The organism is Dietzia sp. IBK-p2-16D, assembly GCF_057773085.1.
In genome coordinates, this window is the sequence record NZ_JBYMTL010000002.1 from 283,548 (window position 1) to 504,447 (window position 220,900).

Genomic DNA, 220,900 nt, shown 5'->3' on the forward strand with positions numbered 1-220,900 from the left:
GGAGCCGATCTCGCGGAGGACCTGCGACGGCTCCTCGACGACCCGTCCCCCACACGGCGCGAGGCGGCACCGTCGGGGACGGCCGAGCTCGGGCGGGCGTACCGCCGGGCGTGGGAGGGGTGGCTCGCGTGACGGACACCGCGATGAGTGTGGACGTGGTGATCCCGTACTACCGGGACCAGGCGATGCTCGACCGGATTCTCGCGGCGCTGCGCCACCAGACCGGCCTCGACGGGCGGGCGTCCGGCGGCGCGGCGCACACCGCGCCGGGTGCTGCATGCGCCGTGAGGGTCATCGTCGCCGACGACGGCTCACCCACCCCGCCGGTGGTCCCGCCCGAGGTCACGGTGGTGACCCAGGACGACCGCGGGTTCCGCGCCTCGGCCGCACGCCACCTCGGTGCCTGTGCCGGCGACGGCGACCTCCTGCTCTTCCTCGACGGCGACACCGTCCCCGGGCCCGGCTACGTGGCCGCGATCTGCGCGGCGCTCGAGGGCGACCCGGACCTGCTGGTGGTGGGGCGCCGGCGGTACGGCCGATTCGCGCCCACCACGCCCGGGGCCGAGCCCGGGATCGAACCGGTCGAGATCCTCCCCGACCCCGCCTGGCCTGCGAGCTTCTACGACGAGACGGCGGATCTCACCCGCGGTGACGATCTGTGGCGGGGGGTCCTGTCGGCGGCGTGCGGTCTGCACCGCCGCCTGTACGAGCTGGCCGGCGGGTTCGACCCGGACATCGTCGGCTACGGCGGCGAGGACTGGGACCTGGCCTGGCGCTGCGAGCAGGCCGGCGGCCGACTGCGGCACCTGCCCGACGCCGTGGCCTGGCACGACGGTCCCGACTGGGCCGGACGCGCCGACGCCCGGCAGCTCGCGCAGAAGAACGCCGAGTCCGCCCTCCTGGCAGGGCTCATCGCCTCCCCGCTCACCCGGCCGGCCGGCGGGATCTTCGGGCTGCCGTCGATCGCGGTCCACATCCATGCCGGTAGCCCCGAATTCGCCGGGACCGGCTCCGCGGCCGCGACCTGCATCTCCCTGCTGTCCTGGGCGGACGTGGCGGTGACCGTCGACCCCGCCACATCCGACGCCGCGGTGATCGCCGAGCTCTTCGCCGCCGACCCCCGGGTGACCCTCGGGCCGCGTGGCCCGTGGTGGCGGCCCGGGACATCGGGGCAGGGCCCTCGTCGTCGTCCGCCCGTCCTCGTCGACATCCTCCGTCCCTGCGCGCTCGGGGAGCTCGACGCGCGGCGCCTGCGCGCGTTGTGCCCACCCATGGGGAGCGTGGGTCTGGACGACGACGAGGGTTACCGTCTGGCAGAAATTCGCAGTTCGCGGGCGTTGGCACGCGAGCAGGAGTGGGGAGACCACCCGCCGGAGACGACCGCGATCGCGGCGTCGCACGGCGGGGTCCGGGTCGTGGACGAGGACGGCACGGGGGTGCGGCTCGAGCGGGTACTCGGCGGCTGGTGAGGCCCGGGGGTGGCCAGCGGTGGCGGAGGGCCCCCCGGGGGGCCACTATCTACAGGTTCCGACATCACCAGCACCCGCCCCGGGGCGACGACACGAGAGGGGGCCCGTGGACGCCCGTAACGAGGAGCGACTCGACATCGCAGTGATCGGCCCGTCGCGGTTCCCCATCCGTGAGCCGTACGCCGGGGGTCTCGAGGTGGTGGTCGCCAAGGAGGTGCGTGAGCTGCGCGCGCGGGGTCACCGCGTCACGCTCTACGCCGCCGCCGGGAGCGAGGGTCACGACCGTCGCCTCGAGTTCACCACCCTGGCCGCCGCCACCGGACGGGGCGACAGCTACTACCCGCCCGGCGGGTACGAGGCCGACGCCGCGGAGTTCGACCGGGTCATGGACCACGTGGCGGTGTCCGGGTTCGACGTGGTGCTCAACCACAGCCTGTCGCACGTCCCGCTCGTCCGCGCGGCCGAGATGGGCACGCCCCTGATCACCACCCTGCACTGCCCGCAGCTGGCGCCGATGCAGGAGGCGTTCGACCGGTACGGTTCGGCGACCGGCAGGGTGCTCGCGGTGAGCAACTCCGTGCTCGGTTCCTGGCGGGTGCCGCACGGCGCCGAGGTCCTGCCCAACGGTGTGGACCTGGGGGTCTGGGGGCCCCGTGGCCGGTCCGCCGCCCGGACCACCACCGGTCGCCACGCTGCCGGTACCCCCGTCGCCGGTCCTCACACTGCCGGTCCTCACACTGCCGGCCGTCCCGCGGCCCGGCCCCGCGCCGTCTGGACCGGTCGGATCGTGCCCGAGAAGGGCCCGCACCTGGCGGTCGAGGCGGCCCGCCGCGCCGGCCTCACGCTCGACCTGGCCGGCCGGGTCGGAGACGACCGGTACATGGAGCGGGTCCTCGCGCCCCGACTGCGCGACGCCGGGGACGGCGTCCGCTACCACGGCCCGCTCGGCCGCGACGCGCTCGTCCCGCTGGTCGCCTCGGCCGCGGTGGCGCTGGTGACGCCGTGCTGGGAGGAGCCGTTCGGGCTGACCGCCGTCGAGGCGCTGGCCTGCGGCACCCCGGTGGTGGCCCTGGCCCGCGGGGGGATCCGGGAGATCCTCGACGGGCAACCGGGCGTGGTGCTGGTCGAGCCGGGACGCGACCCGGCGTCCGCCCTCGCGGCGGGCATCCCCGCCGCGCTGACCTTCGACCGCGTGACGATCGCCCGGGCGGCCGCCGCGGCGTTCTCCCACGACGCCCGCATCGATTCCCTCGAGACGCTGCTGCGCGGCCTGCTGGTGGGCGCCGCGTCGTGATCGGGGTGTACGCCCACCACCAGGGCAGTGGCCATGTGCAGCGCGCGCTCTCGGTCGCCGCCGCCCTCGACGACGAGGTCACCGTCCTCACCTCCGCGCGCATCCACGCCGACGCCAATCCCGACCCCGGGCGGATCCGGATCCTCCCGCTGCCACTGGACTACGACGAGGCGGGCACCGACGCGGCCACCGGCACCGACGAGGCCACCGGTCCCGGTCCCGTCGCGGGCGACGGTCCCGCGGATCCGGACCCGACCGCCGGAGGTCGGCTGCACTGGGTGCCGTTGCGGCAGGCCGGGCTGCGTCAACGCATGACGATGCTCGCCGAGTGGATCGGTCGCGACGCCCCGGAGGTGTTCTGGAGCGACATCTCCGTCGAGGTGACCCTCGCGGCGCGGTTGACCGGGACGCCGGTGGTCACCACGGTCCTGCCGGGCCGGCGCGACGATGCCCCGCACCTTCTCGCCCACGGGGTGAGCTCGGCATTGGTGGCCGGGTGGCCGCGCGCCGCTGGCGCACCCGTCCCCGCCGGGGCGAGCCGCCCGCTGGTACCCGTTGGCGGGGTCTCGCGGTTCGCCGGTCGCGACCCCGAGCCGGGCGCCCGGGGGCACGGCCGACCGCGGGTCCTGCACCTGCGGGGCTCCGGCGGTGGTGGCCACGACGTCCGCTGGGACGCCGTCCGCGACCAGCTCGACGACGTCGAGTGGATCTCGCTCGGCGGGCCCGGCGGACGCTGGGTGGCCGACCCGTGGGACGAGATCGCCCGCGCCGACGTGGTCGTCAGCGCCGCGGGACAGAGTTCGATCGCCGATCTCGCCGCCGCCGACGCCCACCTCGTGGTGGTCCCCGAGGAGAGGCCCTTCGACGAGCAGGACGCCACCGCCCTCACCCTCGCGAACCTGGGACTGGCCGAGGTGGTGGGCCGCGAGGACCCCGTCGCCCATCTGGTCCACGCCGTCCGTCGCACTCTCGAACGCGCCCGTTCCAGCCCGGGAGCGGGCTCGGGCCTGCGGCGTGCCTGGGAGGTCGACGGCGCCGCCGGGCGACTGGCCCGGACCCTCGAGTGCGTGGCTGCGGGGCGCGAACCGGGAGCCGAGATGCTCGGCGCCGCCGCGGAGTCGGCGACAGGAGGCCCGCGGTGAGCTCGGCCGCGTCGATCGCTGTCGTGACCGTCTGCACGCCCGGTCGCGCCGAACACCTCCGATCCCAGCGCCGCGCCATGGCCGAGCACCTGCCCGGCGCGAAGCACGTGGTGGTCCTCCCCGAGCAGCCCGGCAGCGCCGAGCTGGCCGCTGAGCTCGCCGCCGACGGCGCGGACATCGTCGAGCTGCAGGCCGGCCCCGACCTGCCCGTCGCCCGGAGCCGCAATCTCGGCGGCGACAGGGCGGCCGAACTGGGGGCGAAGCTCATCGTCTTCCTCGACGTCGACTGCATGCCCGGTCCCGACCTGGGGTGGTACTACAACGAACTGCCCGAGGGCGTCGTCGGTCTGGGGCCGGTCACCTACCTGCCCGAGTCCGCCGGAGCCCCCGACCCGGCCGACCTGTCGGCCTACACCGACCCGCACCCGGCACGGCCGTTCCCCGCGGTCGGCACCCGCGAGTTGGAGCCGGGCGAGTTCGGGATGTTCTGGTCACTGTCGTTCGCCCTGCGTCCGGCGCTGTGGACGCGCCTGCGCACGGACTTCGGCGGGTTCGACGAGGCGTTCACCGGCTACGGCGCCGAGGACACCGACTTCGGTCGCAGGCTGCTGTACCGCCGTGTGCCGGTGGTGCTGGTGGCCGGCGCGCACGCGTACCACCGGTGGCACCCGGTCTCCGATCCGCCGGTCGACCACCTCGCGGACCTGCTCCGCAACGGGGCCCACTACGCCGAGCGGTGGGGTGACTGGCCGGCCCCGGGGTGGTTCGAGAAGTTCGAGCAGATGGGGCTCGTGCGCCGCAGCGGCGCCGGCTGGGAGGCCGCTACGCCCGTCGACCGCTGAGTCGCACCCCTACCCGCATCGAAAAGACAGTTCCGCACACCCGCCTCTCGGGCGACGTGTGCGGAACTGTCTTTTCGTCGATGGTCGGGGCCCGGCGGGTCAGCCCAGGAAAGCCTGGTCCGAGAGGGTCGCGCCCTTGATCTTGGTGAACTCGCGAAGCAGGTCCTGCACGGTGAGCTTGGACTTGGTCGCGGCGTCGGCCTCGTAGACGATCTGTCCCTCGTGCATCATGATGAGCCGGTTGCCCAGGCGGATGGCCTGCTCCATGTTGTGCGTGACCATGAGGGTGGTCAGACCGCCCTCGCGGACGATGCGCTCGGTGATCGTGGTGACCAGCTCCGCGCGCTGGGGATCGAGAGCCGCGGTGTGCTCGTCGAGGAGCATGATGCGCGGCTGGGTGAACCCGGCCATGAGCAGCGACAGCGCCTGCCGCTGGCCGCCCGAGAGCAGGCCGACCTTGGCGGTGAGCCGGTCCTCGAGGCCGAGCTCCAACATGGCGAGCTGCTCCGAGAACTGGCCGCGACGCTTCTTGCTCAGGCCCGGGCCGAGGCCCCGCCGGCGGCCGCGCAGCAACGCGAGCGACAGGTTCTCCTCGATGGTGAGGTTGGGGGCGGTCCCGGCGAGCGGGTCCTGGAAGACCCGGCCGACGTACTTGGCGCGCCTGTGCTGGGGCAGTCGGTTGACGGTGGTGCCGTCGATCTCGATGTTCCCGCTGTCGGCGAGCAGCCGCCCGGAGACCGCGTTGAGCAAGGTCGACTTGCCGGCGCCGTTGGAACCGATCACCGTGACGAAGTCGCCCTCGGCCAGGGTGAGACTGAGGTCGTTCAGCGCCCGGCGCTCGTTGACGGTCCCGGGGAAGAAGGTCTTGGACACTCCGGTGACGGTCAGCATCGTCATGCCTCCTTGGTGCCGGTCGCGGCGGAATCGGGGCCCGCGTCGACGGCGGTCCCGGCACCCGCCGCCGCACGTTCGTTGGCGGCGACCGGGGTGGTGGGTGTGCGTCCGAAGCGTCCGCTCGCACCCTTCCACCGGGGCAACAGCAGCGCGACCACGACGAGGATCGCCGTGACGGCCTTCATGTCGTTGGGATCCAGGCCGACGCGGAGGGCGGCGAAGATGATGAGCTGGTAGAGCAGGGCGCCCAGGATCACGGCGAGCACCGCGAGCAGCAGCTTGCGCTGGCCGAGGATGGCCTGCCCGATGATCACCGACGCCAGGCCGACCAGGATGAGGCCGATGCCCATCGAGATGTCGGCGAAACCGCGGTACTGGGCGATGAGCGCGCCGCACATGCCCACGAACCCGTTCGACAGGGCCAGCGTGAGGGTCTTGGTGAAGTCGGTGGAGACGCCGAACGAGGAGATCATGGGGCCGTTGTCGCCCGTGGCGCGGATGGACAGGCCGAGGTCGGTGGTGAGGAACCACAGGACGACCAGCCCGAGCAGCAGGACCGCCACCGCGAGGATGCCGACCCCGGGCCACTCGCCCAGCAGGTCGGCGTCCTCCAGGGGCGTGAACACGGTGTCGCTGCGCAGCAGCGGGATGTTCGCGCCGTCCATGATCCGGAGGTTGACGGACCACAGCGCGATCATGGTGAGGATACCGGCGAGGAGGCCGTCGATCTTGCCCTTGGTGTGCAGCAATCCCGTGACCGTGCCGGCGAGGAACCCGGTGCCGAAACCCGCGAGGGTCGCGAGCAGCGGGTTCCAGCCGGCGAGGATGCCCATGGCCGCCGTTGCGGCGCCCGTGGTGAAACTGCCGTCGACGGTGAGGTCGGGGAAGTTGAGCACGCGGAAGGTCAGGTAGACCCCCAGCGCCATGACCCCGTAGATGAGGCCTACCTCGACGGTCCCGATCACTTCTTCTCAGCCTCGGCGAGGATGTCCTCGGGGATCGTGACGCCCTGACGCTCGGCGGCGTCCTCGTTGACCACGTAGGTGAACTCGGTCGCGGTCTCGACGGGCATGGTGGCCGGGTCCTCGCCGTCGCGCAGGATCCGCAGTGCCATCTCGCCGGTCTGGCGGCCCAGTTCGGTGTAGTCGATCCCGAGAGTGGCGACGGCGCCGCCCTCGACGGTTCCCGACTCCGCGGCGATCACCGGGATCTGCTTGCTCTCGGCGACCTGCACCAGCGAGGCGATGCCCGAGACGACCATGTTGTCCGTGGGAACGTAGATGGCGTCGACATCTCCGAGCGCCTCGACGGCCTGCTGGATCTCGTTGACGGTGGTGACGGTCTGGGTCTCGATCTCCAGGCCGAGCGGGCCCGCGGCCTCCTCGGCCTGGTCGACCTGCACCTGCGAGTTGACCTCACCGGAGGCGTAGACGATGCCGATGCGCTCGGCGTCCGGGACGATCTCCTTGAGCAGTTCGAGCTGCTTCTCGATGGGGGCCGCGTCGGAGGTGCCGGTGACGTTGGCGCCCGGCTCCTCCATCGAGTCCACCAGCTCCGCCGAGACCGGGTCGGTCACCGCGGTGAACAGCAGCGGCACGTCGGAGATGTTCCGCGCCATCGCCTGCGCGGCCGGGGTGGCCACGGCCAGGGCGAGGTCCAGATCGTCAGCCGCGAACTGCTGGGCGATGGTCAGTGCGGTGCCCTGCTCGCCGTTGGCGTTCTGCTCGTCGAACTCGACCTCGACGCCGGCCTCTGCGAAGGCCTCCTTGAAGCCGGCCGTGGCGGAATCGAGGGCCGGGTGCTGGACGAGCTGGTTGATGCCGATGCGGTAGGACTCGCCGCCACCACCGGCGGCATCGTCCTCACCGCCGCTCGAGCAACCTGCGAGGACGAGTGCCGAGGTGGCGACCAGTCCGGTGATGAGCTTCGCGCGTGAGAATGCCATATGCCATGCCCTTGTCTGTGCCGTCTGAGCCTCGCGGACGGATACGCGAGGGGCCGGGTGCGAACGGTGCTGGCACATGAGGTTACCGGGTCGGCCGGGGATGGTGAGCCCGGACTCACCTCACGGGTTGCGGCGACGCTACTCCGACTGCGCCAGCTCGCGCTTCCAGGTGCGGAAGCCCTCCTCCGAGCGCCCACGTCGCCAGTAGCCCGAGATCGACGCCCGCGCGGCGGGAACGCCCCGCTCGGAGCGCAGATACGGGCGCAGGTGCTTCATCACCGTCTCGGCCTCACCGTGGACGAAGACCTGCACGTCACCGCTCGGCCACGGCATGTCCCGAACCGCGTCGACCAGCGGGGCGTCGCCGTCGATCACTCCCGGGCCGGCGTCCCCCGAGGAGGTTCCGCGGTGTACCCAGACGATCTCGACCCCCGCCGGCGCGGTGATCGGAATCTCGTCGTCGTCGCCCCCGACCTCGAGGAACACCGCACCCACGGCGTCCTGGGGCAGCGACTCCAGGGCCGCCGCGACCGCCGGCACCGCGGTCTCGTCGCCGGCCAGCAGGTGGAAGTCCGCCGACGGGTCCGGCCGGTACCCGCCGCCCGGGCCGCGCACCGCGACCTCGGTTCCGGGCGCCACCGAACGGGCCCACGGACCGGCGACGCCCTCGTCACCGTGGACGACGAAGTCGATCCAGATCTCGCGCGCGTCCGCATCGACCCGACGGACGGTGTAGGTGCGCACGACCGACTCCCCGGCGTGGGGGAGTTCGAGCTTGACGTAGCTGTCGGTCTCCGCGCGGGCGGCGAACGTGTCGAACCCGTCCCCGCCCAGGACGACCCGCACGAGGTGCGCGGCCACCGGCTCCCTGCGCAGCACCGTGAGGGTGACCGGGGGGCGGGACTGGGGGCGAGTCACAGTGTTCTCCTTCAACTGAAGATAGTTAGGTGACCCTATCCTCGCATTTTTCCTGGTCCCCGGCGTCGGGGCTGACGGGCAGTTGCCGTGCATGTAAGATATATGTGATCGGTGGAGCAGGGGGTGCACGATGACCGCAGGCGCGCGGACCGATATCGCCAGCGACGGGGGCCGGCGGATCCGGCACCTGCCCGACATCTCGACCCACCTGGCCTTCTGGCTCCCGGTCGCCAATGTGGTCATGCAGTTGGCCAACCCGGCCGTGGGCCACGGGGTCGTCGAGAGTCGGGTGGAGCGCGGCCGCGGGGACCTGCGTCCGATCAAGCGGGCCCGGACCACGGCCCAGTACCTCGCCGTGGCCACCCTCGGCAGCGACTCCGACCGCAGGTTCTTCCACGAGGCCGTCCACCGGATCCACGCGCAGGTGACCTCGACCGAGGCCAGTCCTGTGCGCTACAGCGCAAACCACGCCGGGTACCAACTGTGGGTGGCCCTGTGTCTGGTGCGCTACTACACCGATCAATGGCAGATGATGCACGGGCCGCTCACCGAGTCCGAGCTGGACCGCATCATCGAGATGGCGCGGCCGCTGGGGACCACGCTCAACGTGCCCGAGGCGCGCTGGCCGACCACCTGGGCCGAGTACGAACAGCGCTTCGCCGAGGGGCTCGAGGCGGTGGAGATCGACGACACCGTCCGCGACTACCTGCAGTCACTCGCGGACTTCCGCGTGCTCGAGATCAGGATGAAGCAGCTCGGCACCCTGGCCCACAGGACGATCGGGCCGTGGAGCCTGTCCATGACCAAGTTCGGGGTACCCGGGCGCATCCGCGACGAGATGCGCTGGGAGATCACCCCTGTCGACCTCCGCCGCCGCCGGGTGGTGCTGGCGCTCACCTCGGTGCTGGAGAGGGTCTTCCCGCGGCCACTGCGGGCGTACTACACCCTCAACATCGCCGACCTGCGGGTGCGCCGGAGCCTGGGGATCAGCGTCTTCTAGGCGCCGGGGCCCACGGGAGCACCGGGATCATTCCTCACCGGGTCATCTTCCGCCGTGCGGTGAGTGCACCGTGAGGTCGGTGCCCGATTCCCGTTCGCGTATGCGTCTCGATCACCTCGAACCCGGCTGCGGCCAACTCCTGGCCAAGGGCGGTCACCGGCCACCGATAAGCCGTGGTCACCGCATGGTCGAACATCCCGACGGTTGGCCCTTCGAAGAAGCCCACCAGCAACCCTCCACCTGGTCGGATCACGCGTGCGAACTCGGCCAGAGGAACCGAGATCTGCTGCGGACCGTGGTGAATGAGCGAGTACCACGACAGCACACCCCCCAGTGACCCTGTCGCGGCGGCCAACCTCTCGAAGCCGCCGACGTCGAACCTGAGGTCTGAATACCGGGCGCGAGCTCGTTCGACGAACTCCGGGACCAGATCGATCCCGCTCACGGTGCACCCACACTCGGCCAGGAAGTTCGACCACTGGCCCGGACCGCACCCGGCGTCGAGCACCTGACCCGACACCGTGGCAGCCCAGCTCCTCACCAGCGCCCGATCTGATGGGTGTGTCGAGGCCATGCAGCCGAAGTGATCCGTGTACTCCTGAGCTCTGGCCGAGTAGGACTCTCGAACCGAGTCGCGTCGCGTGCTCGTGTTCTCCACATCGTCGATCATCTCCGATGACACCGGCCGACGGCTGATCCGGGCCGGTAGAGCGTCCCCGGAACCCGACGGGTTGCCGGTCGTGTGTCTACAGGCCCAGCTGCTGCATCCGGGCGGAGATCCTGGGGTCGGTGCTCACCACCGGCGCCTCCTCGTCCACCCACGGGTCCCCGTCGAAATACGTCTGGAAGATCTTCTCCGCGGTGCGGGTCGCGAGGGCCTGGGTCGTCAGCGTGGGGTTGGGTCCGCCGAGCGAGTTGGCCAGCGCCGAGTTGTCGGCGATGAACAGCCGCTTGACCCACCGGGCCTCCGCGTTGGAGTCGAGCACCGAGTTCTGGTCGGACTCACCCATCCGCATCGACGAGTGCACGTGCAGCAGCAGGGGCGCCCAGTCCATCCGGTAGACCTTCTTCGCCCCGGCCGCGCGCATGATCTCGGCAGCGCGTCGGACCATGAATTCCCGGTTCTCGAGGGTCCGTGGCGTGCGTCGGCGCAGCGAGACGTCGATCTTGGCGGGCGCGCCGTTCTCGTCGGCGGGGAACAGGGACGGGGTGACGCGGTTGCCCGCCTCGACGTGGTCGTCGGTGATCACGAGGAAGTTGAGCAGGTTGTCGATCCCGCCCATCATCAGGTCCTTGAGCTCGTTGCCCACCAGGCGACCCGCCGGTCCGTCCCAGGGGCCGGTGAACCCGCGGCCGTTGTCGTAGTACCCGCGGGCGCCCGAATCGGACAGCGAGAGGGAGAAGGCCTGGATCGCCGGACCCAGTCCGACGTTCTCGATCCCGCCGCGTCCGGGGAAGTCCATCCGCGCCGAGGAGTTGGCGCCCTTGGAGTTCCCCGTGTACTCGTCGAAGCTGCCCACCACCCAGTCGAAGAAGTGGTCGGTGTGCCCCCGTCCCACCCAGTCGTTGGGATTGGGGAGTCCGCTGTTGAACCACAGTCGGGGACTCTCGGTGGCGCCACCGGCGAGCACCACCACGCGGGCGTCCTCGGTGAAGATCTCCCCGGTGGCGTTGTTCCGCCAGGTGACACCCCGGGCCACGGTGTGCGGGCCCTCCTGCTCGTGACGGATCGACTGCACGAAACTGTCCGCGAGCAGCTCGAAGGCGCGGCCACCGGGGCGGACGGCATCAGCGGACAGTCCGAGCGGGACGTAGCTGTTGTCGGTCGAGCGTTTGGCGAACTGGTTCCGCGGGGCCTGCCGGGGCATGTAGCACCCCTGGAAGCAGTGGCCGCAGAAGGTGCAGCCGGTCGCCTGCGGGAAGGTGAGCAGGGTGGAGTCGTCCGTCCGGCCGGCATTGCCCCCGGGCTGGAGGATCGCGTTCTGCTGCGGGCGGAAGGCGTTGCGGGTGATGTTCCTGGAGGTCTGGAGGGGGAGGCCGTAGTTCTCGCAGCCCCGGAAGGTCAGCGCCTCCTTGGTCCCCATCGCGGCGGTCTCGATGGGCAGGGTGGCCTCGACCCATTCGAGGTACGGGACGAGTTCGTCGTAGGTGAACGGGAAGAGGTGACCGGTGTCGTACTCCGCGGCGTCCGCGCCCGTGTAGCCGCGGAAGACGCCGGGCATGGGGCGCGGGCTGTTGCCATAGTAGTGCTGGGTGGTCCCGCCGACCCCGGACAGCTGCCAGACGAACATGTTGGTGGTCCACTCCCGGAACCACGCGGGCTTGGACCGGTCCTCCGGGCCGAAGCGGAGGAACCCGTTGTTCGGGTTGTTGGCGTCGTTCTCCGCGTGCGACCACTCGGTGGACGGGTCCGCCTGTCGTGGGCCGCCCTCCAGGACGAGCACGTCCAGGCCGCGCCCCGCCAGCTCCGCGGCGACCACCGGGCCGCCTCCTCCCGCGCCGATGACGATGACATCACGCATCCGCCGGCACCTCCGTCCGATTCTGGTAGTAACCGAGCAGTTCGGGGTGGCCGTCCACGAGGCCGTCCGGCCGATATCCGGTGAGGTCCCACGGGACCGGCCGCGGTTCGACGGTCCTGGTGACGGGGTTGTAGTTGTGCTGTTCGGAGTACACGCCGAATGCGGTCCCCTCGAGGAGGATGCCGCCGGCGAACCTGAGGAAGCCGGACGCGGTGCCCCGCAGCGGGACCGGGAGCGCGCCGTCGATGATCGAGACCAGTTGTGGAACGGGCCCCTCGATCCCCTCCAGGACCCGGAGCTTGTCGACCATCGACAGGCGCGAGAACGGCGACCCCAGCGGACCGGCGATCGCCGGCGGGGCGGCGAGCAGCGCGCCCGTGTTGAGCAGGAGCGCAACGGGGAGGGACAGGGGGAGAACCCTGTCGCTGTAGACGTAACCGAGTACCTGGTCGATGCGCCGCCCGTCGGGCTCGCTCAACCCGAGGAAGGGGCCGGTCTGGATGCCGAGGTCCGCCAGTGCCTGGGCGATCCCGAGAGCCAGGGGCCGGGCGAGTTGGTCGCCCATGCCGAGATAGTTGTCGAACAGGTCCTTCATGAACTCGCCGCCACCGACCTCGATCGGGCCGGGATCCGTTCGCGGGGTGCCCTGCTGCCGGGACCACTCATCGGGACCGGGCATGACCATCACGCACAGTCCGCGCATGGTGTCGAGGGAGAACGCCTCGACCGCGTCGAGGACGGCGCTCCCGGTGCCCTGCGCGTTCGCCCGGCCCACCAGGCCGGGCGACGGCGGCAGGGCTCCGGGAAACGCGATCCCGGCACTGACGAACGCCCCGAACATCGATGCCCTCGTGAGAAACGCCCGCCGGTTGAAGTGCTCCATGACCCCGCCTCCCGCTGACAGTGTGGAGCTACGGTAACTATGTGACCCAGGTCACGCCACCGCTAAAGGAAGGTCCGTTCATCCCCGTTGCCGCGGAGGTGGGTGGCGTCAGGCCATCCGGGCGGCGGCCGGCGGTGCGGACCGCAGGGGGCAGTGGTCCCTGAAGCCGAACCAGCAGGTCGCCGCCGCCACGGCCGCCAGGGCGACCACGCCGAGGATGGCCGGCGCGGCCGGGAAGGGCAGCTCCTGCGACAGGACGAAGGCGCCCATGAGCAGGACGAAGAAGCCGAAGCCCTTCCGGAGCGCCTTCTCCGGAACCACAGAGGTGAGCCGGACCCCGACGAACGAGCCGGCGATCGCGGCGGCGGTGACCGCGGCGACGAGCGGCCAGTCCAGCGACACCGAGGTGAGGTAGCCGCCGAATCCGGCGAAGGACTTCATGGCGATGACCAGCAGGGAGGTGCCCACCGCGGCGGTCATCGGCAGGCCTGCCAGGAGCACGAGGGCCGGGACGACGAGGAAGCCGCCGCCTGCGCCGACCAGTCCGGTCGCGGCGCCCACGACGAGGCCGTCGAGCAGGATCCGCCACAGCGGGTGGTGATGGGTGTTGCTCTCGCCGTCGCGGTCCTTGCGACCCCGGATCATCGCGCCGGCGGTGGCGATCATCATCACCGCGAAGGCGACCATGAGGATGGTGCCGGGGATGTAACCGCCGGCCAGACCGCCGAGGAACGCGCCCACCATGCCCGCGGCGCCGAAGATCAGGCCCGTCCGCCACTGGACGTTGCCCTTCCGGGCGTGCCCGAGGAGGCTGACCAGCGACGTCGCACCGACGACGAACAGCGAGGTGGCGATGGCCTCCTTGGGGTCGAGACCGCCGATGTAGGTGAGAAGTGGGACGACGAGGATGGAACCGCCCCCGCCGAGCAGGCCCAGTGACAGTCCGACCAGGACTGCCAGGGCCACGACGATGATCGTGGTGATCTCCATGTCAGGTGCCTTTCTCCGGCGGGGGCGCCGGGGTGGGATCGGTCAGGAGCGGGCGGGCAGCGAGTCCAGGACGGCGCCGAGGCCCGGCTCGTCGGCGGAGCGGTTCCACGGCATCTTCGACAGGCCCGCGGCCATGGCACAGGAGTTGCTCGCCGCGGAGTAGGTCAGCCCGGCCCCGAGGGCGCCGGCGAGGTAGGCGAACTTGGGCGAGACGACCTTGGACGCGGTGACGCCGGCCAGGACGAGCGACCCGGCGACCATGCGGACCTGCCGGTCCATCGCCCAGGTGCCCTTGCCGCGGATGACCTCGCCGCCGGCGGCCTCGTAGCCGGCGATGCCGCCGTCGAGCACGGTCACCGAGTCGGGGTTCACGCCCACGGACTCGAGCCGCTCGTTCGCCTGGCGGGCCCGGTTGCCGGTCTGGCAGATGAGGACGACCTGGCCGGGCAGACGGGAGGCGAACTCCTCACCGTGCTCGGCGAGCAGGGGTAGCGGCACGTTGTAGGAGCCGCGGATGTGCACGGAGGAGAACTCGGCGCCGGACCGCACGTCGATGACGGTGGGCGGGGTGTCCGAGTCCATCGCCTCTCGCAGATCGGCGGGAGCGATGGTCGGGGCGTGCGTGAGCGTGGAAAGCATGGGTGAAGTGGTGTCCTTTGGCTAGGGGTGAGGTCAGACGGTGGCGAGGTTGCGCTCGGACCAGGCGGCGTAGCTGCCCTCGAGCTCGACCACGCGGTAGCCGGCGCGACGCAGGGCGCTGGCCGCGACCGAGTTGCGGACGCCGCTCTGGCAGTAGGTCACGATCGGTCCGTTGGTCGGGAGCCGGTCGAGGTTCCACAGCGCCCGGCCGCCGCTGAGCTGCTCGGAGCCCGGGATGTGGCCGCCTGCGTGCTCGGTCTTGTTGCGCACGTCCAGCACCATCGCGGAGTCGAACGAAGCTAGCTCGTCCGGCCCGATCATCTCGGGGGTCGTCATCGGCAGACCCTCGAAGCTGGTCGTGTAGCCGGTGACCGTGTCGATTCCGACGCGCAGCAGGTGATCGCGCAGCGCCTCGGCCATCTCGACGTCCTCGGCCAGGACCACCAGGGGCGTGTCCTCGGACTCGGGGTCGTAGACCCAGGCGCCGAAGGACGCCGCCTTGTCGACGCCGGGGATGTTGAGCGCCCCGGGGACGGTGCCGGCGTGGACCTCGTCCTGGCCACGGGTGTCGACGACGACGACCTCGTTCGCCTCGAGGGAGTCGGCCAGTTCGGTGGTGCCGAACTCGCGGAGCGGGGCCAGTGCACCCAGCACCGCCGGGCCCTCCTTGTTCTGTCGCTTCATGCGGCCGAAGTAGGCGTGCGCGTCCGGCTGCCCGTCGAGCATCTCGTCGATGAAGCCCTGCTCGTCGTCGTCGTTCACGTACCCCGCCCACCACGCGTAGCGACGCTCGTAGCCGACGCTGGTCGACGGCAGTGCGCCGAGGGCCTTGCCGCAGGCGCTGCCCGAACCGTGGCCGGGGAAGACCTGGACGTGGTCCGGCAGGGTGACGAAGGAGTCCTTCAGGCTGCGGAAGATCTGCTTGGCGCCCTCGAAGCGGGTGTCGACCCCGCCCGCGGCCTCGTCGAGCAGGTCCGGTCGGCCGAGGTCTCCGGAGAAGACGAAGTCGCCGGTCAGCATGTATCCGGGGCTGTCCGCGAAGGCGCCGTCGGTGATGAGGAACGACAGGTGTTCCGGGGTGTGGCCCGGGGTGTGCACGGCCTCGACGGTGATGTTGCCCAACTTCAGCTGGTCACCGTGGTGGAGGCGCTCGGCGGAGAACCCGTACTGCCAGTCGTCGCCGCCCTCGCCGGAGACGTACACCGTGGCGCCCGTGGCCTCCGCGAGTTCGCGGGTGCCGGACAGGTAGTCGGCATGGATATGGGTCTCGGTGACGGTGGTGATCGTCATGCCGTGCCGGGCGGCCAGGTCCAGGTACTCGCGGATGTCGCGGCGGGCGTCCACCACCATCGCCTCGTTCTTGGCCTGACAGCCGATGAAGTAACCGGCCTGGGCGAGGTCCTCGTCGTAGATGCGCTCGAGAAGCATGCTGCTCTCCTTGTCGATCGGGTTCCCGGTGTCGGGGTGTGCCACGACGATACATACCCCCTGGGGTATGCGCAAGACACCCCGGGGGGTATGCGGACTCCTCAGGCCGAGGTGTCGTCCGTCACTTCACGTTGCACCAGCTGTGCAATCGTGCAGTGGCCGTGCAAAACTGCCAGGGTTCGCGAGTCGCACCTACGCCCGAGGAGCCAGCGCATGGCGTCATTTCTCTACCGGATCGGCCGGTCGGCCTACCTGCACAAATGGAGGTTCATCGCCGCCTGGCTGTTGATCATCGTGGGCATGGGCACGGCCGCTGCGGCGCTGTCCACGCAGACCACCTCCAGCTTCTCGATCCCGGGCCTCGAGTCCATCGAGACCCAGGAGAAGATCCAGGAGCGGTTCCCCGGCTCGCCCAGCCAGCTCGACGCCCCGACCGGGACCGTGGTCATCCAGGCCCCCGAGGGCAGCACCCTCACCGATCCGGCTGTGACAGAGGATGTCGACGCGTTCCTGGCCGACGTCCGCGGACTCGACTTCCTCACCGGCACCGAGGAGATCGTCAGCCCGGTTCTCGCCGCCGAGGCCATGGCGCAGCAGCTGACCGAGGCCAAGGCCGCCCAGGGCGCGCCGCAGGAGCAGATCGACGCCGACATCGCCGCGCTGAGCCCGCTGAGCGAGGACGAGACGACCGGCACCCTGCAGCTGCAGTTCGCGGCCGAGACCACGATGAACGTGGAGACGGCAGACCGTGAGGCCTTCGCCGACCTCGTCGCCGAGCACGAGGACGGGCTCACCATCGCCTACTCGGGCAACGCCTTCCAGGCCTCCGAGATCAGCGCGACCGGCGAGATCATCGGCATCGCCGTGGCCGCCGTCATCCTCACCATCACGTTCGGTTCGCTCATCGCCGCCGGTCTGCCGCTGCTGGTCGGCGTCGTCGGGGTCGGCATCGGCATCGCCGGCATCTTCGCCGCCACCTCGTTCACCGACACCATCAGCAACTTCACCCCGACGCTGGCCTCCATGATCGGTCTGGCCGTCGGTATCGACTACGCGCTGTTCATCGTCTCCCGCTTCCGCACCGAGCTGGTCAAGCACATCGGTGGCAACGACCTCGAGCCACGCGAGCTCGCCCAGCAGCTCAAGACGATCCCGGTGCGGGATCGTGCACACCTCGCCGGGCTCGCCGTGGGCAAGGCCGGCTCCGCCGTGGTGTTCGCGGGCCTCACCGTGCTCATCGCGCTCGCCGCCCTGTCGATCATCAACATCCCGTTCCTCACCGCCATGGCGCTGTCCGCCGCCGCGACGGTGGCCGTGGCCGTGTTCGTGGCCATCACGCTGCTGCCCGCCGTGCTCGGCGCCGTCGGCACCAAGGTGTTCGGCGCCCGCATCCCCGTGGTCAAGGCTCCGGACCCCGAGGACGAGAAGCCGACGATGGGCCTGTCCTGGGTCCGCCGCGTGCGCAAGCGTCCCGTCCTGCACGCCGTCACCTGCGTCGTGCTACTCGGCGTGCTCGCGATCCCCGCGGCCCAGCTGCGGCTGGCGATGCCGTCCGACGGCACGATGGCCCCGGGTACCCCCAACCGCATCGCCTACGACATCACCTCGGACGCGTTCGGCCCCGGCCGCAACGCCCCGATGGTCGCCCTGGTCGACACGATGGACGTCGCCGAGGAGGAGCGTCCCGCCGCCTGGGCCACCGCCGTCACCGACATCCAGGCAGTGGACGGGGTCCGGAACGCGCAGATCATCGAGACCAACGAGTCCGGCGACGCGGCCCAGGTGCTCATCACCCCGGAGTTCGGCGCGACCGACGAGCGCGCCGCCACCGTGCTCGAGGACATCCGGGCGGGCGCCGGTCAGTTCGAGCAGGAGACCGGCGGCACCTACTCGGTCACCGGCGTCACCCCGATCTACGAAGACATCTCGGAGCGACTGTCCGAGGTGCTGCTGCCCTACATCGGGATCGTCCTGGTGCTGGCCTTCCTCCTGCTGATGCTGGTGTTCCGGTCGATCTGGGTGCCGCTCATCGCGGCGCTGGGCTTCGGACTGTCGGTCGCGGCCACGTTCGGTCTGACCGTCGCGCTGTGGCAGGAGGGCTGGGGCGGCATCATCTCCGACCCGCAGCCGATCATCAGCTTCCTGCCGATCATCCTCATCGGAATCGTGTTCGGCCTCGCCATGGACTACCAGGTCTTCCTCGTCACCCGCATGCGCGAGGGCTGGGTCCACGGCAAGACCGCGCAGAACGCCGTGGCCAACGGGTTCAAGCACGGCGCCCGCGTCGTCACCGCCGCCGCGCTCATCATGACCAGCGTCTTTGCCGCCTTCATGACGATCGACGAGCAGTTCATCAAGGTGATGGGCTTCGCTCTGGCCGTGGCGGTGCTGTTCGACGCGTTCATCGTCCGCATGACGATCATCCCCGCGGTGATGTTCCTGCTCGGTGAGCGCGCCTGGAGGATCCCGGGCTGGCTGGACCGCATCCTGCCGTCCGTGGACGTGGAGGGCTCGGCCCTCGAGTCGATGGGCTCCACGGCCGACGGTTCCGCGCACTCGGGGTCCGACCCCGCCGAGGAGGACGCCGAGCCCGCCGGGACCCGCGCCAATGCCTAACCTCCGCGAGCGGAAGAAGGCCGACACCCGCACCCGCCTCGCGGTGGCCGCAGTCGAACTGCTGGTCGCCGAGGGGGCGGAGCGGGCGACGGTCTCGGCGATCGCGGGCCGCGCCGGGGTCTCCACCCGCACGTTCCACAACTACTTCGCCCACCGCGAGGACGCGTTCGTGCACTTCCTGCGCGAACAGGTCGCCGAATGGGTGCGGCAGGTGGAGCAGGCGCCGGCGGACCTGTCGCCACTGGACATCCTGCGCTCAGCGTTCCGTGAGCTCTACGGGCGCTCGGAGGACGACATCGACGCCGCGCAGAACCTGCTGGTGGCGGGCGAGCAGATCGGGCTGCTCCTGAGCGCCGAGGCGAGGGCCTGCGTCGCCGAGCAGATCCTGGAACCGCTGTACGAGGCCGTCGGCGGCCGGGCACCGCAGCTGAGCCCGTTCCGGGTGCGGGTGATGGTGGACCTGAGCCTGGCCGCCGGGGCATCGGTGCTCAGGCATCGATCGGGCGGGACCGGGTCCGGTACCTCCGGCACCGCGCTGGAGGCCGACGGGCACGATCCGGCGGACGCTCCGGGGTCCTATCTGGACGTCGCCTTCGACCTTCTCCGGGACGGCGCCGGGCGGCTCCTCTAGCGGGAGGTGGTCCCGCGGCCGCAGCGGACGACCTCGCCGTCGACGCCCGCCCGCGCGCCGTGCTCCCGTAGCCGCCCGGCCAGGAGGTCGGGCGGCGGGTTGTGGTGGCCCAGGTGGACGGCCACCACGTCGGTCCGCTCATCGACCGCCCCGACCTCGCGGAACCGCCGGAGCATCGCGGCGAACCGGGCCAGGCCCAGGTGGGCGGGGGAGATCTCCTCGCGGTCACCCAGCGTCTCCTCGAGGAAGACCGCGTCGAAGCGGGCCCCGCGCACCGCGGCGAACCACTCCTCGTCCCACGGCCCCGTGTCGCTCGCCCACAGCAGGCGGGTGCCGTCGGGCCCGGTCACGTCGTAGAGGACCGCGTCCCCGTCGCGGAAGACGCGGTGCCGGGCGGGGAGCACGCGCACCTCGTACGCGCCCACCGAGAGCCGGTCCCCGGCGGCGACCGGGACGAAGCGCACCGGGTCGTCCGGGCCCACCCAGGGACGGCACACGTCCAGCGCGTCGGCGGGACCGATCACCTCGAGCTCACCCGCCTCGGGGATCCACGAGCGGAACAGCAGGACCTGCGGTCCGAGATGGTCGGCGTGGGCGTGGGTGATGAGCAGATGTCTGACCGCCGCCAGAGACCGTCCGAGCCGCACGGCCGAGCCGGGGGCCTCCGGTCCGCAGTCGATGAGCACCTCGTCGTCGACCAGCGCGGAGGTCTGGCCGCGCAGCACGCCGAGCCGGCGTGCCCCGTCGCACGAGGAACACAGGCAGAACGGGTTGGGCCATCCGTCGGCGGCGCCGGTCCCCAGCAGGACGACCTCCATCAGGCGCCCGCCTCCGGCGCCGCGCCGGGGGCCGCGCCGGGGGCTGGGTTCGGCCCGGCTTCGCGCAGCGGCAGCACCGCGCGGCCGTCGCGGCGGTCGAGGACCTCCACGCGCGCGTCATAGACCTGCGCCACCCGCTCGGCGGTGAGGACCTCCTCGGGCGGACCGTCGGCCACCACACGGCCCCCGTCGAGCAGCACCAACCGCTGCCCGTAGTGAGCGGCCGAGGTGAGGTCGTGCATCGCCGCCACCACGGTCAGCCCGGTCTCGCGGCGCATGGAGTCCACCAGGTCGAGGACCTGCTGCTGGTGGCCGATGTCCAGCGCGCTCGTCGGCTCGTCGAGCAGCAGCACCCGCGGTTCCTGCGCGAGCGAGCGGCCCAGCACCACCCGCTGCAGTTCGCCCCCGGACAGGGTCGTGGCGATGCGCGAGGCCAGGGCGTGCAGCCCCAGGCGGTCGATGACCTGCTCGACCACCTCGCGGTCGTGGGCGGACTCGGTGCCGAAGCGCGCGATGTGGGGGGTGCGACCGAGTCCGATGAGTTCGCGCGCCGTGACCCCCTCGGGGACGACCGGGCGCTGCGGCATCATCGCGACCGTCCGCGCCACCCGGCGGCGTCCGGCCCGGCGCGGGGTCAGCCCGTCGACCTCGATGCGACCGGTGGCCGGGATGAGACCGGCGAGAGCGAACAGCAGGGTCGTCTTGCCGGACCCGTTGGGGCCCACGAGGGACACCCAGGAGCCGGCGGGCACGGTGAGGTCGATGCCGTGGAGGATGGCGGTGCGGTCGCGGGTGACCCGCAGATCACGGCAGGTCAGGGCGGCGGGCGCGGACCCTGCGGACCCTGCGGACCCAGCGGACGGTGTGGCGCTCATATGTGCCCCCGGCTGCGACGCAGGACCAGGAGGAAGAACGGGGCGCCGATCGCCGCCGTCACCACGCCGATGGGCAGCTCGGCCGGGCTCATCGCGGTCCGGGCGACGACGTCGGCGAGGATGAGGAACGTGGCCCCGACCAGCAACGATACCGGCAGGAGTAGCCGGTGACCCGGCCCGATGAGCATGCGCACCGCGTGGGGGATGACGATGCCCACGAACCCGATCAGACCGGACACCGACACCACCGCCGCGGTGCCGAGCGTGGCCACGCTGATGAGGACCAACCGCACGCGCGCCGGGGCGATCCCCAGCGTCGCGGCCTCGGTGTCGCCGACCGCCATGACGTCGAGGGTGCGCCGGAACAGGGCGATCACCGCCACCGAGACGATCACGTACGGCAGCACCGTCTGCACGTCGGACCAACCGCTGGTCGTGAGGCGGCCGAGCATCCACGAGTACACCTGGCGGAGGGTCTCGTCGTGGCGCTGCATGAAGAACGTCTGGACGGCGCTGGCGAACGCGGCCACCGCGACGCCGGCGAGGATGATGACGACCTCGCTGCGTCCGCCGCCGACGCTGCGGCCCAGCGTGTAGGTGGCCAGTACGGCGATCATGCCGCCGGCGAACGCGGCGGGCGGCACCATCGCCGATCCCATCGCACCGCCCACGACGATCGCCAGGGTCGCGCCCAGGCCCGCCCCGCTGGACACACCCAGCAGGTACGGGTCGGCGAGCGGGTTGCGGAAGACGCCCTGGTAGGTGGCCCCGGCGATCGCCAGCATCGCGCCGACGACCGCCCCCAGCACCACCCGCGGGATACGGATCTCCCACAGGATGACCTGCTGCCGCTCGGTGAACCCGGAGTCGACCTCGACCAGCGGCAATCGGCCGACGAGCTCGAGCACCACGCCGCCCGGGGTGAGCCCCGCCGGGCCGATGAGGGTGCCCAGCAGGACCGCGGCCCCCAGCAGCAGCGTCGCCCCGCCGAGCACCAGGGCGTGGCGAGGCGACGGGCGGGTCATGAGGTGGGCTGGCTCTCGGCCGCCCCCGCGGTGTCCGGCGTGGCCGGTGCGGCGTCGGGCACCGCCGAGACGATCGCCGCGACCTCGCGCATGAAGTCCACGATGCGCGGGCCCCACCGGCTGGACAGGTCCTCGTCGACCACGTGGACGCGTCCCTCGCGTACGGCCGTCAACCCGTCCCACCCCGGCCGCTCGGCGACGACCTCCGGGGTGATGCCGCAGCACTGGCCGTCGGCGAGGAACACCAGGTCGGGGTCGGCCTCGAGGATGAGCTCCTCCGACAGCTGGGGGTACGGGTCGTCACCGGTGGCGACCGAGGTCAGGCCCAGCAGGGAGTACACCTCGCCGACGTAGGTGGCGTCGGTGACCGTGTAGTAGGTGTCGTCGAGCTCGTGGAAGTACGTCAGCGGGGTCTCGCGCTCCGGCACGGAGGCGACGATCTCGTCGATCTCGACCTGCATCCGTGACACCAGCTCCGCGGCCTCGCCGATGTGCCCGGTGGCGGCGCCGACCTGTTCGAGCTGCGCGTAGGTGTCGTCGAGGGTCTGCGCGGCCGGCAGCTGGAGCACCTCGACGCCGGAGCGTTCCAGCCCGGCCACGATGTCGCCGTTGTCGTCGGTGAGCACCACCAGGTCCGGTGCGTACCCCAGGATCGCCTCGAGGTTGGGCGTGTAACCGGACAGGTCGGTGACCGGGGCGCCGGCGGGGAAATCGGAGCGCTCGTCGACCGCCACGACCCGGTCCCCGGCGCCGACGGCGTAGAGCATCTCGGTGGTGACCGGGGCCAGCGACACGATCGCCTGCGGATCGTCGGCCGCGGCGGTGGTCTGATCGGCCGACGCCGGCTCGTCGCCGCCGGTCCCGCTGCACGCCGAGACGAGCAGGGTGACGGCGGCCAGGGGGGCCGCGAGCAGGAGTGAGCGGGGTCGGCGGGGCCGCCGGTATGGGTGGTGCATGACATCCTCCGGGAGACGGAGGACGAAAGCAGCTCGGCTGCGACGAGGACGTCGCGGCACGCAACCGTCCTTCGTCCGAGGTCAGTTCGTACGGCGCCGCGGTATCGGCCGACCTGGCTTGCCCGTCCGAGGGGACGGGATCACAGTTGCGGGACAGCGTCGGATTCACACCGACTTCCGCCGTGTACCACGGTGTCCGGTGCAGGACCGGACCTGTCGAGGGTAGCTCACCCGCCCAGCACGACCCCCTCGCGCCGCGGGTCGGCGCCGCCGACGAGGGTGCCGTCGGACTGCCGCAGGATCGCGGAGAGCCCGGACGATTGGTCGTCCGTGGAGACCTCGTGGCCGAGCTCGGTGAGCCGCCCGGTCACCGCCGCCGGGTCGCGTGCCACCGCCGGGTGCTCCCCGCCCACCGCCGTCTCGGGGGAGTTGCTCGCCCCGAACGACGGGGCGCCCACCGCCTGTTGTGGGTCCAGGCCCCAGTCGAGCATCCCGACGAGCGTCTTGACCACGAACTGGATGATCCGCGATCCGCCGGGCGAGCCCACCACCGCGCGCAGGTCGCCGCGGGCGAGAGGAGATCCGTCGAAGACCATCGTGGGAGCCATGGACGAGCGGGGCCGCTTGCCCGGCTGCACACGGTTGGCCTGCAGCTCCCCGGCCTCGTCGCGGGGCTCGGCCGCGAAGTCGGTGAGCTGGTTGTTGAGCAGGAATCCCTCCACCATCTGGAAGGAACCGAACGCCGACTCCACGGTGGTGGTCAGCGCGGCCGCGTTGCCCTCGGCGTCGATGATGCTGATGTGGCTGGTGCCGTGCTCGGGTCCGGTGAACACGCCGCGGGCGTCGAAGGCGAACTCGCCGGGCTCGGCCTCGCCCATGGAGCGGTCGGGGTCGATGAGCTCGGCCCGCCCGGCCAGGTACCCGGGACGCAGCAGGGTCAGCGGCGAGCCGAGGGGCGGCGGGACGAAGCGTGGGTCGGCGATGTAGACGTCGCGGTCGGCGTAGGCGAGCCTTTCCGCCTCGGTCACCAGGTGCACCGCCTCCGGCGAGGGCAGGCCTCCGTCGTCGTCGACTCCGGTCGGTGGGTACGCGGCGAGGTTCTTGTCCGCCAGCATCGTCATGGTCGCTGCGACCGCGGTGCCGCCGGAGGACGGCGGCCCCATGCCGCACACGGCGTGGTCCCGGTAGGGGCTGCACACGGGGTCGCGGGTGGTCGCCTGGTAGCCGGCGAGGTCGTCGAGCGTCATCGCGCCCGGCGTGATGCCCTCGCGTTGCGTGGTGACCTGCTCGATGATCGCCTCGGCGATCGCGCCCGTGTAGAACGCGTCGGCGCCCTCGCTGGCCACTGCTGCGAGGGTTTTGGCGTAGGCCGGGTTCGTCAGGCGAGTCCCGGCGGGTTTCCCGGTGCCGCCCTCGAGGAAGTAGGCGGCGGCGTCGGGGTCGCGGGCCAGGTCCTCGGCGGCGTCGGCGATGGACGCGGCCAGACGCGGGCTGATGTCGAACCCGTCGTCGGCCAGCACCACGGCCGGGTCGAACAACTCCCGCCACTCGCGGGTGCCGTGGTCGTCGTGCGCGGACTCGAGCAGCCGCAGGATGCCGGGTACGCCGATCGACCGTCCGCTGCGGCGGGCGTCGGGTTGCGGCTCGCCTGTGTCCTCGGGGGAGATGTGGCGCAGGTAGTCGACGGTGGCGGCCGCGGGCGCCGTCTCGCGGCCGTCGTAGGTCTCGAGCTGCCGGGTGCCCTGGTCGTAGTAGAGCAGGAACCCGCCGCCGCCGAGGCCGGAGGACTGCGGTTCGACCAGCCCCAGCACGGCCTGGGCGGTGACGAGCGCGTCCGCGGCCGTGCCCCCGTCGGCGAGTACCTCGCACGCGGCCAGGGTGGACAGGGGGTGCGCGGTGGACACCGAGTACGACGCGGTGGCCACGGGGGTCATCCCGGTGCGGTACCCGGTCGCGATCTCGGGGTTGTCCGCGATGGGACCGGCGGGACCGGCGTCCTCGCCGGGGCGTGCCACCGGCGTACCGCCGCCGGTCTGGGCGCACGGCGCGGCGTCCTGGACGGGCAGCGGGGGACCGCCGAGGGAGCCGGGTCGTGCGGCGGGATCCGGGGACGCGGGGTCGGGCGCGGGGGCCGACGACGACGAGGTGGGCGCCGCGTCCTGATCCGCGCCTCCCGAGTCGGTCGAGCAGGCCGTGGCCACCAGGACGGGCGCGAGCCCCAGGGCGAGGACCGCACGCGCGATCCGACCGGACTTCCGTGAGCTCATGAGCGGGCCGCCTTCCCGATCCGGATACGTCCCCACAGACTGCTCCGGCGGCGTGGTTCGTGGGCCGCTTCCGGCCCGGCCGAGTCCTAGTCGTGACCCGCGGGGAAGATGGGCGGAGACCGACCGACCGACGCAGTGGAGGGACCCGAGAGATGACGACGACGACGAGCGGTTCAGGCGAGGGGCCTTCGGCCGGGGATCTGCGCGAGCAGGGTTTCGCGACCAGGCGTGAGGTGATGAGCGACGCCTTCGTGGACCGGGCCATGGACCGGGCCGCCGGGACGGCGTCGGAGGCGATCCAGCACGTCGTCACCGAGAACGTCTGGGGCAACATCTGGAATCGGCCCGGGCTCGGCCGCCGGGACCGCAGCCTGCTGAACATCGGGATGCTCGTGGCGCTGCGCGCCGATGCCGAGCTGGCCGGACACGTGCGCGGCGGGCTGACCAACGGGCTGACCCGCGAGGAGATCACCGAGGCGGTCATCCACGCGTCGGGGTACTGCGGTGCGCCGGCGGCGCTGGCGGCGATGAGGACCGTTCAGGCGGTGTTCGACGACCTCGACGGGTAGACACCCACAAGCGGCGGGAACGCCCACGGCGGCGGGTAGTCTCGACCCCAGAGTGACAGGCGACACCCCTCGACCAAGGAGCCCCTCATGCGCAGCACGATGATGCCGGAGCAGCTGAACATCAGCACGATCCTGCAGTTCGGTGCGACCGTCCACAAGGACGCCGTCGTGACCACCTGGACCGATCAGGGACCGCGCAAGATCTCCTTCGGGGATCTGGGTGGACGCGCCGCGCAGCTGGCCCACGCGCTGCGCTCCCTGGGGATCGACGCCGACCAGCGCGTCGCCACGTTCCAGTGGAACAACTCCGAGCACATGGAGGCGTACCTGGCGATCCCGTCGATGGGCGCCGTGCTGCATCCGCTCAACATCCGGCTGTTCCCGGACCAGCTCGAGTTCGTGGCCAACCACGCCGAGGACAAGGTCGTGATCGTCGACCCGAGCCTGATCCCGCTGCTCCAGCCGCTCCTGCCGCGGTTCTCGACGGTCGAGCACGTGATCGTCACCGGCGGCGGCGCCGCGGGCCTCGAGGCCCCCGAGGGTATCCAGGTGCACGACTACGAGGCGCTGCTCGCCGCGCAGCCCACGGAGTTCGAGTGGCCCGAGGTGGACGAGAACGACGGCGCCGCCATGTGCTACACCTCGGGCACCACCGGCGACCCGAAGGGCGTCGTCTACTCGCACCGCTCGATCTACCTGCACTCGATGCAGGTGTGCATGTCCGACGGCATGAACATCTCGCTCGACGACAACGTGCTGGCGATCGTGCCCATGTTCCACGCGATGTCGTGGGGGCTCCCGTACGCCGCGTTCATGGTGGGTGCCTCGCTGCTCATGCCGGAGCGGTTCCTGCAGCCCGAGCCGCTGGCCGCGATGATCGCCAGCGAGAAGCCGACCCTCGCCGCCGCCGTGCCGACCATCTGGCAGGCCGTCGACGCCTACTCGGTCGACCATCCCATCGACATGTCGAGCTTCCGCTCCGTCGTGGTGGGCGGCAGCTCCTGCCCGCCCGAGCTCATCCGCAAGTTCCGTGACAAGTACGGGATCAACATCACCCACGCGTGGGGCATGACCGAGACCTCGCCCATCGGGACGCTGTCCCGGCCGAAGGCGTCCCTGCCCGAGGACCAGCAGTTCGATCTGCGGAAGACCCAGGGGCGGCTCCTCGCCGGTGTCAAGGCGCGGATCGTCGACGACTCCGGCACCGCCCTGCCCTGGGACGGCGAATCGGTGGGCGAGCTCCAGGTGCGCGGCCCGTGGATCACCGGCAGCTACCACAAGGTCGAGAACTCGGATCAGTTCGACGACGGTTGGCTGCGCACCGGTGACGTCGGCTACATCACGCCCGAGGCGTTCCTGCAGCTCACCGACCGCGCCAAGGACATCATCAAGTCCGGCGGCGAGTGGATCTCGTCGGTCGAGGTGGAGAACTACCTCCTCGAGCACCCGGCCGTCGCCGAGGCCGCGGTGATCGGCATCCCCGATCCCAAGTGGGACGAGCGGCCGCTGGCCACGGTCGTCATCAAGGACGGCATCCCCGACCCGGACGTCGAAGAGCTGCGGGCCCACCTGGCCGAGCGGATGGCCAAGTGGCAGGTGCCGGAGAAGTTCGCGTTCGTCGACGAGATCCCCAAGACCTCGGTCGGCAAGCTCGACAAGAAGCGCATCCGCGTCTCGCATTCCGAGGGCGACCTGACCGTGGTCAACGCCCTGGAGGGCTGACCCGCCCCGACCCGCCCGACCCGCCCGACCCCGACCCCGACGAGAAGACAGTTCCGCACACATCCCCCGAGAGGCGGGTGTGCGGAACTGTCTTGTCGATGGATCGTGCGCGGCGGGGTCAGCCCGCGGCGACGCGGGCGAGCGGCCGCAGCGACACGGGCAGTCCGTCCGCCGGGTAGGGCAGGGAATCGTTCTTCATGGGCGGCACGTAGTCCAGCGGGACCGACCACTCGAAGTGGCGTAGCAGTGCGCTGAGCACCAGCTTCGATTCGAGGTTGGCGAAGATCATGCCGAGGCACTTGTGCACCCCGCCGCCGAACGGCTCCCAGGCGAAGCGGTGCGACTTGTCCTCCCGCCGTTCCTCGGAGAACCGCTCGGGATCGAAGATCTCCGGGTCCGTCCAGTACTCGGGCATGTGGTGCGAGTACAGCGGCATGATCGAGGTGAGTCGGCCGGCCGGGATCTCCACGCCCAGGATCTCGGTGTCCTTGACCGTCTTGCGCGCCATCACCGGCACCGGCGGGTGCAGGCGCAGCGACTCCTTCATCACCAGTGCCAGATCGGGCAGCTCCTCCAGCTCGGCCAGGGTGGGGTTCGGACCCAGATCCTGGCACTGGCGGCGGAGCCGCTCCTGCCACTGGACGTCGCGGCCGAGCTCGTAGACCATCGAGGTGACCGTGCTGGTGGTGGTGTCGTGCGCGGCCATGAGCAGGAAGATCATCTGGTTGATTATGTCGTCGTCGTCGATCCCGCCGGAGGCGTCGGCCACCTGGCACAGGGCGGAGAACAGGTCCTCGCCGGGGTTCGCGCGTCGGGCCGGCAGGTGGCGGCGCAGGAACTCCTCGAGCAGCCGGCGCCCCCGGGCCGCACGGCCCCACTTGGTGAACGGCACGGCAGTGGAACGGAAATAACCGTTCGCGGCCTGGACGCAGTCGACGAACGCCTTGTTGACCTGCTCCAACTCGCCGGGCGCGGCGTATTCGGCGCCACCCATGAACACCTCGGTCGCCAGGTCGAGGGTGTGCGTCTTGAGCGCGGGGTAGATCTGGAACGCCCGGTCCGGTGGCCAGGCGGCGATGCCCTCGTCGACCAGTGGGGCGAGCCTGCGGGTGTAGCCCTCGAGCCGGGGACGGGTGAACGCCTCCTGCATGATGTGGCGGTAGTGGTGATGCTCCTCGAAGTCGAGGAGCATCAGCCCGCGGTTGAAGAACGGCCCCACCAGGTATCCCCAGCCGGGGCCGCTGGCGAACGCCTTGTCCGCGTTCTGCAACGCGGCCTGGCAGGCGTCGGGGCCGATCAGAGCGGTCCACGTGGCCCCGAGGAAGCTCAGGTCGGAGACGGGGCCGTGATCGCGATAGCGGCGGGCCATGGTTGCCAGGGGACTGTGGACGTACTCGAGCGTGCCGCCGAGGACCGGCAGCTTGGAGCGCAGTGGGGCCGGGCCGGGTCGGTAGACCCTCTCCCGCGGATCACCAGGGATGGACATCAGGCACCTCGTTGTCGGGTGACCCCAGTGTGTGACAGCCGTCACTAGTTGTCACGCGATTACCGAAACCGGCGGTGTCGTTTCCCTCATCGGCCCGCCGCTCCGCCCGCCACCCCGCCCGTCACTTGCGCGCGACTCCCGGGCCTCAGGCCCGTGCGACCAGCGTGTCGACGTCCACGCCGTCGGGCAGGGCGCCGTACTCGGCCGAGCGGTCGTCGCCGAGCCGGGCCAGGCAGAACGCCTCCGCGACCGCCGCCGGCGCGTGGGCGAGCAGCACCGCGCCCTGCTGGGCCAGCGCCATCGCCTCGACCAGTCGACGGGCGATCGCCGGCGCCGCGCCCGGGTCGGCGGCGGCGCGGCCGATGAGCGCGCGCACCCGCTCGACGTGCCGGTCGTACAGCTCGTGGCCGCCCAGCTGCGCGGCCAGTTCGGCGTCGAACGCGGCCACGGACTCCGGCTCGCGGGCCATCGCGCGCAGTACGTCCAGCGCGATGACGTTGCCCGAGCCCTCCCACACGGCCAGGACCGGCTGCTCCCGGTAGCGGCGCGCGAGCGGGAACGACTCGGTGTACCCGTTGCCGCCGAGACACTCCAGCGATTCGTAGGCGTGGTTCGGCCCGCGCTTACAGATCCAGTACTTGGCGACCGCGGTGGCGAGCCGGCGGTAGGGGGCGAACTCGTCGTCGTCGTACGCCGAGGCCAGACGCAGCGCGGTCCACGTCGCGGCCTCCGCCTCGAGCTGCAGGTCCGCCAGGACCGCGGCCATCGCGGGCTGGTCGATCAGCGTCGCTCCGAACGCGGCCCGGTGCCTGGCGTGCCACGCCGCCTCGGCCACGCCCTGGCGCATCCCCGCCGCCGCGCCGAGCACGCAGTCCAGGCGGGTCCGGCCGACCATCTCGATGATCGTGCGCACACCGCGGCCGGGTTCGCCGACCATCCAGCCGAGCGTGCCGTCGAACTCCACCTCCGACGACGCGTTGGACTTGTTCCCCAGCTTGTCCTTGAGGCGCTGTACGAGGAACGGGTTGCGCTCGCCGCCGGGCAGGACGCGCGGGACGAGGAAGCAGCTCAGACCGGCCGGTGCCTGCGCCAGCACGAGGAACGCGTCCGACTGTGGCGCCGAGCAGAACCACTTGTGTCCACGCAGGACGTAGCAGTCACCGTCACCGTCACCGACAGGCTCGGCGGTGGTGGTGTTGGCGCGGACGTCCGAGCCGCCCTGCTTCTCTGTCATGGCCATCCCGAACAGCACTCCCGACTTGGTGGCGGGGTCGCGCAGTTCGGGGTCGTACACCGTCGACAGCAGCGCCGGCTCCCACTCGGCGGCCAGGTCAGGGCTCAGCCGCAGCGACGGGACCACCGCGTGCGTCATGGACAGCGGGCAGCCGTGACCGGCCTCCACCTGCGAGACCAGCATGAACCCCACCGCCCGCTCGACGTTCGCCCCCGGCCCCGGGTCGGCCCACGCCGAGGTGTGCAGACCGCGGGACACCGAGTACTCCATGATCCGGTGGTAGGCGGGGTGGAACTCGATCTCGTCGACCCGGTTGCCCCACCGGTCGTGGGCGCGGTGGACCGGCGGGTAGGTGTTGGCGAGCTCGGCGTCGTGCTGGTACTGCTCGGTGCCCACGTGCCGACCGATCTCATGGAACGCCTCGACCCGCGCGTGCGGCGAGAAGACCGCCACGGCCTCCTGCAGCGCCGGATTGAGGGCGTACTCGTCCACGTCCACCCGGGGTGGCGCCTGGTTGAGGACCTCGTGCGTGGTGTGGTTGCGGGTCGCCGACATGGGCCCTCCTAGCTCTTGAAATACCTCAGCCCTTGAAATACATAAGCTGCGTTCCGGTGGCCAGCAGCCTGCCGTCGCGGCTCCACAAGCGCGCTGCCTCGTCGTGGTAGTTGCCGTGGAACCGGTGCGAGTGCACGCTGCCGAGCAGGAAGTCCGTGCCCTGCGCGGTGATCTCGTCGGCGGTGGCCAGGAAGTGGATCGTCAGCGTCACGGTGCCTGCCGGGACCGGCCGACCGAGCCGGAGGAAGGCGCGGGGGAAGAACGAATCACACATCGACGTCAGCGCGACATGGTCGAGATCGCGGGTCGGCACGTCGCGGATCCACATCGTCGTCGTCGACTCCGGGTTCTCCTCGCCCGAGGCCACGTCGTCCCACCCACCGGTGACGAACCGCATGTCGTAGTTGTCCACCCACCGCACGCCGCGATCGGCGCCCGTGGGGCTGAGGTCCTCGGGCGCGGGGACGACGGGCGGTGCGGCCTCGGTCTCCGACCACGTCTCGCGCCGTAGTCCGGTGAGGGCGGTGGCGGTGGTGACCACCTCGTCGCCCTGGCGCATCTCGATCCACCAGTGCTGGTTGGAGCGGTTGGTGCGGGCGGGGCGGGCCTCGATGACGAACTCGCCCTCGGCGACCGGCCCGGCGTAGTTGAGGGTCAGCGCGAGCGGGTCACCGTGGCGGTCTGGGTGCTGCAGGACGGCGTTGAGCATGGTGGCCGCCGTGGTGCCGCCGAACGGACCGATCATGTTGGCATACGCCTCGTGCGTGCGGCCGCGGAAGAGGTTCTCGCCGATCGGCTCCAGCGTGACCGCCTCGTCGAGAACGTGGGTGGCGATGTCCTGGCTGGTCACGAGACCTCCTGTCGGGCGGGGAGGGCGTCGCCACCGGGGTCGGCGCGCGCCGTGGGCTCACCGTACCGAGCCGGACGGCGACGACGACGAGGAACGCCCGTCCCCGCCCATGTGGGCGCCGGGCACAGTGTGCGGAACCTGCCGATGAGCGGTGTATGAAACGCGAGCCTTTCTCTTCTGCGGCAGTCGTGGCGGCCGGATTGCTCAGCGGTTGGGTGGCTGCGGGGGAGACCGGAAAGACCGTTGACCCGGTTGCTGACCCCTTCTAGCATGTGATCGACGTCACCTTTCCTTGGCGTCAGCGCGGTAGGAGGCTCCCATGACCGGATTCACGAGAACTGTCGCCGCGGCCGTGGCCGCCGCTGGCGTCGCCGTCGCCGCAGCGCCCACAGCGGCGGCGGTCAATACCGATTCACTCATGCCGCCTCCGGCGAACTGCTCGGTCGACGTCCAACGGATCGCGTCCGAGACGCCGGGTCCGTTCCCAGGCGTCGGCTGGATCGTCGGCGCGCACGCCAACCTGTGCGGCGAGCTCGGTTTTCTCTTCCTCGAGACGGCTGGGGGGACCGTGTCCTCGCCTACCAGAGTCGTGCTGTTCCATCGCGGTGAGCGCGTCGCCACCCAGCCGGGTGAGACTCCGCGAGTCCTCCTGGGCCAGCACAGCAACTTCCACGTCGAGCTTCGCATTCAGCAGGAGCCGGCGCCCGGGCAGCCGAATGCGGCCGCCACCTACAACTCGACTGTCTACGTGTGGAATCCACTCGCCGGGGCCGGCGATGCGACCCCGGTCCCGCTGCCACCGGGCTTCCGCCTCTGATAACTCCGATGGCAGGCGGCATGGGTGGGAGCTCGCGTCGGCCCGCTCCCGCCGCCCTCCGCCAGCCTCATTCCCTACTCGGTGATCGCGTGGCTGAGACATGCTGCCCGCCCACTACCCGGGTGCGGCCGGCAGGGGATCTGGAGAGTTCGTCATGGGCGGGTCAGGGTCGTTGACCCTCATGGCGACCCTGAATATAGTAAGGGGGACCTCACAATCGGTGTGGCCTCCGAGCGGGCGGGAGACGCGCGATGACCGGACTGCCCCAGCCCGTCACCTCGAGAACACTGGTTGTGGTTCTCGCCGCCCTCGTCACGGTGCTCGTGGTGGCGGTCGGTGTGACGGCGCTCGTCAGGCCCGGCGGCAAGGGCCCGGACCGGGTGGCCGGTGACGCGACGACGTCCGCTCCCGTGACCTCACCCTCGTCGCCCCGGATATCGCGACTCGTCCCGCCGGCCTCCGCCCCGGAGGTCACCGGAGTGCTCGAGGTGTCGGGGCCGGAGTGCGACGCCGGGGTGATCAACTCCGACCTGCTCTACCCGAACAGCGGCGCGCAGATCATCGACTGCGGCTCCGGGTGGGCGATCATGGCCAGCGCGGTGTCGGGCGACCCCTACTGGGTGGCGTACTCGGGGGGCAGGTGGCGCAGGGTCGGCGACGTGTCGATCTACCTGGGGACCTGTCCGGCCGACGCGATCGCCCGGGGGGCCCCGGCGTGGATGGCGCAGAAGCACCTGGGTGATTGCGGGTCGCGCGACCGGCGGGGCGCCCCGCCGTCGACGCCCTCCGGCTCGTCGACCGTGACGACCTCGCCCTCGCCCCCGGTCGCGACCTCACCGAACCGGACGAGTTCGCGGACCGCGACCCAGGACGAGGACTCGACGACCCCGGCGACGAGCACCCCGAACACCACGCGCTCCAGCGTCACGACGCCGAGCTCGACGACGGCCACCGAGGTGCCCACGTTCACCACCGCTGAGGCCGACGCCGCCGGAGAGTGACCCGCCCGCGTAGGTCGACAGTGGTCCGGCTGCGGCTGTGGACGAAAGGGATCCGGCGACGGCGGCCGGCGGGGGAGAATCGGACCCATGCAGCCAGTCGTGACCCCGACGTTCACCGAACTCACCGAAGGCCGGATCGCCCCGCCCATGGCCGCCCGCCCGGGCCCGGACCTCGCGGAAGCGGGGTACACGGAGTCGGAGTGGGCCGCGTCCGGCGAGGCGGCGTCCTACGCGGTCGGCGAAGTGCCCACCGACGGGCGAATCCAGCTGGCTCAGGCCGACTCGGCGCCGTTCGCCACCCGCGTGCTCGTCCGCCGGCCCGATGCCGAGCGGTTCAGCGGGGTGGTGCTGGTGGAGTGGCTCAACGTCAGCGGCGGCCAGGACGCGGCACCGGAGTACACCTACCTCGCCGACGAGATCATCCGGGCCGGCCACGCGTGGGTCGGGGTGTCGGCGCAGTTCATCGGCGTCGAGGGCGGTGACGCGGCCGTGGGGATGGGCGGGCAGACCACGGGCCTGCGTGCGCAGCGCCGGGAGCGCTACGGCGATCTGCACCACCCGGGCGATGCGTATTCCTACGACATCGTCACGCAGGTGGGCCGGTTCTGCCGCGATGCCCGCGACGACGGCCCCCTGGCAGGGTTGGCGCCGGAGACGGTGATCGCGATCGGGGAGTCGCAGTCGGCGATCGCCCTGACCTCCTACATCGACGGCGTGCACCCGCTGGTCGGCGTGTTCGACGGGTTCCTGCTGCACAGTCGAGGCGGCGGGGCACTGCCGTTCGACGACCGTGGCCGCGCGGCCGGAATCGCCACCGCCGTCCGCTCGTCCACGATGCTCCTGCGCGACGACCTCGACACCCCTGTGTTGGTCGTCCAGGCCGAGGGCGACCTGGGCGGCCTGCTCGACTCGGCGCGCTCGCGCCAGCCGGACTCTGACAACGTGGTGACCTGGGAGATCGCCGGCCAGGCGCACGCGGACGCCTACCAGTTGGGAGAGCTGGCGGGCCTGGTCGACTGCGGTGGTGCCATCAACAGTGGCCAGCAGGTGTTCGTCGTGCGGGCCGCGCTGCGTCACCTGGTGTCGTGGGTGGCCGGTGGGGCCAGGCCGCCTGGCGCGCCGCCGGTCGAACTCGACGACGACGAGGTGATCGCCGGCGATCTGGGCATCGGCCGCGGTGGCGTACGCACTCCAGCTGTAGAGGCCCCTGTCGAGAAGTTGGTCGGGGCCCCGTACCTGCAATCTGCGCCCTTCTGCATGCTCCTCGGACGCACGGAGGAGGTGGCCGAGGAGCAGTTGCGTCAGCGGTGGTCGGGCCGGGACGAGTACCTGCGCGCCTATGAGGAGGCCACCGACCGGCTCATCGCGGAGGGCTTCCTGCTGGCCGACGACCGCGCGGAGATCCTCGCCGACGCCCGGCCCGAGCGCATCACGTGGTGAGGGCGGGCCGGTCGATGGCGCGGTCCAGGGTCATCTCCCTGTGCACCGCTGCGGTGGTCGTGCTCTTCGTTTCCGTCCAGATCGCCCTGCCGACCCTCCTCCTGGCCACGCGGTGGGCCGAGGAGGGAGGACTTCCGACCCGCGAGTACCCGTTCAGCTGGCAGATGTTCTCCGCGGTGGAGCACGGGACGTACACCGGCTCGACCGCGGAGGGCGCCGAGAGGGTGCTGGATGTGGGAGATCTGCCGATGGTCACCCGCGCGATCTCCTACAGCGATGCCGTGCCGGGGATGCTGTGCCAGCGGTACCCCGATCTGGTCTCGGTGGCGCGAACCGGTGTCGAGGACGGTCTGTCGGTCCACGAGAGGGAGTACCGGTGCTGACCGTCTTCCGAACCGTCTTCGGCGCGTTGGTCGCGGTCAAGGTGCTGCAACTGACGGTGGTCGCGTCGATCTCCCACGAGGACGGGATCGGGTTCACCGACCAGGCACCGGTCGCACTGCCTGTGGGGGTGGCAGTCCTATCGGCGGCGTTCCTGCTCGTGCGGGGCTGGTGGCCTCGGCTTGCGGCCGCGGCGGCGCTCGCGGGACTGTCGGTGTTCCTTTTCGGTCTCGGGATGTACAACCACCACACCTATCTGATGATCGTCATCTGCGCGATCCTCGCGATGGGTGTGAGTGAACCCCAGCTATTGAGGATCCAGCTCACGATCGTCTACGCCTTCGCCGCCCTGACCAAGGTCAATGAGACGTATTTGTCGGGTTCCGAGCTCTATGCATCCATGGTCCAGCACGGCTTCTGGCGGACCATCGTCGGTGCCGATCCCCCTCCCCAGTTCCTCGTGGCGGTCTCAGTCGCGTCCATCGCGATCGAGGCGTTCCTGGCAGTTGGGCTCTGGTTCGCGCGGACTCGCTGGGCGGCGTTGGTGGTGGGGATTCTCTTCCACATCGGGCTCATCACCTTCGTCACCGACGGGGTGGGCTTGTTCCTCGATCTGTCGATCTACGGGGCGATGATGCTGTGCCTCTACCTGCCGTTCTTCCGGGATCACATCGCCCCGCCGGTCCGGGACGGTTCGAGGGCGCTACCTGCGGGTCGGCCATGACACTGGATGAGGACAGTCGCCGGATGCAGGCGACATGATCGGCCTTCCCGGCCAATGGGTGAGCGGTACCTGCCAAGGCACGTGGTGAGCACACCATTCGGAGCCATTTAGTGCCGTTCGTATCCGGGTCCTCCCCGTCATCTGACGACTGACGCCACATTCGTCGAATCGACTCGCGACCCGCGAGATAGCTGGCTCGAGCGGATCCCGCTGGATTACACCCGTGCGGGACGGCATGCCGCCAACCGTCGCCGCTGTGTCACAGGGTCTAGTTTGATACTTATGAAACACCTTCCCGTGGGGTTTAGGATCTATTGATACAGATTCCGGGCGGAAGGGTCTCCTCATGGCTGATCGAATCGGGACGTTGCTGAACCGTTCTGGTGATGGTGGCGAGGAGGTGCTCATCGTCAGCCGCGGGAGTGTGCGGACTCGGTTCCGTCGCCGGGACGAGCTGGGCTGGAACTTTCGGGTGGAGTCGACGGACTCGGAGAACATCATCGAAGGGAGACCGGAGTCGAAGCCGAAGCCGGCTCGCCGGGCCTCGCGTCCGCGCGTCGGTCAATGGCCCCGCCGGCGTGATGATCGGTGTACTCATCGGGCGGGGCCCATTCGGGTAAGGAAGCTTGCCAACGCTCCTGTGCTGGGCTGCGACGGGAAGTGCACCGAAGATCGGCTAGGCGTATTGCGCTAGTCCATTTCCGAGTGACCAGTTTTCTTGCGCTACCTCGACCAGGCTCACGAAAACGTCTTCAGGCCGAAGGCCTGGATCCTGACCCGCGAGTTCGGCTATCCGTCCGAAGAGTGCTTTCTTCTGTTCAATCGTCCGCGTGTTGTTCGCAGTAATCTGTATGAAGACCAGGTCGTCCGTCCGTGGGATCCCGAGATAAGATTTCCCGTAGCGAAAATTCGCAGCATCGTGTTCGGTGATAACCGCAAATTGGTCATCCTCCGGAACGTTGAAGGTCTCGCGCAAACTTTGGTAGACGCTGTCGATAATTGCTTGCCGGTACGAGTCGGTCTTGCCGGCAAGCATATTGATGTGAACAAGAGGCATATTCTTACTTTCCTTCTTCGTCGCCCGGCAAGGGGCGTGCTTATCGGCCTTCCGCCTTCTCGCCGCGCAGCGTCATCACGGCGCTGGTCACTGTCGCGACCGGCTTTCCGTCGAGGCGGGTGATCTCACAGAGGTAGTGACTCACCGTTCGTCCGCGGTGGGTTGCGTGTGCTGTCGCGGTGAGCTGTTCACGCCACACCGGTCGCAGGAACGTCGCCTTGAGATCGATGCTCGTGAACGATTCACCCGGACGGATCAGCGTGGACTGTGCGGTGCCGATCGCGGCGTCTGCCAGCTCGACCAGCATCCCGCCGTGCACAGTCCCCTGCTGATTTCCATGAACTGATGCGTCGGCATCCAGTTGCACCACCGCGCGGCCGAGATCGATTTCGGCGATTCGGAAGCCCAGGAATTGGGAAATCGCGGTCGGATACCGCATGTGCGTGCGATCGCCCGGCTCCAACGTGCCGGCGACATGCTTGCGGAGGTAGTCGATTACAGGAAGATTCTGCAGAGCGTCAGGCATGGGGTCCCTCTCGTGATGTGGTTGGCCCAGACGCTAATCCCCCGGGGTTGGTACGATCCACATATTGTCCTAGATACACACGCGGAAAGGAGGGCTGTGCGTCCAGCCGCCTACAAGTCGATCGTCGATCAGATCGCCGCAGGCATCCGCAGCGGTGAAATGCCCGCCGGAACCAAACTTCCTACCCACCGTGCACTGGCCGCCGAGCGCCGGATCGCCTTGGCTACGGCCACGCGCGTGTACTCCGAGCTCTCCGCAATGGGATTGATCGCCGGAGAACCCGGGCGAGGGACCTTCGTCCGCGATCAGCAGGGGCATGACGGACTGGAACCGTCCCGGCGACTCACCGTGCCTCGCATCGCGGACCTGTCGTTCAACCAACCCTTGGCGACTGACCAGGTCACACTGTTACGCCACGCGCTGCGCGAAATGTCGACTTCGGGCAATCTCGATTCACTCCTGTATCAACAACCGCCCGGCGGACGCAGTCACGAGCGGGCCATTGTCGCCACCTACCTCCTCGACCGGAATATCGACGTGCCCCCCGCAAGGGTTCTCTTGACAGGAGGGGCACAACAGGCCCTTGATTGCGTCTTGACCTCCACCGCCAAGGCGGGCGAGGTCATCGTGGGCGATGCACTCACCTATCCCGGCCTGAAAATGGTGTGCACCGCACGTGGACTCGATCTTGTCGCTCTCCCTACGACTCCCGACGGCCCGGACCTGGACGCGCTCGACCGGATATGTGACGTTCGACCCGTCCGCGCGATCTACACCATGCCCACTGTCCACAATCCCCTCGGTTGGACATTGGACGACATCACGCGCGAACGCCTGGCGAGCATCGCCCGCGCCCACGACGTCCTTCTCGTCGAGGACGGAACGTACGCCTTCCTCGACGATCAAGCACCGCCGCCGCTGCAGGACATCGCCCCGGAGCGAACCTTCCACATCGCCAGCCTGTCGAAGAACGTCGCCACCGGCCTGCGCTTTGGATTCGCCGTGGCTCCCGACCAGCACGTCGAGACACTCACACGTAGCCTGCGCGCCACGAGCTGGGGCGCCCCCGGCATCGTCACAGCCTTGGCAACCGGGTGGATCAAGGACGGGACCGTCACCAGGCTGGAGGAGGGGCGACGCGGTGACGCCCGATCCCGTCAGCAGATCGCGCGCCGAGCACTCCGCGGGATGGAGTACACAGCCCACCCCGCGTCGTATTTCGGCTGGCTACGGCTGCCGGCGGACATGCGCGCCGATCAGGCTGCAACCCGGCTGGCCGAAGCCGGGATCTTGGTCTCCACCGCAGAGGCCTTCGCCATCACGCCCCACGCGCCCCACGCGCTCCGTCTCAGCCTCGCCACTCCAGCTCTCGGCGATCTGGAGGGAGCTCTAGAGCTGCTTTGCTCGACCCTTGCAGCCATACCTCGGTGATTGCCGACTGAGTGTGCTCTACCGGAGACACCTCGCCGTGATGACCATTGTCGGCCGCAGTGTCTTCGGAAGCCTGCGCGTAGAGGGAGGGTTCTGGTTCCGCAACCCGGACAGGGGGTCAACCGCCATCTCAGGCGAGGCGGCGCGCCAAGTGGTTGATGTCGGTGACCTCGAGGTCCGGCCTGGTGAAATGCTCTGGGTAGGCGCCGTTGGTGCGATTGATCCAGGCAGTCGCCATGCCGATACGGTGGGCGCCGTCGATGTCCCAGGGATGGACGGCCACGAGCATGGCATCTCCGGGGTCGACAGCGCACTGCTCGAGTGCGAACTCGTAAGCGGGGGCGGCTGGTTTCCACACGCCGGCGGAGTCGACGGACAGCAGCATGTCGAAGTCGCCTCGGACACCGGCGGACGTGAGCAGTTTCTCCGCGACGTGCGTCGAGCCGTTGCTCAGGGTGATCAACCGGATCCCCAGCGTCGTCAACGCCCTGATGCCGTCGACGACATCAGGGTGGGGGTCGAGGCCGCCAAACCCACTCATGATGTGTTCGACCGCCTCGTCGAGAGGTCGATTGAGCTGGACCTGCGACAGCATGACCTTCAGAAGCCCGGTGCCGATGTCGGCGAACGGGCGAGCGGCGCCGGCGGCGGTGAGGGCGAAGCCGTCGCGGAGGAGATCCGCGAACCACAGGGGGAACAGCGAGCCGAGTGCCCCGACGTCGGCGAACCGAGCGGACATCGCCGTGGTGTCGGACAGGGTTTCGTTGACGTCGAACACGATCACCCGTGGGCGGCGGACCCTCGGCCCGTCGCCTCGATTCTGTGCGCGATCGGCTGGTGTGTCGGTCACGTCGAGACCTCCTGGTCGCCGGGATGGCCGCACATACGGACCGTCGGTGTGCTGAGAATAGACGGCGGGCACCGCGGCGACCGCGGCGTCACTGCGGACCGGTATCGGTTCACGACGGGAATCCGCGAGCGCCGGGGACGTCGAGTGCGATGGCTAGGGTGAGCCCATGGACGCCGACATCAACTTCTACTTCGACCCGGTCTGCCCCTTTGCCTGGATGACCAGCAAGTGGGTGCGCCAGGTGCAGGCGCAGCGCGACTACTCCGTCGACTGGCGATTCATCTCGTTGCGCCTGGTCAACGCCCAGGTCGACTACGACGCGCACTTCCCCCCTGAGTACGAGGCCGGCCACACCGCCGGGTTGCGGCTCCTGAGAGTGGCGGCTCGTGCGCGAGCCGAGCACGGCCGGGCGGCGATGGCGCCGCTGTACGCCGCCTTCGGGGCGCGCATCTTCGACACCGCTCCCGACGCCGGCGACGACCGCAGCGAAGGCGAAGAGCGTGAGCGGCGCGGGACGAGCGAGTTCGCCGAGCTGGTCCTCGCCGACGCTGGTCTACCGATCGAGTTGGCGGACGCCGTCGACGACGAGTCGTGGGACGCCGAAATCCGCCGGGAGACCGACGAGGCGCTCGCACTGACGGGCAAGGACGTGGGCACGCCCATCATCCACTTCGAGCCACCGACCGGCGTCGCCTTCTTCGGGCCCGTGATCAGCCGGCTGCCACACGAGGACGCGGCGGCCGAGCTCTGGGACCACGTGGTGGGGCTCGCCCGTTTCCCGGGTTTCGCCGAACTCAAGCGCAGTCTTCGCGAGAAGCCGCAGCTCGCCGCGTTCGGAGTCGACGCGGACACGGTCGGCCAGCAGGAGGACTGGCACGGCGGCAGCCGTCGGCAGAAGAAGTGAGGATGACCGTTCGAGCCCCGGTGGCGAACCAGAGGTTCCTTCCTCGCAGCGGCGTCGCCTGAGGGCTGTTGCGCTCCAGATGCGGGACGCCGGGGCTACCGGTGAGCTCGTCGTCGTCGACCTGTGACGGCATGGAGCACCAACGCGAGCATCACCGTCGCGCAGCAGATCACACCCACGCCGAACGCCATCGTGATGCCCTCGTCGGTCGAGTAGGCGGAATCTGACGGGTGGGCGGCGAGGACCGCGGCCGACAGTGCCGCGCCGACCGCGCCGCCGACTGTGCGCAGCACCTGGTTGAAGCTCACTGCACTCCCGAGCTGGTCGACCGCCACGCTGCGGGCGATGAGCGCGGGCATCGCGGCGTAGCCCGACCCGATCCCGGCGCCGAAGAGGAACATGCCGATGGCCAGCGTCCGGAAGTCGCCGTGACGAAGCCACAACAGCACCGATGCCACCGTCATCACCGCCGCGCCGGCGGGCAGGAACACCGCCATGTCGTAGCGGCGGGACAGCGCGCGGACCACGCGATTGGCCACGAGGCTGCCCACTGACAGCGGCGCCATCATGAAGCCCGCCCACATCAACGGCACCGCCAGGCCGAAGCCGGTGTCGGCAGGTGCCTGGGCCACGAGGCTGGCGATGGACAGGCCGATGTACATGGCGGTGCCCAGGCCGATCGCGGTGGCGTTGGCCAGCAGGACCTCCGGTCGGCGGACCACGCGCAGATTGACCAGGGGATGCAGGGTGCGGATGCTGTGCACAATCCAGAAGAACAACGTGTTCAGCGCGACGACCAGGACGACCAGCGCGGTGGCCGACCCCCAGCCCCAGGTCTGGCCCTCGGATATCCACAGCAGCAGCGCGGCCAGCCCGCCGCCCAACAGCAGGGCACCGCCAACATCGAACGGCGTCCGGGGTGCGAGCGGATCGGGGCCGGCGGGGACGAAGCGCCAGACACCGATGGCCGCCGTGGCGACGAACAGCGCCGCGAAGGCGAACGCGGCCCGCAGGTCGAACGCGGCCGCGAGGATGCCGGTGAGCGGATACCCCAAGCCCATGCCCACCGAGACGGTGACCGACAGGGTCGAGATCGTGGGCTGGGATTCGGTGAAGGTGAGGTGTCGACGTGCCAGTGCGATGGTGATGGGCACCGTGCCGTAGAGGAGCCCCTGCATCGCGCGGCCGATGAGGAAGACCGTGAAGTTGGGCGCGACCGTGGCGACGATCGACCCGAAGAAGATGACGCCCAGACTGGTCATCAGCAGCGCGCGGGTGTGGGGGCCGTCGGCGAGGCGGCCCATGATCGGGGTCGCGACCGCGCCGACGAGCAGGTTGGCCGTGAGCATCCACTGTGCCGTGCTCACCGGGATGCCGAACTCCGTGGCCACCGACGGGACGAGCAGCATGCCCAGTGAGCTGACGATGGAGCTGGTCAGGGCAGCGTAGACGAGCGCCTGGACGAACCAGCGGGGTGCCGGTCGGCGGTGGGGGGTCATCGGGCGTCCTCCGAGTCGAGGCGGTGCAGGAGGGGGATCACCGCGGCGAGTCGGGCGCGCTCGGCGTCGTCGAGCTGACCGGTGAGCGCGTGGGTCAGCCAGTCCTGGCCCGCGCCGCGTTCGGTGCGGAGCTGCTCGCGCCCGTCTGCGGTGATGGTGACGAGGGTGCGGCGGCCGTCGGCCGGATCCTGACTGCGCGACACCAGACCGAGATCCCGGAGTTCCCGGACCGCGTTGGCGACGGCCTGGTGACTGATCCGCTCGAGGCCGGCCAGGTCGGTCGCGGTCAGGGGCCCGCGCTGCTCCAGATGGGACAGGATCCCGACCTTGCCCAGCGACAACGTCCGGTGGGAGTTGAACCGTCGCCACAGGGGGCGCAGTACTTGGCGGAGGTCCTCTGCGAGGTCGGCGATGTCGGGCCGCGGGGCAGCGGTCGGGTCGATGGGCGGGTCGGCGGGTGTCACTCCGGCGAGTCTACAACCTGCTTGCGCAACCTGCTTGCGCAACCGTAGGGGCGGCGGTGGGGGACGTATCGAGAAGACAGTTCCGCACACCTGCCTCTCGGCGAAGGTGTGCGGAACTGTCTTGTCGACGACGGGCCCGGCGTTCCGGAGCCGCTGGCCTCAGTAGGTCCCGCAGTTGCTCGGCGCCGGGACGCCGCCCACGCGGTCGTCCAGGTACCGCAGGGTGCTGTCCAGACCGGTGAGCATGGGCGCGGCGTGGCCGATCACCAGCCCGGGTGCGACGGGAGGCGACGGGTCGATGACCATGTCCACGGTGGCGCCCTGCGCGCACCAGTCGCGACCGAGCTGCTGTGACTGGTGACCGGGGACGACGTCGTCGTTCACCGGCGAGAGGATCCGCACCGGCGTGGTGGGCGCGAGCCGGCCGATCCGCTGACGCTCGAGGAACCCCATGAGCACCGGCTCGGAGCGCACGATGTCACCGGCCGACCGGCCCGAGACCGTGAAGTCGGTGGTGCGCTGTTGGAAGAACTGGACGGCGGTCTCGCCGATGCACTGGTCGGCGGTGGTGGCGAGCATGGCCCGGCCGCGGTCGTTGAAGTACGGGTCGATCAGCGGACCCATCTCCGGGTAGGCGTCCAGCAGGCTGTTGAGCGAGTAGCCGATCACTCCCGCGATCGCGGTGCCGTCCACCTGCTCGAGGGTGGCCAGCAGGTCGGCCGGCGGCGAGCCCGCAGCGGTACCGACCAGATTGACCTCCGGCGCGTACTGCGGGTGCAGTTCGGCGGCCGCGGCCACCGCGCCGCCGCCCTGCGAGTAGCCGGCGAGGACCGTGCGGGCGTCCGGGGCGACATCGGCGCCCGGCACCGACGCCGCGACGCGCGCGAGGTCGAGCACGGCGCGTGCCTGGGACTCGCGGTTGATGTACGAGTGCAGTCCCGGCGTGCCCAGGCCCTCGAAGTCTGTGACCGCGACGGCGTACCCGCGGGCCAGCAGGGCGTAGGCCTGGATGAGTTCGTACCCGAACCCGACGCCGGGCGGGTCCGTGCGGACGGTGGCGAGGTTCTGGAACGTCTTGGACGGCGCGCAGTGGTCGGCCTGGCCCTGGGTCCCCGGCGCGACGACCGCCAACGGGCGTGACCCGGGTCCGGTCCACGGTGCGCGCGGCTGCAGGTAGGTGCCGGTCACGGCGATGGCCTGGCCGCGCGAGCCGACGGAGGTGTACATGATCCGCTGCGCATCCGTGGACAGCGGGCCGGCGCCGTCGGAGATCGGAGCGGCGCCGGGGATCGGCGGGATCGCCCCGGCCAGCGGGAACGGCTCGGTCTTGATGAGCTCACCGGAGGTCGCGGGCAGGGCGGCCGGCGGCTGGTAGAAGGTGGGCGCCGGATCGTTGGACGACCCCTGAGCGCCGGCGGCGGGAGCGGCCAGGGCTCCTCCGGCGACTGCGGTGGCGATGGCGGCGGCGAATGCGGCTGCGCGCATCGCGGTTCGACGAAGTGGCACGGTCCCCCCGGACTGCTGTGGTGCGAGTCACTGACAAACGGAGTGTAATCCGTCCGTGCCCAGCACATGGACACCACCTGGGTAAGTGTTGTGCCAGCCCTTCCGGACTCGAGGCGACGAGGTCTGGTCGAGGAGGACGTGAGTGTGGATCGCTACGGGCTGTGGTCGGCCGGGTCCGTCTCGTCCGAGGCCATCGCCTGCAGTCGCGCCAGGTCCTCCGGATGTAGGCCCGGTTGTTCCGCCACCGCCTCCAGGGTCAACCGCATCTGACGATCGAGAGAGTCGGCGCGGGCGTGACATCCCGCGGCGTCGACGTGGGAGATGAGCATGCGCAGCACCCGGAGCAGTGTCGCCACCACCTCGGGTTGATCGAGGCAACTCTGACGTAGCTGGTCGAAAGCGTGCGCGACGTACTCGTCGGGGTGGAGGTTCCAGGGCTGGACCAGTACGCGTCCCTCGTCGTCGTGTATCGCGAGCGGCGCCGGCGGGCAGGTGAGGACCTTCCGCATCAGGGTGCCCAGGCGCAGGATGATCTCGACTGCAGTGGTGGGATCGTTGACCGCCGGGCTCAGTGCTCGTAGGCCGATGTCGACCAGTTGGCGGATGGCGAAGTCGACGTCCTGGAGCATGGTCCGGGCGGCGGTGACGTCGATTGCCTCGGCGAGCGCGTGCCGCGTGCGCCGCGTCTGGGGCGGGTGCACTGTGAAGAGCGGCTCGCCCTCGTGGATGTAGGCGCCCACCCTCGTCTCCAGTCTCACCGTGGTGCCCGGTGGGACACTGTTCAGCATCTGCTCGGTGTCCACCTGGCTGATCCACCCGCTGCGCCGCGAGCAGACGGCCGTGGCGTCGTCCGGCACGGGGAAGTCTGCGGAATCCGCCCCGTGTAGACCGTCGGGTGTCCGGCTCACCTTGGTGACCACGTCCCGTCCCTCGGCGGAGATGACGCGCGCGAGGTTGCCGACCTGGAGGCCGCGGGCCAGGTGGTCCAGGTGCGCGATGATGCCGACCACGGTGACCAGCGTCAGGACCACCGCCAGCGTCACGGAGATCCGTGGGGCGGGCGCCGTCGCCTCGCCGTTGATGCTGGGGAGGATGAGCACGCAGTAGAAGAACGTGCCGACCAGTAGCCCGATCACGCCCTGGCTGAGGCGGTCGCGGATGAACGAGCGCATCACCCGAGGCGAGAACTGGCTGCTGGCCAGCTGCAAGCTCACGACGGTGAGAGAGAAGACGACGCCGACGGTGGTGATCATGGCGCCGGCGACGGTCGAGACGAGCCACGTCGCGGCGTTGCTGCTCATCGCAAGCGTCAGCGGAACCTCCGCCTCGTCGCCGAGGTCGTTGTCGATGGCGGTGGCGGCAACCGCCAACAGCACGCCACCGAGCATCACCAGGGCGGGCAGGAGGAACAGGCTCTCCCGGAACCGGTACCGGATCCCGGCGACGCGCAGTCTCCACGCCACCCCCTCGCCGCCCATCACCGCGCCACCCACGTGCTCATACCGTCAGAGGGTACGTCGACGACCGGAGAGTGCCGGGCCGGACGGACGGTCCGCGGACCGGTTCGCCTCTCGTCCCGACGGGGTTAGGTGTGCATGCCCACGGCGAACCACCGGGTCGCCTCGTCGACGATGTCGTCGATGCCGGCACCGGTCTCGGACTGGAGCCATGCCGTGACGAGCTCGCCCAGGCCGCCCACCAGCAGCCGCGCGCTGATCTCGTCCCGTGGGGACGGGAGCGCGCGGGGCCCGAACAGGGCCCGGGCCTGGGTCACGACGAGGGCGGCGAAGTCACGGTAGAGCTCGTGTCGCCGGTGCCGGAGGGCCGGGACCGTGGCCGACTCGATGATCGCCACCCGGCCTTTGCGGGGGTCGTCCGTGAGCAGGGCCGTGAAGGCGGCCAGTGCGGCGTGCGCCTTTGCCGCGGCGTCGCCCTCGGTGTCGGAGAGCGCGGCGAGAACGGCGGCCCGGACCTGGTCGGCGATCTCGTCGACCAGTGAGAGAAGCAGCTGGTCGCGGCCGGTGAAGCTCTCGTAGAAGTAGCGCTCGGTCAGTCCTGCCTCGGCACAGATCGCCGTCATGGTGGTCCGCTCGACACCACGGGCCCCCGCGAGCTCCAGGGCGGCGTCGAGGAGCTGGCGGCGCCGGGCGGCACGGCGTTCCTCTGCGCTGGCGCCTCGGTAGCGGCGTGGGGTCTGAGCCATGTTCCGATCTTGACAGGGGGCCCTGTCTGATTCAAACTCGTTCAAACTGACAGGGCCACCTGTCAGACAAGCGGTCGGGTCGGCCGGTGACGGACAGGCCCGCTCGAGGATCGAGGGATGCTCGTGACACGGACATTGGCGAACGCACCGACGGGTAGTGGGCTGACCCCGGTTCCGGGAGACGGCGGTCTGCCGCTCCTGGGTCACGGGCTGGACTACCTCAGGGATCCGATGCGGCTCTGGGAGCAGCGATACCGCCGCTACGGGGCCGTGTCGTGGTTCCGCGCGTTCGGTACGAGGATCGTGGCGCTGCTCGGGCCGGATGCATCGGGAGTGGTGCTCCAGAACCGCGACAAGGCGTTCGCCAACGGTGACGCCTGGCAGTTCCTCATCGGCCCGTTCTTCGACCGTGGCCTGATGCTCCTGGACTTCGACGAGCACATGGCCCACCGCCGGCTGATGCAGGAGGCCTTCACCTCCGACCGCCTCGCCAGGTACGCGGCGGCGATCGACCCGGCGGTCCGCACCGCCGTCGAGGAGTGGCAGCCCGGGGAGCACGTGGAGGTCTATCCCCGGCTCAAGCAGTTGACGTTGAATCTCGCCGTGGAGGTATTCATGGGCGGCGCCCCGGGCGCCAGTCAGGAGCGTCTCGATCAGGTCAATGCCGCCTTCATCGACTGCGTCCAGGCGGCGACCGCGCTGGTGCGGTACCCGATCCCGGGCGGGCGCTGGCACCGCGGCCTGGTGGGTCGCCGCAGGGTGGAGGAGTTCCTCCGCGAGTACCTGCCGGCCAGGCGGGCGGGCGACGGCGACGATCTGTTCTCGGTGCTGTGCCGGGTGGAGGTCGACGGCGAGCGGTTCAGTGACGACGACGTCATCAACCACATGATCTTCCTGCTCATGGCCGCGCACGACACCTCCACCATCACCATCTCGACGATGATGCAGTACCTGGGTCAGCATCCGGAGTGGCAGCAGCGGTGCCGGGAGGAGTCCCTGGCGATCCCGGGCGAGGCGATCAGCTACGAGCAACTCGCGGAGCTGCGGTCGCTCGATCTGGTGATGAAGGAATCGCTGCGCCTGGTGTCCCCGGTACCGACGATCGCGCGCACGGCCGTCAAGGACACCGAGGTGCTGGGGCACTTCATTCCGGCGGGGACCATGGTCGCGATCGCCCCGTACTTCACCCATCACCTCGAGCAGTACTGGCCCGATCCGGAGAGGTTCGATCCGGGCCGGTTCTCCGACGAGCGCCGGGAGGACAAGGTCCACCGGCAGGCGTGGCAGCCGTTCGGTGGCGGGGTGCACAAGTGCATCGGCATGCATTTCGCCGGGGCGGAGGTGTCGCTCGTGTTGCACCACCTGCTGCGCAACTTCGAGTGGCACGTCGACCCGGACTACACGGCGCCGATGGACATGAAGTCGCTGCCCTTCCCGAAGGACGGACAGCCGGTCCGCCTATTGAGGCGGGCGGCGCCCTTGCGGGCGTAGCGGCGCGCCCGGACCGGCTCCCGGAAATTCAGGGAACTCATAGCCCGCCGGGGTAGCGGATGCTGTCGCATCAACATAGTATGTGACGTATCTCACACGGAGTGTGTGGGCTCACGGAAGGCGATCGCCATGACCATCCACGCCACCCCAGGTTCCGGGCACGCGAACGCCGAGCATGACGCGGCGGTCGGCAGGAGGAGGTCCCTGCCGATCGTGCAGAGCAAGATCGGCGCTCCGCTGGCCTTCGTCGGCCTGGCGATCGGCATGCTCAGCCTGTACCTGCCCTGGGTGTCCGGCGGCGGCCGGTCCCTCTCGGGTCTGGAGCTGCCCGAGGTGCTCGGTCTGCGGGAGATCACCCCGGTGAACTTCCTCGGGCTGGTCGGGCTCCTGTTCCTCACCGCGGTCATGCTCGTCGCCAGGCTGGGCATCTTCGCGATCCTCAACGCGGCGACCGCGGTCCTGGTCCTCGTCGCCCACCTCGGGTTCGTCTACGTGCTGTACGGCTCGACCGGGACGTCGGACCCGATCCTGTCGGGGCTGCCCCTCGATGCGGCGGTCACCTACGGCCCGTACGTCGCCGCGGTGGGATTCGTGCTGGTGATCATCGGTTCCGCCATAGCGGCGATGACGTCCGACTACCTGCTGCCGGATCGTGCGGAAGGCCGGCTCCGCGACCAGCTCTGATATCTCCGCTCGCGACCTCCCGGGTCGCGCGAGGGCCGCCAACCGGGTCGACCGGGTGGCGGCCCTCGCTGCATTGAGCCGACTCTTGCCAGAGGTACCCTAGGGGGGTACCGTATGCGGCATGGCTGAGCACGGATACACCCCGCACAAGGAGGACCACCTCAAGCGGCTGCGCCGCATCGAGGGCCAGGCCCGCGGGCTGCAGCGGATGGTCGAAGAGGACAAGTACTGCATCGACATCCTCACGCAAATCTCCGCCATGACCCGCGCCCTGCAGTCCGTCTCCCTGAGCCTGCTCGAGGAGCATCTCGGCCACTGCGTCGCCGGGGCCATCGAGAACGGCAGTCCGGAGGAGGCCGAGGCCAAGCTCGCCGAGGCCAACGCCGCCATCGCCCGCCTGGTCAGGTCCTGACCACCCCGCCGACCGACCGTGCGATCCGACAGTCACCGCACACCCGCCATCCGAACGAGGAGAACGCCATGTCCGCCACCGCAACCTTCACCGTCTCCGGCATGACCTGCGGCCACTGCGTCGCCTCCGTGCAGGAGGAGGTCTCGGAGATCTCGGGAGTCACCGAGGTCGAGGTCGATCTGGAGTCGGGTCGCCTCGTCGTCGTCTCCTCCGATCCGGTCGATCCCGCGGCGGTCCGTGCCGCCGTGGACGAGGCCGGGTACACCGTCACCTCTGAGGGGTGAGGACGCCGTGACCACCAGCGAGTCCGCCGCGCCCACCGCCGGCACCACGTTCGTCGAGCTGCAGATCGAGGGCATGACCTGCGCGTCGTGCGCCAACCGGATCGAGCGCAAGCTCAACAAACTCGACGACGTCACCGCCGAGGTCAACTACGCCACAGAGAAGGCGCGCGTGCGGATCCCCGAGGGACTGCAGCCGCAGCTCCTGCTGGACACCGTCGAGCAGGCCGGGTACCACGCGCGGCTGCCCCGGCCCCGGACGCCGCGGCGCCCCACGTCCGCGGCCACGGAGGCGGCCACCGACGGTTCCGTGACCGACACCGGGCAGGCGACCGGCCACGTCGGCAACGCCACCGGTAACAGCACTGCCGATGACTCCGCCGCGCCCGACCGGGTCGACGAGCTGCGTCAGCGCGTCCTCGTCTCCGCCGTCCTGTCGATCCCGGTCATCGCCATGGCCATGGTCCCGGCGCTGCAGTTCACCAACTGGCAGTGGCTGTCGCTGACGCTGGCCGCCCCGGTCATCGTGTGGGGCGCGTGGCCGTTCCACCGCGCCGCCGCGATCAACCTGCGCCACGGCGCGTTCACCATGGACACGCTCGTCTCGCTCGGTACGTCCGCGGCGTTCCTGTGGTCGCTGTACGCCCTCTTCTTCGGGCACGCGGGCATGCCCGGGATGACGCACGGCTTCGAGTTCAGCCTCTCTCCCAGTGACGGAGCCGGGGACATCTACCTCGAGGCCGCCGCGGGCGTGACCACGTTCATTTTGCTGGGCCGCTACTTCGAGGCCCGGTCCAAGCGCTCCGCCGGTGCCGCGCTGCGGTCGCTCCTCGAGCTCGGAGCGAAGGACGTCTCCGTCCTGCGCGGCGGTGTTGATGGCGAGCGTGTGGAGACCCGCATCCCGGTGGAGGACCTGCAGGTCGGCGACGAGTTCGTCGTCCGCCCCGGCGAGAAGATCGCCACCGATGGCGCGATCGTCGACGGCGCCTCCGCGGTCGACACCTCCATGGTCACCGGCGAATCCGTGCCTGCCGAGGTCGGCCCCGGAGACGTCGTGGTGGGCGGCACCGTCAACGCCAGCGGCCGCCTGGCCGTGCGCGCCACCCGCGTCGGCTCGGACACCCAGCTCGCGCAGATGGCGCAGATGGTCACCGACGCCCAGTCCGGCAAGGCCGCCGCACAGCGCCTGGCCGACCGTATCTCCGGGATCTTCGTGCCCGTCGTGCTGGTGCTGGCCGTGGCGACGTTCGCCTTCTGGATGGTCACCGGCGGTGGCGCGGCCCTCGCGTTCACCGCGGCCGTGGCGGTCCTCATCATCGCCTGCCCGTGCGCGCTGGGTCTGGCCACGCCGATGGCCCTGATGGTCGGCACCGGTCGCGGCGCGCAGCTGGGCATCCTCATCAAGGGCCCCGAGGTTCTGGAGTCCACCCGCAAGGTCGACACGATCGTCCTGGACAAGACCGGCACCGTCACCACCGGTCAGCACGCGCTGGTCACTACGGCTGTCGTGACCGGAGAGGACCGCGCTGAGGTGCTTCGCCGCGCCGGCGCCGTGGAGGACGCCTCCGAGCACCCCATCGCCCGCGCGATCGCCGCCGGTGCGCGCGAGGAGGTCGGCGACCTGCCGGCCGTAGCGGACTTCGCCAACCACGAGGGTCTGGGGGTGTCGGGGCGGATTGGCGACGACGACGAGGTGGTCGTCGTAGGCCGACCCGCCCTACTGGCTGAGCGGAACATGCCGCTGACGCAGGAGCTCGAAGGCGCGATGGCCGAGGCGGCCCGCGCTGGCCGGACCGCTGTAGTGGTGGGCTGGGGCGGGAAGGCCCGCGGGTGCCTCGTGGTGGCCGACCAGATCAAGGACACCTCCGCGGAGGCCATCCGCCGGTTCCACGAGCTGGGTCTCACCCCGATCCTGCTCACCGGTGACAACGCCGCGGTGGCCGCCTCGGTCGCCGCCGAGGTCGGCATCGACCCGGGCCCCCAGACGGTGATCTCCGAAGTCATGCCCGCGGACAAGGTCGACGTGGTCCGTCGGCTGCAGGCCGAGGGGCGCGTGGTGGCGATGGTCGGCGACGGCGTCAACGACGCGGCCGCCCTGGCCACCGCCGACCTGGGCCTGGCGATCGGCACCGGCACCGACGCCGCGATCGAGGCCTCCGATCTCACCCTGGTGCGCGGCGACCTGCGCTCGGCGGCCGACGCGATCCGGCTGTCGCGGAGCACTTTGGGCACCATCCGGGGCAACCTGTTCTGGGCCTTCGCCTACAACGTCGCGGCGCTCCCGCTGGCCGCGGCCGGGTTGCTCAACCCGATGATCGCGGGCGCCGCGATGGCGTTCTCCTCGGTGTTCGTGGTGGCCAACAGCCTGCGGCTGCGGAGGTTCCGCGCCACCGTCTGACCGCCACCCTTCCCAGATCCGCTACTCCGAATCGGCATCGGCTAGTCCAATTAGGATCGCCGATCCCGATTCGGAATAGCGGATTTCGTGGCTTTGGGCGGTCGGGGCAGGCTCTCGACCGGCTGCACCGGCCTGTCTTGCGTGGTTGGGTGGAGTGATGAGCTCTCACATGACCCCCGCGAGCGATAACCACGCGATAGACGCCGGTGCGACAGACGCCCATGCGGCAGGACTGCGGCACGCCGGGCTGCCGGGCGGGCCCGCCGACGCCGCCGGCCCCGGCGACCTGCCCGCCCCGACCGGCTGGGCCCTGCCGGTCATCACCCTGCTGGGCACCGCCGCCGCGATCGTGGTGGCGTTCATCGGCAGCGGAGCGCTGGGCGGGACGCCGATCGCCGAGGCCGCCGGCGGGGTCCTGTCCGCCGACGCGACCCCGGTGGCTCCCGCCGGGTCGGCGTTCAGCATCTGGAGCGTGATCTACCTCGGGCTCGCCGCATACGCGATCTGGCAGCTCACGCCGGTGGCCCGCCGCTCGGTCCGGCAGGCGGCGCTGCGGCCGTGGGCGCTGGCCTCGGTGCTGCTCAACGCCGCGTGGGTCTGGGCGGTGCAGTTGGAGCTGATCCTCGGCTCGGTGATCGTGATCGTGCTGCTGCTGGCGGTGCTGATCCGCATCATGTTCATTCTCGGCGCGCCGCGCATCGGCGGGGTGGTCGAGACCGTGGTCACCGACGGCACGTTCGGCCTGTACCTCGGCTGGGTGTCGGTGGCGTTCTTCGCCAACACGTACGCGTGGCTCGCGAGCGAAGGCATCGAGGTCGTGACCGAGGTGCCGTTCGGGATCGTCGGCATCTTCGTGGCCGCGGCTGTCGGCGTGGCGACCGCGCTCATCAGTGGCGGGCGGATCCCGCCGGCGCTGGCCACCGCGTGGGGCTTGGCGTGGGTTGCGTACGGCCGCACCTCGGGCGAGCACGAATCGGCGGCCCTGGTGTGGACGGCGGCGATCGCGTCGGTCGTGGTGGTCGTCGTTGCCCTCGTCCGGCGACTCACGGTCCGCAAGCGGCAGCCACGTCGTGCTGCCAAGGTCGGGCGCACGGCTTAGCGGGCCGCCAGGTCCAGCGTGGTCCGAGCGACTCAGCCCGCCAACGCCGCGGAGCGCACGGCCCAGTAGGCGGCGCCGACGACCGCGCCGATCACCATGGCCGGGCCGAACGCGATGCCGCTCTTGGCCCCCACCCGACCCGCGGCCAGGAGCACGAGCGCGACCGCGGCGTTGATGACGAACGCGGCCAAGGTCCCCGCGAGCACGGCGGGCCAGCCGAACCACCCGAGGAACGCGCCGAGCACGCCGGAGAGCTTGACGTCCCCCAGACCGAGGCCGGACGGATTGATGAGCGCCAACACGAAGTAGAACGCGAGCAGCGCGGCCGCCGCGGCGGAGGCCCGGCCGAACGAGCCCCATTCGTCGAACATCGCGGCCGTCGCCGCCAGCCCGAGGAACACCACCGGGTACAGGGGCAGGACCAGCGCATCCGGCAGGCGGAACACCGCCAGGTCGATCGGCACCAGCAGCGCGCACGCCACGGCCAGGACGAGGAACGTCACCAGGTCCGCCCAGCCCAGGGCCAGATGCGCGGCACCGAACCCTCCGGCCGCCGCCAACACGACGTGCAGGCCACAGCGCAGCCACCGCGAGTCCGACCCGGCGACCGAGCGCATCCATCGCCCGAGCACCGCCGCGGCCACACCGGCCACGACGGCCGAAGCCACGGCGATCACGAAGAGCATGTCAGGAGAACGCCTCCATCATGTTGATCACCGTCGGGCCGAGCAGCACGATGAACAGTACGGGCAGGATGCACGTCAGGAGCGGGAAGATCACCTTGACCGGCACCTGCTGCGCCTTCTCCTCCGCCCGCTGCCGCCGCTTGAGCCGCATCTCGGACGCCTGCGTGCGCAGCACGTCGGCGACGGAGATGCCGTAGGCGTCGGCCTGGATGATCGCGCGGATGAACCGGCGCAGGTCGGGCACGTCGGTGCGGATGGCCAGCTGCTCGTAGGCGGTCCGGCGGAGCTGGCCCACCTGGATCTCCTGCAGCGTGCGGATGAGCTCCTGCGCGAGCGGGCCGGTGCCGTTGCGCCCGGCGCGGGCCATGGCGGCGTCGAATCCGAGCCCGGCCTCCACCGCGATGGTCATCTGATCGAGGGTGTCGGCCAGCTCGAGCGCGATCTCGTCGTTGCGCTCCTGGCCGCGGCTCTGCAGGAGGAGCTCGGGCAGAAAGTAGCAGACGGCGGCCGTCCCCAGCATGAGCAGGAGGAGCAGCGGCTCCGGATTGGCCCGCAGTAGCGCCAGGCCCAGCAGCACCACGGCCAGAGGCAGGACGATCTTGGCCACGACGAGCCGTTGGATGGACCAGCCGCGGGGCCGGCCGGCGCGGATGGACAGCTTCTCGAGCCTGCGGATGGTGCCGACCGGCGTCAGTCGGCGGGCGACCTCGTACAGGCGGCTGCGGGAGTCGTCGTCGTCGACACCGGTCAGGTCGACGGCGGAGGCGAATCCGTCGTCGGTCCCGCGGCGGAGGTTGGCGACGGTGCGCGCCCGGACGGTGTCCCGGCCGGCGAAGACGGCGAAGGCCAGCAGGAACATGGATGCGGTCAGGACGAACACGGCCAACGCGGCGGTCAGCGGCATCGCGGGGGCCTCCTTTCGCGGAGACGGGCAGAGGGGGAGGGGAGGCCGGGGCCCGGGGTCGGGCGCCGGGTCAGAACTTGATGCGCACGACCTTGCTCAACCAGATCCCGCCGATGATGAGCATCACCACTCCGGCGGCGATCATCCCCCAGCCCAGCGGGCTCTGGGTGAGCACGCCGATGTAGGACGGGTTGGAGATGAACAGGAATCCGCCGATGCCGAACGGCAGTGCCATGAGGACGTAGGCGGACAGCTTGCCCTCGGCGGCGAGCGCCTGAACCTGTCGGCGGATCTGGTTGCGTTCGCGGATGGTGTGGCCGACGCCGTCGAGGACCTCGGCGAGGTTACCGCCGACCTCGCGGTTGATGGCGATCGCCTGGGTGACCCAGACGAAGTCCTGGCTGCCCATCCGGTTCGCGGTCTCCTCCAGCGCCGGGGCGAGCTCGCGACCGACGCGGGTCTCGTTGATGATCCGCGCGAACTCCTCGGAGGTGGGCTGCTCGGCCTCGCGGGCGACGGAGGCCAGCGCCTGGAGGAGGCTGTGTCCGGCGCGCAGGCTGCTGGCCATGAGCTGCAGGGAGTCGTCGAGCTGGTCCGCGAACGCGGCGCGTCGGCGGGCGGCGAGGACCTGGAGCAGGATGTATCCGCCCGCGGGGGCGAGGAGGGCGAGGAACACGCCCATCAGCGGTCCGATGAGGATGAGTCCCAGGGCGAAGGCGACGATCGTGGCGACGACGACGAGGAAGACGTAGTCCTGGAGCCCCATGCGGACGCCGGCGCGTTCGAGCTGGCCGGCTCCGGTGGTCCCGCGGCGGCGCAGGAGCGAGTCGATCGCCTCGGTGAGCGCGGTGGCGGTGCGGTTCAGCAGGCCGGGGCCGGCGGGCTGGTCGGGCCTCCGGCGCTCGCGCGGGATGTGGCCGCGTGCGGGGGCGAGCGCCAGGAAGGTGAGGACGGCGATGGCCAGGGTGACGGCGGCGAGCCCGAAGGCAGCGGGAGAGAACAGCGACGCGGTCATCGGATCGACCCCGCTCCGTCGGTGGTGGCCCCGAACACGCGGGGGGACAGGGTGATGCCGAGTTCGGTGAAGCGGTCGGTGAAGCGGGGGCGCACCCCGGTGGCGACGGGCTTGCCGAGGAATTTGCCGTCGGGGCCGACGCCGGCGGAGTAGTCGAACAGGAACGCGTCCTGCAGGGTGACCGTCTGCCCCTCCATGCCCTGGACCTCGGTGACGGCGGTGATGCGGCGGGTGCCGTCGCGGAGGCGGGTGAGCTGGATGATGACGTCGACGGCGGAAGCGATCTGCTCCCGGATGGCCCGTAGCGGCAGGTCCATGCCCGCCATGAGGACGAGGGTCTCCAGGCGGGCGATGGCGTCACGTGGCGAATTGGAGTGGACGGTGGAGAGTGAGCCGTCGTGGCCGGTGTTCATCGCCTGGAGCATGTCGAGGGTCTCGCCACCGCGGACCTCGCCCACCACGATGCGGTCGGGACGCATACGCAGGGAGTTCCGGACGAGTTCGCGGATGGTGATCTCCCCGCGGCCCTCGATGTTGGCGGGTCGGGACTCGAGCCGGACCACGTGGTCCTGCTGCAGCTGGAGCTCGACGGCGTCCTCGATGGTGACGATCCGCTCGCCCTCGGGGATGAACGAGGACAGGACGTTGAGCAGGGTGGTCTTACCGGATCCGGTACCGCCGGAGACGATGATGTTGAGTCGTGCCTGCACGCAGGCCTGCAGGACCTCGGCCATCTCGGGGGTGATGGTGCCGAAGCGGATGAGGTCATGGACCTGGTACGGATCCTTGGAGAACTTCCGGATGGTCAGCGAGGAGCCGTTGACCGCCAGGGGAGGGATCACCGCGTTGACGCGGGAGCCGTCCGCGAGGCGGGCGTCGACCAGCGGGGACGACTCGTCGACGCGGCGGCCGATGCGGGAGACGATCCGCTCGATCACCTGCCGCAGGTGGTCCTCGGAGGTGAATCGCGAGGGGTGCCGGGTGATCTGACCGGCGCGCTCGACGAAGATCATGTCGGGGCCGTTGACCATGATCTCGGTGATGTCCGGGTCCTCGAGCAGCTTCTCGAGCGGGCCGTGGCCCAGGACGTCGGCCTGGACGTCCGTGATGAGGCGCTGGCGCTGGTCCCCGGTCAGCGGGACGGTCTCGTCCTCGACGACCTTGTTGAGCTCGGCGCGGACCATGGTGTGGAGCTGGTCCTCGGTGAGCGAGGGGTTGTTCAGCCGGGCGCCGATGCGCTCGAACAGCGCGGTGGCCGCGCGTTCCTTGAGGGCGATCAGCGGATCCGCGGTGGGGTCGTCGGTGAGCGCCCCGCCCGCGGGCGCGAGAGATTGCGTGGTGCCCGCAGCGGCAGACCTCGTCGTCGTCGCCGTCGGGGTGGCGGTGGCCACGGACGACGTCGGGTCCGTGGCGGCGGGGACCGGCGCGGCGGCCTCGGTCGGGAGCGCGTCGGTGAGGGTCGTGCCGGTGGCGACGCGCGCGGCGCGGAGGCGATCGGACAGGCTCATGCCTTCACCCGCTTCCTACGGAGTCGGTGCCGGCCTCCCATGGTGAGGGGCACGGCGGTCTGGGTGGGGCGCATCGGCGCCGGGGTGAACTGGTCGACGAGCTTGCGCAGTTGCTTGGTCATCGGGTCGCGGGTGTCGCTCTGCAGGAGGGGTAGGCCCTGGTTGACGGACACCGGGACGGCCTTGCTGCGGGGGAGGACCAGGTCGACTCCGGCGCCGATGGTGGCTTCGGCGTCGGCCTTGGTCAGCCCGCTGCGCGGGTCGGCGAAGTTCACCAGGATGTGTCGTTTGTCGAAGTCCAGGGCCAGGTCGCGCAGGATGGCCATCTCCTTGCGCAGACCCCGGACGCCCGGCACGTCGAGACTGGTGAGGAGGACCAGCTCGTCGGCCTGGTCGATCGCGGCGAGCGCGTGATCGTCCAGCCCCGGGGCGGTGTCCACCACGACGTAGCGGAACTCCGAGGCCAGGGTCTTCAGCAGCTGGGCCACGTCGGCGGAGGTGATGTCGTCGGCGTCGGCGGGGGACGCCGGCGCGCACACGGTGTAGAGGCCGGTCTGGTGCTGGGTGAGGAAGGTCTTGAGGACCATCGAGTCCTTGACGGCCGGGCCGCGGACCACATCGAGAAGGGTGTGCTCGGGGTCGAGGTTGAGTGCGCTGGCCACGTCGCCGAACTGCACGTCCAGGTCCACGAGGACCGTCGAGTTCGGGGCGGAGCGGGCCAGGCCCACCGCCAGGTTGGTGGCGACCGTCGTCTTGCCGACCCCGCCCTTGGGGGAGACCACGCTGATGACGCGGCCGCGCGTGCTGGCGCTGCCGTTCATGGCGGTGTCGCCCGGCCCCTGGGGTGCAGTAGTGGCGGCGACCTGTGCGGCGCGACCGAGCACCGCCGCGAACTCGGCGACATCGGCCTCGGGGTGCACCACGTCGCACGCGCCGGCCCGCAGGGCGGCCAGGGCGAGGGCGTCGGGCTGCTCGCTTACCAGCACCACGGCCATGCCGGGGCAATCGGTCGCGAGACGGGACGAGAGCCCCAGCGCGTCCTCAAGGTTGGCGGCGGTGTCGATCACGACCACCTGCGGGATCGGTGCGCCTGTGCCAAGTCGTTGGAAGAGTTGCGGTGGGCCGGCGGGCAGCGGGGTGCCGGCGATCACCGAGATCGGCGCGCCGGTCGCGGTGGCGACTCGTCCGCGGAGGTCGGCGGAATCGGAGGCGATCAGTATGCGGCTCATCAGGAGAAATTCCTCATATCGACCTTGGGGGTGCCGTCCTGCGGGACGGTCGCGTCCTCGAGCGAGAGCCAGATGTTCGAGAATTTGGCAGCGTGGACGACGGTCAGTGACTGATCGGTGGTGAGCGCCATGGTGATCATCGCGCCGCCGTCGGGCACCGGGGCAGCGTCGGGGTTCTCGACCCCTTCGTTCGGCTGGGTCGCGCCAAGCCCGCCTTGGACGCGGGTCACAAGGATTTTTCGGAGAATGAGGCGAGTCCTCCCGTCGCCGACGGTGATGAATACGCCGACAGTGTCCCCGGGAGTGATGGTGCCGCCGACGATCTGCGGTGCGCCAAGCGAGATGGTCACTGAGTGGTACCCCTCGGGCACGGGGATTCCGCCGAAGCGTTCCAGCGACTGCCTGGTGACAAACCGGGCGCTTAAGAGCTGCTCCCCGGGCTGCAGATCGGTCGCGGCGACTCGGCTGGCCACCTCGGCGAGCGAACGGACCGGGTCGGGCCCGACCGCCGCCCGGGGCAGGCGCTGGGTAGTCACCGAGGCGGCGATCTCCTCCGACGGAGTGCCCTCGGCAATGGGTGCGGACACCACCAGGACCTCGATGGGATCCATGTTCGCCATCGCGCGACTGTCCGCGTTGTTCACGTAACTGACGAGCAGCACTGCGCCGAGGAGCGCGAGCACGCCGGCTGCAATAGCCGAGACGAGACGTCGGTTCATTGGTCTCTCACTAGTCAGGTAGTAGGTAGACGGCGGATGTGCCGAGGTTTGGCGCGTCCGGGCCGTAGGTGAAGTCGGGGTCCGTGTTCACCATCGAAGTGAAGTAGCCGCGGATGCACCGTTGGTTCTTGTCACACGGCGGATTCCAGCTCTGGCCGGAGAAGTAGTACCCGGTGACGTGGAACGCCGCGTAGCCGTAGACCTCGTACCAGGCGCCACGGCCGTTGCCGCCAGAAGTGGTGGAGTCAGCCTCGTCGAAGAGCGGAATGAGGATGGTCTTTCCTCGAATCGTCGAGAGGTCGCATTGGCCCGGGTTGTTGCCGGGCTCGCTGTAGGCCTTCGTGTTGATTCGCGTGGTGGTGTAGCAGCTCTTCTTCTCATCGGTCTCCAGCCACCCGAATCCTCCGGGAAGGAGGGTCGGGGACCCGTTACCCGTACCCGAACAGGTTCCGGCCGGTGTTGTGACGATCGTCTGTTCAACTCCTGACGGAATCCCGCCGAGGGAGAACTTGTTGAAATCGCACAGCGAGATGATGAGCGGGAGCGCCGCCGTGCCGCCGGTTGGGCCGCCCCACCCCGCGCTGGAGGTTGCAAGGAGCGTAGTGCGATCGATTCCGAATATCGGCGCGAACGAGTGCTCGCGAACCGCAGAGTTGTGCACGGTCACCCTGCCCGTGGAGGCGGAGGGAATCGTCGGGACGCTGGCGACAGCGTTGCCGGAGTTGCTGTTCTCGGTCGCGAAGGTTTGGGCAGTTGTGTTCGGAGAACCGCAGGCTTTGCGGGCGCAGTCCTGGGCAATGGCCAGTGCAGCGGCGTCCGCGCCGGTCTGGAGTTGCTGCCGCTCGGCGTGGGCTGCCGCGATGTCGAGGGAGATCGCGGCGAATCCGATGAGCGGAACCATGAGGATGGCGACGAGGACGGCGACCGCTCCGCGATCGTCATTTAGCCGAAGCATCGCATGGTCCCCCTGCCGGTGAGGGTGAAGTCGTCGAGGGGGAGAAAACCAGAGACCAGAGTGAATGGATAACTGATCGTGACGGCGACCTGGCCGGGAGCCGTTGTGTCCGAGGTGCAGCGGGAGGGGGTGACATCGATCATCGAGTCGGTGAGGGAGAGACCGGAGGCGGAGTCTTTGGCGGTCGCACGCGCAGCTGTGGCGTTATCTTGCAGCGCCATCACCCTGACGCCATCGCGAGCTGCGTTGGAGAGGGTGGTCTGAACGTGGTATGCGCGACCGAATTCGATGATGCCGAGGACTAGGAGCAGAAGTATCGGCAGTACGAGCGCGAATTCAACTGCTGCTGCTCCGCGGTCACGTGAGGGCGTGAGCATTGCGGCGCCTGAGGGGGGAAGGGGAGGGGAGGGGAGGGGAGGGGTGATCGCGGGACGAGGGACTTGGTATGCGCAGCGCCCATCGGTGGGCGCTGCGCATACCAAGCGACTACGGTCAGGTCGCCGGGGCGTTCGCCTTGTCGATCTCAGTGTTGACGCCCTCAAACATCTCGTTCAGATTGTCGCCGAGGGCGACTACTGCCACGATGATCACGACGGCGATCAATCCGACCATCAGGCCGTACTCGACGGCGGTGGCGCCGCGGTCCTTGCGGTTCTCGAAGCGGTCGTCGAGGAACGCCTGGAAAGTGACCATGAGGGCATAGACCTGGTTCATGATGAACCCTTTCTTGCGAGGGAATGAGCCTGAGGCTCGAGGGGGAGGGACGCCCCGCGGGGAGCCAGAGGAATCTGTGCGGGGACTGAGAAGAGTATGCATCTCGCTCTCAGGTTTAGCAAGTGTTCAGACAAAATTGCGTAACGAACTTCACAGTCGTCTTCGACCGGCTGCTGCGCGCACAGCGCCGTCCCTGAAACTCGCTCCAGCTCAACCGGTCTCGGGCCGCCCGCGGGAGTGGTCGACGGGGCTGTCAAGTCGGTTGTCCTACTCCGGTGTTGGCTAATCAACAAAACGCCAGCTCGCAATGCCAAGGGGATCCTTACTTTGTGGTACCGCAGACCGCATCGAAGCGCGCCGCGAGAAGTCGTGTGGCTCAAGGCGGTTGCGCCGAGCATGCGCATCGGTACCGTCACCACCACGACGCCGTTCGAGGAGGTTCCGATGACCGCACGCACCGTGTCCGCCGCCCGACTGAGCGGAAGAAAAAGCTCTGCTTTCGCCGCTCTTGGCGCAGCCGCCCTGTTGCTGGCTTCATGCGGAACTGGGGAGGATTCGCCGGCTGCCCAGGGCGATGTCGAATCCCAGACGACTGTCACGACGGCCGAGACGACCAATACCGAGAACGGTGCCGGTGCGAGCGGGGGCGACGTCTTTGCGACCGCCGAACTGGTGAACGCGGGAGGTGAACCCCGCGGCACGGCGGAGTTCGCTGAGACCGACGGCGGCACGCTCGTCACCGTCAACGCCACCGACCTGACACCCGGCTTCCACGGCCTCCACATCCACGGCGCGGGCCTCTGCGAACCCGACAGCGAGAACCCCTCCGAGCCGGGCGAGCGCGGGGCGTTCCTCTCGGCAGGCGGCCACCTGGCCGGGCCGGACGGCGAGGCCGGCCACCCCGAACATGCCGGTGACCTGCCCACTCTCTACGTGACGGAGGACGGTGCCGCCCGGATCGTCACCCTCACCGACCGGCTCGACCGCGGGCTGCTCCTGGACGAGGACGGATCGGCCGTCATGGTCCACGAGAACTCGGACAACCTCGCCAACATCCCGGAGCGCTACGCGCCCGGCGGGCCGGACGAGGGCACCAAGAACGCCGGCGACGGCGGGAGCCGCGCCGCCTGCGGTGTGGTCACCGAGCGGAACTGAGGCAGCCCCCGCGCCGAGGTTGGGGCCGGGCTACTTCTGCCGCGGCACCCGGCCCATGAGGTAGAACTCCGGGTTCGGCCGCATGTCGGTCGCGTTCGCCAGCCGGTTACTCAGCCCGAACAGCCCGGTGATGGCGGCGATGTCCCACGCGTCCTCGTCGTCCAGACCGTGCTCGCGCAGCGCCGCGAAGTCGGCGTCTCCCAGCTCGTCGGAGTGCAGATTGACCTTCGTGGCGAAGTCGCAGATCGCCCGCTCGCGCGGCGTGAGATCGGCCTTGCGGTAGTTCACCGCCAGCTGGTCGGCGATCATCGGGGCCTTCTTGACGATCCGCAGGATTGCCCCGTGCGCCACCACGCAGAACAGGCAGTTGTTCTGCCCGGAGATGGTCACCACGATCATCTCCTTGTCCGCTTTGGACAGGTTCCCCTCGCGATCCATCAGCGCGTCGTGGTACGCGAAGAACGCCCGCGACTCGGCCGGCCGGCGTCCGAACATCAGGAACACCTCGGGCACGAACCCGGCCTTCTCCTGCTCGGCCAGGATGCGTTCACGCAGGTCATCGGGCAGGTCGGCGAGCTCGGCGAGGGGGTAGCGGTCAGACATCCGGTGCCTCCGGGGTCAGGGGGGTGAGGGGAAGTACCTCAGCCTAGAGCCGCTCGGGACCGTTCCGTTCACGATGCGAATTAAGGTTCCCCCGCCCGCTCACCCGTTGGTAGACATCTCTCGTTCACACGACCCAGCCCTACAGGAGTAGTAGAGATGTCACCACGTCCCAGCCCTCGCCCGCGCCGTCGCCTGGCCCTCGTCGCAATGGCGATGGCTGCGGTCACCGCCGTCTCGGCCTGCTCCGGCGACGCCGACGGCATCGCCGCCGACGCGCCGCTGCCCACCGAGATCCCCGAGGGCACCACGCTCGTCGTGGCCGACCAGCAGAACCGGCTCACCGTGGCGCTCGAGGCGTCCGGGGAACTGGACAAACTCCCCTTCGAGGTGGAGTTCGGCGCGTTCCAGGGCGCTCCGTCGGTGCTGGAGGCGTTCCGCGCCGACGCGATCGACATCGGCTACGCCGGCGACATCATGGAGGTCCAGGCCCTCGCCGCGGGCGACGACGTCAAGGTGATCGGCGCCGGAGCCACCGACAACTCCGTGGCGCTCGCGCTGGCCCCCGGCGTCAAGGTCACCGAGCTGTCGCAGCTCAAGGGCAGGAAACTCGGCTACGCCGAGGGCACCACGCAGCAGATCTTCCTGCTCAACCTCCTCGAGGCGGCCGGGCTCGGCACCGAGGACGTCGAGCTGGTCCACATGAGCCTGCCCGACTTCCCCGACGCCCTGCGTTCCGGCGTCATCGACGCCGCTCCCCTGAGCCAGCCGGTCCGCTCCCGCTACCTCAAGACCCCCGGCAGCTCCCAGGTCCCCGAGGAGCTCACCGAGGACTTCGGCTCCGGGCACCTGTACGTGTACTCCAGCGAGACGGCGCTGTCCGACCCCGCCACCGCCGCCGCGGCCGCCGAGTTCGTGGCCGCCGTGGTGCGTAGCTACCAGTGGATCAACGAGAACCCGCAGGAGTGGGTCCGCTCCTACGTCGTGGAGTCCGAGGGGCTGACCGAGGAGGACGGCGACGCGATCCTCGCCTCGCAGGGGGAGTTCACCTTCCCCACCTTCGACGAGGTCGAGCAGGTCATCGCCTCGATCGCCGCCGGGCTCGACTCGGTCGGTGGTCTGCCCCGTCCGGTGGAGGCGTCGGAGGGCGTCGACCGCCGCTTCGACCCCGTCGTCGCGGAGGCCGTGACGTCCGTCGGAGCCTCCCGCACCCGCAGCTGACGCCGCCCACCCCAGGAGAGAACCCCATGTCACAGCCACGCCAGCTCAGCCTCAACGCGTTCATCTACCCCACCGGCCACCACGAGGCGTCGTGGCGCCACCCGGACGCGGTCCCGGAGCGCATCACCGACATCACCTACTTCCAGGAACTCGCCCGCACGGCCGAGGCCGCCAAGCTCGACGCGGTGTTCTTCGCCGACGGCCCGGCCCTGCGCTCGGACGCCCGGTTCAAGCCCGACTACCACCTCGAGCCCATCACCACGCTCACCGCGATGGCCTCCGTCACCAGCCACCTCGGCCTCATCGCCACCGCGTCGACCACCTACTACGAGCCCTACAACCTCGCCCGCCTGTTCTCCTCGCTCGACCACCTCTCCCGGGGCCGGGCCGGATGGAACATCGTGACGACCTCGACCGACGCCGCGGCCGCGAACTTCGGGCTGGACGAGCACCCGCCGGCCGCCGACCGGTACGCGCGGGCCACCGAGTTCGTCGAGGCGGCCATCGGGCTGTGGGACAGCTGGGAGGACGACGCCCTCGTCGTCGACAAGGAGGCCGGAACCTACGCCGACGGCGACCGGATCCACCGCGTCGACGCGCGCGGCGAGCACCTCCGCGTGCGGGGCCCGCTCAACTCGCCCCGGTCCCCCCAGGGCCGCCCGGTGCTGGTCCAGGCCGGCTCGTCCAACGACGGGCGGGAGTTCGCGGGCCGCTACGCCGAGGCCATCTTCACCGCCCACCAACGCATCGGCGACGCGCAGGCCTTCTACGCGGACATCAAGGCCCGCGCCCTCAGGGCCGGCCGCAATCCGGACCACGTCAAGGTCCTGCCCGGGCTCAGCCCGTTCATCGCGGACTCGCCCGCCGAGGCCCGCGACCTGGAGCGCGAGCTCAACGAACTCACCATCCCCGCGTTCGGCCTCGAGCAGGTCCGAAAGCTGACCGGGATCGACCTGTCGGGAGTGGGATACGACGACGAGGTCCCGCAGTCGTGGTTCGAGGGCTTCGGCGACCTGGCCGATACCACCCAGAGCCGCAGGTCCGTGGTGGCGAAGATCGTCCTCCGGGAGAAGCCGACCGTGCGGGAGCTGCTCTACCGGCTGGCCGGTGCACGTGGGCACAACGTCGTCACGGGGACCGCCGAGCAGGTCGTCACCGTGATCGAGACGTGGTTCCGCACCGGCGCCGCGGACGGGTTCAACATCATGCCGCCCGTGTACCCGGTGGGGCTGGAGGCGTTCACCGAGCGGGTCGTCCCGATCCTGCAGGACAAGGGCCTGTTCCGCACCGAGTACTCGGGGACCACCCTGCGCGATCACTACGGCCTGCCGCGGCCCGAGAGCCGCTACGCCGCCGAGCCGCTGGCCGGCTCCACCGCCTCCTAGTGGGAGACAGGCCGGAGGGAGGGAGGTCGGCCGGGCCCCGGCGGCAGCGCCGGGGCCCGGCCCTGCCGCGCGCGCTCGTCCTGCCACTGCTCGTGCCGTCGCTGCTGCACGGGGTGGGGCAGGGTGCGGCCGCGCCGGTCGTGGTGCTGCTCGCGCTCGAGCACGGCGCGTCGGTGGTGCAGGCCGGGCTCGTGGCCGCCATGGCGGGCCTGGGCATGCTGCTGGGCGACGTGCCCTCGGGGTGGATCATCTCCCGGCTGGGGGAGCGCCGGGCCGTCGCCGTCTCGACAGGGGTCGGGGTCGGCGGAGCCGCGCTGAGCGCCCTGGTCGGGGACCCGGTGTGGATCTCGATCGGGGTGGCGCTCGTGGGCGTCGCGGCGGCGGTGTCGATGGTCGCCCGGCAGAACTCCGTGGTCGAGATCGCCGCCGACGCCCACCTCGGCCGTGCGCTGTCCGCGGTCGCGGCGTCGATGCGTGCGGGACTGCTCATCGGCCCGTTCGTCGGCGCCGCCGTGGTCGCCGTGAGCGGCCCGGCCGGCGGGCTGTGGATCCAGGCCGCGGCCATCGCCGTGGCCGGCGTGCTGATGATGATCGTGCCCGACGCCACCGCCCGCGGCGCCGAGACCGGCAGCGGCGTGTGGGCGGTGGCCGTCGACCACGCCGAGCCCCTCACCCGCGTCGGTGCCGGCGCGTTGGTGCTGGGGGTGTGCCGCACCAGCCGCACCACGGTCCTTCCGCTGTGGGCCGCGCACGTGGGCCTGGACGCCGTGGCCACGAGCGTCGTGTTCGGCATCGGCGGCGCCATGGACCTGCTGATCTCGCTGCCCGCGGGACGAGCGCTGGACACCATCGGGCGGGTTCCTGTCGCGGTCGCTTCGACGAGCGTGTTCGCGCTGGGTGCGCTGCTGCTGCCGCTGGCCCACGGGCCGGTCGCGGTGGGGGCGGTGTCCGTGGTGCTGGGCGCGGCCAACGGGCTGAGCAACGGGCTGCTCATGACCCTGGGGGCGGACCTCGCGCCCCCGGGCGACCGCGTGGCCTTCCTCGGGCTGTGGCGGGTCGCCCACGACCTCGGGGTGCTGTCCGGGCCGCTGGTCCTGTCCGGGGTCACCGCGCTCGGCGGGTTGGCCGCGGCGAGCCTGGCCACCGGTGGGGTGGCGGTGGTGGGCGCCGGGGTGTTCGCGTGGGTCGTGCCGCGGTATCTGCCCCGGCGGAAGCCGGCGGACGGGCCGAGTCGGCAGCCGGCGGTCGGGTCGAGCCGGGAGCTGACATCCGATCACCGTGATGCCAACCGTTGCCCCGTTCCGCCGTTGCCGGACACCATCTCCTCCACCACCTGACGAGAGGACGACCCCATGACGCTCACCATGCACCGCCCCGCCACTGCCCGGCCGACCGGGCGGACGCCGGGGGACGAGGCCCCGGCGGCCGGGCGCCTGGCACCGAGGCCCGCCAGGTCGCGGCTCGGGCCGGGCGCGCCGATCCGGTTCGGTCTGGCGATCGGGCCGCTCGTGCTCCTGGCGATCTGGACCGTGGGGTCGGCCACCGGCCTCATCGATCCGCGGACCCTGTCCGCCCCGTGGACGGTCGTCACGACCGCCGGGGAGCTCATCGCCGACGGGCGCCTGCAGAGCAACCTGTGGATCTCCGTCCAGCGGGCGCTGGTCGGCGGCGCGCTCGGCGTCGTGCTCGGGGTGGTGCTCGCGACCCTCGCGGGCCTGACCCGGATCGGCGAGGCCCTCATCGACGGGCCGGTGCAGATCAAGCGGTCCATCCCCACGCTCGCGCTCATCCCGCTGGCGATCGTGTGGTTCGGCATCGGCGAGCAGATGAAGATCCTGCTCATCGCCCTGGCGGTGTTCGTGCCCGTCTACATCAACACCTTCTCCGCCCTGCGCGGCCTGGACGCCCGCCACGTCGAGCTGGCCGAGTCGTTGCGCCTGTCGCGGGTCGGGTTCCTGCGGCACGTGGCCGTCCCCGGCGCGCTGCCCGGTTTCTTCTCGGGACTGCGCCTGGCCGTGACCATCGCCTGGACCTCACTGGTCGTGGTGGAGCAGGTCAACGCCAGCAGCGGGATCGGCTTCCTCATGTACCAGGCCCGCAACTACGGACTGACCGACGTGATCATCGTGGGCCTGGTGGTCTACGCCATCCTCGGAACCACCTCCGACCTGCTGGTCCGGCTCCTCGAGCGAAAGGCACTGTCATGGCGTACGACCATCGCGAGCTGAGCGTCCGCGCCCGCGGACTCACCCGCGGATTCGACGGACGGGTGGTGCTCGACGACATCGATCTGGACATCCGCCGCGGCGAGTTCGTCGCCCTGCTCGGGCGCAGCGGCTCCGGCAAATCGACCCTGCTGAGAGCGATCGCCGGCCTGGACGCGGGCGTCCCCGGTTCCGGGGAGCTGCAGGTGCCCGAGAACCGGTCGGTGGTGTTCCAGGACTCGCGGCTCCTGCCGTGGTCCCGGGTGCTCGACAACGTGGTGCTCGGCCTCGACGGCCCCGACACGCGACGCCGCGGCTCGGAGGCGCTGGCCGAGGTCGGTCTGGCGGGCCGGGAGCGCTCGTGGCCGTCGGAGCTGTCCGGCGGTGAGCAGCAGCGGGTCTCGCTGGCCCGCTCGCTGGTCCGCGGCCCCGAACTCCTGCTGGCCGACGAGCCCTTTGGCGCCCTGGACGCGTTGACCCGTATCCGGATGCACGCGTTGCTGCTCGAGCTGTGCCGGGTGCACCGGCCCGCCGTGCTGCTGGTGACGCACGACGTGGACGAGGCCATCACCCTGGCCGACCGCGTGGTGGTGCTCGACGAGGGCCGGATCGCCCAGGACGTGGACGTGGTCCTGTCCGAGGGGCGCACCGAGCGCGCGACCGAGCACGCCGCCTATCGCGAGGCGCTCCTCGCAGCGCTCGGTGTCGAGGCCGCGCACGCGGTCTGAGCAGCGCCGGCCCGGCCGACCCGGCCGACGCACCCCGAGCCGGCCGGCCCGGGGTGCGTCCGGGTCAGGACTCGCGGAGCTGACCCCACACGTGGACGTGCTCGATCTCCACCCACGCGTCCACGCGGGCGCGATCGCGCACCGGGTACGGCTCGCCGGTGTAGTGCGTGCTCAGGGCGTCGATGCCGGACAGATCCGGGTCATCGGCGATCTCCACGACCCGCCCCTGGATGCTCGCGTGGGTGTACCAGTCCTCGGACGCGATGACGGACAGCGCCACCCGCGGGTCGCGGCGCAGGTGTTGCAGCCGCACCCGGCCGGCGTCGAGGTTGAGGTGGATCCGGTCGCCCTCCACGAGTCGGTACCAGGTCGGCACGGTGACCGGGGAGCCGTCCTTGCGCAGCGTCGCCATGACGGCCGGGTTGGGCGCGAGCAGCAGGGCGCGGGTGTCGTCGTCCATGGGCGAATCGGTCACGGCGGGGGTCCTTCCATCGGCGATACGGTCCGTCCCCAGTGTGCGCCGCCCGGCCGCGAGTGTGCACGAACCGACCGGTGGCCGCATACCGGGGAGGGTTTTACGGTGGCTGTTGTACCTGTTCCCCCAAGGAAAAAGGACGCCGCACCATGCTTTTCGAACGCATCTATGACTACGACCTGGCCCACGCCAGCTACTTCATCGGCTGCCAGAGCAGCAGCGAGGCGATCGTCGTGGACCCCAGTCGCGACCTCCGGCCCTACTTCGAGATGGCCGATCAGCACGGCATGACCATCGTCAAGGTCACCGAGACCCACATCCACGCCGACTACCTGTCCGGCACCCGCGAACTGGCCGCCGCGACCGGCGCCACCGTCTACCTCTCCGACGAGGGCGGCGACGACTGGCGCTACGGCTTCGAGGGTGAGCGGCTCCGCGACGGCGACACCATCGAGCTCGGCAACGTCCAGCTCAAGGCCGTGCACACCCCCGGCCACACGCCCGAGCACCTGATGTTCCTCGTCGCCGACGGTGCGTTCGCCGACGAGCCCGGCTACGCGCTCACCGGCGACTTCGTGTTCTGCGGCGACCTCGGCTGACCGGACCTGCTCGACGAGACCGCCGGCGGCAACGACGACGCCGGGAGCGATTCCGACGGCGAGGACACCCGCGTCGAGAGCGCCAAGCAGCTGTTCGCCAGCCTGCGCGAGCGCTTCCTCACCCTGCCCGACCACGTCCAGGTGTTCCCGGCCCACGGCGCGGGCTCTGCCTGCGGCAAGTCCCTGGGGGCCTTGCCGTCCAGCTCGGTGGGATACGAGCGGAAGTTCGCGTGGTGGCCGACGTACGTGGAGAACGACGACGAGGAGGGCTTCATCTCCGAACTCCTCGACGGCCAGCCGGACGCACCGGCGTACTTCGGGCGGATGAAGCGCGAGAACCGGGACGGCCCCTCCGTGCTCGGCAATCCGTTGCCGGAGCTGCACGAGCTGCCTGCCCAGGAGGTGGCCTCCGGCATCGAGTCCGGTGGCCTCGTCGTCGTCGACCCCCGCCCCGCCGACGACGTCCACGACGGCACCGTCGACCGCGCCATCAACCTCCCCGCCGGCCAGGCGGACACCTACGCCGGCTGGGCGATCGATCCGGACAAGGACACCCGCGGCCTGGTCTTCCTCGCCGAGGACGCCGAGGCGGCCGACGAGCTGCGGCGGCACGTCATCCGCGTGGGCATCGACTCCACACGCGGGTACGTCACCTCCACCGACGGACTGCCCACGTTCCGCCCGGAGACCGTCGCGCCGGAGGACCTGGAGTCCCACGAGCACGCCATGGTGCTCGACGTCCGCGCCACCTCCGAGTACGACGAGGGCCACGTCCCCGACGCCACCCAGCTGCACGGCGGCCAGGTGATGTGGGAACGCGACGAACTGCCCGACTCGGGGAAGATCGTCACCTACTGCCAGTCCGGCACCCGCAGCTCGGTCGTGGCCAGCTCACTGCGCAGCGTCGGCTACGACGTCACCGAGCTCGAGGGCAGCTACTCCGCCTGGGAGGACGCCGGGATGCCCACGGAGTGAGCGGCGGGCCGTGGCGCCTCCACCGGCCGCGGTGCCACGGCCTCGCCCGCGGGCAGGAACCGGCCCGCCGCGAACACCCGGCCGTAGCCGTCGGCGAACTCCCCATCCGACCACACCACGCGGCCGCCGATGATCGTCGCCGCCACGGCCCGGTCGTTGCGGTTGACCATCCGGCGGATCCCGCCGAACTCGTCCATGGCCTCCTCGTGGTACTCGAGGGACTCGCCGTCGAGCCCGGACGGATCGATGACCACCACGTCCGCCCGGCGACCGACCTCCAGTCGCCCGGCGTCGAGGCGGTAGAAATCCGCCAACTCACCGGTGAGCTTGTACACGGCCTCCTCCGTGGTGAGGAACGGCTTGCCGCCCAGCTGTGCCTGGTGGACGCGCTCCAGCAGGCGGATGCCGAAGTTGTAGAAGGCCATGTTGCGCAGGTGCGCACCGGCGTCGGAGAAACCGATCGTCACCCCCGGGGTCCGCGCCAGCCGGTTGGCGACCTTCTCGCGCGCGTTGGCGATGGTGGTGGTCCAGCGGAAGTCGGTGCCGAACTCCACCACCAGGTCGAGGTACGCGTCCGCCGGGTGGAGCTTCCGGGCGCGGGCGACGTCGCCGACGGTCTTGCCGACCAGCGACTCGTCGGGGCACGCCACGATGAGGGCGTCGTCGAAGTCGCGGTGCCACACCCGCGGGCTGAAGCGCTTCTCGAAATCCCGCCGGAACCAGCGGCGGTAGCTCTCCTGTTCCAGCAGATCGGTGCGGGCCATCTCGTCGACGAGGTGCAGGGCCTCACGGCCGGAGCCGAACTCCTCGAACACCACCAGGTCGATCCCGTCCGCCCACACCTTGAACGTGGTGGGCAGGTGCTGCCACACGAACTTGCCCTTACCCACTGTGTTGGCGGCCCAGGCGATGGGCCGGAAGATGCGGTTGACCCACGGCTCGGCCAGCGTGTCGGCGGCTGAGAGCAGCGAGACGCGCAGGGGCTTGCGGAACAGCCCCGTGCTGGTGGCGGCGTAGAAGGCCACGTCGACCTTGGTGTTGAGGTTGGGCACACCCTGCAGGACGCGGTCACGGCGGCGCAGCAGCCGGCTGATCCGCCGGAACTCGCCCCACGAGGCGTGCGTGGAGGGCAGGGTCCGCGAGCGGTAGCGGTCACCGTCCATCTTGTCCCAGGGATTGGTCATGGTGGACACGCCCAGGAAGCCCTCGTCGAGAGCGGCGTTGATGCGGCGGTCGATCGTGCGCAACTCGTCGCGGCTGGGGGACTGCTTGGGGTCGGTCGCCCGGCCCAACCCCATCACCGAGGCGCGGACGTCGGAGTGGCCGAGGAACGACGCGACATTGGGCCCCAGGGGCAGGGCCTCGACCGCGCGCCGCCAGTCCGCCGGGCCCGACCAGGTCTTCTTCTGCTCGAGCGCCGCCAGCACCGAGTCGCGGGGCAGGGCCTCGACGCGGCTGAACAGGTCGGCCACGTCGACGGTGCCCGAGTACACGCCCGAGATGGAGCAGTTGCCCACCAGGACGGTGGTCACCCCGTGCCGCACGGATTCGCCCAGGCCCGGGGAGACGAGCAGCTCGACGTCGTAGTGGGTGTGGGTGTCCACGAACCCGGGCGTCACCCACCTGCCCTCGGCCTCCACGACCTGCGTGTCCGGCGAGACGGGGAGCGGCGTCGGACTGATCGCCGCGACCTCCCCGGCACGGATCCCGACATCTGCGCGGATGCCGGGGGCGCCGGTGCCGTCGAAGACCGTGCCGCCCCGGATGACGACGTCGAAGTCCGTGCCCGTCGCAGCGGGCGAACCGGTGCCGGACGACTCAGTGATGCCCACGAGGAGCTCCTCTTGTTGTGATGTGTGACACAGTGACACCAGGCTACTCGGACATTCGTCCACGTCCAGCCCCGGTTGACCCGCTGATCTGACGGAGGCGCCGAGTAGCGTTGCCGCCATGACGACCCGCACGGAGCGCCTCGACGGCCTGCCGTTCACCCGCAAGCACCGCAAGCTGCTGCTCGGCTCGGGCGTGGGGTGGGCGCTCGACGCCATGGACGTGGGATTGATCTCCTTCGTCATGGCCGCGCTCGCGGTCCACTGGTCGCTCTCGCCCACCGAGCTGTCGTGGATCGGATCCATCGGGTTCGTCGGGATGGCGATCGGTGCCGCGCTCGGCGGGCTGCTCGCCGACAGGATCGGCCGTCGCCAGGTCTTCGCCGCCACCCTCCTGATCTACGGCCTCGCCACCGGCGCCGCGGCGCTGTCGACCGGCATCGCGATGCTCATCGTGCTGCGCTTCATCGTCGGCCTCGGCCTGGGCGCCGAGCTGCCGGTGGCGTCCACGCTGGTCAGCGAGTTCGCGCCCCGCCGGATCCGCGGCAGGGTGGTGGTGATCCTCGAGGGGTTCTGGGCCGTCGGCTGGATCATGGCCGCCCTGATCGGCTACTTCGTGGTGCCGGCGAGCGACGACGGGTGGCGCTGGGCGCTGGCCATCGGGCTCGTCCCCGCCGCGTACGCGCTGGTCGTGCGGTTCGGACTCCCCGAGTCGGTGCGCTACCTCGAATCGAGGGGCCGGGCCGACGAGGCCGAGCGGATCGTCCGCGACTACGAGGCCTCCGCGGGCGTCGAGCCGCCAGACGATGCTGCTGGTCCCGCCACCGCATCGGCACCAGCGGCCGGAGCCGACGCCGCCCCCGCCGTTGCCGCCCCCGCCGAGTCCATCTGGTCCCCGCGCCTGCGCACACGGACCGGCGCGCTGTGGATCGTCTGGTTCGGGATCAACTTCTCCTACTACGGCGCCTTCATCTGGCTGCCGAGTCTGCTCGTCTCGCAGGGCTTCGACCTGGTCAAGTCGTTCGGGTACACGCTCATCATCACCCTCGCCCAGCTGCCGGGGTACGCGGTCGCGGCGTGGCTCATCGAGGTCTGGGGTCGACGGGTCACGCTCGCGGTGTTCCTCACCGGTTCGGCGGTGGCGGCCGGTCTGTTCGGCCTCGCGGACTCCCCGGCCACGATCATCGCCGCCGGCATGGCCCTGTCGTTCTTCAACCTCGGTGCGTGGGGAGCCCTGTACGCGATCGGACCGGAGCTCTACCCCACCGCGACCCGCGGGTCCGGCACCGGCGCCGCCGCGGCGTTCGGACGGATCGCCTCCATCATCGCTCCGCTGCTCGTGCCGCTCCTGCTCGATCTGGGCGACACGGTGCTGGTCTTCGGGGTCTTCGCCGCGGCCTTCGTCGTCGCCGCCCTCGCCGCCTTCACCCTCCCGGAGCGCCAGGGTTACGCGCTGGAGGACACCTGACCGCAGCCACCCGGCCGCAGCCGCTCGGCCCGGATGCGGGGCGGCGAAGGGGATGTGACGATGGCGCGGTGACCACTCGTGTGATCGGTGCGCTCGTCGCCGTCCTCGGCCTGCTCGTGGTGCTCGGCGGGATCCTGCTGGGCAGCATCGGCGTGTCGACGGGCGGCTTCGTACAGCGGGTGGACTGTGGCACCTACTTCAGTCCCGACTACAGCGACGCCCGCGACAAGGACAACGCGCTCACCTCGCTGAGCTGGAAGGACCTCTTGCGCGGAGAGCGTCCGCAGCCGAGCACGGAGGCGCAGGAGGCGTGCGACGCCGAGCTCGCCCAGCGCCGCGTCCCGGTGCTCGCCTCGCTGGGGATCGGGACGACGATCGTCGCCGTCGGGGTGGGGATGGGGTTGCTTCCCGTGGTGGCGACCGCCCTGGCCAGGCGCGGGGAATCGGACGGGTTCCGTTAGCTCAGCTGCGGTTCTCCCGACCGTCACCCAGCTCGCGGATCCGTTCGTTCGCGGCGCGCAGCCGATCCTCGCGGGCCTTCCGGTCGGCCTTCTTGAGCTTCTCGTAGGTCTCTTCCTCGGAATCCGTGTAGCGCAGGATCAGGCGTGGGATCCCCAGCGTGAGCGCGAGCGACGGCCACACGATCCACGCGTACTGCCAGTCCACGATGATCTGCAGCACGAGGAACGTCACGAGCGTGATCCCGAGCACCACGCCGTCCAGCGACTCCACGAGCGACCCGCGCTTGCGCAGTTCCTCCAGGTCGGCGTCGGTGCCGCGGGTGGTGGGGGTCGCCGCGCCGGCGGGGGACCTCGGCGATGATGACGACAACGATGACGACGACGACGACGAGAGCTCCAGCTCGCCGCCGGGGGCCGTCGCCGACTCGACGATCATGCCGTCGACTGAGGTCAGTGGCGTCCCGCCGGGCAGGTCGGTGAAGAAGCCGCGCAGCTGGCCGAGTGTGCGGGCCGTGGCCACCTCGCCGGAGCGGGCGTGGAACTCGGTGTCGTCCAGTCGGCCGGACGCGTAGTGGTCCCCGAGGGCCATGAGGGCGTGCAGCCGCTCGGCGTCGGAGAGCAGGAGGTCGTCCGGGTCGGCCATGGGATCAACGCTAGGACCGCGCGGCCCGCGGCGCCATAGGGGATCGCCCCGATTCGCCGCAGTCCGCCCGCCCGCCGTGTCACATTCCGGTGGACTCGTGCGTCGAAGAGGCATGAGTACATCACCAGGGAAGAACGACCAACGCACACAGATCAGCGCGGGCGCGATGGCGCCGATGTTGGCACTCGAGGCCTACTCGCGGGCGCGGGTCTCCCGGCACGACAGTCACCTCGTCCGGCTCCGCGTCTCCGCGGTGAACGGGTGCCGCTACTGCCTGGCCATGCACCGCCGGGATGCGCGCAGGGACGGCTGGAGCGAGACCCGGATCGCCATCGCCGAGAACTGGCCCGCCCACGCCGAGGAGGTGTCCCCGGCCGAGCGGGCGGTCCTGTCATTCGCGGACGCCGTCACCCACATCGACGGCGAGGAATCCGTCCCCGACGACCTGTGGGACGAGGTGGTCCGCCACCGGGGCGAAAAAGGGGCTGGACAGCTGGTCATGGAGATCGTCACGATCAACGCATGGAACCGGATCGCGATCGCCACCCGCAAGGACCCGGCGACTCTGCGGGGACTCCTCCCGAGCGACCTCGAACCGGTGATCCGGCCCTGACCGCCGGTCCCGCCACGCCTGCCGCGCCCGCCGGTCCCGCTGCGTCTGCCGCGGCCCCGGCGACCGCACCTCGGTCCGGTTCGGCCCTCGGCCCCGAGTTCGACCGCGACGCCCTCGAGCGGGTGCGCGGCAGGCTCTTGGGGGTGGGGTACCGCATCACCGGCACCTGGGCCGACGCCGAGGACGCCGCCGACGAGGCGCTGGCACGGTGGGCGGTGCTCGACCCGGCCGCCGCTCCCCGCAACGCCGAGGCGTGGCTCACCACCGTCGCGACCCGGTTGTGCCTGGACCGGCTTCGGCGGCGCAGGCGGGAGGACTATGTGGGTCAGTGGCTGCCCGAGCCCGTCGACACCGCCCTGCTGCCGGCGGATCGCGCCGAACGCCGCGACGACCTGCGCATCGCCGTGCTGCTGGCCTATGAACAACTGGGCCCGGACGAGCGGGCGGCCTTCGTCCTGCGCGAGGCGTACGACCTGCCCTACGCCGAGATCGCCGACACCCTGGGCGCCGCGGTGGCCACGGTCCGCCAGTGGGTGAGCCGGGCCCGGCACCGACTGCAGACCGACCTGCGTCCGCCCGAGCCCGCCTCGGACGCGGTGATCACGCGCTTGGTGGAGGCCGTGCTGGCCGGAGATCTCCCACAGACGATCGCCGCCCTCACCGCGGATGCCCGGGTGGTCTCCGACGGGGGCGGCAAGGTCAACGCCGCCCGGCGGGACATCGTCGGGGCCCGCAAGTGCGCGTACTTCCTCATCAAGTCCGCGGAGCTCTCGGGCGGGATGATCGCGCCCGTCGAGGTCAACCGCGAGTTCGCGCTGGCCATCCTCGCGCGGGGGGTGCTGCGTGTGGCGCAGGTGGCCGTGGTCGACGGGCGGATCGCGCGCCTCTACTTCCACTGCAACCCGGACAAGCTCACCCGGCTCGCGCTGCCCGAGGGGTTCGCCGCGTCCGCGAGGCACTGACGCAGCGTCAGGGCCCGGACGAGCCGGCGCCGCGCTAGACCGGCGCCGCGCTAGACCGGCGCCGCGCTAGACCGGCGCCGCGCTAGACCGGCGCCGGCACCCACATGGCCATCTCGTTGCCACCGGGTTCGCGGAAGTGGAAGCGGCGGCCGCCGGGGAAGTCGAACGGACCGAAGGTCACCACGCCTCCGGCCGCCTCGACCTGCTCGCGGGCTTCGTCGAGATCGGGCACGCGGATCACCATGAGCGGAGCGGGGGACTGCTCGTCGTCGTCCCCCTGCACTCCCACGTCGATGCCGCCGCGGATGAGATTCGTATAGGACTGCCCGTACACGGTGGGCTCCCAGCCGCAGACCGTCGAGAGGAACTCGGTCGTGGCTGCCATCGAGGTGCTGGGGAACTCGACCAGCGTGATTTCCAGAGGGATCCGGCGCATGCCGCAGACGCTACGGGTGTTGACGGCATCCAGTTCGACTTTTCCTGACCCTCTGTCACCAATTCTTCATCAAGCCTCGCGGCTCGATCCCATCACGTCCGGCGGAAGAGCGATGTCGGCCGTTCGTACGACCGCCCCGGGGTCAGCGGCGGGCGGCGTCCCAGCGCGCGAGCAGGTCCGAGGCCGCGGTCCGCGGGTCCGGGGCGGCCATGATCGAGGAGACCACGCACACCCCGTCCAGCTCGGTGGCGGCCAACCGCGCGACGGTCGCGGGCGTGACCCCGCCGATGCCCACCGCGCGGATGCCCGCGCCGGGGTCGCCGGGGACGCCCCCGGGCCGGCGGTACGAGTGCGCGGCCCGGGCCAACCGGTCCGCACCCTCGGGGCCCAGCGCGGCGGCGGTGTCGGTCTTGGTGGCCGTCGACCACACCGGACTCACCCCGATCACGTCCGGCGCCGGCCCGGGACCCGCGACCGCCGCGGCCAACTGCGAATCCGACTCGATCGACAACCCGAGCATCAACTCATCCGGCAGCGCCGCGCGGGCCCGCGGCAACGGCACGTCCCGCTGGCCGATGTGCAGGTGCAGCCCCAGTTCCCGCGCGACGTCGAGACGATCGTTGACGAACACCGGCACGTCACGGCCCGTCCCGGTGCACGCCCTCGCGACGGACTCGGCGACGGCGGCGGCGTGGGTGGCGAACTCGTCGTCGTCGCACTCCTTGTCCCGCACCTGGACCACACCCACCCCGCCCAGAACCGCCTCGTAGACGATCCCCGGCACCGCGTCGCGCCCGCCGCCCAGGTGGGGGTCGGTGACCAGGTAGAGCCGCCAGTCGACGCCGGCGCCGTGGCCGGACACCGCGCCGCTCACGCCCCCGTCACCGTGACCAGGCCCGCGATCTCCTCTGGGGTCAGCGTGTACAGGGCGTCGAGCCACGCCACGGCGAAGCTGCCCGGCCCGGCGGCGGTGCGCCCGGCGACCGTCCCCGCGGCGCCCGCGTGGGCGTGCGCGGCGACCACCGCGTCGTGGTCCGCTATACCCGCCGATCGCGCCGCCCCGAGGTAGGCCGCGGTGAGCGCGCCGAGGGCGCACCCGGTGCCGATGACCTTCTGCAGCAGCGGGTGGCCCGATTCGATCCACGTCGCGCGGGTGACGGGGGCGGCGTCGGTCGTGCCGGCGTCGGTGGTGTCGGCGTCGGTGGTGGGGTCACCGGGACGCTGTGCGGCGACACACTGTGTGACGACGAGGTCCCGCGGTCCCGTCACGGCGACCACCGCTCCCGATCGGGCCGAGAGGTCCCGGGCCGCGGGCTCGGCGGCGAGGACATCCTCCGTGGAGTCCACGCCCCGGCCGCCCGCCCCGGTGCCGGCGAGCGCGATGGTCTCCGACGCGTTCGCCCGGATCGCGGCGGGCCCGGCCTCCAACCAGTCGGTGGCCAGCCCGGTACGCAGGACCAGTCCGCCGACCGCCACCGGGTCCAGCACCCACGGGGTCCCCGCGGCGCGGGCGGCGGCGATCGCGGCGTGCATGCCCTCGACCTGCTCGGCCGTCGGATTGCCCACGTTGATGAGCACGCCGGAGGCGATGGCGGCGAAGTCCCCGGCCTCCTCCGGGTGGTCGACCATCGCCGGCGCGGCACCGGCGGCGAGCAGGACGTCCGCGGTGATCTGCCGGACCACCGAGTTGGTGAGACAGTGCACGAGCGGGCCGGTCTCGCGCATGACGGTCACCAGGGCGGCGATGTCGACGGGGTGGTCAGCTGCGGGGGACATGCCCCCAGTCTGCCGCCCCCGCCCGGTCGCCGACAGGAATAGCGTGACGGGGACCCGGGTTGCACGGGGCATGACCTCCCCCCAGTCCGGTACCGCCCTGCCCCTGTCCGTCATCGACTTCGCATCCGTCCGCCCCGGCCAGAGCATCGGGGAGGGCCTGCAGGATTCGGTCGCACTGGCGCAGAAGGCGGAGGAACTGGGCTACGAGCGGGTCTGGTACTCCGAGCACCACAACATGCCGTCGATCGCCTCCTCCGCGCCGGCGGTACTCATGGCGCACATCGCCTCGCAGACCGAGCGGATCCGGCTCGGCTCCGGCGGCGTGATGCTGCCCAACCACGCGCCGATCGTGATCGCGGAGCAGTTCGGCACCCTGGCCGAGCTGCACCCCGGACGCATCGACCTCGGGCTGGGCCGCGCGCCCGGCACCGACCCGCAGACCCTCCGCGCGCTGCGCCGCGAGCCGTCGGCGGCCAAGAGCTTCCCCGACGACGTCCGCGAGCTCCAGGCGTTCCTCGGCGACTCGCCCTCCGACTTCGCCCGCACGCGCGGGATCGCCGCCATTCCCGGGCGGGGCACCAAGGTGCCGCTCTACATCCTCGGCTCGTCCCTGTTCGGCGCGCAGCTCGCCGCCGCCTACGGTCTGCCGTACGCGTTCGCCTCGCACTTCGCGCCGGACGCCCTCGAGCAGGCCTCGCAGGTGTACCGCGAGCGGTTCCAGCCCAGCGACCAGCTGTCCGAGCCGTACATGATCGCCGCCGTCAACGTGGTGGCCGACGACGACACCGAGCGGGCCGAGCGGGAACTGCAGTGGTACCGCCGCCAGCGGGTCAAGCTCATGGCCGGCCGCGGACGCGAGTTCTCCGACGAGGAACTCGACATGATCATGGAGTCCGCCGGCGGCCGCCAGATCCTGCACATGATCCACTTCACGGCGGTCGGCGACGGGCCGGCCGTGCGCGACTACCTCACCGACTTCGCGCGCACCGCGGGGGCCGACGAACTCATGATCGCGCCGGTGGGATCGACGGTCGAACGGATCCACGGCTCCCTGGAAGTGTTGCGCCGGGCCTGGAGTGACTGAAGTGGTCGGATCGGGTGCACTTGGTCACGAAAGCAGGGCTGCCGCGATCGCAGCCGTAGCCGTGGGCACCTGAACCGGCCTATTCTGGCTGTATGGCGATCTCCGATGTCGGCGAATACGCCCACCTCAGCTCCGACCAGATAGAGGAGCTCGGGCGGGAGCTCGATGCTATCCGCGCCGAGGTCATCGCCTCCCGCGGAGAACGCGACTACAGCTACATCCACAGCATCATCAAACTCCAGCGCGGCCTGGAGTTCGGTGCCCGCGCGCTGCTGTACTTCGGCGCCCGCAACCGCACCGTGTGGGCCCTCGGGACCGGGACCCTGGCCGTGGCCAAGATCCTCGAGAACATGGAACTCGGCCACAACATCATGCACGGCCAGTGGGACTGGATGAACGATCCGGAGATCCACTCGACCAACTGGGAATGGGACCTCGTCGGCAGCTCCGCCGACTGGAAGCACACCCACAACTACCTGCATCACAAGTACACCAACATCGTCGGCGTCGACGACGACGTCGGGTTCGGCGTCCTGCGCGTGACCCGGGACATCCCGTGGGAACCCCGGTTCGCCGGGAACATCCTCGTCAACACGATCCTGATGCTCGGCTTCGAGTGGGGGATCGGCCTGCAGGCGGTCGACACGTCCGACGCGTTCGACCCGGACGCGTCCCCGGCCGACCGCCGCCGTGCGCGCGCGTTCCTGCGGAAGGCCGGCCAGCAGATCCTCAAGGACTACATCCTCTTCCCGGTGCTCGCCGGACCGAGCGGCCGCCAGGCCCTCACCGCCACGATCACGGCCAACATCATCCGCAACATCTGGACCAACGCCGTGATCTTCTGCGGGCACTTCCCCGACGGCGCCGAGAAGTTCACCCTGTCCGACATCGAGACCGAGACTCAGGCGGAGTGGTACCTGCGGCAGATGCTCGGCAGCGCCAACCTCGACGGCGGTCCGGCGATGAACCTGATGTCCGGCAACCTGTCGTTCCAGATCGAGCACCACATGTTCCCGGACCTGCCGTCCAACCGGTACTCGGAGATCTCCCTCAAGGTCCGCGAGCTCTGCGACCGCTACGACCTGCCGTACGTCAGCGGGCCGCTGTGGAAGCAGTACCTGCAGTCGTGGCGCACCATCGCGCGGCTGTCACTGCCGGACCGCTTCCTGCGCCGCACCGCCGACGATGCCCCCGAGACCCGCAGCGAGAAGATGTTCGCCCTCGGCCCGCGCATGCCCGGCCTGGCCACCGCGCTGGCCGGGGTCAGGAAGGGACGCGCCCACCAGAGCCGCTGAGCCCCGGTGACACAATGACCGCATGTCGCTGACGAGCATGTTGGAGGCCGCTGCGCGCGGCGGGACCGTCGAGGTCGAGCAGGGTTGGACACAGGGTAGGGCGATCTTCGGGGGCCTGACCGGCGCTCTACTGCTCTCCGCCATGAAGGGGTGCCTGCGCAGCCGGGACACCGGCGACGGTTCGGCACCCGTCGTCCACCCGCTGCGCTCGATCACCGTGTCGTTCATCGGCCCCGCGGCCACCGGCCCCGTCGAGATCGATGCCGAGATCCTGCGCGTGGGCTCCAACGTCGTCCAGTGCCAGGCCACCGTGCGGCAGGAGGGCGCGATCGTCGCCACTGCTCTGGCCGCGTTCGGCAAGCATCGCCAGTCGGCGATCTCGGTCCCGCCCGCGCACCCGATGCCGGCGCTGGGGGATCCGACCGCGATCGAGGCGTTCCCCTACGTCGAGAACTTCACGCCGGAGTTCTACCGGTTCGTCGAACTGCGGCAGGTCAGCGGCCAGTTGCCGTTCTCCGGTTCCGAGACGGCGGACCTGTCGGGGTGGGCGTCACTGCGCGAAGCCCCGGACCGGTTCGAGGAGGAGCACCTGGTTGTGCTGGCCGACGCGTGGCCGCCGGCGCCGATCCAGATGCTCGACGGGTTCGCGCCCGGCAGCAGCCTGACGTGGACGCTGGAGCTGATCGCCGAGGTGGGGCCGGAGACGTTCCCGGCCGAGTCGATCCTCGGCTACGCCGCCGCCACCGATGCCGCCCGTGACGGATACGCGCACACCCACGCGATGCTGTGGCGGCCGGACGGCGAGCTGGCGGCGATCAGCCGGCAGACCATCACCGTCTTCGGCTGACCGGCCGCGCCGGCTGGTTAGTCGCGCCGGCCCGACCCCGCCGACCAGGCAACCCTGCCCACCGTCCGGAGAATCCACCTATCGGATTGGGTGAATGGCACCCACTCGGCCCGACCCACAAAACAGACCTGTCGGATTGCGACTGACCTACGGGGTCCCATCGGTCAGTCGCAATCCGACAGGTCAGTTGCGAGCTCAGCTGTTCAGCGGGTCAGCCGGCCAAGCAGTCGGCGGGCCGGACGGCCGCGCGCGTGCCAGCCGGCGGCCAAACGCCCGCGGGTCAGCCGGCGGTGCGGGTGGAGCGGCGACGCTGGTCGCTGCGGGGCCGTCCGGCCGCCTGGCCCACCGACTGGCGGGCGCCGGAGCCCTGGGTCGCGGAACCCTGACCGCCCGAGCGCTGCCCACCCGTGCCGCGGGCGCCGGAGCCCTGACGCGCGGAGCCCTGACGGCCCGCACCGTGGGCGTCGGCGGTCTGGGGGCGACGACGACGAGCGCCGCCGTTGCCGGAACCCTGCTGGTCGCGGCCACCGCGCTCTGCGCCGTCGCGGTCCGAACGGGCCCGGACCTGGCGGTCCTGGTCGGCGCCGTCGCGGCTCTGACCGCCCGAACGACCCTGCCCGCCGTCGCGGCTCTGACCGCCACCGCCACCGCCACCGCCACCGCGGCCCTGACGCTGCTGGTTCTGGCTCTGCCGGCCCTGGCCGCGGCTGCGGCGGGCCTGCCCACGGACGGACTGGCCCTCGGCGCCGTCGTCGGACGGCACGTGGGCGGGCGGCTCGGGGGCGTCGGCCAGTGCCACCGCGGCATCGGCACCGACGGGCAGCTGGATCTCGCCGGCGGTGACTCCGGCCGCGCGCAGCAGCGACCGCACCTCGCGGACCTGGTCGGAGGTGGCGACGGTGACGACGGTGCCGACGGCCCCGGCCCGGGCGGTGCGGCCCGAGCGGTGGACGTAGGCCTTGTGCTCGGCCGGCGGGTCGGCGTGGACGACCAGCCCGACGTCGTCGACATGGATGCCGCGGGCCGCGATGTCGGTGGCCACGAGCACGGTCGCCTCACCGGAGGAGAACGCGTCGAGGTTGCGCACACGGGCGTTCTGCGACAGGTTGCCGTGCAGGTCGACGCTCACCACGCCGCGGCCGGTGAGCTGCTTGGCCAGACGCTTCGCACCGTGCTTGGTGCGGGTGAACATCACGGTCCGCGGATGCGCCACGGCCAGGTCGGCCAGGGCGCGGACGCGGTCGTCGGCATCGACATGCACCACGTGGTGGGCGGTCGGGCCGGAGGTGGCGGTGCCGTCGTCGACCGAGTGGTCCACGGGGTCGGTGAGGAACTTGGTGACCAGCTTCTGGACGCCGGAGTCCAGGGTCGCGGAGAACAGCAGCCGCTGAGCACCGGCCGGGGTGGCAGACAGGATGCGGGTGACACCGGGCAGGAAGCCCAGATCGGCCATGTGGTCGGCCTCGTCCAGGACGCTGACCTCGATCGAGTCCATGCGGCAGTGCTTCTGTCCCATGAGGTCCTCGAGACGGCCCGGGCAGGCCACCACGATGTCGACACCCCGGTTCAGTGCCTCGACCTGACGGCCCTGCGAGACGCCGCCGAAGATGACGGTGGTCTTCAGGCCCATGGAGTTGGCCAGCGGTGCCAGCGTCTCGTCGATCTGCCGGGCGAGCTCACGGGTGGGCGCCAGGATCAGTCCGCGCGGGGAATTGCGGGCGCGGCGGCCGCCGGACGCGGCCAGGCGGGCGACGAGCGGGAGGCAGAACGCGTAGGTCTTGCCCGAGCCGGTCCGGCCGCGGCCCAGCACGTCACGGCCGGACAGGGCGTCCGGGAGCGTGGCGGACTGGATGGGCGTCGGGGTGGTGATGCCCGCGCCGTTCAGGACGTCGAGCAGGGGGGAAGGCACGCCGAGATCGGCGAAAGAACGTGACAAGGGAGATAGCTCCGTACATAGAGGAATGGCGTCTTGCCCGGCGCGCTCTCGGGGAGCCGCATCCACTTCGATGAGCGATGCGCCCGGTGCGCGACCACGGGGAGGTCGACAACCGCACGGCCCGAGGCAAGAGTGGTGCGGGCCGTCCACGGACCACCCTACGCGTAGCGGGCCTCCCACCCCAGCCCCGCGTCCGAGGTGTGACGAGGGCATCACGTTCGTCCACGCGTGATGGCACCATACGAGGCGTGCGAATAGACCTGTCCCTGCTGCGCCGCCCCGAGTTGGGATCGGTGCTGCTCGGACGGGAGGAGGAGTCCGGTCGCCTGCGTGCGATCCGTGTCCGCGTCCTGCTGGTCCTGACGCTTCTCGCCTCCAACCTGGTGGGCGTCGCGGTGGCGGTGGTGCTGGTCTTCTTCGTGTTGCCCGGCCCGGCGGTGCTGTCCCGGGAGTTCCTCGTCCCCTCCGTGATCGTGGTGCCCGTGTATGTGACGCTGGCGATCATCGTGGGCACGGTCTGGGTCACCACCGTCGTCTATCGCCGGGTCCGGTGGTTCCTCGACGGCCGGGACCCCACCGACCGCGAGCGGGTCGCGACGCTGCGTCTGCCCGGCCGGGTCACCGTCATCCAGGCCTTCCTGTGGCTGCTCGGCGCGGCCGTCGTCACCCCCGCGTACGGCCTGGTCGACCCGTCGTCGATCCCGGTCGTGGGGTTCACCATCGTCTTCGCGGGCATGGTCGTGTGCGGCGCCGCGTTCCTGCTGGCCGACTTCGGCCTGCGTCCGGTCGCGGCGGTCGCGCTGTCCACGGGACGTGCGCCGCGGACCCGGTTCCTCGGCGCCATGACGCGGCTCCGGGTGGTGTGGGCCCTGGGCAGCGGCGTGCCCATCACGGGCCTGATCATCGTCGCGATCTACACACTCGCGGGTCGTGCCCTGTCACTGGAACGCCTCGCCGTCGTCGTCATCGTCCTGGGCGTCACGTCCCTCCTGGCCGGGTTCCTGCTCATCTCCCTGGCCACCGGATCGATGCTCGGGCCGCTGCGCAGTGTGCGGTGGGCGATGCAGGACATCAGCGACGGCACCCTGTCGCGACGCGTGGTGGTCTACGACGCCACCGAGCTCGGCGAGCTGCAACGCGGCTTCAACCAGATGGCGGCCGGGCTGCAGGAGCGCGAGCGGCTGCGGGACCTGTTCGGTCGGCACGTCGGTCGCGACGTCGCCGAGGCCGCCGAACTGGACGATCCCGAGCTGGGCGGGCGCGACTCGCGCGTGGGGGTGGTGTTCGTCGACCTCATCGGGTCCACCGAGATGGCCGTGCGGTCCGACGCGTCCGAGGTCGTGGACGTGCTCAACCGGTTCTTCTCGGTGGTCGTGGAGACCGTGGAGGAGTACGACGGCATCGTGGACAGCTTCCTCGGCGACGCCGCGCTCGTGGTGTTCGGCGCGCCCCGGTCGATGGCGGACCCGGCGACCGCGACGCTGGCCTGCGCGCGGGCGCTGGGTGAGCGTCTGCCCTCCCGGGTGCCGGACTGCCGCGCCGGCATCGGGGCGTCCTACGGGGACGTGGTGGCCGGGTACGTCGGCTCGGACGACCGGTTCGAGTACACCGTCATCGGCGACGCGGTGAACGAGGCCTCGCGACTGTGTGAGCTCGCCAAGGAGCAGCCCGGCCTCGTGCTGGCCTCCGGGGTCGCCGCCGACGCCGCCGCGGAGTCCGAGCGGCGGCTCTGGCAGGGGGTGGGGTCCGAGGTCGTGCGTGGGCGGGACCAGCCCACCCGGCTGTGCGCGCCGACGCCCGCCTGACCACTCCTAGCGCAACACCACGTCACGCCCGCCGAGCATCACCTCGAGGCCGTCGTCGACCACCCGCGCGTCCTCGATCACCACGCCCTCGGGCAGTGACGCCATGGTCGAGTCGACGGTTCCGGTGATGCCGGAGAACAGCCCGTCCGGCAGCGGGAACCCCAGCAGCGCGGTCTCCTGCGGGGTGAGCGTGAGCTGCCCGTCGGACACGCCGGGCACCACCCCGATCTCGGCGACGCCGCCGACGTCGGCGCGCAGCAGGCCGGCCGGCGCGTCGGGACGGACCGCGCGCACCTCCGTCAGGCCGACGACCGGCGAGCCCTCCGCCGGGTTGCCCTCCGCGGCGGCCGCCGCGAGCTGCTCCCCGCTGAGGGTGGCGGTGCCGTCGGCGGTCGCGGCACGGATCGCGCCGTCCACCAGGGAGACCGAGTACCCGGTCACGTCGATCCGGGGCACGGTGGCGTCACCGGGGGAGGTGAGGCGGACCGAGTCCACGGCCCGCTCGGTGGCGAGGTCCCACAACACGGGACTGGAACCGAACCCCACCGACACCGGGGCGCCGAGCTTCGCGGACGCCTCGCGCTCGGCCCGGTCCGACAGGTACCAGCGCGCGCCGAACTCCGCCGCGACGACCAGGCCCACCAGCAACAGGAGCAACACGATCAGCGAACACCCGCACCCGCCACAGCCTCTACGCCTGCCGCCGCCACGCCGGTTGCGGTCCATGCGATCTCGTCTGCTCATGGGCTCATCGTGCCGGACGCGCGCCGCCGGGGCCACCGACGTCGGGCCGGCCGTCGCGGGGGGAATCGGACCGGTTGCGGCGGGGCGGGCAGGACCTCACGATCGGGGTCATGACCGAGACACAGGATGTAGGCACCGACCCCCGTACCGTCGCTTTCCTCGTGGCCTCCGAGGGCATCGAGCGCGTCGAGCTCACCGAACCGTGGGACGCCGTCTCCGACGCCGGCCACCGGCCGGTCCTCGTCAGTACGGAGGACGGCGAGGTGGAGCTGGTCGATCATCTCAGCCCCGCCGGCACCCGACCGGTGGACCGCACGAGCGCGGACATCTCCGCCGCCGATGTGGACGTCCTCGTCCTGCCCGGCGGCGTGGCCAACCCGGACGCCCTGCGCCGCGACCAGCACGCCGTGACCCTCGTGCGCGAGATGGTCGAGGCCGGCAAGCCGGTGTTCGCCATCTGCCACGCGCCGTGGGTGCTCATCGAGGCCGACGTGGTCCGCGGACGCAAGGTCACCTCCTACCCGAGCCTGCGGACCGACCTGGTCAACGCCGGCGCGGAGTGGGTCGACTCCGAACTCGTCAGCGACGACGGGATCTTCACCAGTCGCCGACCCGACGACCTGCCGGCCTTCTGCGAGGCGATCCTCGGTGCGGCCCGGGGGTCGGCCTAGAGACGCCTCCGCGATGATCGGCGTGTACGTCCACAACCGTGGGCGCGGGCACCTGCACAGGGTGCTGCCGGTCGTCGCCGCACTCCGCGACCGGGGTGAGGAGGTCACCATGCTGGTGACCGGCCCCCTCGACGACTCCCAGCGGCCCCGCGGCACGCGGGTCGTCCACCTGCCGGTCGAGGACGCGCCGCGGGGTCGGCCCGCGGGGCCCGGGCCGCAGGGGCCGGGGTCGCTGGATGGGCCGGGGCCGGAGGACATCACCCTCGGCGCGCGCCGTGCCGCCGTGGCGTGGATCGACCGCGTGCAGCCGCGCGCGTTCTGGGTCGACTCGTCCCCGGGCATGTCGCTGGCGGCCCGCATGACCGGCACGCCCATGGTGAGCACGCTGCCCCCCGGGGTGCGCGACGACGAACCGCACCTGCTGAGATGCCGGGCGGCCGAGAGGCTGATCGGCGCCTGGCCGCCGGGAGTGCACCGGGAGACGGTGGCGCGGACCGACTCGCGGGTGAGCGAGATCGGCGGCGTCTCCCGGTTCGAGCGGCGTGGTCGCGAACCGCGGGCTCGTCGTCGTCCCCGTGTCGTCCACCTCAACGCCTCCGGCACCGACGGCGACCACCGCTTCTGGCGTGCCGTGCGCACCACCACCGCGGAGCTGGGCGTGGCGGACTGGGTCGAGCTGGGGGGACCCGACGGCGAGTGGCACGAGGACCCCTGGCCCGTGCTGAGCTCGGCCGATGTCGTGGTCACCGGCGCCGGGCAGGCGTCCGTCGCGGATGCCGCCTGCGCCGATGTCCCGTTGGTGGTGGTCCCCGGCAAGCACGCCTACGGCGAGTACGACGCCACGGCGGAGGCTCTGGACTCGATCCCCGGCGCGACCGTCATGCGGTACGGCGACGGCCCGACGGCCGTCGCGCACGCGGTGCGCAAACAGGTGGACCGCTCCCTCGATGGCGAGGCCGCCGGGATCCGGACGTGGTGGGGGGTGGACGGGGCGGCGTCCCGCGCCGCGGAGGTCATCCGGTCAGCGGTGACGACGACGAGGTAGCCCCGTCTCGGGTGCGCACCGTCTCCCGATGGGCGAGTAGGCGTTTTCTCACCCGGATATCAGCAGTGCTGATAACCGCTGCGTACGCGCGGTGACGGTGGGAGAATCACCCTGACGGCCCCGCAGAGTGCGGAACCGCGGACGTCGAACACTGACAGTATTGCGTTGACGACTGCGGACGACGAACTTTCAGGGCTCGAGGCAGGGCACTTCGCGAGGCGCAGGGACGGAGGCTGAATTGCCGAGATACAGGAACCTCGAACCCACCTCGGACTTCTGGTCCTGGCGGGACCATGCCGCGTGCATCGGGCACGAGGACCTCTTCTACAGCCTGGAGGAGGAGTCGAAGGGGGAGCGGCGCAAGAAGGAGGAGCAGGCCAAGTCGGTCTGTGCGACGTGCCCGGTGTTCGATACCTGTCGGCAGTTCGCCCTCAGCGTCGGTGAGCTCTACGGCGTGTGGGGCGGGCTGACCGAGGCCGAGAGGCACAAGATCTCCGGTCGACACCGGACGGGCTGACCGGGGGACGCCGCCGCGACGCGCACCCACCTCCCGGGTGGGCTCACCGGCCCTGGCCCGGGTGGGCTCACCGGCCCTGGTTTCGGTCCTGCGGGGTCGCCTCGTGACCGCGGCGGCCGCCGGTCCGGTTGGCCTCCTTCATCTCGGCCTCGTGGACATGCCGCCGCCCACCGGCGAGCTCGTCGCGCACCGCGCCGTCGAGCGCGCGGGCGGTGCTCCAGAACCCGTCGTCGAACTCCTCCACCATCTGGAAGGTCCAGCGACCGTGGAGGACGTTGATCCCCACCATCTCGCTGCGGATCCGCTCGGCGAGTTCGGTTCGGCCGACCTGCTCCAGTTGGTCGGCGGCGTCCTGGAACAGGATGTCCGCCCGACCGATCAACTGGTGCAGGTCGTACAGGCGACCGCGGGCACGCTCGATGTACTCCATCGCCTCGCCCACGGTGCCGGCGGCCTCGATCTCGGCGTCGGACGCCCCCTCCGGTCGCCGATGCGTCTCGTCGACGCTCGGTGTCCGGTCGCTCGGTGCGCGGCCCGCCACGCTCAGACGGTCCGCGTCAGTCGACGGAGCTGCGTGGGATCGGTCCGGTGCTTGAGGGCGGTGACCAGACCCGAGCGGGGTCCCGTGGCATCCTCGTAGGTCTTGGGCTCGCCCGCGAACATCTTCTCCGAGCGGGTCTCCGGCGCGTCGTCCGGCGTGGCCTTGAGGAAGCGGTTCGGGAGCGAAAGCTTGGCGATGGTGCGCCAGGACTGCCAGTACTGCTTGTACAGCGGCCCGGTGGTGTACGGGAGGTCCCACCGTCGGCAGACGTCCTGGACCTTCTCTGATATCTCGGCGTACCGGTTCGACGGGATGGTCGGGAAGAGGTGGTGCTCGATCTGGAACGACAGGTTGCCGGACATGAAGTGCGTCAGCTTGCTGCCGGTGAAGTTCGCGGAGCCGAGCATCTGACGCAGGTACCACTGCGCCTGCGTCTCGGACTCGAGGTCCTCGAGGGTGAACTTGTCGGCGCCGTCCGGGAAGTGCCCGCAGAAGATCACGGCGTTGGACCAGAGGTTCCGGATCACGTTGGCGGTCATGTTGGCGCTCATGGTGGACTTCCAGTTGGGGCCCGCCAGCAGCGGGAACCACACGTAGTCCTTACCGACCTGGCGTCGGGCCTTGCGCAGGAACTGACCGATCCGCTTCTTGCGCTCGTCCCGCCCGGAGGAGTTGATCGTCGCCGGTGCGATCTCCAGGTGCTGGACCCCCACACCCCACTGGAACGCGAGGGCGAGTATCGTGTTCCACACCAGGTTGAGCGAGTTCGCCGGGTGCCACGGTTGGTCACGCGTCACCCGGACCACGCCGTACCCGACGTCGTCGTCCATGCCGATGATGTTGGTGTACTTGTGGTGGTGGTAGTTGTGGGTCGCCTTCCAGTGCTCGGAGGTGCCGACGATGTCCCACTCCCAGGAGCTGGAGTGGATGACGGGGTCGTTCATCCAGTCCCACTGCCCGTGCATCACGTTGTGCCCGAGCTCCATGTTCTCGATGATCTTGCCGGCGGCCAGCAGTCCGGTGCCCATCAGCCACGCGGGTCGGTACCCGGAGAAGAGGAGGACGACACGACCGCCGGTCACCAGTCCGCGCTGGAGGCGGATGGTGTTCTGGACGTAGCGGCGGTCGTCGTCCCCGAGGGAGTCGACGACCTCCTGGCGGATCGCGTCCAGTTCCTCACCGATGGCATCGACGTCCTCGGCGGAGAGATGGGCGTATTCCCTTACATCAGATATCGCCATGGCATGACGGTACGCAGCGGCGTGGGTCGTGTCGACCGCAAAGTCCTCGCGGCGGTGGACTGGTCCGGCCGAGTTGGGACGCAACCGTTCACCCGACCTTTATGATCCCACTATGGCTCTCGTCGAGATCTCAGGCGTCAATAAGCACTTCGGTGACTTCCACGCGCTCAAGGACATCAACCTGTCCATCGAGCAGGGGGAGGTCGTCGTGGTGATCGGGCCCTCGGGGTCCGGAAAGTCGACGTTGTGCCGCACGATCAACAGGCTGGAGACCTTCGAGTCCGGCTCCATCACCATCGACGGCAACCACCTGCCCGAGGAGGGCAAGGCGCTGGCGAAGCTGCGTGCCGACGTCGGGATGGTGTTCCAGTCGTTCAATCTCTTCGCGCACAAGACGATCCTCGAGAACGTGACGCTCGGGCCCATCAAGGTCCGCAAGCAGTCGAAGGCCGAGGCGGAGAAGCGGGCGATGGAACTGCTGGAACGGGTCGGGGTCCAGCAGCAGGCTGACAAGTACCCAGCCCAGCTGTCCGGAGGGCAGCAGCAGCGTGTGGCGATCGCCCGGTCGCTGGCCATGGATCCCAAGGTGATGCTGTTCGACGAGCCGACGTCGGCCCTGGACCCGGAGATGATCAACGAGGTCCTCGACGTGATGACGGGGCTCGCCAAGACCGGGATGACCATGGTCGTGGTGACCCACGAGATGGGCTTCGCCCGGAAGGCGGCCGACCGTGTGATCTTCATGGCGGACGGGGAGCTGGTCGAACAGGCCACCCCCGAGGAGTTCTTCACCAACCCGCAGAGCTCTCGCGCCAAGGACTTCCTGTCCAAGATCCTCACCAACTGACCCAGGGACCGTCCGCGGACCCGTACGAGACCCATCCACCCATCCCACGAGGAGAACCCATGAACATCCGACGGATCGGAGCCGCCACGGCGGCCGTCGCCCTGGCCCTGGGCCTGGGCGCGTGCAGCAGTGATGACGGCGGCGGGAACGAGCTCAAGGTCGGCATCAAGTTCGACCAGCCGGGTCTCGGTCTGAAGGAGGGCAACGACTACACCGGGTTCGATGTCGACGTGGCGCGCTACGTCGCCGAGAAGCTCGGCACCTCCGCGGACGACATCCAGTGGGTGCAGGCGCCCAGCGCCCAGCGCGAGACGCTGCTGGAGACCGGCCAGGTCGACATGATCGTGGCCACCTACTCCATCACCGACTCCCGCAAGGAGAAGGTCGGCTTCGCCGGGCCGTACTTCATCGCCGGTCAGGACCTGCTGGTCCGCGCCGACGACGACTCCATCACCGGGCCGGACTCCCTCGACGGCAAGCGCCTCTGCTCGGTCACCGGCTCGACCTCGGCCCAGACGGTCAAGGAGCAGGTCCCGGGCGTGAACCTGCAGGAGTTCGGCACGTACTCCGAGTGTGTCTCCGCGCTGGTGTCCAACGCGGTCGACGCCCTGACCACCGATGACACGATCCTGGCCGGCTACGCCTCCCAGGACCAGTACCAGGGCCAGCTCAAGGTGGTCGGCTCGCCGTTCACCGAGGAGCGGTACGGCATCGGCATCGCCAAGGGCGACATGGAGAAGTGCGAGCAGATCAACGAGGCCATCCGCGAGATGGTCTCCGACGGCAGCTGGGACACCGCGGTCGAGGAGAACCTCGGCGCCGCGGGCTTCACCCCGGGCGAGGGCAACCCGCCCGAGCCGGACGCCTGCTCCTGACCTGATCCGACCCGGTCGGCTCAGCACCTGAGCCGACCCACCGCCGCACCCTCCGCGCCCCGACCAGTCGGAGCGCGGAGGGAGGCGGGCACCCCCACACGGAAGGTGGACCATGGGCGACATCTTCGCCGACTACGACGTCCTCGGGGCGGTCTGGGTGACGATCCAGCTCTCGGTCCTCGGCACCATCGGGGCAATGGTCCTGGGGACGATCATCGCCGTCCTCCGCGTATCCCCGGTGGCCGTCCTGCGTCTACTGGGGACCTCCTACGTCAACACGTTCCGGAACATGCCGCTCACCCTGCTGATGGTCTTCTCCATCCTGGGACTGTCCTTCATCCTCCAGCTTTCGGTGTCGGACGACTTCGCCCGCAACGCCTTCTGGTGGGCGGCGATCATGCTGGCGATCTACCACGCGGCCTACATCTGCGAGGCCCTGCGCTCGGGTGTCAACACGGTGCCGGTGGGGCAGGCGGAGGCCGCGCGCTCGATCGGTCTGGGTTTCGGCCAGTCGCTGCGTGAGGTGATCCTCCCCCAGGCGTTCCGCGGCGCCATCGCGCCGCTCGGGTCGGTGATCATCGCGCTGATCAAGAACTCGACGGTGGCCGCGGTCATCGGCGTCGGGGACTCCGCCGGTCTGCTCCAGGTCATCACGGAGAACGAGGGCGCCAGCCTCCCGACGTTCTTCTTCTTCGCCATGGTCTTCGTGGTCCTCACCCTCCCGATCGGGCTGTGGACCACCTCCCTCTCCCGGAAGCTGTCGGTGAAGCGATGAGCACCCAGGCCGTCCTGTTCGATGCACCCGGCCCCAAGGCCCGGCTGCGCCACAAGCTCCTCACGGTGGTCGGCGCGATCCTCGCGATCGGCCTCATCTACTTCATCTACCTGCAGTTCGAGAAGGCCGGGCAGCTCAAGCTGTTCATGTGGGAGCCGTTCGTCACCGACCCCGAGGTGTGGACGTCCTACCTCATACCCGGTCTGCGGGGGACGTTCACCGCGGCGGCGATCTCCATCGTGCTCGCCGTGATCTTCGGTCTGCTCTTCGGCATGGGCCGGCTCTCGCCGTTCGCCCCGTTGCGCTGGTTCTGCAGCGTGATCGTGGAGTTCTTCCGCGCCGTTCCCGTGCTGCTGATGATGGTCTTCGCCTACTTCGGCTACTTCGCCACCTCCAACATCGTGCCCAACCAGCACGCGCCGCTCGCCGCCGTCGTCACCGCGCTGACCCTCTACAACGGCGCGGTCATCGCCGAGCTCGTCCGCTCGGGTGTCCACGGACTGCCCAAGGGGCAGTCCGAGGCGGGACTGGCGGTCGGGCTGACCCCCGGGCAGGTGCTGCGCTCGATCCAGCTCCCCCAGGCGCTCACGGCGATGCTCCCGGCCCTCGTCGGCCAGCTCGTCGTCGTCCTCAAGGACTCCGCGCTCGGCTACGGGATCACCTACCTCGAGCTGCTCAACTGGTCCAAGACCCTGGGGTCGGCGTACGCGAACACCGTTCCCGCGTACATCGTTGCGGGCATCCTGTTCATCATCATCAACTACTCGCTCACCAAGTTCGCCGTCTACCTGGAGGGCCGGATGAAGAAGCGCCGCGCCAAGGCCTGACCGCCCCGCCGCACCACGACGTGAGAAGGGCCCCGCCGGATCGCATCCGGCGGGGCCCTTCTCACGTGTGGGGCGGGATCAGGTCACTTCGGAGGCATCCGGATGCCACCGTCGACGCGGATGGTCTCGGCGTTCATGTACGGGTTGGTGAGCAGCTCCATGACCATGGACGCCAGCTCGTCGCCCGAACCGAGACGCTTCGGGAACAGGACGTTCGAGCCGAGGTTGGCCTTGAACGCCTCGGAGTCCGGGCCCTCGCCGTAGATCGGGGTGTCGATGAGGCCGGGGGCCACCGTGTTGAGGCGGATGCCGGCGGCCGAGAGGTCACGCGCGACGGGCAGGGTGAGGCCCACGATTCCGCCCTTGGACGCGGAGTACGCGGCCTGGCCGATCTGGCCGTCGAACGCGGCGACGGACGCCATGTTGACGATGGCGCCCTTCTGTCCGTCCTCGTCCGCTTCCTGGGTGCTCATCTTGGTGGCGGCGAGCCGCAGCATGTCGAACGAGCCGATCAGGTTGATGTCGATGACCTTGCGGAACGAATCGATGTCGAACGCCGACGAGTACTCGCCGTCGCGACCGATCGTGCGCTGCGCCCAGCCGATGCCGGCCGAGTTCACGAGGTAGCGCAGCGGGCCCAGCTCGAGGGCGGCGGCGACGGCCTTCTCGTTCTGGTCGGTCTTGGTCACGTCGACGGAGACGAACACGCCCCCGACCTCGTTCGCCAGGGCCTCACCCTTCTCGGCGTTGAGGTCGGCGACGACCACCTTGGCGCCCTTGGCGGCGAGCTGACGGACGACGGCGGCGCCGATTCCCGACGCACCGCCCGTGACGATGGCACTTGCTCCAGAACTTTCCATGCCTGAACGTTAACAAGCACGGGCGATGGATATGGGTGGCTTCCGCCAGTCTCGACGCCAAATGGCCCCTGGGCCCCGGTTCCGCCGGGCTGCCGACTACTCGCCGGTCCCCGGGACCACCACGTCCCAGCGGACGCCGAACCGGTCGTGGACCTGGCCGTACCGGTCGCCCCACGGCGCGACCTCGAACGGCATCGCCATCTGGCCCCCGCTGTCGGTGACCTTGGCGAGGAATGCGCGGGCGTCGTCCTCCGCGTCGAATCCGAGGAGGAACGAGTAGACGTCGCTTCTCGTCTCGGGGAGAGACTCTCCCATGGCGTCACCGCCGGTGAGGGTGATTCCCGGCGCTTCGAGGGTCGCGTGCGCGACCGAGCCGTGTGGAGGGTCGAACGGGAAGTCGTCCGTCGACGGGAACTGGTCGTATGTCATCAGGCTGAGTTCCCCGCCGAAGAGCTCGCGGTAGTACGGGAACGCCTCCCCGGCGTTGCCCGGGAAGGAGATGTACGGGCTGCATGTCATGGCCATCTGACGCGGTCTCTCGTCGTGGGCGCCCGCCATCCGGTGCCGCCCGGTACGGGTAACGCTAGTCCCGCAGTGTCGTCCGAGTCACGTTAAATCCGGCGGCCGGACAGTGCGAGGAGCCGGGAGCGGGCATCGGCCCCGATCGGGACCGGTACCGCGTCGGCGAACACGTCGAAGGTCCGCATCAGCTCCACCACGTTCCGCGCGTGCGCGAGGGTCCACTCGGCGAGCTCCTCGGTGTCCTCCGACTCCCACGTCTCCGGTGCGAGATCGTGTGCGTGGACGAGTAGCTCGAAGACCCTCAGGGCGAGGAGATCGCGGACCGGGATCTCCGCCAGGCGGTGCTGCACGAGGGCATCGGCGTCCCGGGCCCGCGCCAGCTCTCTACGCAGGCCGGCGGAGGTGCGGTGCAGGGCGGGGACCGGTTTCTCCCCGGCGTGGTCGGCGGTGCGGGTCCACGCGATCTCCGACTCCGGGAGCCGCGGGAAGTACGCGGCATAGCGCAGCCCGCCGCCGAGGACGTGGTTGGCACAGTCCCGGCGGGTCCAGCCCGGGCAGGCCGCGCAGTCACCGTCGAGCCCACCGGCGAGCGCCCGGCCGAACAAGGTGGTGGCCCGGTCGAGGACCGCGAGGTCCTCCGGGCTGAGCGGGGTAGCGGTCACGGGCACCTCACCTGAAGGAATGTCTGAGCCCCACATTAGGTTGATCGAGACGGCGTGCACAGACCGGTCACGCCTTCCGAGTGTGACGAGAAAGGACCGATACCCGCCATGAGCCCGCAGACCTCCGGTGCAGCCGAGACCCGGGAGTTCCAGGCCGAGACCCGGCAGCTGTTGGATCTGATGATCCACTCGATCTATTCGAATCCGGATACCTTCCTGCGCGAGGTCATCTCCAACTCGTCCGACGCGCTGGACAAGCTCCGGCTGGCCGCGTTGCAGGACTCCTCGCTGGGCGTGGACACCTCGGATCTGCACATCGAGCTGATCCCGGATGCCGCCACCCGGACGCTGACGATCCGCGACAACGGCATCGGCATGTCCCGCGACGAGGTGGTGGACCTCATCGGAACCCTCGCCAGGTCCGGCACCGGACAGATGCGGGAGGCGCTCTCCGCCGCGCGGGCGGCGCAGGAGTCGGGAGAGATCTCCGAGCAGGCGACCGCGGACCTCATCGGCCAGTTCGGCATCGGCTTCTACTCGACGTTCATGGTCGCCGACACGGTCACCCTGGTCACCCGCAAGGCGGGCGAGGACGTAGGGACGCGCTGGACCTCGAGCGGCGAGGACACGTACACGATCGAGGAGGCCCCGGACGCCCCGCAGGGCACCTCGGTGATCCTGCACCTCAAGCCGGCCGGCGGGGATGCGGCGCTCCCCGACTACGCCGAGGAGCACACGCTGCGCCGGGTCGTGCGCACCTACTCGGACTTCATCGCCTGGCCGATCCGTATGGACGTCGAGCGACCGGCGCCGTCGCCCGAGCCGGGTGACGGGGACGCCGACACCACCGGGGACGCCGACCCGTCCGAGGCCGGTGGCACGGTTACCGAGACGGAGACGCTCAACTCCCAGAAGGCGTTGTGGACGCGGCCCCGCTCCGAGGTCACCGACGAGGAGTACGCCGAGTTCTACCGCCACGTCTCGCACGCGTGGGACGAGCCGCTGGAGACCATCACCCTCAAGGCGGAGGGCACGTTCGAGTACCAGGCGCTGCTCTTCCTGCCCACGCAGGTCCCGTTCGACCTGTTCTCCCCGGACACCAAGCGCGGGGTGCAGCTGTACGTGCGGCGGGTGTTCATCATGGACGACTGCGAGGAGCTGGTCCCGCCATTCCTGCGCTTCGTCAAGGGCATCGTCGACGCCCAGGACCTGTCGCTCAACGTCTCCCGCGAGATCCTCCAGCAGGACCGCCAGATCCGGGCGATCCGCAAGCGCCTGGTCAAGCGGGTGCTGCAGACGATCGAGCAGATCAGGACCGACCGCCCGGAGGAGTTCCGCAGCTTCTGGGCCAACTTCGGTGCTGTCCTCAAGGAGGGCCTGATCTCCGACGTCGACTCCCGCGAGCAGCTGCTGGCCGTGAGCACGTTCGCGTCCACCCGGCCCGTGTCGGAGAAGGCCCCGGAGAGCGCGTCGGAGGGCGACGAGACGTCGACCGGGAACGACGACGAGGTGGGCACCACCATCGCCGAGTACATCTCCCGGATGGCCGACGGGCAGGAGGAGATCTACTACCTCACCGGCACCTCCCGCGCGGCGGTGGAGAACTCCCCGCACCTGGAGGCGTTCCGGGCCCGTGGCGTCGAGGTCCTCATCCTCACCGACCCCGTCGACGAGGTGTGGGTGGACGCGGTCGGCGAGGTCGACGGCAAGCGCCTGCGGTCGGTGGCCAAGGGCGACGTGGACCTGTCCGGCATCGGCTCGGAGGGTGAGGAGAAGAAGGACGAGCCCGACGCGGCCGAGTTCGCGGATCTGCTCACCTGGCTGGGCCAGGAGCTGTCGGACGAGGTCAAGCAGGTCCGCCTGTCGCATCGTCTCACCGAGTCGGCGGCCTGCATGGTCGGTGACGAGTTCGACATGACGCCGCAGCTCGAGGCCATGTACCGCGCCTCCGGCATGGAGTTGCCCACGAGCAAGCGGATCCTCGAGCTCAACCCCGGTCACCCGCTCGTGGAGCGTCTGCGCGCCCAGCACGCCGAGGACCCGTCGGCGCCCGGCCTGGGCGACACCGCCCGGCTGCTCTCGGGCGCGGCCGTCCTCGCGGAGGGTGGCACGCTCGCCGATCCGGCCGCGTTCGCCAAGTTGCTGGTCGACCGCATCTGACGCCGGTCCATCGGCCGATCGCGCCGCTGGCCCCGCCGCCCCGCCGGACCCCTCTCAGGGCTCCCGCGGGGCGGCGGGCGTTCTCCGGCCGGCACCGACGCGGCCGGTGCGGCCGGTGCGGCCGGTGCCGAGGGATCCGCAGGCCAGTCCGATCACCGCGCCGAGCGCGGTCTCGGTCGGGGTGTGGTGGCTGATCCGCACGCGCGCCCAGGCCACCGTCGGCACGAGCCCCAGCAGTCGCCAGTAGCGGGGTGAGAGTTCCCGGGCGAGGACCGCCACCACCCCGGAGAGCACGGCGGTGTGGAAAGAGACCTTGACCTTCAGGGTCGCGGTGCCGGCCACGCCCAACGCCACCAGCGCGGCACGGCTCATGCGACGCAACTCATCGGGGGCGCCGCGCGTCTGCTGGGCCGCCAGCAGTGCCGCCACGGACCCGGCGATGCCGGCGATCACCAGGGGGCGGTCCTCCCGCCTGGTGACGTGATGGTCCGACAGTGCCTTCCTGCGGACCCGCCAGGTGATCGCCGCCTGCGGCACCAGGCCCAGGCCCGCGGCGGTCGCGACGCCCCACCCGGTCGACCCCACCGCCCGGCCGAGATGCACCGACCCGACCGTGAGCATCACCCACGGGGCGCAGATCTCCGTCAGTACGGCCGCCGGCACCGCGCCACGCGTCGGCCTATCCGCCGCGACCGCGCCACGCGTTGGTCCACCGCTCTCGACCGTCATGCCCTCCGCCATCCCCCTTCACAGAGATCCGCTATGCCGAATCTGGATCCGCTGGTCGGTTTGGACTAGCAGATCCGGAGGGAGGGTAGCGGATCTGGCGGGATGCGGGCGGGGGCGGAGTGCGGGATGCGGGCGGGGGCGGATCTGGCGCGGGATGTGGGCGGATCTGGCGCGGGATGTGGGCGGGGCGGCGTGGTCAGCGGGGCAGGATCTCGGCGAGGCACTGCTCGGCCAGGCCGAGAGTGTCGGCGTCGAACAGCATGAGCGTCGCGGCCTCCACCTCGGTCTCGGTCTCGACCAGCGTCCGGAGGGCGGTGCGGACCGCGTCCTCGCGCGGCCACCCGTAGGCCCCGGCGGAGATCAACGGGAACGCGACGGAGCAGGCCCCGAGGTCATCGGCCACGGCCAGGGAGTTGCGGTAGCAGTCGACCAGGAGCGAGCGGCCGGCGCCGTCCGCTCCGCCGTCCGCGCCACCGTCCCGCCCGTAGACCGGCCCCACGGTGTGGATGACCCAGCGGGCGGGCAGGTCCCCGGCGCCGGTCGCCACGGCCTGCCCGGTGGGCAGCCCGCCACGCAGACGACCTGCCCTCAGCTCCCGGCATTCGGCCAGGATCGTCGGCCCGCCCGCGCGGTGGATCGCCCCGTCCACGCCGCCGCCCCCGAGCAGCGAACTGTTGGCCGCGTTGACGACCGCGTCCACGGCGATCCGGGTGATGTCGCCATGGCCCAGTTCGATCCGGGCGCGACTCGTCGTCGTCACGCCGAGACCTCGCGGGTGACGGCCTCGCGGGGTGTCCTGCGGCGCGTGATCATCGGGGTGGGGGAGTCGTCGAGGCGGTCCATCAACCACATGATGGTGGCCACCTCACCCACCCACGCCAGGCTCACGCACCAGCCGGCCAGGATGTCGCTGGGGAAGTGCACGCCCAGGTACATGCGGGTGACGCCGATGGCCGGGACGTACGCCGCCGACCCGGCGATCACCGGATACCGCCACGGTGTCGGCCACGCCAGGACGCAGGCACACCCGGCCAACGCCGCGCTCGCCATGGCGTGCCCGCTCGGGAACGAGTAGCTCTTCTCCTCCACGATGTGGGTGAAGAACGTGGGGCGCCCCCGGCGGTACAGGGCCTTGAGGACGGAGTTGATGATCGTCGACCCCACCAGGGACACCGTCAGCAGTGCTGCCGGCCGTCGGCTGCCCCGGACGGAGACCAGGTAGGCGGAGGTGGCGAGCGCGAACAAGGGCACCGCCGTGACACCGCCGAGCTCGGTGACGGCGCGGACGATGCGGGTGTTGCGGGGAGAGTGCCGGCGCTGGAGCCACAACATGACGGGGCGGTCGAAGGGCAGTCCCGCGTCCCCACGGATGCGCTCGGCCAGTTCGACGAACCCGATCACCGGGGTCGCGAACCCGACGAACGCCACCCCGAATATCGGCCACGTCCCCCGCGGCAGCGGCATCTCGCGACGGTCGACGATGCTGCCCAGCACCCCGTCCGACGGGTGCAGCTGCCGCAGGATGTCCCGCGCAGAGTTCAGCACTCGGGTGCGACGGGACAGCGTCGTGCGGGACATGCCCCCCACACTAGGCAGTGCGGTGGCCTTCTCGCCCGCGGATCGCGGCGAGCACTCCGGCCGCCCGGTTAGGGTGGGCCGCAGGCGACCCGAGAGGCGGAGGACGAATGAGTCACACCCGTGTGGAACAAGACCTGCTCGGCACCAAGGAGGTCCCGGCGGAGGCCTATTACGGGATCCACACGGTCCGGGCCGTCGAGAACTTCCCGATCGCCACCTCCACCATCAGCGACATCCCCGACTTCGTGCGCGGAATGGTCATGGTCAAGAAGGCCGCAGCGCTGGCGAATCTCGAGATGGGCGTCCTGGACGAGACGGTGGCGGACGCGATCGTCGGGGCCTGCGACGAGATCCTGGTCGACGGCCGCTGCATGGACCAGTTCCCGTCCTGCCAGTACCAGGGCGGCGCCGGCACCTCGGTGAACATGAACACCAACGAGGTCGTGGCCAACCTCGCCCTCGAACGACTCGGCCACCCCAGGGGCGCCTACGACATCATCAGCCCCAACGACGATGTCAACCGTTCGCAGTCCACGAACGACGCCTATCCGACCGGATTCCGGATCGCACTGTGGCACGCGCTCGAGCGGCTGGAGCCGGCGATCGTCGCGCTGCGGGAGGCCTGCTACGACAAGTCGGAGGAGTTCCGCGAGGTCCTCAAGATGGGCCGTACCCAGCTGCAGGACGCGGTCCCCATGTCGATGGGCCAGGAGTTCGGCGGCTTCGCCGTGACGCTCGACGAGGAACTCCACGTCCTCGGCGCGGCCGCCCGGATGCTCCTCGACGTCAACCTCGGTGCCACCGCGATCGGCACCGGCGTCAACACCCCGCCCGATTACCGCCGTGCCGTGATCAAACATCTGCGGGCCGTCACCGGGTTGCCGGTCACCGGCGCGATGAACCTCATCGAGGCCACCAGCGATACCGGTGACTACGTCAACGTCCACGCCGCCCTCAAGCGGACCGCCGTCAAGGTCTCCAAGATCTGCAACGACCTGCGGTTGCTGTCCTCGGGGCCGCGCGCCGGTCTCAACGAGATCAACCTGCCGGAGTTGCAGGCCGGGTCGTCGATCATGCCGGCCAAGGTCAACCCGGTGATCCCCGAGGTCGTCAACCAGGTGTGCTTCAAGGTGATCGGCAACGACGTCGCGGTGACCATGGCGGCCGAAGCCGGTCAGCTGCAGCTCAACGTCATGGAACCGGTGATCGCCCAGGCGATGTTCGAGTCGATCTCGCTGCTGACCAGGGCCATCGAGACGCTGACCGAGAAGTGCGTCGTGGGGATCACCGCCAACGTCGAGGTGGCGCGCCAGAACGTGATGAACTCGATCGGGATCGTCACCTATCTCAACCCGATCATCGGTCACCACAACGGCGACCAGGTGGGCCGGGAGTGCGCCCGGTCGGGCCGGGGGGTCCGCGAGGTGGTGCTGGAGATGGGCCTGCTGTCGGCGGAGGAACTCGACGACATCCTGTCGCCGTCCAACCTGCTCCGACCCAAGTATAAGGGCCGCTCGACCACGTCCGCCGTGGCCCAGCCCGGGCAGGACGTGACCGGCCCGACGGGCTGAGGCCCTGACGCGACCGAACCCCGGCCATCCCTCGTGGGGGGCCGGGGTTCTGCTGGGCCGGGCGCCTCGGACCCGGGCGGTCCGACGCCGGCGCGGGTGAGGTGTGTCAGGCGGGGGGCTCGCCGACGCGGCCGATGCTGCTCACGGCGAGGTTCCCCAGCGAACTGTCGAAACCGAACTGCTGCTCGATGAATGCGGACGAGCCTGTGATCGCGGCGTTGATGGCAGCGGACGAGCCGACGGTGAAGTCGAACTGGGCGAGGAAGTCGGCGATGGCCTTGAGCATGGGTGCCTCCAGATGAATCGGTGGTCGCGCCGCGAACCGGGCGGCGGGCCGTGGGCTGGCCTACACAGGTGATATCGGACCCGCCGCCCCGATCGTTAGCCGCACAAAGTGATGATTCCGGCCCGCGCGCCCGCTACCGTCTCCCTATGACCTCTCCCACATCCCGTGTCGTCGCAGGGCGCGAGATCACCTTTCCGGTCCCCGTCGTGTCCGCCTCGGTCTCCGGCGCGGCCTTCCTCACCCGGGCGGCAGTCGTCCGCAGGCTCATCGCGGGTGGCCCCCAGTCCGCACTCCTCGACGCCGCGGGGGCCGAGCCGGTCGCTCTTCCCGGTGGCCGGACCCCCGCGATCATGATCCACGTCCGGTACCACGATGTGCCCGGGAACGTGCTGGGCGCGTACCACGAGATGGGACTGGCATTCCAGCTCAAGGTGCCGGGTCACGGGACGCTGGTGCACATCCACGAACTGCCTGTCGACCAGGACTTCACCCTGGCTGCGGGCAACGAGCTGTGGGGCTTTCCCAAGTGGAAGGCCGACATGGTCGGTACGGCCGGCGGGGCCCTCGACGACGCCCGACTCGGGGCGGTCGGCTCGACGGGAACGGGCGGGGTCGACCTCACGCTGGACACGCGGATCGGTGTCCCGGTCCCGGGTAGTCAGTCGCTCGCCATGAACTGCGTGCAGGTCCTCGACGGACAGCCCGTGGTGGTCACGGCCGAGGCCACGGCCAGCGGCGGGCGGATGCGTCCGCTGAGCGGTGCCCGCGTGACGATCGCCCCGGGAGCCGATGAGGGCGACGCCGATGTCGCGCGGTTCGCCGGGGCCGTGCGTGAACTCGGGCTCGACCGCGCCCGTGCACTCGCCACCTTCTCCTACGACAAGTTCGTGGCCGAGTTCTGGGCGCCCGCCCCGATCGGCTGACGACCGATCGGCTGACCGCCCGCCCGCGGACCCCTCACCGTTTCCGGCGATCGACCGCGGCGAGGGCCTCGCGGGCTGCGGGTTCGGCAGCGGCCCGGTCTGCGGGCACGAGGCCGACCCGGCTGCGGCGGTCCAGCACGTCGTCGACGGTGAGTGCCCCCTCGTGGGTGACGGCGTAGGAGAACTCGGCTCGGGTGACGTCGAGGTCCTCGGCCACCGCCTCGAGCGGCCGGTCCAGCAGGCTCGCCGCCCCCACGGCGCCGGCCTCCTGCCCGTACCGGGCGACGAGCGACGCGGGCAGGAATGCGGGGCTCGGCCCGCGGGCGTGTGTGGCGTGCCCCGGCGCGCCGACGAGTGGAAGGTCGGTGGTGCGACACGGCCCGGCGGGGAGCCCGGCGCGCCGCACGACGAGGTCCACAGCCTGCTCTGCCATGAGCCGGTATTCCGTGAGCTTTCCACCGGTGATCGTGACCAGGCCGTTGTCCGAGGTCAGTAATGCATGATCCCGGGAGAGGTCGGCGGTGTCACCGTCGCCGGAGTCCACCAGGGGGCGCAGGCCCGCGAAGGTGCCCAGCACGTCGTCGCGGGTCAGGCGCACCTCGAGTGCCCGGTTGACCACGTCCAGCAGGAAGTCGACCTCCTCCTCGGTCGACTCCGGCACATCCGGCACCGGGCCGGGGGCGTCGACGTCGGTCAACCCCACGTGGAGGCGCCCGAACTCGGCCGGGATGGCAAAGCAGAAACGGTTGGTCTCGCCCGGCACCGGCACGGTGAGGGCGCCGACGGGATGGCCCAACGTGGCCGCGTCGAGGACCAGGTGGGTGCCACGCGAGGGGCGCACGCGCACCCCGGGAGTGGTCTGGCCGGCCCACACTCCGGTCGCAGAGATGACCGCTCGCGCGGAGAGGGTGAACTCGTCGTCGTCGTCGCTCCGCGCCGCGCCGGCCGCCACCGCCCCGCTCGCACCGAGTTCGTCGCGGACGGTGACCTGCGTGCCGCTCGCCTCGATCACCCGCGCGCGCGTGATCACCCGCGCCCCGTGTCCGGCCGCGGTGCGCGCGACGGCGGTGACCAGGCGGGCGTCGTCGACGAGCTGGCAGTCCCAGTTGAGGTGGCCGAACCGCAGGCCGTCGCGGCGCACGCCCGGGACGTACTCGGCGACCCGGCGCGGGCCCAGCACCCGCGCGCCCGGTAGGCGGTCGGCATGGGTTCCGGCCATCCGGGAGAGGACGGTGCCGGCGACGAACCCGAGCCCGGGCAGCACGGTCCCCACCGGCGGGGTGTCGCGGAAGACGGGCACCACCTGCGCGAGCGGTCGCACGAGGTGCGGGGCGGTCCGCTCGAGGAGGATGCCGCGCTCGACCGCCGAGCGGCGAGCGATGCCGACGTTGCCGGTCGCCAGGTACCGAAGTCCGCCGTGGGCGAGCTTGGAGGACCAGCGGCTCGTGCCGAAGGCCAGGTCGTGGGCCTCCAGGAGCACGGTCTCGAGCCCGCGGGAGGCGGCGTCGAGCGCGATCCCCGCGCCGGTGATGCCACCACCGATCACGATGAGGTCCACGGGAGTGGAGCGTTCGCGCAGGTCGGCGAGCTCGCGCGCGCGGCGATCGGCCGACAGGGCGGTGGACGGGGCTGCTGGAGGGGCAGTGCCGGCGGGGCGTCCGGGGTCCGTCTCCGCGTGGCCGGTCACAGGCCCAGATACCCGGTGACGAGCAGGTGCAGCTCGGAGCGCCACGAGTCCGCGTCGAGCGGCGGGTCGGCGAGCGGCGCGGACAGGACGGCGCCCTGGAGTGCGAGGTAGAGCATCGTGGCCATGTGGTCGGGGTCGCGGCCGCCGAGGCGGTCGTCGGCGGCGATGGCACGGGCGAGGAGGCCACGGAGGAACTCGATGAGTCGGCGTTGGGACGTGCCGAGACGGTGGAAGACGTACTCGGCGAGCAGGCCGCTCTCGTGGCGCCGCAGCGCGTCCAGCAGGGGGTCGGTGCGCACCTCGTCGGCCATCGCGCAGAGCAGGCGCGCGAGTTCGGCGGCATCGTGGACCGCGCCGTCGAGGAGATCCGGGCCGACGCGCCCGACCACGGCGGTGAGTTCGCGGGTGAGCAGGTCGGCGAACAGTGCGGTGATGTCCGGCCAGTGCCGGTAGAGGGTCGTGCGGCCGACACCGGAGCGGCGCGAGACCTCGACCATCGTGGTGCGGCCGGGGCCGTTCTCGAGGATCGAGGCGTGGGCGGCGGCGAGCGCGCGGTCCCGGGTGGTGTGGCGTGGCGGGGCGGAGACGGTCACCGGGCCTCCTTCGCAACGGGTCCGCCGGGGTGCGGGCCGGTGCCGGAACGCGCGACCGAAAGCCCTCGAACGGAACAGATTGTGCTCTAGTGTTCCAGTATGAGCGAGATGAACCCCGCTGACAAGCACCGATCGGGTCACCTGCCACTGCCGCCAATGTCCCTGTCCCGCTGGGGAACGGACGCCGAGGCCAGGGACCTGAGCGAGAGCATCCGCACCCTCCTCCGCGACGTGCTCGGCGTGACCGCGGAGACCGGGCGGAGGTTCGATCCGACCGCGGTGACCGCGTCGCCGTCGCGACTGACCGACGACGACCTCGCCGCGCTGGCCGGGATCGTGGGCGCCGGCAACGTCTCCGCCGACGACGCCCAGCGCCTGCCGCGCGCCCGCGGCAAGTCGACGCCCGACCTGCTGGCGTGGCGGACCAGGCCGGTGGTGGACTGCCCTGACGCGGTCGTGGCCCCGGGGGACGACGACGAGGTGGCCGCCCTCCTGAACTGGTGCACCACCGAAAAGGTCGCGGTGGTCCCCTTCGGCGGTGGCACCTCCGTCGTCGGAGGCCTCACCCCGGGCGCCGGGACGAACAGGGCCGTGGTGAGCGTCGACCTGGCGCATTTCAACGGTCTCGAGTCGATCGACCCGGAGTCGGGCGAGGCGGTCCTCGGGGCGGGCGTGACCGGCCCGAGGGCCGAGGAGTTGCTGGCCGCGCACGGGTTCTCGCTCGGCCACTTCCCGCAGTCCTTCCCCTACGCCACGCTGGGCGGCTACGCCATGACGCGGTCCTCGGGACAGAGCTCCGCCGGATACGGGCGCTTCGACGAGATGGTCAGCGGGCTGACGGTGGTCACCCCGGTCGGCGTGATCGAGGCGGGCCGGGCCCCGGCGTCGGCCGCGGGCCCGGACCTGCGGCAGTGGCTCCTGGGGTCGGAGGGTGCGTTCGGGGTGTGCACCCGGGTGCGGGTGCGGATCCATCCGGTGCCGGAGGTCGTACGGCACGAGGCGTTCCGGTTCCCCGACTTCGCCACGGGCGCCGCCGCGTTGCGCGCGGTCGAGCAGCAGGGGACCGGCCCCACGGTCATCCGCCTGTCCGACGAGACCGAGACGATGGTGAACCTCGCCACCGCGACCGACTCGATCGGCGAGACCGGCGCAGGACCCGACTCCGACTCCGGGACGGGTGGGTGCCTGTGCCTCTGCCTGTTCGAGGGCACGGCCGCCCACGCCGAATCACGGCACGCCGAAACACGGGAGGTCCTGCTCGCCCACGGTGGCACCTCGCTGGGCCCGGGCCCCGCGCGGTCGTGGGAGCACGGCCGCTTCGGCGCCCCGGTCCTGCGTGACGCCCTGCTGGACAACGGGGCCCTGGTCGAGACCCTGGAGACCGCCACCGACTGGTCTCGCCTGCCGGGGCTCCGGGCCGCGGTCGCGGAGGCGCTGACCTCCTCGCTCGAGGCCAGCGGCACCCCGGCGTTGGTCATGTGCCACATCAGCCACGTCTACCCCACGGGGGCGTCCCTGTACTTCACCGTCGTGGCCGGCCAACGCGGAGCGGACCCCGTCGCCCAGTGGGCCGAGGCCAAGCGCGCGGCCTCGGAGGCGATCGTCGCCGCCGGTGGCACCATCACCCACCACCACGCCGTGGGCGTGGACCACCGCCCGTACCTGGAGTCGGAGATCGGCGAGGTGGGCGTCCGGATGCTGCGCGCGGTGAAGAGCGCCGTCGACCCCCGGGGCGTGTGCAACCCGGGGACACTCATCCCATGAGCGCGCATCAGTCGGACCGCCGGATCCGGGCGGTCACCCTGCTGGTCAATCCGGCTGCGGGCGGCGGGCGAGGCGAGAAGGTGGCGGACCGGGCCGCCGGCCGGCTGCGCGCCCACGGGCTCGAGGTCACCCGGTTGGCCGGTTCCGGGGCGGGGGAGTCCCTCGCGTTGGCCCGGCAGGCGATCACGGACGGTACCGACGCCCTGGTGGTGTGCGGCGGTGACGGGATGGTCTCGATCGCCGTACAGGCGCAGGTGTCCACCGACGTGCCGGTGGGCATCATCCCGGCGGGCACCGGCAACGACCTGGCCCGCGAGTACGGCGTCCCGGTGGGCGATCCCGAGGCGGCCGCGGACATAGTCGCCGGTGGCCGTGTCGAGTGGGTCGACCTCGGTCTGGCCACCCCGGACGGCGGGGAGCCGCAGGTGTTCGCGTCGGTACTGTGTGCGGGGCTGGACTCCGCGGTCAACAGGCGGGTGAACGAGATGCGGATGCTCCGCGGGCCCCTGCGCTACGTATTCGCCGCGATGATCGAGTTCCCGACCTACCGACCCCGGCGCTTCCGGATGGTCTTCGACGCGGGCCTGCCCACCGAGGACACCGTCGAGACCGAGGTGCTCCTCAGTGCGTTCGCGATCACCCGCAGCTACGGCGGGGACATGAGGATCGCGCCCGACGCGGATCGCGGCGACGGGCTGTTCGACGTCTGCTACGTCGAGAGGATCTCCAAACTTCGCTTCGTGCGCCACTTCCCCAAGATCTACTCCGGGTCCCACGTGGGTCTGCGGGGCGTGACCACCCGGAGGTGTCGGACGGTCCGCCTCGAGGCCTCCGACGTCGAGGCGTTCGCCGACGGGGACGCCGTGGCGCCCCTTCCGGTGACCGTCGAGGTGCTTCCCGGGGCGGGTCGATTCCTGGTCCCCCGCGCGCCCCATTAGTCACACCAGCACCATTGATATTCGCTGGTCACAGCATTGCAACCGAACCGGGGCCGGGCTGTTACCTCATTGGCCAATCGGTTAGCTTCAGGCACGCCGAGACGGCATGATCACCACCATGCGCACCAGGTTTACCGCGTCACTCGCGACGATCGCCGTCACCTCCGCCACCCTCCTGGGTGGCGCCGCGACGGCTTCTGCCCAGACGGCTCCGCCCCGATTGCCGTCCTTCATCCCACAGCACCTGATCCCGGCCCACCTGGTCCCCCAGGTGGACGGTCTCGTTTCCCAGGTGCGAGCCGCACTGCCCCCCGAGGCGTGGGCTGCGGTCGGCTCCAGCGAGATGGCCTACCAGGACATCTCCGCCCTGGCCGTCGGCGGCGGGTTGCGCGAGGGCATCGTCCGCGAGATCGACGCGTACCGCGTGGCGCACAAGCGTGGGGCGTTGGCTCCCAACCCCGACCTCGACCGCGAGGCCCAGGCGTGGGCCGACCGTCTGGCCGCCCGCGATGAGGTGGTCCACAACACCGCGTTGATCGGCCGCGGATACGGGGAGAACATCGTCGCCGCCGGGACCCACTGCGGTGCGGTCTGCCTGGTCGACCTGTGGAAGAACTCGCCGGGCCACAACGAGAATCTCCTCGATCCGGGGTACCGGTCGGCCGGCATGGGGATCGCCCACTCGCGCGGCGGCAAAGTTTTCGTGGTACACAATTTCGCGTACTGACACACCAACTCTGACTGAGCCACACGGTCCGGCAGCGGCGCTCTCGTAGCGCCGAGACGACGGGGGGAACATGTCCGAACGGATTCTGCGAGCGCTGAGGCTCAAGACCGATCCGGGGGTGTTCTTCACGACCGTCGGGGTCATCCTGCTCTTCGTCGTCGTGACGTTCTTCGCCGGCGAGTGGGTGGGCAGCGTCTTCGGTTCCGCCTCCGGGTGGATCATGACCAACCTCGGCTGGTTCTACATCTTCGGTGTCACCGCGTTCCTCGGCTTCCTCATCTGGATCGCCCTGAGCCGATTCGGCCACGTCCGTCTCGGTGGGGACGACGAGCTCCCCGAGCACTCCACGCTGAGCTGGTTCGGGATGCTGTTCGCCGCGGGCATCGGCACGATCCTCATGTTCTGGGGCGTGGCGGAGCCGATCTCGCACTTCGCCACCCCGCCCCGTGGGAGCGTCGAACCGGGCAGCACGGACGCCGCGAGCGAGGCGATGGCGTTCACGCTGTACCACTTCGGCCTGCACACCTGGACGATCTTCGCGTTGCCCGCACTCGCCTTCGCGTACTTCATCTACAAGCGCAAGATGCCGCCGCGGGTGAGCTCGATCTTCGCCCCGCTGCTCGGGGACAAGATCTTCGGCCCGCTCGGCAAGACGATCGACATCGTGGCACTGGTCGGCACCGTGTTCGGCGTGGCGACGTCGGTCGGTCTGGGGACGCTGCAGATCAACGCGGGTCTGAACGAACTGTTCGGGATCGCGATGTCACCGGTCGTGCAGGTGCTCATCATCGCGGTGGTCACCACCGTCGCCTGCATCTCCGTGGCCCTGGGCCTGGAGAAGGGCATCAAGCGCCTGTCCAATCTCAACATCGCGATGGCCGTCGCGCTGCTCATCTTCGTCCTGGTCACCGGCCCCACACTGTTCCTGCTCAAGGGCACGGTCGAGTCGCTGGGCGTCTACCTCTCGACCCTGCCGGAGCTGGCGCTGTGGAACAACGTCTTCCCGGCCTCCGACGACCTGGCGTCGTGGCAGAACACCTGGACCGTCTTCTACTGGGCCTGGACCATCACGTGGTCGCCCTTCGTCGGCATCTTCATCGCCCGGATCAGTCGTGGCCGCACCATTCGTCAGTTCGTCTTCGGCGTACTCGGCCTGCCGGTGGCGTTCTCGGTGCTGTGGTTCGGGATCTTCGGCATGGCCTCGTTCCACATCGAGCTCTTCGGCTCCGGTGGTCTGGTCGAGGCCGTGGTCGACGACGGCGACATCCCGGGTGCGTTGTTCGCGTTCCTGTCGAACTACCCGCTGGCGACCTTCATCTCCGGGCTGGCAGTGGTCCTCGTCGTCATCTTCTTCACCACGTCGGTCGACTCCGCATCGATGGTCGTGGACATGATCGCCTCCGGTAAGGACGACGAGGTCCAGGCCTCGCCGACCCACCAGCGCGTCATCTGGGGTGTGCTCATGGGCGCGGTCGGTGCGACGATCCTCGCCGGTACCGGCGAGGGTGGGCTCACCGCGCTGCAGGAGGTCATCACCGTCATCGGACTGCCGTTCTTCATCATGGGCTTCGTCATGATGTACAGCCTGGTCCGCGGGATCAGCAGCGACATGGGGGAGCGGCCCCCCACGGTCACCCGGCAGTGGCGCCGCGCGTACTCGGCCGAGGAGCTCGAGAAGCACGAGGAGGCGCCCTCACCCGAGCCGGTGCACCCGCTGTACCACATCCCGGACGAGGGCGAGCAGGACGACGGCGCCCCGGTGACGGTCGCCGACGGCGCGGAGGCGACGGCCGAGAAGGACTAGTGCCCGCGCACGTCGAGCATCGTCATGCCCGCGTGCATCTCCCACACGAGGATCTCGGCCCCGTGGTCACCGGCGGTGACGCGCCGCCCGCCCGAGGCGGTCATGCGGGCGGCGTCGCCGTTGTCCAGCACGCCCTCGCCCTCCAGCGCCACCGAGCCCAGCGGCACGTAGAGGTGGAGGTAGGGGGCGTCGGGGAGCTGGACGGACCGGCCGGGGTCCAGTCGCGCCGCGAGGAGCGCGGACGCGCGGTTGCGGATCCGGATGGCGGCGCGGTCCGAGTAGGTGGGTAGCCCTCCGGCGACGACGGCGAGCTGGTTCTCGAGCTCCGGTGATTCGATCTCCAGCTGTTCGTACCCGGGCTCCCCGCCGGCGGTGTCCGGGACGACCCACATCTGGACGAGGTGGACCGGGTCCACGGGGGCATGCTCACTGCGGACCGAGCCGTCGCGCCAGCCATCGTTGCGTTCGGAGTGCAGGATGCCCGAGCCCGCGCTCATCCGCTGTGCGAGTCCGGGGTAGATGACGCCGCTGTGTCCCTCGGAGTCCTGGTGTACGAGCGAGCCGGAGAGGACCCAGGTGACGATCTCCATGTCGCGGTGGCCGTGCGTGTCGAACCCGGAGCCGGCGGCGATGCGGTCGTCGTTGTTCACCAACAGGCGCCCGAAGTGGGTGTTCATCGGGTCCTGGTACCGGCCGAACGAGAACGAGTGCCGGGAGTCCAGCCACCCTCCGGCGTCGTGCGAGCGGGCGCGGGACCGGTGGATTCGGATCTCGGACATGTGCGTCGCTGCCCTTCGTCAGTAGTCGATGATGTATCAACTATACCATCGGGCGGATGGGCGGAGGCCGGGCCGGTGCGAACGGTGGCGGGGTGTGAGGTGGTGCATTAATGTCCGGAACGGCCGCTCGGGCAGGCGTCCAGAACAGCTGTCCAGAAAGTTTGTTTATCTGTCAGCGGCACGCCGCCGACGAGCGTAGAGTGACGGGTGTCACACCGACTAGCAGGAGGTTCCACGATGTTGCAGAACGCGCTGGCCACCACGGTGCGGGTGGGTGTGGCCACGTACAGCGGGGTGGCGCAGATCGTCGTGGACAACACGCTCGGCCGGGTTCTCGATACCAACCCCGACAAAGTCCGCTGAGAACGTCCGCTGAGAACGTCCGCTGACCGGGTCCGCCAGCCCCCGCCGGACGGCGGCCGGAACACATCAGGCCCCGGGCGACGCCTGCTCGGTTCCGGGCGTGGCGTCCCTGACCTCTCCGACGAGCCTGGACAGGACGTCCTCGAGGACCAGTAGCCCCCGCGGGCCGGACGCCCCCGCGTCCCGGTCATCGACGATCGCCAGGTGGGCACGCGCCCGCTGCATCGCCGACAGGACGTCGTCGAGCGGCGTCCCGGACGGCACGACCCCCAGTTCGCGGATCCGCTCGCGGCGCAGCGGTCGGGACGGGTCATCGGCCAGGATGTCCTTGACGTGGACGTAGCCGATGTAGGTGTCGCCGCGCCGCACCGGGAACCTCGAGTGGCCGGTCCGCACGCACAGGTCCTGCACCTCGCCGGTGGTCCGGTCCTCGTCGATCGAGTCCACCTCCTCGATCGGACGGAGCACGTCGGCCGCGCTGATGTGGTCGAACGCCAGCGCCCCTTCGAGTAGCAGCGTCTCGTCCTCGTCGAGGAAGCCCGATTCCCCGGCGGCGGCGACCATCCCGTGCATCTGGTCCACCGTGAAGGTGGTCTCCACCTCGGAGCGTGGTTCCTCCCGCAACACGTACCGCACCACGGCGTCGGCGGACTTGTTCATCAGCCAGATCGCGGGCAGGAACACCAGCACGAAGACCCGCAGCACCGGGCCGAGGAGGAGCGCGGCCGCCGCCGGCCGGGCGATCGCCATGTTCTTGGGCACCATCTCGCCGAGCACCATGTGCAGGAACGTGACGATGAGCAGCGAGATCACCAGCGCGATCGGGTGCGCGAACCCGGTGGACACCCCCAGCCATGCCAGTGGCTGCTCGATGAGGTGGGCGATGGCGGGCTCGCCGACCGCGCCGATGAGCAGTGAGCAGACCGTGATCCCGAGCTGGGTGGCCGCCAGCGAGAGCGATACGTTCTCCACACCTCGCAGTGACCACAGTGCGCGGGTGCTGCCCCCGGCGGCGTGCGGTTCCAGGGTGTCGCGCCGCGCGGAGACCATGGCGAACTCCGCGGCGACGAAGAACCCGTTGCCGAGCAGGAGGGCCACCAGGATCAGAAGTGCGACGCCGTCACTCATCCGGGTCCTCCGCCCCGGAAACGTCCCGCACGACGGTGGCCCGGACACGCCCGGCCCGGTGTCCGCGCAGCGATTCCACCCGCAACCGCACCCGCGCCCGTGTGGGCAGGTCGTCGCGGTCGCGGTTCTCATGGTCGTGCGCGTCCAGTTCGGTCTCGTCGTCGACCTCGGGCAGTCGGTCCACGGCCTCGGACAGCAGTCCGGACAGCGTGGACACGGTCCCCGGCGGCGGGATCTCGAGCCGCAGGACGGTCCCCAGCTCGTCGGGCCGCATCATCCCGTCCACGAGAACCGTGTCGTCGTCGACCCACTCGTGGGTGCGTGACGCCCGGTCCTGCTCGTCGTCGATCTCCCCGACGATCTCCTCCACCAGGTCCTCCAGGGTGACGATCCCCGCGGTCCCGCCGAACTCGTCCACGACCACCGCCATCTGCAGGTCGGTCTGCCGGAGCAGGCGCATGAGCGGGTCGAGGGTCATCACCGCCGACACCACGGTCGGCTCGGTGGCGATCTCCCGCACCGGCGTCCGGGCGCGCTCGTCGACAGGCACGGCCAACGCCTGCCGATAGTGGACGACGCCCACCACCTCGTCGACGGTCGCGCCGAGGACGGGGAACCGCGACCGGCCGGTGGCCGCCACGGTGTCGAGGAGATCCTGCGCCGTGTGGTCCCGCAGGAACGTCACCAGGGGGCGGGGCACCATCGCGTCCGCCGCGCGGTGTTCCCCGAACGAGATCGAGCGGGTCACCAGCTCGGCCGTGTGCGGGTCCATGGCGCCCTCGCGGCCCGACCGCGCCGCGGACGCCCGCAGTTCCTCGGGGGAGTGCGCCCCACCGGGTTCCTCCTGCGGGGTGAACCCGAGCAGCCGCAAGACGACGTTGGCGGTGGAATTCAGACCCGTGACCAGCCAGCCGAACCCCGCCATGAAGATCTTCTGGGGGATCACGACCAGCCGCGCGACCCGCATCGGCGCGGCGATGGCCCAGTTCTTGGGGACGAGTTCGCCGAGGACCATCTGGAGGAACGTGACGACGACGAAGGCCGCGGTCATCGCGATACCGCGGGCCGCCGGCTCGGGCATGCCCGACAGGCCGAGGGCGCCGGTGAGAAGCTCCCCCACGGAGGGGCCGGTGAGGTACCCCGCGACGAGGCTGCTGACCGTGATCCCCAGCTGGGCGCCCGACAGGTTGGTCGACGTCCTGGCGAGCGACCCGTCGAGGGCCCTGGCGATCCGGTCGCCCTCCGATCCGGCCGCGCGCACGTCGTCCCGGTTGACGGTGAGGAACCCGAACTCGACCGCCACGAACAGGGCGTTGGCACCGATGAGCAGGACGAGCGCCAGCGTGAGCGCGAGCGCGAGTGCCACGTCAGGCCCGGTTATTGACCGTCGGCGGTGCCGTCCGAGCCGCCGACGGCGTGATCCGGCTGCTCAGGGGTCTGGTACACCTTCTTCTGCTCGTCGCGCCGGGCGGCGCCGTCCCCGGCCGTCCCGGAGGTCGCGCCGGAGCCCGCCGCCTCGCCGTGGCCACCGGCGCTGCCGGCGTCCCGGCCGGGTCCGGCGGCGGAGTCCGCCTCGTCCGCGCCGCGGGTGGTGCTCCCGTCGCCGGCACCGGACCCGTCGACGGTGTTGCCGAGTTCCTCGGGCGATTCCTCGGGGATGCGTGCGCTGTCCTCGGGTCGGGTCGAGTCGGTCACGGTCGCCTCCGGTGGTCTCGTGGGTCGGCGCCGGTCACCCGTCGCCGAGGTGATGACGACCCTAGTCGCGTGAGCGCGCGCCCGTCGGGATCCTGCGCCCGCGCGGCCAGCGGGCTCTCGCCACGGCATCGTCGTGGCTTAGTGTGGTGCGCATGTCGGACAATCCCTTCGGTCGGGTCATCACCGCGATGGTGACCCCCATGCATGACGACGGCTCGATCGATTTCGACGGCCTGCAGCGGCTCGCGGTCCACCTCGCCGACCACGGTCACGACGGTCTGCTGGTCAACGGCACGACCGGCGAGTCGGCGACGACCACGGATGACGAGGACTACGACAGCGTGGCCGCCGTCGTCGAGGCGGTCGGCGACCGGGTGAAGGTCATGGCGGGGTGCGGTACCAACGACACGGCCCACTCGATCCGCGCGGCCCGCGAGATGGTCGCGCGCGGCGCGGATTCGCTGCTCGTGGTGACCCCGTACTACAACAAGCCCACCCAGCACGGGATCGTCGAGCACTTCCGGATGATCGGCGAGGCCACCGACCGTCCGATCATGGCCTACGACATCCCGGGCCGCACCGGCACGGCCCTGGCCACGGACACGATCCGCCAGCTGGCGCAGATCCCCCAGGTGCGTGCGGTGAAGGACGCCAAGGGCGACCTGTTCGAGGCGAGCCGGCTCATGGCCGAGACGGACCTGCTCTGGTACTCCGGCGACGACGTGCTCAACCTGGCGTTCCTGGCTCTCGGCGCGACCGGCGTCGTCTCCGTGGTGGGCCATGTCGCCGGGGATGACTACCGCGCGATGATCGACGCCGTCGACGCCGGCGACCTGCCCCGGGCCCGCGAGATCCACACCCGCCTCATCCCGGCCGTGGACGCGATCATGCACACCTCGCAGGGCGCCATCCAGGTCAAGGCCGCGCTGAAGACGGCCGGTCTCATCGGCTCGGACCGCCTGCGCATGCCCCTCCTACAGGGCCCGCCCGAGCACCTGACCAGGTTGCGCGACGGCCTGGCGGCGGCCGGGCTCGGCTGACCCATCCCGGCCACCGACCGACCACGGTCCCACCCGGGAGGGGATGACCTCGTCGTCGTCGGGGATCGTCGTCGGGGCTGACGTCGGCGCCGCTACGCCCGCTGGAACGCGGCCATCTCCGTGCACCGTCGCCACAGCGCGGCGGCCGTGGCCCGGTCGTACGAACGGCGACTCGACCTGGTGAGCTTCGGGTGCCCGCGCAGGCCCCCCAGGCGATCGGGACCCACGAACGCGCCGCCCGTGACATCCGGCATCGTCGCGGCGTACAGGACGGACAGCGCGCCCATCTCCGGTGCCAGGCCCGCCCACGTGATGGAGTTGCCGAGCTCGAAGAAGCGGTCCGCCAGCGGGTTGCCGCTCTGGCGGATGAGGTCGGTCGCGGTGTAACCGGGGTGCGCGGCGACGGAGGAGAGCCCACTGCCGGTCCGCTCGAAGTGACGCTGCCACTCGTAGGCCAGCATGATGCAGGCCAGTTTGGAGTTCGCGTACGCCGCCATGGGACGGTATCCGCGCAGGTCCATGCCGAGGTCGTCGGTATCGAGTCGTCCGCGCAGGTGGGCGAGCGAACCCAGCCAGACGACCCGGTCCGTCACCATCGGCTCCAGCCCCCGGGTGAGCGCGTGGTGGGCCAGCACGTTCACGCCGAACTGCATCTCGTGCCCCTGCGCGGTGCGGGCGTGGGGGATGTTCATGAGGCCGGCGTTGTTGATGAGCACGTCGATCGGTGTGCCCGCCTCCGTCGTGGCCGCCACGAACCCGTCGACCGAGTCCAGGTCCGCCATGTCGAGCAGGCGCACCTGCGCGAGCTCCCGCGCTCCGGTGGGGAGCGTCGCGCGCGACTCCTCCGCCTTCTCCTCGTTCCTGCAGGCCATGATGACCCGGCCGCCCCTGGCTGTGAGCGCCGCCGTGGTCGCCAGGCCGATACCACCGTTGGCGCCGGTGACCACGAAGGTCCGGCCCGTCTGGTCGGGGATGTCGGCGGCGGACCATCTGTGCGATCGAGTCATGAACATCAGTGAACCAGCCGCGCCTGCTCTACGGTGGTCCACCCGTGTGGTAACGCCGGGATATCATCCGCGATCTTCTTGTGACACACTCGTCGGGGTGCGCGAGTCCCACGTGTCACACGTGCCCCCGCGTGCCCCTTCCTCGAGACCCCGGAGTAGCTCCATGACGTTCGACCGCCGAACCTTCCTCCGCCGCGCCGGCCTCGGTGCTGCCGGGGCGGGCGCCCTCGCCGCGGGCATCACGCCCTCCGTGGGTGCACAGTCCTCCCTCCCCGCCGAGATCGGTGCACTTCCGGGCGCCGGCGCCGGGGTCCCGATCGGCACCCTGCTCGACTACGCCTCCGGCCCGCCGTCGGCGGCGTCGATCCGCGCGGCCGGCCACATGGGCGCCGTGCGCTACTGCTCCAACCGTCGTCCCGACGCCGGGTGGATGACCGGCAAGCCGCTGCTACGCCGCGAGGTCGACGACTTCCGCGCCCACGGCCTCAACATGGTCTCCTGCTACCAGTTCGGGCGTGCCGAGACCGCCGACTGGAAGGAAGGGGCCGCGGGTGGCGACCGCCACGCCCCGATCGGCATCGGTATCCACCGCTCCGCCGGCGGTCCCTCGGGTGTGCCGATGTACGTGGCGATCGACGACAACCCCACGCGGTGGCAGTTCGACAACCAGATCGCGCCCTACCTCGAGCGCTGGCGCTCCCACCTGCAGCGTGCGGGGATGAAGCTCGGCGTGTACGCCAACGCCCCCACCATCGACTGGTGCCGCCAGCGCGGTCTCGGGCAGTACTTCTGGCAGCACGACTGGGGCTCCGGCGGGCGACTGAACCCGTTCGCCACCATCCACCAGCTGCCGGTCCGCCAGCAGGTGACCGTCGGTGGTGTCGTGTCCGACCTCAACCGCGTCTACGCGCTCGACTACGGCCAGTGGTGGCCGATCGATCCGATCGCCCTCGCGCAGTCGGCGCTCGGCAGCTCCATCTGACCCGACCCACCACAGCCGCGCGCTCCAGAGTCATCAGCATGCGATATATCCCGTGCGGATGACTCTGGAGCGCGCGGCTGCGTGGTGAGGTGGGTCGTGCGGGTCCGGCCCGCGCCTACCCGACCGTGATCTCGCCCATCGTCCCCCACTCCTCGCCGTCGGCGGTGGTGTTGATGATCCGCGGGGTCCGCTCGAGGTACCGGGCGGCCGATCCGGTGAACGCGGCGAAGTGCTCGGAGTTCACGTGCTCGGCGGGGGCGTCGCCCTCCCGGAAGGCCTCGCACAGCAGGAAGGTGTTCGGGGACTCCGGGGACCGGTACCAGTCGAAGAAGAGGTTGCCCTGCTCCGCGCGAGTGGCCTCGGTGAACTCGCGGGTGAACTCGAGCCAGGACTCGGCGAACTCGGGCTTGACGTCGAAACGCACGTTGATGAGGATCATGGCCCCATCCTGCCGCGCCCGGGGCGGGCCGTCGACCCGCCGGGACCGGTGTGACTCGCCCCGATCGACGGGACGGGCCTACGCTGTATCAGGTGACCATCGAGCTGAGCATCGAGAACCCGTGCATCCCGCGGGCGGAGGCCGACTCCTCCGTTCGCGCGGTCTGGGACCGCCTGTCGCAGGACGCGACCTCGAGCAGGAACGAACCGCTGATCGCAGGACTGGTCCTGGACCTCATCGACGGCTGCGACGACCTCGGTGAATCCCTCGCCCGCCTCGCCGCCTCCCGGGTCGCGACCCCCGAGATCGGTCGGCACGTGTTGGAGAAGGAGATCCGGGCGGTGCTCGTCGAGCATCCCCACGTCCTGGAGGCCGTCGCGGCCGACCTGGTGGTGAGCTACGAGCGCAACCCGGCGTACCCCAACTACCTGGTGCCCTACCTCTTCGCCAAGGGCTTCCTCGGTCTGCAGGTGCACCGGGTGGCCCACGAGATGTGGAACTCCGGGCGCGTCATGGCGGCGTCGTTCCTGCAGAGCCGCATCTCGGAGGTGTTCGCCATGGACGTCCACCCGGCCGCCCGGGTCGGTTCGGGCATCCTCGTGGACCACGCCACCGGGATCGTGGTCGGGGAGACGTGCGTGATCGGCGACGGGGTGTCCATCCTGCAGGGCGTCACGCTCGGGGGAACCGGTAACGAGGACGGCGACCGTCACCCCAAGATCGGCTCGGGTGTCCTGCTGTCGGCCGGGTCGATCGTGCTGGGCAACGTCCGCGTGGGCGACTGCTCCAAGGTGGCCGCGGGATCGGTGGTCCTGCACGAGGTCCCGCCCCACACCACCGTGGCCGGGGTCCCCGCGAAGGTGGTCCGCCGTCACGCGGACTCGCTGGTCCCCGCTGAGCGGATGGACCAGGAGATCGACCCCGAGCGGTAGGGCGACACCCCGTGCGGATCCTGGTGGTCGACGACGAGCCGGCGCTGCGGGAGAGCCTGCGCCGGGGGCTCGTCGCGGGAGGGTGGTCCGTGGAGACCGCCGCGGACGGCGAGAAGGGCCTCGAGATGGCCTGCGCCGACGACTTCGACGTGGTCGTGCTGGACATCATGATGCCGCGCCTCAGCGGGTACGAGGTCGTCCGCGAGATGCGTCGCCGTGAGGTCTGGACCCCGGTGCTCATGCTCACCGCCAAGGACGGCGAGTACGACGAGGCCGACGCCTTCGACCTGGGTGCCGACGACTACCTCGTCAAACCGTTCTCGTTCGTCGTCCTCGAGGCACGGCTCCGGGCCCTCGTGCGGCGGGGGGCACCGGAGCGCCCGGCATCGTTCGAGGCCGGGGACCTGGTGGTGGACCCGGCGGCGCGCGAGGTCCGCCGCGGGGACACGCGGATCAGCGTGACCGCCCGCGAGTACTCGGTGCTCGAGTACCTCGTCCGGCACCGCAATCAGGTGGTCTCCAAGGCCCAGATCATGCGCGCAGTGTGGGACGCCGCGTACGACGGGGACGACAACATCGTCGAGGTGTACGTCGGCTACCTGCGGCGCAAGATCGACACCCCGTTCGGGGCCCGCGCCATCGAGACCGTCCGCGGGCAGGGCTACCGGCTGGTGGACAGCGTCGCGGCCCGTCCCTGATCCGGGCGCCACCCCGCCCACGCCTCACCGCGCCCACGCCTCACCCCTCCCCGCCTCACCCCGCCCCGCCGTCGGGGAAGTCGTCTGCGGCGTCGTCCATGATCTCCACCGGCAGCTCCACCACGAACCCGGCGCCGCCGCCGGGTGCATCCTCCACCCGGACCGAGCCGCCGTGGGAGCGGGTGATCTCGGCGACGATCGCCAGACCCAGGCCCGATCCGCCCGTGCCCCGCGCGCGGTCCGCGTCCAGGCGGGCGAAGCGGTCGAACACCGAATCCCGTTGATCAGGGGGAACGCCCTCGCCGTCGTCGTCGACACGGATCACCGCGCGCGGCGCCCCGGGGTCGGTCCGGTCGACGGTGAGTCGCAGCGCGATCCGGTGGCGTGCGTGGCGGCGGGCGTTGTCGACGAGATTGCGCACCACGCGTTGGAGGGCCTCGGGATCGCCGACCACGCGCGCGGGTTCGACGGAGGCCGCGACCTCGAGTCCGCGGGCACCCGCGCCTCCCGCCCCGCCGACCCCGCCCACGAGACCCCGGAGCCGGGCGGCCTCGGAGAGCACGATGTCGTCGAGGTCCACGTCGTCGCGGCGCAGCGGCCGGCCGCGCTCGTCGTTCTTGGCCAGCAGGAGCAGGTCCTCGACCATCGTGCGCATCCGCTGCACCTCGGGCAGGAGCAACTCGTCGACGGTCTCCACGTCCACCGGGGTGCCGGAGGTGGAGGACAGCTCGAGCATCGTCGACAGCGTGGACAGCGGGCTGCGCAGCTCGTGTGAGGCGTCGCCGACGAAGGCGACCTGCGCGGTGCGGGCGGCGTCCAGGCGGGCCAACATGGCGTTCATGGTGCGGGCCAGCCGGGAGATCTCGTCCTCGGCCTCGGGTACGGGGACCCGCTCGCCGCGGCCGGAGGCGGAGATCTCCGCGACGCGGGAGCGGATCGACTCGACGGGCCGCAGCACCCGGCCCATGGCGTAGTGGACGAACACCGCCGTGGCCAGGCCCGCGACGGGGACGAACGACAGGAACAGCACCGCGCCGGTGACGAGCACGGTGTCGTAGCGGCCCGTATCGGTGGCCACGTCCACGGCCAGCGTCACCCCGCGGGCCTCCACGCCGACGGACGTCATCCGCAGATCGGCGCCGTTCGGGGCGTCGAGGTCGCGCCTGATGATCTGACCGGGTACCGGCGCGGGCAGTGCGGGGACGTCCTCGAGACCGCGGGTGACCTGACCGGCGAGGATCCGACCTCCGGGCGCGACGACGCGCACCATGTCCACCCCGGACAGCGGCTCGGAGACCAGCCCGAGCGAGGCCTGCGGGCCCTGGGCGGCCAGCCCTCCCGCGACGTCGACCGCCCGGGCCCGGTCTGCGGAGTCGATCGCGCCGTGCACGGCCGAGCGCAGGAGCAGCCACGCGCCGCCGGCCGCCGCGGCCAGCACGAGGATGACGATGGCGGTGGCGATCACGGTCGTCGCGACACGGATGGGCCAGCGGCGGGGGGTCGTGAGGACCTCGCGGGTCAGGGGCACCTCTCCATTGTGCGGGGGCACCGGCTCCGGCGGTGAACGGCGACGGATGTGAACGAGAACACGTGTTAGCGTCGGCGGGTGAGAGAATCTCAGCACGACGGCCCGGAGCCCCGCCTGGGCCTGACCTTCAGCCCGAACGCGGACGGGTCGGTGAGCTGGCACCAGCCGGTCGCCGACCAGTTCGTCGACCCGTCGGGTCGCTTCGCCGCCGGCGGGCTCGCCGTCCTGGTCGACTCCGGCCTGGGCTCGGAGAACCACCGCCGCCGCCCCGAGGGGATGTGGACGGTCACCACCGAGCTGCGCATGGACCTGTTGGCGCGCCCGCGCGCGGGATCGACGGGACTGGGCATCCGCACGGACCACCTGGGCGACGACGGTCACTGCCTCACGACGCGCGGCGAGGTCGCCGACGACGACGGCGAGGTGATCGCCTCTGGACTGGTCAAATCCATGGAGATCGCGGGAGCCGTGGACCCGGACGGGTACGACGAGGAGCCGCCGTGGCCGTCCAGGCTGGTGCCGGGGACGCTGGCCGAGGTCCTGTGCCTGACCCTGGATGAGCGGCAGGACGGCCCGGGCGGCAGCCGCGTGGTGGAGGGCGTGATCGCTCCGGAGCCCACGTTGGCCAACCCGCTCGGCAACCTGCACGGCGGCGTGTTCGCGGCCGCTGCGGAGGTCGCCGGCTCGGTGGTGTTCCCGCACGAGCGGGAGGTCAGCTCGTCCTCGCTCGACGTGCGGTACGTGCGTCAGATCCCCCTCGTGCAGCCGGTGCTGCTCCGGGCCGAGGTCCTGCACGACGGGCGGAGCTGGGGCATCGCGCAGGTGACCACCAGGGACGAGCGCGGACGGGTCTGCGCCGTGGCGACGGTCACGGTCTACGGCCGCCGTTAGATTGGTGTCACGTCATCTAGTAGGGTGGGTGTGATCGACAGTAGTCCGCACGACGAGAGGGAGCAGACCGTGAAGATCGGCATCATTCTGGGCAGCATCCGCGAGGAACGTTCGGGACAGTCCGTGGCCGAGTGGGTCGCGCGGGAGTCGCAGGCGCGGCAGGACGCCACCTACGAGCTGGTCGACCTCAAGTCGTTCGACGTCCCGTTGCTGACCTCGGCCACGGTGCCGGGCGCGGCGAACAAGCAGTACGACGACGAGCGTGTGCAGCGGTGGAGCTCGACGATCGACTCCTACGACGCGTTCGTCTTTGTCACCCCCGAGTACAACCACAGCGTTCCGGGCGGCCTGAAGAACGCCTTCGACTCCCTCGGCAGCGAGTGGGCGAACAAGCCGGTCGCGTTCGTCTCCTATGGGGCCGAGGGTGGTGTGCGCGCCGTGGAGCACTGGCGGCAGATAGTGGCCAACTTCCACATGTACGGCGTGCGTCAGCAGATCTCGCTGAGCCTGTTCACCGAGTTCGGCCCCGAGGGCGTGCAGCCTGCGGAACGGCGCGCCGACGAGCTGACGACCCTGTTCGATCAACTGGAGCAGGCCACCCGCCGCTTCTCGCTGGCGTTCGCGAACGCCTGACGCCTGACGCCCGGCGTCGGCGCCCTGAGTAGCAGAAATGACGAGGCCCGCCCCCGTTCGTCGGGGGCGGGCCTCGTCGCCGTCTCGGGTGCGCTCAGTTCGCGGCGGCGAGCGCGGCGTCGTAATCCGGCTCGGTGGTGATCTCGTCGACGAGCTGGGTGTAGACGACCTTGCCCTCGGAGTCGACCACGACGACCGAGCGGGCCAGGAGCCCCGCCATCGGGCCGTCGGTCATCTTGACGCCGTAGTCTGCGGCGAAGTCACTGCGGAAGGTCGAACCGGCGGTGGCGTTCTCGATGTCCTCGGCGGCGCAGAAGCGCTTGTGCGCGAACGGCAGATCGGCCGAGATGTTGACGACCTCGGTGTTCTCCAGGCCGGAGGCCTTCTCGTGGAAGGTGCGCACCGACTGGGCGCACACGCCCGTGTCGACGCTGGGGAAGATGTTGAGGATGAGCTTCTTGCCGGCCAGCGACTCGGAGGTCACGGGAGCCAGGTCGGTGCCCACGAGGTCGAACGCCGGAGCGGTCGACCCGACGGCGGGGAGCTCGCCGGACGTGGTGACGGGATTGCCCTTGAAATTGGTGGTTGCCATGTGTCCGTTCTACCGGACGCCGGTGGTCGGCGGCGTCGCGGCCGCGGCGAGGGCGGGCCGGATGTGGTCAGCGCGGGGTCGCCACGTGGACCATGAGCCCGTCGGGGACGCCCTTGACCCCACCCCACCGGAACGTCCGCTTGGGGCGGGTCGTCACGCGGCCGGGGTCGAGTCCCGCGCGCGTGGTCTCGCTGACGAGGATCTCGCCCGGGCCGGCCTTCTCCGCGAGCCGCGCGGCGATGTTGACGTCCATGCCGAGGTAGTCGTCCCCGATCCGGCGGGGGCGCCCGGTGTGGACACCGACCCGCAGCCGCGGGTGCCATCCCGCGACCTCCACGCCGGCGACCCCGTCCAGGCAGGCGACCGCCGCGTCCAGCGCCAACTGCGGAGACGGGAAGGCGGCCATGAGTCCGTCGCCGAGACGCTTGACGACCGTCCCCCGGTGCGCGAGCACCTCGGGCTCGGTGGCCGCGGCGACCCGGCGGAGGAGGGCCAGCGACTCCTCGTCTCCGGCGCGCATCGCCCAATCGGAGAACCCGACGATGTCGGTGAACACGATCGTCACCTCGCTCCCGCCGCCTGCCCGGCCCGTGCGCTCGAGGACCGCGTGCCACACCTGCAATCCGCCGAGGGTCACCTCCCGGGAGGCGGTCGGCTGCTCGTCGAACAGTCGCCCGGCCACGCGGGCGATGGTTCCCGCGCTGTCGCGGCCGGCGGCCGAGAGCGGGTCACCGAAACCGGCGTCACCGGGCAGGGCCCGCCGGGCGCGCCGCAGCATCTCGACCGATGTGGGATGGCGGTTGACGTCGCGCGCGCCCGCCGCGGCGCGGGCCGCCGTCGCCCGCACCCGCTCCCAGTTGAGGTTCGCCATGGCCTGCAGAGCCTAGGACGCGGGGGCGGGCGCAGGGGCCGCCTCGCCCGTCTGGTCCACCGCCCGCCACAGGTACCAGGACGCCACCGACCGGTACGGGGCCCAGCCGGCCGAGTGGTCGAGCATCAGTGCGGGGGAGGCCTTGCCGTCCAGGCCCAGCACACGCTCGAACCCCCGCCGCACCCCGACATCCGCCACGGGGAACACGTCGGGTCTGTCCAACAGGAAGATCAACAGCATCTCCACGGTCCACCGGCCGATCCCGCGGACCGTCGTCAGGGAGGAGACGACCTCGTCGTCGTCGTAGTCCCTCAGTTCCGTCAGCGTCGGGATCCGACTCGAGCGCACCGCGTTGGACAGGTCGCGCAGGGCCGCGACCTTCGGGCGCGAGATCCCGCACGCCCGCAGTTCCTCGTCCGACAACGCGGCCACGAGCGCGGGGTCGAGTTGCGCCCGGCTCGACGCCCGCCCGCGCAGCCGCCCCGCGATCGTCGCGGCGGCCTTGACCGAGAGCTGCTGGGACAGGATCGACGAGGCCAGCCGGTCGAACAGCGTGTGCGGCCCGGTGTCCGGAGCCGGGGTGAGCGTGCACGGGCCCACGACGTCGATGTGCGCGCGCAGGTGTGGGTCGGCACCATGGAGGTACCGCACGGCCGTGACCTTGTCGTATCCTTCCGGCATGACGTGAAGGGTACGCGGGTCGTTCGTGACCGCTCCGTGCCTCGGGTAACGACCTTCACGCACAATGCGATAACCATCTGGTCACGACACTGCTTGGGAGAGGACCGTTATCGTGCGTAGAACTCAGAGGCGTCTCGCCGCCGTGGCGGCCGCCGCCGCTCTCGCGCTGGGTGCCGGAGCGGGCACCGCCTCCGCCGGCTCGGCCGAGATGCCGTCCGGAGTCGCGCTCTACGGCGGGCTGACGATGCTCGGCTGCCAGAACATCGATCCGTCCATGCTGGCCCTGTGTGGCGACTTCGAGATCCCCACCGTGGACGATCCCGCGGTGCTCACCGTCAACCCGTTCACCACCGACATCGTCATCCTCGGCGCGGGGTTGTTCCCCGACGGCGGCATCCGCCCGGTGCTCGAGGAGCGACTGCGGACGGGCTACCGGTTGGCGCAGGCGTACCCGACCGCCCGCATCATCGTCACCGGCGGCGTGCCGCAGAACGGACGCACCGAGGCGCGCGCGATGGGCGACTGGCTGCGTGGCGCAGGGATCGCCGCGCACCGGATCACCGAGGAGGGGGACTCCGCCTCCACGGTGCAGAACGCCCAGTTCACCGACCGGATCTTCCGCGAGCGCGGCACCACCGGCGCCGTCGTGGTGACCACCGGTGACCACGTCAAGCGCGCGGTGCTCAACTTCCGCCAGGCCGTGGACGGCCGGATCCCGGTCACCGGCGTCGTGGCGCGGGGCTGATCGAGGTCGCTGCTCCCGTTGTACTGGCCGCCGAGGGGGACCTCGGCGGGATCGCCGGCTGGGCCGTGGGGGTCATGGACGCCCTCGGTGGTCCCGGCGCGGCCATCATCGTGGGCCTCGAGAACGTCTTCCCGCCCATCCCGAGCGAGGTCATCCTGCCGCTGGCGGGGTTCAGTGCGGCGCAGGGCACGTTCACCCTGGCCGGCGCGATCTTCTGGACCACCCTCGGGTCCGTGCTGGGCGCGCTCCTGGCCTACGGCCTGGGGTTTTGGCTCGGCGCCGAGCGGGTTCGCACGCTGTTCCGCCGGGTCCCGCTGATCCAGGTCGAGGACTTCGACAAGGCCGAGGGCTGGTTCTCCCGCCACGGCAACAGCGCGGTCTTCTTCGGTCGGATGGTGCCCGTGGTGCGGAGCCTCATCTCGATCCCGGCGGGCGTGGAGCGGATGAACCCGGCGCTGTTCCTGCTGCTCACCACCGCCGGCAGTCTGCTCTGGAACTCGCTGTTCGTGGTGGGCGGTTACCTCCTGGGCGGCCAGTGGCACCGGATCGAGTCCGTGGCCGGATGGTTCTCCAACGCCGTCGTGGCGGTCATCGTGGTGCTGGTGGCGGTGTTCCTGGGTCGGCGCGCCCACCTGGAGCGGAAGGAGCGGCGGGAACACCGGGACGCCACGCGCGGTTAAATGATGTGACAGCAAAACGTCTCTCGTCATCGCACCCGCGTCCCGCAGGAGGAACCCATGTCCGCCATCCGTCAGGTCGTCCCGCTCGGAGGCCAGTGGCCGGGCCTCGACCCGTTCCTGTTCGCCGTCCACCACCGCGACGAGTTCCCGCCGGCCGACGGCGAGACCATGCGCCCCGCCGCCTCGCTCGCGGGCCGCTCACTGGGGCAGGACTTCTCCGGCAAGGACGGCTGGTCGATGTACCACGGGGAGACCGTCCCCGGGTTCCCCCAGCATCCGCACCGCGGCTTCGAGACGGTGACCGTGGTGCTCGACGGGGTGGTCGACCACGCTGATTCCCTCGGAGCCGCCGCACGCTTCGGCCACGGCGACACCCAGTGGCTCACCGCGGGCTCCGGCATCTCGCATTCGGAGATGTTCCCGCTGCTGGACACCGAGGGGCCCAACACGATGGAGCTGTTCCAGATCTGGCTCAACCTCGCCCCCGAGGACAAGTCCGCCGAGCCGCACTTCGACATGTTCTGGTCCGAGCAGACCCCGGTCGTCGTCCGCGGCGCCGACGGCGCCGCCGCGCGGTTCCGCGTGATCGCCGGGGAGGTCGACGGCGTGCGTGCCCTCGACCCGCCGCCGCACTCCTGGGCGGCACGGCCGGAGAACCACCTGGCCATCTGGATCGTCACCGTCGACCCGGGCGTGACCACGGAGCTGCCCGGCGCCGACCCCTCCGTGAACCGGGTGCTCTACAACTACGGCGGCCCGGCGACCGTCGACGACCAGCAGCTGGGGTACGACGCCGCTGTCCTCGCCCCGGAGACGGTCGCCGTGACCGCCGGCGACGAGGGCGCGGAGTTCCTCGTCCTGCAGGCCCGGCCGATCGGCGCCCCTGTCGTCCAGCAGGGGCCGTTCGTCGGCAACACCCGCGAGGACATCGTCACCGCCATGCAGGAGTATCGCGCCGGCGTGTTCGGCACCTGGGACCTGCCGCAGAACGATCCCGTCCACGCACGGGACGAGACCCGGTTCGCCCGCTACCCGGACGGCACCCTGACGCGGCCGGTGGGCTAATCGGCGTCGGGCCACTCGCCCGTCCGCAGCAACGCCAGGCTCGCCTCCTGATCGATGATCGGCTGGCGCATCTGGTCGGCGCAGAAGTCGAGCAGCGCCTCGGAGAGGGCCGAGTTGTCCGATGAGATGGCCCCGCGGGCGACGGCCACGTGGAGGTTCTCGGCGAACCCGTCGATCGCCGTCTGCGCTACGCAGCTGTGCGTCGACACCCCGCACAGCAGCAGGTGGTCCACACCGAGTTGGTCGAGCCGGGCCTTGAGGTCGGTCTCGAAGAAGGCGCTGTCGCGGGTCTTGATCACCTCCACGTGGTCGCCGGTGGCCAGCTCGTCGAGGAACCGTGCCTGCTCGGTGCCGGGGAAGGCGAACCCCTGGTCGTCCTCGCACATGTTGATCGTCCACGTGGACCTGTCACGGGCGTGCTCGGTGCGCACGAGGATCACCGGGCGGCCGGCGTCGTGGGCGGCGTGGATCAGCTCGTTGACCTGCGGGACCAGCTCGTCACGCACCTCGGCCAGGGCGGGGAACTCGAAGTACGAGTTCTGCATGTCGATCACCACCAGGGCCGTCTGTTCACCCGGCCGCCACCACGTGTCGGCCACCTCCACCGGGGTGGTGCGCTTGTGCCGGTTGCGGTGCCACACCGACTCGATCGTCTCCGCGACCTCCCCGGGGACGTCGCGGCCCTCGAGGTAGTCGTCGATGTCGTCGTACCGCAGGCCGAGCTCGTCCTCGTCGGTCTGACCCTGTTTCTCGTCCAGGAGGTCGGCGGTGGGGACCTTGTCCCACAGTTGCTGCGGCGCCCCCAGTTGACGGAGCAGGGCCCGGCCCTGCCGCTTGTTCAGCCCCGCCAGTGGCAACACGTCCGCGGCGCCGTCCCCGAACTTGGTGAAGAACCCGGTGACGTTCTCCGCGGCGTGGTCGGCACCGATCACCAGGAGCCCGCGGTCTCCGGCCAACGCGTACTGGGCCACCATGCGATGACGTGCCTTGGCATTGCCCTTGGTGAAGTCGGTGAGCTCGGCGCCCGTGCCCTCCCGGATAGCGGCGTTGAGCGCGTCGACCCCCGGAGCGACGTTCACGGTCACCGTCTCGTCGGCGTCGACGAACTCCACCGCGGCCGCGGCGTCGGCCTCGTCGTGCTGCACACGGTAGGGCAGACGCATCCCCACGAACACCGCGTCACCGCCGTCCGCGCGGATCCGCTCGACCGCGAGCTGGGCCAACCGCCCGGCCAGCGAGGAGTCGACGCCGCCGGAGATGCCCAGCACGTAGCCCTTGGCGCCACTCGTGGCGAGGTAGTCGACGAGGAACCGGACCCGACGTTCCACCTCGGTGGCGGGGTCGATGTCGGGCTTGACCCCGAGTGTGTCGATGATCGTCCGCTGTAGTTCGCGCATGGCCCCATTGTGCGAGGCCCGGGACGCTATGCCACCGCTACCCGCTGCAGTCGTGCACGAAGTCGCCCACCAGCCGCGGCCACGCGGCCACCTCTGCGGGCGTGCGTGCCACCTCGAGCCGGGCGTGGGGCAGCAGGTCGAGCAGTTCCTCGGCCACCTCCAGCGGGTGGGAGGCGTCCTGCGGCCACGCGAGCAACAGCACCGGCATCCCCAGCCGACCGATCTCCTCCGGCGACGGCAGGTCGGTGGCGGCCGCGCCCCGGAACGCGGCGGGGAGCCACTCGTCCGCCACGTCGGGGGCGGTGACGGGCCGGTCGGGGTCGATGGCCGGCGAGGTGGGCGGCTGCCGGGTCAGCTCGGACCAGCGGGCCCCGCCCCAGCGTTCCACCTGCCGCGCTGCGAGGTCGTACAGCCGCGACTGCTCGCGCCGCCACCGCCACACCGTCGGCGGGATGCCCAGGGTGAGCGAGGCGAACCGCCCAGGCTCGGCCACCGCCGCGGTGATCAGGGTCGCCGACCCCATCGACTGCCCCACCCCGTGCACGCGCTGACCGGGGAACTCCTCGTCCAGGAGGCCCAGGAGGTCGCGGGCCAGCGCCGGCCATGTGTAGTCGTCCGGATCGGTGGTGCCCGGCGACCGTCCGTGACCGCGGGCGTCGTAGCGCACCACACGTAGACCGCCGCGGCCCGCCGTGAGATCGAGCCCGAACACCTCGTCGCGGCGCCGGCTCGAGCTGAGCCCGTGCAACTGCACCACCGGCAGCCCGTCGCCCCGCACGTCGCGGGCGAGCGCGGGCCCGGTGCCGCCGGGCCGGGAGTCCGGCCGTCTCGTCGTCGTCACACTTCGCGCCTTTCCCCGTAACACGCCGCCCCTACCGTGCGGGCCATGAGGCTCACCACCGTAACGCGGATGTCGCTCCCCGACGGCGTCGTGCACCGGTTTGCGACCGATGTCACCCCAGCTCAGGGAAGTGATCGGCCGCCCTCGTTCGACCAGGCGCGTCATGCCTCGCTCGGTCCCCGCGCGGGCTCGTGGATGGCCGTCGCGTTCGCGCTGCCGTTCCCGGCCGACCGCGACCACATCGCGCGCGCGTGGCTGGCGGTGATCGCGCGCCACGGGACGCTGCGCACGGTGCTCACCGGAGGCGGGCACGACCGAGACGACCACGAGGGAAGACCCGACCGCGACGACGACGAGCTGCGCCTGCGGCCGGTGACCGTGCAGCCACTCGGGTGGCGGACCCCGCCCGCGGAACCGGGGGAGGATCCGAGGGCCGTCCTGCGCCGGGTGTTCGACGAGGCGTGCTGTCCGTTCGCCCAGCCGGCGCACGCGCTGTGCCTGGTGGAGCCGCGAGACGAGCAGGAGCGTCCGGTGGTCGTGATCGGGCTCGACCACAGCCACGTCGACGCCTGGTCGCTGCTGGTGTTGATGCGCGACTTCTGCTCCTGCCTCGACGACCTGGCCTGCGGCCTCGAACCCGGCACCTGCCTGTCCCCGGCGGCGCCGTTCTCCGAGCACACCGCCGAGCTCGGTGCCCGCCCGCCCGCGCCGGACGACGTGCACCGACGCTGGGCGGAGATCCTCGCGCGCGGCGGCGGGGAGATGCCGGTGTTCCCCCTCGATCTGGGCGACATCTCCTCCCCGCGTGAGGAGGTGGTGGAGGTACGTGACGTGCTCGATCCGGCCGGGGTCGCGGCGCTCGAGGACGCGGCCGCCGTCGACGGGGTGCGGATGATCTCGGTCGCGATCGCCGAGATGACTGACGTGTTCCGGCGCCGCGCCGGGGTGGGGCTGCGCGCGGTGCTGCCGGTGCACTCCCGCCACGACGTACGCACCTCCCGCTGGAACGACTCGGTGGGATGGTTCATCACCAACTCCGTGATCGAATGCGATGACCCCGACCCGACGGTGTGCGCGGCGGCGGTGCGGGAGGCCGTCGACCTGGGTTCGCACGCGCTGGGGCCGATCCTCGCCCCCTACGGCGGGATGCCCCACACCCCGGGGATGTTCGCGATCTCGTGGCTCGACCACCGCCGCCTGCCGGTGGACGTGGACCTGAGCCTGAACCCGCAGCACGTGTCGGCCGCGATCCGCACCGACGGGGTGATGGTGTGGTTCGTCGTCAGCGCCTCGGGGCTGCACGTGCGGTGCCGCTATCCGGGTACCGACGCCGCCCGCGACTCCGTCGGCGGCTGGCTCGACGAGTTGTGCACGGGGCTGATCCGACGCGCGACGTCGGTGGCCGATGAGGTCGGGCCACGCGGGCAGGTCAGAGAGGCGGCGGCCCGGACTCCGGCCCCAGGTCGGCCTGCAGCCACGCCACGTCGAGCCACCGCCCGTGCTTGAACCCGATCCGCTCCAACCGGCCCGCCTCACGGAAACCCATCGCCGAGTGCAGCGCCAGGCTCGGCTCGTTGGGTAGGGCGACGATCGCCAGAAGTCGGCGGAAACCGGCCGCGTCCAACCGGGCGAACAGCTCCCGGTACAGCGTCCGCCCCAGTCCGTGTCCCTGCGCGTCAGCGGCCACGTAGACGCTCACCTCGCAGGACCAGCGGTACGCCGCGCGTTCCTTGACCGGTCCGGCGTAGGCGTATCCGACGATCCGCCCGTCGAGCTCGGCGACCAGCCAGTCGAAGCGCTCCAGCGCCCGGGAGATCCGCTGCTCGAACTCCTCGACCGGAGGCACCTCGGCCTCGAACGTCACCGTCGTGTCGCGGACGTACGGCGCGTACACCTCGCGACATCCGGCGGCGTCCGCGACGGTGGCCGGACGGATCGTGCTCATACCTCCGGACCTCCCGGGTTGCAGCCCTCGGCCAGCATGCGCTCGGGAGAGACCACCGGCCGCCACGGTTCGACGTTCCAGGTGGGCTTGTCCGGTTCGAGCAGCCGCGCCCACGTCCAGTGGCAGTCGAACTGCTCCCACATCCCCGGGGCGTCGGCCTCGGGAACGAGTCGCAGCACCTCCTGCCAGGCCGCGTACGAGTCGTCGATCCCGGACGCCCCGCGGCCGGCGGTGGACGGGGCCACCTCGAGGGTCACCCCGTAGTCGGAGTCGGCCCAGGTCGCCGCCTCGATGAACGGCGGCGCGGGCGGCGTGCGGGTATCCCCAGGGACCTCGCGCGACCGGGTGGGCGCGGGCCGCTCCGTCGTGGCGTCCCGGGCCGTCCGGGGCGCCGGTTCCTCCGCCCGGGGCGAACACGCGCCAGCCGCCAGCGCCGCGGCCACCACCACGACCAGGGCGGCGGCAGGGGTTCCGGGGGGCGGGCGGTGGGGCATCGCCCGCAGTCTGCCACGACCGAGGGGTTGCGCCCGAGCGCGCGTTCGGTGGATCCTGTGCTGCGGAGGGAACCCGGCGCCGACGGAGAGCCCGTACGCCGCCCCTCCTGCAGAAGGAGCGTGACCGATGCCCCCGTTCGACCTCTCCCAGCTCCAGGCCATGTGGGACGGGATCTTCCCCGCCGTCTTCGGGCCCCTCGCCGCGTTCGTCGACACGATCGGCGCGTCCGTCCAGGGACCCTGACGCTCGCCCCGGCCGGATCGCACCTCGGTGGGGTCACCCCACCGCGAGGATCTTGTGCAGCGTCCTGAGGTTCCTGGTGGTCAGGTGGCGTTCGTGCACGCGGTTCCCGGGAGCTCTGGCCGCAGCCGAGCTCAGGGTCGCGCCCCTGGGGACCCGCCAGTACACGCACCCCGCTCCCGCGGTCACCGCCTCGGTGCCTTCCGGCTCGATCGCCGCTCCCATCGCCTCCGCGACAGCCTCCGCCACCGCCTGGTCGTCGGAGAACACGATGTAGTCGTGATGCTCGTCGAGGGACTCGAACGGGTACCGGGCCACCGCATCCCGGACGGCATCGCGGGGGAGGACCTGCACCACCGCGTGGTAGCCGAATCTGTCCGCGTAGGCGGCCTCGAGCACCGTTCGCAGCTCGTCCTCCGATCGCGGGTCGGTGAGCACGACGTTCCCGGTGGCCAGCACGGTCCTCACCTCGCCGCATCCCGCTTCCTCGGTGCAGGCACGCAGGTCCGCCATCGCGATCCTGGCCGACCTGCCCACGTTGATTCCCCGCAGCAACGCGACCTTGCGATCTCCGCTCGTCCCGGCGTGACCGGCTGTGGCGTTCATGTTCCGATCCTCGCACCACGGGCGGGCCCGCGAGGGTAACTTTCGGACCATGGCAGTGTCAGTGCAGTCCGTGACCACGATCGAGGCCGGCATCCCGGAGATCATGGAAGTCCTGGCCGACGTCGAGTCCCTCGTCGACTGGTCGGATGCCCACCGCGCGGTCGAGATCCGCGAGGCCGACGACGAGGGATGGCCGATCGTCGTGTGGGAGAAGATCTCGCAGTACGGCGTCGCCGACGAGATGGTCGTGCGGTACGAGTGGTACGACGGCGAGGTGAGCTGGTCGCTCGTCGAGAGCAGCACCCAGAACGTGCAGAACGCGCGCTACGTGCTGACCGACAAGGGTGACGGCACCACCGAGGTGGTCTTCGACCTCGAGGTGGACCTCAAGATCAGACTCCCCGGCATGGTGGTCAAGAAAGCCCAGAAGCACATCGCCGACGTGGCGACCTCGGGTCTGCGCGACGAGGTCCTACGGCGCTACGGCTGACCCAGGAGGTCGAGCGCCGCCCGCACCCCGATCGCCGGCAACTGACCCGGGGCCGAGGCCTCGCCCACGGTGGCGAACGTCGCCGCCGAGCCGAAGGTGCCGCCACCGATGCGGGTGACCGCTCCCAGTGCGCCCATCGACATGGTGATCAGCGGGATCCCCGCGGCGCGGTAGCGGGTCTCGGTGGCGGCGATGAGCGTCACCACGTCGGCGGCCGAGCGGGGCATGACGGCGATCTTGGCCACGTCCGCCCCGGCGACCTCCATGGCCTCGAGTCGCGCGACGATCTCCGCGGCCGCCGGGGTCGCGCCGAAGTCGTGATTCGACGCCACCACGGCGGTTCCGCGGGCATGGGCGGTCTCGATCGCCGCGGCAGCCCGCGGGTGTCGGTATTCGACGTCCACGGCCGCGGCCAGGCCGGTCGCGGCGAGCGCGTCGATCAACGCGACGTAGGCATCGTCGGCGATCTCCGCGCCGCCGCCCTCGGCCATGGTCCTGAACGTCGCCAGGATCGGGGTGTCCGGCAGCGCGTCGGCCAGCGTCTCGAGCGCGGCCACCGCCGGAGCCGGATCGTTCCATGCCGCGGCTCCGGCGGAGGCCGTCCCGGCGGGGGTCGTCGCGGCCCCGGTAGGTGACGGTTCGTACAGGTCCACCCGCCACTCGACCAGGTCGACCACGGGATCGCCGGCCAGGGCGGCCGCCTGCCGGTCCAGTTGTGCGAGGTCGCTCGCGGTGATCGGCACGATGATCGACGGCGAACGCGCATCCAGGCGCAACTGATGACGGGGCATGGCTAGACCCTACGACGACCCCCGTCGGGCCCGGCCCGTCAGCTACACCCCTCGCAGGGACACGGCCTGCGGGCGGGGATCAACTCCAGTGCGGACAGTCCCCCGGTTCCGCTGGTGCCGTAGTACCTACCGGCCCAGCGCAGCGTTCGGGACGGGCGCCGTACGGGGACCAGCTCCCAGGTCGGCCCACCGGACCCCTCACACAGCAGGTGGCCCGCGTCGAAGACCTGGCCGGCCAGGACCGTGTCACCCCACCGGACCAGCAGTTCGGCGGTCTCCCTGCCGGTCAGGCCCCGGACCAGCAGTTCGGGGTGTCCCAGGTCGGTGAGACCGATGGTGTAGCCGAACCTCTGGTCCGGTGGGAGCGGTGTGGCGGTGCAGTCACCGCAGTCGCAGCCCTCGCCGACGTGGACGACGTGCATCCCGTATCGGTCGAGGTCCGCCGCGACCCGGAGCATGTCGCGGTCGACCGCGAGGGCGGAGGCGGACGCGGAACCGGCGCGGAGCGGGATGGCGGTGTGGGACATGGGATCTCCTCTGTGTGCGTGTGTCGGGCCCTCGGCCCGGCGTCGAACATGTGCTCGATGCGGTGCTGACGGTAGATCCCACCTACGACACGGACGGCGGACATGGCCCACGGTGGGCGGCCGGACCGGGTGCACACTGGGTGCGGACCGCGCGGGGGACGCGTGGCGGGTTCGACGGGGAGGGGCGCCGATGAGGGTCACGTTGGCACTGGGTTCGGGCGGAGCGCGTGGGTACACGCACATCGGCGTGATCCGCGAGCTGCAGGCCCGCGGCCACGAGGTGGTCGGGGTCTCCGGGGCGTCGATGGGTGCCGTCGTGGGCGCTCTCTACGCGGCGGGCAAGCTCGACGATTTCGAGGAATGGGTGCGGGGCCTGACCCAGCCCGCCGTCCTGCGGCTCCTCGACGTCTCCTTCGCCGGCGGCGGCGCGATCCGGGCGAACAGGATCATGGCGGTGATCGGCGCGATGCTGGATGATGTCCGCATCGAGGACCTCGAGATCCCGTTCACCGCGGTCGCCACCGATCTGCGGGCCCGCCGGGAGGTGTGGTTCACCCGCGGCCCCGCGGATGTGGCGGTGCGGGCGTCGTTCGCGATCCCCAGCGTCATCACCCCGGCGCTGGTGGGCGGGCGGTTGATCGTCGACGGCGGCGTCACCAACCCCGTCCCGCTGGAACCGCTGGCGCCGATCAGCAGCGATCTGCTGCTCGCGGTCTCGTTGACGGGGCGCCGGTCCGGGATCCGCGGGTCGACGTTCCAGGAGAGCTCGGACCCGGACGAGGTGTCCGCGGACTCCGAGCCGAGGATCTCCCGCAGGGGCACCCCGGTCGGGGCGAAGCCGGGGGGCAGGCTGACCGGCCGGATCCGGACCGCCGCGGCCGACGTCCGGGACGCCGACCTGGTGCGACTGATCGCCGCGCGGTTCGGTCAGGACCAGGACGGCCCCGACGACGACTCCCCGGACGCCGTCCACGCCGCGGACCACGCCGCTTCCGACGAGCGGGTGCGGGTCCAGCCCTCGGACGTGGTGGAGGAGGTCGTCGAGGAGGGCGAACAGGAGGTCGCCGCGGACGGCGGCGAGGAGGCCCTACCCGGATCGCTGCGCATCTTCGACGTGGTCACCCACACCATCGAGGCGATGGAGAGCATCGTCACCGCCTACCGCATGGCCGGAAACCGCCCCGACGTCCTGGTCGAGGTGCCCTCGGACGCGTGCTCGACGTTCGACTTCCACCGCGCGGACGAGCTCATCGAACTCGGCCGCCGGCTCACCGCGGAGGCCCTCGACCGCGCGGGGGTCTGACCGCTGCGGAGAGCCGACCCGGCCGGCACCCACCGGGGCCGGGGCCTAGGCGCCGCCGCCCCCGGCGTCCTCGCCGACGAGCGGCAGGTGCTGCGAGCAGAGTGCCTTGACCGCGGCCGTCACCACGGCCGGCGCCTCGGTGACCGGGGCGTCGGGATGGGCGTCGTTGTACTGCCGGAGGACGTCGACGTAGCCGGTGCCGCCGTCGAGGGAGGCACACGCGTCGCGGCCGCGGGTGAGGTAGTCCTGCTCGTCCGGGACATCGACGCCCACGCGCCGGATGTCGTTCAGGAACTCCTCGTCCGGGTTCGGGCTCTCGCTCCGGCCCTCCTCGGACGCCTCGGGCCGGGGGCCGTTGCCGGTCGTGGCTCCCTCGCCACCCTCGCCGTCGTTGTTCGTCGCGTCGCCCACCGCCGACGTGGCCTCGGCGGCAACGGATCCCACCGCGCTGGTGGCCTCTCCGACCGCCTGCTCGGCACTGCCCTCCTCGCCGCAGGCCCCCAGGGTCAGGGCCAGGGCGGCGAGGCCGGAGGCGGCGGCGAGAGCGCGGGAACGGGTGGAGCGTGCGGACCGGGGTGTGACGGCCACGGCGGGTCCTCCTCTGACGTCGGCTGTGCGACACCTGCACGCGGGTGCCGGTGATGCCGAGAGGGTACGACACGGGCGAGGCCCCCTCGGGCGGGATTGCCGGAATGTCTGTGAGTGGTGTCACAATCGAGACGTGGACGAGATGGGGTACGGCGAGTCGCTGGGGCGGGCACTGGGGGCGCTGGCGGATCCGTTGCACGAGCCGGTGCTGCTGGCGTTCCCGGTCTTCATCGCGTTCGTCGCCATCGAGTGGGTCTCGGCGCGGGTGCTGGAGGCGCGTGAACCGGGCGGCTACCAGCCCCGCGACGCCGTCACCTCGCTCGTCATGGGCGCGAGTTCGCAGCTGTTCTGGCTGGTCGGCAAACTGATCGGTCTGGTGATCTACGCGGCGGTGTGGGTGTATCTCGCGCCGTGGCACCTGCCGTCGAACGCCTGGTACACCTGGGTGCTCGCGATCGTCGGGACGGACTTCCTCTACTACTGGTACCACCGCGGTGCCCACCGGATCCGGGTGGTCTGGGCCACGCACCAGGCCCACCATTCGAGCGAGTACTACAACTTCGCCACCGCCCTGCGCCAGAAGTGGAACAACTCCGGGGAGATCGTCGCGTGGCTCCCCCTGCCGTTGTTGGGGGTGCCGCCGTGGATGGTCTTCACCGGCTTCTCCGTCTCGCTCATCTATCAGTTCTTCGTGCACACCGAGCGGGTCGGTCGTCTCCCCGCGCCGATCGAGTTCCTGTTCAACACCCCCTCGCACCACCGCGTGCATCACGGCAGCGACTCCGAGTACCTCGACCGGAACTACGGCGGGATCCTCATCATCTGGGACCGCCTGTTCGGCACCTTCCGTCCCGAGACACATCGGCCCACCTACGGGCTCACCACACCGGTGAACTCGCACAACCCGTTCTGGCTCCAGCTGCACGAGTACGTCGCCATCTGGCGGGACGTCCGCGACGCGACGACCTGGCGCGAGCGGCTCGGGTACGCGTTCGGCCCGCCGGGGTGGAGGCCGACGGCCGGAGCATCGGTGGCGGGAGCGGGCACGGCGGCGTCAACATCGTCGGCGGCGCCCGCCTCCGGAACATCCGCGGGGGTGCCCGGGCCGCACTAGGGTGGGGCGCATGGGAAACGCCGTTCGTCTCGCCGACCCACTCGTCGTGGGAGCCACCCGGCACGACGACGGCGTGCGGAGGCTGCTGGAGAGCTTCCGGGCCGTGCCCGCAGGCGAGCCGGTTCGGCTGGCCAAGCGCACGTCCAACCTGTTCCGGCCGCGCGCCTCGTCGTCGTCGCCCGGTCTCGACACCTCCGGTCTCACGCGCGTCATCTCCGTCGACCCGGACGCCCGCACCGCCGACGTCCAGGGCATGTGCACCTACGAGGATCTGGTCGATGCGACCCTGCCGTACGGGCTCATGCCGTATGTGGTGCCGCAGCTCAAGACCATCACCCTCGGCGGCGCGGTCACCGGGCTGGGCATCGAGTCCTCCTCGTTCCGCCTCGGCCTACCGCACGAGTCCGTGCTCGAGATGGACGTGCTCACCGGCACCGGCGAGATCGTCACCGCCCGCCCCGACGGCACCGAGCGGCAGCGCGCGCTCTTCCGTGGTTTCCCCAACTCGTACGGCTCGCTCGGCTACGCGGTACGGCTGCGGATCGCGCTCGAACCGGTGGGGCGCTTCGTGGAACTGCGCCACGTGCGGTTCGACTCCCTCACCGCGCTCGAGTCGGCGTTGGCGCGGATCAGCGAGGAGAAGCGGTACGACGACGAGGATGTCGATTTCCTCGACGGGGTCGTGTTCTCGGCCGACGAGTCGTACCTGTGTCTGGGGCGGCGGTCCGACGAACCCGGGCCAGTCTCGGACTACTCCGGTGTGGCCGACAAGCAGGCTGTCTTCTATCGCTCGATTCAGCACGGAGGTCCCGCCGGCTCGGTGCGGCGTGACCGCCTGACCATCCGCGACTACCTGTGGCGATGGGACACCGACTGGTTCTGGTGCTCGCGGGCGTTCGGCGTGCAGAACCCGCGCATCCGCAGGTTCTGGCCGCAGCAGCTGTTGCGGTCCTCGACCTACTGGAAGATCATCGGGCTGGACCACAAGTACGACCTGGGCAACAGGATCGGCGCGCTCAAGGGCGAGGGCCCGCGCGAGCGGGTGGTGCAGGACGTCGAGGTCACCATCGACCACACCGCCGAGTTCCTCGAGTGGTTCCTGCGCGAGGTGCCCATCGAACCGCTGTGGATCTGTCCGCTGCGGCTGCGCGAATCCAGCCCCTCGCCCGGCGTGGGCGGCGGACCCGGCTCCGACCGGCCGTGGCCGCTGTACCCGCTGGCCCCGGAGACCACCTACGTCAACATCGGGTTCTGGTCCTCGGCGCCCGTCGAACCCGGCATGGCCGAGGGGGCGTGGAACCGACGCATCGAGGAGGAGGTCTCCCGCCTCGGTGGACACAAGTCGCTGTACTCGGAGGTCTTCTACTCCCGCGAGGAGTTCGCCCAGCTCTACGGCGGTGACCACGCGGGCAGGCTCAAGACGGAATTCGATCCCGGGGGCCGGTTCGCGACCCTCTATGACAAGGCGGTGGGTGCACGGTGACCACGAAGAGCACAGGAACCGCGGGACCCGCGGGCGCGGACAAGATGACGATCGGCGAGATCATCGGCGCCTTCGCCACCGGTGAGCCACCCCTGCGGATCGAGGCGTACGACGGTTCCTCGATCGGCCCCGCCGACAGTGCGCTGGTCCTCCGCCTGACGAGCGAGCGTGCGCTCCAGTACTTCGTCACCGCCCCCGGCGACCTCGGGCTGGCGCGCGCCTACCTCATGGGTGACCTCGTCATGGACGGCGTCCACCCCGGGGCGCCCCACGACGTGTTCGGCGCGCTCGAGGTGTTCCGCAAGGACATGACCCGCACTCCCGACGTGCGGACCCTCGCCCGTATCGCCCGCGCGGTGGGCACGGAGAACGTCAGGTTCCTGCCCACTCCGCCCATGGAGGTCAGGCCGGCGTGGAAGCGGGTGGTGTCGGGGATGCGGCGGCATTCCAAGGAACGGGACTCCGAGGTCGTCAGCTACCACTACGACGTGTCGAACCGCTTCTACCGGTGGATCCTCGGCCCGTCGATGACGTACACGTGCGCCTGCTACCCGGACGCCGAGGCCTCGCTGGAGACGGCGCAGGAGAACAAGTACCGCCTGGTGTTCGACAAGCTGGGTCTCGAGGCCGGCGACCGGCTCCTCGACGTGGGATGTGGCTGGGGTGGCATGGTTCGCTACGCGGCCGCGCGGGGCGTGCGCGTGATCGGCGTGACCCTGTCCAAGGAACAGGTCGAGTGGGGGCAGGCCGCCATCGAGGCCGACGGACTGAGTGACCTGGCGCAGATCCGCCTGCAGGACTACCGGGACGTGCCCGAACGCGACTTCGACGCCATCAGCTCCATCGGCATCACCGAGCACATCGGGCGCAAGAACTACCACGACTACTTCGCCCGGCTGCACAACTATCTCCGGCCCGGCGGACGCCTGCTCAACCACTGCATCACCCGGCCGGACAATTCGCGCACGGTCAAGGCGGGCCAGTTCATCGACCGGTACATCTTTCCCGACGGTGAGCTGGCCGGCGCCGGGACCGTGCACCTGGAGGCCGAGAACGTGGGCTTCGAGGTGGTGCACGAGGAGAACCTGCGCCAGCACTACGCGTTCACCCTGCGGGACTGGTGCGCCAACCTGGTCGAGCACTGGGACGAGGCCGTGGAGGAGGTCGGCGAGCCCATGGCCAAGCTGTGGGGACTGTACATGGGCGCCTGCCAATACGGGTTCGAGCACAACAAGATCCAGCTGCACCAGATCCTCGCCGTTCGTCTGACCGACTCCATGACGTGGGACGTTCCGCTACGTCAGTGGTGGCAGGCCTGAGCGACAGGACGCACTCGTCGATAAGACCGTTTCGCCCGCATCCACCGAGTGGCGATGTGCGAAACGCTCTTCTCGACGAGACAGGACGCCCGCGCGGGCATCGCCTGCGCAGCCGGACCGCCGGATCAGTCGATGTCGAGGGCCAGCAGGACCTGCCCGGTCGGCGCCGGCGATCCTCCCGCGGGCTCCTCGGTGATGCCGATCTGCTCCGAGTTCCGGATGCCGGCGATCTGCGCCGAGGGCGACGGGCCGACCTGGCCAGCCTCCATCGTCCCCGCCGAGATGGGCTCGTGGTCACCCATCAGCCACAGCTGATAGGCGCGTCCCGTGGCCGGCTCGGGCAGATCGGTCATCGAGATGACCGCCATGTCCGCCGTCTTGGACGCCAGGACGGTGGCGGTACCGGCCCCACCGACCTGGCCGCGGACCACAGCGAGGTCTTCGGCCGCCAGCAGCGAGGTGACCTTGCCGGGCATGGACGGCGGGGCCGCGACGGGCACCGAGTTCTCGGCCCCCGCGCCGTCGGTGATGCGGCCGATGGTCACGCCACCGGCGACCAGCACCACGGCAGCCGCCGCGGCCGCCAGGAACGACAGCGGGCCGGGCCGCCTCCGCTCGCGCTCGCGGCTGAGGTCCACGACGTCGGCGCCCCCGCGTGGTTCACCCCGGTCGGCGTCGCCGGTGCCGGTGGGCGGGGTGGGGGCCTCCTGGCTGTCGGCCGCGGCCAGCTCGAGGACGCGTTCCCGCAGATGTGGCGGGGGCGCCGTGTCGAGACCGGCGTCGGCGACGATGCCCGCCACGACCTCGCGCGTCGACGCGATGTGCGCCAGCATCGACGACTTGTCCTCGGGCGACGCGGCGACCAGCGCCATCTCGACGGCCTCGGCCTCGTGCTCGGTCAGGGCGTCCAGGGCATAGAGGTCGAGGTCCTCGGGACGGACGCTGTCGTCGGTCGACGGGTGATCGTGGTGTCGAATGCTCATGACAGCTCACCTCCCAGGCAGTTCTTCAGGCGACGGAGTCCGTCGCGTATTCGCGATTTGATGGTGGGTAGCGCGGTGCCGAGCTGGTCGGCGACCTCGCGGTAGGTCTGGCCGGAGAAATAGGCCATCTCGATGGATTCGCGCTGGTTGTCCGTGAGGGTTCCCAGGCATCTGCGGACCTCCGCGGCGTTCTCGTCGCGGGAGATCTGTTCGGTGACCTGCTCCGCGATGTCGCCGGACTGGGTGATGTCCGCCGCGGCGTCGACCTCGTCCCGCCGGGCGGCGGAGGTCTCCGAACGGACCCGGTCCACCGCCCGACGGTGCGTGATGGTCAGCACCCAGGACTGCACCGATCCGAGGCTGGGCCGGTAGTCGGATGCCTGCTTCCAGACCTGGAGGAAGACCTCCTGCACGGTCTCCTCGGCGTAGCCCGGGTCCCGCAGGACTCGCAGGGCCAGGCCGTAGACGCGCGGGGACATGAGGTCGTAGAAGCGACCGAAGGCCTGGAGGTCGCCGGAAGCGGCGAGCTCGAGCAGGCGCCCCGGGTCGGTCAGTGGCGGGGCAACTGGCTCGGACACGGTCCCCAGTCTAGGGCCAATCAGCTCCGGGTCGCGTGACGGTCGTGTCCCCGGTCTGCGGAGATCCATGAGGGTCATGCCGCCACCACCCGGAACGTCCGGCTGTGCCATCCGGTGGCGCCGCTCGGGACGGGGGCCCGGCGTTCCTCGGGCTGCACCCGGCCGGTCGAGTCCGTCGCCCGGACGTGGAGGGTGTGCAGGCCGGGTTCGGCGTCCCAGGTCCACGACCACATCCGCCAGGTGTCGGCCGAGTACTCCTCTGCCAGACGGGCATCGCGCCACGGGCCGTCGTCGACCCGGACCTCGACCCGCTCGACGCCACGACGCTGTGCCCACGCGGTGCCCGCCACCACGACCGGTCCGGGCGGCAACTCGGCGAGCGGCGCGGGGCGGTCGATGCGGCTGGCCGTCCGGATCGGGCCCTTCTCGGCCCAGCCACGGTCCGTCCAGTACGCACTGGCCCGGTCGAAGCGCGTGACCTCCCAGTCCACGACCCACTTGGTCGCCGAGACGTACCCGTAGAGCCCGGGGACGATCTGCCGGACCGGGTACCCGTGTTCGAAGGGCAGCGGTTCACCGTTCATCCCCACCGCCAACAGGGCGTCACGCCCGTCGGTCAGGGCGTCCAGAGGGGTGCCGGCGGTCCAACCGTCGACTGACGTCGACAGCAGCATGTCGGCCCCGGGCAGCGGCCCGGCCTCGGCCAGCAGGTCAGCGATGGAGAAACCGGTCCAGCTCGCGGTACCGACCAGGTCGCCCCCGACCTCGTTGGACACGCAGGTCATGGTGACGATCCGCTCCCGGGCCTCGCGCTCGACCAGCGACTGCCAGTCGAGCTCGATCTCGCGCTCCACCATCCCGTGGATGCGCAGCCGCCAGTCGGAGGTGCTCAGCGAGGGGACACGCAGCGCGGTGTCGATGCGGTAGAACTCGTCGTTGTCGGTGAGGAACGGGGTCACGCCGGGCACGTCCGGAGCGACTCCCGGCGGGACGGCCGGTGCCGCGTTGCGGGCGAGGACACGGGGGAGGCGAAGCCCTGTCCGCTCGGCCACCGCCTCGGCGGCGCGGCGGGTCAGGGCGATCCCCGTGGTCCCGGCCGCCACCATGACGGCAGCGGCGGACCCGGCCAGGATGAGGAAGCGTCGGCGGTCGGGGCCACGCCGCGTCCCCGTCCCCCGGGCGGCGTCCTCATCCGCCGCGGGGAACAGGGCGCCGATCATCGCCCGCAGCGCGAGGACGGCGACGACGGTGCCGGCCACCGTCGGGAGCGCCCACAGCGGTCCCGCTGTCGGCCGGGACACCGCCGCGACGGTCCCGATGAGTCCGAAGAGGACGAGCACGATCGTGCCGGCGGGACGCCCCCGGCGCTCGACGAGGCCCACCACCACGCCCGTCACGACGAGGATCGCGGCCAGCCCGGCCATGAGCGCGGGCTTGTCAGCGGTGCCGAGGGCGTCGATGGTCACCTCGCGCACGGCCGCCGGCGCGCGGTCGACCACAGAGTCGGCCACCGCGAGGAACGGTGACGACCCGGGGGCCACGACTCCGGCGACGGCATGACCCACCGCGACGGCGAGGCCGGTGGCGAGGAGGCCCGCTCCGGCTCTGGCCGCGTGGCGCGATCGGGGTTGTGGAGTGTTCACGTCCTTGATTCGGAGCCGGTGCCCGATCGGACGGCCCGGCGGGTCTGCACGGTCAGTATCTGTGCCCGCGAGACGCCATCGTGACGGGCGGCGGCAGACGGCTGCGGCCGGCGGCTCGAAAAAAATTCCGGGCCGGACCCATCCGGATCGCGGGGTGCGGCGAAGCACTGGTGACCCACCGCACAGAGCCCCACACCACAGGGGCTCCACCGAAAGGACAGCACAATGGGCATCACGATCTCCCGCCGCGTCGCCTCGATCGCCGCAGCCGCCGCGGTCTCCGGACTCGTCCTCGCCGGCTGCTCGACCGATGACGGAAGCGACACCGAGACCACCGCCGAGGGCACCGCCAGCTCCATGATGAGCACCACCGCCTCCTCCGAGACCTCGTCCATGGCGGCCGAGCCGGCCGGCATGCTCGTCGGCCCCGGTTGCGCGGACTACGCCGAGGCCAACCCGGAGGGCCCGGGCTCGGTCGACGGCATGGCGATGGAGCCGGTCGCCACGGCCGCCTCCAACAACCCGCTCCTGACGACCCTCACCGCCGCCGTGTCCGGCGGGGTCAACCCGGACGTCAACCTCGTCGACACCCTCAACAACGGCGAGTACACCGTCTTCGCCCCCGTCGATGACGCGTTCGCGCAGATCGACGACGCGACCATGGAGGCGCTCAAGACCGACGCCGACCTGCTCACCGGCATCCTGACCTACCACGTCGTGGAGGGCCAGATCACGCCCGACGAGATCGCCGGGATGCAGACCACGCTCAACGGTGCTGACGTCGACGTGACCGGTTCCGGGGACGAGCTCATGGTCAACGGTGCCAACGTGGTCTGCGGTGGCGTCGAGACCGCCAACGCCACCGTCTACCTCATCGACCAGGTCCTCATCCCCGAGGAGTGATCTGATCGATCGCCGCGGACGGGTGCCCTGAACTCCCGCCCATCCGGTGAGGTCGACGAGACGAGACGAGGCCCGGGCCGACGCGAGAGCGCCGGCCCGGGCCTCGTCGTATGGCGGCCCGGGCCTTGAGGGCTGCCCGTCCGGGCCGCAGCGAGTTCTGGCCGCCGCGGGGTCAGAACCAGTCGTCGCGCATGTCCAAGGTCGTCCGGTCCGCCGCGGCCAGCAGGTCGAACTTCGCGTCCACGATCGGCAGTTCGCGGCGCAGGAAGTACTCCGCGGCCTTGAGCTTGCCCGAGGCGAAGGCGTCGTCCTCGTCACCGGTGCGCGCGCCCAGTGCCATCACCTGCTCGACCCAGATCCAGGCGATCACCACGTGCCCCGCGGCCTCGAGGTATTCGGACGCGTCGGCGAGGAACGCCACCGGATACGTGGCGCCCACCTCCGCGAGCATGGTGGTGACCTCGATGAGGCGGGTGACACGCGGACGTAGTGCGGCGGCCATGTCCGCGGCGGGCCCGCCCGCCGCGGCGGCCCGGTCACACGCCTGAGTGATGCGTCCGGTGAGCGCGGCCAGCCCGGCGCCGCCGCCGGCCATGACCTTGCGTCCCAGCAGGTCCTGGCCCTGGATGCCGTGCGTGCCCTCGTGGATCGGGTTGAGACGGTTGTCGCGGTAGTGCTGTTCCACGTCGTAGTCGATGGTGTACCCGGCCCCGCCGAGCACCTGCACCGCGAGCTCGTTGGCCTTGAGGCACCACTGCGAGGGCCACGACTTGGCGATCGGGGTGAGGACGTCGAGCAGCATCTTCGCGGCCGCCGACTCCTCCGGGGATCCGGTCTTCTCGTCGTCGACCAGTCGCGCGCAGTACAGCCCCAGGGCGAGGGCGCCCTCCACGTACGATTTCTGCGCCAGCAGCATGCGGCGCACGTCCGCGTGGCCGGTGAGCATGACCTGTGGCGACGACGGGTCCGCCCCGACCTGCCGGCCCTGGGGCCGGTTCCGGGCGTAGTCCAGCGACTTGAGGTACCCGGTGTAGCCGATGGCGGTCGCGCCGAGGCCCACGCCGAGGCGGGCCTCGTTCATCATGGTGAACATCTTCTTGAGGCCGGTGTTCTCCTCGCCGACGAGGTACCCGACCGCGCCCGCCCGTCCGCCGGGCGTGTGCATGCCCTGGCCGAGCGTGGGCATGGTGTTGACCGTGCCGCGGAAGCCCATCTTGTGGTTGAGGCCGGTGATGACGATGTCGTTGCGCTCGCCGATCGTGCCGTCGTCGGAGACCAGGAACTTCGGCACCACGAACAGGCTGATGCCGCGGGTGCCCGCGGGGGACCCGGGGACCTTCGCCAGGACCAGGTGCACGATGTTCTCGGCCATCTGGTGCTCGCCGCCGGAGATCCACATCTTCTGTCCGAACAGTCGGTACGTGCCGTCGGGCTGCGGCTCGGCCCTGGTGGTGATGTCGGCGAGGTTGGACCCGGCCTGCGGCTCGGACAGGCACATCGTCCCGGTGAAGCGGCCCTCGATCATCGGCTTGACGTACCGCTCGATCTGCTCGTCGGAGCCGTGTTCGATGAGCAGGTTCGCGTTGCCGGTGGTGAGCAGCGGGTAGGCCGCGGTGGAGATGTTCGCGGCGTAGAACCAGGCCATGCACGCCAGGTAGGCGGTGTAGGGCAGCTGCATCCCGCCGACCCGCTCGTCCATCGCCGCGCCCACGAGGTCGGCCTCGGCGAACTTCGCCAGCGCCTCGCCGATCTCGGGGATGAGTTCCACCTCCTCGCCGACCAACCGGGGCTCGGTGAGGTCGGCCTTGCGGAAGTGGGGCGCGAAGTACTTCTCGGCCAGCTCGGCGGACAGGTCCACCACGGAGTCGATCGTCTCGCGCGAGTGCTCCGCGTACCGCTCCCGGTCGCACAGTTCGGCCACGCGGAGCCAGTCGTGCAGGAGGAAGTCGAGGTCGGCGCGGGAAAGCAGGTGCGAGGGGGTCATGCCCCGCAGGGTACTAGCGCGCGCCGCTCCCGGTGTTCACGCGCCCGTCGCGCCCGTCCCGCCGGTGGCGCGGGCGAACTTCTGGCCCATCCCGAGCATGGTCTTGGCGTAGGCGGCGGGCAGGAACCGCTTGGCGCGGTAGGACTTCCGGGCGTCGGGGTCGGGGAGGATGAGGAACTGCTTGGCGTCCAGGCCCGTCATCACCTCGGCGGCGATCTCGTCGGCGCCCCGCTCGGAACGATCGATGAGCTTGCTCGCGAACCCGCTGGCGGCGGGGTCGGAGGCGTTGAGGCTCGAGGCGAGGTTGGTGCGGAAGAAGGACGGGCACAGCACCGACACGTCCACGCCGAACGGCTCGAGTTCCCACCGCAGGCTCTCGGAGATCGCCACGACCGCCGCCTTGACCGCCGTGTAGGAGGACATGGTGGGCGGGTGGACGAGACCGGCGAGCGAGGCGGTGTTCACCAGGTGCCCGCTGCCCTGCGTCTTGAACATCGGGACGAAGGTGCGGCATCCTCGGGCGACGCCGAGCAGGTTGATGTCGACGATCTGCCGCCAGTCGTCCTCGGTGAGCATCTCGATGCGGCCGCCCTGGGCGATGCCGGCGTTGTTGACCAGCACGTCCAGGCCGCCCCAGATCTTCTCGACCTCGGCGCGGGCGGCCTGCCACTCGTCCTCCGAGCGCACGTCGAGCCGCAGGTAGTGGGCGTCGGCGGGCACGGAGTCGGGGCGGTCGTCGGTGGGGGCGAGGTCGGCGACGATCACCCGGTCACCGCGCTCGAGGAACGCCGTCGCCAGGGCCAGGCCGAGGCCGGAGGCGCCTCCGGTGACCAGGACGCGTCGGTGGGTGTCGGCGGGGGACGGCGACGACGACGCGAACGGCAGCCGGTCCAGGCCGGGCAGCGGCAGGGCCGACAGGGGGAGATCGGGCAGGGTGACCTTGGGCAGGCGCATGTGCTGAAACTACCGAGCGGCCAGCGGTGCCGGTTGTCCGACACCCCCGAGGAAGTCGGCGGCCATCTCCACCGCCGGGCCGGAGGAGTCGGCGCCCTCGATGAGAACCGCCACCGCGATGTCCCCTGTGAAGCCCACGAACCAGCCGTGCGATGGCCCGCTGCCCACCTCGGCGGTGCCGGTCTTGCCGCCGAGTCCGGGCACGGACCTCGCGGCCGTCGCGGTGCCCGACTGCACGGTCTGCACCATGTAGCGGCGCAGGGTGTCGACCACGGCCGGGTCGAGCGGCTCAGGGGAGTCGTCGGCGACCGCGGGCATCCCGTCGATGAGCTGCGGCAGGATCATCCGGCCTCCGTTCGCGAGCGAGGCCGTCATCACCGCCATGCCGAACGGGCTGGCCAGTACCTCGCCCTGCCCGATCGACGCCTCGACCCGACCCGGGCCCTGCTCGGTGACGGGCACCTCACCGGTGTAGGTGCTCAGTCCCGGGGTGAAGAACCCGACGCCGAGGCCCAGCCTGGCGGCGGTGTCCTTCATCGCCCCGGGTTCCAGGCGGTCGCTGATGACGGCCTGGGTGGTGTTGCACGAGCGGGCGAAGGCCGTCTCCATGGGGACGGGGCCCAGCTCGAAGTCGTCGTCGTTGGGGATCGTCCGGCCCGAGACGGTGACCGACGCCGGGCACGGCACGATCTCGTCCGGGCCCACGACCCCGGCGGAGAGCGCGGCGGCGGTGGTGACCACCTTGAACGTGGACCCCGGCGGGAAGCGGCCCTCGAGGGACACCGGTCCCTGCCGGTCGGCGGCGGAGTTCTGGGCCACCGCCAGTACGCCGCCGGTCGAGGGCTGGATCGCCACGATCGACGCGGCCAACCCGCTGCCGTCGACGGCCCGCTGCGCCTCGCGTTGCATCGAGATCTGGACCGTCGAGACCAGGTCGTCGACGTCCCCGGCCGGGGCGCCGCCGAGCTCGATCGGCTCGGCGCCGGGGTTGACGATCTGCGCCGACCAGCCACCCTCCGCCTGCAGCGCCTCGGTCCAGGCGTTCGGCAGGCCGTCGAGAGCGGGGGAGTCCAGGTCGCGGTCGGTGCGGATGAGCTGGCCCTGCTCGGGCAGGCTCACACCGGGTACCGCGGCGAGCTGGTCGCGGATCGGGTCGGCGTCCGCCGGGCGCAGCGCCACGACCTGGTACGGCTGGTCGCCGGCCTCGGCCATCCCGTCTCGGATCGTCTGCCCGGTGATCGTCGGTGCGGCCCCGCTCACCAGTGCGGCGACAGCATCCGCCGAGCCGACCGCGTCCGGTGCGAGCGTCACCGCCGTGACGGGCGTCCACTGCATGAGCGGCTCGCCGGTCCGGTCGACGATGTCGGTGTCCCAGTCGAGTTCCTCGGCGAACGTGAGCCGACCCCCCTCCGCCAGCCGGGTGTCGAGCACCGTCGGCGCCCACTGCACCTTCCACTGGTCGCCCACCTCGGTCGTCCGCACCTCGCCGCGGGTGGTCACGCTGCGCGTGCCGGCGTCGGCCGGCTCGTCCCGGTCGCCACCGGCGGTGCCCATGTCCCACGTGATCTCCACCGTCACAGGGTCGCGGTCGGGACGCCCGTCGTCGCCGGTGGTGGCCGCGGAGATCCCGGGCAGCCCCATCCCCTCGACGCTCGCGATGATGGTCTCCTCCGCGGCGGCCGGGTCGGTGGTCAGCGCGGCCGCGGCCGCCACGTCGCCGCGGGTGAGTGCGGCCAGGAACTGGTCCACCTCGTCGGCACCGGTGTCACCGGTGAGGGCGGCGCACCCCGACCCCACCACGACGACGGCGAGGGCCGCCGCCACGAGGCCTCCGGCGCGACGATTCCGGCGCCGGGATGTGCGGATCCCGCGATGGGGCCGCAGTGGGCGGGGAGACGGCTGACGGAGGGGCGTGGGCGTCATCTCTCAACGAAACCAGATCCCTGGCCCGGGCGCACAGGGAGCGCTCCGGGTCCGCCCACACGCACTGTCCCGGGCCCGGTCACGGTGGCGACGACCCGCCCGGGCCGTAGGCTCGGGGCCGTGAAACCCGACCGCCCCGGGCCCGCCCCGGTACCCGCCGGACGCACGGGAGCGTCGCCGATCACCACCGGGCTCGCGCGCGTGCTCGACGACCTCGTCCGCATCCCCGGCACCCGCCACCGCGTGGGTCTGGACCCGGTGATCGGGCTGGTCCCGGTGGTCGGCGACGCGGTGGGCACGGTGTTCGCGGCGGCCGTGTTCGCCGAGGCGGTGCGCAACAGGGTGCCCGTGCGGATCCTCTTCCGGATGGGCTGGAACTACCTGGTCGACGCGGCGCTCGGGCTGATCCCCTTCGTCGGGGACGTGGCCGACGCCGCCCACAAGGCCACGTCCAAGAACCTGCGGCTGGTCGACCGCACCATCGCCGACGGCAAGCGCGTCGACGCCGACGCCCGCGGTTACCTGCTGCGGGCGGTCGGCGCCGTCGGACTCATGCTCCTCATGCTGCTCGGAATGGCCGGCCTGGCGTTGTGGGGCCTGATCCGGCTCATCGGAGTGATCTGACCCGGGCCTGATCTGCCCTGCGTCGATCTACCCTGCGCCGATTCACCCTGCGCCGATCTACCCCGAGGCGACGGGCAGGAGGCGCCGGACGACGTCGTCCAGGGTGAGGACGCCGCGGACCTCGGAGACGTGGGTCCCCGGGTGCCCGCCGGATTGCTCGACGACGACGAGGTGGGCCCGTGCATCGCGCATCCGGCGGAACGCTTCGGCGACCGTCAGATCGTGCTCGAGCGACAGGCTCGACCGCATGAGTTCCCGGGCGGTGGCCGGCCCCTCCACGTCGATGGCATCCCGCGCGTGGACCACGCCGACCGCGGTCTCGTTCTCGAGGACCAGCAGCCGCAGGTGGCCCGTGCGGCGGGCGGTGTCGCGGATCTCCTCCGGGGTGGCGTCCACGCCGACCGAGGACATCTCCTCCGGCCTGGCGGGCGTGTCGACCCCGCGCTCCCCGAGCAGGTCGCCCACGGTGAGTTCCTGGAGCTCGAGAGCGCTGAGCAGCTGGCGCTGATGGGTGTCGTCGAGGGTCCCCGCCTCGCCGGAGTGTCGGACGAGCTCGCGCAACGAGTCGGCGTCCTGACCTGCGGAGACCTCGTCCCGCGACTCCACCCCCAGCCGGTGCAGGATGGAGTTGGCCATGGCGTTGAGGGCGACCAGCAGCGGCCGGGTGATCCACAGGAACGCCCGCATCGGCAGCGCCAACAGGGTGGCCGAGTACTCGGGATGCGTGATCGACCACGACTTCGGGGCCATCTCGCCCACCACGAGGTGCAGGAACGTCACGATGATCAGCGCGAGGATGAACGCGATGACGTCGGCGGTCCACAGCGGCAGGCCCCAGCCGGAGAAGACCGGGGTGAGCCAGTGGTGCAGGGCCGGCTTGGTGATCGAACCCAGCGCCAGCGCGCAGAGCGTGATGCCCAGCTGCGCTCCTGCCAGCAGGAGGGTGAGTTCGGAGGCGTTGCGCAGGGCCGCCCTGGCGGCCCTGCTGGTGGCGGCGGCGTCCTCCAGGCGGTGGCGCCGCGCGGAGATGAGGGAGAACTCGACGGCCACGAAGAACGCGGACGCGGCGATGAGCAGGACGGTCGCGGCCAGGACCACCCAGGGATTGCTCATGAGTCCTGACTGGGCCTCGGCGGCGAGCAGGGTCGTGGTGGGGGTCATCGAGTGGCCTCCTCGACCACGATGTGCAGCTCGGCGGGGACGCGGCGCTCGACACGGCGGACCTCGGTCCGCAGGATGCGGTCGGCCGAGACCTCCTCCAGGATGTCGGTGTCCGGTAGCGGGATGTCGACCCGGTCGCCGACGTCCGGCAGATCACCGAGCGTCTCGACGACCAATCCGCCGAGGGTCTCGGCGTCGACCTCCGGGAGCGTGATGTCCAGCAGGCGCTCGACCTCGTCCAGGTGGGTGTCGCCGCCCAGCACCCAACCCAGCCCCTCGCTGATCGGGACGTCGGCGGCGGCCTGCGGGTCGTGCTCGTCGGCGATCTCCCCGACGATCTCCTCGGCCATGTCCTCCATGGTCACGACCCCGGCGAACCCGCCGTACTCGTCGACGACCACGGCCATCTCGGCCTTCTGTTCGCTCAGCCGGGCGGCCACCTCGGGCAGCGGCAGGGACGTGGGCACGACGATCGGGGCCCGCATGACCTCCGACACCAGGGTCAGGGAGGTGTCGCGATCGTCGTCGCACATCACCAGCAGGTCGTGCAGGTCGACGATCCCGATGACGTCATCGGAGTCCTCGCCGACCACGGGGTAGCGGGTGTGGCCGGTGGCCATCTTCGACAGCACGTCCGGGACGGAGTCCTCGCCGCGCACCACGTCGGTACGGGAGCGCGGGATCATCGCGTGCTCGGCCGGCTGCCCGGGGAAGTCGAGCATGCGGTCCAACAGGCGGCTGAGCTCGGGGGAGAGCTCGCCGGTCTCGCTGGACTCGTGGACGATGTGCTCGAGGTCGCGGGCGGTGGCGGAGTGTTCCTTGTCGTGCACCGGTTCGATGCCGACGGCCCGGAGCAGGGCCTCGGACGCCTTGTCGAACAGGCCGATGAGCCAGCCGAACAGGGCCAGGTAGACCGTGGTCGATCGTGCCAGCCAGCGGGCGACGGGCTCCGGCTTGGCGATCGCCAGGTTCTTGGGCACGAGCTCGCCGAAGAGCATCTGAACAATGGTCGAGAACAGCAGGGCCAGGACCGTGCCGACGCCCACGCCGATGGCCTGGGGCACCGAGGCCAGGCCGAGCAGCTCGCCCAGCGCCCGTCCGATGAGCGGTTCGGCGACGTAACCGACGATCAGGGTGGTGACGGTGATGCCCAGCTGCGCGCCGGACAACATGAACGAGGTCCGTTTGGTGACCCCGAGGACGCGGTCGGCGACGGGGTCGCCCTTCTCCGCAGCAGCCCCCATCCGCGAACGATCAACGGCCATGAAGGCGAATTCCTGCGCCACGAAATAACCCGTGAGCGCGGTGATGGCCAGGACGACGATGATGCCGACCAGGAGTGAGAGCGCGATGCTCATCCGGTGTCCCCCCTTCGATGAAGGGGGCTGATAGATCGGGCCGGGGTGTCGGCTCGGCTCACTGGAGGTGCTCCTGCGCTTCTCGATTGTGCCCGGAGCCGGTCGCCCGGGCTGATCTCTCCGATTCTCCCGCTCGCCGCGCCAGTTGTCGACTCCCACCCCTGGCGGTCTGCCCGGGCGGCACGGTTTTGTCTCTCCGGAAAGGAGGAGTATCACTGACTGACATGACAACTCGGAATGCCGAGGTGGCTCTCGCCGATTCGGACCGCAGGTTCTTCGGCCACCCACTCGGATTGGCGAACCTGTCGGGGATCGAACTGTGGGAGCGGTTCAGTTTCTACGGCATGCAGGGCCTGTTGGCCTACTACATTTACTACGCGGTCGGTGACGGCGGACTCGGCTACTCCGAACAGATCGCCACCTCGATCGTCGGCGCGTACGGCGGTCTGGTCTACGCGTCCGCCATCCTGGGCGGGTGGGTTTCCGACCGCCTCTTCGGTGCCGAACGCACGCTGTTCGGGGCGGCCGTGATGATCATGCTCGGTCACCTGTCGCTGGCGCTCGTCCCGGGTCCGTTCGGCCTGGGCGTCGGCCTGATCTTCGTCGGCGTGGGCGCCGGCACCCTCAAGGCCACCACCTCCACGGTGGTCGGCGACATGTACCGCCGGACCGACGACCGGCGGGACGCCGCGTTCTCGATCTACTACATGGCGGTCAACATCGGCGGTCTGACCGGCCCGTTGGTCACCGGGGCCCTGTGGGACACCCGGGGCTTCCACTGGGGCTTCGGTGCCGCGGCCGCGGGCATGTTCGTCGGGCTCGTCCAGTACGTCCTCATGCGCGGTTCCACGCTCCGGGGCATCGGTGCGACCGCCCCCGACCCGCTGCCGCGCCCGCAGCGCGTGCGTTACCTGGTGATCGGGCTCGTCGTCGTCGCGGCCGTCGCAGTGGCGTTCGGCACCGGGTTGGTCCCGTTGGAGTGGCTGGCCAACATCGTCACCGCCGTCGCCGCGATCGGCGCGGTGGCACTGTTCGCGCTGCTCATCGGCAGCGCCAAGACGCTGCCCGACGAGCGTCGTCGGGTGATCTCCTTCATCCCGATGTTCGTGGCGTCGGTGGCGTTCTGGGCACTGTTCCAGCAGCAGTTCACGGTAATCGCGATCTATTCGGACCAGCGGCTGGACCGCAATCTGGGCGGGTGGGAGATGCCGGCGAGCTGGGTGCAGTCCATCAACCCGCTGTTCATCATCATCTTCGCGGCCGTGTTCGCGGCGATGTGGGTCAAGCTCGGTGACCGTCAGCCGTCCAGCCCGATGAAGTTCGCGCTGGCGAACCTCATCATGGGCGTGGCCTACCTGGTCTTCCTGTTCTTCGTGGGCAGTGCCGCGACCCCGTTGCTGGGCATCGTCGGCATCCTGTTCCTGTTCACGATGGCCGAGCTGCTTCTGTCGCCGGTCGGTCAGTCCCTGGCCACCAAGCTGGCGCCCGAGGCGTTCAAGACGCAGATGGTCGCGCTGTTCTTCCTCACCGTCTCGATCGGCAGCGCGCTGTCCGGCGTGCTCGCCGGGTACTACGACCCCACCGACGCCGGAGCCGAGCGCTCCTACTTCCTCATCCTGGGCATCGCCTCGATCGTGGTGGCGGCCGTGGTGGCCGCACTCGCGCCATGGATCAGGAAGAACATGATGGGCGTTCGCTGACCTGGCCCCAGACAACAAGAGACAAGAAGATCCGCTATCCGGATTCCGGATCGGCTACTCCATTCGGGAGCGCCGATCAGGAGTCCGGATAGCGGATTTCGTAGGCCGCGTGGGATGCGTAGGCCGCGTGGGCCGCGTGGGGGGATGTCAGTCGGCGGAGCCGGACTGCCAGACCTCCCACGGAACGGACCAGTCACCGTTCTGCCAGACCTCGAGTTGCGGCCCGCCGGTGCCCTTCACCTCGACGACGTCACCGGTCACGGCCTGGTCGAAATACCACTTCGCGTCCGCGGGGGAGAGGTTGAGGCACCCGTGCGAGGTGTTGGTGTTGCCCTGCGCCCACATGGACGATTCGAGCGCGTGGAAGTAGATGCCGTCGTTCGTCAGGCGCACGCCGTGGTCGACGGTCACCTTGTACCCGGCGGACAGCGGAAGGCCGTAGGTCGAGGAATCCATCACCACGGAGCTGGCCTTGTCCAACACGGTGTAGTTCCCGGGCTGGGTCCAGAAATGCATGGTCACGTTGCCGTAGGTGGCCCATCCGCCCTTGCCCATCGAGGTGGGCATGACCTTGACGGGCTTCTGGTTGTGGAACACCGTGACGGTCTTGGTGGTGTCATCGGCGATCGCCACGCGACGGTCGCCGATCGTGAAGTCGGCCTCCGTGCTCGCGCCACCCCACTGGCCACCGCCGAGGTCGCGGCCCTCGACGTCGAGTGCGACCCGGACGCGCGTCCCGGGCTCGTAGTAGTCGCGGGGCCGCCAGTGCGCGGTCGAGTCGTTCAGCCAGAACCAGTTCCCCTCGACCGCGGGGGTCGTCGTGACCTTCATGTACTTCTCAGCCTCGGCGCGATCGCTGATCGGTTGGTCGAACCGGGCCGCGACGATGATGCCGACGCCGTACTCCCGGTCCGACTCGAGGGCGGCCCCACCGGTGGTGACGAGGCTGGGCGTGACGACGGCCTGCGGGCTGGCCATGGTGAACGTGCGGGTGTCGGTCCTGCTGCCGCCCACCGGTCCCTCGTAGGTGATCTCGAGCGTGTAGGTACGCCCGTATCCCAGGGTGACGGACGGTTCCCAGTGCGACCCGTCGCGGGCGAGCTCGCCCTCGATCTCCTTCCCGGCATCGTTGGTGAGCAGGGCGTTCGTGATGGTCCCGTTCTCCACCGTGGCCCGGACACCGTCCACCACGGCGACCTCCGTCGCCCCGTCGGCCGGGGTCACCTCCAGCGTGGCGGGGGCGGGTACCCGGGACGCCGGCGTCGTGGGGGTCGTCTCCCCGGCGGAGCCGCTGGGCACGGGGACGGTGCATCCGGCGACGACGAGAATCAGGGCGAGAAGTGCGGCGATCAGGGCGAGGGGGCCCGGTACCGCCGAACGCGGGAAGGTTCCAGACCTGGGCAGCGACATGCAGAACTCCGAAAGAACGAGCGTGGGGGCGCCGGTGAGTCCCGGCTTATGTCCACATGATGCACTCCGGGTCTGACACGGGGCCAATCGGAAACGCCACGCAGCCCCAGTCGTTGTGGAGTTGTGATCGCCGGGAGGGCCCCGCCAGACACCCGGTGTGACCTCCGTCTCGCTGGCGTCGTCCTGCGTGAGCGGAGGCGCCACCGGTGCCGGACGCGTACAACGGACACATGAGTATCGACAAACCAGTGACCATCATCGGCGGCCACGGCAAGGTCGGCCTCCGTGCCGCCAAGATCCTCTCCGGGGCGGGGGCCGAGGTGTTCTCGGTGATCCGGAACCCCGACCACGCCGACGAGATCCGCGCTGCGGGCGCGACCCCGGTCGTCGCGGACGTGGAGTCGCTCGACGTCGACGGTCTCCGCGAGGTCGTGCGGGGTAGCGGCGCCGTGGTCTGGTCCGCCGGGGCCGGCGGCGGGAACCCCGACCGTACCTACGCGGTGGACCGCGACGCCGCGATCCGCTCGGTGGACGCGAGCGTCGCCGAGGGCGTCGAGCGGTACGTGATGGTCTCCTACGACGGCGCCGGTCCCGAGCACGGCGTCCCGGAGGACAACGCCTTCTTCCCGTACGCCGAGGCCAAGGCCGCCGCGGACGCCCACCTGCGCGACGCCGACCTGGGGTGGACCATCCTCGGGCCGGGCGCACTGACCGACGAGCCCGGTGGCGAGAGCATCGGGGTGGGCGAGGACAAGCGCGATGACCGCGCGACCAGCAGGGACTCGGTGGCCGCTGTCATCGCGGCGGTCCTGCGCCGCCCGGACACCGCCCGACGCACCATCGAGTTCTCGGACGGTGAGATCCCCGTCGGTGAGGCGCTGACGAGGGAGTGATCAGCAGGGTTATCCTCTCCGCGTGAGGATCCTCGTGGGCGGCTCGTGGATCACGGTGCTCTGTGCACTGCTCACGGCCCTGTGGAGCGTTCCGCAGTATCTGCTCGACGGGACGGTCACTCTCAGTTCGCACCCGATGTTCGTGGTGTTGTTCCTCTTCCCGTCCCAGATCGGCGTGCCGGTGTGCCTGCTGGTGGCCCTCAGTTCTCTGTTGATGGCATTCCGCCGGCAGCTCACCACCAACCCGCGGCGGTTCCTGGCGGGCGGGCAACTGATCACGGTCGTCCTGCTGGGGATCTGCGCCGCCCTCCTCATCTCGCCCACGACGTTCGGTCGGGAATTCATCGTCATGGCGCTGGCCTTCCAGATCGGCCAGGTGGTCGTGGCCCTGGGACTGACCCTGCACCTGCTCCGGCGTCGGCGACACCAGCGCGAGGCGGAGGGCGCGCGTACGCGGTGACGGGCTGACACTATGGACGGCATGCGTGCCATCCACATCTCCAGCCATGACGGACCCGCCGCCCTCGAGGTGGTCGACGTCCCCGAGCCCGAGCCGGGCGCAGTACTGATCGACGTCCACGCCGCGGGGGTGACCTTCCCCGAGGTCCTGCAGACCCGCGGCAAGTACCAGATCTCCCCGCCGCTGCCGTTCGTGCCGGGTTCGGAGGTCGCGGGCGTGGTGCGGTCGGCGCCCGAGGGGTCGGGGTTCGCCGCCGGCGACCGCGTGTGCGCGTTCCCCGGTCTGGGCGGGTTCGCCGAGGTGGTCTCCGCCGATCCCGACCAGGTGTTCCACCTTCCCGACAGCCTGTCCTTCACCCAGGGCGCCTCGATCCCGATGAACGTGCTCACCGTCCACTTCGCCCTGGCCCACCGCGGCCGGTTGCAGGCGGGGGAGACGGTGCTGGTCCACGGGGCGGGCGGCGGTATCGGCATCGCGGCCACCCAGTTCGCGACCGCGATGGGTGCCCGTGTCATCGCGGTGGCCTCGACGCAGGAGAAGCGGGACCTGGCACTGAAAGCCGGGGCGGCCGACGCGATCGCGCCCGAAGGTTTCAAGGACGCCGTGAAGGAGCTCACCGGCGGCAAGGGGGTCGACATCGTCGTCGACCCCGTGGGCGGTGACCGGTTCACCGACTCCATCCGCGCCCTCGCTCAGGAGGGACGGATCCTCGTCATCGGGTTCACCGGCGGCGAGATCCCCACGGTCAAGGTCAACCGGCTGTTGCTGGGAAACAAGAGCGCGGTGGGCGTGGGGTGGGGCGAGTACTGGATGTCCAACCCCGGCTACCTGCAGAAGCAGTGGGCCGAGGTCGAGCCGCTGCTGGCCGCGGGCAAGCTCGATCCCCTAGTCGGCGCCGAGTTCCCCCTCGACCGTGCCTCGGAGGCGCTCGAGCTCATGGACGGCCGCGGGGCCGTGGGCAAGATCGTCCTCACCACCGGCCGCTGAGCCGTCCCGTCCGCGTAACCCACCAACGAGAAGAGCGTTCCGCGCACCCCGCTCTCGGCGGATGTGTGCGGAACGCTCTTCTCGACGAGCTGGCGGGGCGGGCCGGCCTAGAACGCGCCCTCGGGCATGTGCATGACGTCCACGTCGAGCGCCTCGATCGTGGCCCGCGCGGCGCCGACCTGCGGCAGGTGGGCGCGGGCGAAGAAGTTCGCCACCGTCACCTTGCCGGTGTAGAAGTCGTGGTCGTCGCCGGTCGCCTCCGGCAGCCGGTCCAGCGCCACGCCGGCCTCGCGCAGGAGCATCCAGCCCACCATGAGGTCGCCCACGGCCATGAGCAGCGGGACCGCCCCGAGTCCGATCAGGTACAGCTTCTCGGGGTCCTCCTGGGCGCCCATGAGGTGTTCGGTGAGGGTACCGACCATCGACTCGACATCGGCCAGCGCGCCGGCCACCCCGGTGCGCGCGGTCTCGAGCTCGGCGGGACCGGCCTCGTCCACGGTGCGGTGGATCTGCGCGGCGACGTGCCCGAGCGCGGTGCCGCCGTCGCGGATGATCTTGCGGAAGAAGAAGTCCTGCGCCTGGATCGCGGTGGTGCCCTCGTAGAGGGAGTCGATCTTGGCGTCGCGGATGTACTGCTCGATGGGGTAGTCCTTGAGGTACCCGGAGCCGCCGAAGCACTGCAGCGACTCGGCGAGGCACTGGTAGGACCGCTCGGAGCCCACGCCCTTGACGATCGGCAGGAGCAGGTCGTTGACCGTGTGCGCGAGCTCGGGTCCGGCGCCGGAGACGACCTCGGCGGACACGATGTCCTGGTGGGCGGCGGCGTAGAGGTACACCGCGCGCAGTCCCTCCGCGTATGCCTTCTGCGTGAGGAGCGACCGGCGCACGTCCGGGTGGTGGATGACCGTGACCTTCTTGGCGTCGGGATTCCCGGCATCGGCCATGTCGTTGCCCTGGACCCGCTCGCGCGCGAACTCGAGCGCGCCCAGGTAGCCGGTCGACAGGGTGGAGATGGCCTTGGTGCCGACCATCATCCGGGCGGCCTCGATGGTCTTGAACATCTGCTTGATGCCCAGGTGGACGTCGCCGGCCAGGAACCCCACCGCGGGGCGGCCGTGCGCGCCGAACGCCACCTCGCAGGTCGCGGAGGCGGCCAGGCCCATCTTCTTCTCGATGCCGATGACGTAGACGCCGTTGCGCTCACCCGGCGCGGCGGTCTCCGGGTCCGGCATGTACTTGGGCACGAGGAAGTAGCTCAGGCCCTTGGTGCCGGGGCCCGCGCCCTCGGGCCGGGCGAGAACCTGGTGCCAGATGTTCTCGAAGAGGTCACCGGTGTCGGCGCCGGTGATGAACCGCTTGGTGCCCTCGATGTGCCAGGTGCCGTCGGGCTGCTGGATCGCCTTGGTGCGCACGGCGCCCACGTCGGAGCCGACCTCGGCCTCGGTGAGCATCATGGACGAGCCGTGGTTGCGCTCGATGATCTTGGTGGCCCACTTCTTCTGCTGCTCGTTGCCGATCGAGTGCATGATCCCGGCGAACAGCGGCCCGGACAGGTACATGAAGATGGAGGGGTTGGCACCCACGAGGAACTCGCTGATCGCCCAGGTGACCAGGCGGGGGGCGGCCACGCCGCCGACGGCCGGGTCCACGCCGACGAGACCCCAGCCGCCGTCCTGCCAGGCGCGGACGGAGGCCACGTAGTCGGGGTGGAGGGTGACCTCGTGGGTCTCGGGGTCGAAGGTGGGCGGGTTGCGGTCGGCGGTGGTGAACGACGCGGCGACCGGCCCCTCGGCCAGGGCTGCGGCCTCGCGCAGCATCGTCCGGACGGTCTCACCGTCGAGTTCGGTGGACTCGTCGCGCTCGAGGATCTCGTCGAGTCCGAACACGTCGAACAGGACGAACTCCAGGTCACGTGGGTTGCTGCGGTAGTGGGACACGCGGGGCCTTTCCGACGACGGTGGTCCGCGCCGGACGGCGCACCAGGTGCCCACGGTAGAGCACGACCCGCGGGGGTAGGCGAATTTTCCGGACCGCACTCCGAAAGCTGGCTGTCGGTATCGGTGCCGGTTACCGGTCCGATTACCCGTGCAGTGCTCGTAACCGCCGACCCGCCTCGTCGAGCACCTCGGGACGTTTGCAGAACGCGAACCGCACGAGGTGGGACCAGTCGTCCGAGAACGCGTCGGTGAACGGGGCGAACGGGACCGCCGCCACGCCGATCCGTTCCGGCAGTTCGAGGCACCAGGCCGCCGCGTCGGTCACCCCGAGGGGGCGCGGGTCGGCGGTGAGGAAGTACGTGCCCTGTGCGACGACGAGGTCGAACCCGACGCTCGTGAGGGTGTCCGCCAGCTGGTCCCGCCGAGCCTGCATGTCCTGCCGCAGCGAGGCGATCCACTCCTGCTCGTGGCGCAGGGCGTGCGCGACGCCCAGTTGCAGCGGCGAGGCGACGGTGAAGCTCATGTACTGCCGCGCGGTACGCGCTCCCGCCACGAGGTCCGGGGGCCCGGTGAGCCACCCGATCTTCCACCCGGTGCAGTTGAGCAGTTTGCCCGCGCTGGAGATGCGCAGGGTCCGCTCGGCCATCCCCGGCAGGGTCGCGATCGACACGTGCTCCACCCCGTCGTAGGTGAGGTGGGAGTACACCTCGTCGGAGATGGCGATCGCGTCGAACTCGTGGCACAGTGCGGCGATCTGCTCGAGGTCCTCCCGCGGCAGGACGGCCCCGGTGGGATTGTGGGGCGTGTTCACCAGCACGGCCCGCGTCCGCGGGGAGAACGCGTCCCGCAACGAGTCCACGTCGAGTCGGAATTCGCCGCCCGAGCGGATCATCCTGGCGGCGCGACGGGTGGCGCCGGCCATCGCCACCGTGGCGGCGTAGGAGTCGTAATACGGTTCGATCACGACCACCTCGTCGTCGTGCTCCACCAGGCCCACCACCGCGGCGGCGATCGCCTCGGTCGCGCCGACCGTCACCAACACCTCGGTGTCCGGGTCGTGCACCAGACCGGTGTGGGCGGTCTCGTGGTCGGCGGCCGCGCGGCGCATCTCCGGGGTGCCGATGCCCGGCGGGTACTGGTTGTGGCCCTCGCGCATGGCGCGCGCGGCCGCCTCGATCATGGACTCCGGCCCGTCGGTGTCGGGGAAACCCTGGCCCAGGTTGATGGCGTCGAAGCGGGTGGCCAGCTGCGAGACCTCGGAGAAGATCGTCGTGGCGTGGGGTCGGAGTCTGCGGACCGTCATGCGGGCAGCCTAGGGCGGGCCGGGATGGGCGATACGATGGACGTCATGACCGAGCCCCTCGCCGCCGCCACGTCCGCCTCGATGGGCGGAGCCGCCACCGGCCGTCCGGCCACCACCTCGGGCCGGGCCGGCACAGTGGGGCCGTGCACCCAGCGCCGCGCGGTGTTGGCCGCCCTGCCCGGGATCATCCTGCTGCCGGGAATCGCCTCGGCCTGCGGAATGACCGAGCCGGCGCAGCCCCCGTCGACCGTGCAGCAGACCACCACGGTGCCGGCGACCACGATCCCGGCCGCCGAGATCCCGCCGGGCACGGCCAAGCAGTTTAAGGCGGGCGACTCGACCGTGATCGTCGCGCAGCCCGTCGCGGGCGAGTTCGTCGCCTACTCCGCCCGCTGCACCCACCAGGGCGGGGTGGTCCAGGTGATCGAGGGCATGTCCTTGCGCTGCCCGCTCCACGGCGCCGAGTACGACGCCACCGACGGCCGCAACACCCTCGCCCCGGCCCCGCGCCCGCTCGACGCCATCGCGGTGACCGAGTCCGGGGGGCAGCTCACCCTCGGCTGACGCCGCCCGGCCGGCCGCACCCGCCAGCCCCGCCGGCGAGACCTCGGCTTGCGGCGCGGCCACGTTCAGGGGTACAACGGGAACACGTTCTCAGGGCGGGGTGAAACTCCCCACCGGCGGTGATGTCACCGGCCCCATGGTCGGCGGCGAGCCCGCGAGCGCCCCGCACGCGCGGTGCGGCTGGACTCCCGGTCCGGCCACTCCACGCACGCGGGGGTCAGCAGACCCGGTGTGATCCCGGGGCCGACGGTCATAGTCCGGATGGAAGAGAACCCCGCGTCACCCGACGCGGTCCCGGTCGACGACGACCGTGGCCGGGCGGGCGTCGCGTCACAAGCCCTGGGCCGTCTGTGTAGAGCCCGTGAAAGGGGCACACGATGAGCCTTCTCGTGGAATTCCTCGACGCGCAGTTGATGATCGGCGGCGTGCCGATCCTGTGGCGCGAGATCGTCGGCAACGTCTTCGGCCTGGCCGCCGCCATCGGTGGCATGCGCCGGGTGGTGTGGGCGTGGCCGGTGGGAATCGTCGGCAACCTCACCCTTCTGACCGTCTTCCTCGGCGGCGTCTTCCACACCCCGCAGGACGTGGACCTCTACGGTCAGGCCGGCCGTCAGGTCATGTTCCTGGCGGTGGGCGTCTACGGCTGGTGGCGGTGGGCGCAGTCCAGGCGGGCGAGCGCCGCCCTGCCCGGAGGCTCGGCCGCTGACGCGGTGGCCGTCCATCCCCACTGGGCGACCGGTCGTCAGCGGGCCGGACTCGTCATCGGCATGGTGACCGGCACGCTGATCTTCGGCTGGATCTTCGCCCAGCTCGGATCGTGGGGGCCGTGGGCCGACGCGTGGATCTTCACCGGGTCGATCCTCGCCACCTACGGCATGGCCCGCGGCTGGACCGAGTTCTGGCTGCTGTGGATCGGCGTCGACATCGTGGGCGTGCCACTGCTGCTCAAGGCGGGGTACTACCCGTCGGCGGCGTTGTACCTCGTGTACGGGGCGTTCGTCATCTGGGGTTTCGTGGTGTGGTGGCGCGTGGATCTGTCCGAGCGCGCGGACGCCGCCGGTTCCGACGGTCCCGTCGGGCGGCGGCGGGAGCACCTGCCGGTCGGCTGATCCGGGGCCCGGGGCCCGGGGCCCGCCAGTGCGTGGGCGATGCCGTTCGCGCGGACCCGGCGGCGCCGGCGGAGGCTGCGGACCGTCAGCTCGCCCGGGCGGCGTCCCGGGCGGGACCGGACACGCGCCGCGGGCGCACGGCCGCCACCACGACGAGCGACAGGGCGGCGAGCGTGAAGCCCAGCCCGCGGAAGTCGATCCACGCGAACACCAGGCCCGACAGCAGACCGCCGGCCGCGCCGGACAGGGCCACGGCCACGTCGGCCTGACCCTGGACGCCGGCGCGCACGGCGGTCGGCACGGACGTCGTGAGCACGGTCGTGCCGGCCACCAGTCCCAGGCTCCACCCCAGTCCCAGCAGGATCAGCGCGACGGTGACCAGCAGCGTCGACTGCGGCGGGGCCACGGCGGCCAGAACGCCGGAGGCCAGCAGCACCAGGCCAGCGGATACCGCCACGGCGCGGGTGCCGAACTTGTCCACGAGCAATCCGGACAGGGGCGCTGGCAGGAACATCGCGGCGACGTGCAGCGAGATCACGACGCCCACCACGGTCACGGTGTGGTCGTGGGCGCGCATGTGCACGGGGGTCATGGTCATGAGCCCGACCATGACGAACTGGGTCAGCGCCATCACCACGACACCGGTGATGACGTCGGCCGTCCAGATGCGGGTCGGTACGGGCGCCACGGTCGCCCGGTCCGCGCCGTCGGCTGCTGCGGCGGCGTCCGCGGCGGGGGACGACGACGACGACGAGGTGAGCGCCGCCTCCGCCGTCTCGATCTCCATCCTGCGCGCCTCGAGCAGGGGATCGGGCCGCAGCAGCAGGGAGATGACCAGTGCCGCGCCACCGTACGCCGCGGCGGCGAGCAGGAACGGTCCCGCGAGCGGGGCCAGGCCCAGCGCCTCGGCGACGCCGCCGGTGGGCCCCACGAGGTTGGGCCCGGCGACGGCACCGGCGGTGGTGCCGAGCAGGACGTAGGACAGGGACCGGGCGCGGGTGGCGTCGGTGGCGAGGTCGGCACCGGCGTAGCGGGCCTGCAGGTTGGTGGCCGTGCCGGATCCGTAGATGACGAACGACAGGAACAGCAGCGGCAGCGACTCGAGGGCGGTGGCCGCGACGATGCCGAGTGCGCCGAGTGCGCCGACCGCGAATCCGGCGGCCAGGCCCGGGCGGCGGCCGCGGGCCTGCGAGAGTCTGCCTACGGCGATCGCGGCGAGGGCGGAGCCACCGGTGAACAGTGCCGACGGCAGCCCGGACAGGCCGGGGCCACCGAGCAGGTCCTCGGCGAGCAGTGCGCCCACGGTGATGCCCGCAGCGAGTCCGGCCCCGGCGAGCAGCTGCGCCAGGACGAGGACGGTGAGGATCCGCCGCTGCGCCGTCGCCCGGCCCGCCTCCCGCGCGGTGTGCATGGCGTCGCCGGCGCGGGTCACGCCCCGCCCCAGGTCCGGGCGTGCAGGAGTACGTCGACGGCGGTGGCCTTGCCCGCGGGCCGCAGGTCATGCCGGAGCGAGACCACCTCGAGCCCCTCGGCGCCGCGCGCGAGGTCGGTGATGCCGGGCAGCACGGTGGGGTCCTGCGGGCCGCCGACGCCGCGGCGGAGGTTCTCCGCGGCGTGACCGAGGTAGACCAGGTGGCCGCCGGGGCGGAGCCACGAACCGGCGTTGCGCAGGACGCCGGTCAGTTCGGGGAGGTCCAGGTGGAGGAATCCGACGACGACGAGGTCGACGGCCTCGGGCGGTGTCCAGGCGGTGGCGTCGCCGACCACCCAGTCGACGCTGCCGCTGCGTCCGTCGTCGGAGTCCTTGGATCGGGCCTGTTCGATGGCGACCTCGGAGAAGTCGACCGCCCGGACGCGCCATCCGTGTGCGGCGAGCCACCGCGCGTGCCGGCCGTCGCCGCACGCGAGGTCGACGGCGGTGCCCACGGTCAGCCCCGCGTCCTCGGCGGCCGTCACCTCGGCGACGATCCTGGCGGCGGGGGTCGTGCCCCACGCATCGGGCTGCGCGAGGTAGCGGGCGTTCCATGCGGAGGCGTCCACGGGCGGTGGTCCTTTCGGTTCGGAGGGCCGGTTCGCCGGCGGCTGGTTCGGTGGTTCGGTCGGGCAGGGCGGTCAGGGGCGGCGGAGCCATCGGAGGTGTTCGGTGTCCCCCTGCAGTTCCAGTCTCCTCCACAGCACGCTGCCCGGGACGGCCTGGCTGGGGTGGCATTCCACGGCGGCCTGCTGGGCGGCACGGTGGACGGTCAGGGCCAGGTCGATCTCGGCGGCCGGGCGTCCGAGGAACCCGGCGTATCCCTCGCCCGCGAGTGTGGCGCAGATGTCGTCGGGCAGGACCCACGCCAGGACCCCCAGGGCGTGGCGCTCGCCTGCTCTGACGGCCGCCGCAGTGGCGGCCACGTGGTCGGGGTGACCGCTGATGCCGGTGGAGTCGAAGGCGACCAGCCCGTCCGGCCTCACCGCCTCGATCTCCCGCTCGACCTCGTCGTCGAGCCCGTCCGCACCGAGCGCCGTCAGTCCGCCGTCGGGGAGATCGCGGAGGGTGACCCCGCGGGCACCGAGCGCGTCGGCGGCCGCGCGCAACTCGTGCTCACGGATGAGGGAGAGATCGCCCTCGATCTCCTCTCCACGGGCGCCGTGGAGGGTCGAGGCCTCGCCCCGGGTCAGGCAGAGGACGTGGACGGCGGCACCGGCGCCGGCGAAGGTGGACAGGATCGCGCCGAGGCCGAATGACTCGTCATCGGGATGGGCGACCACCGCCAGGACCGTGTCCCAGTCCGGTAGCCCGGTCGTCGTACGCATCGCGTCGGACCTCCCTGTAGTGGTGGGAACGGCTGGCCCGGTTCCGGGACCAGCAGATACCCGGTACCGTATCGTTTCATGGGTACGTCTCGCGAACGATCGGATGTCTCCCTCTTCGCCCGCGGATGGGTGGTGGCCAGCCCGGTGCTGGAACGCGTCGGCCTGGGCAGGTCACGTCGTCGGCTGGTGGAGGGCCTGTCCGGCACGGTGGTGGAGGTCGGCGCCGGCAGCGGGGTGACCTTCGAGCACTACCCGCCGGAGGTCACCCGGGTGGTTGCGGTCGAGCCGGACCCGCACCTGCGCGCATACGCCCGTCGGCACGCGCGGGGCGCCGCGGTCCCGGTCGAGGTGGTGGACACGGTGGCGGAGTCGCTCCCGCTCGCCGACGGTGAGGCCGACGCCGTGGTGTTCGGGCTCGTCCTGTGCACCGTCCCCGACGTCCCGGCCGCACTGACCGAGGCCCGTCGGGTGCTCGCCCCGCACGGTGAGCTGCGGCTGCTCGAGCACGTCCGGGCCGACGGCCGGCTGGGTCGCGTCGCCGACCGGATCGCACCCGTGTGGAGCCGGCTCGGAGGCGGGTGTCACCCGAACCGCGACACCGCTCGCCACGTCGCGGAGGCGGGTTTCGACGTCTCCGACCTGCGGACCCGTCCGTTCCCGCCGGTGGTACCGCTGACGCCGATGCTGACCGGCCGCGCTCGAACGATGTGACGCCCGGCGCTACAGCCCCGCCCGCACCTCGCGCATCGGCGGGCGCTCGCCCGGGGCCACCTCGACGGTCTCGGAGCGGAATCCCCCGCTGATCGGGTCCCGGTGGTGCAGGGTCAGTGTGTCGCCGGGGGCGTCGGCGCCCACGACCCGTCCGTACCGTTGCAGTCGACTGAGCACGGCCAGCTGCTGGTGCATCGCCATCACCGACAGGGCGGAGTCGGGGGAGTGGCGGTGGGTCCGTCGACCGAGGTCCACCTGGGCGAGCGCGTCGAGCCCGTAGGACTCCACGAGGTCGATGAGGATCCCGATGTCCACCCCGTACGCGCCCGCGAAGGGGATCGATTCGAGCGCCTCCCGCGTCCCCGCGTACTCCCCGGCGAGCGGCTGCACGAACCCGCTGAGGGAGGGCCAGTGCGCGGCCAGCAGGGGACGCGCCACGAGCTCGGTCACCCGGCCCCCACCGGCAGGCAGGACGGTGCGGCCGTCGTCGAGGGGCCGCTCGTACGCGCCCTTGCTGAACACCACTCCCGGCTCGGTGAGCAGCGGCCCCAGTAGACCGGTCGCGAACGCGGGGTCGAAGTCCCGCAGGTCGGAGTCCAGGAAGGCGACGATGTCGCCGTCCGTGGCGGCCAACGACTTCCACAGGGCTTCGCCCTTGCCGGGGACGTCGCCGAGCGCGGGCAGGACGTCGCCCTGCGCGACGACGCGGGCCCCGGCGGAACGGGCCACGTGCGCGGTGGCGTCGGTGCTGTGGGAGTCGACGACGACGAGCTCGTCGATCAGCGGGACCCGGTCCACCAGCTCGGAACGCAGGGCGGCGACGATCGCCCCGACCGTCGACTGCTCGTTGCGGGCCGGCAGTACCACCGAGATGCGGCGGCCCGCCTTGGCCGCGACGAGGTCGCCGGGGCGGAAGTCGGCGGCGCGGTAGGTCCTACGCGCCGACCAGGCACGGGCCGGGTCGAGCCGGTCCGCGAGAGTCGTACGCGAGTCCTCGGTCACGACCGCGATCCTGCCAGAGCCGACGGGCGGGTGGCCGGGGCGCCGTCACCGCGTGAGCCACGACACGGGAACCCGTTCCCCCGGCTGTGCCACGATGAACCCATGGACTTCTCCTCCTCGCCCCGCGCCGCTGAGCTCACCTCAGCCGTCCGCGAGTTCATCGACACCCACATCGCCCCGGTGGAGCCGGAGATCCACGCCGACATCGCCCGTCGTCGGCTGGCCGGGGAGGATCCGTGGGCCGTCGATCCGCGGGTGCCGGAGCTCCAGGCCCGCGCCCGCGAGCAGGGACTGTGGAACCTCTTCCTCCCGGCCGGACACGAGGGGCCCTACGCAGAGCGCTACGGCACCCACGGCGCCGCCGGCCTGAGCAACACCGACTACGCGCCGGTCGCCGAGGAGATGGGCCGCTCCTTCCTCGCCCCGCTGGTGTTCAACTGCAACGCCCCGGACACCGGGAACATGGAGGTCCTGCTCAAGTACGGCTCCGAGGAGCAGAAGGACCGGTGGCTGGACCCGCTGCTCGACGGGAAGATCCGCAGCGCCTTCCTCATGACCGAGCCGGATGTGGCCTCCTCGGACGCCTCGAACATGGCCGCGAGTGCCCGTATCGAGGGTGACGAGGTCGTCCTCGACGGCCGCAAATGGTGGTCCACGGGCGTCGGCCACCCGGACTGCGAGGTGGGCATCTTCATGGGCGTGTCCGATCCGGACGCCCACCGCTACCTGCGGCACTCGATGGTCCTGGTGCCGATGGACGCCCCCGGGGTCCGCGTCGAGCGCATGCTCACCGCCCAGGGGGTCTACGACGAACCGCTCGGCCACGGCGAGGTGACCCTCGACGGCGTGCGGCTGCCGGTGTCCAACATCATCTCCGGTCCGGGCAGGGCCGCCGAGATCGCCCAGGGACGCCTCGGACCCGGGCGCATCCACCACTGCATGCGACTGATCGGCCTGTCCGAGATGGCGCTGGACCTGGCCTGCCGCCGCGCCTCCGGCCGCGTGGCCTTCGGCAAACCCATCGTCAACCTCGGCGGGAACCGCGAGCGTCTCGCCGAGGCGCGCATCGCGATCGACCAGGCCCGACTGCTGGTCCAGCACGCCGCCTGGAAACTCGACACCGAGGGGCAGGCCGCCGTCGAGGTCAGCGCCATCAAGGCCGCCGTCCCGAGGATGGCGCAGCAGGTCATCGACATGGCCCTGCAGCTCCACGGTGGCGGCGGCATGAGCGACGACTTCCCCCTGGCCGGGGCGTACGCCACCGCGCGGTCGCTGCGACTGGCGGACGGTCCCGACGAGGTCCACCTCGGCGTCGTCGCCCGCGCCCTGCTCGCGCCCTACCGCGACGCCGCCACCACCGGTGGCACCGAGAAGACCGGGACGGCCCGATGAGCGCCCGCGACGGCGCGCCCGCCGGGGACGACGCCCCCCGCGACACCGAGGCCGCCCTGCGGCGCCGCGTCCCCGGAACCGACGCGGTGCGCAGCGAGGACGCGTTCGACGTCGAGGCGGTGGCCGCGTGGTTGCGGTCGATCGCGCCCGACGACCCCACCGTGCTGGCGGGCGTGAATCTCGGCGACGACGACGAGCCGGTCATCCCGGAGGTGCGGCAGTACACCGGTGGCGCGTCCAACCTCACCTACCTGCTGCGCTACCCGGGCGCGGACCTCGTCCTGCGCCGCCCGCCGGCCGGGACCAAGGCCCGCGGTGCCCACGACATGAAGCGCGAGTACCGCGTCCAGTCGGCACTGCGGCCGGTGTACCCGCTGGTACCGCGGATGGTCGGGTTCTGCGGCGACCACTCGGTGATCGGCTCGGACTTCTACGTGATGGAGCGGATGGAGGGCACCATCCTGCGCAAGGAGCTGCCCCGCGAGCTGCTCATGGACCGGGTCACCACCCGTCGTCTCGCCGAGGCGGCCGTCGACGCGCTCGCCGACCTCCACTCGGTGGACATCGAGGCCGCGGGCCTGGGCGATCTCGACCGCGGTGAGGGGTACGTGCGCCGCCAGGTCGAGGGCTGGTCCGCCCGCTACCGGCGCGCCCGCACCCCGGACGTGCCCGACTTCGCGCCGGTGATGAAGTGGCTCCGCGCCAACCAGCCCGACGACGTGGGGCACTGCCTGGTGCACAACGACTTCCGCTTCGACAACCTCGTGCTGGATCCCGAGGACGTCACCCACGTCATCGGCGTCCTGGACTGGGAGATGGGAGGCGTCGGCGACCCGCTCATGGACCTCGGCGGCGCGCTGGCCTACTGGGTGCAGGACGACGACGGCCCGCTGTTCAAGGCGTTCCGCCGCCAGCCCACCCATGCACCCGGCATGCTCACACGCCAGCAGGTCGTCGAGCGGTACGCCCGCCGGGCCGGTCTGGAGATCACCGAGGAGCAGTGGCGCTTCTACGAGGTGTTCGGTCTGTTCCGTCTGGCGGTGATCGCCCAGCAGATCAACCACCGTTACTTCCACGGGCAGACCACCAACCCGGCCTTCCGCGCGTTCCGGCCCGGTGTGGCGTTCCTCGAGCAGCGGTGCCTACGCATCATCCGCACGGGCGACGGCCGCCTCACACCGACCCGGGTCACCCCGCGTGACGTGATCCCGGAACTGCTCGGCGTCCCCCGGGTCGTGCTCCCGTTGCTCGCCGGGGGCGTCCACGACGTCCGGGGCAAGGTGACGGGTCTGCTCGGAGGCCTGCCGGTGATCGGCGATCTCCCCGTTATCGGTGGGCGACCCACCGGCACGTCGGGCGGTGGTCGCTGATGGGTGCCATCCACCTCGTCCGCCACGGGCAGGCCTCGTTCGGCAGTGGCGACTACGACCGGTTGTCCGAGACCGGTCATCTGCAGGCGCGCCTGGCGGGCGAGGACATGGCCTGCCGCGGCCTGCGCCCCGATGTGATCATCCACGGCGGCCTGCGTCGGCAACGCGAGACCGCGGAGGGCCTGCTCGACGGCCTGCGCGCCCACAGCGACCGGGACGTGGCCGTGGAGGTCGACGAGCGCTGGGCCGAGTACGACGCCGACGCGGTGCTCGAGGCGGCGCGCGTGGCCGGCCTGACGGCCGACCACGGGACCCTCGACTCGGCCGGGTCCTCCGACGAGGCCAAGCAGGCGTTCCAGCGGCAACTCGACGCCGCCCTCGGACACTGGGCGGGACTCGAGGCGTTCGCCGAGTACCGACGCGACGCCGACTCCGCACTGGCCGACGCCGCCGCCAGGTCCGGGACCGGCCGGACGACCGTCGTGGTCTCCTCCGCCGGCACCATCTCCCTGGCGGTCGCGGGTCTGCTGGCCGACCCGGAGGGGGTCGTCGGGTTGTGGACCCGGCTGCAGCGCGTCACGGTGAACACCGGGACCGCCCGGGTCGTGGTGGGCCGGGGCGGGATGACGTGCATCGCGGTCAACGAGCACCAGCACCTCGAGCGTGCAGCCGGCCCCGGGGACCCGCGCCGACTGGTCACCCTCAGGTGAGGATGTCCCCAGTGAGCACGCCGGTTCGTCTCGAGGCCGCCTCGTGGAACGGCGGGCGTCGTATCGTACGACCGTAGAGGCCGTTCCAGGCGGCCGGGACCACGTCAGGAGCACGCCACGATGCCCACCTTCCAGCGCGGCCACACGACGATCGCCTACACGGACACCGGCGCCCCGGCGGGCCGCGAGGACGCCCCGGTGGTGTTCTTCGCCCACGGGCTGCTGTTCTCGGGCTGGATGTTCCAGCACCAGATCGCCCACCTGCGGGGGAGGTACCGGTGCGTGACGATCGATTTCCGCGGTCAGGGCAACTCCCCGCGGGCGATGGGCGGCTACGACATGGACACCCTCGCGGTGGACGTGGCCGAACTCCTCCGGCATCTGCAGATCCCGGTGGTGAACTTCGTGGGCCTGTCGATGGGCGGGTTCGTCGGAATGCGGCTGGCGGCCCGTAACCCGGAGATCGTGCACACCCTTACCCTCATGGACACCGCGGCCACCGCGGAGGAGCCGGCCAACCGCAGCAAGTACAAGACGCTGTCCAAGGTGTACCGCGTGGCCGGGATGAAGCCCCTGCGCGCCCGGGTGGCGCCCATCATGCTCGCCGAGCGCATTCTCGACGCCCCCTGGGTGCAGGAGTGGATGGCCCAGCTCGAGCGCACCGACCGTGCGGGGCTGGTCAAGGCCATCGAGTCGGTCGCCGACCGTGACCCGTGTGAGGACGAGGCCATCCGCATCATCGCCCCGACGCTGGTCGTGGTGGGCAGCGAGGACGCGGCCACGCCTCCGGACAAGGCCAGGCGGGTCACCGAGCTGATCGCGGGCTCGAGGTACCACGAGATCCCCGGTGCGGGACACTCGCCCAGCATGGAACGCCCGGATGAGGTCAACACCATCCTCGAGGCGTTCCTCTCCGAATACGACGTGTGAAGACAAGGGAAACGATGAGGGCTGAGCGCTCGGCGGTAGGGAAGTCAGGGTCGACGGACGAATCGGGGTCGACCAGCGGCTGGGTGGGTCTGGTCACGGGCAAGCTGTCCGCGTGGCTGATGCTCGTGGTCGTCATCCTCGTGAGTGGCGCGGTCTTCGCGTTCGCCTCGTCCGAGGGGTCGTCGGAGGGACCGCAGACACTCCCGGACGATTCCGAGGCCGCCCTCGTCTCCCAGATCCAACGTGAGTTCCCCGGCTCCGAGTCCGTCCCGGCCGTCCTCGTCGTGACGCGCGAGGACGGCGGTGAGCTGGGCCCCGAGGGCATCGCCGCGGCCGTCGGCGCCGGCGAACGGATGTCCGAGGTCGTGGGCGCGCCCGCGCAGGGGCCGATCCCGTCCGAGGACGGCGCCGCCGCACTCATGCTGGTCCCCGTCGACGCCCAGCTCCTCTCGGGGGGCGAGGCCGGCGAACTCGTGGGCGACATGCGTGACGCCGTCGCGGGCGGTCTCGACGAGGGTGTGAACGCCCAGCTCACCGGTGGGCCGGGGTTCGCCGCCGACACCGCCGCCGCGTTCGAGGGCGCCGACTTCCGCCTCCTGGCGGCCACCGCCCTGGTCGTCGCCGTGTTGCTCATCGTCACCTACCGCTCGCCGGTGCTGTGGCTCGTCCCGCTGATCATCATCGGTGTCGCGGACCGCGTCGCGGCCCTGCTGGTCTCCCGGGTCGGCGAGGCCCTCGACATCACCGTCGACGCCTCCACCTCCGGCATCGTCTCCGTCCTCGTCTTCGGCGCCGGCACCAACTACGCCCTGCTCCTCGTGTCCCGCTACCGGGAGGAACTGCGCAAGACACGCGACCGGCGGACCGCTCTGCGCGACGCGTACCGGGGCGCCGTCCCCGCCATCATCGCCAGCAACGTCACGGTCGTCCTCGCACTGCTCACCCTGCTGCTGGCGACCCTGCCCAACTACCGCTCGCTCGGTGCCTCCGCGGCCGTGGGCCTGCTCGTCGCACTGGTCTACGCGCTCGTGGCCCTCCCCGCGGCCCTGGCCGTGTGTGGCCGCGGTCTGTTCTGGCCGTTCATCCCCCGCCCGGGCGAGAAGGCCGGCAAGCATGAGAGCGGGTCCGCCCCCGTGACCCCGGAGAATTTCGACGAGGACATCCCGCCGGGCGTGTGGGGCCGCATCGCCGCGCGCGTCGTCAGGCGCCCCGTGACGTTCCTGGTCGCCTGTGTCCTCCTCCTGGCCGTACTGTCCCTCGGACTCATCGGAACCCGCATCGGACTGAGCCAGACCGAGCAGTTCCGCACCGCGTCCGAGTCGGCCGCCGGACTGGAGACCGCCGCCCAGCACTTCCCGGCCGGCGTCACCGATCCGGTCACGGTCCTCACCCGTACCGGCACCGAGGGTGAGGTCGTCGAGGCGGTCCGGGACGTCGAGGGAGTCGTGTCCGCCCAGCCGGCGGGCGAGTCCGGCACCGGCTGGAGCCGCGTCACCGTGGTCCTCGATGCCGCGCCCGCGACCGATCGTTCCGAGGACAGCGTCGTCGCACTGCGCGAGGTCGTCGACACGGTCCCCGGTTCCGAGGCGATCGTCGGCGGGTCGGTGGCCGAGGCCGTGGACACCTCCCAGGGCAATCTCCGCGACCTCACCCTGATCGCCCCGCTCATCCTGCTCGTGGTGTTCGTCGTGCTGGTGCTGGTCCTGCGGGCGGTCGTCGCACCGCTGCTGGTGATGACCGCCACCGTGCTGTCGTCGCTGGCCGCTCTGGGGCTCGGCACCTTCGTCACCACCCAGATCCTGGGCTTCCCGGGCCTGGACGTGTCCGTTCCGCTCTACAGCTTCCTGTTCCTGGTCGCGCTGGGCGTGGACTACTCGATCTTCCTCACCATCCGGGCGCGGGAGGAGGCAGGCACCCACGCCACACGGGAGGCGATGGTCCGCGCCGTCGCTCTGACGGGCGGCGTCATCACCTCCGCCGGTATCGTGCTCGCCTCGGTGTTCGTGGTGCTCGGCGTCCTGCCGCTCATCGTCCTCACCCAGGTCGGCGTGATCGTCGCCCTCGGCGTGTTGCTCGACACCTTCGTCGTGCGCACCCTGGTCGTGCCCGCCCTGTTCACCCTCGTGGGGGACAAGGTGTGGTGGCCGGGCGATCCGCGCGGCAAGGCCCGCCGTGGCGGCGACGCTGGCACCGCGTCCGTCGACCCGGCATCCGTCGACCCGGAATCCGACGGCCCGGCATCCGCTCGCGCTGCATCCGACGGCACCGCCCGCCGCACCGGGACCGGTCAGAACGGTCCCGACACCACCACCGAGGAGATCCGCTCATGAGTACACCCGCCAGCCTCCGGCCCGCCCGCTCCCGCTCCCGCCTGCGGGCACTGGCGACGGCCGTGGTCGTCGCACCGCTCCTCGCGGCAGGCCTGGGCGCCGCCCCGGTGGCCGGCGCACAGGACGTCACCGACGGCGGTCGCCTCGGTGGTGGCTCCTCGCAGCTCTTGCCGGACGGCGTCGCCATCGGCTCCCTCGGGGGTCCCGAGCTCACCCAGGTCGAGTCCGTCGACCTCGAGCGGTACAAGGGCGAGTGGTACCAGGTCGCCGCCATCCCGCAGCCCTACACGCTGCAGTGCACCAACGACACCAAGGCCGAGTACGCGGTCACCGCCCCCGGTACCGTCTCGGTGCGCAACACCTGCGGCTCCGCCATCAGCTCGGACTCGGTGATCGAGGGAGAGGCGAAGGTGCGGGACACCGCCACCAACGCATCGCTGCGCGTGAACTTCCCGATGGTGCCGTTCCAGGACGAGAACGGTCCCGTCAACTACCGGATCACCTACCTCGCCGACGACTACTCGCTTGCCATCGTGGGTGATCCCACCCGGTCATCCGGGTTCGTGCTCAGCCGGCAGCCCGCGCTCAGCGCGGAGCAGTGGTCCACCGTGCGCGGCGTGATCGAGAACCGCGGCTGGTGGTCGTGCGCCTTCCTCACCGTTCCGATGGCGGGCGGGCGCGGCGACGTGACGCCGCTCTGCCTGCTGCCCTGATGAGCTGCGGCCCGGTGCATCCCCGATGAGTATCGATCTCACCTGCACGATCCCCGTCAGCCGCGGCGAGGCGTGGCGGTACTTCTCCTCGCCGGGAGCGTTCCTCCGGCTCTCGCCGCCGTTCATGCCGCTGCGACCGGTCGAGCAGGCCGACTCCCTGCGGGATGGCGTGGCGGTCCTCGAGCCGAGGACCGCGCTGCCGGGCCCGCTCGGGGTGCGGTTCGGTCCCCGCTGGCACGCGCAGCACGACGCCGCGGGCTTCGTCGAGGGGGAGCGGTTCGTCGACCGCTGCGTCTCGCAGCCGTACGCCGCGGCGACCGGGTGGGTCCACACCCACACGGTGACGGCCACACCGGACGGCGACGCCCGAATCGGGGACAGGGTCGACGCCCGGGTGCCCGGCAGGATGCTCTCCCCGGTGTTCGCCTATCGCTACCGGCAGATGGCCGCCGACCTCGACAGTCTCACCCGGTACGGCAGCCGGACACTGACCGTCGCCATCAGCGGCGCGTCCGGACTCGTGGGCACCGCACTCGCCGCCCTGCTCGGGGTCGCCGGACACCGGGTCATCACCCTCGTCCGCGGCGAACCCCGGGGAGCGGATGAGCGGCACTGGGACACCTCGGAGCCGGCGGCTGACCTCCTCGACGACGTCGACGTCCTGGTGCACCTCGCCGGGGCTCCCATAGCGGGTCGCTTCACCGACCGGCACCTCGCGCTCGTCCGTGACAGTCGGGTGGGCCCCACCCGCCGCCTCGCCGAACTGGTCGCCGCCCGTGGCGGGGCCACCACCCTCGTGTCCGCCTCCGCGATCGGTTACTACGGCGCCGACCGGGCCGGTGAGCGGCTGGTCGAGGACTCCGATCCCGGCACCGGGCCGGTCGCCGACATCGTCATCGACTGGGAACGCGCCTGTGAGCCCGCCCGGCTCGCCGGTGCCAGGGTGGTGAACGTCCGCACCGGCATCGTGCTGTCCGGTGCGGGCGGGATGCTCCCGCCGCTGGCCGCGATCACCCGGTCGGGTCTCGGCGGTCGACTCGGGTCGGGTCGGCAGTGGATGTCCTGGATCTCGCTCGACGACCTCACCGACATCTACCTGCGCGCGATCGTCGACCCCGAGATGTCGGGGCCGGTCAACGCCGTCGCCCCGGGCCCGGTGTCCAACTCGGAGTTCACCCGCGTGCTCGGGTCGGTCCTACATCGTCCGACCATCGTGCCCGTCCCCGGGTGGGCCCCTGCGCTCCTACTGGGCGGGAGGGGCTCAGATGAGCTCGCCCTGGCGGATCAGCGGATCCTGCCCCGGGCGCTCACCGGTGTCGGCCACCACTTCCGACACCCGGTCCTCGCGGACGCGCTGGCCCACGAACTGGGCGCCGAGGAGCTCCCGGCAGAGCTGTAGGGCGGGCGCGCGCTCAGCGCCGGGGGCTCAGCGCTGCAGGATCATCGGGACGAGCACCCGGCGTGCCAGCGCCCGGATCTGCTCCTCCGTGTCGACCGCGGGTGGGCCGTCCGGCATCACGACCAGTGAGTGCAGGAATCGCCCCACGACGCCGGCGACCTCACGGGACAGCTGCTCGCACTCCTCGTCGTCCATCTGCCGTGTGTGCACGTCCGCGTTCCACGTGTTGCGGACGAAGTGCGCGACCATCTCGGTGATCGGATCCAGGACCGTGTCGGACTGGCCCGCGAGCAGCGCCATCGCCTCGACCTTGTCGACCTCGATGAGCCGACGCAGCAACTCGTTCTGCCGGATGTCGAACACGGTGCCCACGAGGAGGTCCTCGATGTGCCGCACCGGGTCCCACTGCAGGGATTCGAACGGTGTGTAACGCGAGTTCACGGTCATCATCAGACGCTGCGCCTCGTGCGCGTAGATCGCCCGCAGGATGCTGTCGCGCGGCCCCAGTCGGCGATAGAGGGTCACGCGGGTGACCCCGGCGGCACGGGCGATGTCGTCGGTGCTCGTGCCCTTGATGCCGCGCTCGGCGAAGACCGCGGACGCCGTCTCGATCAGCCGCACGTCCTCGGCGTCGGGCGTGCGGTCGTCACCTCGGCCGCTGTTACGGGTCACGCCCACATGTTACGGCGATCGGCGGAGGTGACGACACCGCACGCCACCGATTCGGGGTTACCGAAGGGGCTGATCGTCGCCCTCGAGGGGGTAGGCGGCGTGGCCCGCGCGCTGGTCAGCGGGCCGGTCGAAACCTGTCGGCTGTCCGGGTGCCGGGGCCTGGGGCCCACCGAGCGCGGGGGTACCCGGACCCGGTGCCTCCGTCGAGGTGGTGTCGGGGGCCACGCCGCCCTCCGACTCCGGCACCATGTCGAACACCCCCGGCTTCGGCTTGGCCTTGCGGGGCTCCTCATCCGAGATCGAGGACGCGCCCTGCGCTGCCGCCTCGGCCGCGGCCACGGACCGGGCGATCTCCGGGTCGGTGGAGGTGTCGAACCAGTGATCGGGGGCGGAGGGAAGTTCCGCGTCGGAATCATTCTCGGCGGGCTCGTACCGGAACACCCCGTCGTCGTCCTTCTTGGCGACGGCCTTGGCGAAGTTCTCGAGCGAATCCCCGAACTGTGAGGGGATCATCCACATGGTGGCGGCGTCACCCTTGGCCATCTCGGGCAGGTTCTGGACGTACTGGTAGGCGAGCATCTCCGGCGTCGGCCTGGAGGCCTTGATGGACGCGTTGACGCGCGCGATCGCGGCCGCCTGGCCTTCTGCGACGAGGTAGCGCGCGGCCCGCTCACCCTGGGCGCGGAGCATGCGGGACTGACGCTCGGCCTCGGCGTTGAGGATCGAGGCCTGCTTGTTGCCCTCGGCATCGAGGATGGCGGCCTGCTTGGCACCCTGGGCGGTGGTGATGGCGGCTTCGCGCTGGCCCTCCGCGGTGAGGATGATCGCGCGCTTCTCGCGGTCCGCCTTCATCTGCTTCTCCATGGACTCCTGGATGGAGGGCGGCGGATCGATCGAGCGCAGCTCGACGCGGGCGACGCGCAGGCCCCAGCGGCCGGTCTCGGAGTCGAGGACCCCGCGCAGTTGCTTGTTGATCATGTCGCGGCTGGTGAGGGTCTGCTCGAGGGTGAGCCCGCCGACCACGTTGCGCAGGGTGGTGGTCGCCAGCTGCTCGACGGCCACGATGTAGTTGTTGATCTCGTACACGGCCGACTTGGGATCGGTGACCTGGAAGTAGACGACGGTGTCGATGCTCAGCGTGAGGTTGTCCTCGGTGATCATCGACTGCGGCGGGAAGGTGACGACGCGCTCACGCAGGTCGACCTTCGCGCGTACGCGGTCGATGAAGGGGATGATCAGGGCGAGCTGCCCGCTCACCGTGCGCTGGTAGCGGCCGAGCCGCTCGATCACCGCGGCCTCCGCCTGGGGGATGAGCTTCACCGAGCTCGCCACCACCGAGGCGATCAGGATGACGATGACGGCAAGGAAGACTAATCCGCCCATGGTTTCCTCCGGTTGTCTCGTGCGAGGCCGCTGTGAACCGACCAGCGCGTTCTAGATGCCACGCATGACGATGGCCGTGGCGCCCTCTATCTGGTGCACGAGGACCTTGTCGCCCGCCTCGAACGTCTCGCCCTCGATGAGCGGCCGCGCGGTCCAGGTGTCACCCGCGATCTCGACCAGGCCACCCTTCGCGCCGATCGCCTCGACCACCGTGCCGCCCCGCCCGGTGAGCGCGGCGGTGTTGGTGTCGTGCTCGGGCAACGCTGCGAGCAGCCGCCGACGGACGATGGGGCGGACCCCCACGACGAGGATCACGGACACGAGAGCGAACGCCAGGGCCTGACCCCAGATCGGTGCGCCCAGCAACGCGGCGGCCGAACCGCCGAGGGCGCCGGCGGCGAGCATGAGCATGAACAGCTCGCCCCCTGCTGCTTCTCCGGCGGCGAGCAGCACCGCTGCGCCGAGCCAGATCAGTCCCACATGCATGTCACCGACACTACCGACTTCGGGACGACGGCAGGGGGGCCAGCCGGTGGCGGACTACGCTACTGCGACGTGTCGACTCTGAAGAAGTTCGCGTGGCTGTCCGTGGCCACGGCGATCGTGACCATCCTGCTCAAGATCGGGGCCTGGTGGGTCACCGGATCGGTCGGCCTGTTGTCCGACGCCGCGGAGTCGGTGGTCAACCTCGTGGCGGCGGTCATCGCTCTCGGTGCCATCACCGTCGCGGAGCGCCCGGCCGACGACGACCACCAGTACGGCCACTCCAAGGCCGAGTACTTCTCCGCAGGTGTCGAGGGCGCCATGATCTTCGTCGCGGCGGCGTTCATCCTCGTGGTCAGCGTCGAGCGGCTGATCAACCCCGAACCTCTGGAGGCGCTTGGTCTGGGCCTCGCCATCTCGGTCGTCGCCGCCGTGATCAACGGCGTGGTGGGTGTGGCGCTCGTGCGGGCCGGGACCCGCCACAGGTCTCCCACTCTCAAGGCCGACGGCAAGCACCTCATCACCGACGTCGTCACCTCGGTCGGGGTCGTCGCCGGACTGGCCCTGGCCTGGGCCACCGGCTGGGACGTGCTCGACCCCCTAGTCGCGATCGGCGTGGGCCTGAACATCCTGTTCATCGGCTACCGACTGGTGCATGAATCCGGCATGGGGTTGATGGACGCCACGCTTCCCGACCAGGACAACCGGGTGATCGAGGAGGTGCTCGACCGTCACCGCGAACCCGGCCGGGTCGACTTCCACGAGCTGCGGACCAGGGAGTCGGGCAAGTGGCGTTTCGTGGAGTTCCACGCGCTCGTGCCCGGGCAGTGGAGCGTCGAACGCGGGCACGATCTGGTGGAGGCCGTGGAGCAGGAGATCCACGCGGCCCTGCCGAACTCGCACATCACCACCCATCTCGAGCCCATCGAGGACGAACGCGCGTACAACGACGTGCACCTGTGATCCGGGCGCCCCGATCCGACCGCCCGGGGTCAGTCGGCCTCCCGCACCTCCTGCGCGGTGGTCACGTCGTCGACGAGTGTCGCGATGTGGAACATGCTGGTGATCAGCGACCCGTACAGCGGCCACGTCCGACGGGGTAGGCCGTTCTCGTCCGACATGGTGCCCGCGACCGCGTCGAGCCGGTCCGAGATCGAGTCGACCTCCGCGTCCGGGGCCGCGATCTTGTGGCCGGCGTCGCGGACCACCGCGGACCACTTCTCGCGGAACGTGTCGTCCCACGACCCCTCCGAGTAGTCGGCGTCACGGAGGGTCCGGATGAGATGCCGTAGGTGGGAGACCGTCTCGTCGACCCTCGGCAGGATGTCCTCGTACCCGATGTCCGGCCGCGCCGTGGTGCGTCGGCGCCGCCCGGCCGTGAGCCGCCGAGGATTGGTCCGCCAGCTCTCGCGGGCGAAGCTCACCGTCCGCCATGCCGTGTCGACCTCCTCGTCGACCGACTCGATCTCTGCGCGCCACCGATCGGCGGCGTCGGTCTCCCAGGACTCGGCGAACTCGTCGGCCATGTTGATCAGGATCTCGCCCAGCCGCCGGTTGATGGAGTCGACGTGGGTGCGGGCCTGCTGGTCCCGCAGCGGCGGGATCACCAGGAGGTTGACGAGGACGCCGATCGCCACGCCCACGGCGACCTCGGTGATGCGGTCGAGCAGGAGGGGCTGCTGCTCGGAAAACCCGCTTCCGAGCACGAACACGGCCGTGGTGGCGATGGCGACGCCCTCGTCCCGGATCCACGAGATGCGCGAACCCGCCAGCCCCACCAGGATCGCCAGCGCGAACGTCCACACGTTCACCCCTAGGTAGGACCCGATGAGGAACGACATCGCCACCCCGATCGCCGAGGAGACGGTGGTCTGCAATCCGTGGGAGAGGGACCTGTAGACGGTGGCGTGGACGGTGAGCAGGGCGGTCCACGGGGCGAGGAAGGGCAGCGGGGAGTCGAGGACGTTCACCGAGATCCACCAGGCGACCGTGGTGGCGATGACGCTCTTGACGATCTGCATCAGATCCGTGGTCACCTCGGGACGACCGACGACCTCGCGGAGTCGGCTCACACTACGTATCCGGGCCATTCGCGCAGGGTAACGCGTTCCGAGTCGTATCCTCGGCAGCGTGGGGCACCCGATCATGTTCGACGCCGAGGACCCGCTGCTCGCAGACCTGCGGCGGGTGTGTCTCGCGCTGCCCGACGCCGCGGAGAAGATCTCGCACGGTCGGCCCAACTGGTACACGACCAAGGTGTTCGCGGTCTACGGCGGTTCGGTCAAAGGCGACCACGCGGATCCGCTGTTGGCCCGGGCGCTGCTGTTCCTCCCCGACCGGGCGGAGCGGGCGGCACTGGAGCAGGACCGGCGTTTCCATGTCCCGGCGTACTACGGACCGGCCGGGTGGCTGGCGCTCCCCCTGGACGGTGGCGGGCAGGAGGTCGACTGGGACGAGGTGGCCGAACTGGTGGAGTCCTCGTACCGCCAGACTGCCGGGGTGCGACGCGTGGCCAGACTGGACGAGCTGCGGGGACGACCGCGCGATTAGGCTGGGCGCATGGACCTGGGGACACGCGCGCTGGTACTGGGCATCGGGTCCCTGGCGATCTCCTGGGTGCCGGTGCTCAACATCATCGCGTTTCTCGCGGGGCTGATGGCGGTCGCATTCGGACTCCTCGCCCGCTGGCCCACCGGCTGGCTCGCCAACGAGGAGTCGAACCCACGACGCGCCCTGGCCGGCGTGGTCCTGGGCGGGATCGCCCTGGTGGTGTTCCTGGTGACCGCGGTGCGGTACTCGGCGCTCTAGCGCACGTTCGACACGACCCAACCGATCGCGGTGCGCATCCGGCGTGCGAACGTGCCGGGGTGGGTGGCGCAGACGGCGTGTCCGGCGTGGATCGGAAACACGGCGCTGTGCGGCAGGAGGTCGGCCATCTCGTCCTGGATCCACTGCGGGAACGCGAGGTCACGGGTGGTCTTGACCACCGCGACGGGCAGGGTGAGTTCGTGCAGCCAGGCCGTCGAGTTGAACCCGGCCACCTGGGCGATCACGGTGCGGTGCGTGGCGAGCGAGACCGACGACAACTCGCGCAGCGCCCACGCGTGGGGCCGGAGTGCCTCGTCGTCGACCTGCTCTTCGACCACGTCGCCGACCCCCTCGGCCACCGCGTTGAGCAGCGGTTGGGAGCGGGTGAACCCGCCGAGTGCGACCTTCTCGAGGGCGTTGCGCTGAGCGCCCGTCCCGGTGGCGGCCAACACGAGGCCGCCGAGCCGGGAAGGGTCGCGCCGGGCCGCGAGCTGCGCGACGATCCCGCCCATCGAGTACCCGCCGACGACCGGGGCGTCGAGGTCCAGGTGGTCGGCGACCCGCAGCACGTCCTCGGCGAGGGTGTCGAACCGGAAGTCCCCGTGGAAACCCTTGCCGTGCCAACGTTGGTCGAACGTGATGAGCCGGTACTCGCCGCGCAGTCGCTCGAACGTCTGGTACCAGTTCAACATCCCGGTGGCAGCCATCCCGTGCAGCAGGATCGCCGGTGCGAGGTGCTCCTCGCCGGTGTCGTGGACCTTCGTGGTGACGCCATCGGCGAGAGTGACGATCCGCCCGGGCGGCAGGTGCGCCAGGTCGGGGATCATCCGCGGCAGTCTCGCGGCCGTCCGCGGCAGCGAGACGATCGACCTCCTGGGCACTGGGGACCTCCTGGTTGTGGAACCCGTTTGTATGTCACCGGAACTGTGTGTCACCGGAATTGTGTGGCACCGGACGGGCGGGCGCATCCGGCCGACGCGCACGCACGTGGGATCAGTCCACCGAGACCAGCCCCCGGTCCCGGAGGAAATCCCTCGCGACCAGCGCGGGGTCCTCGCCGTCGACGTCCACACGCATGTTCATCTCCACCATCACCTCATTGGTGAGGATGTCCACCAGCGGCGCGAGGACCTCCTCGATCTCCGGGTGAGCCGCGAGCACGTCGCCGCGGACGACCGTCGCGAGGTTGTAGACGGGGAAGAAGCGCTTGTCGTCCTCGAGCACCACCAGGTCCAGGCCCTTGACCCGTCCGTCCGTGGTGTAGACCTCGCCGAACCGGCACTCGCGACCGACCGAGGTGGCCTGGTAGATGATCCCCGGCTGCATGATCGGCGTGGGCACGGTGGCCGCGTCGAACCCGTAGGCCTCCGCCAGCCCGGGCCAGCCGTCGCGTCGGACCGAGAACTCCGTCTCCATGCAGGTCGTGGCCGATTCGGGATCGGTGCGGACCAACTCGGCGTACTCGGTGAACGTACGCACCCCCGTCTCCTCGGCGGTGGCCCGGTTCATCGCGAACGAGTAGGTGTTGTCGACGGTGGTGGGGGCCATCCAGCGCAGGTCGTGTTCGGCGAGGTCGGCGTCACGCACGGCCTCCCACTGCCCCCGCGGGTCGCGGATGGGCTCGGAGTTGCCCAGGTAGCTCATCCACGCGGTGCCGGTGTACTCCATGCCGATGTCGACCTGCCCGGTCACCAACGCCTGGCGGAAACTGTTGGACCCGGCCAGCGACGACATGTCCGACACGTCCATCCCGGCCGCGGCCAGCAGGAACTCCACGAGGTAGCTGGCGATGACGCCCTCGGTGAAGTCCTTTCCGCCGACGGTGATGCGCACCCCCTCCAGCGCGGGGACGGTGCCGCCGGGGCCGGGCGCGACGGGCAGCGGGACGGAGCCGCCGTTGTTCAACCCGCACCCGGTCGCCATCATCACGGCCGTGAGCAGGGCGGCGACCAGGCGCCTGGACGATGTCAGCCCGCTGCGCGTCATCGCAACCCCTTCGGATTGAACAGGATCTCGCCGACCCCGCCGAGCCAGTCCACGAACAGTGCCAGGCACACCGCGAGCACCGACCCCACCACGAGGGTGGTGTAGTCCTGCAGTCGGTACCCGGTGTCGATGAAGATCCCCAGCCCGCCGGCGTCCACGAGGAAGCTCAGCGTGGCCGTACCGACCGCCAACACGAGGGTGGTGCGCAGGCCGGCGAGGATGAACGGCACCGCGAGCGGCAGCTCGACGGTGCGCAGGACGCGTCCGGTCGACATCCCCTGGCCTCGTGCGGCATCGATGATCGCGGGGTCGACGTTGCGTATCCCGACGATGGTGTTCCGCAGGACCGGCAGGAGGGAGTAGAACGCCACCGGGAGCACGCCGATCCAGAACCCCGTCCGATTGGTGGCCAGGAACAGCAGCACGATCAGCCCGATCGCCGGCGCCGCCTGACCGATGTTGGCGAACCCCACGGCCACCGGCGCGAGGAACCGCGTCCGCCGGCGGGTGAGCAGGATCCCCAGAGGCACGCCGACCGCCACGACGATCGCCACGACCGTCACGGTGATCTGCACGTGTTCGACAGTCCGTTGGGTGAGCGAGGCGGCGTTGAGCGAGGCGCGCTGCGTCTCGTCCAGCTCGCTGGAGAACGCCCACCACAGCACGCCCACGGCCGCGGCCACGATGAGGAGTGGCTGCACGATCAACCGCGCGGAGTCCTGGAGGGCGGCCACCCCGCGGGAGGGGGCCCCGCGGGCTGCCGTGGTGGGGGCGCTCACGGCGCCGCCTCGGGGTCCGAGTGGCCACCCTCCGAGTTGCCACTGTCCGAGTTGCCACCGTCCGGGCTACCACCGTCGTTGTGCCGGTTGTTGATGCGCCGCAGCTCGGCGACCAGGTCGTCGATCCCGATGGTGCCGCGGTAGACCCCGTCCCGGTCCACCACCACCGTGGTCGCACTCGCCGTGGACAGCAGCCCGTCGAGGGCCTCCTGCAGCGAGGAGTCGACCGTCACGGTGCCGGTCACCGGCATCCCGCCCGAGCCCAGGTCCGACAGCTGGGACACCCGGTCCCCCCGCACCCATCGGAGCGGGCGGCCCGCGTCGTCGAGCACCACGGCCCACTCGTCGCTGGTTCCGCGCAACCGGGCGGCGAAGTCGGTCGGGCTCTCGGTGGCCCTCGCCGTCGTCGCCTCCTGCAGTTCCACGTCGCCCACGCGCCGGAGGGTCAGTGTCTTCAGCGCGGCGTCGTCGCCGATGAACCCGCTCACCGTGGCATCGGCGGGGTTGGTCAGGATCGCCTCCGGGGTGTCGAACTGCAGCACCGACGAACCGGGGCCGAGCACGGCGATCCGGTCCCCGAGCTTCACGGCCTCGGAGAAGTCGTGGGTGACGAAGACGATGGTCTTACGCAGTTCCTCCTGCAGCCGGACCAGTTCGTCCTGGAGTGACGCGCGCGTGATCGGGTCCACCGCTCCGAACGGTTCGTCCATGAGCAGCACCGGCGGGTCCGCGGCCAGCGCCCGTGCCACCCCGACACGCTGCTGCTGACCCCCGGAGAGCTGCGCGGGGTAGCGGTCGCGGTAGTCCGACGGGTCCAGGCCGACCAGCTCGAGCATCTGGTCCACGCGCTCGGTGATGCGCGACTTCTTCCATCTGAGCAGCCGAGGCACCGTGGCGACGTTCTGTGCGACCGTCATGTGCGGGAACAGGCCGGAGGCCTGGATGGCGTAGCCGATGCTGCGGCGGAGGGTGTCGGCGTCGAGTGTCCGGTTGTCCTCGCCGTCGATCGTGATGGTGCCGGAGGAGGGCTCGATGAGGCGGTTGATCATCCGCATCGTGGTGGTCTTTCCGCAGCCCGACGGTCCCACGAACACGGTGGTCCGCCCGGCCGGCAACTCGAGCGAGACGTGGTCCACCGCCGGGCGCTCCTGGCCGGGGTAGACCTTGGTGACGTCGTCGAGCACGATCGGTACGCCGGAGACGGGTTCTGAGGTGCTCACTGGTTCCCCTTGATGGTGAGGCGTCCGAGGAGGACGAGGAGTGCGTCGAGGACGAGCGCGAGGACGACGATGAGCACGGTCGCGGTGAGTGCCATCGGGAGCGCCGTGGGCGTACCGACCCGGGACAAGGCTGCGAAGATGAGGTTGCCCAGGCCCGGACCCTTGGCGTAGGCGGCGATCGCGAGGATGCCCATCGACATCTGGGTGGAGATGCGGATCCCGGCGAGGATCGACGGCCACGCCAGCGGGATCTCGACCCGGCCGAGCACCCCCAGCCGGCTCATCCCCACCCCGCGGGCGGCGTCGACGGTGGCCGCGGGCACGGCGACCAGACCGACGATGGTGTTGCGCAGGATCGGCAGCACCGCGTAGATCACCAGCGCGGTCATGGTGGGCAGCACGCCCAGGCCGAGAACCGGGATGAGCAGTCCGAGCAGGGCGAACGACGGAACGGTCAGGGCGGTGGCGGCCAGGCCGGTGGCGATCGCGGATCCGGAGCGGCTGCGGTGGACGGCCACGCCGAGGGCGACCGAGAGCAGCGTCGCGATGAGCACCGCCTGCACGGTGGCGCTGACGTGTTGCCACGAGTCGGTCGCGAGCTGGACCCGACGGGTGGAGATGAAGTCCATCAGGGCGGTCATCGCATCTCGGCTCCGTTGGTGGGTGGTGAAGTCCGTGGGTCGTGCAGTCCGGGTCGGGTGCGCTCACGGTAGCCGCATCGGCGGACGTAGAGGGGGCAGACGCGGGATCCGGCGGGGCGCCGCGCGGCCGTGGGGCACCATGGGGGCATGACGCCACGGCCCGCCCGACCCCTGGATCACGACCTCACGGAGCGACTCGACGAGCTCCTCGCCGCCACCGGCCGCATCGCCCGTCGGCATTTCCACGGCGATCTCGAATCGCTCGCCGCCTCGGACAAGAACGGCCCGGCCGGTCAGGGTGGGGCCGGTGCCGACGGGGCCGGGGGCGGTGGCCCGGGCGGGCGCTACGACCCCGTGACCGAGGCGGACCGCGCGATCGAGGAGCTGCTGCGGGCGGGGATCTCGGCGATGGCGCCGGGCGACCGGGTGGTGGGGGAGGAGAGCGGCGTGTCCGGCCCCGCCGACGCCGCCCGCACCTGGTACCTGGACCCGATCGACGGGACCAAGGCGTTCCTCACCGGCATGGCCGGGTGGGGCACGCTCGTCGGCGTGGTGGAGGACGGCCGCGCCGTGGCCGGCTGGATGGACCAGCCGGTCCTGGGTGAGACCTTCGCGGCGGTGCACGGCCGCGCGACCGTGCGGCGCCGCGCCGACGGCCCGGAGGCCGTCGAACTGCGCGCATCGGGGTGCACCGAGCTGTCCGAAGCGATCATGTACACCACCCACCCATCGATGTTCGGTGACGACGGCGAGGTGCGCAGCCGCTACGACGAGCTCGGCCGCCGGGTCCGCCTGCAGCGCTTCGGCGGGGACTGCTACGCCTACTGCATGCTCGCCGCGGGGCGCGTCGATCTGGTCGTGGAGGCCGACCTGAACTCGTACGACATCGTGGCGCTGATCCCGATCATCGAGGCCGCGGGCGGCGTCATCAGCGGCCCGGACGGAGGCCAGCCCCTCGAGGGCGGCACCGTCGTGGCAGCCGCCACCGCGGAGCTGGCCGAGCAGGCGTGGGCGGTGCTGCGGCCCTAGATCCCGGCTGTGCGCATCCTCCACACGGGAGGTCGGCGCGCTCGTGCCGGCCCGACCGGATGCGACGTGTGTCCCATTTGGCTACAACCTATTCATGGAGCGACATCCCCGGGGTGAAGCGTCCCCCGACACCGGGTCAGGGTCCGGCAAGCGCAAGGGCGCGCTCGGGACCATCAGGACCGCCGTCCCCGCGAGGATGGACCGACTGCCCTGGGCGGGAATCCACTGGAAGGTCATCGTGGGCCTGGGGACGGTGTGGATCCTCGACGGTCTCGAGGTCACGCTCATCGGTTCGCTGGCCGCGCGCCTGGTCGAACCGGGCAGTGGCCTGCCGATCACGGAGGGCCAGATCGGTCTGGCGGCGTCCATCTACATCCTCGGAGCATGCCTGGGCGCGTTGTTCTTCGGCCGCCTGACCGACAAGTGGGGCCGCAAGAAGCTCTTCATGCTCACGCTGGTCGTGTACTGCGTGGCCACGTTCGCGACGGCCTTCACGGTGGAGCCCTGGATGTTCTTCGTCTGCCGGTTCTTCACCGGGGCGGGCATCGGTGGCGAGTACGCGGCCATCAACTCCGCTGTCGACGAGTTGATCCCCGCCGCCTACCGCGGGCGCGTCGACATCCTCATCAACGGCACCTACTGGCTGGGCGCGACGTTCGGCTCGTTCTATTCGCTGTTCTTCCTCAACACCGCGATGTTCGCCGAGAACCTGGGTTGGCGCTTCGCGCTCGGGGTGGGTGCGCTCCTGGGCGTGGTGATCATCTTCGTCCGCCGACACGTCCCCGAGAGTCCGAGATGGTTGTTCATCCACGGGCGGGAGGACGAGGCCGACGAGATCGTGGAGGACATCGAGGAGCAGGTCGAGGAGGAGAAGGACGAACCGCTGGAAGAGGTCGGTCGCGAGGACCAGATCACCATCCACCAGCGGGCCAGCATCCCGTTCTCCGAGATCGCCAGGACGGCGTTCGGCACGTACCCGAAGCGGGCGGTCCTGTGCTTGGCGTTGTTCATCGGCCAGGCCTTCCTCTACAACGGCATCACCTTCAACCTGGGCACGCTCTACCAGAACTACTACGGCATCGACGCCGGCCGCGCCCCGCTGCTGTTGGCACTGTTCGCGATCGTCAACTTCCTCGGGGCACTCACCCTGGGGCCGCTGTTCGACAAGGTCGGCCGCAGGAAGATGATCTCCGGCACCTACCTCGGCTCGGCGCTGGTGACGGTGCCGCTGTACTTCGTGTTCCTCAGTGAGACCGGCGGGCTCTGGGGCTTCGTGGCGCTGCTGTCGCTGACGTTCTTCATCGCCACCGCGGGAGCCTCGGCCGCCTATCTCACGGTCTCGGAGATCTTCCCGATGGAGACCCGTGCGCTGGCGATCGCCTTCTTCTACGCGATCGGCACGGCCGTCGGCGGGATGATCGGCCCGCTGTTGTTCGGTAACTTCATCGAGAGCGGTGACCGCGGCCTGGTGGGGCTGGGCTTCCTCATCGCCGCCGGCATCATGGCGGTCGGCGGGATCGCCGAGATCTTCCTCGGCGTGGACGCGGAGGGGGAGTCGCTCGAGGACATCGCGGCACCCATGACCGCGGCGGACCCGGCCGAAGACAACAGCACCGATGACAACAGGACCGATGACCGGGGACAGGAGAGCATCGAGAGGTGACCGAGCCGCTCTTCGGCGTCGACCGCGAGCCGACCATCCTGGGCCCCGGTTCGGTGCACGTGCCCGATTGGCTGAGCCGGGAGCAGCAGGAGTTCCTCCTCCGGGCGTGCCTGGACTGGGCGGCGGTGCGCGCGCCGCGCTCGATCGTGCTGCCCGGCGGGGGCCGGATGTCGGTGCGCACGTTCAGCCTGGGGCGCCACTGGGTGCCGTACCGGTACGACGACGACGAGGTGGTCCCGCCGGTCCCGGACTGGCTGGTGCGGGCGGCGCGGAACGGGCTCGGGGCCGCGGCGGCGGTGGATCCGGCGGTCGTGGCGCCGAACGACCCGGCCGGCACACCCGACCCGGCCGGCGCACCCGATTCGGCCTACACCCCGGACACGGCACTGGTGAACCTCTACGGCCGTGGATCGACCATGGGCCTGCACCAGGACCGCGACGAGGCCAGCTCGGCGCCCGTCGTCTCACTGAGCCTGGGCGACTCGTGCACCTTCCGCTTCGGTACCCCCGAGAACCGCGGTCGCCCGTATACGGACGTCCGCCTGGAATCGGGCGACCTGGTCGTGTTCGGCGGACCCTCGAGGATGGCCTTCCACGGCGTCCCGAGGGTCTTCGACGGCACCGCCCCGGCATGGTGCCGCGAGGTGCTGGGCGCCGAACCGGGGCGGGTCAACATCACGCTGCGTGAGACCCGCCCGCCTACGCTGGGCGGATGACCTCAGGACAGAACCCGTCGACCGGCCGTAACCGGACCCTCCTCCTGGTGGCCCTGGTCGCCGCCCTGGCGGTGGTCGCCGCGGTCGTGACGGTGGTCGTCTCGTCGGCGACATACTCCCCGGGGGGCCGCACCCTGTCGCCGAAGACCCAGGTGGCGGCGGGTGCCGATCACGTCGACCCCCTCGCGGGCCTGGTGATCCGCGTCCCCGAGGGATGGCGCGCCGAGTCGGGTGAGCTGGTGTTCGGCAGCACCGCCCTGACCCCGGTCGGGGACGGGGACCCGGGGGCTCCGCCGGCTGATGGTCCGGACGGCGTCGTGCTGGCGGGCGTACTCACCGACGACCTGTTCGACACGGGTGACCCCGACAATCAACTGGCCGCGTTCTCACTGGCCAACGGGATGGGGCAGTTCCTCCTCCCGGTCCCGGGGCGGCCGGTCGAGGAGCGAAGGGAGCAGATCTCCAGCCGCGCCGGCGACGGTTGGTCCGTGTCCTTCCGGGTGCTCCCCGCCGTCCGGCAGGACCTCATCGGCCCGGAGGGTGCGCTGGTGTACTCGGCGGTCGTCGGGGAGGGCGCCCGGCGCTACTGGCTCACCTATATCGGTCTCCCGGGCGACGGCACCATGTCCTCCCCCCACGCCGAGTGGGCGGACGAGATCGTCGAGCGCCTGCGGCCGTCGGAGACCTACTACGCTCCGCTCGGCCCGGGGGAATCGACCGCCGAACCGGCCTGAGGCCGGCTCAGGGCCGCATGCGCCGGAAGCCCACCACCGGGTTCCCGCCGGCCAGTCCGTCCCGCGGCGCGCACACGGCCTCGACCTGCGTGCGGGCCTGGTCCCGCACCGGCGTCCCGGGATCGAGCACCGACAGGTACTCGGAGTGCTCGGCCAGCGCGTCGACCGCCGGCTCGACGAACCCCTTCACGTCCACGTAGTGCGTCATCTCGGGCGAGGACTCGAACCACATCTGCGGGCGACCCTCCACGGCGTCCACCCCGACCGCGGCGACCAGGTCGTCGTACGCGGCCCCCACGGCCGCGCCGAACTCCATGTGGTCGCTCTGGTTGGGCATCCCCGGCCCGAACTCCTCGCCGGAGAACAGTGAGATCACGATGTCCGGGCGGTGGCGGCGGATCGAGTCGGCCACCGCGTCGCGCAGTTCGGCGTCGTTGACGATCCGACTGTCCGGGAAGCCCAGGAACTCCACCTGGTCAACACCGACGATCGCCGAGGACCGCCGCTGCTCCTCCTCGCGGATCGGCCCCGCGATCGCCGGCGCCATCCCCTCGATGCCGGCCTCGCCGCTGGAGGCCAGGACGTAGACGATGCTGCGACCCTCGGTTGTCCAGCGGGCCACCGCGGCGGACATCCCGTACTCGGGGTCGTCGGGGTGCGCCACCAGGACCAGGCCCCGGGTCCAGTCGGTGGGAAACGACTCGGGCACGGAGTGGTTCGAGGACGCCGGGGTGGCGGCCTTCTCGGGCTGGGCTGCGTTCTCTGGCCGGTCCGGGGAATCGTTCATGACCCGAGTATGGCCCTCCTCGGTGCCCGCGTGCCCGCCGTCGCCGGAACGGGCACACGTAAACTTGCCGCGAACCTCGTCGTCGTCGTCATCCCCTCATGGAGGCCCTGCCGTGTCCGCACTCTTCCCCGACTACCGCCCCTCCTGGGAGACCGACGACCACCGGCTGCTCCGCGAGCACGCGCGTGCGTTCTTCGCCAAGGAGATGACGCCCAACCAGGAGAAGTGGTCCAAGCAGAAGTTCGTGGACCGCGAGACCTGGCTGCGCACCGGCGAGGCGGGCCTGATCTGCCTCGACGTGCCCGAGGAGTTCGGCGGCCAGGGCGGCGACCCGGGCATGGAATACCTCGTCACAGAGGAGCTCGTCTACTCCGGTGACACCGCCTTCGGCATGGGCGTCGGCTCCACCATCACCCCCCACTACGTGGCGAACTACGCCACCGAGGAGCAGAAGCGCGAGTGGCTGCCGAAGATCTGCTCGGGTGAGTGGATCTCCGCGATCGCCATGACCGAGCCCGGCGCCGGGTCCGACCTGCAGGGCGTGCGCACGACCGCCAAGCGGGACGGCGATGAGTACGTCATCAACGGCTCCAAGACCTTCATCTCCAACGGTGGCTCCGCCGACTTCGTGGTGGTCGTGGCCAAGACCGACCTGGACGCCGGGCACAAGGGCATGGCCCTGTTCGCCGTGGAGGCCTCGACCCCCGGCTTCGAGCGCGGCCGCGTCCTGGAGAAGATGGGCCGCCACGGCGCCGACACCGCCGAGCTGTTCTTCAACGACATGCGTGTGCCCGCCGCCAACCTCCTCGGTGGCGAGGAGGGGCAGGGCTTCTACCAGCTCATGAACCAGCTCCCGCGCGAACGCCTGGCCATCGCGGTGGACGCGCTGGCGATGGCCGAGGCCGCCGTCGTGGAGACGCTGGAGTACACCCGCGAGCGACAGGCGTTCGGCAAGCCGGTCCTGGACTTCCAGAACACCCGCTTCGAGCTCGCGCACTGCAAGACCCAGATCATGGCCACCCGCACGTTCGTCGACCACTGCATCTCCCGCGAGATCGCCGGCGAGCTCGACGCCGTCACCGCCTCGATGGCCAAGCTCCAGGCCACCGACATGCTCGACGACGTCGCTGACCGCTGCCTGCAGCTGTTCGGCGGTTACGGCTACATGATGGAGTACCCGATCGCGCAGAAGTTCGCCGCGGCCCGCGTCATGCGCATCTACGGCGGCACCAACGAGATCATGAAGGAGGTCATCGGCCGGGCGCTGTGACGGCTCCCGCCCGGTGACCCGATTCGTGTACCGGTCCAGCGTGACCCATCACGACATCGTGGTGATCGGCGGCGGTCAGTCGGGCCTGGCCGCTGGCTTCTACCTCCGCCGCGCGGGCGCGGACTTCGAGATCCTCGACGCCTCGGACGGGCCCGGCGGCGCGTGGCCGCACACCTGGCCGTCGCTGCGGTTGTTCTCGCCCGCCGACTTCTCCTCCCTCCCGGGTCGCCGCATGCCCCGCACCGATGACGGCGCCAATCCCGATGCCGCCCACGTCGTGGATTACCTGCGCGGATACGAGGAGTACTACGACTTCCCCGTGCGGCGCGGGGTGCGGGTGGTCTCGGTGGAACGGTTCGGACCGGGGCGGGAGGGCGACGACGACGAGGGTTTCGACGACGACGAGGGTTTCCTCGTCCGGGCCGCCGACGGTCGCTCGTGGCGCGCACGGGCGGTGATCTCCGCGACCGGCACCTTCTCGCGCCCGTTCGTCCCCACCTATCCCGGAGCCACAGACTTCCGCGGCCGGCAGCTGCACAGTGCCGAGTACCGCGGCCCGGCGGGGTTCGAGGGCGAGCGCGTCGTGGTGGTGGGCGGGGCCAACTCGGGGGCGCAGATCGCGGCGGATCTCGTGCGGCCGCTCGCCGGTTCCGGCGGATCGCTCATCTGGTGCACCACCGGCCCGCCCCGCTACCTGCCCGACGATGTCGACGGCCGCGAGCTCTTCCGCGTCGCCAACGCCGCCATCCGGGGTGTCGGTGACTCCGGCGGTATCGCCGACCTGGGCGACATCGTGGCGGTTCCGCCGGTCCGCGCGGCCCGCGACGCCGGGCTCCTGGAGGCGACACCGATGTTCGAGCGGTTCACCTCCGACGGGGTGGAGTGGTCGGACGGCCGACGCGAGCCGGTCGACACGGTGGTGTGGTGCACGGGCTTCCGGCCGGAGTTGGGGCACCTGCGCGGGCTGCTGCCGCGGCGCGGTGGGCGGGTCGTCACCCGCGGAGTCGAGGTCCCGGGCGTCCCGGGACTGTTCCTGCTCGGTTACGGCGACTGGTGCGGCGCGGCGTCGGCGACCCTCATCGGGGTGGGGCAGTGGGCGAAGGCGGCGGTGACCGCGGCGCTCGCGTGAACCCGGCGGCTCACGCCAGTCGCCCGACGATCTCCATGAACTCCTCCGCGTACGCCAGGTGTGTGCGGAGTCGCCCGAGCCGCTCTGTCGTCTCGGCGTGGACCTCGGCGATGACGGCGGCGGAGGCGTCGGTGTCGGCGTCGTCGAGTGCCCGGCAGAACTCCCGCATCCGCTCCAGGCTGAACCCCAGCGGCTTCATGCGCCTGATGAGCAGGATCCGCTCGACGTCGGCCTCGGTGTAGAGCCTGAAGCCACCGGGGGAGTAGACGGACGGGCTCACCAGTCCCACCTCGTCCCAGTGCCGCAGACTGCGGATCGACAGCTCGGTGCGTTCGGCGACCTCGCCGATCTTCATGGTCTGCTCGGCCTTGTGCTGATCGCCGCCGTTTGGCCCGGTCACAACTCTCCCGTTACGGTAGCTTTCGTTCCTCACGCGACGTGAGGGTCTGACGACGACTGTAGGTGATCCGTGAGCGAGCAGTTCCCGACCGGTGTGGCGGCGTCCTTCCGCGCCGCGTTCTCCTCCCCTGCGAGCGTGCGCACCGAGGTGCTGGCCGGTCTGGTGGTCGCGCTGGCGCTGATCCCCGAGGCGATCTCCTTCTCCATCCTGGCCGGTGTCGATCCCCGGGTCGGACTGTTCGCCTCGGTGACGATGGCCGTCACCATCGCGTTCACCGGCGGCCGCCCCGCCATGATCTCCGCCGCCACGGGAGCGATCGCGCTGGTGATTGCGCCGGTCGTCGCTGACCACGGGCTCGACTACCTCATCGCCACCGTCCTCCTCGGTGGTGTCATCCAGATCCTCCTGAGTCTGCTGGGCGTGGCCAAGCTGATGCGCTTCATCCCGCGCTCGGTGATGATCGGGTTCGTCAACTCTCTGGCCATCCTCATCTTCATGGCGCAGATCCCGCACCTGGTGGGTGTGCCGTGGCTGGTCTACCCGCTGGTCGCGGTGGGCATCGGCATCATGGTCGGCTTCCCCCGCGTCACCACGGTCGTCCCGGCGCCGCTCATCGCCATCGTCGCGATCACGGCGGTCGTCCTCATGGTGGGCTGGTCCGTGCCCGACGTGTCCGAACAGGGTGAGCTCCCGACCTCCCTGCCGTCGTTGCTCTTCCCCGACGTCCCCCTCACGCTGGAGACCCTCCGGATCATCGCCCCCTACGCCTTCGCCATGGCGCTGGTCGGGCTGATGGAGTCCCTGATGACCGCCAAGCTGGTCGACGACATCACCGAGACCCACTCCGACAAGACGCGCGAGGGCTGGGGTCAGGGCGTCGCCAACCTCGTCACCGGCTTCTTCGGCGGGATGGGCGGCTGCGCGATGATCGGGCAGACGATGATCAACGTCAAGGAGTCCCGCGCCCGCACGCGACTGTCCACCCTGCTCGCCGGCGTGTTCCTGCTCGTCCTCGTCGTCGTCCTGGGTGACATCGTGGGCCTCATCCCCATGGCCGCATTGGTCGCGGTGATGGTCATGGTCTCCGTCGGCACGCTGGACTGGCATTCGATCCACCCGCGCACGCTGCGCCTCATGCCGCTGTCGGAGACGCTCGTCATGCTGGTCACCGTCGTGGCGACGGTGTGGACGAGCAACCTGGCGATCGGTGTCGTGGCGGGGGTCCTCACCGCCATGGTGATGTTCGCGCGACGCGTCGCGCGGATGACCACCGTGGAGAAGGTGGCCGAGCTGGACACCGACGACGACGGCGAGGTGGACACCCGCACCTACCGGGTCACCGGCGAACTGTTCTGGGCGTCGAGCAACGATCTGGTCTACCAGTTCGACTACGCCGGCGACCCGGAGCACGTCATCCTCGACCTCACCGGGGCCGACATCTGGGACGCCTCCACCGTCGCCACCCTCGACGCCGTGCAACAGAAGTACGCGGCCAAGGGCAAGACCCTGTCGGTGATCGGCCTAGACGGCGCCAGTCAGGAGCGGCTCGAGAAGCTGTCGGGCAACCTCGGCGGGAGTTTCTGAGCGGGCGGCGATCAGTCCCGCGCGGACCCGCGCACGTCGACGATGTCCCGGATCTGATCGAACGCCTCCGGGACGATGCTGTAGTGCGCCATCCGACCCCGCTGCTCGCGGGTCACCAGGCCGGCTTCGACGAGCTTCTTCATGTGATGACTGACCGTGGGCTGCGTGATCCCGAGGGGTTCGGTCAGCGTGCAGCCGCACACGTCGCTGCAGTTGGCTGCGGCGATCTGCGAGAGCAGGCGTAGCCGCATGGGGTCCGCCAGGGCCTTGAAGCGGGAGGCGGCGGCCTCGGCCTCGGTCTGGCCCAGGGGCCCGTTCTCGCCCGCGATGCAGCAGGCGTCGGCGGGAACGGGCGTGGTCATGTCTCCAGGTTACGCGCGGCCGGGGCCCTCGCATACATGAGTGGGCCAACCCTTGATAGTTCGAACGTCTGTACGTACAATAGAACACAAGTTCGATGCCGGGTTAGCGACGACGGAGGGGGTGGGTGGATGCAGGAGGACGCGGATCGCGCGGCCGCTGGCCCCGCCTCCCCCGCCTCCCCCGCCTCGCCCGGCTCGTCCGGCTCGTCCGCCTCGCCCGGCTCGTCCGCCTCGCCCGCCTCGTCTGGTTCCTCGAGTTCGTTGTCGGGTCTGCGGGCGGCGGCGCGTGCGGGCTGGATGGGCGAGAATCGTGCAGCGGCACGCCGGTTCGTGGCGTGTTACGAGTTGTTCCTCGAATGCCAGCGCCGGGAGGAGTCCGGGGCGGGCGCCGGTGAATGCCGACCCGGGCATGCGGTGGTCGATCCGATCGACGTCGCGACCGGGTACGTGGTCGCGGCGATGGCGATCTCGTCCCGGCGGGCCACCACCATGATCTCCTTCGCCTTCGACCTGCACACCCGGTACCCGCGATCCTGACAGCGATGGCGCAGGGGCGTCTGGACCAGCGCGCCGCCGAGGTGCTCGCCTCCCAGATGGCCACCGTCCACGTCGACGTGCTCGATTTGGTGCAGCAACAGGTCGTCGACGAGTACCTCGCCGCGATCGAGGGCGGGATCCGCCTGGGCGAGAAAGCCATCCGCAGCAACGTCGACTCCATCATCGCCGGCTACGACGCCAATGGCATCCGCCTGCGCCGCCAGGAAGCCGCCCGCACCCGCGGGGTACGCGTGAACAAAGGCATCGACGGCATGTCCACCATCTCGGCGATCCTGGCCACCGAGGAAGCCGCCGTCCTGGCCGAGGCCCTCGACCACCGCGTCGCCGACCACCGGGCCGCCGACGCCGCAGCTGCCGCCGACGCCGCCGCCAACGCCCGCGATGGCGACGGTGATGGTGAGGCCGCCGGTGAGGTCGACGACTACTCCCTCGCCGAACGCCGCGCCGACGCGTTGATGTCCCTGGTCTGCGGCGACACCGGCCCCGGCCAGCCCGGTGCCGCGGGCCAGTCCGCCATCGCGGGTGCCGGGGTGGCGCCGTTGCGGCCACGGGTCACCGTCATCGCCACCGGCAACCACGCCCGCGACGACGGCGGGGCCCGGGTGGAGTTCGCCCGCACCGGCCAGGCCGCCCTGCAGGCCCTGCTCGACATGCTCGCCACCAGCGACGGGGCCACGTTTGAGGCCGTCGATCCGCGGATCGGGGCCGCCGACGACGCCCGGGCCGCCCTGACCTACCGGCCCGGCGCCGACCTGGCCCGCCGCATCCGACTACGCGACGGCACCTGCCGCCACCCCGGCTGCGCGATCCCGGCCGAGGCCTGTGATCTGGACCATGTGGTGCCGTTCGATCACGCCGACCCCGAGCGTGGCGGGCACACCACCGAGGCCAACCTCGCCGCGATGTGCCGGCGCCACCACCGGTTCAAGACCTTCTCCGACTGGCGCTACCACCTCCACCCCGATGGCACCCTGACCGTGACCACCCCCGAGGGCTCGACCATGCTCACCCGACCCTCCGGCCCACTGGCCGACTACCGACGCGAACACGCCCACACCGAGACCCGCGCCTGGGCCCGTCAGCAACGCCGCACCCCCCACCCCGCCGGCGACGAACGGGCCGACGCCGAACCGACCTACTGGTCCCGCCGCGCCGCCCGCCACAACGCCGAACGCCACCGCACCGAACGTGCCCGCACCGCAACAGGGGACACCGCCGCCACCACCGACACCATCCCCACCCCACCGGCCGAGTCCAGCCGCTGGTGGAACCGCAACGCCCCACACGCCAGCACCATCGAACTCGGCATCCGCACCCTCCTACTCGACCACCACCGCCAACGCCTCGACGACATCATCGACCCACCACCCTTCTGACGACGCAGCCGGAAGCCGGGCAGTCGGGCCCCGCCTCCTATGCATTGACGGTCATCGATGCATCCCATACTGTCGGGGCGTGAACCTCCAGCCTTCGGCGACCGCCGGCCCTTCGACCACTGCAGATCTCGACACGCCTGTGGCGGCGAGGATGTCCCTCCTGGATCGCTACCTCGCGGTCTGGATCATCGCCGCCATGGCACTGGGGCTGCTGCTGGGCCGTGTCGTGCCGGGGATCGCCGAGGCGCTCGAGGCCGTCGAGATCGGCGGGATCTCCGTGCCGATCGCGCTGGGGCTGCTCGTGATGATGTACCCCGTCCTGGCGAAGGTCCGCTACGACGAGACCCACCGCGTCACCGGCGACCGGCGGCTTCTCGCGCTGTCTCTCACGCTGAACTGGCTCGTCGGTCCCGCGCTGATGTTCGTGCTGGCGTGGTTGATGCTGCCTGATCTCCCCGAGTACCGAACCGGGCTCATCGTGGTGGGCCTCGCGCGCTGCATCGCGATGGTGTTCATCTGGAACGACCTCGCCTGCGGAGACCGCGAGGCGGCGGCTGTCCTCGTCGCGATCAACTCGGTGTTCCAGGTGATCGCCTTCGCCGGCCTCGGGTGGTTCTACCTGCAGGTGCTACCCGGCTGGCTGGGGCTGGAGACGACCTCCGCCGAGTTCTCGGTGGCCGCGATCGCGCTCAGTGTGCTCGTGTTCCTCGGCATACCCCTGCTCGCGGGGTTCCTCACCCGCCGCTACGGGGAGAAGGCGAAGGGGCGCGAGTGGTACGAGGGGACGTTCCTGCCCAGGATCGGCCCGTGGGCTCTCTACGGCCTGCTCTTCACCATCGTCGTGCTCTTCGCCTTCCAGGGCGACGCCATCACCGACCGGCCGCTCGACGTCGCCCGCATCGCACTTCCTTTGCTCGCCTACTTCGTCCTCATGTTCACGGGCGGACTCCTGGCCGCCCGCGCGATCGGCCTCAACTACGCCAAGTCCACCGCCATTGCGTTCACGGCCGCCGGCAACAACTTCGAGTTGGCGATCGCCGTCGCGATCGGCACATGGGGCGTCGCCTCGGGGCAGGCACTGGCCGGTGTCGTCGGTCCGCTCATCGAGGTTCCGGTACTGGTCGGTTTGGTCTACGTGAGCCTGTGGGCGGGGAAGCGCCTCTTCAAGGGGGATCCGACGGTTCCGAACGCGGCGGTCCCAGACGAGTCCACCACCGCCCGAGCAGCAGGGGCCGATCACTGATGACGCGGTCCGGAACCCCCTCCCGTCCCACCGTCCTGTTCGTCTGCAAATCCAACCGTGGCAAGTCCCAGATGGCCGAGGCGCTGTTGCGCTCGCTGGCCGGGGACGGCGCGGTCGAGATCCACTCGGCGGGAACGCTCCCGGCGGTGGGGAAGGGGCCGAACGCGGAGTCGGTCGCAGCCCTCGCCGACCTGGGGGTCGACATGTCCGCGGCCACGGCCACACCCGTCGACGAGGACGTGCTGCGACGCGCCGATCGGGTGGTGATCCTGGGCACTGCGGCTCGACTCGACCCGGTCGACGGAATGCGGTCCGGAGTCGAGGTGTGGGAGACCGTCGAACCGGGTGAGCACGGCATCGACGGGGCCGAGAGGATGGCCCTCATCAGGGATGACATCGCGGCACGCGTCGCCGCGCTGTGGGCGGAGTTGGACGCCGAGCGGTAGGGCGGAAGCGGTAGGGCGGATCAGTAACCGGTGTAGCGCTCCGGCTCCTCACCGAAGGTGAACCCGCGACCGGAGATCGACTCGGGCGTGATCTCGACGAAGTTGTACTTCAGGGTCGGGATCCACGGTGAGAGGTCGAGCTCCTCCGCGCGGTTGATCTCGGTGAAACCGTCGAGCCGTCGCGCCGTCCCGCGGACGACGATCGACCACGCCTTGTCGCCCTCGATGTGGTCGACCTGGAACACGACGTCCGGGTGCACCGTGATCCCGGCCAGTTTGGTGCCCTCGGCGGTGCGGAAGTACACCTTGCCGTCGGCGGACAATGCGTAGTTGACGGGGAAGATGTCCGCGTGACCGTCGGTGACGGTGACCAGGCGACCCAGGGAGACGGTGGCCAGGAGCTGCAGGCTGTGCGCCTCGTCGAGTTCGGTGACCGGGTTGGCGTCCATGGTCTGATTCTGCCACCCCGGGACCGCCTTCGGAACCGGAGAACCGGGATCGACCGTGACCGACCTCACTCCCTATCGGCCACCTGCACACTCATCGTGTTTTCAGGTAACGAATCGGGGAAGGGTGATGCACCAACGTGGGGACCTCACTACGGTGGAAACCGACTATGAGCCCAGGAGAACGAGAAGTACCCCGTAACCCTGATTCGTCCGACGCGGTGTTCCGTGTGCCCACCGCGGCCGACGGAACCCGCATGTGGGAGATCGCTCGTGACAGCGGCGTCCTCGACCTCAACTCGTCCTATGCCTACGTGTTGTGGGGGGCGGAGTTCTCGGAGAGCTCCGTCGTGGTCGAGGTCGAAGGCCGGGTCGTCGGTTTCGTCACCGGATTCATCCGCCCGTCGGAGCCGGACACGATCTTCGTGTGGCAGGTCGGCGTGGACGCCGACCAGCGTGGCAAGGGACTGGCGGCGCGCTTGCTGCACCACCTCATGGACCGGCTGGCCGAACGTGGCGTGGTGCGCCTGCGCACCACGATCAGCCCGGACAACGAGGCCTCGCAGCGCACCTTCGGCGCCGTCGCCCGCGACCGCGGGATGACGCTGTCCGACGAGGACTACCTGAGCGCCGAGCTGCTCGGAGAAGGTCACGAGCAAGAAGACCTCTACACGATTTCCTAGACGAGGGCGCGCGGGCCGCCCGGCCCGCCACCGTCGCCCGCCTCTTCACAAATGGAGTGATCTGAAGACCATGACCGAGTCCACGCACGACACCAGCACGAACACGGACATCTTCTCCGACCGCGAGTCGGAGGTCCGTAGCTACTCGCGCAACTGGCCGGTGGTGTTCGACACCGCCAAGGGTGCGACGCTCACGACCGTCGACGGAGACGATTACCTCGACTTCTTCGGTGGCGCGGGCGCGCTGAACTACGGCCACAACGACGACGACATGAAGAGCGCCCTGCTGGACTACATCCAGCGCGACGGCGTCACCCATTCGCTCGACAAGTTCACGGTCGCCAAGCGCGCCTTCCTGGAGACCTTCACCTCGAAGATTCTCGAGCCGCGCGGGCTCGACTACAAGGTGATGTTCCCCGGGCCGACCGGCACCAACGCCGTCGAGTCGGCGCTCAAGCTGGCCCGCAAGGTCACCGGCCGCGAGGCCATCATCAACTTCACCAACTCGTTCCACGGGATGACCCTCGGGTCGCTGTCCGTGACGGGTAACTCGATGAAGCGCGCCGGCGCCGGCATCCCGCTGGTCCACGCGACGCCGATGCCGTACGACAACTACTTCGGCGGCGTCACCGAGGACTTCCAGTGGATGGAGCGAGTCCTCGTCGACTCCGGCTCCGGCATGAACCGCCCGGCGGCCGTGATCGTCGAGTGCGTCCAGGGCGAGGGCGGCATCAACGCGGCACGCGCCGAATGGCTGAAGGCCCTCGACGAGCTGTGCAAGCGCCACGAGATCCTGCTGATCGTCGACGACGTCCAGATGGGGTGCGGCCGCACCGGCGAGTTCTTCTCGTTCGAGTTCGCGGGCATCAAGCCGGACATCGTCTGTCTGTCGAAGTCGATCGGTGGCTACGGACTCCCGCTCGCGGTCACGCTGTTCAACCGTGAGCTCGACGAGTGGACCCCGGGTGAGCACAACGGCACCTTCCGCGGCAACAACATGGCGTTCATCACCGCCGACGTCGCGCTGCGCAAGTACTGGTCCGACGACTCGCTCCAGAACCGCACCTTGGAGAACGGCCGTATCCTGCGCGAGCGTTTCTCCCCGCTGATCTACAAGTACGAGGGCAAGCTCGAGCTCCGGGGCCGCGGCATGGCGTTCGGTATCGCGTTCCTCGAGACGCCGGAGTTGGCGGGACAGGTCATGGCCCGCTGCTTCGACAACAAGATGCTGGTCGAGACCGCCGGCCCGAGCGACGAGGTCGTCAAGTTCCTCGCTCCGCTCACCCTGACCGACGAAGAGCGCGACCGCGGCATCGAGATCTGCTACGAGGCCGTCGACCACGTCCTGGCACAGCAGTACGCCTGATCCCGGCCCGCGCGCCGGACACGACCACACACACCCTCGACGAGGAGGCACCGCATGATCGTTCGCACCACCGCAGAGATCACCGACACCGACCGCCACATCAAGGGCAACAACGGCAACTGGGAGTCCAAGCGCATCGTCCTGGCCGACGACCGCGTCGGGTTCTCGTTCCACGAGACCACCATCGCCGCCGGCACGACCAACGACTTCCACTACGCCAACCACATCGAAGCCGTCTGGCTGACCCGCGGCAAGGGCACCCTGCGTGACCTGACCAACGACAAGGAGTACCCGCTCGAGGCGGGCTCCATGTACCTGCTCAACGGCAACGAGAAGCACCAGGTCATCGTGGAGGAGGAGATGCAGATGCTCTGCGTCTTCAACCCCCCGGTCGTCGGCGACGAGAACCACGACGAGAACGGCATCTACCCGCTCCTGCGCCTGCAGGACGACGGCACGGTCGTTCGCGAGAAGTAGGCGCCCGGACCCGCGCCACGCCCTCCCCGGTCGATTTCGTTCAGTGCGAACGAAACCGGCCGGGGAGCGTCGCGTTCTGGGGCAAGATCTGTACCCGTGCCCAATCCTGACACCCGTCCAATCGCGATCATCGGAGCCGGCCCCTCCGGCTTGGCCGCGGCGCGGAACCTCGACCGCCAGGGCGTCGACTGGGTGGGCTTCGACCTCGCCGACGACGTCGGCGGACTGTGGAACATCGACTCCCCGCGCAGTACGGTCTACGCCTCGGCACACCTCATCTCCTCGGCCCGGACCACGGAGTTCGCCGAGTTCCCCATGCCGGCCGACACCCCCGACTACCCGGACCACCGCCGCCTGCTGGCCTATTTCCGCGACTTCGCCGATCACTTCGGCCTGCGCGACCGGTTCCGCTTCGCTACCGAAGTGGTCCGCGCGGAACCGGTGAGCGGCGAGCGCGACTCCGGGTGGCGACTGACCGTGCGCGCCACCGGCGCGGGTGGGAGAGGGGGCGACGACGACGAGGTGGGCCCCGCGCGCGAGGCTGACGCCGGGGAATTCTCGGCCCTGGTGATCGCGAACGGCACCCTCTCCGAGCCCAAGATCCCGGAATTCGCGGGGCACTTCAGTGGCGAGGTCCGCCACACCAGCCGCTACAAGTACCCCAGCGAGCTCGCGGGGAAGCGGGTCCTCGTGGTGGGCGGCGGCAACAGTGGCTGCGACATCGCGGTCGACGCGGTGCACCACGCCGCGTCCGTCGACATCAGCGTGCGGCGCGGCTACCACTTCGTGCCCAAGTACCTCTTCGGCAAGCCTGCTGACACCCTCGGGTCGGGCGGCCGACCCCTGCCGCCGCGGATCAAGCAGTTCGTCGACTCACGGGTACTCAAGGCCTTCACCGGCGACCCGACCCGGTTCGGCTTCCCGGAGCCCGACCACAAGATCTACGAGTCCCACCCCGTCGTCAACAGTCTGATCCTGCAGCACGTGGGCCACGGCGACGTCGGGGTGCGCGGCGACATCAGCCGCTTCGACGGGCGCACCGTGCATTTCGTCGATGGGACTTCCGGCGAGTACGACCTGGTCATGCTCGCCACCGGCTATGTGCTGGACTACCCGTTCATTGACCGGCGACACCTCGACTGGGCCGCGGGCGCCGCCGCCCCGGACCTGCACCTCAACATCTTCCCGTCGGCCCGCGACGACCTCGCGGTGCTCGGCATGCTCGAGGCCTCCGGCATCGGCTGGCAGGGCCGCTACGAACAGGCCGACCTCGTCGCCCGCTACCTCGCCGCGCACCGTGACGATTCACCGGCCGGGCGTGCGGCCCTCGCCGTCGTCGACTCCTCCCGGCGCGGTCCCCGCCCGGACCTCACCGGCGGCTACAGGTACCTCGGGCTGGACCGGATGGCCTACTACGTCAACAAGAGCGCGTACCGCGGCGCTGTGACCGGGCTGGTCGCGCGCATCGACGCCGCGCAGACTCAGGGGGCCGGCTCGTGAACGTCGACGACATCCGGATCGCGTTCGACTCCGGGTCCCTCACCACGCTGAAGATCGTTCTGGGGCTGATCCTGTTCGGCATCGCCATGGACACGCGGCTCTCCGACTTCCGGCTGGCGCTGCGTAAACCCAGGGCGTTCGCGGTGGCCGTGGCGGCACAGTTCGCATTGCTGCCCGCGCTGACGTTCCTGCTCACGCTGCTGCTCGGCGTGCAGGGCTCGGTCGCACTCGGCATGATCCTCGTGGCGTGCTGCCCACCCGGCAACGTCTCCAACATCCTCACCCACCGGGCGCGGGGCGACGTGGCGCTGTCGGTGTCGATGACCGCGGTGGGCAATGTCCTGGCGATCGTGATGCTGCCGCTGAACTTTGCGTTCTGGGGTCACCTGCACCCCACCGGTCGCGAGTACTTCAACGAGATCTCCGTGGCCCCGTGGGACATGCTCAGCGAGGTGCTGCTGGTCATCGCGCTGCCGTTCGCGCTGGGGCTGACCGTCTCGCACCTGCTGCCGCAGGTCGCCGCGCGCACCCACCGCGTGGTGGGGATCGCCTCGTTCGTGGCGCTCGGCGGGATCATCGTGATCGCGGTCGCCAACAACTGGGCGCTGTTCGTGGCCTACATCGGCGTGGTCGCGGTGGCGGTGTTCCTCCACGACGCGCTCGCGCTGGGCCTCGGGTACGGCATCGCGCGCGGGTTCCGGCTGGATGTGCCCGCCCGCAAGGCCATGACCTTCGAGGTGGGCATCCGCAACGCCGGGCTCGGGCTGCTGTTCGTGTTCAGCTTCTTCGACGGGCTCGGAGGGATGGCGCTCGTCGCGGCGTGGTGGGGCGTGTGGGACATCATCGCCGGGCTGGTGGTCGCGGTGATGTGGGCGCGGCACAGCAGGGCGGGCGCCACGGCACAGGAGGTAGCGGCGTGAAGATACTGGTGACGGGCGGAAGCGGATTCCTCGGCAGCGGGGTGGTGGCCGGGCTCTCCGCCGCCGGGCACCAGGTCACCAGCGGGGACCTGCGGCTGCCGGATAGCGCCGCCGCCCCGGGCGTGCAGCACATCCGACTCGACGTGACCGACGCCCACGCGGTGACCCGCGCCGTCGCGGGCCACCACGCGGTGGTGCACCTGGCCTCGGTCGTCGACCCTGACGGTATGGGGCGCGACGCCGCCTACCGGGTGGACGTCGACGGCTCCCGGCACGTCCTCGACGCCTGCATCGAGCACGGGGTCGGACGGCTCGTGGTGTCCTCCTCGGGAGCGGCCTACGGCTACCACGCCGACAACCCCGTGCCGATCACCGAGGACCACCCCGTCCGCGGCACCAGCGCGTTCGCCTACAGCCACCACAAGGCGCTCGTCGAGCACATGCTGGCCGACGCCCGCCGCGAACACCCCGAGCTCGACCAGGTCGTGTTGCGCATCGGCACGATCCTCGGCGACACCGTGGACAACCAGATCACCGACCTGTTCCACCGCCGACGATTGCTCGCCGTCCGGGGGTCGGACTCGCCGTTCGTCTTCATCTGGGACACCGACCTCGTGGCGATCATCGTGCGCGCCGTGGGCGACGGGCCGGCCGGTGTCTACAACGTCGCCGGCACGGGAACGCTCACCATCGACCAGATCGCTGCGCGGCTCGGCAAGCGCACCCTCGAGATCCCCGAGACGGTGCTCAAGGCGGTTCTCGCGGTGGGAAGCGCGCTGCGGGTCAGTCGCTACGGTCCGGAACAGACCGGTTTCCTGCGCTACCGGCCGGTGCTCGACAACAGCCGGCTCCGCGAGGTCTTCGGCTACACGCCCGAGCTCACCAGCGCCGAGGCGTTCGACCGCTGGCTCGCCGGCCACCCCGCCGCCCGCGCCTGAGCTGCCCGGCCCCGCCCCGCGCCGGGCGGTCGGGCAGGGCAGAATGTCCGGGTGTCGACCATCGTGTTCCTCCACGCCCATCCCGACGACGAAACCTCGCAGACCGCGGGGATGATGGCGCTCGCCTCCCGCGACGGGCACCGCGTGGTGACGGTGTTCGCCACCGACGGCGACCACGGCGAGCGTCCCGAGCACCTCGGACCCGACGGCGACCTGGTCGAGTACCGACGCGGGGAGGCCCGGGCGGCAGCGGCGGTACTGGGCGTGGCCCGGATCGACTGGCTGGGATACCGCGACTCGGGGATGACCGGGTGGGAACAGAACGATGACCCACTGTGCCTGCACCGCGCCGACGTCGACGACGCCGCGGCGCGGGTGGCTCGGATCCTCGACCGGGAGGACGCCGACGTCCTGGTGGGGTACGACCATCACGGCAACTACGGGCACCCCGACCACATCGCGGTGCACCGGATCGCCCGCCGTGCGGTGGAGCTGGCCGCGCGGCGCCCCCGTCTGCTCGAGGCGACGACCAACCGGGACGCCCAGCTGGCGATGCTCGACAGTCCCGAGGCGGCGGAGTTCATGCAGGCGCTGGCGTCCGGTGGGATGGACCTCGATGTGGACCGGATCCGGCAGGCGATCCTCACCGGGGACGACGGTCAACCGATCGGTGTCGCGGAGTCGGAGATCGCGTGGGCGGTCGACCTGCCCGCGGACGTGATCGACCTCAAGCGCCGCGCGATGCAGTGTCACGCCAGTCAGACCAGCGACATCGGCATGATGCTGGCCTTCCCGCCGGACATCTACGCCGTGGCGTTCGGTACGGAGCACCTCATCGAGCCCGAGGTGGGTGGGTCCGGAACGGACGCGCCGATGCGGCGCGGGTGGCCGTTCGGCTGAGCGGGCCGGCGTCAGGACATGTCGAGGGCGCGGACCCAGTCGCCGTGGCCGTGGGCCGTGGCAAGGGGGCGGCCGTTGACGGCGACGACGAAGATGCCCTTGTGGCGGCGGATCGACTCCGGGACCTGCGCGGCGACGTCGGGCAGGAGGGTCACGCCCTCGACCGAGATCCACACGCAGTCCAGCTCGGTGACCCGGCGGACGAACGCGGCGCGGGCCGGCGGCTCGAGGTATCCGAGCACGGCGGTGTGGAACACCACCGGAGTCGATCCCGCGGGACAGGCGGCGACCGAGGCCTCCAGCTTCTCGACGAGGTCGCCCGCGATGATCTGCGGCGGATCCGCGGCGGCGATGTCGAGCGCGGCGTCCAGCCGGGGACCGCGCTGTGCCTGCTGTCCGGGCCAGATCAGGCTCTGCAGCCAGGCCCGCGAGTCGGCGTCGGCGGGGTCGATGGGGGACAGGTCGACGCCGCCGCGGTGGACGACGTCCGGCAGAGTGCGGGGCAGCGGGACGCCGTCCCGCAGGTCGCAGTCGAGGACCGGGGGCTCCGTTGTGGCGTCGCCGGCGGTGGGCACCAGGTCGTGCACCCCGCCGCCGTCGAGGGTGAAACGGTAGGCGTAGCGGTCCGGGTACAGGCACAGGCCGGCGGAGGCGCCCATCTCCACCAGTGAGAGCGGTCCGGGCAGCAGGGACAGGAACGGCAGCAGCACCGCGCAGCGCTTGGCCTCGTTGGTCTGGGTGGAGTGGGTGAGGATGACCTGCTCGATCTCCGACCACCGGGCGTGGACGAAGTCGCGGAAGGCCGGGTAATCCTCGGTCTCGGGTGCGCCGGCATGCCGGGCGGCGGCAAAGACGAGCGCGGGCTGACGCTTGATCCGCGGCAGTGAGGCGATGAGGCCACTCGTGTCCGGGTCCTCGGCGATGCCGCGCGCCCAGGAGAGGTAGACCGGGGTGCGTCCGCGGACCTCGAACTCGGCGAAGTCGGAGTAGCGGGTGGGGACGTCGTCGACGTGCGCGGAGTCCATGGGGTCCAGCGTCGCACACCCCCAGGGCGAGGAGGGGTGGCCTGGCCCCATCCGAACGGGTATGTTGGTGATGCATCAATAACATTGAGAGATACGCGGAGACGACATGACTGCCATCACCGACTTCACGCCCGCCCGGAACGCCTCGACCGACGGCGAGTTCGTCCGCGACGCCACCTACATCAACGATCGCGTGGTGGCGGACCTCCCGGCCGGCTCGGACCCGGTGGGGGAGAGGATAGGCGAGATGCGCTGGCCGGTGGAGGCCGGCCGTTATCGCCTCATGGCCGCCCGGGCCTGCCCGTGGGCCAGCCGCACCATCATCGTGCGCCGCCTGATGGGACTCGAGGACGCGATCTCGATGGGCCTGGCGGGCCCGACGCACGACGTCAACTCCTGGGTCTTCGATCTCGACCCGGAGGAGAAGGACCCCGAGACCGGCTTGCACCGCCTGCAGGAGGCGTATTTCAACCGGATCCCCGACTACCCGCGGGGGATCACGGTCCCCGCGCTGGTCGACCTGCCCACGAAGTCGGTGGTGACCAACGCCTACCAGAAGCTCAACTTCGACCTCCTCTCCGAGTGGACGGAGTTCCACCGGGAGGGTGCCCCGGACCTGTACCCGCCCGAGCACCGGGACGAGATCGACGAGCTCGACTCGTGGATCTACCCCACCGTGAACAACGGCGTCTACCGCTGCGGCTTCGCGGCGGACCAGGACGCGTACGAGCAGGCGTACGACGAGCTGTGGGAGTCGTTGGACCGGCTCGAGGAGAGGTTGTCCACGCGCCGCTACCTCGTCGGCGACACGATCACCGTCGCGGACATCCGGCTGTTCACCACGCTGGTCCGCTTCGACGCCGTCTACCACGGCCACTTCAAGGCCAACCGCAGCAAGATCAGCGAGATGCCCGCGCTGTGGGGTTACCTCCGGGACCTGTTCCAGACCCCCGGCTTCGGTGACACGTGCGACTTCCCGCAGATCAAGGAGCACTACTACAACGTCCACCGGGACGTGAACCCCACGGGAGTGGTCCCCAAGGGGCCGGACCTGTCCGGCCTGCTCACCCCGCACCACCGGGAGGAGCTGGGGGGTCGTCCGTTCGGCGACGGCACCGCACCCGGGCCCATCGCGAACCCGGCGGAACGCGTCCCGGAAGGGCACGGCGCGGCCTGAGAGCCGGGTGAACGCCTAGACTCACCACCTGTGACCCCAGCCCCCGCCGAACCCGGCCGCTACCGTCGTGGCGCCCGACAGTTCCTCATGTTCGGGATCGTGGGCGGCTCCGGGATGGTCGTCAACATGATCGTCACGGTCCTGATGAACAAGGCCAACGGCGGTACGCAGAACGCCCAGGACATCCTCTTCCCCCTCGTGGGCACGGAGTTCAACTTCCGTTTCACCACACTGGTGTGGATCGTGGCGTTCCTCGTGGCGAACGTCTACAACTTCCTGCTCAACCGGCACTGGACGTTCGGCAAGGGGCACAAGGCGCCGGCCTGGCAGGAGTTCTGGCCGTTCCTCGTGGTGGGGTCGGTGGCGGCCGCCGCGGGCATCTTCATCAAGCTGGCGTTCACCAATCCCACCAGCCCGTTCTACCTGCCGGAGCCCCTGTTCCACGAGGACGCCGGGATCAACTCCCGCGAGTACTGGGGTCAGCTGCTGACGATTCTCATCACGATGCCGATCAACTTCGTCGTCAACAAGCTCTGGACCTTCCGCGCGGTGCGTAACCGTCACCACGCGCGGTCCACCGCGGACGCGACGGACGCAACGGGTGCGACGGACGCCGCCGACGCGGTGGTCTAGGCCCGGTCGTGGAGACGTCGTCACTGGTCCTGTGGTTCGACCTGATGGGCGTGTTCTTCTTCGCGTTGTCCGGCAACCTGTTGGCGGCACAAAAGGACATCGACATCACCGGTGGCCTCGTGTTGGGGCTGCTCGCCGGCCTCGGCGGCGGCATCATCCGCGACGTCCTGCTGGGTGTCACCCCGCTGTCGCTCTCGCAGCCCGTCTATCTGGTGCCGCCGTTGGTCGCGGCGGCGGTCGTCTACCTGCTCGGCTCGTTCATCCATCGCGTGCAGACGCTGATCGTCGCCTTCGACGCCGCCGGTCTCGGACTGTTCTGCACCTTCGGCACGGCGCGCGCGCTGGACCACGGGATGCCGGTCGCGTCGGCGCTGCTGCTGGGAGTGGTCACCGCGGTGGGCGGTGGGTTGCTGCGCGACGTCGTGGCAAACGAGATCCCCGCCGTGTTCAGCGGATCCAACCTGTACGTCATCCCGGCCGCTGCCGGCGCAGCGTTGACCGCGCTCGCCGTCGGGACGGGGACCTGGGGTCCGGTCGCCGCGACCGCACTGTCGTTCCTCGTGTTCGCCTTCCGCATGGTCGCCTGGCGCCGACAGTGGCGTGTCCCGGCGCCCGTGCGCAGTTGGACCGTGCGTGACCTCGACGTGCTCCGGCGCCGGGAACGGTCGGTGTTCGGCCGTCCGCGGCGGGAGAGGAGCCCCGGCGACGGCGAGAGCGACGGCGAGAACGACGACGACGAGGGCAGCGATCCCGGCAGCGGCGGCCATCCCGACGGCGGCCGAGGCTTCCGGCCGGGCCGACGTCGGTAGGGTTGTCCGGTGCAGTACTACCTCAGCCTGCTGGGCTTCGCGGCGATCGACTCGGTCAACCTCCTGGCCTTCGCCGTCATCGCGGGTCTGTGGCTGACGTCCGCCGGCCGCGGGATCGCGTTCGCCCCGCGGGCGGCCCGGTTCACCGGTGGTGCGTTCTGCGGCATCGTCCTGCTCTCGCTGATCTCGGTGTGGGTGATCGGCAACAACCAGGAGCTCGTCCGCAGCCTGTTCCACAACGTGTGGGCGATGGTCGTGCTCGGGGTGGTCGGCCTGGTCATCACCGTCATGGGCCTGCGCAGGCCGGCCGAGGCGAAGGAAGAGAACGTCGAGGGCCCGCTCACCCAGAACGTCCTGCAGAAGTTCGGGATCATGGCCACGGGCGTCGTCCTGGGGGTCATCCAGTCCGGCACGTCGGCGCCGTTCGCGGCGGGGATGGTGCTCATCTCGTTCGCCGAGACCCCGTGGTGGTCCAAGCTGCTGCAGATCCTGTTCTTCGCGGTCATCGCGATCCTGCCCAGTGCCGGGTTGATCATCGCGCTGTCGCGGGTCCGCTCGGGCGGGATCGGTGCGGCTACCCGCCGCATCGACCGGTTCCTGTCGTACGGCCGCGTGGCGGGCCGCGTGCTCACCCTCGTCGTGGGCGTGGCTCTGCTGGTCCTCGCCGCGGTCCGGATCGTCCAGCTCACGGGTGTGTTGTCGTAGCGCGGCCCTAGGGTGACGGGCGACCACCGCACGGGTGGTCCGATGAACCCGGGAGACCCCATGCAGACGCACGATTCGACCACCGCAGACGCCTCGACCTCCACCGTTGCCGGGACCGCGACCGACGCCGCCCCCACCGCCCCCGCCGCGGGCGCCGTGCTGTGCGAGGACGGGCTGATGCGACCTCCCTGGGCGGCGCGGGATCCGCTGCTGCGGGAGTACTACGACACGGAGTGGGGCATGCCCGTCCACGACGAGGCCGGGCTGTTCGAGCGGCTGGTCCTCGAGGGCTTCCAGTCCGGTCTGAGCTGGGTGACGATCCTCCGCAAACGCCCGGCGTTCCGGGAGGCGTTCGCGGGGTTCGACCCGGACGTCGTCGCCGCCTTCGACGACGACGACGTCGCCAGGTTGATGAACGACGAGCGGATCGTGCGCAACCGCCGCAAGATCGACGCCACCGTCGCCAACGCCCGTGCCGTGGTCGCGCTGCGGGCCGACGGGGGGCTCACGGAGCTGATCTGGTCGTACCGGCCGGAGACCACCCCGCACCCGCGCACCATCGACGAGGTGCCCAGCCGCTCGCCGGAGTCGGAGGCGCTGGCCGGGGAACTCAAGCGCCGGGGCTTTACCTTCGTGGGGCCGGTGACCATCTACGCGCTGATGGAGGCCATCGGGGTGGTCGACACCCATCTGGTGGACTCGCACCGTCGCGGCAGCTCGGGGGTGTGGACGCCGGAGGGCACCCGGTGACCGGGGGCCCGGGGAGCTAGCGGGGCGCCGCGGGCGGAGCGGGTGATGCGGGCGCCGCGGGCGGTGTGGACAGGCTCGGCAGCCCGGGTGGTCCGGGCAGTCCGGGCAGTCCGGCCGGGGTGGGCAGGTCGGGCAGTGACACGGCCAGTGGGCCGGCCTCGTCGACCTGCCCGGTGGCGGGGCCACCCAGGCAGCCGGGGATCCCGCGCAGGGCGGCCATGCGTGCGAGGGACCGGTCGAGGTCGGCCCGGCTCAGTGCCCCCACGGACACGGCGTGCTCGACCGCGTCGAGGGCATCGGGGATCCCGGTGGTGGTGATCCACAGCGGGGAGTCGGCGCCGGCGACGAGGGACTCGGCCACCGCACGGGGAAGGGGGTACGCGTCGGTGACGGCACGCATGCCGGACAGGTCGTCGGTGAAGATCGGGCCGTCGAACGGCGGCGCCCCGTAGCCGTGGCCGTCGCGGAGAAGTTGGTACGCGGCCGGGGAGAGCGAGGCCGGACGGTCCACCCCGGTCAGGCCGGGGACCTGCTGGTGGCCCAGCATCATGCCGGCACCGGAGGTCTCGGCGAGCTCGGCGAAGGGGTGCAGGTCGTGGGGGACGAGTTGGTCCAACGGCGGCACCGTCACCGACTGGTGGTGGCTGTCGCCGGAGGACCTGCCGTGGCCGGGGAAGTGCTTGAACACCGGGGTCACGCCGGCGTCCTGCAGTCCGGTCGCGAAGGCGCGGGCATAGCTCACGACGCGCGCGGGATCGGGGGAGAAGGACCGGTCGCCGATCACCGCGCCGTCCGGTTGCTCGGAGACGTCGAGTGACGGGGCGAAGTCGACGGTGACGCCCATCCCGCGCAGGAACTCACCGCGGGTCCGGGCGGCCGACCGGACCTGCTCGGGAGTCATGGTGGCGGCCATGACCCGGGCGGACGGCAGGGGGCCGGCGAAGGGCGCGATGCGCGAGACCCGCCCGCCCTCCTCGTCGATCGCCACCAGCAGGGGAAGGGGTGAGTCGTTCTGGAGCCGGGCGAGCCCGTCGCCGGAGACCACCTCGCCCACCACGCCCCCGCCGAGGAAGATCCCCCCGATCCCGTGCTGCTCCACCGCCTGTCGGGCATCGGCCATCGAGCTCACGCCGACGGTGAACAGTTGCGCGATGCGCTCCCGCTGGGTCAGCGAATCGAGCGGGGACTCGCACTGTGGCGCCGGCGGCCCCGGGGTGGCGGCCGTGTCGTGGGCAGAGCCGGCAGTGCCGGCAGTGCCGGCAGTGCCGGCAGCGCTGACGGGCGCCGGTTCAGCGGGCTCGTCGGCGCCGCACCCGGACAGCACCAGCCCGGCGACGAGGACTGCGGCCGTCCCACGGAGCCGGCGGGAGAAGGACACGACGTCCAATGTAACCGGCCGGGCGGGGCGACCGGATCCGCGCAGGGGCCCGGGGGCGCGTTCACCTGCTGTCCACCAGGGTCTGTGATGGTGGCGCGGTGACATCGACTCTCGAACGCAGGCTGGGATTGTCGGACGCCGTCGTGGTGGGCCTCGGGGCGATGATCGGCGCCGGGGTGTTCGTGGCGTTCGCGCCCGCCGCGGCCCGGGCGGGTTCGCTGGTGTGGGCCTCGCTGGCGGTGGCCGCGGTGGTGGCGGTGTGCAACGCGTTGTCGTCGGCCCGGTTGGCGGCGCAGTTCCCCTCGGCGGGCGGGACGTACGTCTACGGGCGAGAGCTCCTCGGGCCGCTACCGGGGTTCCTCGCCGGCTGGGGCTTCGTGGTGGGCAAGACCGCGTCCTGCGCGGCGATGGCACTCACCGTGGGGCTCTACATCTGGCCCGGGCACGCCGCCCTCGTCGCGGCCGCGGCGGTGCTCGCGTTGACGATCCTCTCCGTGCTCGGCGTGCAGCGCACTGCCACCGCGTCCAAGGTCCTGGTCGGGATGGTGCTGACGGTCCTGGCGGCGTTCGTCGTGGTGGCATGGGCGACGGGATCCCCCGCCACCGGGCCGACGGCGCCGATGCCCGCCGTCGACGCGGAGGCGTGGCCCGCCCGGATCCTCGGGGTGTTCGGCGGCGCCGGGTTCTGCTTCTTCGCCTTCGCGGGGTACGCCCGCATCGCGACCCTCGGGGAGGAGGTGCGCGAGCCCGCCCGCACGATCCCCCGGGCGGTGGTCGTGGCGATCTCCGTGGTGATCGCGGTCTACGCGGCGGTGTTGGCCACCACGGTGCACGTCCTCGGGGTGGGCGGGGTGGCCGCCAGCGCCGCGCCTGTGCTCGACGCGGCCGCGCAGCTCGGCGGTGAGCACGGCGGAGGTGAGTACGGCGGCGGAGGTGAGCACGGTGGCGGTGTGCTCGCCACCCTGGTCCGGGTCGCCGCCGGGTTCGCCGCGCTCGGGGCGTTGCTCGGCGGGGTGCTCGGCGTGTCCCGGACGACGCTGGCGATGGCCCGCGACCGGCACCTGCCCACGCCGCTGGCGGCCGTGCACCCGACCACGCGGACGCCGTACGTCGCCGAGCTCTGCGTGGGCGTACTGGTGGCGGTGATCGTGCTGGTCGCGGATGTCCGCCAGGCGATCGGGTTCTCATCCTTCGCCGTGCTCGCCTACTACCTCGTCGCGAACGCGGCGGCTCTTCGTCTCGATCGGCGACGTCGGCGGCTGCCGGCGTGGATTCCGCTGCTGGGCGCGATCGGGTGCGTGATGGTGGCGGGGAGTCTGCCCTGGCAATCCGTGGCCGGGGGTGTCGTCGTCTTCGTCGTCGGGGGCGGGGTCTACGCGGTCACGCGCCGCCGGGCGGTGCCCCCGGGCGTAGCGTCACAGGCATGACTCGCGTCGACTCCCGCCCCGCCCGGGCCCGTCTGCTCCCGTCCCACCTGCGCCGCGCCGTGATCGGGGCGCCCATGGCGGGCGGGCCCACGACACCGGAGCTCATCGCCGCCGTCGGAGAGGCGGGCGGGCTCGCGATGATCGGCTCCGGTTACCTCGACGCCGCCGGCACCCGGGCGGAGATGGCTCGCGTCCGTGAACTCACCGACGCGCCGTTCGGGGTCAACGTCTTCCTCCTCGACCGCGCGGACTCCGACGCCGCGCTGTCCGCGGCGGGTGGCCCCGGCGTGGTGGCGGAGTTCGCGGCCGCGATCGGACCGGTCGCACAGCGGCTGGGGGTCGCACTCACTCCGGGGCCGGAGTTCACCGACTTCGACCAGGACGCCACCCTGGACGTCCTGGTCGAGGACCCGGTCGCGGTGGTCTCCTTCACCTTCGGCATCCCGGACCCCGGGGTGGTCCGGGCGTTGCAGGACGTGGGGTCGGCCGTGGTCGTCACGGTGGCCGGGGTCGCGGACGCGCGCCGTGCGGTCGAGGTGGGCGCGGACTGGCTGTCGGTGCAGAGCGCGGAGGCCGGCGGTCACCGGTCCACGACGACGGTCGGGGAGGAGCCCGACGACATCACGACGCTGGCACTGGTGCGGGCGGTGCGCGAGGAGTTGCCGGAGACGGAGTTCGTGGCGGCGGGCGGGATCAGTACGCCCGAGGACGTCGCCGCCGTTCTGGCCGCCGGGGCGGACGGGGTCCAGGTGGGCACCGTCCTGCTGCGCACGCCGGAGGCGGGTACGAGTGCCCTGCACCGGGCCGCGCTCGGGGACCCCCGGTTCACCGAGTCGCGGCCGACCCGCTGCTACACCGGCCGCTTCGCACGGTCACTGGTCAACGAGTTCGTGGACGAGTTCGACGCGGCCGCGCCCCCGGCGTACCCGCATCTCCACCTGCTCACCGGACCCATGCGGAAGGCCGCGGCGCAGGCCGGCGACCCCGAGGTGCCGCCGCTGTGGGCCGGCTCCCGCTGGCGGGAGGCCGACGCTTACGCCGATCGACCGGCAGCCGAGGTCGTCGCGGACCTGTGGGACCGGGCGGTCCAGCAGCGCGGTTAGGGGACCCCGGCGAGTCGGGAGAAAGCGGGGGTCAGGCGGCCCGGCGTTCGGCCTCGGCGGCGATGTCGGCCAGGTCCTGCTCCATAGTCTTGCGGGTGGACTTCTCCGCGAACCGGCCCATCACGGTCATCACCACGCGGGAGACCGCGGGAGCGTGCGCGGTGTGCGCCCCGAACCGCATCCGCAGGGTCGAGCCACCTTCGGCGTCCGGGGTGATGGTGAAGACGGTCTTGTACTCGGTGCCGCCGTTCTCAGCGACGATCGTGGTGGAGTGCGGAGGCTCGACGGCCACCACCATCATCTCCTCGGTGGCCTTCATGCCGAACATCGTGCGGGTCTCGCGCCAGCGCAGACCGGGCTGGTACGGGCCGGGCGTGAGGATCTCGACCGCCTGCACCCCGCTGAGCGTGCGGTGCGCCTCCGGGATGTCGGCGAGCACGGCCCACACGGTCTCGGGGGCCGCGGCGACGTGGCGGGTCAGGTCGAGTTCCATGGCTCCACGGTACCGGCGCCTCCGGACGGAACGGGTCGCGACAGAACGGGTTGCGGAAATGCGGAAACCGGCCCCCGCCGGAGCGGGGGCCGGTCTCACGGTGCACTCGGGCCGACCGCAGCCGGGCCCGGGCGAGGCGCCGTCAGGCGCGTCGGCTCAGGAACCGAGGGCGTCGGTGACCGTGCTGACGAGGCCGCCGAAGAACTGGAGGACGTTGGCGGCCAGGTCGGCACCGCCGTCGACGACCTGCGAACCGGTGCTGACAGCGCTGGAGCCGGTCGCGAGGCCGGGGAGGAAGGTCTCGATGGAACCCATGAGATGGTCCTTTCGTCGGGGATGCGACGCCTGGTGCGTCGATCGGTGTGCGTGGTTCCCGGCGGGCTCGAGGCTCACCGGGAACTCACTTCTGGACGCTACGTACGGCTGCAGCGGGATTCACCCGGTTCAGTGCCGCGCGCGGGCAATTCTCGGGTAATGCTTTTTACTTTCGCAGGTCGGCAGACGTTCTCGGTTTAATGTGATCTGCATCACATGGATTACTGAAAGGCGTGCCGCACTTTTCCGGAAAGGCCCGGGAGGCGGGGAAAAGAAAGGGTTGATAAATGCACAACGCCGGCATCCTCGAATGAGGATGCCGGCGTTGAAAGCGACTAGGACCTCGTGGGTCCAGCGTCACTCAGCTCAGAGCGAGCCGACGACGTTGCCGAGCGAGCCGGTGACGGTGCCGTAGACACCCTCGGCGGCGGCGGAGCCGGTGCCGATGAAGCCCTCGGCGGCGGCGGAGCCGGTGCCGATCAGGCTGTTGAAGAAGCTGAGGAAATCGTTGAAGATGCTCTCGATCATGAGAGACCCCTTTCGTCTGTGGGCGGCGCGAGGGTGCGCCGCACTCGTGGTGCAGTCCTGCTTTCGGACTCGAGGAGTACATCCCGAATCCGCTGGAGGACGTTACGCAGCACCGGCGGAATTTCTACCCACAGCTCGGTTTCGGGGCCCCCGGGACAGCACACATGTCTTTATCCACGCAGATAATGAGCCTCTCGAACTTTCTTTTGTTAGGGGAGTCACATTCGCGAAAAAACTCGGGGAGCGGGGACGCGTTCGACGGGCCATCGGACGCCCGGGTCCCACCGCGGGCGGGTACGGGGGAGAATGGTGGCCATGACGCCGCCGAACGCCACCGACACCGCCCAGACGATCCCGCTCCCGCAGGGCTTCCGCGCCCACGCGGGTGCCGCCGGACTGCGCGAGCGCGGGGATGACGTCTTCGTCGTCGTCAACGACGGCCCCTCCCCGGCGTCGTCCGCGGTGTTCACCCGGTCCCTCTTCGCCGGCCCGTCGGTCGTGCTCAGCCGCGCCAACGCACAGAGCGGTCGGGCGCGCGGCGTCGTGGTGGTGGCCAAGAACGCCAACGTCGCGACCGGTGAGCAGGGCATGGCCGACGCGCGCGAGGTGCTCGAGCACGCGGCCGGCGCGGTGGGCGCCGAGCCGGAGGAGATGCTCATCGCCTCCACCGGGGTCATCGGACGGCGCTACCCGATGGACCTGCTGCGCACGCACCTCGACGGGTTGGCCGACGCCGAGTTCGATGCCGACGCCGTCGCCCTGGCCGGCGCGATGATGACCACGGACACCCACCCCAAGACCGCGCGGGTGGAGATGACGACGACGACGGGCGGCACGGCTGAGATCGTGGGCATCGCCAAGGGCGTCGGGATGATCGAACCGGACATGGCGACGATGATCGCGGTGCTGTTCACCGATGCCGCAGTGGAGCCGGGTGTGCTGGACGCCGCGTTCAGGGCCGCGGTGGACGAGACCTTCAACTGCTTGTCCGTCGATACGGACACCTCGACCTCCGACACCGCGATCGCGTTGGCGAGCGGGTCGGGTGACCCGGTCGGGGAGGACGAACTGCGCGAGGCGTTCGCGGCGATCTGCCTGGACCTGACCCGCCAGCTGGCGCGCGACGGCGAGGGCGCCACCAAACTCCTGACCGTCGAGGTGACCGGCGCGCGTGACCGCGCGCAGGCCAAGCGGGTCGCCAAGGCGATCCTCAACTCCCCACTGGTCAAGACCGCGGTGCACGGCGCCGACCCCAACTGGGGCCGGGTGGCGATGGCGATCGGCAAGTGTCACGACGAGACGGACATCGACCCCGAGCGGGTGCGGATCGTGTTCGGCGACCTCGAGACGTATCCCGCGTTCCCGGGCGAGGCCGAGCTCGAACGGCTCACCGAGATCATGCGGGCCGAGGAGGTCACCATCGCGGTCGACCTGGGAGTGGAGGGTGGCGCCGCCGACGGGAGCTGCACGGTCTACGGCTGCGACCTCACCCGCGAGTACATCTCGATCAACGCCGACTACACGACGTGAGCGGGGTCGGGTCGGCTGGCACCGCCGCAGACCTCGAGGCGATCCGGGCCGTCTTCGCCCGCCGCCTGTACGTCATGGACACCAAGCAGTGGGACGGCTACGGTCCGTGCCACACCGAGGACGTGGTCAGCGAATCCTGGGCCGCGAGCGGCGGTGCCGCGCAGGTGCGCGGTCGCGAGGCGCTCACCGCCGCGATCCGCGACACCCTCGACGGGCCGAACCCGGTGACGAGCGTCCACCACGGGCACACCCCGCTGCTGGAGCTGACGGGCCCGGACCCGACCACCGGCGAGGCCACGGCCACCGGCGTCTGGGCGATGGAGGACCGGCTGTGGTGGTCGGTCGACGGCCGCGAGCGCTGGCTCCACGGCTGGGGGCACTACCACGAGCGCTACCGCCGGGTGGACGGGCGCTGGCTGATCGCGTACCGGAGGCTCGAACGGATCCGGGTGGACACCGGCTGGAACTAGCCCGCCGGGTTGGGACTGCGGCGCGCCATGGAGAGCAGGGTGTCGCGGGTGTCGTGCCACACGGTGCCGGTGATGTCGCCCCACGGGTCGTGGCCGCCCGGCACGAGCGAGACGCGGGCCGGGTCCCCGGCGCGGCGGGCCGCCCGAACGTACGCCTCCGACTGCTCGGGGGGCACGACCTTGTCGTCGCGGCCGTGGACGCACACCACCGGCAGGCCCGTGGGCAGGTGGGTCGTCGGCGAGGCGTCAACGTAGCGCTGGCGGCGATCGTCCGGCCGGCCGCCGAGGAGTTCGTGGACGTAGCGGTCGCCGGCGCGCTCGGCCGCGAGGAGGTCCGCCACCCCGGCCAGGGAGACGCAGCCGGAGACGGGCACCGCGGGTCGCGACCCCGGAAGCGAGGACGGCAGCCGGGCCCGCCCTGCGACCCACAGCGCGAGATGGCCGCCGGAGGAATGCCCGGCCACCACCACGCGACGCAGGTCGAGCCGGTCGTCGACCCGGGCGGAGACCTCGACGAGGTGGTCCACCGCGTCGCAGACGTCCGCCACGGTGGTGGGCCAGCCGCCACCGGAGTCCACCCGGCGGTACTCGACGTTCCACACAGCCACGTCGAAGGACGCCAGGTCGCGCGCATGGTTCTCCATGTACGCCAGGCCGAGCGAGTCCCGCCAACCTCCGCCGTGGATGAGCACCACCACCGGCAGCGCCGGGTTGGCCGAATCGGGCAGGTACAGGTCGCCGAACGTCTGGCCGTCGGTGTCGCCCGGATCGGTGTAGTAGAAGCGACGGGGCTCCCGCACCCGGACGGCGCCCTCCGGCGCAACGTACGGGCGCGGTGCCACCGAGTCCGAACCCTGGCCGGAGGCGAACTCCTCGTCGTCGTCATCCCCGGCGATCACCGAGGTCAACGCCCACCCCGCCGCCCCGCCGAGAACCGCGGACAAGCCGACCAGCAGGGAGCGGCGGGACAGATCGGGCCGGGCGCGGCGACCGGGCGAGCGGCGGCCGGACGATCGGGGGCTGGGCATGCGGCGGCGGGACCTCCTGGTCGGGGGAGCCGGCCGGCCCGGGGTTCAGGCAGTGGACCTCAAACCATGGACCTCAGGGCAGTGGACCTCAGGCCGTGCCGGCGACGACGTCGTTCTCCGCGCCATCGTAGAACGGGACGTACCCCTTCTCCTTGGACAACACGTAGAGCGGGTCGTCGAACTTCGAGGTGTCGAAGGCCTGCTCGCGGAGTTCGGTCTTGCGGCTCTTGTAGGTCGAGGTGTGCTCGAGCTCCTTGGACAGCCGGATGAACAGGGGTACCGCGTACGAGGGCAGCGATGCCCGTAGGTGCTCGGCCAGTGCCGCGCCGTCGAAGTCGGACTTGTCGTGCAGGCGCACCGCCGCCATGCCCGCCTTGCCGTCGGCGTCGGGCACGGCCACGCCGTAGACCACGGCCTGGTCCACCTCGGGGCGGGAACTGACCGCGGCCTCGACCTCCGTGGTGGCGACGTTCTCGCCCTTCCAGCGGAAGGTGTCCCCCAGACGGTCGACGAAGGACGCGTGCTTGAGCCCCTGGTTGAGCATGAGGTCACCGGAGACGAACCACGCGTCGCCGTCGCTGAAGGCGTCGCGGACGATCTTCTTCTCCGTGGCCTCCTTGTCGGTGTATCCGTCGAAGGGCTGCGAGTCGGAGATGCCGCTGATCAGCAGGCCGGTCTTCCCCTTGCCCACCCGGGTCAGCCGGCCGTCGTCACCGCGGCGGGGCTCGCCCGTCTCGGGGTCGTAGTCGACGATCGCGAAGTCCATCGGGCAGTAACCGGTGGTCCGGGGAACGTTGAAGGCGTTGACGAAGGCGATGTTGCACTCGCTGGCCGCGTAGAACTCACAGATCCGGCCCACCCCGAACCGCTCCTGGAATTCGTCCCAGATCTCGGGCCGCAGGCCGTTGCCGGTCATCACGCGGACGGAGTGGTCACGATCGCCCGGGCCGGGGTCCTGGTTGAGCAGGTACCGGCAGATCTCGCCGATGTAGATCGCGGCCGTGGCCCCGGCCGCGCGGGCCTGGTCCCAGAACTTGGTCGCGGAGAAATGCTCCTCGATCGCCAGGCACGCCCCGGAGGCGAGGACGCAGCCGAGGGCCACGGTGAGCGCGTTGTTGTGGTACATCGGCAGCGGGCAGAGCAGGACGTCGTCCTTCTTCAGCCGCACACCCGACAGGCCGAACCCGGCCATCGCCTTGTTCCAGCGGTAGTGGGACATCGTCGAGGCCTTGGGCAGGCCCGTCGTCCCCGACGTGAAGACGTAGTACGCCGTCTCCTCGCCCACGGTCTCGTCGGCCTCCGGCGGGTTGACCTCACCCACGTCGTCGCCCAGCGCCTCGAGCTCGTCCTCCAGCCACGTCAGGTCGGACAGTTCCTCCGGACGGTGCCCGGCGGTGAACTCGCGGTAGGGCAGGTCGACCTGGGAGCTGACGGCGACGAGCTCCCCGATCCAGTTCTCG

221 protein-coding genes, 2 pseudogenes and 2 riboswitches (2 of these 225 only partly in view) are annotated in these 220,900 nt (G+C 70.8%); of the genes and pseudogenes, 114 read left to right on the plus strand and 109 right to left on the minus strand.

Going from position 1 to position 220,900, the window contains the following annotated elements:
- The 5 genes from AC3DE3_RS05655 to AC3DE3_RS05675 form a co-directional block, all read left to right on the plus strand.
- Positions 1–132, plus strand: the final stretch of a protein-coding gene (locus AC3DE3_RS05655; RefSeq protein WP_488369292.1) for a glycosyltransferase family protein. Its footprint begins 891 nt before the window's first position; 132 of the gene's 1,023 nt are visible here — the last part of the coding sequence; its start codon lies off the left edge, out of view; it ends in the stop codon at positions 130–132.
- Complete coding sequence (locus AC3DE3_RS05660; RefSeq protein WP_488369293.1) at positions 129–1,469, plus strand: glycosyltransferase family 2 protein; 1,341 nt, start codon at positions 129–131, stop codon at positions 1,467–1,469. The genes AC3DE3_RS05655 and AC3DE3_RS05660 overlap by 4 nt, the downstream gene beginning before the upstream one ends.
- Before the next feature lie 106 nt (positions 1,470–1,575).
- A complete protein-coding gene (locus AC3DE3_RS05665; RefSeq protein ID WP_488369294.1) occupies positions 1,576–2,763 on the plus strand; it encodes a glycosyltransferase in 1,188 nt (395 codons plus the stop codon).
- The gene (locus AC3DE3_RS05670) at positions 2,760–3,905 is read left to right on the plus strand and encodes a glycosyltransferase (protein ID WP_488369295.1); all 1,146 of its coding nucleotides are present in this window, start codon (positions 2,760–2,762) and stop codon (positions 3,903–3,905) included. The genes AC3DE3_RS05665 and AC3DE3_RS05670 overlap by 4 nt, the downstream gene beginning before the upstream one ends.
- Positions 3,902–4,747 (plus strand): glycosyltransferase family 2 protein, encoded by an 846-nt coding sequence (locus AC3DE3_RS05675; protein WP_488369296.1) that lies wholly within the window; start codon positions 3,902–3,904, stop codon positions 4,745–4,747. The genes AC3DE3_RS05670 and AC3DE3_RS05675 overlap by 4 nt, the downstream gene beginning before the upstream one ends.
- Positions 4,748–4,846: 99 nt before the next feature.
- Here the strand turns inward: AC3DE3_RS05675 and AC3DE3_RS05680 are convergent, their stop codons facing one another.
- The 4 genes from AC3DE3_RS05680 to AC3DE3_RS05695 form a co-directional block, all read right to left on the minus strand.
- The gene (locus tag AC3DE3_RS05680) at positions 4,847–5,638 is read right to left on the minus strand and encodes an ABC transporter ATP-binding protein (RefSeq protein ID WP_488369620.1); all 792 of its coding nucleotides are present in this window, start codon (positions 5,636–5,638) and stop codon (positions 4,847–4,849) included.
- Positions 5,639–5,640: 2 nt separating this feature from the next.
- Positions 5,641–6,606: an ABC transporter permease gene (locus AC3DE3_RS05685; protein ID WP_488369297.1), complete on the minus strand. Its 966-nt coding sequence runs from the start codon at positions 6,604–6,606 to the stop codon at positions 5,641–5,643.
- Positions 6,603–7,586, minus strand: coding sequence for an ABC transporter substrate-binding protein (locus tag AC3DE3_RS05690; RefSeq protein ID WP_260485965.1), 984 nt, complete (start codon positions 7,584–7,586; stop codon positions 6,603–6,605). The genes AC3DE3_RS05685 and AC3DE3_RS05690 overlap by 4 nt, the downstream gene beginning before the upstream one ends.
- A 138-nt stretch (positions 7,587–7,724) precedes the next feature.
- On the minus strand, positions 7,725–8,504 hold the full coding sequence (locus AC3DE3_RS05695; protein WP_260485964.1) for a siderophore-interacting protein: 780 nt from the start codon (positions 8,502–8,504) through the stop codon (positions 7,725–7,727).
- Positions 8,505–8,634: 130 nt separating this feature from the next.
- Here AC3DE3_RS05695 and AC3DE3_RS05700 point away from each other — a divergent pair, with 130 nt between their 5' ends.
- Entirely contained in the window at positions 8,635–9,504 is an 870-nt protein-coding gene (locus AC3DE3_RS05700) for an oxygenase MpaB family protein (protein WP_260485963.1), read from the plus strand.
- A 34-nt stretch (positions 9,505–9,538) separates the two neighbouring features.
- On the opposite strand, the gene AC3DE3_RS05705 is transcribed toward AC3DE3_RS05700, so the two are convergent.
- The 6 genes from AC3DE3_RS05705 to AC3DE3_RS05730 all read right to left on the minus strand — a co-directional run bounded on the left by AC3DE3_RS05705 (position 9,539) and on the right by AC3DE3_RS05730 (position 15,966).
- Positions 9,539–10,174, minus strand: coding sequence for a class I SAM-dependent methyltransferase (locus AC3DE3_RS05705; RefSeq protein ID WP_260485962.1), 636 nt, complete (start codon positions 10,172–10,174; stop codon positions 9,539–9,541).
- A gap of 76 nt (positions 10,175–10,250) precedes the next feature.
- Positions 10,251–12,026, minus strand: coding sequence for a GMC oxidoreductase (locus AC3DE3_RS05710; protein ID WP_488369298.1), 1,776 nt, complete (start codon positions 12,024–12,026; stop codon positions 10,251–10,253).
- Positions 12,019–12,909: a hypothetical protein gene (locus AC3DE3_RS05715; RefSeq protein ID WP_488369299.1), complete on the minus strand. Its 891-nt coding sequence runs from the start codon at positions 12,907–12,909 to the stop codon at positions 12,019–12,021. The genes AC3DE3_RS05710 and AC3DE3_RS05715 overlap by 8 nt, the downstream gene beginning before the upstream one ends.
- 108 nt (positions 12,910–13,017) lie before the next feature.
- On the minus strand, positions 13,018–13,899 hold the full coding sequence (locus AC3DE3_RS05720) for a sulfite exporter TauE/SafE family protein (protein ID WP_488369300.1): 882 nt from the start codon (positions 13,897–13,899) through the stop codon (positions 13,018–13,020).
- 42 nt (positions 13,900–13,941) lie between these two features.
- On the minus strand, positions 13,942–14,538 hold the full coding sequence (locus tag AC3DE3_RS05725) for a rhodanese-like domain-containing protein (protein ID WP_488369301.1): 597 nt from the start codon (positions 14,536–14,538) through the stop codon (positions 13,942–13,944).
- 33 nt (positions 14,539–14,571) lie between these two features.
- Positions 14,572–15,966: a rhodanese-like domain-containing protein gene (locus AC3DE3_RS05730; protein WP_488369621.1), complete on the minus strand. Its 1,395-nt coding sequence runs from the start codon at positions 15,964–15,966 to the stop codon at positions 14,572–14,574.
- A 213-nt stretch (positions 15,967–16,179) separates the two neighbouring features.
- On the opposite strand from AC3DE3_RS05730, the gene AC3DE3_RS05735 reads away from it, so the two are divergent.
- The gene (locus AC3DE3_RS05735; RefSeq protein ID WP_488369302.1) at positions 16,180–18,582 is read left to right on the plus strand and encodes an MMPL family transporter; all 2,403 of its coding nucleotides are present in this window, start codon (positions 16,180–16,182) and stop codon (positions 18,580–18,582) included.
- Positions 18,575–19,213, plus strand: a complete 639-nt coding sequence (locus AC3DE3_RS05740) for a TetR/AcrR family transcriptional regulator (RefSeq protein WP_488369303.1) — start codon at positions 18,575–18,577, stop codon at positions 19,211–19,213. Before AC3DE3_RS05735 ends, AC3DE3_RS05740 begins: the two co-directional genes overlap by 8 nt.
- On the opposite strand, the gene AC3DE3_RS05745 is transcribed toward AC3DE3_RS05740, so the two are convergent.
- The 5 genes from AC3DE3_RS05745 to ggt form a co-directional block, all read right to left on the minus strand.
- Positions 19,210–20,031, minus strand: a complete 822-nt coding sequence (locus AC3DE3_RS05745) for an MBL fold metallo-hydrolase (RefSeq protein ID WP_488369304.1) — start codon at positions 20,029–20,031, stop codon at positions 19,210–19,212. The genes AC3DE3_RS05740 and AC3DE3_RS05745 overlap by 4 nt on opposite strands.
- Positions 20,031–20,906, minus strand: a complete 876-nt coding sequence (locus tag AC3DE3_RS05750; protein WP_488369305.1) for an ABC transporter ATP-binding protein — start codon at positions 20,904–20,906, stop codon at positions 20,031–20,033. The genes AC3DE3_RS05745 and AC3DE3_RS05750 overlap by 1 nt, the downstream gene beginning before the upstream one ends.
- The gene (locus AC3DE3_RS05755) at positions 20,903–21,931 is read right to left on the minus strand and encodes a FecCD family ABC transporter permease (protein WP_206475070.1); all 1,029 of its coding nucleotides are present in this window, start codon (positions 21,929–21,931) and stop codon (positions 20,903–20,905) included. The genes AC3DE3_RS05750 and AC3DE3_RS05755 overlap by 4 nt, the downstream gene beginning before the upstream one ends.
- Positions 21,928–22,887 (minus strand): ABC transporter substrate-binding protein, encoded by a 960-nt coding sequence (locus AC3DE3_RS05760; protein WP_260485948.1) that lies wholly within the window; start codon positions 22,885–22,887, stop codon positions 21,928–21,930. The genes AC3DE3_RS05755 and AC3DE3_RS05760 overlap by 4 nt, the downstream gene beginning before the upstream one ends.
- Positions 22,888–22,976: 89 nt before the next feature.
- Positions 22,977–23,114: riboswitch (cobalamin riboswitch) on the minus strand.
- Complete coding sequence (ggt, locus tag AC3DE3_RS05765; RefSeq protein WP_488369306.1) at positions 23,115–25,154, minus strand: gamma-glutamyltransferase; 2,040 nt, start codon at positions 25,152–25,154, stop codon at positions 23,115–23,117.
- Positions 25,155–25,306: 152 nt separating this feature from the next.
- Between ggt and AC3DE3_RS05770 the strand changes: the two genes are divergently transcribed.
- Both AC3DE3_RS05770 and AC3DE3_RS05775 read left to right on the plus strand, forming a co-directional pair.
- Positions 25,307–25,723 (plus strand): carboxymuconolactone decarboxylase family protein, encoded by a 417-nt coding sequence (locus tag AC3DE3_RS05770; protein WP_488369307.1) that lies wholly within the window; start codon positions 25,307–25,309, stop codon positions 25,721–25,723.
- Positions 25,724–25,810: 87 nt separating this feature from the next.
- A complete protein-coding gene (locus tag AC3DE3_RS05775) occupies positions 25,811–27,445 on the plus strand; it encodes a long-chain fatty acid--CoA ligase (protein ID WP_488369308.1) in 1,635 nt (544 codons plus the stop codon).
- Between the two features lie 118 nt (positions 27,446–27,563).
- On the opposite strand, the gene AC3DE3_RS05780 is transcribed toward AC3DE3_RS05775, so the two are convergent.
- The 3 genes from AC3DE3_RS05780 to AC3DE3_RS05790 form a co-directional block, all read right to left on the minus strand.
- Positions 27,564–28,931: a cytochrome P450 gene (locus AC3DE3_RS05780; RefSeq protein WP_488369309.1), complete on the minus strand. Its 1,368-nt coding sequence runs from the start codon at positions 28,929–28,931 to the stop codon at positions 27,564–27,566.
- Between the two features lie 145 nt (positions 28,932–29,076).
- Positions 29,077–30,720, minus strand: a complete 1,644-nt coding sequence (locus AC3DE3_RS05785) for an acyl-CoA dehydrogenase family protein (protein ID WP_488369310.1) — start codon at positions 30,718–30,720, stop codon at positions 29,077–29,079.
- Positions 30,721–30,745: 25 nt separating this feature from the next.
- Positions 30,746–31,570: an acyl-CoA thioesterase gene (locus AC3DE3_RS05790; RefSeq protein ID WP_488369311.1), complete on the minus strand. Its 825-nt coding sequence runs from the start codon at positions 31,568–31,570 to the stop codon at positions 30,746–30,748.
- Between the two features lie 319 nt (positions 31,571–31,889).
- Here AC3DE3_RS05790 and AC3DE3_RS05795 point away from each other — a divergent pair, with 319 nt between their 5' ends.
- The 5 genes from AC3DE3_RS05795 (at position 31,890) to AC3DE3_RS05815 (ending at position 35,933) form a co-directional block, all read left to right on the plus strand.
- Positions 31,890–32,387, plus strand: coding sequence for a hypothetical protein (locus AC3DE3_RS05795; protein WP_488369312.1), 498 nt, complete (start codon positions 31,890–31,892; stop codon positions 32,385–32,387).
- 251 nt (positions 32,388–32,638) lie between these two features.
- Positions 32,639–33,388, plus strand: coding sequence for a hypothetical protein (locus AC3DE3_RS05800; protein ID WP_488369313.1), 750 nt, complete (start codon positions 32,639–32,641; stop codon positions 33,386–33,388).
- An 87-nt stretch (positions 33,389–33,475) separates the two neighbouring features.
- Positions 33,476–34,828, plus strand: coding sequence for an alpha/beta hydrolase domain-containing protein (locus AC3DE3_RS05805; protein WP_488369314.1), 1,353 nt, complete (start codon positions 33,476–33,478; stop codon positions 34,826–34,828).
- A gap of 14 nt (positions 34,829–34,842) precedes the next feature.
- The gene (locus AC3DE3_RS05810; protein ID WP_488369315.1) at positions 34,843–35,211 is read left to right on the plus strand and encodes a hypothetical protein; all 369 of its coding nucleotides are present in this window, start codon (positions 34,843–34,845) and stop codon (positions 35,209–35,211) included.
- Positions 35,205–35,933 (plus strand): HTTM domain-containing protein, encoded by a 729-nt coding sequence (locus tag AC3DE3_RS05815; protein ID WP_488369316.1) that lies wholly within the window; start codon positions 35,205–35,207, stop codon positions 35,931–35,933. The genes AC3DE3_RS05810 and AC3DE3_RS05815 overlap by 7 nt, the downstream gene beginning before the upstream one ends.
- 676 nt (positions 35,934–36,609) lie before the next feature.
- Here the strand turns inward: AC3DE3_RS05815 and AC3DE3_RS05820 are convergent.
- Positions 36,610–36,990, minus strand: coding sequence for a tautomerase family protein (locus AC3DE3_RS05820; RefSeq protein WP_488369317.1), 381 nt, complete (start codon positions 36,988–36,990; stop codon positions 36,610–36,612).
- Positions 36,991–37,030: 40 nt separating this feature from the next.
- Positions 37,031–37,429 (minus strand): PaaI family thioesterase, encoded by a 399-nt coding sequence (locus AC3DE3_RS05825; protein WP_488369622.1) that lies wholly within the window; start codon positions 37,427–37,429, stop codon positions 37,031–37,033.
- Positions 37,430–37,612: 183 nt separating this feature from the next.
- Here AC3DE3_RS05825 and AC3DE3_RS05830 point away from each other — a divergent pair, with 183 nt between their 5' ends.
- A complete protein-coding gene (locus AC3DE3_RS05830) occupies positions 37,613–38,947 on the plus strand; it encodes an aminotransferase-like domain-containing protein (RefSeq protein WP_488369318.1) in 1,335 nt (444 codons plus the stop codon).
- A gap of 130 nt (positions 38,948–39,077) precedes the next feature.
- Here AC3DE3_RS05830 and AC3DE3_RS05835 read toward each other — a convergent pair whose 3' ends face one another.
- A complete protein-coding gene (locus AC3DE3_RS05835; protein ID WP_488369319.1) occupies positions 39,078–39,797 on the minus strand; it encodes a haloacid dehalogenase type II in 720 nt (239 codons plus the stop codon).
- 166 nt (positions 39,798–39,963) lie between these two features.
- Between AC3DE3_RS05835 and AC3DE3_RS05840 the strand changes: the two genes are divergently transcribed.
- A complete protein-coding gene (locus AC3DE3_RS05840) occupies positions 39,964–40,701 on the plus strand; it encodes a mycothiol-dependent nitroreductase Rv2466c family protein (RefSeq protein ID WP_488369320.1) in 738 nt (245 codons plus the stop codon).
- Between the two features lie 95 nt (positions 40,702–40,796).
- On the opposite strand, the gene AC3DE3_RS05845 is transcribed toward AC3DE3_RS05840, so the two are convergent.
- The 5 genes from AC3DE3_RS05845 to AC3DE3_RS05865 all read right to left on the minus strand — a co-directional run bounded on the left by AC3DE3_RS05845 (position 40,797) and on the right by AC3DE3_RS05865 (position 46,373).
- Positions 40,797–42,200: an MFS transporter gene (locus AC3DE3_RS05845; protein ID WP_488369321.1), complete on the minus strand. Its 1,404-nt coding sequence runs from the start codon at positions 42,198–42,200 to the stop codon at positions 40,797–40,799.
- The gene (locus AC3DE3_RS05850; RefSeq protein WP_488369322.1) at positions 42,197–42,664 is read right to left on the minus strand and encodes a MarR family winged helix-turn-helix transcriptional regulator; all 468 of its coding nucleotides are present in this window, start codon (positions 42,662–42,664) and stop codon (positions 42,197–42,199) included. Before AC3DE3_RS05850 ends, AC3DE3_RS05845 begins: the two co-directional genes overlap by 4 nt.
- A gap of 159 nt (positions 42,665–42,823) precedes the next feature.
- Positions 42,824–44,149 carry a lipase family protein gene (locus AC3DE3_RS05855; RefSeq protein ID WP_260485892.1) on the minus strand — a complete coding sequence of 442 codons (1,326 nt, stop codon included), beginning with the start codon at positions 44,147–44,149 and terminating at the stop codon, positions 42,824–42,826.
- Positions 44,150–44,322: 173 nt separating this feature from the next.
- Positions 44,323–45,663 (minus strand): DUF2254 domain-containing protein, encoded by a 1,341-nt coding sequence (locus AC3DE3_RS05860; protein WP_488369323.1) that lies wholly within the window; start codon positions 45,661–45,663, stop codon positions 44,323–44,325.
- A 92-nt stretch (positions 45,664–45,755) separates the two neighbouring features.
- Entirely contained in the window at positions 45,756–46,373 is a 618-nt protein-coding gene (locus tag AC3DE3_RS05865) for a TetR/AcrR family transcriptional regulator (RefSeq protein WP_488369324.1), read from the minus strand.
- A 123-nt stretch (positions 46,374–46,496) separates the two neighbouring features.
- Between AC3DE3_RS05865 and AC3DE3_RS05870 the strand changes: the two genes are divergently transcribed.
- From AC3DE3_RS05870 to AC3DE3_RS05895, 6 genes are all read left to right on the plus strand, one after another.
- The gene (locus tag AC3DE3_RS05870; protein WP_488369623.1) at positions 46,497–47,864 is read left to right on the plus strand and encodes a cytochrome P450; all 1,368 of its coding nucleotides are present in this window, start codon (positions 46,497–46,499) and stop codon (positions 47,862–47,864) included.
- 105 nt (positions 47,865–47,969) lie between these two features.
- Positions 47,970–48,548 carry a hypothetical protein gene (locus AC3DE3_RS05875; RefSeq protein WP_488369325.1) on the plus strand — a complete coding sequence of 193 codons (579 nt, stop codon included), beginning with the start codon at positions 47,970–47,972 and terminating at the stop codon, positions 48,546–48,548.
- Positions 48,549–48,669: 121 nt separating this feature from the next.
- Positions 48,670–48,960 carry a metal-sensitive transcriptional regulator gene (locus AC3DE3_RS05880; RefSeq protein WP_488369326.1) on the plus strand — a complete coding sequence of 97 codons (291 nt, stop codon included), beginning with the start codon at positions 48,670–48,672 and terminating at the stop codon, positions 48,958–48,960.
- 68 nt (positions 48,961–49,028) lie between these two features.
- Positions 49,029–49,244, plus strand: a complete 216-nt coding sequence (locus tag AC3DE3_RS05885) for a heavy-metal-associated domain-containing protein (RefSeq protein ID WP_488369327.1) — start codon at positions 49,029–49,031, stop codon at positions 49,242–49,244.
- A 73-nt stretch (positions 49,245–49,317) separates the two neighbouring features.
- Positions 49,318–51,639: a heavy metal translocating P-type ATPase gene (locus tag AC3DE3_RS05890; protein ID WP_488369624.1), complete on the plus strand. Its 2,322-nt coding sequence runs from the start codon at positions 49,318–49,320 to the stop codon at positions 51,637–51,639.
- A 169-nt stretch (positions 51,640–51,808) separates the two neighbouring features.
- Complete coding sequence (locus AC3DE3_RS05895; protein ID WP_488369328.1) at positions 51,809–52,738, plus strand: TspO/MBR family protein; 930 nt, start codon at positions 51,809–51,811, stop codon at positions 52,736–52,738.
- 32 nt (positions 52,739–52,770) lie between these two features.
- On the opposite strand, the gene AC3DE3_RS05900 is transcribed toward AC3DE3_RS05895, so the two are convergent.
- The 9 genes from AC3DE3_RS05900 to AC3DE3_RS05940 all read right to left on the minus strand — a co-directional run bounded on the left by AC3DE3_RS05900 (position 52,771) and on the right by AC3DE3_RS05940 (position 60,468).
- Complete coding sequence (locus AC3DE3_RS05900; protein ID WP_488369329.1) at positions 52,771–53,424, minus strand: prepilin peptidase; 654 nt, start codon at positions 53,422–53,424, stop codon at positions 52,771–52,773.
- A gap of 1 nt (position 53,425) precedes the next feature.
- The gene (locus tag AC3DE3_RS05905; protein ID WP_488369330.1) at positions 53,426–54,328 is read right to left on the minus strand and encodes a type II secretion system F family protein; all 903 of its coding nucleotides are present in this window, start codon (positions 54,326–54,328) and stop codon (positions 53,426–53,428) included.
- A 70-nt stretch (positions 54,329–54,398) separates the two neighbouring features.
- Entirely contained in the window at positions 54,399–55,343 is a 945-nt protein-coding gene (locus tag AC3DE3_RS05910; RefSeq protein WP_488369331.1) for a type II secretion system F family protein, read from the minus strand.
- Entirely contained in the window at positions 55,340–56,851 is a 1,512-nt protein-coding gene (locus AC3DE3_RS05915; protein WP_488369332.1) for a TadA family conjugal transfer-associated ATPase, read from the minus strand. Before AC3DE3_RS05915 ends, AC3DE3_RS05910 begins: the two co-directional genes overlap by 4 nt.
- Positions 56,848–58,080 carry a CpaE/TadZ family protein gene (locus AC3DE3_RS05920; RefSeq protein WP_488369333.1) on the minus strand — a complete coding sequence of 411 codons (1,233 nt, stop codon included), beginning with the start codon at positions 58,078–58,080 and terminating at the stop codon, positions 56,848–56,850. The genes AC3DE3_RS05915 and AC3DE3_RS05920 overlap by 4 nt, the downstream gene beginning before the upstream one ends.
- Positions 58,080–58,799, minus strand: a complete 720-nt coding sequence (gene cpaB, locus AC3DE3_RS05925; RefSeq protein ID WP_260485875.1) for a Flp pilus assembly protein CpaB — start codon at positions 58,797–58,799, stop codon at positions 58,080–58,082. The genes AC3DE3_RS05920 and cpaB overlap by 1 nt, the downstream gene beginning before the upstream one ends.
- 10 nt (positions 58,800–58,809) lie before the next feature.
- Positions 58,810–59,754 carry a pilus assembly protein TadG-related protein gene (locus tag AC3DE3_RS05930; protein ID WP_488369334.1) on the minus strand — a complete coding sequence of 315 codons (945 nt, stop codon included), beginning with the start codon at positions 59,752–59,754 and terminating at the stop codon, positions 58,810–58,812.
- A complete protein-coding gene (locus tag AC3DE3_RS05935; protein WP_488369335.1) occupies positions 59,742–60,131 on the minus strand; it encodes a TadE/TadG family type IV pilus assembly protein in 390 nt (129 codons plus the stop codon). Before AC3DE3_RS05935 ends, AC3DE3_RS05930 begins: the two co-directional genes overlap by 13 nt.
- Positions 60,132–60,246: 115 nt before the next feature.
- Positions 60,247–60,468 (minus strand): Flp family type IVb pilin, encoded by a 222-nt coding sequence (locus AC3DE3_RS05940; RefSeq protein WP_488369336.1) that lies wholly within the window; start codon positions 60,466–60,468, stop codon positions 60,247–60,249.
- Between the two features lie 444 nt (positions 60,469–60,912).
- Between AC3DE3_RS05940 and AC3DE3_RS05945 the strand changes: the two genes are divergently transcribed.
- Positions 60,913–61,623: a superoxide dismutase family protein gene (locus AC3DE3_RS05945; RefSeq protein ID WP_488369337.1), complete on the plus strand. Its 711-nt coding sequence runs from the start codon at positions 60,913–60,915 to the stop codon at positions 61,621–61,623.
- A 30-nt stretch (positions 61,624–61,653) separates the two neighbouring features.
- Here AC3DE3_RS05945 and AC3DE3_RS05950 read toward each other — a convergent pair whose 3' ends face one another.
- A complete protein-coding gene (locus tag AC3DE3_RS05950) occupies positions 61,654–62,226 on the minus strand; it encodes a peroxidase-related enzyme (RefSeq protein WP_260485870.1) in 573 nt (190 codons plus the stop codon).
- A gap of 156 nt (positions 62,227–62,382) precedes the next feature.
- Between AC3DE3_RS05950 and AC3DE3_RS05955 the strand changes: the two genes are divergently transcribed.
- Genes AC3DE3_RS05955 through AC3DE3_RS05975 form a run of 5 tightly spaced genes read left to right on the plus strand, consistent with a single transcriptional unit; the run spans position 62,383 to position 67,761 of the window.
- Positions 62,383–63,444 (plus strand): ABC transporter substrate-binding protein, encoded by a 1,062-nt coding sequence (locus AC3DE3_RS05955; protein WP_488369338.1) that lies wholly within the window; start codon positions 62,383–62,385, stop codon positions 63,442–63,444.
- A gap of 26 nt (positions 63,445–63,470) precedes the next feature.
- Positions 63,471–64,829 (plus strand): LLM class flavin-dependent oxidoreductase, encoded by a 1,359-nt coding sequence (locus AC3DE3_RS05960; RefSeq protein ID WP_488369339.1) that lies wholly within the window; start codon positions 63,471–63,473, stop codon positions 64,827–64,829.
- A complete protein-coding gene (locus tag AC3DE3_RS05965; protein WP_488369340.1) occupies positions 64,829–66,166 on the plus strand; it encodes an MFS transporter in 1,338 nt (445 codons plus the stop codon). Before AC3DE3_RS05960 ends, AC3DE3_RS05965 begins: the two co-directional genes overlap by 1 nt.
- A gap of 15 nt (positions 66,167–66,181) precedes the next feature.
- Complete coding sequence (locus AC3DE3_RS05970; RefSeq protein ID WP_488369341.1) at positions 66,182–67,057, plus strand: ABC transporter permease; 876 nt, start codon at positions 66,182–66,184, stop codon at positions 67,055–67,057.
- Positions 67,033–67,761 carry an ABC transporter ATP-binding protein gene (locus tag AC3DE3_RS05975; RefSeq protein WP_488369342.1) on the plus strand — a complete coding sequence of 243 codons (729 nt, stop codon included), beginning with the start codon at positions 67,033–67,035 and terminating at the stop codon, positions 67,759–67,761. The genes AC3DE3_RS05970 and AC3DE3_RS05975 overlap by 25 nt, the downstream gene beginning before the upstream one ends.
- 64 nt (positions 67,762–67,825) lie before the next feature.
- Here the strand turns inward: AC3DE3_RS05975 and AC3DE3_RS05980 are convergent, their stop codons facing one another.
- Positions 67,826–68,236, minus strand: coding sequence for a PPOX class F420-dependent oxidoreductase (locus tag AC3DE3_RS05980; protein ID WP_488369343.1), 411 nt, complete (start codon positions 68,234–68,236; stop codon positions 67,826–67,828).
- 149 nt (positions 68,237–68,385) lie between these two features.
- On the opposite strand from AC3DE3_RS05980, the pseudogene AC3DE3_RS05985 reads away from it, so the two are divergent.
- A pseudogene (locus AC3DE3_RS05985) lies at positions 68,386–69,810 on the plus strand (MBL fold metallo-hydrolase).
- On the opposite strand, the gene AC3DE3_RS05990 reads toward AC3DE3_RS05985, so the two are convergent.
- Positions 69,771–71,642, minus strand: a complete 1,872-nt coding sequence (locus AC3DE3_RS05990; RefSeq protein ID WP_488369344.1) for an N-acyl-D-amino-acid deacylase family protein — start codon at positions 71,640–71,642, stop codon at positions 69,771–69,773. The pseudogene AC3DE3_RS05985 and the gene AC3DE3_RS05990 sit on opposite strands and share 40 nt — an antisense overlap.
- Before the next feature lie 118 nt (positions 71,643–71,760).
- Between AC3DE3_RS05990 and AC3DE3_RS05995 the strand changes: the two genes are divergently transcribed.
- Complete coding sequence (locus AC3DE3_RS05995; RefSeq protein ID WP_488369346.1) at positions 71,761–73,107, plus strand: MFS transporter; 1,347 nt, start codon at positions 71,761–71,763, stop codon at positions 73,105–73,107.
- Positions 73,108–73,175: 68 nt separating this feature from the next.
- Positions 73,176–73,568, plus strand: a complete 393-nt coding sequence (locus tag AC3DE3_RS06000) for a hypothetical protein (protein ID WP_488369347.1) — start codon at positions 73,176–73,178, stop codon at positions 73,566–73,568.
- 1 nt (position 73,569) lies between these two features.
- Here AC3DE3_RS06000 and AC3DE3_RS06005 read toward each other — a convergent pair whose 3' ends face one another.
- On the minus strand, positions 73,570–74,211 hold the full coding sequence (locus tag AC3DE3_RS06005) for a DUF1707 SHOCT-like domain-containing protein (protein WP_488369348.1): 642 nt from the start codon (positions 74,209–74,211) through the stop codon (positions 73,570–73,572).
- A 112-nt stretch (positions 74,212–74,323) separates the two neighbouring features.
- On the opposite strand from AC3DE3_RS06005, the gene AC3DE3_RS06010 reads away from it, so the two are divergent.
- Together AC3DE3_RS06010 and AC3DE3_RS06015 are read left to right on the plus strand one after the other, a co-directional pair.
- On the plus strand, positions 74,324–74,824 hold the full coding sequence (locus AC3DE3_RS06010; protein ID WP_488369349.1) for a carboxymuconolactone decarboxylase family protein: 501 nt from the start codon (positions 74,324–74,326) through the stop codon (positions 74,822–74,824).
- 122 nt (positions 74,825–74,946) lie between these two features.
- Positions 74,947–75,786, plus strand: a complete 840-nt coding sequence (locus AC3DE3_RS06015; RefSeq protein ID WP_260485857.1) for a sigma-70 family RNA polymerase sigma factor — start codon at positions 74,947–74,949, stop codon at positions 75,784–75,786.
- Positions 75,787–75,868: 82 nt separating this feature from the next.
- Here the strand turns inward: AC3DE3_RS06015 and AC3DE3_RS06020 are convergent, their stop codons facing one another.
- The 3 genes from AC3DE3_RS06020 to AC3DE3_RS06030 all read right to left on the minus strand — a co-directional run bounded on the left by AC3DE3_RS06020 (position 75,869) and on the right by AC3DE3_RS06030 (position 77,998).
- Positions 75,869–76,222 (minus strand): VOC family protein, encoded by a 354-nt coding sequence (locus AC3DE3_RS06020; protein WP_488369350.1) that lies wholly within the window; start codon positions 76,220–76,222, stop codon positions 75,869–75,871.
- Positions 76,223–76,364: 142 nt separating this feature from the next.
- Complete coding sequence (thiE, locus tag AC3DE3_RS06025; protein WP_488369351.1) at positions 76,365–77,096, minus strand: thiamine phosphate synthase; 732 nt, start codon at positions 77,094–77,096, stop codon at positions 76,365–76,367.
- Positions 77,093–77,998, minus strand: a complete 906-nt coding sequence (locus AC3DE3_RS06030) for a hydroxyethylthiazole kinase (RefSeq protein WP_488369352.1) — start codon at positions 77,996–77,998, stop codon at positions 77,093–77,095. The genes thiE and AC3DE3_RS06030 overlap by 4 nt, the downstream gene beginning before the upstream one ends.
- Positions 77,999–78,068: 70 nt before the next feature.
- Between AC3DE3_RS06030 and AC3DE3_RS06035 the strand changes: the two genes are divergently transcribed.
- From AC3DE3_RS06035 to AC3DE3_RS06045, 3 genes are all read left to right on the plus strand, one after another.
- Positions 78,069–79,082 carry an LLM class flavin-dependent oxidoreductase gene (locus AC3DE3_RS06035; protein WP_488369353.1) on the plus strand — a complete coding sequence of 338 codons (1,014 nt, stop codon included), beginning with the start codon at positions 78,069–78,071 and terminating at the stop codon, positions 79,080–79,082.
- Between the two features lie 92 nt (positions 79,083–79,174).
- Positions 79,175–80,377 carry a fatty acid desaturase family protein gene (locus tag AC3DE3_RS06040; protein ID WP_488369354.1) on the plus strand — a complete coding sequence of 401 codons (1,203 nt, stop codon included), beginning with the start codon at positions 79,175–79,177 and terminating at the stop codon, positions 80,375–80,377.
- A gap of 22 nt (positions 80,378–80,399) precedes the next feature.
- Positions 80,400–81,224 (plus strand): thioesterase family protein, encoded by an 825-nt coding sequence (locus tag AC3DE3_RS06045; RefSeq protein ID WP_260485851.1) that lies wholly within the window; start codon positions 80,400–80,402, stop codon positions 81,222–81,224.
- 280 nt (positions 81,225–81,504) lie between these two features.
- Here the strand turns inward: AC3DE3_RS06045 and AC3DE3_RS06050 are convergent, their stop codons facing one another.
- Positions 81,505–83,160 carry a DEAD/DEAH box helicase gene (locus AC3DE3_RS06050; protein ID WP_488369355.1) on the minus strand — a complete coding sequence of 552 codons (1,656 nt, stop codon included), beginning with the start codon at positions 83,158–83,160 and terminating at the stop codon, positions 81,505–81,507.
- A gap of 248 nt (positions 83,161–83,408) precedes the next feature.
- Here AC3DE3_RS06050 and AC3DE3_RS06055 point away from each other — a divergent pair, with 248 nt between their 5' ends.
- Positions 83,409–84,965, plus strand: coding sequence for an adenylate/guanylate cyclase domain-containing protein (locus tag AC3DE3_RS06055; RefSeq protein WP_488369356.1), 1,557 nt, complete (start codon positions 83,409–83,411; stop codon positions 84,963–84,965).
- Positions 84,966–84,971: 6 nt separating this feature from the next.
- Here the strand turns inward: AC3DE3_RS06055 and AC3DE3_RS06060 are convergent, their stop codons facing one another.
- On the minus strand, positions 84,972–85,709 hold the full coding sequence (locus AC3DE3_RS06060; RefSeq protein WP_488369357.1) for an LmeA family phospholipid-binding protein: 738 nt from the start codon (positions 85,707–85,709) through the stop codon (positions 84,972–84,974).
- Positions 85,710–85,819: 110 nt separating this feature from the next.
- On the opposite strand from AC3DE3_RS06060, the gene AC3DE3_RS06065 reads away from it, so the two are divergent.
- The 3 genes from AC3DE3_RS06065 to AC3DE3_RS06075 all read left to right on the plus strand — a co-directional run bounded on the left by AC3DE3_RS06065 (position 85,820) and on the right by AC3DE3_RS06075 (position 87,942).
- Positions 85,820–86,380 carry a type 1 glutamine amidotransferase domain-containing protein gene (locus AC3DE3_RS06065; RefSeq protein WP_260485847.1) on the plus strand — a complete coding sequence of 187 codons (561 nt, stop codon included), beginning with the start codon at positions 85,820–85,822 and terminating at the stop codon, positions 86,378–86,380.
- Between the two features lie 13 nt (positions 86,381–86,393).
- Positions 86,394–87,425, plus strand: a complete 1,032-nt coding sequence (locus AC3DE3_RS06070; protein ID WP_260485846.1) for a glycosyltransferase — start codon at positions 86,394–86,396, stop codon at positions 87,423–87,425.
- 238 nt (positions 87,426–87,663) lie between these two features.
- Positions 87,664–87,942, plus strand: a complete 279-nt coding sequence (locus AC3DE3_RS06075; RefSeq protein ID WP_260485845.1) for a WhiB family transcriptional regulator — start codon at positions 87,664–87,666, stop codon at positions 87,940–87,942.
- A 67-nt stretch (positions 87,943–88,009) separates the two neighbouring features.
- On the opposite strand, the gene AC3DE3_RS06080 is transcribed toward AC3DE3_RS06075, so the two are convergent.
- Together AC3DE3_RS06080 and AC3DE3_RS06085 are read right to left on the minus strand one after the other, a co-directional pair.
- The gene (locus tag AC3DE3_RS06080) at positions 88,010–88,483 is read right to left on the minus strand and encodes a hypothetical protein (protein WP_488369358.1); all 474 of its coding nucleotides are present in this window, start codon (positions 88,481–88,483) and stop codon (positions 88,010–88,012) included.
- Between the two features lie 2 nt (positions 88,484–88,485).
- Positions 88,486–89,724, minus strand: a complete 1,239-nt coding sequence (locus AC3DE3_RS06085) for a fatty acid desaturase family protein (RefSeq protein ID WP_488369359.1) — start codon at positions 89,722–89,724, stop codon at positions 88,486–88,488.
- Between the two features lie 112 nt (positions 89,725–89,836).
- Between AC3DE3_RS06085 and AC3DE3_RS06090 the strand changes: the two genes are divergently transcribed.
- From AC3DE3_RS06090 to AC3DE3_RS06105, 4 genes are all read left to right on the plus strand, one after another.
- Positions 89,837–90,571: an amino acid ABC transporter ATP-binding protein gene (locus AC3DE3_RS06090; RefSeq protein WP_260485842.1), complete on the plus strand. Its 735-nt coding sequence runs from the start codon at positions 89,837–89,839 to the stop codon at positions 90,569–90,571.
- Between the two features lie 59 nt (positions 90,572–90,630).
- Positions 90,631–91,446, plus strand: a complete 816-nt coding sequence (locus AC3DE3_RS06095) for a glutamate ABC transporter substrate-binding protein (protein ID WP_260485841.1) — start codon at positions 90,631–90,633, stop codon at positions 91,444–91,446.
- Between the two features lie 112 nt (positions 91,447–91,558).
- Positions 91,559–92,221, plus strand: a complete 663-nt coding sequence (locus tag AC3DE3_RS06100; RefSeq protein ID WP_260485840.1) for an amino acid ABC transporter permease — start codon at positions 91,559–91,561, stop codon at positions 92,219–92,221.
- Positions 92,218–93,048 carry an amino acid ABC transporter permease gene (locus AC3DE3_RS06105; protein WP_260485839.1) on the plus strand — a complete coding sequence of 277 codons (831 nt, stop codon included), beginning with the start codon at positions 92,218–92,220 and terminating at the stop codon, positions 93,046–93,048. Before AC3DE3_RS06100 ends, AC3DE3_RS06105 begins: the two co-directional genes overlap by 4 nt.
- A gap of 83 nt (positions 93,049–93,131) precedes the next feature.
- On the opposite strand, the gene AC3DE3_RS06110 is transcribed toward AC3DE3_RS06105, so the two are convergent.
- The 3 genes from AC3DE3_RS06110 to AC3DE3_RS06120 form a co-directional block, all read right to left on the minus strand.
- Complete coding sequence (locus AC3DE3_RS06110; RefSeq protein WP_488369360.1) at positions 93,132–93,908, minus strand: SDR family NAD(P)-dependent oxidoreductase; 777 nt, start codon at positions 93,906–93,908, stop codon at positions 93,132–93,134.
- Positions 93,909–94,004: 96 nt separating this feature from the next.
- Complete coding sequence (locus AC3DE3_RS06115) at positions 94,005–94,433, minus strand: VOC family protein (RefSeq protein ID WP_260485838.1); 429 nt, start codon at positions 94,431–94,433, stop codon at positions 94,005–94,007.
- An 86-nt stretch (positions 94,434–94,519) separates the two neighbouring features.
- Positions 94,520–95,092: a maleylpyruvate isomerase N-terminal domain-containing protein gene (locus tag AC3DE3_RS06120; RefSeq protein WP_260485837.1), complete on the minus strand. Its 573-nt coding sequence runs from the start codon at positions 95,090–95,092 to the stop codon at positions 94,520–94,522.
- A 108-nt stretch (positions 95,093–95,200) separates the two neighbouring features.
- Here AC3DE3_RS06120 and htpG point away from each other — a divergent pair, with 108 nt between their 5' ends.
- Positions 95,201–97,252: a molecular chaperone HtpG gene (gene htpG / locus AC3DE3_RS06125; protein WP_260485836.1), complete on the plus strand. Its 2,052-nt coding sequence runs from the start codon at positions 95,201–95,203 to the stop codon at positions 97,250–97,252.
- Positions 97,253–97,306: 54 nt separating this feature from the next.
- On the opposite strand, the gene AC3DE3_RS06130 is transcribed toward htpG, so the two are convergent.
- The 3 genes from AC3DE3_RS06130 to AC3DE3_RS06140 form a co-directional block, all read right to left on the minus strand.
- Positions 97,307–97,981: a hypothetical protein gene (locus AC3DE3_RS06130; RefSeq protein ID WP_488369361.1), complete on the minus strand. Its 675-nt coding sequence runs from the start codon at positions 97,979–97,981 to the stop codon at positions 97,307–97,309.
- 196 nt (positions 97,982–98,177) lie between these two features.
- Positions 98,178–98,741 (minus strand): O-acetyl-ADP-ribose deacetylase, encoded by a 564-nt coding sequence (locus tag AC3DE3_RS06135; protein WP_488369362.1) that lies wholly within the window; start codon positions 98,739–98,741, stop codon positions 98,178–98,180.
- Entirely contained in the window at positions 98,738–99,559 is an 822-nt protein-coding gene (locus AC3DE3_RS06140; protein ID WP_260485834.1) for a phosphatase PAP2 family protein, read from the minus strand. The genes AC3DE3_RS06135 and AC3DE3_RS06140 overlap by 4 nt, the downstream gene beginning before the upstream one ends.
- Before the next feature lie 107 nt (positions 99,560–99,666).
- On the opposite strand from AC3DE3_RS06140, the gene aspA reads away from it, so the two are divergent.
- Positions 99,667–101,130, plus strand: a complete 1,464-nt coding sequence (aspA, locus tag AC3DE3_RS06145; protein ID WP_488369363.1) for an aspartate ammonia-lyase — start codon at positions 99,667–99,669, stop codon at positions 101,128–101,130.
- 106 nt (positions 101,131–101,236) lie between these two features.
- Here the strand turns inward: aspA and AC3DE3_RS06150 are convergent, their stop codons facing one another.
- Positions 101,237–101,416 carry a hypothetical protein gene (locus AC3DE3_RS06150; protein WP_488369364.1) on the minus strand — a complete coding sequence of 60 codons (180 nt, stop codon included), beginning with the start codon at positions 101,414–101,416 and terminating at the stop codon, positions 101,237–101,239.
- 146 nt (positions 101,417–101,562) lie between these two features.
- Here AC3DE3_RS06150 and AC3DE3_RS06155 point away from each other — a divergent pair, with 146 nt between their 5' ends.
- On the plus strand, positions 101,563–102,339 hold the full coding sequence (locus AC3DE3_RS06155) for an acetoacetate decarboxylase family protein (RefSeq protein WP_488369365.1): 777 nt from the start codon (positions 101,563–101,565) through the stop codon (positions 102,337–102,339).
- Between the two features lie 34 nt (positions 102,340–102,373).
- Here AC3DE3_RS06155 and AC3DE3_RS06160 read toward each other — a convergent pair whose 3' ends face one another.
- Together AC3DE3_RS06160 and AC3DE3_RS06165 are read right to left on the minus strand one after the other, a co-directional pair.
- Entirely contained in the window at positions 102,374–104,026 is a 1,653-nt protein-coding gene (locus tag AC3DE3_RS06160) for a glycerol-3-phosphate dehydrogenase/oxidase (RefSeq protein WP_488369366.1), read from the minus strand.
- The gene (locus tag AC3DE3_RS06165; RefSeq protein ID WP_260485830.1) at positions 104,023–104,619 is read right to left on the minus strand and encodes a TetR/AcrR family transcriptional regulator; all 597 of its coding nucleotides are present in this window, start codon (positions 104,617–104,619) and stop codon (positions 104,023–104,025) included. The genes AC3DE3_RS06160 and AC3DE3_RS06165 overlap by 4 nt, the downstream gene beginning before the upstream one ends.
- Positions 104,620–104,775: 156 nt before the next feature.
- Here AC3DE3_RS06165 and AC3DE3_RS06170 point away from each other — a divergent pair, with 156 nt between their 5' ends.
- The 4 genes from AC3DE3_RS06170 (at position 104,776) to AC3DE3_RS06185 (ending at position 109,852) form a co-directional block, all read left to right on the plus strand.
- Positions 104,776–106,383: an FAD-binding oxidoreductase gene (locus AC3DE3_RS06170; protein ID WP_260489212.1), complete on the plus strand. Its 1,608-nt coding sequence runs from the start codon at positions 104,776–104,778 to the stop codon at positions 106,381–106,383.
- Entirely contained in the window at positions 106,380–107,321 is a 942-nt protein-coding gene (locus AC3DE3_RS06175; protein WP_488369367.1) for a diacylglycerol kinase, read from the plus strand. The genes AC3DE3_RS06170 and AC3DE3_RS06175 overlap by 4 nt, the downstream gene beginning before the upstream one ends.
- 118 nt (positions 107,322–107,439) lie before the next feature.
- The gene (locus AC3DE3_RS06180; RefSeq protein ID WP_488369368.1) at positions 107,440–108,048 is read left to right on the plus strand and encodes a CAP domain-containing protein; all 609 of its coding nucleotides are present in this window, start codon (positions 107,440–107,442) and stop codon (positions 108,046–108,048) included.
- Positions 108,049–108,118: 70 nt separating this feature from the next.
- Positions 108,119–109,852 (plus strand): BCCT family transporter, encoded by a 1,734-nt coding sequence (locus AC3DE3_RS06185; protein WP_260485827.1) that lies wholly within the window; start codon positions 108,119–108,121, stop codon positions 109,850–109,852.
- Here AC3DE3_RS06185 and AC3DE3_RS06190 read toward each other — a convergent pair.
- Positions 109,849–110,631 (minus strand): pirin family protein, encoded by a 783-nt coding sequence (locus AC3DE3_RS06190; RefSeq protein ID WP_488369369.1) that lies wholly within the window; start codon positions 110,629–110,631, stop codon positions 109,849–109,851. The genes AC3DE3_RS06185 and AC3DE3_RS06190 overlap by 4 nt on opposite strands.
- 237 nt (positions 110,632–110,868) lie before the next feature.
- Between AC3DE3_RS06190 and AC3DE3_RS06195 the strand changes: the two genes are divergently transcribed.
- Positions 110,869–110,994: a hypothetical protein gene (locus AC3DE3_RS06195; protein WP_256821000.1), complete on the plus strand. Its 126-nt coding sequence runs from the start codon at positions 110,869–110,871 to the stop codon at positions 110,992–110,994.
- Positions 110,995–111,060: 66 nt separating this feature from the next.
- Here AC3DE3_RS06195 and AC3DE3_RS06200 read toward each other — a convergent pair whose 3' ends face one another.
- The 3 genes from AC3DE3_RS06200 to AC3DE3_RS06210 are packed head-to-tail and all read right to left on the minus strand — an operon-like array spanning position 111,061 to position 113,817.
- Positions 111,061–112,122: a hemolysin family protein gene (locus AC3DE3_RS06200; RefSeq protein ID WP_260485825.1), complete on the minus strand. Its 1,062-nt coding sequence runs from the start codon at positions 112,120–112,122 to the stop codon at positions 111,061–111,063.
- Positions 112,115–113,488: a hemolysin family protein gene (locus AC3DE3_RS06205; RefSeq protein ID WP_488369370.1), complete on the minus strand. Its 1,374-nt coding sequence runs from the start codon at positions 113,486–113,488 to the stop codon at positions 112,115–112,117. Before AC3DE3_RS06205 ends, AC3DE3_RS06200 begins: the two co-directional genes overlap by 8 nt.
- An 11-nt stretch (positions 113,489–113,499) precedes the next feature.
- Complete coding sequence (locus AC3DE3_RS06210) at positions 113,500–113,817, minus strand: hypothetical protein (RefSeq protein ID WP_488369371.1); 318 nt, start codon at positions 113,815–113,817, stop codon at positions 113,500–113,502.
- 152 nt (positions 113,818–113,969) lie between these two features.
- Here AC3DE3_RS06210 and dapA point away from each other — a divergent pair, with 152 nt between their 5' ends.
- Positions 113,970–114,857 carry a 4-hydroxy-tetrahydrodipicolinate synthase gene (dapA, locus tag AC3DE3_RS06215; protein WP_488369372.1) on the plus strand — a complete coding sequence of 296 codons (888 nt, stop codon included), beginning with the start codon at positions 113,970–113,972 and terminating at the stop codon, positions 114,855–114,857.
- A 92-nt stretch (positions 114,858–114,949) separates the two neighbouring features.
- Here the strand turns inward: dapA and AC3DE3_RS06220 are convergent, their stop codons facing one another.
- Positions 114,950–115,864, minus strand: coding sequence for an SDR family NAD(P)-dependent oxidoreductase (locus tag AC3DE3_RS06220; protein ID WP_488369373.1), 915 nt, complete (start codon positions 115,862–115,864; stop codon positions 114,950–114,952).
- A gap of 163 nt (positions 115,865–116,027) precedes the next feature.
- On the opposite strand from AC3DE3_RS06220, the gene AC3DE3_RS06225 reads away from it, so the two are divergent.
- Positions 116,028–116,846 carry a DUF1906 domain-containing protein gene (locus tag AC3DE3_RS06225; RefSeq protein WP_488369374.1) on the plus strand — a complete coding sequence of 273 codons (819 nt, stop codon included), beginning with the start codon at positions 116,028–116,030 and terminating at the stop codon, positions 116,844–116,846.
- Between the two features lie 115 nt (positions 116,847–116,961).
- Here AC3DE3_RS06225 and AC3DE3_RS06230 read toward each other — a convergent pair whose 3' ends face one another.
- Positions 116,962–117,285, minus strand: coding sequence for a putative quinol monooxygenase (locus AC3DE3_RS06230; RefSeq protein WP_488369375.1), 324 nt, complete (start codon positions 117,283–117,285; stop codon positions 116,962–116,964).
- A 92-nt stretch (positions 117,286–117,377) separates the two neighbouring features.
- Between AC3DE3_RS06230 and AC3DE3_RS06235 the strand changes: the two genes are divergently transcribed.
- A complete protein-coding gene (locus tag AC3DE3_RS06235) occupies positions 117,378–118,217 on the plus strand; it encodes a serine acetyltransferase domain-containing protein (RefSeq protein ID WP_260485818.1) in 840 nt (279 codons plus the stop codon).
- 11 nt (positions 118,218–118,228) lie between these two features.
- The gene (locus AC3DE3_RS06240) at positions 118,229–118,915 is read left to right on the plus strand and encodes a response regulator transcription factor (protein WP_260485817.1); all 687 of its coding nucleotides are present in this window, start codon (positions 118,229–118,231) and stop codon (positions 118,913–118,915) included.
- 55 nt (positions 118,916–118,970) lie between these two features.
- Here AC3DE3_RS06240 and AC3DE3_RS06245 read toward each other — a convergent pair whose 3' ends face one another.
- Positions 118,971–120,443 carry a sensor histidine kinase gene (locus tag AC3DE3_RS06245; protein ID WP_488369376.1) on the minus strand — a complete coding sequence of 491 codons (1,473 nt, stop codon included), beginning with the start codon at positions 120,441–120,443 and terminating at the stop codon, positions 118,971–118,973.
- A gap of 78 nt (positions 120,444–120,521) precedes the next feature.
- On the opposite strand from AC3DE3_RS06245, the gene AC3DE3_RS06250 reads away from it, so the two are divergent.
- Positions 120,522–121,334, plus strand: a complete 813-nt coding sequence (locus AC3DE3_RS06250; RefSeq protein ID WP_488369377.1) for a PaaI family thioesterase — start codon at positions 120,522–120,524, stop codon at positions 121,332–121,334.
- 69 nt (positions 121,335–121,403) lie between these two features.
- The gene (locus AC3DE3_RS06255) at positions 121,404–121,967 is read left to right on the plus strand and encodes an NADPH-dependent FMN reductase (RefSeq protein WP_488369625.1); all 564 of its coding nucleotides are present in this window, start codon (positions 121,404–121,406) and stop codon (positions 121,965–121,967) included.
- Positions 121,968–122,061: 94 nt separating this feature from the next.
- Here AC3DE3_RS06255 and tpx read toward each other — a convergent pair whose 3' ends face one another.
- The 3 genes from tpx to AC3DE3_RS06270 form a co-directional block, all read right to left on the minus strand.
- Positions 122,062–122,559 carry a thiol peroxidase gene (tpx, locus tag AC3DE3_RS06260; protein ID WP_260485813.1) on the minus strand — a complete coding sequence of 166 codons (498 nt, stop codon included), beginning with the start codon at positions 122,557–122,559 and terminating at the stop codon, positions 122,062–122,064.
- Between the two features lie 67 nt (positions 122,560–122,626).
- Positions 122,627–123,430 carry an adenylate/guanylate cyclase domain-containing protein gene (locus AC3DE3_RS06265; RefSeq protein WP_260485812.1) on the minus strand — a complete coding sequence of 268 codons (804 nt, stop codon included), beginning with the start codon at positions 123,428–123,430 and terminating at the stop codon, positions 122,627–122,629.
- A gap of 12 nt (positions 123,431–123,442) precedes the next feature.
- Positions 123,443–124,111 (minus strand): DNA-3-methyladenine glycosylase family protein, encoded by a 669-nt coding sequence (locus tag AC3DE3_RS06270; RefSeq protein ID WP_488369378.1) that lies wholly within the window; start codon positions 124,109–124,111, stop codon positions 123,443–123,445.
- A 112-nt stretch (positions 124,112–124,223) separates the two neighbouring features.
- Between AC3DE3_RS06270 and AC3DE3_RS06275 the strand changes: the two genes are divergently transcribed.
- The 3 genes from AC3DE3_RS06275 to AC3DE3_RS06285 all read left to right on the plus strand — a co-directional run bounded on the left by AC3DE3_RS06275 (position 124,224) and on the right by AC3DE3_RS06285 (position 126,601).
- Entirely contained in the window at positions 124,224–124,856 is a 633-nt protein-coding gene (locus AC3DE3_RS06275; protein WP_260485810.1) for a YdcF family protein, read from the plus strand.
- A gap of 74 nt (positions 124,857–124,930) precedes the next feature.
- The gene (locus AC3DE3_RS06280) at positions 124,931–125,536 is read left to right on the plus strand and encodes a DedA family protein (RefSeq protein WP_260485809.1); all 606 of its coding nucleotides are present in this window, start codon (positions 124,931–124,933) and stop codon (positions 125,534–125,536) included.
- 57 nt (positions 125,537–125,593) lie between these two features.
- Positions 125,594–126,601 (plus strand): pirin family protein, encoded by a 1,008-nt coding sequence (locus AC3DE3_RS06285; protein ID WP_488369379.1) that lies wholly within the window; start codon positions 125,594–125,596, stop codon positions 126,599–126,601.
- On the opposite strand, the gene AC3DE3_RS06290 is transcribed toward AC3DE3_RS06285, so the two are convergent.
- The 3 genes and pseudogenes from AC3DE3_RS06290 to AC3DE3_RS06300 form a co-directional block, all read right to left on the minus strand.
- Positions 126,598–127,206 (minus strand): cysteine hydrolase family protein, encoded by a 609-nt coding sequence (locus tag AC3DE3_RS06290; RefSeq protein WP_488369626.1) that lies wholly within the window; start codon positions 127,204–127,206, stop codon positions 126,598–126,600. The two genes, AC3DE3_RS06285 and AC3DE3_RS06290, sit on opposite strands and share 4 nt — an antisense overlap.
- Positions 127,180–127,998: pseudogene (nadE, locus tag AC3DE3_RS06295) on the minus strand (NAD(+) synthase); the annotation flags it as partial. The gene AC3DE3_RS06290 and the pseudogene nadE, both read right to left, overlap by 27 nt.
- A 37-nt stretch (positions 127,999–128,035) precedes the next feature.
- A complete protein-coding gene (locus AC3DE3_RS06300) occupies positions 128,036–128,839 on the minus strand; it encodes an alpha/beta fold hydrolase (RefSeq protein WP_260485807.1) in 804 nt (267 codons plus the stop codon).
- A 45-nt stretch (positions 128,840–128,884) separates the two neighbouring features.
- On the opposite strand from AC3DE3_RS06300, the gene AC3DE3_RS06305 reads away from it, so the two are divergent.
- Complete coding sequence (locus AC3DE3_RS06305; protein WP_488369380.1) at positions 128,885–130,345, plus strand: hypothetical protein; 1,461 nt, start codon at positions 128,885–128,887, stop codon at positions 130,343–130,345.
- Here the strand turns inward: AC3DE3_RS06305 and AC3DE3_RS06310 are convergent.
- The 3 genes from AC3DE3_RS06310 to AC3DE3_RS06320 form a co-directional block, all read right to left on the minus strand.
- The gene (locus tag AC3DE3_RS06310) at positions 130,269–130,784 is read right to left on the minus strand and encodes a GNAT family N-acetyltransferase (protein WP_488369381.1); all 516 of its coding nucleotides are present in this window, start codon (positions 130,782–130,784) and stop codon (positions 130,269–130,271) included. The two genes, AC3DE3_RS06305 and AC3DE3_RS06310, sit on opposite strands and share 77 nt — an antisense overlap.
- Entirely contained in the window at positions 130,781–131,278 is a 498-nt protein-coding gene (locus AC3DE3_RS06315) for a DUF2599 domain-containing protein (protein WP_260485804.1), read from the minus strand. The genes AC3DE3_RS06310 and AC3DE3_RS06315 overlap by 4 nt, the downstream gene beginning before the upstream one ends.
- Before the next feature lie 277 nt (positions 131,279–131,555).
- Complete coding sequence (locus tag AC3DE3_RS06320) at positions 131,556–132,125, minus strand: DUF1697 domain-containing protein (RefSeq protein WP_260485803.1); 570 nt, start codon at positions 132,123–132,125, stop codon at positions 131,556–131,558.
- Positions 132,126–132,174: 49 nt separating this feature from the next.
- Between AC3DE3_RS06320 and AC3DE3_RS06325 the strand changes: the two genes are divergently transcribed.
- Positions 132,175–132,615, plus strand: a complete 441-nt coding sequence (locus tag AC3DE3_RS06325; RefSeq protein WP_488369382.1) for an SRPBCC family protein — start codon at positions 132,175–132,177, stop codon at positions 132,613–132,615.
- Here AC3DE3_RS06325 and aroD read toward each other — a convergent pair.
- Entirely contained in the window at positions 132,606–133,406 is an 801-nt protein-coding gene (aroD, locus tag AC3DE3_RS06330; protein ID WP_488369384.1) for a type I 3-dehydroquinate dehydratase, read from the minus strand. The two genes, AC3DE3_RS06325 and aroD, sit on opposite strands and share 10 nt — an antisense overlap.
- Before the next feature lie 38 nt (positions 133,407–133,444).
- Positions 133,445–133,933, minus strand: a complete 489-nt coding sequence (locus AC3DE3_RS06335) for a DUF4262 domain-containing protein (RefSeq protein ID WP_488369385.1) — start codon at positions 133,931–133,933, stop codon at positions 133,445–133,447.
- 190 nt (positions 133,934–134,123) lie between these two features.
- Between AC3DE3_RS06335 and AC3DE3_RS06340 the strand changes: the two genes are divergently transcribed.
- The gene (locus AC3DE3_RS06340; RefSeq protein WP_260485799.1) at positions 134,124–135,236 is read left to right on the plus strand and encodes a patatin-like phospholipase family protein; all 1,113 of its coding nucleotides are present in this window, start codon (positions 134,124–134,126) and stop codon (positions 135,234–135,236) included.
- A 45-nt stretch (positions 135,237–135,281) separates the two neighbouring features.
- Here AC3DE3_RS06340 and AC3DE3_RS06345 read toward each other — a convergent pair whose 3' ends face one another.
- A complete protein-coding gene (locus AC3DE3_RS06345) occupies positions 135,282–135,824 on the minus strand; it encodes a DUF732 domain-containing protein (RefSeq protein ID WP_260485798.1) in 543 nt (180 codons plus the stop codon).
- A 142-nt stretch (positions 135,825–135,966) separates the two neighbouring features.
- Between AC3DE3_RS06345 and AC3DE3_RS06350 the strand changes: the two genes are divergently transcribed.
- Genes AC3DE3_RS06350 through AC3DE3_RS06360 form a run of 3 tightly spaced genes read left to right on the plus strand, consistent with a single transcriptional unit; the run spans position 135,967 to position 139,740 of the window.
- Complete coding sequence (locus AC3DE3_RS06350; protein ID WP_488369627.1) at positions 135,967–136,938, plus strand: sterol desaturase family protein; 972 nt, start codon at positions 135,967–135,969, stop codon at positions 136,936–136,938.
- Positions 136,939–136,948: 10 nt separating this feature from the next.
- Complete coding sequence (locus AC3DE3_RS06355; protein WP_488369386.1) at positions 136,949–138,421, plus strand: FAD-binding oxidoreductase; 1,473 nt, start codon at positions 136,949–136,951, stop codon at positions 138,419–138,421.
- A gap of 44 nt (positions 138,422–138,465) precedes the next feature.
- Positions 138,466–139,740 (plus strand): class I SAM-dependent methyltransferase, encoded by a 1,275-nt coding sequence (locus AC3DE3_RS06360; RefSeq protein WP_488369628.1) that lies wholly within the window; start codon positions 138,466–138,468, stop codon positions 139,738–139,740.
- Positions 139,741–139,865: 125 nt separating this feature from the next.
- On the opposite strand, the gene AC3DE3_RS06365 is transcribed toward AC3DE3_RS06360, so the two are convergent.
- The 3 genes from AC3DE3_RS06365 to AC3DE3_RS06375 form a co-directional block, all read right to left on the minus strand.
- A complete protein-coding gene (locus tag AC3DE3_RS06365; protein ID WP_488369387.1) occupies positions 139,866–140,723 on the minus strand; it encodes an anti-sigma factor in 858 nt (285 codons plus the stop codon).
- On the minus strand, positions 140,720–141,301 hold the full coding sequence (gene sigK / locus AC3DE3_RS06370; RefSeq protein WP_260485795.1) for an ECF RNA polymerase sigma factor SigK: 582 nt from the start codon (positions 141,299–141,301) through the stop codon (positions 140,720–140,722). The genes AC3DE3_RS06365 and sigK overlap by 4 nt, the downstream gene beginning before the upstream one ends.
- A gap of 74 nt (positions 141,302–141,375) precedes the next feature.
- Positions 141,376–142,944 carry a molybdopterin-dependent oxidoreductase gene (locus tag AC3DE3_RS06375; protein WP_488369388.1) on the minus strand — a complete coding sequence of 523 codons (1,569 nt, stop codon included), beginning with the start codon at positions 142,942–142,944 and terminating at the stop codon, positions 141,376–141,378.
- A gap of 225 nt (positions 142,945–143,169) precedes the next feature.
- Between AC3DE3_RS06375 and AC3DE3_RS06380 the strand changes: the two genes are divergently transcribed.
- A complete protein-coding gene (locus AC3DE3_RS06380; protein ID WP_260485793.1) occupies positions 143,170–143,847 on the plus strand; it encodes a fasciclin domain-containing protein in 678 nt (225 codons plus the stop codon).
- A 172-nt stretch (positions 143,848–144,019) separates the two neighbouring features.
- Here the strand turns inward: AC3DE3_RS06380 and AC3DE3_RS06385 are convergent, their stop codons facing one another.
- The 3 genes from AC3DE3_RS06385 to AC3DE3_RS06395 are packed head-to-tail and all read right to left on the minus strand — an operon-like array spanning position 144,020 to position 148,609.
- Positions 144,020–145,831 (minus strand): acyl-CoA dehydrogenase, encoded by a 1,812-nt coding sequence (locus AC3DE3_RS06385; protein ID WP_488369389.1) that lies wholly within the window; start codon positions 145,829–145,831, stop codon positions 144,020–144,022.
- A 36-nt stretch (positions 145,832–145,867) separates the two neighbouring features.
- The gene (locus tag AC3DE3_RS06390) at positions 145,868–146,785 is read right to left on the minus strand and encodes an SDR family NAD(P)-dependent oxidoreductase (protein ID WP_260485791.1); all 918 of its coding nucleotides are present in this window, start codon (positions 146,783–146,785) and stop codon (positions 145,868–145,870) included.
- A 9-nt stretch (positions 146,786–146,794) separates the two neighbouring features.
- Positions 146,795–148,609: a penicillin-binding transpeptidase domain-containing protein gene (locus AC3DE3_RS06395; protein WP_488369390.1), complete on the minus strand. Its 1,815-nt coding sequence runs from the start codon at positions 148,607–148,609 to the stop codon at positions 146,795–146,797.
- A gap of 219 nt (positions 148,610–148,828) precedes the next feature.
- On the opposite strand from AC3DE3_RS06395, the gene AC3DE3_RS06400 reads away from it, so the two are divergent.
- Positions 148,829–149,332 carry a DUF4112 domain-containing protein gene (locus AC3DE3_RS06400; RefSeq protein WP_260485789.1) on the plus strand — a complete coding sequence of 168 codons (504 nt, stop codon included), beginning with the start codon at positions 148,829–148,831 and terminating at the stop codon, positions 149,330–149,332.
- Between the two features lie 57 nt (positions 149,333–149,389).
- Here AC3DE3_RS06400 and AC3DE3_RS06405 read toward each other — a convergent pair whose 3' ends face one another.
- Together AC3DE3_RS06405 and AC3DE3_RS06410 are read right to left on the minus strand one after the other, a co-directional pair.
- Positions 149,390–150,493, minus strand: a complete 1,104-nt coding sequence (locus AC3DE3_RS06405; RefSeq protein WP_260485788.1) for a hemolysin family protein — start codon at positions 150,491–150,493, stop codon at positions 149,390–149,392.
- The gene (locus tag AC3DE3_RS06410) at positions 150,490–151,851 is read right to left on the minus strand and encodes a hemolysin family protein (RefSeq protein ID WP_488369391.1); all 1,362 of its coding nucleotides are present in this window, start codon (positions 151,849–151,851) and stop codon (positions 150,490–150,492) included. The genes AC3DE3_RS06405 and AC3DE3_RS06410 overlap by 4 nt, the downstream gene beginning before the upstream one ends.
- A gap of 224 nt (positions 151,852–152,075) precedes the next feature.
- Between AC3DE3_RS06410 and AC3DE3_RS06415 the strand changes: the two genes are divergently transcribed.
- The gene (locus AC3DE3_RS06415; protein ID WP_260489106.1) at positions 152,076–153,551 is read left to right on the plus strand and encodes a peptide MFS transporter; all 1,476 of its coding nucleotides are present in this window, start codon (positions 152,076–152,078) and stop codon (positions 153,549–153,551) included.
- A gap of 147 nt (positions 153,552–153,698) precedes the next feature.
- Here AC3DE3_RS06415 and AC3DE3_RS06420 read toward each other — a convergent pair whose 3' ends face one another.
- Positions 153,699–154,961 (minus strand): L,D-transpeptidase, encoded by a 1,263-nt coding sequence (locus tag AC3DE3_RS06420; protein ID WP_488369392.1) that lies wholly within the window; start codon positions 154,959–154,961, stop codon positions 153,699–153,701.
- A 230-nt stretch (positions 154,962–155,191) separates the two neighbouring features.
- On the opposite strand from AC3DE3_RS06420, the gene AC3DE3_RS06425 reads away from it, so the two are divergent.
- Genes AC3DE3_RS06425 through AC3DE3_RS06435 form a run of 3 tightly spaced genes read left to right on the plus strand, consistent with a single transcriptional unit; the run spans position 155,192 to position 157,301 of the window.
- Positions 155,192–155,854: an NAD(P)H-binding protein gene (locus AC3DE3_RS06425; RefSeq protein ID WP_488369393.1), complete on the plus strand. Its 663-nt coding sequence runs from the start codon at positions 155,192–155,194 to the stop codon at positions 155,852–155,854.
- Between the two features lie 22 nt (positions 155,855–155,876).
- Positions 155,877–156,314 carry a hypothetical protein gene (locus AC3DE3_RS06430; protein ID WP_260489103.1) on the plus strand — a complete coding sequence of 146 codons (438 nt, stop codon included), beginning with the start codon at positions 155,877–155,879 and terminating at the stop codon, positions 156,312–156,314.
- A 21-nt stretch (positions 156,315–156,335) separates the two neighbouring features.
- Positions 156,336–157,301, plus strand: a complete 966-nt coding sequence (locus AC3DE3_RS06435; RefSeq protein WP_488369394.1) for an NADPH:quinone oxidoreductase family protein — start codon at positions 156,336–156,338, stop codon at positions 157,299–157,301.
- 107 nt (positions 157,302–157,408) lie between these two features.
- On the opposite strand, the gene AC3DE3_RS06440 is transcribed toward AC3DE3_RS06435, so the two are convergent.
- Complete coding sequence (locus AC3DE3_RS06440; RefSeq protein WP_488369395.1) at positions 157,409–159,238, minus strand: acyl-CoA dehydrogenase; 1,830 nt, start codon at positions 159,236–159,238, stop codon at positions 157,409–157,411.
- Between the two features lie 142 nt (positions 159,239–159,380).
- Positions 159,381–160,541 (minus strand): pyridoxal phosphate-dependent aminotransferase, encoded by a 1,161-nt coding sequence (locus AC3DE3_RS06445; protein ID WP_260489100.1) that lies wholly within the window; start codon positions 160,539–160,541, stop codon positions 159,381–159,383.
- 45 nt (positions 160,542–160,586) lie between these two features.
- On the opposite strand from AC3DE3_RS06445, the gene AC3DE3_RS06450 reads away from it, so the two are divergent.
- Positions 160,587–161,105 (plus strand): Rieske 2Fe-2S domain-containing protein, encoded by a 519-nt coding sequence (locus AC3DE3_RS06450; protein ID WP_488369396.1) that lies wholly within the window; start codon positions 160,587–160,589, stop codon positions 161,103–161,105.
- Between the two features lie 82 nt (positions 161,106–161,187).
- Positions 161,188–161,382, plus strand: a riboswitch (FMN riboswitch).
- 100 nt (positions 161,383–161,482) lie between these two features.
- Positions 161,483–162,214, plus strand: coding sequence for a nicotinamide mononucleotide transporter family protein (locus AC3DE3_RS06455; RefSeq protein WP_488369397.1), 732 nt, complete (start codon positions 161,483–161,485; stop codon positions 162,212–162,214).
- An 85-nt stretch (positions 162,215–162,299) separates the two neighbouring features.
- On the opposite strand, the gene AC3DE3_RS06460 is transcribed toward AC3DE3_RS06455, so the two are convergent.
- The 3 genes from AC3DE3_RS06460 to AC3DE3_RS06470 all read right to left on the minus strand — a co-directional run bounded on the left by AC3DE3_RS06460 (position 162,300) and on the right by AC3DE3_RS06470 (position 165,013).
- Entirely contained in the window at positions 162,300–163,625 is a 1,326-nt protein-coding gene (locus AC3DE3_RS06460; RefSeq protein WP_488369629.1) for an MFS transporter, read from the minus strand.
- Between the two features lie 17 nt (positions 163,626–163,642).
- The gene (locus tag AC3DE3_RS06465) at positions 163,643–164,254 is read right to left on the minus strand and encodes a class I SAM-dependent methyltransferase (RefSeq protein ID WP_260489097.1); all 612 of its coding nucleotides are present in this window, start codon (positions 164,252–164,254) and stop codon (positions 163,643–163,645) included.
- A 72-nt stretch (positions 164,255–164,326) separates the two neighbouring features.
- Complete coding sequence (locus tag AC3DE3_RS06470; RefSeq protein ID WP_260489096.1) at positions 164,327–165,013, minus strand: PIG-L family deacetylase; 687 nt, start codon at positions 165,011–165,013, stop codon at positions 164,327–164,329.
- Between the two features lie 78 nt (positions 165,014–165,091).
- Here AC3DE3_RS06470 and AC3DE3_RS06475 point away from each other — a divergent pair, with 78 nt between their 5' ends.
- Positions 165,092–165,724 carry a class I SAM-dependent methyltransferase gene (locus tag AC3DE3_RS06475; protein ID WP_488369398.1) on the plus strand — a complete coding sequence of 211 codons (633 nt, stop codon included), beginning with the start codon at positions 165,092–165,094 and terminating at the stop codon, positions 165,722–165,724.
- A gap of 9 nt (positions 165,725–165,733) precedes the next feature.
- Here AC3DE3_RS06475 and AC3DE3_RS06480 read toward each other — a convergent pair whose 3' ends face one another.
- A complete protein-coding gene (locus tag AC3DE3_RS06480; RefSeq protein ID WP_488369399.1) occupies positions 165,734–166,726 on the minus strand; it encodes a glucosyl-3-phosphoglycerate synthase in 993 nt (330 codons plus the stop codon).
- Positions 166,727–166,828: 102 nt separating this feature from the next.
- On the opposite strand from AC3DE3_RS06480, the gene AC3DE3_RS06485 reads away from it, so the two are divergent.
- From AC3DE3_RS06485 to AC3DE3_RS06515, 7 genes are all read left to right on the plus strand, one after another.
- Positions 166,829–168,118, plus strand: a complete 1,290-nt coding sequence (locus tag AC3DE3_RS06485; RefSeq protein WP_488369400.1) for an acyl-CoA dehydrogenase family protein — start codon at positions 166,829–166,831, stop codon at positions 168,116–168,118.
- On the plus strand, positions 168,115–169,488 hold the full coding sequence (locus AC3DE3_RS06490) for a phosphotransferase family protein (protein WP_488369401.1): 1,374 nt from the start codon (positions 168,115–168,117) through the stop codon (positions 169,486–169,488). Before AC3DE3_RS06485 ends, AC3DE3_RS06490 begins: the two co-directional genes overlap by 4 nt.
- Positions 169,488–170,198 (plus strand): histidine phosphatase family protein, encoded by a 711-nt coding sequence (locus AC3DE3_RS06495; protein ID WP_488369402.1) that lies wholly within the window; start codon positions 169,488–169,490, stop codon positions 170,196–170,198. The genes AC3DE3_RS06490 and AC3DE3_RS06495 overlap by 1 nt, the downstream gene beginning before the upstream one ends.
- A 120-nt stretch (positions 170,199–170,318) precedes the next feature.
- Positions 170,319–171,128, plus strand: coding sequence for an alpha/beta fold hydrolase (locus tag AC3DE3_RS06500; protein ID WP_488369403.1), 810 nt, complete (start codon positions 170,319–170,321; stop codon positions 171,126–171,128).
- Positions 171,129–171,247: 119 nt separating this feature from the next.
- A complete protein-coding gene (locus AC3DE3_RS06505) occupies positions 171,248–173,458 on the plus strand; it encodes an MMPL family transporter (protein WP_488369630.1) in 2,211 nt (736 codons plus the stop codon).
- Between the two features lie 41 nt (positions 173,459–173,499).
- Positions 173,500–174,171 (plus strand): lipocalin family protein, encoded by a 672-nt coding sequence (locus AC3DE3_RS06510; protein ID WP_488369631.1) that lies wholly within the window; start codon positions 173,500–173,502, stop codon positions 174,169–174,171.
- Positions 174,172–174,196: 25 nt separating this feature from the next.
- Complete coding sequence (locus AC3DE3_RS06515) at positions 174,197–175,570, plus strand: TIGR01777 family oxidoreductase (protein WP_488369404.1); 1,374 nt, start codon at positions 174,197–174,199, stop codon at positions 175,568–175,570.
- 27 nt (positions 175,571–175,597) lie between these two features.
- Here the strand turns inward: AC3DE3_RS06515 and AC3DE3_RS06520 are convergent, their stop codons facing one another.
- The 3 genes from AC3DE3_RS06520 to AC3DE3_RS06530 are packed head-to-tail and all read right to left on the minus strand — an operon-like array spanning position 175,598 to position 178,111.
- Complete coding sequence (locus AC3DE3_RS06520) at positions 175,598–176,242, minus strand: TetR/AcrR family transcriptional regulator (RefSeq protein ID WP_260489087.1); 645 nt, start codon at positions 176,240–176,242, stop codon at positions 175,598–175,600.
- Between the two features lie 57 nt (positions 176,243–176,299).
- Positions 176,300–177,625, minus strand: a complete 1,326-nt coding sequence (locus AC3DE3_RS06525) for an SPFH domain-containing protein (protein WP_488369405.1) — start codon at positions 177,623–177,625, stop codon at positions 176,300–176,302.
- 51 nt (positions 177,626–177,676) lie between these two features.
- A complete protein-coding gene (locus tag AC3DE3_RS06530; RefSeq protein ID WP_488369406.1) occupies positions 177,677–178,111 on the minus strand; it encodes an NfeD family protein in 435 nt (144 codons plus the stop codon).
- Between the two features lie 69 nt (positions 178,112–178,180).
- On the opposite strand from AC3DE3_RS06530, the gene AC3DE3_RS06535 reads away from it, so the two are divergent.
- Positions 178,181–179,071, plus strand: a complete 891-nt coding sequence (locus tag AC3DE3_RS06535) for a cation diffusion facilitator family transporter (protein WP_260489084.1) — start codon at positions 178,181–178,183, stop codon at positions 179,069–179,071.
- A gap of 29 nt (positions 179,072–179,100) precedes the next feature.
- Here AC3DE3_RS06535 and AC3DE3_RS06540 read toward each other — a convergent pair whose 3' ends face one another.
- On the minus strand, positions 179,101–180,198 hold the full coding sequence (locus AC3DE3_RS06540; protein ID WP_488369407.1) for an FUSC family protein: 1,098 nt from the start codon (positions 180,196–180,198) through the stop codon (positions 179,101–179,103).
- A gap of 40 nt (positions 180,199–180,238) precedes the next feature.
- On the opposite strand from AC3DE3_RS06540, the gene AC3DE3_RS06545 reads away from it, so the two are divergent.
- Complete coding sequence (locus tag AC3DE3_RS06545; RefSeq protein ID WP_260489082.1) at positions 180,239–180,658, plus strand: MmcQ/YjbR family DNA-binding protein; 420 nt, start codon at positions 180,239–180,241, stop codon at positions 180,656–180,658.
- Positions 180,659–180,667: 9 nt separating this feature from the next.
- A complete protein-coding gene (locus AC3DE3_RS06550) occupies positions 180,668–180,916 on the plus strand; it encodes a hypothetical protein (RefSeq protein ID WP_260489081.1) in 249 nt (82 codons plus the stop codon).
- Here the strand turns inward: AC3DE3_RS06550 and AC3DE3_RS06555 are convergent.
- From AC3DE3_RS06555 to AC3DE3_RS06575, 5 genes are all read right to left on the minus strand, one after another.
- On the minus strand, positions 180,913–181,797 hold the full coding sequence (locus AC3DE3_RS06555; protein ID WP_488369408.1) for an alpha/beta fold hydrolase: 885 nt from the start codon (positions 181,795–181,797) through the stop codon (positions 180,913–180,915). The two genes, AC3DE3_RS06550 and AC3DE3_RS06555, sit on opposite strands and share 4 nt — an antisense overlap.
- A gap of 112 nt (positions 181,798–181,909) precedes the next feature.
- Positions 181,910–182,902 (minus strand): glycine betaine ABC transporter substrate-binding protein, encoded by a 993-nt coding sequence (locus AC3DE3_RS06560; RefSeq protein WP_260489079.1) that lies wholly within the window; start codon positions 182,900–182,902, stop codon positions 181,910–181,912.
- Positions 182,899–183,636, minus strand: a complete 738-nt coding sequence (locus AC3DE3_RS06565) for an ABC transporter permease (protein ID WP_396119775.1) — start codon at positions 183,634–183,636, stop codon at positions 182,899–182,901. The genes AC3DE3_RS06560 and AC3DE3_RS06565 overlap by 4 nt, the downstream gene beginning before the upstream one ends.
- Positions 183,637–183,677: 41 nt before the next feature.
- On the minus strand, positions 183,678–184,901 hold the full coding sequence (locus AC3DE3_RS06570; protein WP_488369409.1) for an ABC transporter ATP-binding protein: 1,224 nt from the start codon (positions 184,899–184,901) through the stop codon (positions 183,678–183,680).
- Positions 184,898–185,542: an ABC transporter permease gene (locus tag AC3DE3_RS06575; RefSeq protein WP_260489076.1), complete on the minus strand. Its 645-nt coding sequence runs from the start codon at positions 185,540–185,542 to the stop codon at positions 184,898–184,900. Before AC3DE3_RS06575 ends, AC3DE3_RS06570 begins: the two co-directional genes overlap by 4 nt.
- Positions 185,543–185,689: 147 nt before the next feature.
- On the opposite strand from AC3DE3_RS06575, the gene AC3DE3_RS06580 reads away from it, so the two are divergent.
- The 4 genes from AC3DE3_RS06580 to AC3DE3_RS06595 all read left to right on the plus strand — a co-directional run bounded on the left by AC3DE3_RS06580 (position 185,690) and on the right by AC3DE3_RS06595 (position 189,684).
- Complete coding sequence (locus AC3DE3_RS06580; RefSeq protein ID WP_260489075.1) at positions 185,690–186,571, plus strand: inositol monophosphatase family protein; 882 nt, start codon at positions 185,690–185,692, stop codon at positions 186,569–186,571.
- Between the two features lie 196 nt (positions 186,572–186,767).
- A complete protein-coding gene (locus AC3DE3_RS06585; RefSeq protein ID WP_488369632.1) occupies positions 186,768–188,234 on the plus strand; it encodes an MFS transporter in 1,467 nt (488 codons plus the stop codon).
- Complete coding sequence (locus tag AC3DE3_RS06590; protein WP_488369410.1) at positions 188,231–188,950, plus strand: alpha-ketoglutarate-dependent dioxygenase AlkB family protein; 720 nt, start codon at positions 188,231–188,233, stop codon at positions 188,948–188,950. The genes AC3DE3_RS06585 and AC3DE3_RS06590 overlap by 4 nt, the downstream gene beginning before the upstream one ends.
- Entirely contained in the window at positions 188,947–189,684 is a 738-nt protein-coding gene (locus tag AC3DE3_RS06595; RefSeq protein WP_260489073.1) for an APA family fibronectin-binding glycoprotein, read from the plus strand. Before AC3DE3_RS06590 ends, AC3DE3_RS06595 begins: the two co-directional genes overlap by 4 nt.
- A gap of 7 nt (positions 189,685–189,691) precedes the next feature.
- Here AC3DE3_RS06595 and AC3DE3_RS06600 read toward each other — a convergent pair whose 3' ends face one another.
- Complete coding sequence (locus tag AC3DE3_RS06600; RefSeq protein WP_488369411.1) at positions 189,692–190,471, minus strand: PIG-L deacetylase family protein; 780 nt, start codon at positions 190,469–190,471, stop codon at positions 189,692–189,694.
- 112 nt (positions 190,472–190,583) lie between these two features.
- Between AC3DE3_RS06600 and AC3DE3_RS06605 the strand changes: the two genes are divergently transcribed.
- Positions 190,584–191,741 carry an acyl-CoA dehydrogenase family protein gene (locus AC3DE3_RS06605; protein WP_260489071.1) on the plus strand — a complete coding sequence of 386 codons (1,158 nt, stop codon included), beginning with the start codon at positions 190,584–190,586 and terminating at the stop codon, positions 191,739–191,741.
- Positions 191,742–191,781: 40 nt separating this feature from the next.
- Entirely contained in the window at positions 191,782–192,870 is a 1,089-nt protein-coding gene (locus tag AC3DE3_RS06610) for an ArsO family NAD(P)H-dependent flavin-containing monooxygenase (RefSeq protein ID WP_488369412.1), read from the plus strand.
- Positions 192,871–192,880: 10 nt separating this feature from the next.
- Here the strand turns inward: AC3DE3_RS06610 and AC3DE3_RS06615 are convergent, their stop codons facing one another.
- Positions 192,881–193,225, minus strand: coding sequence for a MerR family transcriptional regulator (locus tag AC3DE3_RS06615; protein WP_260489205.1), 345 nt, complete (start codon positions 193,223–193,225; stop codon positions 192,881–192,883).
- Positions 193,226–193,339: 114 nt separating this feature from the next.
- Between AC3DE3_RS06615 and AC3DE3_RS06620 the strand changes: the two genes are divergently transcribed.
- On the plus strand, positions 193,340–194,854 hold the full coding sequence (locus tag AC3DE3_RS06620; protein ID WP_488369413.1) for a SulP family inorganic anion transporter: 1,515 nt from the start codon (positions 193,340–193,342) through the stop codon (positions 194,852–194,854).
- Between the two features lie 11 nt (positions 194,855–194,865).
- Here the strand turns inward: AC3DE3_RS06620 and AC3DE3_RS06625 are convergent, their stop codons facing one another.
- Positions 194,866–195,216, minus strand: coding sequence for an ArsR/SmtB family transcription factor (locus AC3DE3_RS06625; RefSeq protein WP_260489068.1), 351 nt, complete (start codon positions 195,214–195,216; stop codon positions 194,866–194,868).
- Positions 195,217–195,345: 129 nt separating this feature from the next.
- Here AC3DE3_RS06625 and AC3DE3_RS06630 point away from each other — a divergent pair, with 129 nt between their 5' ends.
- The 4 genes from AC3DE3_RS06630 to AC3DE3_RS06645 all read left to right on the plus strand — a co-directional run bounded on the left by AC3DE3_RS06630 (position 195,346) and on the right by AC3DE3_RS06645 (position 198,839).
- The gene (locus tag AC3DE3_RS06630) at positions 195,346–195,753 is read left to right on the plus strand and encodes a hypothetical protein (protein WP_488369414.1); all 408 of its coding nucleotides are present in this window, start codon (positions 195,346–195,348) and stop codon (positions 195,751–195,753) included.
- A 5-nt stretch (positions 195,754–195,758) separates the two neighbouring features.
- On the plus strand, positions 195,759–197,150 hold the full coding sequence (locus AC3DE3_RS06635; RefSeq protein WP_488369415.1) for an HNH endonuclease: 1,392 nt from the start codon (positions 195,759–195,761) through the stop codon (positions 197,148–197,150).
- 151 nt (positions 197,151–197,301) lie between these two features.
- Positions 197,302–198,393, plus strand: a complete 1,092-nt coding sequence (gene arsB / locus AC3DE3_RS06640) for an ACR3 family arsenite efflux transporter (protein WP_260489066.1) — start codon at positions 197,302–197,304, stop codon at positions 198,391–198,393.
- Positions 198,393–198,839: an arsenate-mycothiol transferase ArsC gene (locus tag AC3DE3_RS06645; protein ID WP_488369416.1), complete on the plus strand. Its 447-nt coding sequence runs from the start codon at positions 198,393–198,395 to the stop codon at positions 198,837–198,839. The genes arsB and AC3DE3_RS06645 overlap by 1 nt, the downstream gene beginning before the upstream one ends.
- A 20-nt stretch (positions 198,840–198,859) precedes the next feature.
- Here the strand turns inward: AC3DE3_RS06645 and AC3DE3_RS06650 are convergent, their stop codons facing one another.
- The gene (locus AC3DE3_RS06650) at positions 198,860–199,288 is read right to left on the minus strand and encodes a pyridoxamine 5'-phosphate oxidase family protein (protein WP_488369417.1); all 429 of its coding nucleotides are present in this window, start codon (positions 199,286–199,288) and stop codon (positions 198,860–198,862) included.
- A 167-nt stretch (positions 199,289–199,455) separates the two neighbouring features.
- On the opposite strand from AC3DE3_RS06650, the gene ectA reads away from it, so the two are divergent.
- The 7 genes from ectA (at position 199,456) to AC3DE3_RS06685 (ending at position 206,069) form a co-directional block, all read left to right on the plus strand.
- Positions 199,456–199,968, plus strand: a complete 513-nt coding sequence (gene ectA, locus AC3DE3_RS06655; protein WP_260489063.1) for a diaminobutyrate acetyltransferase — start codon at positions 199,456–199,458, stop codon at positions 199,966–199,968.
- A 70-nt stretch (positions 199,969–200,038) separates the two neighbouring features.
- On the plus strand, positions 200,039–201,334 hold the full coding sequence (gene ectB / locus AC3DE3_RS06660) for a diaminobutyrate--2-oxoglutarate transaminase (RefSeq protein ID WP_260489062.1): 1,296 nt from the start codon (positions 200,039–200,041) through the stop codon (positions 201,332–201,334).
- A 54-nt stretch (positions 201,335–201,388) separates the two neighbouring features.
- Positions 201,389–201,811: an ectoine synthase gene (locus AC3DE3_RS06665; RefSeq protein ID WP_260489061.1), complete on the plus strand. Its 423-nt coding sequence runs from the start codon at positions 201,389–201,391 to the stop codon at positions 201,809–201,811.
- Positions 201,812–201,907: 96 nt separating this feature from the next.
- Complete coding sequence (locus AC3DE3_RS06670; protein WP_260489060.1) at positions 201,908–203,311, plus strand: flavin-containing monooxygenase; 1,404 nt, start codon at positions 201,908–201,910, stop codon at positions 203,309–203,311.
- The gene (locus AC3DE3_RS06675; RefSeq protein ID WP_488369418.1) at positions 203,308–204,231 is read left to right on the plus strand and encodes a bile acid:sodium symporter family protein; all 924 of its coding nucleotides are present in this window, start codon (positions 203,308–203,310) and stop codon (positions 204,229–204,231) included. Before AC3DE3_RS06670 ends, AC3DE3_RS06675 begins: the two co-directional genes overlap by 4 nt.
- A complete protein-coding gene (locus tag AC3DE3_RS06680; protein WP_488369419.1) occupies positions 204,228–205,169 on the plus strand; it encodes an SDR family oxidoreductase in 942 nt (313 codons plus the stop codon). The genes AC3DE3_RS06675 and AC3DE3_RS06680 overlap by 4 nt, the downstream gene beginning before the upstream one ends.
- Positions 205,170–205,220: 51 nt before the next feature.
- A complete protein-coding gene (locus tag AC3DE3_RS06685; protein ID WP_488369420.1) occupies positions 205,221–206,069 on the plus strand; it encodes a PIG-L family deacetylase in 849 nt (282 codons plus the stop codon).
- 11 nt (positions 206,070–206,080) lie between these two features.
- Here AC3DE3_RS06685 and AC3DE3_RS06690 read toward each other — a convergent pair whose 3' ends face one another.
- On the minus strand, positions 206,081–207,094 hold the full coding sequence (locus AC3DE3_RS06690; protein WP_488369421.1) for a DUF2332 domain-containing protein: 1,014 nt from the start codon (positions 207,092–207,094) through the stop codon (positions 206,081–206,083).
- 106 nt (positions 207,095–207,200) lie between these two features.
- Here AC3DE3_RS06690 and AC3DE3_RS06695 point away from each other — a divergent pair, with 106 nt between their 5' ends.
- From AC3DE3_RS06695 to AC3DE3_RS06715, 5 genes are read left to right on the plus strand one after another with little or no spacing between them, the layout of a single operon-like run.
- Entirely contained in the window at positions 207,201–208,271 is a 1,071-nt protein-coding gene (locus tag AC3DE3_RS06695) for a glutathione S-transferase family protein (protein WP_488369422.1), read from the plus strand.
- A 30-nt stretch (positions 208,272–208,301) separates the two neighbouring features.
- Entirely contained in the window at positions 208,302–208,904 is a 603-nt protein-coding gene (locus AC3DE3_RS06700) for a GtrA family protein (RefSeq protein WP_260489054.1), read from the plus strand.
- Positions 208,905–208,912: 8 nt separating this feature from the next.
- Entirely contained in the window at positions 208,913–209,713 is an 801-nt protein-coding gene (locus AC3DE3_RS06705; protein WP_488369423.1) for a trimeric intracellular cation channel family protein, read from the plus strand.
- Positions 209,714–209,722: 9 nt separating this feature from the next.
- The gene (locus tag AC3DE3_RS06710) at positions 209,723–210,418 is read left to right on the plus strand and encodes a hypothetical protein (RefSeq protein ID WP_260489052.1); all 696 of its coding nucleotides are present in this window, start codon (positions 209,723–209,725) and stop codon (positions 210,416–210,418) included.
- A 60-nt stretch (positions 210,419–210,478) separates the two neighbouring features.
- Positions 210,479–211,168, plus strand: coding sequence for a DNA-3-methyladenine glycosylase I (locus AC3DE3_RS06715; protein ID WP_488369424.1), 690 nt, complete (start codon positions 210,479–210,481; stop codon positions 211,166–211,168).
- Positions 211,169–211,184: 16 nt separating this feature from the next.
- Here the strand turns inward: AC3DE3_RS06715 and AC3DE3_RS06720 are convergent, their stop codons facing one another.
- Positions 211,185–212,546, minus strand: a complete 1,362-nt coding sequence (locus AC3DE3_RS06720) for a glycoside hydrolase family 3 N-terminal domain-containing protein (RefSeq protein WP_488369425.1) — start codon at positions 212,544–212,546, stop codon at positions 211,185–211,187.
- Between the two features lie 98 nt (positions 212,547–212,644).
- Between AC3DE3_RS06720 and AC3DE3_RS06725 the strand changes: the two genes are divergently transcribed.
- Both AC3DE3_RS06725 and AC3DE3_RS06730 read left to right on the plus strand, forming a co-directional pair.
- Positions 212,645–213,973, plus strand: coding sequence for an APC family permease (locus AC3DE3_RS06725; RefSeq protein WP_260489050.1), 1,329 nt, complete (start codon positions 212,645–212,647; stop codon positions 213,971–213,973).
- Complete coding sequence (locus tag AC3DE3_RS06730) at positions 213,970–215,076, plus strand: NAD(P)H-dependent flavin oxidoreductase (protein ID WP_488369426.1); 1,107 nt, start codon at positions 213,970–213,972, stop codon at positions 215,074–215,076. Before AC3DE3_RS06725 ends, AC3DE3_RS06730 begins: the two co-directional genes overlap by 4 nt.
- 31 nt (positions 215,077–215,107) lie before the next feature.
- On the opposite strand, the gene AC3DE3_RS06735 is transcribed toward AC3DE3_RS06730, so the two are convergent.
- From AC3DE3_RS06735 to AC3DE3_RS06745, 3 genes are all read right to left on the minus strand, one after another.
- A complete protein-coding gene (locus AC3DE3_RS06735; RefSeq protein ID WP_488369427.1) occupies positions 215,108–215,569 on the minus strand; it encodes an SRPBCC family protein in 462 nt (153 codons plus the stop codon).
- A gap of 156 nt (positions 215,570–215,725) precedes the next feature.
- The gene (locus tag AC3DE3_RS06740; protein ID WP_260489047.1) at positions 215,726–215,884 is read right to left on the minus strand and encodes a hypothetical protein; all 159 of its coding nucleotides are present in this window, start codon (positions 215,882–215,884) and stop codon (positions 215,726–215,728) included.
- A 366-nt stretch (positions 215,885–216,250) separates the two neighbouring features.
- Entirely contained in the window at positions 216,251–216,412 is a 162-nt protein-coding gene (locus AC3DE3_RS06745; RefSeq protein WP_488369428.1) for a hypothetical protein, read from the minus strand.
- Between the two features lie 315 nt (positions 216,413–216,727).
- Here AC3DE3_RS06745 and argJ point away from each other — a divergent pair, with 315 nt between their 5' ends.
- Both argJ and AC3DE3_RS06755 read left to right on the plus strand, forming a co-directional pair.
- Complete coding sequence (argJ, locus tag AC3DE3_RS06750; RefSeq protein ID WP_488369429.1) at positions 216,728–217,942, plus strand: bifunctional glutamate N-acetyltransferase/amino-acid acetyltransferase ArgJ; 1,215 nt, start codon at positions 216,728–216,730, stop codon at positions 217,940–217,942.
- Positions 217,939–218,412, plus strand: a complete 474-nt coding sequence (locus AC3DE3_RS06755) for a nuclear transport factor 2 family protein (protein ID WP_260489044.1) — start codon at positions 217,939–217,941, stop codon at positions 218,410–218,412. Before argJ ends, AC3DE3_RS06755 begins: the two co-directional genes overlap by 4 nt.
- Here the strand turns inward: AC3DE3_RS06755 and AC3DE3_RS06760 are convergent.
- Positions 218,409–219,440: an alpha/beta hydrolase gene (locus tag AC3DE3_RS06760; protein ID WP_260489043.1), complete on the minus strand. Its 1,032-nt coding sequence runs from the start codon at positions 219,438–219,440 to the stop codon at positions 218,409–218,411. The genes AC3DE3_RS06755 and AC3DE3_RS06760 overlap by 4 nt on opposite strands.
- Before the next feature lie 88 nt (positions 219,441–219,528).
- Positions 219,529–220,900: the 3' portion of a long-chain-acyl-CoA synthetase gene (locus AC3DE3_RS06765; RefSeq protein ID WP_488369430.1), read on the minus strand. Its footprint extends 506 nt past the window's final position; only the last 1,372 of its 1,878 coding nucleotides appear in the window; its start codon lies off the right edge, out of view — the gene reads right to left on this strand; the stop codon is at positions 219,529–219,531.

What these genes read in the sequence shown, in the direction of transcription:
- AC3DE3_RS05680 (WP_488369620.1), bottom strand. Translation starts at nt 5,638, where the DNA reads ATGCTGACCGTCACCGGAGTGTCCAAGACCTTCTTCCCCGGGACCGTC.
- AC3DE3_RS05690 (WP_260485965.1), bottom strand. Translation starts at nt 7,586, where the DNA reads ATGGCATTCTCACGCGCGAAGCTCATCACCGGACTGGTCGCCACCTCG.
- AC3DE3_RS05700 (WP_260485963.1), top strand. Translation starts at nt 8,635, where the DNA reads ATGACCGCAGGCGCGCGGACCGATATCGCCAGCGACGGGGGCCGGCGG.
- AC3DE3_RS05705 (WP_260485962.1), bottom strand. Translation starts at nt 10,174, where the DNA reads ATGATCGACGATGTGGAGAACACGAGCACGCGACGCGACTCGGTTCGA.
- AC3DE3_RS05710 (WP_488369298.1), bottom strand. Translation starts at nt 12,026, where the DNA reads ATGCGTGATGTCATCGTCATCGGCGCGGGAGGAGGCGGCCCGGTGGTC.
- AC3DE3_RS05715 (WP_488369299.1), bottom strand. Translation starts at nt 12,909, where the DNA reads ATGGAGCACTTCAACCGGCGGGCGTTTCTCACGAGGGCATCGATGTTC.
- AC3DE3_RS05720 (WP_488369300.1), bottom strand. Translation starts at nt 13,899, where the DNA reads ATGGAGATCACCACGATCATCGTCGTGGCCCTGGCAGTCCTGGTCGGA.
- AC3DE3_RS05725 (WP_488369301.1), bottom strand. Translation starts at nt 14,538, where the DNA reads ATGCTTTCCACGCTCACGCACGCCCCGACCATCGCTCCCGCCGATCTG.
- AC3DE3_RS05730 (WP_488369621.1), bottom strand. Translation starts at nt 15,966, where the DNA reads ATGCTTCTCGAGCGCATCTACGACGAGGACCTCGCCCAGGCCGGTTAC.
- AC3DE3_RS05735 (WP_488369302.1), top strand. Translation starts at nt 16,180, where the DNA reads ATGGCGTCATTTCTCTACCGGATCGGCCGGTCGGCCTACCTGCACAAA.
- AC3DE3_RS05740 (WP_488369303.1), top strand. Translation starts at nt 18,575, where the DNA reads ATGCCTAACCTCCGCGAGCGGAAGAAGGCCGACACCCGCACCCGCCTC.
- AC3DE3_RS05745 (WP_488369304.1), bottom strand. Translation starts at nt 20,031, where the DNA reads ATGGAGGTCGTCCTGCTGGGGACCGGCGCCGCCGACGGATGGCCCAAC.
- AC3DE3_RS05750 (WP_488369305.1), bottom strand. Translation starts at nt 20,906, where the DNA reads ATGAGCGCCACACCGTCCGCTGGGTCCGCAGGGTCCGCAGGGTCCGCG.
- AC3DE3_RS05755 (WP_206475070.1), bottom strand. Translation starts at nt 21,931, where the DNA reads ATGACCCGCCCGTCGCCTCGCCACGCCCTGGTGCTCGGCGGGGCGACG.
- AC3DE3_RS05760 (WP_260485948.1), bottom strand. Translation starts at nt 22,887, where the DNA reads ATGCACCACCCATACCGGCGGCCCCGCCGACCCCGCTCACTCCTGCTC.
- ggt (WP_488369306.1), bottom strand. Translation starts at nt 25,154, where the DNA reads ATGAGCTCACGGAAGTCCGGTCGGATCGCGCGTGCGGTCCTCGCCCTG.
- AC3DE3_RS05770 (WP_488369307.1), top strand. Translation starts at nt 25,307, where the DNA reads ATGACGACGACGACGAGCGGTTCAGGCGAGGGGCCTTCGGCCGGGGAT.
- AC3DE3_RS05775 (WP_488369308.1), top strand. Translation starts at nt 25,811, where the DNA reads ATGCGCAGCACGATGATGCCGGAGCAGCTGAACATCAGCACGATCCTG.
- AC3DE3_RS05780 (WP_488369309.1), bottom strand. Translation starts at nt 28,931, where the DNA reads ATGTCCATCCCTGGTGATCCGCGGGAGAGGGTCTACCGACCCGGCCCG.
- AC3DE3_RS05785 (WP_488369310.1), bottom strand. Translation starts at nt 30,720, where the DNA reads ATGTCGGCGACCCGCAACCACACCACGCACGAGGTCCTCAACCAGGCG.
- AC3DE3_RS05795 (WP_488369312.1), top strand. Translation starts at nt 31,890, where the DNA reads ATGACCGGATTCACGAGAACTGTCGCCGCGGCCGTGGCCGCCGCTGGC.
- AC3DE3_RS05800 (WP_488369313.1), top strand. Translation starts at nt 32,639, where the DNA reads ATGACCGGACTGCCCCAGCCCGTCACCTCGAGAACACTGGTTGTGGTT.
- AC3DE3_RS05805 (WP_488369314.1), top strand. Translation starts at nt 33,476, where the DNA reads ATGCAGCCAGTCGTGACCCCGACGTTCACCGAACTCACCGAAGGCCGG.
- AC3DE3_RS05810 (WP_488369315.1), top strand. Translation starts at nt 34,843, where the DNA reads ATGGCGCGGTCCAGGGTCATCTCCCTGTGCACCGCTGCGGTGGTCGTG.
- AC3DE3_RS05820 (WP_488369317.1), bottom strand. Translation starts at nt 36,990, where the DNA reads ATGCCTCTTGTTCACATCAATATGCTTGCCGGCAAGACCGACTCGTAC.
- AC3DE3_RS05825 (WP_488369622.1), bottom strand. Translation starts at nt 37,429, where the DNA reads ATGCGGTATCCGACCGCGATTTCCCAATTCCTGGGCTTCCGAATCGCC.
- AC3DE3_RS05840 (WP_488369320.1), top strand. Translation starts at nt 39,964, where the DNA reads ATGGACGCCGACATCAACTTCTACTTCGACCCGGTCTGCCCCTTTGCC.
- AC3DE3_RS05845 (WP_488369321.1), bottom strand. Translation starts at nt 42,200, where the DNA reads ATGACCCCCCACCGCCGACCGGCACCCCGCTGGTTCGTCCAGGCGCTC.
- AC3DE3_RS05855 (WP_260485892.1), bottom strand. Translation starts at nt 44,149, where the DNA reads ATGCGCGCAGCCGCATTCGCCGCCGCCATCGCCACCGCAGTCGCCGGA.
- AC3DE3_RS05865 (WP_488369324.1), bottom strand. Translation starts at nt 46,373, where the DNA reads ATGGCTCAGACCCCACGCCGCTACCGAGGCGCCAGCGCAGAGGAACGC.
- AC3DE3_RS05880 (WP_488369326.1), top strand. Translation starts at nt 48,670, where the DNA reads ATGGCTGAGCACGGATACACCCCGCACAAGGAGGACCACCTCAAGCGG.
- AC3DE3_RS05885 (WP_488369327.1), top strand. Translation starts at nt 49,029, where the DNA reads ATGTCCGCCACCGCAACCTTCACCGTCTCCGGCATGACCTGCGGCCAC.
- AC3DE3_RS05890 (WP_488369624.1), top strand. Translation starts at nt 49,318, where the DNA reads ATGACCTGCGCGTCGTGCGCCAACCGGATCGAGCGCAAGCTCAACAAA.
- AC3DE3_RS05895 (WP_488369328.1), top strand. Translation starts at nt 51,809, where the DNA reads ATGACCCCCGCGAGCGATAACCACGCGATAGACGCCGGTGCGACAGAC.
- AC3DE3_RS05900 (WP_488369329.1), bottom strand. Translation starts at nt 53,424, where the DNA reads ATGCTCTTCGTGATCGCCGTGGCTTCGGCCGTCGTGGCCGGTGTGGCC.
- AC3DE3_RS05905 (WP_488369330.1), bottom strand. Translation starts at nt 54,328, where the DNA reads ATGCCGCTGACCGCCGCGTTGGCCGTGTTCGTCCTGACCGCATCCATG.
- AC3DE3_RS05910 (WP_488369331.1), bottom strand. Translation starts at nt 55,343, where the DNA reads ATGACCGCGTCGCTGTTCTCTCCCGCTGCCTTCGGGCTCGCCGCCGTC.
- AC3DE3_RS05915 (WP_488369332.1), bottom strand. Translation starts at nt 56,851, where the DNA reads ATGAGCCTGTCCGATCGCCTCCGCGCCGCGCGCGTCGCCACCGGCACG.
- AC3DE3_RS05920 (WP_488369333.1), bottom strand. Translation starts at nt 58,080, where the DNA reads ATGAGCCGCATACTGATCGCCTCCGATTCCGCCGACCTCCGCGGACGA.
- cpaB (WP_260485875.1), bottom strand. Translation starts at nt 58,799, where the DNA reads ATGAACCGACGTCTCGTCTCGGCTATTGCAGCCGGCGTGCTCGCGCTC.
- AC3DE3_RS05930 (WP_488369334.1), bottom strand. Translation starts at nt 59,754, where the DNA reads ATGCTTCGGCTAAATGACGATCGCGGAGCGGTCGCCGTCCTCGTCGCC.
- AC3DE3_RS05935 (WP_488369335.1), bottom strand. Translation starts at nt 60,131, where the DNA reads ATGCTCACGCCCTCACGTGACCGCGGAGCAGCAGCAGTTGAATTCGCG.
- AC3DE3_RS05940 (WP_488369336.1), bottom strand. Translation starts at nt 60,468, where the DNA reads ATGAACCAGGTCTATGCCCTCATGGTCACTTTCCAGGCGTTCCTCGAC.
- AC3DE3_RS05945 (WP_488369337.1), top strand. Translation starts at nt 60,913, where the DNA reads ATGACCGCACGCACCGTGTCCGCCGCCCGACTGAGCGGAAGAAAAAGC.
- AC3DE3_RS05950 (WP_260485870.1), bottom strand. Translation starts at nt 62,226, where the DNA reads ATGTCTGACCGCTACCCCCTCGCCGAGCTCGCCGACCTGCCCGATGAC.
- AC3DE3_RS05955 (WP_488369338.1), top strand. Translation starts at nt 62,383, where the DNA reads ATGTCACCACGTCCCAGCCCTCGCCCGCGCCGTCGCCTGGCCCTCGTC.
- AC3DE3_RS05960 (WP_488369339.1), top strand. Translation starts at nt 63,471, where the DNA reads ATGTCACAGCCACGCCAGCTCAGCCTCAACGCGTTCATCTACCCCACC.
- AC3DE3_RS05970 (WP_488369341.1), top strand. Translation starts at nt 66,182, where the DNA reads ATGACGCTCACCATGCACCGCCCCGCCACTGCCCGGCCGACCGGGCGG.
- AC3DE3_RS05975 (WP_488369342.1), top strand. Translation starts at nt 67,033, where the DNA reads ATGGCGTACGACCATCGCGAGCTGAGCGTCCGCGCCCGCGGACTCACC.
- AC3DE3_RS05995 (WP_488369346.1), top strand. Translation starts at nt 71,761, where the DNA reads ATGACGACCCGCACGGAGCGCCTCGACGGCCTGCCGTTCACCCGCAAG.
- AC3DE3_RS06005 (WP_488369348.1), bottom strand. Translation starts at nt 74,211, where the DNA reads ATGGCCGACCCGGACGACCTCCTGCTCTCCGACGCCGAGCGGCTGCAC.
- AC3DE3_RS06010 (WP_488369349.1), top strand. Translation starts at nt 74,324, where the DNA reads ATGAGTACATCACCAGGGAAGAACGACCAACGCACACAGATCAGCGCG.
- AC3DE3_RS06020 (WP_488369350.1), bottom strand. Translation starts at nt 76,222, where the DNA reads ATGCGCCGGATCCCTCTGGAAATCACGCTGGTCGAGTTCCCCAGCACC.
- AC3DE3_RS06030 (WP_488369352.1), bottom strand. Translation starts at nt 77,998, where the DNA reads ATGTCCCCCGCAGCTGACCACCCCGTCGACATCGCCGCCCTGGTGACC.
- AC3DE3_RS06035 (WP_488369353.1), top strand. Translation starts at nt 78,069, where the DNA reads ATGACCTCCCCCCAGTCCGGTACCGCCCTGCCCCTGTCCGTCATCGAC.
- AC3DE3_RS06040 (WP_488369354.1), top strand. Translation starts at nt 79,175, where the DNA reads ATGGCGATCTCCGATGTCGGCGAATACGCCCACCTCAGCTCCGACCAG.
- AC3DE3_RS06045 (WP_260485851.1), top strand. Translation starts at nt 80,400, where the DNA reads ATGTCGCTGACGAGCATGTTGGAGGCCGCTGCGCGCGGCGGGACCGTC.
- AC3DE3_RS06060 (WP_488369357.1), bottom strand. Translation starts at nt 85,709, where the DNA reads ATGAGCAGACGAGATCGCATGGACCGCAACCGGCGTGGCGGCGGCAGG.
- AC3DE3_RS06065 (WP_260485847.1), top strand. Translation starts at nt 85,820, where the DNA reads ATGACCGAGACACAGGATGTAGGCACCGACCCCCGTACCGTCGCTTTC.
- AC3DE3_RS06070 (WP_260485846.1), top strand. Translation starts at nt 86,394, where the DNA reads ATGATCGGCGTGTACGTCCACAACCGTGGGCGCGGGCACCTGCACAGG.
- AC3DE3_RS06085 (WP_488369359.1), bottom strand. Translation starts at nt 89,724, where the DNA reads ATGGCGATATCTGATGTAAGGGAATACGCCCATCTCTCCGCCGAGGAC.
- AC3DE3_RS06090 (WP_260485842.1), top strand. Translation starts at nt 89,837, where the DNA reads ATGGCTCTCGTCGAGATCTCAGGCGTCAATAAGCACTTCGGTGACTTC.
- AC3DE3_RS06095 (WP_260485841.1), top strand. Translation starts at nt 90,631, where the DNA reads ATGAACATCCGACGGATCGGAGCCGCCACGGCGGCCGTCGCCCTGGCC.
- AC3DE3_RS06100 (WP_260485840.1), top strand. Translation starts at nt 91,559, where the DNA reads ATGGGCGACATCTTCGCCGACTACGACGTCCTCGGGGCGGTCTGGGTG.
- AC3DE3_RS06105 (WP_260485839.1), top strand. Translation starts at nt 92,218, where the DNA reads ATGAGCACCCAGGCCGTCCTGTTCGATGCACCCGGCCCCAAGGCCCGG.
- AC3DE3_RS06110 (WP_488369360.1), bottom strand. Translation starts at nt 93,908, where the DNA reads ATGGAAAGTTCTGGAGCAAGTGCCATCGTCACGGGCGGTGCGTCGGGA.
- AC3DE3_RS06115 (WP_260485838.1), bottom strand. Translation starts at nt 94,433, where the DNA reads ATGGCCATGACATGCAGCCCGTACATCTCCTTCCCGGGCAACGCCGGG.
- htpG (WP_260485836.1), top strand. Translation starts at nt 95,201, where the DNA reads ATGAGCCCGCAGACCTCCGGTGCAGCCGAGACCCGGGAGTTCCAGGCC.
- AC3DE3_RS06130 (WP_488369361.1), bottom strand. Translation starts at nt 97,981, where the DNA reads ATGACGGTCGAGAGCGGTGGACCAACGCGTGGCGCGGTCGCGGCGGAT.
- AC3DE3_RS06140 (WP_260485834.1), bottom strand. Translation starts at nt 99,559, where the DNA reads ATGTCCCGCACGACGCTGTCCCGTCGCACCCGAGTGCTGAACTCTGCG.
- aspA (WP_488369363.1), top strand. Translation starts at nt 99,667, where the DNA reads ATGAGTCACACCCGTGTGGAACAAGACCTGCTCGGCACCAAGGAGGTC.
- AC3DE3_RS06150 (WP_488369364.1), bottom strand. Translation starts at nt 101,416, where the DNA reads ATGCTCAAGGCCATCGCCGACTTCCTCGCCCAGTTCGACTTCACCGTC.
- AC3DE3_RS06155 (WP_488369365.1), top strand. Translation starts at nt 101,563, where the DNA reads ATGACCTCTCCCACATCCCGTGTCGTCGCAGGGCGCGAGATCACCTTT.
- AC3DE3_RS06170 (WP_260489212.1), top strand. Translation starts at nt 104,776, where the DNA reads ATGTCCCTGTCCCGCTGGGGAACGGACGCCGAGGCCAGGGACCTGAGC.
- AC3DE3_RS06175 (WP_488369367.1), top strand. Translation starts at nt 106,380, where the DNA reads ATGAGCGCGCATCAGTCGGACCGCCGGATCCGGGCGGTCACCCTGCTG.
- AC3DE3_RS06180 (WP_488369368.1), top strand. Translation starts at nt 107,440, where the DNA reads ATGCGCACCAGGTTTACCGCGTCACTCGCGACGATCGCCGTCACCTCC.
- AC3DE3_RS06185 (WP_260485827.1), top strand. Translation starts at nt 108,119, where the DNA reads ATGTCCGAACGGATTCTGCGAGCGCTGAGGCTCAAGACCGATCCGGGG.
- AC3DE3_RS06190 (WP_488369369.1), bottom strand. Translation starts at nt 110,631, where the DNA reads ATGTCCGAGATCCGAATCCACCGGTCCCGCGCCCGCTCGCACGACGCC.
- AC3DE3_RS06195 (WP_256821000.1), top strand. Translation starts at nt 110,869, where the DNA reads ATGTTGCAGAACGCGCTGGCCACCACGGTGCGGGTGGGTGTGGCCACG.
- AC3DE3_RS06200 (WP_260485825.1), bottom strand. Translation starts at nt 112,122, where the DNA reads ATGAGTGACGGCGTCGCACTTCTGATCCTGGTGGCCCTCCTGCTCGGC.
- dapA (WP_488369372.1), top strand. Translation starts at nt 113,970, where the DNA reads ATGTCGGACAATCCCTTCGGTCGGGTCATCACCGCGATGGTGACCCCC.
- AC3DE3_RS06220 (WP_488369373.1), bottom strand. Translation starts at nt 115,864, where the DNA reads ATGACTCGATCGCACAGATGGTCCGCCGCCGACATCCCCGACCAGACG.
- AC3DE3_RS06225 (WP_488369374.1), top strand. Translation starts at nt 116,028, where the DNA reads ATGACGTTCGACCGCCGAACCTTCCTCCGCCGCGCCGGCCTCGGTGCT.
- AC3DE3_RS06230 (WP_488369375.1), bottom strand. Translation starts at nt 117,285, where the DNA reads ATGATCCTCATCAACGTGCGTTTCGACGTCAAGCCCGAGTTCGCCGAG.
- tpx (WP_260485813.1), bottom strand. Translation starts at nt 122,559, where the DNA reads ATGGCAACCACCAATTTCAAGGGCAATCCCGTCACCACGTCCGGCGAG.
- AC3DE3_RS06265 (WP_260485812.1), bottom strand. Translation starts at nt 123,430, where the DNA reads ATGGCGAACCTCAACTGGGAGCGGGTGCGGGCGACGGCGGCCCGCGCC.
- AC3DE3_RS06270 (WP_488369378.1), bottom strand. Translation starts at nt 124,111, where the DNA reads ATGCCGGAAGGATACGACAAGGTCACGGCCGTGCGGTACCTCCATGGT.
- AC3DE3_RS06280 (WP_260485809.1), top strand. Translation starts at nt 124,931, where the DNA reads ATGGACGCCCTCGGTGGTCCCGGCGCGGCCATCATCGTGGGCCTCGAG.
- AC3DE3_RS06285 (WP_488369379.1), top strand. Translation starts at nt 125,594, where the DNA reads ATGTCCGCCATCCGTCAGGTCGTCCCGCTCGGAGGCCAGTGGCCGGGC.
- AC3DE3_RS06305 (WP_488369380.1), top strand. Translation starts at nt 128,885, where the DNA reads ATGAGGCTCACCACCGTAACGCGGATGTCGCTCCCCGACGGCGTCGTG.
- AC3DE3_RS06310 (WP_488369381.1), bottom strand. Translation starts at nt 130,784, where the DNA reads ATGAGCACGATCCGTCCGGCCACCGTCGCGGACGCCGCCGGATGTCGC.
- AC3DE3_RS06315 (WP_260485804.1), bottom strand. Translation starts at nt 131,278, where the DNA reads ATGCCCCACCGCCCGCCCCCCGGAACCCCTGCCGCCGCCCTGGTCGTG.
- AC3DE3_RS06320 (WP_260485803.1), bottom strand. Translation starts at nt 132,125, where the DNA reads ATGAACGCCACAGCCGGTCACGCCGGGACGAGCGGAGATCGCAAGGTC.
- AC3DE3_RS06325 (WP_488369382.1), top strand. Translation starts at nt 132,175, where the DNA reads ATGGCAGTGTCAGTGCAGTCCGTGACCACGATCGAGGCCGGCATCCCG.
- aroD (WP_488369384.1), bottom strand. Translation starts at nt 133,406, where the DNA reads ATGCCCCGTCATCAGTTGCGCCTGGATGCGCGTTCGCCGTCGATCATC.
- AC3DE3_RS06335 (WP_488369385.1), bottom strand. Translation starts at nt 133,933, where the DNA reads ATGTCCCACACCGCCATCCCGCTCCGCGCCGGTTCCGCGTCCGCCTCC.
- AC3DE3_RS06340 (WP_260485799.1), top strand. Translation starts at nt 134,124, where the DNA reads ATGAGGGTCACGTTGGCACTGGGTTCGGGCGGAGCGCGTGGGTACACG.
- AC3DE3_RS06350 (WP_488369627.1), top strand. Translation starts at nt 135,967, where the DNA reads ATGGGGTACGGCGAGTCGCTGGGGCGGGCACTGGGGGCGCTGGCGGAT.
- AC3DE3_RS06355 (WP_488369386.1), top strand. Translation starts at nt 136,949, where the DNA reads ATGGGAAACGCCGTTCGTCTCGCCGACCCACTCGTCGTGGGAGCCACC.
- AC3DE3_RS06360 (WP_488369628.1), top strand. Translation starts at nt 138,466, where the DNA reads ATGACGATCGGCGAGATCATCGGCGCCTTCGCCACCGGTGAGCCACCC.
- AC3DE3_RS06365 (WP_488369387.1), bottom strand. Translation starts at nt 140,723, where the DNA reads ATGAGCATTCGACACCACGATCACCCGTCGACCGACGACAGCGTCCGT.
- AC3DE3_RS06380 (WP_260485793.1), top strand. Translation starts at nt 143,170, where the DNA reads ATGGGCATCACGATCTCCCGCCGCGTCGCCTCGATCGCCGCAGCCGCC.
- AC3DE3_RS06385 (WP_488369389.1), bottom strand. Translation starts at nt 145,831, where the DNA reads ATGACCCCCTCGCACCTGCTTTCCCGCGCCGACCTCGACTTCCTCCTG.
- AC3DE3_RS06390 (WP_260485791.1), bottom strand. Translation starts at nt 146,785, where the DNA reads ATGCGCCTGCCCAAGGTCACCCTGCCCGATCTCCCCCTGTCGGCCCTG.
- AC3DE3_RS06405 (WP_260485788.1), bottom strand. Translation starts at nt 150,493, where the DNA reads ATGACCCCCACCACGACCCTGCTCGCCGCCGAGGCCCAGTCAGGACTC.
- AC3DE3_RS06410 (WP_488369391.1), bottom strand. Translation starts at nt 151,851, where the DNA reads ATGAGCATCGCGCTCTCACTCCTGGTCGGCATCATCGTCGTCCTGGCC.
- AC3DE3_RS06415 (WP_260489106.1), top strand. Translation starts at nt 152,076, where the DNA reads ATGACAACTCGGAATGCCGAGGTGGCTCTCGCCGATTCGGACCGCAGG.
- AC3DE3_RS06420 (WP_488369392.1), bottom strand. Translation starts at nt 154,961, where the DNA reads ATGTCGCTGCCCAGGTCTGGAACCTTCCCGCGTTCGGCGGTACCGGGC.
- AC3DE3_RS06425 (WP_488369393.1), top strand. Translation starts at nt 155,192, where the DNA reads ATGAGTATCGACAAACCAGTGACCATCATCGGCGGCCACGGCAAGGTC.
- AC3DE3_RS06435 (WP_488369394.1), top strand. Translation starts at nt 156,336, where the DNA reads ATGCGTGCCATCCACATCTCCAGCCATGACGGACCCGCCGCCCTCGAG.
- AC3DE3_RS06445 (WP_260489100.1), bottom strand. Translation starts at nt 160,541, where the DNA reads ATGACGGTCCGCAGACTCCGACCCCACGCCACGACGATCTTCTCCGAG.
- AC3DE3_RS06450 (WP_488369396.1), top strand. Translation starts at nt 160,587, where the DNA reads ATGACCGAGCCCCTCGCCGCCGCCACGTCCGCCTCGATGGGCGGAGCC.
- AC3DE3_RS06455 (WP_488369397.1), top strand. Translation starts at nt 161,483, where the DNA reads ATGAGCCTTCTCGTGGAATTCCTCGACGCGCAGTTGATGATCGGCGGC.
- AC3DE3_RS06460 (WP_488369629.1), bottom strand. Translation starts at nt 163,625, where the DNA reads ATGCACACCGCGCGGGAGGCGGGCCGGGCGACGGCGCAGCGGCGGATC.
- AC3DE3_RS06470 (WP_260489096.1), bottom strand. Translation starts at nt 165,013, where the DNA reads ATGCGTACGACGACCGGGCTACCGGACTGGGACACGGTCCTGGCGGTG.
- AC3DE3_RS06475 (WP_488369398.1), top strand. Translation starts at nt 165,092, where the DNA reads ATGGGTACGTCTCGCGAACGATCGGATGTCTCCCTCTTCGCCCGCGGA.
- AC3DE3_RS06485 (WP_488369400.1), top strand. Translation starts at nt 166,829, where the DNA reads ATGGACTTCTCCTCCTCGCCCCGCGCCGCTGAGCTCACCTCAGCCGTC.
- AC3DE3_RS06490 (WP_488369401.1), top strand. Translation starts at nt 168,115, where the DNA reads ATGAGCGCCCGCGACGGCGCGCCCGCCGGGGACGACGCCCCCCGCGAC.
- AC3DE3_RS06495 (WP_488369402.1), top strand. Translation starts at nt 169,488, where the DNA reads ATGGGTGCCATCCACCTCGTCCGCCACGGGCAGGCCTCGTTCGGCAGT.
- AC3DE3_RS06500 (WP_488369403.1), top strand. Translation starts at nt 170,319, where the DNA reads ATGCCCACCTTCCAGCGCGGCCACACGACGATCGCCTACACGGACACC.
- AC3DE3_RS06505 (WP_488369630.1), top strand. Translation starts at nt 171,248, where the DNA reads ATGCTCGTGGTCGTCATCCTCGTGAGTGGCGCGGTCTTCGCGTTCGCC.
- AC3DE3_RS06515 (WP_488369404.1), top strand. Translation starts at nt 174,197, where the DNA reads ATGAGTATCGATCTCACCTGCACGATCCCCGTCAGCCGCGGCGAGGCG.
- AC3DE3_RS06525 (WP_488369405.1), bottom strand. Translation starts at nt 177,625, where the DNA reads ATGGGCGGATTAGTCTTCCTTGCCGTCATCGTCATCCTGATCGCCTCG.
- AC3DE3_RS06530 (WP_488369406.1), bottom strand. Translation starts at nt 178,111, where the DNA reads ATGCATGTGGGACTGATCTGGCTCGGCGCAGCGGTGCTGCTCGCCGCC.
- AC3DE3_RS06540 (WP_488369407.1), bottom strand. Translation starts at nt 180,198, where the DNA reads ATGGCCCGGATACGTAGTGTGAGCCGACTCCGCGAGGTCGTCGGTCGT.
- AC3DE3_RS06550 (WP_260489081.1), top strand. Translation starts at nt 180,668, where the DNA reads ATGGACCTGGGGACACGCGCGCTGGTACTGGGCATCGGGTCCCTGGCG.
- AC3DE3_RS06560 (WP_260489079.1), bottom strand. Translation starts at nt 182,902, where the DNA reads ATGACGCGCAGCGGGCTGACATCGTCCAGGCGCCTGGTCGCCGCCCTG.
- AC3DE3_RS06575 (WP_260489076.1), bottom strand. Translation starts at nt 185,542, where the DNA reads ATGACCGCCCTGATGGACTTCATCTCCACCCGTCGGGTCCAGCTCGCG.
- AC3DE3_RS06580 (WP_260489075.1), top strand. Translation starts at nt 185,690, where the DNA reads ATGACGCCACGGCCCGCCCGACCCCTGGATCACGACCTCACGGAGCGA.
- AC3DE3_RS06585 (WP_488369632.1), top strand. Translation starts at nt 186,768, where the DNA reads ATGGACCGACTGCCCTGGGCGGGAATCCACTGGAAGGTCATCGTGGGC.
- AC3DE3_RS06595 (WP_260489073.1), top strand. Translation starts at nt 188,947, where the DNA reads ATGACCTCAGGACAGAACCCGTCGACCGGCCGTAACCGGACCCTCCTC.
- AC3DE3_RS06600 (WP_488369411.1), bottom strand. Translation starts at nt 190,471, where the DNA reads ATGAACGATTCCCCGGACCGGCCAGAGAACGCAGCCCAGCCCGAGAAG.
- AC3DE3_RS06615 (WP_260489205.1), bottom strand. Translation starts at nt 193,225, where the DNA reads ATGAAGATCGGCGAGGTCGCCGAACGCACCGAGCTGTCGATCCGCAGT.
- AC3DE3_RS06625 (WP_260489068.1), bottom strand. Translation starts at nt 195,216, where the DNA reads ATGACCACGCCCGTTCCCGCCGACGCCTGCTGCATCGCGGGCGAGAAC.
- AC3DE3_RS06630 (WP_488369414.1), top strand. Translation starts at nt 195,346, where the DNA reads ATGCAGGAGGACGCGGATCGCGCGGCCGCTGGCCCCGCCTCCCCCGCC.
- AC3DE3_RS06635 (WP_488369415.1), top strand. Translation starts at nt 195,759, where the DNA reads ATGGCGCAGGGGCGTCTGGACCAGCGCGCCGCCGAGGTGCTCGCCTCC.
- arsB (WP_260489066.1), top strand. Translation starts at nt 197,302, where the DNA reads ATGTCCCTCCTGGATCGCTACCTCGCGGTCTGGATCATCGCCGCCATG.
- AC3DE3_RS06645 (WP_488369416.1), top strand. Translation starts at nt 198,393, where the DNA reads ATGACGCGGTCCGGAACCCCCTCCCGTCCCACCGTCCTGTTCGTCTGC.
- AC3DE3_RS06650 (WP_488369417.1), bottom strand. Translation starts at nt 199,288, where the DNA reads ATGGACGCCAACCCGGTCACCGAACTCGACGAGGCGCACAGCCTGCAG.
- ectA (WP_260489063.1), top strand. Translation starts at nt 199,456, where the DNA reads ATGAGCCCAGGAGAACGAGAAGTACCCCGTAACCCTGATTCGTCCGAC.
- ectB (WP_260489062.1), top strand. Translation starts at nt 200,039, where the DNA reads ATGACCGAGTCCACGCACGACACCAGCACGAACACGGACATCTTCTCC.
- AC3DE3_RS06665 (WP_260489061.1), top strand. Translation starts at nt 201,389, where the DNA reads ATGATCGTTCGCACCACCGCAGAGATCACCGACACCGACCGCCACATC.
- AC3DE3_RS06690 (WP_488369421.1), bottom strand. Translation starts at nt 207,094, where the DNA reads ATGGACTCCGCGCACGTCGACGACGTCCCCACCCGCTACTCCGACTTC.
- AC3DE3_RS06695 (WP_488369422.1), top strand. Translation starts at nt 207,201, where the DNA reads ATGACTGCCATCACCGACTTCACGCCCGCCCGGAACGCCTCGACCGAC.
- AC3DE3_RS06715 (WP_488369424.1), top strand. Translation starts at nt 210,479, where the DNA reads ATGCAGACGCACGATTCGACCACCGCAGACGCCTCGACCTCCACCGTT.
- AC3DE3_RS06730 (WP_488369426.1), top strand. Translation starts at nt 213,970, where the DNA reads ATGACTCGCGTCGACTCCCGCCCCGCCCGGGCCCGTCTGCTCCCGTCC.
- AC3DE3_RS06735 (WP_488369427.1), bottom strand. Translation starts at nt 215,569, where the DNA reads ATGGAACTCGACCTGACCCGCCACGTCGCCGCGGCCCCCGAGACCGTG.
- AC3DE3_RS06740 (WP_260489047.1), bottom strand. Translation starts at nt 215,884, where the DNA reads ATGGGTTCCATCGAGACCTTCCTCCCCGGCCTCGCGACCGGCTCCAGC.
- AC3DE3_RS06745 (WP_488369428.1), bottom strand. Translation starts at nt 216,412, where the DNA reads ATGATCGAGAGCATCTTCAACGATTTCCTCAGCTTCTTCAACAGCCTG.
- argJ (WP_488369429.1), top strand. Translation starts at nt 216,728, where the DNA reads ATGACGCCGCCGAACGCCACCGACACCGCCCAGACGATCCCGCTCCCG.
- AC3DE3_RS06760 (WP_260489043.1), bottom strand. Translation starts at nt 219,440, where the DNA reads ATGCCCAGCCCCCGATCGTCCGGCCGCCGCTCGCCCGGTCGCCGCGCC.